Here is a 224241-nt window from a genome sequence, read left to right on the forward strand (position 1 = left end):
GCCGGCGGACGCCGCCGAGACGCCGCCCACGCGGGATGGCGGCGCGCCCGCCGAGCCGGCACGGCCTGCGATGGCGACGCGCGAGGCGGTGGCCCGGGCCGCCCGGCTCAGCACGGCCACCGTCGGCCAGATCGAGAAGATACAGAAAGCGGCCGCGCCCGAACTCGTGGCCGCGGTCAAGTCGGGCACCATCTCCATCAGCGCGGCGGCGGCCGTCGCCACGCTGCCGGCCGAGGAGCAGGTCGTGGCCGTGGCTGGCGGCAAGGACGAGCTGCGGCGCGCGGCGCGCCAGGTGCGCGAAAAGAAGGCCAGGGCCCGTCCGGCGGATGAGCCGGCGGCGGCCGGGGGCGGGGAAGGGGAGGACGACCTGCCGCCCGAGAGTACCGATGTGGCAGAGCTCCAGGGCCTGGTGCGCGCACTCAGGGCCGAGAATGCCGACTTGAAGCGGAAGGTGGCGAATCTGACCGTGGCGCTGAAGGAAGCGCGCGGCGCGAAGGCCGAGAGCGGCATGTAACCAAGGGTTCCCGCGTCATTTACAGAGCTTACATGTAGATTACACGTCCCGAACACTCTCCGCCGTATGCTCGCCCCGCGTTCACGCTTTACCGAAAGGAGGTCGTCGTGGCGAACAACAGATTTCCATATGGCATGCTGGCTCTGGGATGCGCGGGGGCATTGGGATTGGCGGCATGCGGCGGCGGAGACGGCTCGTCCGCTCCCCCCCAGGCACGCTGCAAGTCTCGATGACCGATGCGCCTGCCTGTGGCTTCGATCATGTCTTCGTAACCGTCAGTAAGATCCGTGTGAACGGCAATCCGAACGTCGATGTCATCCGGCCGTTCACCGTTGCGCCCGATACGCTGACCGATCTCGTACTGGACTTCGATGCCTGTAAGTCCATCGTCGCGCGCGGCAATGGCGGCTTCAATCTCAAGCCCGTGGTGACCGCCATTCCCATCGTGGTGAGCGGCAAGGTGGTCGGCTACGCGCCGGCCGGTTCGCGCGTCTATGCCGAGCGCGGCGGCGAGGTCGTCAAGGGCACCGTGGCCACGAGCGAAGGCGCGTTCACGCTGTCGCCCATCGAACAGAGCAGCACGGCCGGCAACGTCGACGTCGTGGTCGTGCCGCCGGCATCGGCCGCGCGCGGCGTAGGCATCATCCGGTCGGTGCCGGTGGTGGCCGGAGCCAGCACGACGGTCTCCACGTCGACGGCGCCGATCGCTCCGCCGCCGTCGGCCTTCAACACCGTGTCGGGAACCGTGACGCCGTTGAGCGCCGAAGCGTCGCTGCGCGCCTTGCAGACGACGGGCGGGGCGAAGTTCGAAGTGGCCTCGACGTTCGCCAACCTGGCGACCGGCGCCTATGGCATGAACCTGCCCGCCGCCGCGCCGGTGGTCGGCACCTACCAGACCACGCTGCCCATTCCCCTGGTCCCGGACGCGACCGTGGCCGGACGCTACACGATAGAGGCCACGACTTCGACGGGCGCCGTGAAGTCCTCGTCCGTCGATATCGGTACGGGACCGGCAACGCGGGACTTCGCGTTCTGATCGGTACGCAAGGAGCAATCATGAAATCCATCCTGACCGCCATCGTTGCGGCGACCGCGCTGGGCGGATGCGCGGTGTACACCCCGGGAGGGGCCGTCGTGGCCCCGGCGCCGGGGTACTACTACGATTCGCCGGGGTATTACTACGAGTATCAACCGGCCTACCGGGGCGGTTATCCCGGGCCGCGCTTCTGCCCGCCGGGACAGGCGAAGAAGGGCCGTTGCTAGCAGAGTAAGAGCGGAGGCGCCGCTGGTACGGGGCGCAGGGGACGGCGCCGTTGGCCCGTCCCCCTTGTCCGTCCAGGCCGGTCAGGCCAGGGCGGGGTAGTCGATGTACCCCTTTTCCGTGCCGCCGTAGAACGTGGTGTTGTCCGGCGTGTTGAGCGGAGCACGCTCGCGCAGGCGGCGCACGAGGTCCGGGTTGGCGATGAAGAGCTTGCCGAAGGCCACGAGATCCGCGGCCCCGCTCTCGACCGCTTGCTCGGCGGCCGCGCGGTCGTAGCCGTTGTTGGTCATCCACGCGCCCCGGCCGCCGGCCTGGGCGTAGGCCGCTTTCAGCGCGGCGTAGTCGAACGGCGCGTCGCCCTGGCGGTAGTCGCGGGCGCCGCCCGTCGCGCCCTCGATGACGTGGACGTAGGCCAGCCCGTAGCCGGCCAGCTTGCGGACCACGTACTCGAACAGGGGTTGGGGTTCGGGGTCCGAGGCGTCGTTGGCCGGCGTGACGGGCGAGATACGGATGCCGGTGCGGCCGGCACCGATTTCGTCGGTGATGGCGTCCAGCACTTCCGTCAGCAGGCGCGCCCGGTTCTCGATCGAGCCGCCGTAGGCGTCGTCGCGGCGGTTGCTGCCCGAGCGCAGGAACTGATCGATCAGGTAGCCGTTGGCGGCATGCAGCTCGACGCCGTCAAAGCCGGCCTCGATGGCCGCGCGGGCGGCGCGCCGGTAGTCGGCCACGATGCCGGGCAGTTCATCCAGGCGCAGCGCGCGCGGCTCCGAGGTCGGGACGAATCCACTCCCGTCCGGCCCGACGAGGTAGGTCTTGGCGTTGGCCCGGATGGCCGAAGGCGCCACCGGCGCGCCGCCGTCCGGCTGCAGCGAGGTGTGCGATATGCGTCCCACGTGCCAGAGCTGGACGACGATCTTGCCGCCCGCGGCGTGGACCGCGTCGGTCACCCGCCGCCAGCCGGCCAGTTGCTCTTCCGAATACAGGCCGGGCACGTCGGCATAGCCCTGGCCCTGGTGGCTGATGGCGGTGGCTTCGGTGATTAGCAGGCCGGCGCTGGCGCGCTGGCTGTAGTAGGTGGCCGTGACCGGCTGGGGGACGGCCCGCGGCGACCGGTTGCGGGTCAGCGGGGCCATGACGATGCGGTTGGCGAGCCGGAGGTCGCCGACGGTGATGGGATCGTACAGCGTGGTCATAGGAAATCCTGGTTTAGAGATGCGGCGAATCATATCGATGACTCTCGAATCATATATCGTTAAGTGACGATATATGCTCATGTCCGTTGTGCCGTAGGGGTTATCCGGCCGGCGGAGCCCTGCCGCAAATCCGGTACTATGCCCGGCTGGTCTCCGTCTGCCGTGCCGCTGTCGCCGTCGTTCCATGTCCGATCGCTCCGCTTCCTCCCGGGTTTCCGCGTCGCTTCCCGTCTTGTCCGTCTCCACGCTGTGCTCCTGGCTGGGTTCGTTCCGGCCGGGCCGGATGCGCATCAACGGCAGGGAGCGCGTGCGCATCGTCCTGGGAGCCCTGGCCGGGATCCTGCTGGCCGCCTGGGCGAGCCGTGCGATGGCCGGCAGCCTGGGGGCCGCCGCCTGGATGGTCGCCCCGCTGGGCGCGAGCGCGGTACTGGTGTTCGCCTTGCCGGCCAGCCCCCTGGCCCAGCCGTGGTCGGTGATAGGCGGGAACACGCTGTCGGCGCTGGTGGGCATCGCCTGCGTCAATCTGGTGGGCGATCCGGTCCTGGCGGCCGCGCTGGCGGTGGGAGGCGCCATCGTGGTGATGCTGTCGCTGCGCTGCCTGCATCCTCCGGGGGGAGCGGCGGCCCTGACCGCGGTGCTGGCCCAGGCGGCCGACTACCGCTACGCGCTGTTTCCCGTGCTGGCCAACTCCGTGCTGCTGATCGTGGCCGGCCTGGCCTACAACAGCCTGACGGGACGCCGCTATCCCCATGCCCAGGCCAAGCCCGTGCCCGGCCCCCGGTCGCGTTTCACCGCGGCCGACCTCGACGCCGCGCTGGCTCACTACAACCAGGTGCTGGACGTCAGTCCCGACGACCTGGAGGACCTGCTGCACCATGCGGAAATGGCCGCCTACCGGCGCAGCCTGGGGGAGCTTCGGTGCCGGGACATCATGACGCGCACCCCGCTCAGCGCCAAGCCGGACATGCCGCTCAAGGACGCCTGGGCGCTGATGCGCCAGCATCGCATCAAGGCGCTGCCGGTGATCGACCAGGCCCGCGGCGTGGTGGGCATCGTGACGGTGGCCGACTTCATGAGGCAGCTGGAAATGGACCGGCCCGAGGGGTGGGGAGGGCGGCTGCGGGCGCTGATCGGTCTCGCGCCCGGGGCCGGCGGGCGTCCGCGGGTCATTTCGCAGATCATGACCCGCCATGTCCGGGTGGTCAGCGCGAGCCGCTACGTGATCGAGCTGATTCCGATGTTCGCCGACGGCGGCCATCACCATATCCCCGTCATCGACGAGGAACGCACGCTGGCCGGCATCATCACGCAGACCGATCTTGTCAAGGCCCTGTCGCGGGCGGTTGGAGCCGGAAGAGACGCGTGATTCGGGGTCTATTCCGCGTCGAAGCGCGTCTCAACTTGGCGGCGGGCCCGCCGTTAATACCGTTGCAAGTACGTTGACCGGAGACAGGCCCTGCTATCGTCCAGCTGTCCAGGCGTGGTTCCGGGCCTCCCTTGAGCCCGTCCCTCCATGCGACTTGATACCTTAGACCGCGTTTGCGCCGATCCGGTGGCCTCTTTCGAAAGCGCCATCGACTTCTTCGCGCGCATCGACCAGCAGGGCCGGTTCCTGTACATCTCCGAGCCGGGGCTTGCGTTCATCGGCTATCACCGCGAATACCTGCGCATCGTGACGCTGCGAGACCTGGTCCCGCAGGAGGACGTGTCCCTGCTCGAAGCCTGCCTGCGCCAGGCCCAGCAGACGGGCGAGGTGCAGAAGTGCACGCTGCACCTGATCAAGACGCTGACCTATCCCCGGCTGGTGGAGTTGCGCGTCGCGCCCGACGCGACCGAGCCGGGGCAGTTGCTGGTGGTCGGGCATGACGTGTCGGCCTGGGCCGACAACGAGCAATGCCTGACCTACGCCATGTACCACGACGTGCTGACGGGGCTGGACAACCTGGCCTCGGCGCGCCACGAGATCGAACGGGCCAAGCAGGAGGCGCTGGACAAGGGCTACCGCGTGGCCCTGCTGCAGATAGACATCGACGAGTTCCATCGCGTCAACCAGGCCTTCGGCTACGAGGCCGGCGACCGCATCCTGCACGAGACCGCGCTGCGGCTCAAGGGCGCCTGCCATGCCCGGGAGTTCGTGGCGCGCTGCTACAGCGACGCCTTCCTCATCCTGTTGCGCGACGTGCCCGACCGCGGCTACGTCGAGGAGTTCGCCCGCCGGGTGTCCGATGCGATCCAGCTGCCGTATTCCCACGAGGGGCAGACGCTGCAACTGTCGGTACGCATCGGTGCCGTGCTGTTCCCCGACCGGGCGAACGGCTGCGACCAATTGCTCCACCACGTGGACGAGGCGCTGGCGCAGGCCGGCCGCAATCGCGGCTACAGCTTCGCCTTCTACGAACGGCGCGCGGCCGGCAACCGGCCCGACACGCTCAGGCTCGAATCTGACCTGCACAGCGGCATCCGCAACGGCGAGTTCTCGCTGCACTACCAGCCCATCGTCGAGGCGCGCAACGGGCAGGTGACAGGGATCGAGGCCTTGATGCGCTGGCATCACCCCGTGCTGGGCGCCGTTTCGCCGGAGATATTCATCTCGCTGGCCGAATCGGCCGGCCTGATCAATTTCCTGGGCGGATGGGCCCTGAAGAATGCCTGCATGCAGCTCATGCAGTGGGACGCGCGCGGCATCCATCTGCAATATGCCAGCGTCAACGTCTCGGCCCAGCAGTTCCGCGACAAGCGCTTCCCGGCCGCGGTGCGCGAGGCGTTCAAGCTGACGGGGCTGGCGCCCCGGCGCATCGTGCTCGAGATCACCGAAAGCGTGCTGATGGAGGATCCGGCCCACGCCAAGTCCCTGCTCGAGGAATTGACCGATCTGGGGGTGCGCTTCGCCGTGGACGATTTCGGCACCGGCTATTCCAGCCTGGCCTACCTGCAGAGTTTTCCCCTGGCCGCCCTGAAGATCGACCGGCGTTTCATCAGCAACCTGCCTTCCTCGCGCAATGACCAGGCCATCGTCGACGCCATCGTCGGGCTGGCCGGCACGCTGGGCCTGGACCTGGTGGCCGAGGGCGTCGAAACCGAGGCCCAGCGCGACCTGCTGGTGGCCAGCGGTTGCGAATTGATCCAGGGCTGGCTGGTATGCAAGGCCCTGCCCATCAACGAACTGGCGCACAAATTCGAAACCGGCGAGCTGCGGCCGCTGGCGAGCTGACGCCGGTAGACGGATTCCCCCATGCCGGATACCCAACAACGCCACGCGTTGACCCGCAAGCTGTGGTCGCGCATCAACGAGCGCGGCGACTTCCCGCTGCTGTCGGATTCCCTGCGTGCCACGATCTCGGCGATGAAGGGGGACGACCACGACATCACGGCGCTGGCCCAGATCGTCCTGTCGGACTTCACGCTGACGCAGCGCGTCATCCGACTGGCCAATTCGGCCATGTACATGGCCTTCGGCGGCAATATCACCACGGTGTCCCGCGCGCTGGTCGTGCTGGGCATCGAGGCCGTGGGCCACCTGGTGCTGGGCCTCAAGCTGGTGGATCATTTCCAGCAGTCCCATCTGCAATTGCAGCGGCTCGACGCCAAGCTGGAGCTGAACCGGGCGATGCTGGCGGGCTGCGTGGCGCGCAAGGTATGCGAGGTGCGCGAGCTGCTGACCAGCGAGGAAGCGGTGGTCTGTACGCTGATGCGCCAGCTCGGCAAGCTGCTGTGCATCTTCTATCTCGAGAGCGAATGGACCCAGATCCGGGAGCATGCCCTGGAATATCGCCGTACCGAGGACGAGGTGTCGGCCGAGGTGCTGGGCATCAGCTTCGAAGAGCTGGGCGAGGACGCCGCCGAGCGGTGGGGGCTGCCGGCGGTGATCCGGCGCGGCATGGAGCCCTTCGACCTTGCCGGCCTGCCGGCCGACCAGGACGTCGTGCTGGACCACGACCGATGGCTGCGCGCGGTGGCCAGCTTCTCGGTACAGATGTCGCGCAGCATGACCATCGCGGGCGGCGACGTCGAATTGCGCGAGCGGCGGATGCGCGAGACGGTTCAACGCTATGCGCACGCGCTGGCGGTGGCGCCCGAGCCGCTGTACGAGATCATGGAGGAGCTGACCCGCGAGCGGGCCAGCCAGCGTTTCATCCAGGAAATCGACGACCTGCACGCGGAGTCGACACAGGGCGGATCGCACAACGCCGAGCGCACGCTGCGCGAGGGCATGCGCGACCTGCGCTCGCTGCCGTCCGAGCACCACCTGGGACCCGTGCTGGCCATGGCGTCCGAAGCCATGCTGGCCGGCATGCAGTTCTCGCGCACCATCGTTTTCGTGCGCGATCCGCGTCGCCATACCTTCGAGGCGCGGCTGGGATTCGGCCGCGGCATCGAGCAACTGCTCCCCCAACTGCGCTTCAATGAGATATTCTCGGTGGACGTCTTCCACCTGGCCATCACCAATTCAGTGGGAATCTTCATCGAGAACGCCAGCGATCCCAAGTTCAGCGTCCACATCCCGCGCTGGTTCCGCGATGCCGTGCCCGATTCGCACGCCTTCGTGCTGCTGCCCGTGCGCGCGGACAAGGATACGGTGGCGCTGATCTATGGCGACTGGAACAGCGCTCAGCTGGCGCGCAAGATTCTTCCCGAGGAAATGGCCGCCCTGAACGAGCTGGCACGGGAGCTGGGCCGATTCTTCGGCCACGCCCGCACGGCGGCTCGCGAAGCGCCTTGAGCGGCGGCCGCGCCGCCGTGCATCGCCAGTTGATCGAGCTGGCACGGCGCAAGGCGTTATCGGCCGGGGCCGCCGAAGAAGGGCTGCGGTTGGCGGCGGTGCTGCCCGACGGACCGGCCTGGCGGCGTTTCCTTGAACGGGTATGCGCCTACGGCGGCACGCTGGCCTGCGCCGCCGGCATCATTTTCCTGGTGGCTTTCAACTGGCAGGAATGGCCGCCCATCGCCAAGTTCGCGCTGTTGCAGGCCCTGCTGGCGGCATCCGCCGCGGTGGCTTGGCGCCTGGGCACGGCGCGCCCGGCGGGCCGGGTGGCGCTGCTGTTCGCGATGATCCTGTGCGGCGCGCTGCTGGCCTATCTGGGCCAGCACTACCAGACGGGAGCCGACAGCTACCAGTTGTTCCTGGCATGGGGCCTCCTCATCCTGCCCTGGGTGGCCGTGTCGCGGTCGGCCGCGGCATGGGCGCTGCTGCTGGTGCTGGCCAACCTGGCCGCCCAGCTCTACGTGGGGCGGTTCTCGCCCATCCTGCTGGCCGCGCTGGACGGGGGATGGCCGCATCCCTGGCTGTTCTGGCTGGACCTGGCCGCCGCCGCGGCGGCCGAAGCGCTGGGCGGGCGGCTCGCCGACGGCGGCCGGATGCGTTTCCTGCCCCGGCTGGCCGGCGTGCTGGTGCTGGCCATCGTCGTGAGCGCGCTGGTCGGCGCCATCCTGGATGACGCGCGTGCCGGCGGCATCCTGGCCTGGGCCAACCGGGCCGTGATGGCCCTGGCCCTGGCCGGCGGTTTCCTGTTCTACCAATGGCGCCGTGACCTGCCCATGCTGACCCTGTGCTGCCTGGCGGCGATCGCGGTCGCGACGGCCGGGCTCGCGCGCCTGCTGGCGCAAGGCGATCCGGGCGAGCTGGCCCTGCTCGTCGTCGGCGGTTTCCTGATCGCGGCCTCGGCGGGCGCGGCCGTCTGGTTGCGGCGCCTGCAGGCCCGCTGGGCGGAGGAGGCATGAACGGCCTGCCGCAGGTCTGGGACCAGCTGCGCCGCCAGGGGCTGGCCGAGGGCGATGTCCCGCCCATGGCACAGGCGCAAGTGGCAACGCCCTGGCACGTGCGCCTGATGTTGGGCGTGTGCGGCTGGCTGGGCGGCCTCCTGCTGCTGGTTTTCGCGGGGCTGGTCCTGCCGGATCCTTTCGATTCGCATAGCCTGGTGGTGGTGGGCGTGCTGCTGCTGATCGTCGCGCGCATGCTGCTGCAGGGCCAGCCGCCCGAGTTGCGGGCGCAGTTCGCGCTCAGCCTCTGCCTGGCGGGTTATGGCGCCGTCGCCGTCGCCGGGGCGGCCTGGCTGCCGGTCTGGGGGACTTTCCTGGCGGCGGCGGGGCTGGGACTGGTCCTGGCGATCGTCATGCCGAACGCGATCGCCCGCTGTTTCGGCGTCATGGCCTTGCTGTTGGCGGGCGAGGGATGTTTCCGCGAACTGGACTGGCCGAGTCCCGTGCCGGTCATCGCGGCCTGGGCCTGCGCGGCGGCCTGGCTGGGCGAGACACGATGGGCGCATCGCCTGGGGCAGGGGCAGGCGCCGTTGTCCTGGGGCGTGACCCTGGCGTTGTGGGTGCTGGGCCTGGCCGGCGCACTGTTGCACGGCATGGACCTGTCCGTGCCGCCCGCCTGGCGTGCGCTGGCCTGGGCCGCACATGTGCTGGCGGCGTTGCCGCTGGCCTGGGTCGCCTGGCGCCTGTCGGTCCGCGCCCGACCGGCCGTCCGCGGCTGGGCCGCCGCCACGGCCTGCGCCCTGGTCCTGGCCGGGGCCTGGGCTCCGGGAGTGGCCTTCGGCCTGATGACGGCGGTGCTGGGCTACGCCCGTGCCCGGACCCCGCTCTGGGTGGGCGGGCTGCTGGTGGCGCTGTGGAGCGTGGGTTGGTTCTACTACGCACAGGCCTGGAGCCTGCCGCGCAAGGCGGCGGTGCTGCTGGCGCTGGGGGGCGTGCTGCTGCTGGCCTGGCGCGGCATCGCCAGGCTGGGCGCGCCGGAGGGCGGCCATGACTGAGCGCATGGCCCGCTGGCTGATCGCCGCCGGACTGGTCCTGGTGCTGGGCCTGGTCAACGCTTCGATCTGGCGCAACGAGTCGCTGCTGGCCAGCGGGACGCTGGTGTCGCTGGAGCTGGCGCCGGTCGATCCCCGGTCGCTGATGCAGGGCGATTACATGGCGCTGGACTGGGCGCTGGCGCGCGAGCTGCGCCAGCGCCTGGGCGAGGACCTGCCCGCCGCGGGAGCCATCGTCGTCCGGCGCGAGGCTGGCTCCAGCCGCGCAGCCCTGGTTCGCCTGGACGACGGCACGCCGCTGGCCGAGCGCGAGAACCGGCTGGCCTACACGGTGCGCGACGGGCGGATCCGGATCGCCACCGACGCCTATTTCTTCCAGGAGGGGCGGGCCGGGGACTTCGAGCGCGCCCGCTATGGCGCGCTGCGCGTGGGAGGGGACGGACGGGCGCTGCTGGTCGGCCTGCAGGATGCCGACCTGGGGTGGCTCGGCCCTCGCGGCGAGCGGCCGTAAGGGCCCGGGGCAGGGGCCCCGCGGGATCAGTCTTCCTGGTTCTTTGCCTGGTTGACGTTGGTGTTGGCCGGCACGCTCTGGGTCAGCCAGACGTTGCCGCCGACCGTCGAGCCCCGGCCGATGGTGATGCGGCCCAGGATGGTCGCGCCGGCGTAGATGACCACATCGTCCTCGACGATGGGGTGGCGGGCGATGCCCTTGGTGAGCTTGCCGTCGGGATCGGCGGGGAAGCGCTTGGCGCCCAGCGTGACGGCCTGGTAGAGGCGGACCCGCTCGCCGATGATCGTGGTTTCGCCGATCACCACGCCGGTGCCGTGGTCGATGAAGAAACTGGCGCCGATCTGGGCGGCCGGGTGGATGTCGATGCCGGTGGCCGAGTGGGCGATGTCCGAGATCAGCCGTGCCAGGAACGGGGCGCCCAGCTTGTGGATCGCGTGGGCCAGCCGGTAGTGGATGATGGCCTTGATGCCGGGGTAGGACAGCAGGATCTCGGAAATGCTGGTGGCGGCCGGATCGCCCTGGTAGGCCGCGTGCAGGTCGCTGACCAGGACCGCGCGGATGGCCGGCAGTTGCGAGGCGAAGCGACGGGTGATCTCGATCGCCTTGCCCTGCAGGTTCTGCTTGTCGTGGGTGTCCGGCGCTTCCGAGAAATACAGCGCGCGGCGGACCTGTTCGCAAAGCAGGTTGAGCGTGGCGTTCAGCGTGTTGCCGACGAAATAATCGATGCTGTCGTCGGTCAGCTTGCAGCGGCCGTAATGGGTGGGGAAGAGCGCGGCCGACAGGCCGTCCAGCACGGTGACCAGGGCTTCGCGCGAGGGCAGCTCGCGCACCCGGTCCAGGTAGCGGATCTTGTGCTCGATCTCGCGCGAGGTGCGCAACTGCTCGACGATGTCGGCCAGGTGCCACTCGGGAGCGATGTCCGGGGAGGGCGTGTGCGGTAGGTTCATGACGGAAAAATGAGTTGCGTGGGCAATGTCCACAAGCATAGTCGAAGCGGCTTTCCCCGCTAGGGGAAACCCTTTCGACTCGTCTGGTATGGCCCGAAACGGTAGAATATCGCCCCAAGTCGCCCGCGCCCGGGGCCCGCGCCGTCCCGCGCCGTGGACGCCCAGGCGCAAACGCGACACCTATAGGGACACTCACATGAACCGCATTTTCAGTCAATCGCTGGTGGCAGCGGCCGCCCTCGGCGCCGCTGCGTTCGCCCAGGCCGCCGACGTCAAGATCGGCCTGGCGGCCGCCCTGTCCGGCGGTGCCGGCCAGTACGGCGCCGCCATCCGCAATGGCTTCCAGCTCGCCGCCGACGAACTCAACGCCGCGGGCGGCGTCAACGGCAACACCATCAAGCTGGTCATCGAAGACGAACAGGGCAAGAAGGAAGAAGCCATCAACGTCTTCAAGAAACTGGTATTCCAGGACAAGGTCGTGCTGATCTTCGGCCCGACGCTGTCCAACTCGGCCCAGGCCGCCGACCCGATCGCGCAGGCCGCCAAGACCCCGGTGTTCGGCACCTCGAACACCGCCGACGGCATCACTTCCATCGGCAACTACGTCTTCCGCAACTCGGTCACCGAGGCCGACGTGCTGCCCGAGACCATCCGCGTCGCCGCCAAGCACAACGGCATCAAGAAGGTCGCGGTGTTCTACGGCAACGACGACGTGTTCACCAAGAGCGGCTACGACAACTTCAAGAAGGCCCTGGAAGACCTGAAGATCCCGGTCACCACGACCGAGACCTTCGCCAAGGGCGACGTCGACTTCAAGGCCCAGCTGACCAAGATCAAGGCCACCAATCCCGACGCCGTGGTGCTGTCGGCGCTGATCGCCGAGGGCGGCCCCATCATGGTCCAGGCCCGCCAGCTGGGCCTGAACGTGCCCTTCATCGGCGGCAACGGCATGAACTCGGTCAAGGTGTTCGACCTGGCCAAGGAACGGGCCGACGGCCTGTGGGTCGGCAGCCCCTGGTCGATCGAGAACGCGACCCCCGAGAACACCAAGTTCATCGCCGCCTACAAGGCGAAGTACAATGTGGCGCCGGACCAGTTCGCCGCCCAGGCCTACGACGCGATGCACATCGTCGCCGAAGCCCTGAAGAAGGTGAAGCTCTCGGGCAACCTGCAGGCCGACCGCGACGCCCTCCGGGCGGCGCTGCCCGCGGTGAAGATCACCGGCGCGACCGGAGCCTTCCAGTTCCGCCAGGCCAAGGGCGCCGCCGGCAAGCCCGGCGGCTACGATGCGGTCCAGACTCCCATCGTGATGGTCACCCGCGGCGGCCGCTACGTCATCGAGAAATAAGCGGCACCCGCGGAACCCGTCGGCCTCGCGCCGGCGATCCGAAAGGGCGCGGGACTCCCGCGCCCTTTATTAATAGTAGGGCTCGTGCCCATTTTTGTTTTCTGAACTCTACCGTCTCGTTCCTGAATCCGGCCCGACAAGAAACGCGGTCCGATCCAGGGCGCCGCGGATCCGGCTCCGCCGGTCCGCCAGTGCCGCCCCCTGGGGGGCGCGCGAAGCGCGTAGGGGGGGGTACCATCCATGCTACAGCAGCAACTCGTCAACGCACTATCGCTGGGGTGCGTTTACGCTCTGTTCGCGCTCGGCTTCACGCTGGTATTCGGCGTGCTGGGCGTCATCAATCTCTCGCACGGCGCGGTGTTCATGGTCGGCGCCTACGTGGCGCTGCAACTGATCACCCAGTTCGACCTGCCCCTGTGGGCCGGCCTGGCCGCCGCGGCGGTGGGCAGCGGCATCGTCGGCATCCTGATCGACGTGCTCGTCCTGAAGCGCCTGCGCAAGCGCAACGCGCCGCACCTCATACCCATGATCGCCACCATAGGCGTGGCCATCGCGCTCAACAGCGGCATGCAGGGCATCTATGGCGCCGCGAACATGCGCTTCCCGTCCGGCCTGGTGCCCGACGACGCCATCGAGATCGCCGGGCTGCACATGACGGTGATCGAGCTCATCATCATCTTCCTGTCGTTCGCGCTGATGGCAGCGCTGATGGTCGTCATGAAGCGTACCCAGCTGGGCAGGGGGCTGCGCGCCATCGCCGAATCGCCCAAGGCCGCCTCGCTGCTGGGCATCAACGTCGAGGGGCTGTTCATGCTGACCTCCTTCGCCGCTGCCGCCCTGGGCGGCGTGGCCGGCGTGCTGATCGGCCTTTATTCCAATGCGGTGTTCCCGCTGATGGGCCAGCCCATGCTGCACAAGGGCATCGCCGTCATCATCCTGGGCGGCATGGGCGACATACGCGGCGCCATGATAGGCGGGCTGTTCCTGGGCTTCGCGGAGGTGCTGTCGGTGGCCTACATCGGGTCGACCATGCGCGACGCCGTAGCCTTCGGCCTCCTGTTCCTGATCCTGCTCGTCCGGCCGCAGGGCTTGTTCGGCAAGGTGCTGGAACGCAAGGCATAAGGACGCAGACAAGAAATGGAATGGTTCGATAACTTCTGGTCGATCTACAGCAACCTGGTGCTGACCCTGGGCACCAACGCCCTGCTGGCCCTGTCGATCTACCTGACGCTTTCCTGCGGCATGCTGGCCATGGCCAATGCCGCCTTCATGGGGATAGGCGCCTACACCGCGTCCATCCTGACGATGAATTTCGAGATGTCCTTTCCGGTGGCGCTGCTGGGCGGCATGGCCGCGCCCATGCTGGTGGCTTTCGTCATCGGCAAGCCCACGCTGCGCCTGTCCGGGGTCTACCTGGCCATGGCCACGCTGGGCTTCGGCGAGGTGGTCCGGGTCGTGATCCTGAACACGGAGTCGTGGACGGGCGGTGCCCTGGGCCTGAACGGCATCCCCCAGCTGACGCAGTGGTGGCACATCGCGCTGGCCGTGGCGTTGTCGCTGGCGGTGCTGTTCCGGCTGCTGCGCTCGAAGGTCGGCCGCGCGTTCGAGGCCATCAAGGAAGACGAGACCGCCGCCGGACTGATGGGCATCGACGTCAACAACACCAAGATGCTGGCCTTCGTCCTGGGGGCGTTGCTGGCGGGCCTCGCGGGCGCGCTGAACGCCCACCTGACCTTCTTCATCGGACCCAACGAATACGGGTTCGACCGGGGCGTCGAGATCCTGACCATGACCATACTGGGCGGCATCGGCAGCCTGGCCGGGCCCGTGGCCGGCGCCGTGATCCTGACGCTGCTGCCCGAGACGCTGCGCGCGTTCAACGATTTCCGGCTCGTCATCAACGGCGTGATCCTGGTCCTGATCGTGCTGTTCCTGCCCAAGGGCATCTGGGACCCGGCGCTGCTGCGCAGCTGGTTCCGCCGGCGGAGCCAATGACATGCTGAAACTGCAATCCATCTCCAAGAGCTTCGGCGGCCTGCACGTGCTGCAGGACGTCAACATCGAGGTTCCGCAGGGAACGATCTTTGGCCTGATCGGCCCCAACGGCGCGGGCAAGACGACGGTGTTCAACCTGATCACGGGCCTGCTCGATCCGACCGGCGGCTCGCTTACCTTCGACGGCCAGAGCCTCGTCGGTGCCAAGCCGCACCAGATCACCCGGCGCGGCATCGCCCGCACGTTCCAGAACATCCGCATCTTCAAGGAAATGTCGCTGCTCGAGAACGTGGTGGTCGGCATGCACCGCCACCTGGACTACGGTCCGGCAGGCCTGCTGCTGGCGCTGCCCGGGTTCCGCGCCCAGGAACGCCGCGCGCGCGAACGGGCGCTCGAGCTGCTGTCCTGGGTCAAGCTGGAGCACAAGGCGCACCAGACTGCGGACAACCTCTCCTACGGCGACCAGCGCAAGCTGGAGCTGGCCCGGGCGCTGGCGACCGAGCCCAAGCTGCTGCTGCTGGACGAACCCGTGGCGGGCATGAACACCGGCGAGAAAGTGGACCTGATGGCCGAGATCCAGAACATCAAGGCGCGGGGCTACACCATCTTCATGATCGAGCACGACATGCGCTTCGTGATGGGCCTGTGTGACCGTATCGCGGTGCTGAATTTCGGTCGGATCATCGCCGAGGGCCTGCCCGAGGAAATCCGCAACAATCCGATGGTGATCGAAGCCTACTTGGGACGCGAGGACGACGTGGCGGACGAGGTGCAAGCATGAATCCGCTGCTGAAAGTCGACGGCCTGAAGGTTTCCTATGGCCACATCGCCGCGGTCAAGGGCATAGACCTCGAGCTGCGCGAAGGCGAGATCACGACGCTGGTCGGCGCCAACGGCGCCGGCAAATCCACCACGCTGCTGGCCTTGTCGGGCCTGATCCCCAAGGAAGCGGGCACCGTCACGTTCCAGGGCGAGGACATCTCGCGCCTGGCGCCGCACCGTATCGTCTCCAAGGGCATCGTGCAGGTGGCCGAGGGTCGTGCCATCCTGACCACGATGACGGTGCGCGAGAACCTCGAGCTGGGCGCCTATACCCGGCGCGACAAGGGCGGGATCGGCGCCGACCTGGATCGCGTGTTCGAACTTTTCCCCCGGCTCAAAGAGCGCCTGAACGGCATGGCGGGCAACCTGTCAGGCGGCGAGCAGCAGATGCTGGCGATCGGACGGGCGCTGATGGCCAAGCCGCGGCTGCTGCTGCTGGACGAGCCCTCCATGGGGCTGGCGCCTATCATCGTGCAGGAGATCTTCCGCATCCTGCGCGAGATCAACCGGCAGGGATTGACGATCTTCCTGGTCGAGCAGAACGTGCGGCAGGCGCTCAAGATCGCCCATCGCGGCTACGTGCTCGAGACGGGCGGCATCGCCTTGTCGGGCTCCGGCAAGGAACTGCTGGGCGATCGCAGGCTGGTGGAAGCCTACCTGGGCGGCTGAACAGATCCTATCCGGTCATACCGTGAAGCTGCCCCTGCCTCCGATGAAGTCGCTGCGAGCCTTCGAGGCCGCGGCGCGGTTGATGAGCTTTACGGCGGCCGCCGACGAGCTCTGCGTCACGCAGGTGGCGGTCAGCCGCCAGGTTCGCGGCCTGGAGGATTTCCTGGGCGTGGAGCTGTTCGACCGGCGCGGGCAGTCGATCGCGCTGACCAAGGCGGGAAGCCGCTACTATCCCGCGGTGCGCCGCGCGCTCAACGACCTGGCGTTCGCGACCTCGCAGCTCAGCCGGCGCGGGCAGCCGCAGGTGCTGTCCATTCTGGCCTACAACACGTTCGCGCAGTGCTGGCTGATTCCTATGCTGCCGGCTTTCCACGAGCAGCATCCCTCGGTGGAGATCCGGCTGTCGGCGTCCTCGGCCCTGGTCGACTTCAATCACCAGGATTTCGACGCCGCCATCCGTTTCGGAGTACCTGATATCCCGGGAATCGAAGTCGACATGCTGGCGCCGATCGAACTCGTGCCGGTCATGAGCCCGGATCTCCTGGCCCAGGTCGGCGGGACGCCGGACGTGTCGGCCATGCTCGAGTTGCCGCTCCTGCATTCGCTTGCCCGCCCGGGAGACTGGGAGGGCTGGTTCCGCCACGCGGGGCTGGCCAGCGACCATGCCGGCCGGGGCCACAAGTTCGAGAGTTCGCTGATGGCCTACGAGGCGGCGATACGCGGCCTGGGCGTGGCGCTGGGTGTCCGCATCCTGGTCGAAGGCTATCTGGCGTCGGGGCAGTTCGTCGCGCCGTTCGACACCTCTTATCGGCCCGCGGGCGGCTATTTCCTCGTGCATCCCAAGGATCGGGCGCCTACTGCCGCATTCCGGGCGTTTCGCCGATGGCTGCTGGCCGAACTGGGCGCGCGCGCCGACGACGTGATGGACGAGGCGCCCCTGCCGCCGCCCCCGGCCACCCCTACAAAATAGTTGGCCTGATCCGCCCGAAAAGTCATTTCCCCTTCGCCTGGCGTATGCGCAGAATGCATGACACGACTTTGCGCAGGAGGAATCGACGATGGCTGAATTGGCGGACCTGGGTATCGCATCCATGAGGTCCCGATGTTCCGAGGCGGAATGGGAGGTTCGGGTCAATCTCGCGGCATGCTACCGCCTGATCGAGTTCTACGGGATGGCCGACATGGCCGCCAACCATATCTCGGCCCGGGTGCCCGGCGAGGAAAACGCATTCCTGATCAACGCCTACGGGCTGCTGTACGAGGAAATCACCGCGTCCAGCCTGATCAAGATCAACGCCGACGGCGAAGTCCTGAGCGCGCCCGACTTCGGGCCGGACCTGAAGTACGGCGTCAACCGCGCGGGTTTCGTCATCCATAGCGCGATCCACCAGGCCAGGCACGAACTGTCGTGCGTCATCCATACGCATACGTGGCCCGGGATGGCCGTGTCGGCGCTCGAATGCGGTCTGCTGCCGCTGGCGCAGACCTCCATGCGCTTCGTCAACATCAGCTACCACGACTACCAGGGCGTGGTGCTGGACGAGGCCGAGCAAGCGTCGCTGGTGGCCGACCTGGGCGACAACAACGCCATGATCCTGAGGAATCACGGGTTGCTGACCGTCGGGCGGACGATACCCGAGGCGTTCAACGCCATGCATCGGCTGGAGCTGTCCTGCAAGCTGCAACTGGCGGCCATGGCCTGCAACAGTCCGCTGAATTCTGTTCCCCAGGACGTCCTGGACAAGACCTACATGAACTACCAGCCGCAGACCAGGCGGCCGTATGGCGTCATGGAATGGCCCGCGTTGCTGCGCAAGCTGGACCGGATCGATCCGAGCTACAGGCTATAGCCGGCTCCACGGCAGAACAGAATCAAGACAACGGAGACATCATGACATTCCTGGCAACTTCCTGGCGCATGGGCCTAGGCGCCGCGTGCATGGCAATCGCCGGGCCGCTGCTGGCCGGACAGGCCCTGGCGGCTTCCTTTCCCGAGCGGCCGCTCAAGCTCGTCGTTCCATTTCCGCCCGGCGGCGGGACGGACCTGGTCGGCCGCATCGTCGCCGAGAAGGTGGGCGAGTATCTCGGCAAGCCGGTCATCGTCGAGAACCGGCCTGGCGGCGGCACGGTGATCGGCACCGACTACGTGGCCAAGAGTCCGCCGGACGGCTATGCCATCGTGATGGGGACCTTCGCCTACGCGGTCAATCCCAGCCTGCAGGAGAAGCTGCCGTATTCCAACGAGACGTCGCTGGTTTCCGCCGGCATGGTGGCCAAGGCACCGAACGTGCTGGTGGTGAATCCACAGCGCCCCTACAAGACGGTGGCCGAGCTGATCGCCTACGCGAAGGCCAATCCCGGGAAGATCAACTATGGGTCCAACGGCAACGGGACTTCCGCGCACCTGGCGGGCGCGCTGTTCGCGACGCTGTCCGGAACGGAACTGACGCATGTGCCCTACAAGGGCGCGGCGCCGGCGCTGAACGACCTGATCGGCGGGCAGATCGACGTCATCTTCTCGACCATTCCTGGCGCCCTGAGCTACATCAAGGCGGGCAAGCTGCGGGCACTGGCCGTGACTTCGGCCGATCGGTCGGCGGTGTTGCCGGACCTGCCCACCGTGACCGAGGCCGGGGTGGCGGGGTATGACGCCCAGGCCTGGTACGGTTTTCTCGTCCCGGCCGGCACGCCGGCTCCGGTCATCGGCAGCCTGAACCGGGCGATCAATCATGCCGCCGAGACGCCGGCATTCCAACGCCTGGTGAAAGAAGAGGGCCTGATCAAGGTGACGGGCGATCCGGAATCGATGGACCGCTACGTGCGCGCCGAGGAGAAACGCTGGCGCAAGATCATCCAGGACGCCGGCCTGCAACCGAACTGAGGCCCGCGCCTCGCGGGGCGGCCGCATGTGCGCCCCAGCAAAAGCACGATATCCTCCGCTCTTTGGCGTCCCGGTGATACCGGGGCGCGTACCAGCCAGGAGATCGCTTCGTGCAAGCAAGGCATTCCCCGCCGACCCGGATCGCACTGCCGGTCGGCTTCATCGTCGTGCTGGGCATGCTGGCCGGCCTGCCGCCCCTGTCCATCGACATCAGCCTGCCGGGGTTGCCGGCCATCGGCGCCGAGCTCGGCGCCACCGACTCGCAGATGCAGGCGACGCTGGGCGCCTTCATGCTGACCTTCGGATTCGGCCAACTGGCCTGGGGACCCTTGTCCGATCGCCACGGGCGCTTGCGCGTCATCCTGCTCGGCCTGGCCGTGTACGTGGTGGCGGCCATCGCCTGCACGCTGGCGGCGGACGGCGCCGCGCTGATCGGCTGGCGGGCGGTCCAGGGCTTCGGCGCGTCGGCCGCATCGGTGGCCGGCATCGCGCTGGTCCGCGACGTCTTTCCCCAACCGCAGCAGCGGGCCACCATCCAGTCCTTCATCGTCGCGGTGCTGAGCCTGGCGCCCATCGTGGCGCCGCTGATCGGAGCGTTCGTCATCCACGCGGTGGGCTGGCGCGGCCTGTTCGCGGTGCTGGCCGGGGCGGGGCTGCTGCTGGCCGCCATCGTCGGGATCCGCCTGCGGGCGGGACGGCTGCGCGCGCTCCGGGGCGTGCAGCCGGCGGCACCCGCTTCCGAAGACCGGCAGGCGGGCCCGGGCCAGCCGCAGCCAGAAGGCGGCGGGCGCCCCGCGGGCTATCGGAGCTTTCTAGCGCTGCCTCATGCGCGCGCCCTGTCGTGCGCGCTGGGTGTCGTGTTCTGCGGCATGTTCGTCTTCATCAGCGGGTCGCCTTTCGTGCTGATCGACGGCATGGGCGTGTCCAGTTCGGTCTATGCGATCGCGTTCGCGCTGGCCTCGGCCGCGGTGCTGGCGGGATCGCTGACGACCGCGCGCCTCTCGCAGCGAGGCGTGCCGCCCCAGCGTGTGTTGTACGCGGGCGTGCGCGGCGCGGCCTGCGCCGGCCTGGCCGCCCTGGCGGTCGGGCTCGCGCTGCGTGGCGCGCACGGGCAATGGTGGGAGATCGCGGTCTTCGTCGTGGCGATGGCGGCCAGTCTTTTCTTCGGCGGCTTCATCATGCCGACCCTCTTCGCGCTGGGATTGCAGGACGCGGGAGCGATGGCGGGCGTGGGTGCCGCGGTGCTGGGCGCATCGCAGATGCTGGGCGGCGCGCTGGGCAGCACGGCGGTCGGCATGCTGCCGGTCGCGCCCATCGTCGCAGTCGGAACGCTCGCCGCGCTGTGCGGCGTGGCGGTATGGATCATCGCTCGCGCAACGTTCGGCCGGACGTCGTCATGACGATCATGCACGATGCGATGACGTGACATCGCGCGTGGTGCCGAAGCAAAAATTTTCGTCGTTGGCATCCAAAAGGGTTGACATTGTTTTGAGCACCATTAACACTTCGGGCCTCGACTTTTAGAGATTGATATGGTTAAGAAATCGCAACCCGTTAAGGCGGCTGCCAAGCCGGCAGCCAAGAAGCCGGCCGCGAAGGTCGCCAAGAAAGCCGCTCCGGCCAAGTCCGCCGGCGTGCTGGCGAAGCTCGAAGCCGCCGCCGTGCGTCTGGGCGATGCCGCCAAGAAGGCGCTCGAGCGTTCCGAGAAGGCCCGCAAGGAAGCCGCTCAGCGCGTGAGCCTTTACGAGAAGGCCGTCAAGGCCGCCGTGAAGGAAGCCAAGGCTGTCGTGGCCGCAGGCGACAAGAAGCCTGCTGCCAAGAAAGCCAAGGCCGCGACCAAGGCCGCCGCGCCGGCCAAGAAGGCTGCTGCCAAGCCCGCCGCCAAGGCCGCCAAGCCCGCGGTGAAGCCGGCCGCCAAGCCTGCTGCCAAGCCTGCCGCGAAGAAGCCCGCCGCCAAGCGCGTGGCGAAGAAGGCTGCTGCCCCGGTTGCCGCTCCGGCCGCCGCCGAACAGCAGGCCGCTCCGGCTCCCGCCGCCGCCTGATCGGCTGCAGGATGAAAAATGCCGCCCTTCGGGGCGGCATTTTTTTTGCCTGGCGACTGCGTCAGAACGGATAGTGCCGCGGCGTGGTCTGGACGGTGATCCACCGCAATTCGGTGAACTCGTTGATCCCGGCCTTGCCGCCGAAGCGGCCGTAGCCGCTGGCCTTGACGCCGCCGAACGGCATCTGCGCCTCGTCGTGCACGGTGGGGCCGTTGATATGGCAGATGCCGCTTTCTATGCGCTTGGCCACTTCCATCGCCCGTGCGATGTCGCGGCCGAACACGGCCGACGACAGCCCGTACTCGCTGTCGTTGGCCACGCGTATGGCTTCTTCGGTGCCGCTGACCCGAACGATGCACACCACCGGGCCGAAGGATTCCTCGCCGTAGATTTCCATCGCCGGGGTCACCTTGTCGAGTACGGTGGCCGCCATGATGTTGCCTTCGATGCCGCCGCCGGCAATGAGCTTGGCCCCCTTGGACACGGCATCGTCGATCAGGCGCCGGATGCGCTGGATGGCTTCCGGCGTCACGACCGCACCCAGCACGACGTCGTCGCGGCGGGGATCGCCGGCGGGCAGCGAAGCCGCCTTGGCGGCGAACCTGGCGGCAAAGGCATCGGCGATGGCGTCGTCGACGACCAGGCGTTCGGTGGACATGCAGATCTGGCCCTGGTTCATGAAGGCGCCGAAAGCCGCCGCGTCGACTGCGGCGTCGAGATCGGCGTCGTCGAGCACCAGCAAGGGCGCCTTGCCGCCCAGTTCCAGCAGGACGGGCTTCAGGTGGCGGGCGGCGCTCTGGGCGATGATGCGGCCGACGCGGGTCGAGCCGGTGAAGTTGACCCGCCGGATCGCGGGATGGGCGATCAAGGCCTCGACCACGGCGGGCGCGTCGTCGGGCGCGTTGGAGACGACATTGACGGTGCCGGCGGGCAGGCCGGCGTCACGCAGGGTCTGGGCGATCAGGTGGTGCGTGGCGGGGCACAGCTCCGACACCTTGAACACGACGGTATTGCCGCAGGCCAGGGGCATGGCGATCGAGCGCGTGCCCAGGATGATGGGCGCGTTCCAGGGCGCGATGCCCAGGACCACGCCCACCGGCTGCCGGACGGCCATGGCCAGGCTGCCAGGCACGTCGGAGGGGATGACCTCGCCAGCGATCTGCGTCGTCATGGCGGCGGCCTCGCGCAGGATGCCCGCGGCCAGGTGCACATTGAATCCGGCCCAGCCGCGCGTGGCGCCGGTTTCGGCGATCATGCGGGCGATGAACTCCGGCGTGCGCTGATCGAGCAGGTCGGCCGCCCGGTTCAGCAACTACCGCCGTTCGCCAGGACCCAGCGCGGCCCAGGCCGGAAAGGCTGCCGCGGCGGCATCGGCGGCGGCGCGGGCATCGGCCACCGTGGCGGCCGCGGCACGCGTGCTGTCGGCGCCGGTGACCGGGTCGCGCCGCACGAACGTGGCGCCGCCGGTAGCGTCGCGGTCTTCATCGTCGATCAGGAGCTTGATGTCGAACATGGTGGTTGACTCCAGTAATGGCGGCCCCGCGGCCGCCTTGATTCGCGTCAGGCTTTCGCCATGCCGAGATAGGCCTGTTGCACGGCCGGGTCGTTCATCAGCGCGCCTGCTTCGCCTTCGCCGGCGATGGCGCCGTTCTCGATCAGGTAGCCGCGCTGGGCGATCGCCAGGCTCAGGCGGGCATTCTGCTCGACCAGCAGGATGCCGACACCGTCCTGCCGGATGGCGGCCAGGGACTTGAACAGCTCGGCGCTCATCAAGGGAGACAGGCCCAGCGACGGCTCGTCCAGCAGCAGGATCTCCGGCCGCGACATCAGCGCCCGGCCGATGGCGACCATCTGTTGCTCGCCGCCGCTCATGGTGCGGGCGGTCTGGCCCAGGCGCTCGCCCAGCCGGGGGAACAGGGCCAGCACGCGTTCCAGGGTCGCGGCCTCGGTTTCCCGGGCGCGGTGCGCATAGGCGCCCAGCCGCAGGTTCTCGCGCACCGTGAGCTCGCCGAAGATGCCCCGGCCCTCGGGGACCAGGGCGATGCCCAGCTCGACGATACGATGGGCGGGCGTCGCGGCGATGTCCTGCCCCGACAGGCGCACCACGGCCTGGCCGTCGTGCGGGACGAGGCCGGCCACGGCCTTGAGCAGCGTGCTCTTGCCGGCGCCGTTGGCACCCAGCATGACGACGATCTCGCCCGGCCCGACCGACAGCGCGACCTTGCGCAGCGCCGTATGCTTGCCGTAGGCGACGGACAGGTTGGCGACTTCAAGCACTGGCGTCTCCCAGGTAGGCGCGGATCACTTCCGGATCCGACAGGACGGCGGCGGGCGTACCCTCGGCGATCTTGGCGCCCGCGTTCATCACGACGCAGCGATCGCACAGCGAGTGCACGGCATCCATGACGTGCTCGACCAGGATGATGCTCATGCCCTCGTCCTTGAGCGAGCGCACCAGCGCGATGCCTTCGAGCAGTTCGGACGGATTCAGGCCGGCCAGCCATTCGTCCAGCAACAGCAGGCGGGGCGACAGGGCCAGGGCGCGCGCCAGCTCCAGCCGCTTCTGGTCGATGTAGGTCAGTTCGCCGGCCAGCGTCCGGGCATGGCGCGCCAGGCCGACGCGCGCCAGCAGTTCGGCGGCTCTGGCCGTGGCCTGCGCGCCCCACATCGGTTCGCGCGAGAAGGCCAGGCCCGCCACGACGTTCTCGGTCGCGTCCATGTCGGCCAGCACTCGCACCAGTTGGAAGGTCCGGGCCACGCCCGCGTGCGCCACCTTGTGCGGGGCCTTGCCGGCGATGGGCAGGCCCGCCAGTTCGATGTCGCCCGCATCCGGCGCCAGGGCGCCCGAGATCAGGTTCATGACCGTGGTCTTGCCCGAACCGTTCGGCCCCAGCAGGCCGACGATCTCGCCGGCCTCGACCGAGAAGCTCAGGTCGTTGACCGCGGTCAGGCCGCCGAAGGTTTTCCGCAGTTGGGAAATGCGCAGGCTGTTCATGATGCCTCCCTGGCGGCGGGCGCCGCCGCGCGGTCGGCCTTGCGCAGCCGCCGGGCGAGGCCGACGACGCCGTTGGGCAGCAGGTAGACGATGATCATGAAGACGGCGCCGAGCAGGATGCTGTAGTGGTTGGGGAAGTTCGCGCCCAGGTATTCGAACAGCAGCGCGAGGGGGATGACGCCCAGCAGCGGGCCGTACAGCCGTTGCACACCGCCCAGCAGCGCCATGATCAGCACCTGGAACGACATGACGGGATTGAACGCGATGGCCGGGTCGATGTAGGTCCAGCGCGGCGCCATGATCGCGCCCGACAGTGTCATGAACACCGCGCTGAGCGCGAACAGCAGCACCTTCGCGCGGGTGGTGTCGATCCCGCAGTGCCGGGCCACCGTTTCGTCCGCGCCGATGATGCGCAGCGCGAAGCCCAGGCGGGAGCGGCCCAGCAGCAGGGTGGCCACGAACAGCACCGCGCCCAGCGCCAGCAACTGCCAGTAGATTTGTTCCTGGCTGATGTCCAGGAATACATAGCGGCCGATGGAGTTGGACACGTTCACCTCGTACCAGGTGACCAGCTGGCGGATGAGCTCGGTCAGCCCGAAGGTGAAGATGACGAAGTAGACACCGGCCAGCCTGAGGGTGGACAGCCCGACGACGACAGCGACCACCAGGCCGACCACGGCGGCGGCCGCCAGTACCGCCGGCCAGGGCAGGGCATCGCCCAGGACCGCCACGGTATAGGCGCCGATGCCGAAGAAGGCGACCGTGGCCAGCGACACGTAGCGGGTGGGGCCCGAGAACATCGCCCAGGCGGTGGCCAGCACCGCGTAGTTGAGGATGTTGATGGCCAGCGACAGGCCATAGCCGTCGGCCACCAGGGGCACGCCGGCCAGCACGGCCAGCACGGCGACACCGGCGATCAGGGGAATGCGCAGCGGGGCGTTCATCGCGCGGCCCTCCCGAACAGGCCGGTGGGACGCACCAGCAACACCAGCAGGAACACGCCGTAGGTCACGGCGATCGTCAGTCCGGGATTCACGTAGGTGGCGATGAAGGATTCCGCCAGGCCCAGCAGCAGGCCCGCGACCAGCGCGCCCAGGACGTTGCCCACGCCGCCCATGATGATCACGATCAGCGCCTTCATGGTGAAGATCACGCCCATGTTGGCGTTGAAGGTCAGGAACATGCTGACCAGCACGCCGCCGCTGGCAGCCAGCGCGCCGCCGGCGGCGAAGGCCAGGGCCGAGGCCCAGCGCACGTCGATGGCGACCAGGCGCGCGGCCACCGGGTCCACCGCCACCGCCCGGATGGCGGTGCCCAGGCGGGTGCGGGTCAGCGCCAGGTAGAAGCCGATGCCGAACACCGCGGCGAAGCCCAGGGCCAGCAACCGGTTCAGGGCCAGTACCGAATCCAGGATGCGCACGGGTTCGTTCAGGTAGGAATAGCTGTAGTAGTTGCCGCCGAAGGTGACCTGCATCACGCCCTGCACGATGAACAGCAGGCCGAACGTGGCCAGGATGCTGTCCACCTCCAGCGCGGCGCGCGTGCGGGTGCGCCTGACCAGCGGCGTCAGCAGGAAGCTGTAGACCAGCCAGTTCAGGGCGAAGGCGACGGGGACGATCAGCAGCAGGCCCCACAGGGGCGCGATCTGGAGACCGGTCATCAGGAGGTAGGCGCAGAAAGCCGCGGCGACGAGAAACTCGCCATAGGCCAGATTCATGATGCGCGAGACGCCATACTGCAGGGTCAGCCCCATGGCGACGAGCGCGTACATGCCTCCCAGCGTGATGCCGGAGAAGAGTGCATCGATGAACATACGGGATTCCTGTCGCGCGCCATCCGGCGGCGTGCCGGACGGCGCGGGTTGAGGGTCAGCGCGCGGCGGCGCCGGCCTGCCAGGCGGACTTGGGGAAGACCAGCTTGGCGGCGCCGGCGTGGCTGGCCGGCTCGATGCCGACGAACTCGCCGTTCTGCCATTGGCCCAGCGTCAGCATGTTGGGCACCATGTGGTTCTTCAGGTTGATGCGGCCCAGGATGGTGTCGAACTCCTCGCTGGCGATCTTGGCCGACACGGCCTTGCGGTCCAGGGTCCCGGCCTTCTCGATGGCCTGTTGCAGCACCTGCAGTCCGGCATAGGTGACCAGGCTGGCCCAGCGGTCCGGTTCGGCCCCGGTCACTTCCTTGTGGCGCTGGATGTAGGCCTTGACGGCGGGGCTGTTGGCGTCGATGCCGCCCAGGCTGGCCACGCCCTCGACGTTCGCGCCGAAGCGGTTCTTGTACAGCGGGAAGGCGGTGCCCACCCCGGTGTAGAACACCTTGGGATTGAAGCCCAGCACCCGCGCCTGGTCGGTGATGGCCATGGTGTCGGGCGGATAGCTGAACGCGATGAAGACGTCGGGGTTCAGGTTCCTGGCTTCGGTCACGATGGGGGCCAGGTCCTGCGTGCCGACCGGGTAGGTCTTGGCGTAGGCCAGCTTGAAGCCGGCCTTCTGGAACGCGGCGCGCGCCGCGGTGGCCAGCTCGATGCCGAAACCGTCGGCGATGGAGACCATGGCGATGGAGTCGCCGATCTTGCCGGCCTTGCGCAGGCTGGCCAACTGGTCGACCAGGGCCTCGGCGTATTGCGAACCGGTGCCCAGCAGCCAGTAGCTGTTGGGCCAGCGCTTGGCGAACTCGGGCGCGCGTTCGGTCACCGCCGAGCCCGCCAGCAGCGGATAGCCGTAGCGGTGGAAGGTGGGCGCGACGGCCAGGTTCATCGCGGTCGACCACGGGGGCAGCAGGAAGTCGACCTTGTCCTGCGTGATGAGGCGCTCGACGGCGCGCACGGCGTCCTCGGAGCTGGAGCGGTCGTCGTATTCGACGACCTTGATGGGCAGGCGCTTGGCACCGACCTTCAGGCCGCCCGCCTGGTTGACCTCATGGACCCAGAGCTTGTAGTTGGGAATGGTCGTGATGCCCGCGCCGCCGGCGTTGACGCCGGTCTTGGACACCGCGTAGCCGATGGTGACGGCGTCCTGGGCATGGGCCGGAAGGGCGAGCGAGAACGCCGACAGGGCAACGGCCGTGCCCAGGCGGCGCAGCGATTTCAGGGACGAGGTGAGCATGGTGTGTCTCCCGGTAATTTTGTAACAATCGCGGAGTTTTGTTGTAGCGACGTACAAATTCTGGCTAGAGGGCTCGGCCGTGTAAAGTTGCAGGCATTGATGAAATCGGACGAATACTTGTACTTTTTTGCCCGCCTTCCCGAGGATCCGCATGGCCGTTTATCCGCATTCCCTGCCCGACGTGCATCCGGACATCGGCGAGACGCCGCTGGCCACCCTGATGGAGAGCGAAGTGATGATGCCCGCGCTGGCCGCGCGCGAATGGGTGGTCGAGGCCGCGCGCAGGCAGGGGCGCAGCCATGCCTTGCTGCTGACGGCGGGGAAGGGCGTGGCCACGCTGCGCCATGGCCAGCTCGCATTGCGCGCGCCTTGCCTGGCCTGGCTGCCACCCGGCATGGCGCAATCCATCCGCCTGGAGGCCGGCGGTGCCGGCTACATGCTGTCGGCGGCCGAGGAGCTGGTGTCGCGCGCGTCGGCCGCCAGCCAGCATGCCGCGGCCCTGCGCAACGTGGCCGACCGCCTGCTGCACATCGGGCCGGACGAGATGGCGGCCGGGCGGGACATGCTCTGTCCCGTGTTCGAAGCCGTCAGCCATGAGCTGCGCCAGGCGGCCAAGGGCGCCGCGGGGATCGCCGTCGCCTACCTGTCCATCGTCCTGACGCATCTCTGGCGCATGAGCGACATCGACCCCGAGGCGCCTACCGGCGACCGGCCCGGTTCCGTCGTGTTCCAGCGTTTCCTGCGCGTGGTCGAGATGCACTTCCGCGAGCACTGGCCGATTTCCCGCTACGCCCGCACGCTGGGGGTGACCGAACGCCGGCTGCATGCCGCGTCCATGCGCAGCGCCGGCTGCGGCCCGCTGGCCGTGGTGCACGAGCGCCTGTTGCAGGAGGCCCGGATACGCCTGCAGCAGTCGCCGCTGCCCGTGGCCCAGGTCGCCTACGGCCTGGGGTTCCGCGACACCGCGCACTTCAACCGTTTCTTCAAGCGCCACATGGGCATGCCTCCCGGCAGCTACCGCCGCCGGGTACTCGAAGAAGCGGGCCGCGAGGATCTCACGTACTCTGCCTGGCCGTAGAGGTCCCCCCTACGCGCTTCGCGCGCCCAGCATGGTTGAGCCCCAGCCGCTACGCGGCAGCCCCCGAGAAGGCCGGGACCCGCCTCGGGGCGGCCCGGCGCCGGGTCCCGGGAGAAAATCGAAAGCTATACTTTTCCCATCTAGCCTTGGGTGTGAATGTCGTGAAGGTTTTCGTCGGACGGGATTTGTCGTGGGGAGCGCTGGCCGGGGCGCTGGGGCTGATGTTCCTCGTGTCCAGCGCGCTGCGCGGGCCGCTGCCCGAGGGGCCGTTCAGCGAGCGCGTGCCGGTGCTGGCGCAATACGCCGGTTCCTTCCTGGCGGCAGCGCTGATGGGGGGCTTCATCGTGCTGGTGATGTGGGGCTTCCGGCGTTTCCGCTCGCAGCGCTACGAGACGCCCCGGCGCGACCTGGCGCTGGCCATCCTGCTGATGGCCATCGTGACGTTTCGTCCCGCCCATGCCGAGGTGGCCGCACCGGTGGCGCCGGCGGCGGGCGTGGAGCACTACGCGCCGTAGGCGGCGCGGCCCTTGGCCAGGTAGGGCGCCAGTGCGAACAGGTCGACGTTGCCGCCCGAGACGATGACGCCCACGCGCTTGCCGCGCGCATCGACCTTGCCGGACAGCAGCGCGGCCGCGCCCAGGGCGCCGGTGGGTTCGAGCACGAACTTCATCCGCTCCATCAGGAAGAACATCGCGCGCAGCAGTTCGTCGTCGGTCACCGTCAGCATGTCGTGGACGTGGGACTGGATGAGCGGGAAGGTGTACCGGCCCGCCGATTGCGTGCGCGCGCCATCGGCGATGGTGTCGGGATTGTCGACCGATTGCAGCGTGCCGCTGCGGAACGAGCGGGTGACGTCGTCGCCCGCGGCCGGCTCCACCCCTATGACCCGGATGCCCGGCGCGCAGGCGTTGGCCGCGATGGCGGACCCCGACAGCAATCCGCCGCCGCCGCAGGGGACCAGCAGGTAGTCCAGCGGTCCGGTCTCGCGCAGCAGTTCCAGCGCGGCGGTGCCCTGGCCGGCGATGACGTCGGGATGGTCGAAGGGAGGGATGGTGGTCAGTCCCTCGCGGTCCGCCAGTTCGGCCGCGATGTCCTCGCGCCGTTGCGTGTCCCGGTCATACAGCACCACGCGGGCGCCGTAGCCGCGCGTGGCTTCCAGCTTGACCCGCGGGGCATCCGACGGCATGACGATGGTGGCCGGTATGCCCAGCAGTTGGCCCGCCAGCGCGACGGCCTGGGCATGGTTGCCGGACGAATAGGCCACCACGCCGCGCCGGCGGGCATCATCCGGAAGCCGGGCCAGCGCGTGATAGGCGCCGCGGAACTTGAAGGCCCCCATGCGCTGGAAATTCTCGCACTTGAAAAAGACCGTGGCCCCGGTGCGGGCGTCGACGGTATGCGAAGTCAGCACCGGCGTGCGGTGGGCGTGGCCGGCGAGCAGCGCGGCGGCCGCTTCGATGGCGGGGAAGGCGACGGACATGGTGTTTTTCCACCTGGGTGCCGGCCGGAGGCGGCCGAGGAGCCAAGCATATACGAAGCGGATCGCCGGAGGCGCGGCCTGCCGGGAATCCCCAGGCGGCGCCGTTCTCTTGGGGTATCCCCCGATGTTGACGCGAAGCCGGCGGGCAGGCGAAAATGCCGGCTGACATGTCTATGGCATGTCCCTCCAAAGGGGAGTAGTTCGAGAGTCCAACAGGCTCTTTCGTACGATCGTCAATACGTGGAAGTCCGCTTCCTCCGGTCGTGCGGATCACCGCCCGGTGATTGAACAAGACCTTTGCAGCCTGGCCTCAGGTCCTGCATGGGTACTCCCGTCCCCAGTCATTCCTGTCGCCAGCAGAGGCCGTCAACTTCTCTGGAGAACAACTCGTGGAATGGCTTTCGGCTTTCGCCGCAGAAACTTTCACCACCCAATTCCTGTTCGCGCTCGCGTCCATCATCGTGATCGACATCGTGCTGGCCGGCGACAACGCCATCGTCATCGCGCTGGCCGCGCGCAACCTGCCGCCGGCCTTGCAGAAGAAGGCCATCGTCTGGGGCACGGTCGGCGCCATCGTGGTCCGTACGTTGATGACGCTGGCCGTGGTATGGCTGCTGAAGATTCCCGGCCTCATGCTGGTGGGCGGCCTGGCGCTGCTGTGGATCGCGTATCGGCTCCTGACCGCCGAAGAGGACGAGCACGGAAGCGGCGCGGCCAATACCAGCTTCGTCGCCGCCATCAAGACCATCGTGATCGCCGACGCGGTCATGGGCGTGGACAACGTGCTGGCGGTGGCCGGCGCGGCGCACGGCAGTTTCCTGCTGGTGGTGCTGGGCCTGTTGATCAGCGTGCCCATCATGGTCTGGGGCAGCCGCCTGATCCTGCGCCTGATGGAACGTTATCCGGCCATCATCTACATCGGCGCCGGCGTGCTGGTCGTGACCGCGGCCAAGATGGTGATGGGCGAACCGCTGGTCAAGCCCTGGTTCCAGGCCCACGCCTGGGTACAGTGGGTGCTGTATCCGCTGGCGCTGGTTGCCATCCTTGGCGGCGCCCGGATGGTCGTCAACAATCGCGGCAAGGGGCAACCCGAATCCAACGCGGCGTGACGCCGCCGCCCAGGCCGTGCGAGGGAAATACCCCCTCTCGCGGCAGGGGCGAACTGGGTTAAGCTTGCGGCTTTCCCGGGGTGGATACACCGCCCGCAGCAGAACGGCGCCCGGTTTCGGCCGGACGCCGTTCTTTACGTAGGAAGGCCGCGGGCCGCTTGATCGAGTGCGAATGACGACGAATTATTCCCTGACCCTGATGCCCCGGCCCGGGACGTGGAACTGGCGGCACCTCGCCCAGCGGGGCGCGCTGGCCCTGCTGACCACATCGCTGCTGATGCTGGACGACTGGATCCAGCAGTGGTTCACGGTCGCCAACCAGGCCGATTTCGAACTGAACTACTTCGCGGCGCTGCTGGCCTTCAACCTTGGGCTGTGGCTGTCGGGCAGCCGGGTGTTCGTGACGTGCATCCTGGTGCTGCTGGGCGGCATGGAACTGGTCCAGCTCAGCCACATCTCCTACGCCGGCCGGCCGCTCGATCCCGTGGTGCTGGCCAGCCTGTTCTCGGAATTCGGCGACGTGCGGGAAGTGGCGCTGGCCGATTTCGGCGACCACGTCCACGTGCTGTTCGCGGTGCTGATTCCGTACCTGGCCGCGTGGTGGCTGTTCATGACTTACATGCGGTCGGACGTGCGGCGCTGGCAGCGCGCGCTGGGGGTCATGCTGGTGGCCGCGGGCCTGCTATCCAAGCCTTATCGCGCCACCTACCGCGACCTGAATTCCTTCCTGCCCGGCCCCACCCGCAGCGGCCTGCACAACTCCCTCAATACCTTCAGCTTCTTCCTGGTGCACAACGTGCTGCGCGGATCGCTCCACGCCGCGCCTGCGCCGGTGGCGGCCATCGCCCAGCCCGAGGTCGTGCCCTTTGCCTCGGATGCGCGGCACGTCTGGCTGTTCGTGGCCGATTCGCTGCGCAGCCAGCACCTGGGCATCATGGGCTACGAACGGGACACGACCCCCAACCTGGCGCGGCGCATGGAGCAGGGATTGGTTGCGCGCCATGGGGTGGCGGCGGCCGTTTCCACCGCGGCCAGCATGCCGCTGATCCTGAACGCCGTGCGCGAGCCCGGCCAGCTGGCGCAGATCCGGGGGCTGTCCACGAACCTGTTCAAATTCGCCAAGGAGGCGGGCTTCAAGACCTACTGGATCTCGTCCCAGGAGTCCAAGCTGCTCAACGACGTCGGCAGCCGCTACGTCGACGTGTCGATCACCCGCGAGGACGAGCCGGCCCGGTTCGGCAGGCAGGGCGACGAGGCGATCCTGTCGCTGCTGCGGGAACAGGCCTGGGCCGAGAAGACCTTCGTCGTGGTCCTGCTGCGGTCGACGCACGCGCCCTACGAAGCCAACTACGCGCACGCGCGGGACCGCTACGCGCGCTGGCCGGACAGCCACGACCAGCCGCGCGCGGAGCGCCAGCGCAACGCCTACGACAATTCCGTGCTGTACCTGGACGCGCTGCTGGATCGCATGCTGGACGAGTTCGACCGCCTGCCGGGCCCGCGCCACCTGGCGATCACCGGCGACCACGGGCAGTTGCTGGGGGCGCGGGGCATGTGGGGGCACAACGTGCTGGAACCCGAGGTGGCCGACGTCCCGGTACTGTCCTGGAGTCGCGATGCGCCCGAATCCGTGTCCGAACCCATGCGCCGGGCGGGCTGGATCAGCCATTTCGAGATGTCGCGCTGGCTGGCGAACCGGCTGGGGCACGATGTCCGCTCGCCGTCGGCCATCGAAGGCGTGCACTACGTGCAGGGCAAGAACCTGTACGGAGCCAACACCTTCCGCGAAGTGCACGAGGGCGCTTCGCTGGAGTTCTCCGATGTCCTGCCCGTGGGCCACAGCCTGCCGGTCCGCCCTTACAATCCGGTCCGCTCGCTCGTCGCACGCTGAGTGCGCGTGTCCACGGACCTACGCATGTCTTCCCCCCAGGAAAAATCCTCTCCCTTCGAACTGATGACCGGCCGCAACGCGCTGCGTTCGCTGGCGCTGGCCGGCGGCGTGGCGCTCCACGCCATCAACGTCTACGTCGTCACCACCATCATGCCCACCATCGTGCACAGCATCGGTGGGCTGGCGTACTACGCCTGGAGCACGACGCTGTTCGTGGTGGCGTCCATCCTCGGCTCGGCGCTGTCCTATCGGCTGATCGACCGGATCGGGCCGCGCCGCGCCTATCTGGGCGCGCTGGCGCTGTTCTGCCTGGGATCGCTGGTCTGCGCCACCGCGCCGGCCATGTGGTGGCTGCTTGCCGGGCGGACCGTCCAGGGGCTCGCCGGCGGCGTGCTGCTGGCCTTGTCCTATGCGCTGTTACGGATGGTGTACGAGCCGCGCCTGTGGCCGCGCGCGCTGGCCTTCGTCTCGGCGATGTGGGGCGTGGCGACGTTGTCGGGCCCGGCCCTGGGCGGCCTGTTCGCCTCGCTGGGGTGGTGGCGCCCGGCCTTCCTGTCGCTGTTGCCGGTAGCCGCCGCGCTGGCGGCCATCGTCCATAAGCTGGTGCCGGCCGCCGCGCCCGCGTCCTCGTCGGCCGCGGCGGGCGTGCCCTGGGGCAAGCTGGCGCTGCTGGCGTGCTCGGTGATGGTCGTCTCGGTGGGCAGCCTCTCGCATGAACTGGCCTGGAACGCCGCCGGCGTGGCGGTGGGGCTGGCGCTGGTGGCAGGGATGGGGCGGCTGGACGTGAAGGCCTCGTCGCGGCTGATGCCCACGGGCGCCTATTCGACCCGCACGGTGCTGGGCGCTTGCTACCTGACGATGGCCATGCTCATCATCGGCTTGACCAGCGAGATCTTCGTGCCGTATTTCCTGCAGACCCTGCACGGCCAGACGCCGCTCGTGGCGGGTTACCTGACGGCGGTCATGGCGGGCGGCTGGACGCTGGCCTCGCTGATGTCCTCGGGATATACCGGCGCCGCCGTCGTGCGCCTGGTCCGTGCCGGGCCGGTGGTGACCGCGGCGGGCCTGGCCGCGCTGGCCGTGCTGGTACCGCCGGGCGAGTCGGGCGGCGTGGCGTTCGCCGCGCTGTGCGCGGCGCTGGCCGGGGTCGGGTTCGGGATAGGCATGTGCTGGTCGCACCTGGTCACGCGGGTGTTCCGCTCGGCCCCCGCGGGCCAGGAGAACCTCGCTTCGGGCGCGGTGACGACCCTGCAGCTCTATGCGATCGCGCTGGGATCGGCGGTGGCCGGCATGGTGGCCAATGCCGCCGGCCTGGCCGACCCCGGCGGCATCGAAGGCGCCCGCACCGCGTCCGCCTGGCTGTTCGGCCTGTTCGCGCTGGCGCCGGCCCTGGCGGCCTGGAGCGCCCGGCGCTCGTAGTCCAGGCTGCTCGCGCTGCCCGCGCGGCCGTCAGCGCATCGACGGGGCCTCGCCCCCCAGGGCATCGACCACGTCGGCGATCAGCTTGGCCAGTTCGCCCGACATCAGCGTGAAATCGGCGTCGAAGCGTTCGGCGTCGTTCTGCGCCAGGGCGTCGGCGTTTTCCTTGAGCACGTCCAGCGGCGCGATGCGCTTGATGGCCAGCGATTCGCTCAGCACGAACGAGATGCGGTCGGCCCAGGTCATGGCGAGCCGGGTGCACTGCTTGCCGGCCTCGATGTGGCGGCGCACGTCCTCGGCCTCGATGGATTGCCGCACATAGCGCACCGTGGCGCGGCCTTCGCCGGTGGAGCGCAGCTCGGTGTCCTGGTCGATCGTGAAATTGGCGGGAGCTTCGCCGCCGGCCAGCCATTCCGTCATGGCGGCCGCGGGCGAGGTCTGCACGTGCAGGTTGGCCAGCGGGAATTTGTCGATGGCCCGGTTCAGGAGCTGCAGCAGTTCGTCGCAGCGCGCCGCCGAGGAAGCGTCGATGCACAGCCAGCCGTTGCGCGTGTCTATCCACGCGCGGGTGTCGCGCAGGATGCTGAAGGCGCGCGGCAGCAGCGTTTCCTTGACGTTCTCCTTGATCTCCTTCATCTGCTTGCGGCCCGGCTTGAAGCCTTGCTGCTCTTCGATCTCCTGGGCCTTGGCCTTGGCCACCTGATTGATGACGGTGGTCGGGAGCAGTTTCTTCTCGGTGCGCAGCGTGATCAGCAACTGGCCGTTCACGCCGTGGGCCAGCAGGCTGCCGTTTTCCAGCGGGGGCGCCCATCCCTGCGTCTGCAGCTCCAGGCTGGAGCCGGGGGCGAAGACCTGGGGCCGGAGCAGTTCATCGAGCCCCTCGGGCGTCATGGGCCAGGGGGCGGGAAGGCGATAGATCTGTAGATTCTTGAACCACATGGCGGGCCGCGCAAAAGGGTCGATTCTATACGACGCGGCCTTCGCCCTTCGTTACCCCAGGTCCAGCGAGTCATCCTTCTTGGATTCGCGCGGCACGTCGGGCGACAGTTGCCAGAAGATCCACGCCGAAGCCGCGGTGAGCAGGCCGATGCAGATGAAGGTGGCGTGGAAGGCGGCCAGCGCGTCCTCGGGCGCGCCATGGTCCACCAGGTGACTGAACGCGGCCAGGATGCCGCCGGCCACCGTCACGCTCAGGCTGATCGCCAGCATCTGCATCATGGACAGGATGCTGTTGCCGCTGCTGGCGCCTTGCTGGCCCAGATCCTTGAGCGTCAGCGTGTTCATCGCGGTGAATTGCAGCGAGTTCACCGCGCCGAAGAAGGCCATCAGCAGCACCTGGGTCCAGACCGGGTGCGAGACATCGACCAGCGAGAACGAGACGATGGTCAGGCCGACCAGCACCGTATTGACCACGAGGACGTGGCGATAGCCGTAGCGGGTGATGAGCGAGGTCGCGAGGCGCTTGCTGAGCATGCCGGCCGCGGCCACGGGCAGCATCATCAGGCCCGAATGCGTGGGCGAATAGCCCAGGCTGACCTGCAGCAGCAGCGGCAGCAGGAAGGGCATGCCGCTGCTGCCCAGGCGCGCGAACAGGTTGCCCAGCAAGCCTATGGTGAACGTATGGATGTGGAAGAGGGTGGGCGAGAACAGCGGCGCGGCCTGCCTGCCCGCGCGCAGCCAGTAGGTGACGATGCTGATCAGGCCGAACACCAGCATGAGTACGACGGTAGCGTGGCCCGTGGCGCGGCCCGAGAACCCGTCCAGCGAGAGCGAGATGGCCGCCATGCCGAAGGCCAGCAGTCCGTAGCCCACGCCGTCGAAGGAGGCCGGCTGCTTCTCGCGCTTGTCGATCATGAAGGTGCGCGTGGCTATCGCGCCGGCCAGGCCGACCGGGATGTTGATCAAAAACACCCAGTGCCAGGAGAACTGCTCGGACAGCCAGCCGCCCAGTACGGGGCCGATCATGGGGCCGACCATGGCCGGGATGGCGACGAAGCTCAGCGCGGGCAGCAGGCGCTCCTGGGGGAAACTGCGCAGGATGACCAGCCGGCCCACCGGCATCAGCATCGCGCCGCCGGCGCCCTGGACCACGCGTGAAGCGACGAGCTGGCTGAGGTTCTGGGAGACCGCGCACAGCACGGAGCCCAGCGTGAAAAGGACGATGGCCGAGAAATACACCTTGCGCGTGCCGAAGCGGTCGGCGACCCAGCCCGAGGCGGGGATCAGCACGGCCATGGTCAGCGCATACGAGATCACCACCGATTGCATGCGCAGGGGGCTTTCGCCCAGGCTTGCCGCCATCGCCGGCAGGGCCGTATTGACGATGGTGGTGTCCAGCGTCTGCATGAAGAGGCCGATGGCGACGAGCCAAAGGGTGATGTTCAGCGTTTTTCTGTGTTCCACGGTCGGCGGGCGGGAGGCGGGCGGGTGCCATAGGATAGCTTGATTCATGCCCGCGGCTTGGACTAAGGTGGCCTGGCCGGCTCCCGGTGCCGCGCGGCGCCGGGAATGGCCTTTGCTGACCGGCATCCCAGGCAACCAGGAGACGACGATGTCGGAACACGTGTACAAGCAGCTCGAATTGGTCGGGTCCTCGACGAAGTCCAGCGACGACGCGATCCGCAACGCGATCGACCGCGCGGCCCGGACGATGCGCCATCTGGCATGGTTCGAGGTCACCCAGGTGCGGGGCCACATCGAGGACGGCAAGATCGCGCACTGGCAGGTGGGCCTGAAGGTGGGGGTGCGCCTGGAGGACTCGAAGTAGGCTCCCGAGGCAAGGGCGGCGGCGGGAGGCCGCCGCCTGCGCGCCGGCCCGGTGCTGGCTACAGTGCTTGAGAATTGTTATCATTATTGATCTTAATCATCTCAAGCATGCAGTGCCGCGCACCGCCGTATGGACAAACAGTCGGATCGCTTCCTGGAGCAGAAGCGTCGCTCATTCTGGTTGAAGCATCTGCATCAATGGCACTGGATCAGCTCGGCGATCTGTCTCGTCGGCATGCTGCTGTTCGCCGCCACCGGCATCACGCTGAACCACGCCTCCCAGATCGAAGCCCATCCGCGCGTCGTCTCGAAGGAAGCGCAGGTGCCGGCCGAACTGGCGCGCGCGCTGGCGCCTGAAGGCGGGGCCGACAAGGCGCCATTGCCGCCGGCGCTGCGGCAATGGCTGGAAGACCAGTTGTCCGTGGCGATCGGCGACCAGCTGGCCGAATGGTCGTCCGACGAGATCTATGTTTCCCTGCCACGCCCCGGTGGCGACGCCTGGCTGAGCGTCGAGCTGCCCGACGGCGCTGTGAAGTACGAGAGCACCGACCGCGGCTGGATCTCGTATTTCAACGACCTGCACAAGGGCCGCAACACGGGCGAGGCCTGGAAGTGGTTCCTGGATATTTTCGCGGTCGCCTGTCTGGTGTTCTGCGTGACCGGTTTCTTCCTGCTGCAGATCCATTCGCGCAACCGGCCCGTCACCTGGCCCATGGTGGCGCTGGGCGTGGCCGTGCCGCTGTTCCTGGCATTCGTATTCATTCATTGAAGAGGTTCTGGCTATGCGTACATTGATCCCGGTGGCCGTCACCGGCCTGATGGTCGGGCAGGCCCAGGCCGCCGACCTGGCGGTAAGGATCGAGATCCCCCGGCTGAACGTGGCCGAGTACCACCGTCCGTACGTGGCGGTGTGGGTGGAGGGGCCGGACCAGAAGGTCGCCGCCAACCTGGCGGTCTGGTACGACGTCAAGCTCAAGAACGACGAAGGCACGAAGTGGCTCAAGGACATGCGCCAGTGGTGGCGCCGCACCGGCCGCGAACTGACCATGCCCGCCGACGGCATCAGCGGCGCCACGCGGCCCGTGGGCGAGCATCAACTGGCGTTCAGCGACGGCAAGGCGCCGCTGGGCAAGCTGGCCGAAGGCAAGTACGAGCTGGTGGTCGAAGCCGCGCGCGAGGTCGGCGGCCGCGAGTTGCTGCGCATCCCGTTCCAGTGGCCGCCGCGCGCGCCCGAGAAGGGCGAGGCGCGTGGCCAGCACGAGCTGGGTCGCGTCGCGCTGGAAACCAAACCCTGATTCCCTAGCAACCCCTTCCGAGGAAAAGAACATGAAGATGTCTCTCAAGTGGGCCGCGCTGGCCCTGGCGTTCAGCCTGCCCCTGTCGGCCCAGGCGCACCGCATGTGGATGCTGCCCTCGGCCACGGTGCTGTCGGGCGCGGATCCGTGGGTGACGGTGGACGCCGCCGTGTCCAACGACCTCTTCTACTTCGAGCACTTTCCGCTGCAACTGAACAACCTGTCGGTGACCGCTCCCGACGGCACCGCGGCCAAGGCCGAGAACCAGTCCACGGGCCGCTATCGCAGCACCTTCGACGTGCGCCTGACCCAGGCCGGCACCTACAAGATGGCGGTGGTCAACAACGGCGTGTTCGCGTCGTACAAGGAAAACGGCAAGAACAAGCGCTGGCGCGGCACGGCCGAGAAGTTCGCGCAAGAGGTGCCGGCCGACGCCCAGGACCTGCGGGTCACGCAGGCCAACAGCCGCCTGGAGACCTTCGTGACGGTGGGCAAGCCGACCGACACGGTGCTCAAGCCCACCGGACAGGGGCTGGAACTGGCGCCCATCACCCATCCGAACGATTTGTTCGCCAAGGAAGAAGCCAGTTTCCGGCTGCTGCTCGATGGCAAGCCCGCGGCCGGCATAGAAGTGTCCATCGTGCCGGGCGGGATCCGCTACCGCGACCAGTTGCATGAAATGAAGACGCGCACCGATGCCGACGGCAGGTTCACGGTGACCTGGCCCGAGCCCGGCATGTACTGGCTGGAAGCCGAGACCAAGGACGACAAGACCACCTTCGACAAGGCGAAGGAGCGCCGGTCGACCTACATCGCGACGTTCGAGGTCTTGCCTGAATAAGCCCCCCCGTACGCCCTTCGGGCGCCCCCCAGGGGGCGATGCGGGTAGACCGGCGGAGCCGGATCCACCGCATCCTGGGCCTGGTGCCGCTATCTTGGGTTGTGGCAGCGGTGCTTCGCTGGCTGCCGGCCATGGTAACGAGCCCGAAGGGCGTAGGGAGGGGCGAGTGCTCGTGCCGCTGGCGGTGTCGGAGCAGGCGCGGCGGGGCTATGGGAGCGGGGCTCGGGTGGTTTCCATGGGCGGCCCGACGATGGGGACGAGCTGGTCGGTCAGGCTGGTGGATGATGGCGGGGTGCCGCCGGACCTGGACGAGCGGGTGCGGGCGACGCTGGACGGGGTCATCGACGAGATGAGCAACTGGCGGGACGATACGGACCTGAGCCGCTTCAATGCCGCGCCGGCGGGGAGTTGGCACGCCTTGCCCGATGCCTTGTTCATGGTGCTGGAGCAGGCGCTGAGCGTGGCCCGCGAAAGCGGGGGCGCCTACGATCCTACGGTGGGGCCGCTGGTCGACCTGTGGGGGTTCGGGCCGCAGGGGCCGCGCGCCCGGCCGTCCGAGGCCGAGATCGAGGCCGTGCGTGGGCGCGTGGGCTGGGAGCGGATCGAACTGGACGTGGCGGGCCGCCGTGCGCGGCAACCAGGCGGGGCCCATGTGGACCTGTCCGGCATCGCCAAGGGCTACGCGGTCGACGCCGTGGCCCGCTGCCTGCGGCGCGCCGGCGTGGCGGGCTATCTGGTGGAGATAGGCGGCGAGCTGGCCGGCCACGGGGTGAAGCCGGACGGTACGCCCTGGTGGGTGGAGCTGGACCGGGCCTGGGATGCGAACGGCGAGTCGTCCGTGCCGCCGACGCTGGTGGCCCTGGAGGGCCTAGCGGTTGCCACCTCGGGCGACTACCGGCGCCATGTCTCCGATGGGCAGGGCATGTACAGCCATACCCTGGACCCGCGCACCGGCGCGCCCATCGGCAACGGCGTCGTCTCGGTCACGGTCCTGCACCCCGAGTGCATGGCCGCCGATGCGCTGGCGACGGCGCTGACGGTGATGGGGCCGGACGAGGGGCTGCGCTGGGCGGCGCGTCGCGGGCTGGCGGCGCAGTTCGTACAGCGCACCGCCCAGGGGTACCGGGAAACGATGACGCCCAATTTCGCGGCGATGATGGAATGAACGACGAATCTCGCGCGGCATCCGCGCGCCGGGCGGGCGTGGCGGTGTTGTTGCTGCTGGCGGCCCTGGTCCTGGTGGCCGCCGTGCTGCCGCTGTCGCCGGCGGCGCACCGCGCCGTGGCAGGGGGACTGGTAGTCGCCTGCTATGTGGCGTTCTGCGTATGGACCGCGCTGGCATGGCGCGCCGCGGCGTCTCCGTCCGGCGGCCCGATCGCGGCCGATGCGCTGCTGGTGGCCTATGCCAGCCAGACGGGCTTCGCCGAGCAGATCGCGCGGCGCAGCGCGCAGGCGCTCCAGGCCGCCGGATTGCCCGTGCATCTGGCCAACCTGGCGGAGATGGGCGGTTCGGCCCTGCAGCGTTTCCGCCAGGCCCTGTTCGTGGTCAGCACGACGGGCGAGGGCGATGCCCCGGACAGCGTCGCCGGCTTCGCGCGCAAGACGCTGGCCGGCGAACTGGCCCTGCACGGCATGAGCTACGGCGTGCTGGCCCTGGGCGACAGCAGCTACCAGCGCTATTGCGCCTTCGGCCAGTCGCTGGCGAACTGGCTGCACCGGCAGGGCGCCGAGCCCATGTTCGATCCTATCCTGGTGGACGATGGCGACGAGGGTGCGTTGCGCCACTGGCAGCACTACCTGAACGTGCTGGGCGCGAGCGCGGAAATGGAAGACTGGGCTGCGCCCAGCTACCGGGCCTGGACGCTGGCCGAGCGCCGATTGCTGAACGACGGCAGTCCCGGCGGCCCCGCCTATCACCTGGCCCTGGTGGCCGCGGATGCATCCCCGGCCGACTGGGAGGCCGGCGACATCGCCGAGATCGGGCCGCGCAATGCTCCCGATGACGTCGCGTCGCTGCTGGCCGCGCTGGGCCTGGATGGCGCCATGGGGGTGGACGGCGGGCAATCGCTGGGCGATGCGCTGGCGGCACGGGTGCTGCCCCATGACGAGGCCGGACGCGCCGCGCTGCGCGGCTTGCCGGCCCCGGCGCTGCTGGAGGCGCTGCCGCGCATCCCCCATCGCGAGTATTCGATCGCCTCGCTGCCGGCCGATGGCCGCCTGGAGCTCCTGGTGCGGCAGATGCGGTATCCCGACGGCCGGCTGGGACTGGGGTCGGGATGGCTGACCCGGCATGTCCGCGTGGGCGGCAAGGTGGACGTACGGCTGCGGCGCAATGGCGGCTTTCATCCGCCTGCGCCTGGGCGGCCGTTGATCCTGATCGGCAACGGCACGGGCATGGCGGGCTTGCGCGCGCACCTGAAGGCGCGCGCCGCCGCCGGGGCGCATCGCAACTGGCTGCTGTTCGGAGAACGCACGCCGGAGCACGACTTTTTCCATCGCGACGAAATCCAGGCGTGGCGCGGGCAGGGCGTGCTCGAGCGGCTGGATCTGGCGTTCTCGCGCACGGCCGGCTGGCCGCGCTACGTGCAGGACTGCCTGCCCGCCGCGGCAGGCGAACTGCGGGCGTGGGTGGACGATGACGCCGCGATCTACGTCTGCGGCAGCCTGCAAGGCATGGCGGCGGGTGTCGCGGCCGAACTCGAACGCATCCTGGGCCGCGATCGCCTGGACGAATTGGCCGAACAGGGCCGCTATCGGCGCGACGTGTACTGATCAGGCGGTGCCGCCGCTGCGCCGGTGTCCGCTGACCTCGGCACCGGCGTCGTGCCGCAGCCGCACGAAGCTCAGCAGGCTGCTCAGGGCCAGCAGGCCCACGACGAGGAAGGTGATCCGGAAGTCCGTGACGTCGTAGGTCGCGCCGCCGGTGTCGCGTGCGGCGGCGGTAAGATGCAGCACCACGGCCCCGACCGCGATGCCCAGGCCCATGGACATCTGCTGGGTGGTACTGAACAGGGTGTTGGCGCTGCTCATCTGCGGGTGTGGGACCTCGGCGAAGGCCATGGAAGTCAGTCCGGTGAACTGCATCGAGCGGGTCAGGCCGCACACCAGCATGATCGCCACGACCACCGGCACGGGCGTATCGGGCGACAGTACGGCGCACAAGGTGATCGAGGCCCCCGCCAGCGCGCCGTTGAAGACCAGCACGTTGCGGAAGCCGAAGCGGCGCAGCGCCTGCGTCGTGCCCAGCTTCATGCCCAAATTGCCCAGCATGCTGGCCAGGTACAGCATGCCGGCCTCGAAGGCGTTCAGGCCGAAGCCCACCTGGAACAGCAGCGGCAGCAAAAAAGGCATGGCGCTGATCGCCGTGCGGGCGATCGTGCCGCCTATCATGACGGTGCGGAACGACGGCACGGCCATGATGGTGGGGTCGATCAACGGATGGGGGTGGCGGCGCAGGTGCGCGGCCAGCGCCACGCCCAGCGCGATGCTGCCGGCGACGAGCAGGGCGCCCAGCTGCCACCGTCCGCCGTAGCCCAGGAGCTCCACCCCGACCATCAGGAAGCTGAGCGCGAGGCCGCTCAGGGCGAAGCCCGCCGTGTCCAGCGGCCGCCGTGGCTGCGGGGCGGATTCGGGGATATAGGCGCGGATCAGGAAGATGCCGGCCACGCCCAGGGGGACGTTCAGGAGGAAGATCCACTGCCAGCTCAGGTAGGTCGCCAGGAAGCCTCCCAGCGGGGGGCCGATCACGGGCGCGATCAGTCCCGGCCAGACGATGAAGGCCATGGCGCGGACCAGGTCTTCCTTGCCGGTGTTGCGCAGCACCGCCAGCCGTCCCACGGGCACCATCATCGCGCCCGCCATGCCCTGGAATACCCGCGCGGCGGTGAATTGCGCGACGCTGGTGCTCAGCGCGCACAAGACGGAGGCCAGCGTGAAGGCGGCGACCGCCCAGGCGAAGACGCGGCGTGTGCCGAGCCTGTCCGCGACCCAGCCGCTGATGGGGATGAACACGGCCAGGGTCACCAGATAGGACGTCATGCCTATGCTGAGGTTGACCGGGTTGGTACGGAAGGTGGCGGCCATTTGCGGCAGGGCGGTCGCGATCACCGTGCCGTCCAGCGTTTCCATGAAGAAGGCGGCGGCGACGATGAGCCAGATGATGTTGGGCTTGGCGGTGGGGGCGGTCATGGGCGGCGCGTGGGGTGAGGCCGGATCGGGCCCGGGCAGTATATGCCGTGTGCCGCGATATTTGACCGGAGCCGGATGTCGAGCGGTCCAAATAACCTAGAATCATAAAAACATCGAAACCGGGACGTCCGCGTACGAGCATGAATGCATTGACCGAGAAGGATGTGCGCCGCAATGCGCTGGTGCTCAGTTGTGCGCAGTCGCTGGGTGGGGCCAATCCCGCCATCGTCATTTCGCTGGGCGGGCTGGTGGGGCAGATGCTGGCCACCGACAAATCGCTGGCGACGCTGCCCGTCAGCCTCTACAACCTCGGCCTCGCGCTGGGGACGATCCCGGCGGCCATGCTGATGCGCAGGCTGGGGCGCCGCGCCGCCTACATGCTGGGCGCGGTGATCGGCGGCGTGGCCGGGCTGCTGGCGGCCTACAGCATCGCCACGGGCATGTTCGCGCTGTTCTGCGTCGCCACCGCCATCGCCGGTACCTACGGATCGTGCGTGCAGAGCTACCGCTTCGGGGCGACCGACGGGGCCGACGCGGCGTTCAAGGCGCGGGCGATTTCCTGGGTCATGGTGGGCGGACTGGTAGGCGCGGTCATCGGACCCCAGACCGTGATCTGGACGCGCGACGCGATCGGCGCCATTCCCTTCGCCGGCAGCTTCGTCGGCCAGGCCGTGCTGGCGCTCGCGGCGCTGCCGGTGCTGATCCTGCTGCGCGGATCGGTGCGTCCCGCGGCCGAGCAGGGCGGGGGGCGGCCGCTGCGCGAGATCGCGGCCTCGGGCCGCTTCGTGGTGGCGGTGACCGCGGGCATCGTCTCGTACGGGATGATGAGCTTCGTCATGACGGCCGCGCCCATCGCGATGGTGGCGTGCGGACACACGGTGGGCGAGGCCGCGCTGGGCATCCAGTGGCACGTGCTGGCGATGTACGGGCCGAGCTTCGTCACCGGCAGGCTGATCACGCGCTTCGGCAAGGAGTGGGTGACGATGGCCGGCCTGCTCCTCATGGCGGTGTCCGGAGCGGTCGCGCTGCATGGCCTGAGCGTGGGGCATTTCTGGCTGTCGCTGGTCTTCCTGGGCGTGGGCTGGAACTTCGGTTTCATCGGCGCCACCGCCATGGTCACCGACTGCTACCGGCCCGAGGAGCGCACCAAGGTCCAGGCCCTGAACGATTTCCTCGTGTTCGGTTCCGTGGCCGTGGCGTCGTTCTCGTCGGGCCGGCTGCTCAACGCCTCGGGATGGGAAACCATCAATTGGCTGCTGTATCCGGCCGTGGCGATCGTGCTGCTTCCCCTGTTGTGGCAGGCGGGCCGCACGCGCCGCGCGGCGGCCTGAGGCCGGCGTTTCCTGCCGCGTTCAGTTCGGGAGGCCGAACAGGTCGGCCCGCCCGAACATGCGCGCCGTTTCCCTTGCCGACGGCGTGCCCAGGTCGGGATTCGCGCCGCCGTCCAGCAGCGCCCGCACCACCTCTTCTTCTCCCTTGAACACGGCCCCGGCCAGCGGGCTCTGCCCCCGGTCGTTGACGCGGTTGGGATCCGCGCCGTGCTCCAGCAGCGTCCTGACCGTGCCGGCATGGCCATGGTAGGCCGCCAGCATGATCAGGCTATCCCCTTTCTGGTTGGTCAGGTCCGCGGGCGCCCCGGCGGCGAGGTAGGCGGCCAGCGTCTCGGTTTCTCCCGCGCGGGCAAGATCGAACAGCTTGGTGGCCAGGGCCAGCACGGCATCGTTGGGCTGGTAGGAATCGCTAGGGCTCATGGTGTTTCTCTTTTGGTGATCAAAGGCTTCCACGCGGTGCGCGGGAAGAATGTCGTTACAAACCTGGCGCCATGCGGGGCGCGCGCGGCGCACCATGGCATGCATATTGCCCTTGTCCCCGGCAAGGGATGCCCATCCCGGGAAGAATGCCGCATCGGACGTGTACATCTTACTCACAGCGGTAATTTTTATCGGCGAGGATGGACATTATCCGGCGCGGCACCCGCCCGCCGCACGAGAAACATCCCTGCGCGTGTGAAGTCCCGACCCAATCATCAGCTGCCCATGGGGAAGCGTCTTTTGCCGGAGAAACATCTTGCTGCCGAGAGTCATGCTAGTAACGTCGGAGGCCCTGCCGCTCGCCAAGACGGGGGGCCTGGGCGATGCGGTAAGCGGCCTGGCACGGGCCCTGCGCGACGCGCACGTCGACGCGACCATCTTCATGCCCGCCTATGAAAGCGCGCTGCATGCCGCCAGCGACCTGGAGAAGGTGGCCGATCTGCCCGGATTGATCGGGGGCGATGCCGAGGTCTGGGCGGGATGGGTCGCGGATACCGAGATACCGGTGCTGCTGCTGCGCAACGACGCCCTGTACGTGCGCCCCGGCAACCCCTACCTGGATGCGGACGGGAGGGAGTTTCCCGACAATGGAATCCGCTTTGCCGCGCTGGCCCAGGCGGCAAAGCGGATTTCGGTGGGCGAGACGCCGATCAGGGTTCCGCACGTGGTCCATGCCCACGACTGGCACGCGGCCCTGACGCCGCTGTATCTGCACGCGGCCGGCGTCAAGCGGCCCAAGACGGTGTTGACCATCCACAATCTCGCGTTCCAGGGCAACTTCCCGCTGCGCCTGGCGGAGGAGCTCGGCATCCCGCCCGCCTATCGTGGCAGCGAGGGCGTGGAATTCTGGGGCAACCTGAACTTCATGAAGGCGGGGTTGCGCTACGCCGACAAGATCACGACGGTCAGCGCGACCTACGCGCGCGAGATCCTGACCCCGGCGTTCGGCCATGGACTGGAGGGCGTACTGGGCCAGCGCGCCCATGAACTGCACGCCATTCCCAACGGCATCGACACCGAGGTCTGGGATCCCGCTTGCGATCCCTATCTGCCCGAGCATTTTTCCGCCATGGACCTGCGCGGCAAGATCCGCAACAAGCTGGAGATGCAGCGCGCATTCGGCCTGCCCACCGACCCCGAGGCGCCGCTGCTGGCGATGGGCAGTCGCCTGACCTCGCAGAAGATGGCGGATCTCGCGATCGAGGTGTTCCCCATGCTGCTGGCGGCGCATCCGCGTCTGCAGATCGCCGTGCTCGGCTGCGGCGAGCGCGCGCTGGAAGAGGCATTGCAGGAACTGGCCGCGCGGCATCCGCGCAACCTGGGCGTGCACATCGGCTATGACGAACGCCGCGGGCACCTGCTGCATGCCGGCGCCGACATGCTGCTGCACGGCAGCCGCTTCGAGCCATTCGGCCTGACGCCGCTGTATTCCATGCTGTACGGGACCGTGCCCATTGCGTCGCGTGTCGGTGGCCTGGCCGACAGCATCGCCGGGCTGTCCCAGGCGCCGGATGCCGAGGTCGGATCGGCCACGGGCATTCTGTTCGACGGGGACACACCCGCCGACATGATGGCGGCGGTCGAGCGGGCGCTGGAGACCTTTGCCCAGCCGCAGCGGTGGGCGGCCCTGCAGAAGAACGGGATGACCCGCCACTTCGGCTGGGAAGCTTCCGCCGCCCAATATGTCGAGCTGTACCGCATGCTCGCGCCGGTCGCTCCCGTGGGCGCGCCCATGGTGGCCCGCCGTCCGGAGGCGGCCAGCGCTCCGGCCGAGACCGCCGTACGGAAACGGGCCTGATGGCGGCGCGACGTCGACCGCCGCTGCGTATCTACCATGCCAGGGCTTCGGCCCTGGGGCCGGTGCTGGACGAGGCGGGCGCGCTGGCGGCGCCCTGGCGCGCGTGGCTCGAGACGGCCGCCGGGCTGGGATTCGGGCAGGTGCTGGCCGACGCGCGCGAGGCAGGCGACGAGGCCTCGTGCGGTGTGCTGGCGCGCGCCGCCACGCGGCGCCGGCTGGAGCTTTATCTGGATTGTCCACCGGCCGGCGGCGAAGCTGCCGTCGACTGGGCGGCGCGCGCGCCGGCGTGGGGCGAACTGGGCGTGCGCGGCCTGCTGGTCCGGGGATGGGACGCGGCCGGCCCGTGGGCAGGCAAGCTCGCGTCGCTGCGCGGGCGCGAGGACGGACTGGACCTGCTGGCCTGGACGCCCGGCCTGTCGCGCGAGGCGGTGCGAGGGCTGCGCGGAGTGGGTTTTTCCCATGTGTTTTCGTCGCTGGCCTGGTGGGATTTCCGCAGCGCCTGGTTCATGGACGAGTGGCACGCGCTGGCGGACACCGGCTGCGCCGTGCTGGCCTTTCCGGCCGATCCTTACGGCCCCGGCGCGGCGGGCGTCGGCGTGCCGGATGCCGAGGTGCGGCAACGCGCCTCGATCCGTGCGCTGTGGGCCGCCGCCACGTGCGGCGCGGGCTGGCTGGTGCCCATGGGATACGAACGGCACGGGCTGGATGGCGCGCCGCACGGCCAGCTGGACCTGGGCGACGAGCTTCGTGCCGCGAATCGCTGGCTGGCCCGCGTGCCGGCCGATGACGTGACACTGTCGCCGCTGGGCGGCGCGGACGCGCCTATCGCCATGTTGCTGCGCCGTGCCGTCGGGCAGCGGGGCAGGCGCAGTCATCTGCTGCTGTTCAATCCCGACCTGCTGGCCGCATCGGCGGTGGATTGGCCCATGATCCAGGCCAGGCTGCCCGATCGCGTGCAACGGCCGGCCGATGGCGGCGTGCCCGCGACGCTGGGGCCCGGCGCCGCGCAGGCCGTCGAACTGGGATCCGCGCCCCCCGTGCTGTCAGGGCCGCCGCGCCGCCGGTCGCTGACCGCGGCCATGGGCGCGGCCCGCGTGGCGATCGAGGCGCTCGAGCCCGTCATCGAACAGGGCCGGTTCGCGGTGAAACGCACGCCCGGCGAGGCGCTCGCGGTGCGCGCGGATATCTTCATGGACGGCCACGACAAGCTGGCCGCCGACGTGCTCTGGCGCGCCGCCGACGAGGAGGCCTGGACCCGGGTGCCCATGGTGCACCTGGGCAACGATCGCTGGGAGGCCGTGTGCCGGCCCGAGCGCGTGGGCATGGGCTACTACGCGATCGAGGCCTGGCGCGATACCTATGCGACGTTCCTGGACGAACTTCGCAAGAAGACCGATGCGGGCGTGGACGTGAAGGTGGAAGTGGAGGAGGTCCGTGGCTGGATACTGAAGGTGCTGGGCCGCGCTACCCAGGCCGGAGCCGAGACGCGGGCCCGGGCCGAGGAAGCCGCCCGCGGCCTGGCGGAGCTGCCCACCGAGGACTGCCTGGCGTGGATACGGTCGCCGCAGGCCGCCGCCCTGGTACAGGCGCTGGAGCCCCGCGAATTCGCGTCGCGCTCGGCCGAGTTCCCGGTGCGGGTCGAACGCCGGACCGCCCGGTTCGGCAGCTGGTACGAGTGCTTCCCGCGTTCGCAAAGCGGCGATCCGCACCGGCACGGCACCTTCGCCGACGTCGCGGCACGCCTGCCCGCGATACGGGACATGGGCTTCGACGTGCTGTACTTCCCGCCCATCCACCCCATCGGCCGCCGCAACCGCAAGGGCCGCAACAACAGCCTCGTGGCCGAGCCCGGGGATCCCGGCAGCCCCTACGCCATCGGTTCGGAAGAGGGCGGACACGACGCGATACACCCCGAACTGGGGACGCTGGACGATTTCCGCGCGCTGGTGGGCGAGGCTGCCCGGCACGGCCTGGAGATCGCCCTGGATTTCGCCATCCAGTGCTCGCCCGATCACCCGTGGCTGGCCCGTCATCCCGACTGGTTCGCCTGGCGCGCCGACGGCTCGCTGCGCTATGCCGAGAATCCGCCCAAGAAATACGAGGACATCGTCAACGTCGATTTCTACGCGCGCGCCGCGAACGGACGCGATGCCGCCTCCGGCCTGTGGCTGGCCCTGCTGGACGTGGTGCTGTTCTGGGCGGCCGAGGGGATACGGATCTTCCGGGTGGACAATCCGCACACCAAGCCGCTGCCGTTCTGGGAGTGGCTGATCGGCCAGGTGCATGCGCGCCATCCCGACGTCGTGTTCCTGTCGGAGGCCTTTACCCGGCCCAAGATGATGTACCGGCTGGCCAAGCTGGGGTTCTCGCAATCCTATACCTACTTCACGTGGCGCGAGACCCGCCGGGAACTCACCGACTACCTCGAGGAAATATCGCGGCCGCCTGTATCCGATTTTTTCCGCCCCAATTTCTTCGTCAATACTCCCGACATCAATCCGCGCCATCTGCAGACGTCGGGCCGACCGGGTTTCCTGATCCGGGCCGCGCTGGCGACCACGTTGTCGGGTTCCTGGGGCATGTACAGCGGCTTCGAGCTGTGCGAGGGCACGCCGGTACCCGGCAAGGAGGAATATCTCGATTCCGAGAAATACGAGATCCGGGCCTGGGACTGGAACCGGCCGGGCAACATCGTGGCCGAGATCGGCGTCCTGAACCGGATACGACGCGACAACCCGGCGTTGCATATCCATACAGGCACCGGGTTTCTCAACACCGATAATGACCACGTGCTGGCCTATACCAGGGCGACGCCGGAACGCGACAACGTGGTGCTGGTGGTGGTGAACCTTGACCCGCACGGCGCGCAGGGCGCCAATGTCGAACTTCCGCTGTGGGAGTTCGGGTTGCCGGACGATGGCACGCTGCATGCCGAAGACCTGTTGCGCGGGTACCGCTTCGATTGGCATGGAAAGATGCAGCACGTGTGGCTCGAACCTGGCGGCCCCTACGGGATATGGCGCATTTCCCGGCGATTCTAGGATCCGCTCCCTTCGGGGATCCATCGGCAGGCGAGGACGCATGAACAACAAGCGCGAGACATCCGTGAATGCCGTGAACCGGGGCGATCCGCTCTGGTACAAGGACGCGGTCATCTACCAGCTGCACGTCAAGTCCTTCTTCGACGCCAACAACGATGGCATCGGGGATTTTCCAGGGCTGCTGTCCAAGCTCGACTACATCGCGCAACTGGGCGTGGACACGATCTGGCTGCTGCCTTTCTATCCTTCTCCCCGGCGCGACGACGGCTACGACATCGCCGAGTACCGGGGCGTGCATCCGGACTACGGCGAACTGGCGGACGTGCGGCGTTTCATCGCGGCGGCCCACGAGCGCGGCATGCGCGTGATCACCGAACTGGTGGTCAACCACACTTCGGACCAGCATCCATGGTTCCAGCGCGCGCGCCACGCCAAGCCGGGGTCGGCCGCGCGCAATTTTTACGTGTGGTCCGACAACGACCAGGCTTACGCCGGTACGCGCATCATCTTCATCGATACCGAGAAGTCGAACTGGACCTGGGATCCGGTGGCCGGGGCCTATTTCTGGCACCGCTTCTATTCGCACCAGCCCGACCTGAACTACGACAATCCGCGCGTGCTCAAGGCCATCCTGAGCGTCATGCATTTCTGGCTGGACCTGGGCGTGGATGGCCTGCGGCTGGACGCCGTGCCCTACCTGGTCGAACGGGAGGGCACCAACAACGAGAACCTGCCCGAGACCCATGCCATCCTGAAGCGCATCCGGCAGGACCTGGAAGCGTCCTACGACGATCGCATGCTGCTGGCCGAGGCCAATCAATGGCCCGAGGACGCGCAGGAATATTTCGGACAGGGCGACGAGTGCCACATGTCCTTCCACTTCCCGCTGATGCCGCGCATGTACATGGCCATCGCCAAGGAGGACCGCTTTCCCATCACGGACATCATGCAGCAGACGCCGGACATTCCGGACAACTGCCAGTGGGCGATCTTCCTGCGCAACCACGACGAACTGACGCTGGAGATGGTGACCAGCAGCGAGCGCGACTACCTGTGGGAGGTGTATGCCGCCGACCGCCGGGCCCGCCTCAACCTCGGGATACGCCGGCGCCTCGCGCCGCTGATGGAGCGCGACCGCCGCCGCATAGAACTGATGCACAGCCTGCTCCTGACCATGCCGGGCACGCCCGTCATCTACTACGGCGACGAGATCGGCATGGGGGACAACATCCACCTCGGCGACCGTGACGGCGTACGCACGCCCATGCAATGGTCGCCCGACCGCAACGGCGGGTTCTCGCGCGCCGACCCCGAGCGACTGGTGCTGCCGCCGCTGATGGGCAATCTGTATGGCTACGAGGCGGTGAACGTCGAAGCCCAGTCCGGCGACGCCCATTCGCTGTTGAACTGGATGCGCCGCATGCTGGGCAAGCGGCGCCAGTATCGGGTGTTCGGCCGCGGCGGCCTGCGGTTTCTCTATCCGGGCAACCGCAAGATCCTGGCGTACCTGCGCGAGCACGAGGAAACCACCATCCTGTGCGTGGCCAACCTGTCGCACACGCCCCAGGCGGTGGAACTGGACCTGGCTGAATTCGACGGCAGGGTGCCGGTCGAGCTGACCGGGGGGACGGCATTCCCCGCGATCGGACGCCTGACCTATCTGCTGACCCTGCCGCCCTATGGCTTCTATTGGTTCGAGTTGAGCGCCTCGGCGACGCCGCCGAACTGGCACCTGGCCACCGCCGACCAGTTGCGCGAGTTCCGGACGCTGGTGTTGCGCGGCAAGACGGGCTATGACCTGACTACCGAGTCGCGCCGTACGCTGGAGCATGCCGTCCTGCCGGAATACCTGGCGCTGCGGCGCTGGTTCGCCTCCAAGCACGAACGCATCGTTTCGGGGCGCGTGGTCTACGGCGTGCGGCTGCCCGCCGCCGACGAGCTGTACCTGACGGAGATCGAGGCCGACCTGGGCCAGCGGCGCGAGCGCTACGTGGTGCCCCTGGGGCTGATCTGGGAGGAAACCCTGCCGCAGCTGCAGCAGCAACTGGCGCTGGCGCGGGTACGGCGCGGACCCATGGTGGGCATGGTGACCGATGCGTTCAGCCTGCAGAGTTTCGCCATCGCGGTGTTCGACAGCCTGAAGAACGGCATCGAGCTGGAGTCGCGCATCGCCGCCGACGGGGGCGGGGACGCCCGCATACGGTTCCTGCCCGAGCCTGGCCTGGAGACCGTGGCGGTCGATGCGGACACGCCCATCCAGTGGCTGTCGGCCGAGCAGTCCAACAGTTCGCTGGTGGCCGGGACGATGGCGGTATTGAAGATCGTGCGCCGGGTCACGGCCGGCATCCATCCGGAAAGCGAGATGACGCGCCATCTGACGCGGCTGGGATTCCGCAACACGGCGGCGCTGCTGGGTGAGGTGGTGCGCGTGGACGAGGACGGCACGCCGCACACGCTGATGCTGGCCCAGCAGTACGTGGACAACCAGGGCGATGCGTGGAACTGGACGCTGGAGTACCTGCACCGGACCCTGGACGATGCCGCGCTGACCGCCGAAAGCGCCGAGGACTATGGCCAGGAACTGCGCGGCTACGCGACGCTGGCCGCCGCCGTGGGCCGGCGCCTGGGCGAGCTGCACGCCGCGCTGGCGATGCCTTCCGACGATCCGGCCTTCGCGCCGGTCGAGGCTTCGCGCGAGGACGTCGGGCGCTGGGTGGACGATGCCCGGCAGAGCCTGGACCAGGCCCTGGCCATCCTGGCCGCGCGCCGCGACTGGGGCGACCTGGCGGCCGAGGCCGCGCTCCTGCTGGACAACCGCCACCTGCTCGAAGCCGCCATGGACCGCCTTGGCCAATCCGTCCGCCATGCCTGGCTGACGCGGGTGCATGGAGACTTCCACCTGGGGCAGGTCCTGGTGGCGCAGAACGATGCCTACATCATCGATTTCGAGGGGGAGCCGGCACGCACCATGGAAGAACGGCGGCGCAAGCGCAATCCGCTGCGCGACGTGGCCGGCCTGCTGCGCTCGTTCGACTACGCATCGGCGGTGGTGGCGCGGGCGCCGGATGCCACGGTCCCCGCGGCCGGCGCCAATCCCATCGCCGGTCCGTCCGTCGACACCGTGGCGCAGCGCCGGGACGTCCTGCTCGAACGGTTCCGCGTCGAGGCGTCGGGCGCGTTCCTGGACGCCTATCGCGAGGCGGCGGCGTCGGCGCCTCGCCCGTGGGTGGACAGCCAGGACGAGGATGCGCTGCTATCGCTGTTCCTGATCGAGAAGGCCGCCTACGAGGTGTGCTATGAAGCCGCCAACCGGCCGGCGTGGATAGGAGTGCCGCTGCGGGGCCTGGTGACGTTGGCGGCCCGGATCGAACCGGCAATACGGAGGCAAGAGGATCTTGACGGACAACAGCCGTGACGGCGGGATGGCCCCCGCCGATATCGAGGCCCTGGCCGGCGGCCGGCACCCCGACCCTTTCTCCGTGCTGGGGCCGCAGCTGCGCGACGGCCGCCTGTGGCTGCGCGCCTTCCTGCCCGGCGCCCTGACCGTGCAGGCCGTGTCGGATACGGGCGGCGTCGTGGACCTGAGGCCGTCGGGCGGCGGCGTGTTCGAGGCCCAGGCCGATGCCGGCTTCCTGCCCGGCCGCACGGGCTACCGCCTGCGCATCCAGTGGCCCGGTGCTTTCCAGGAGGCCGAGGATCCCTACGCGTTCGGCCTCATCCTGGGCGACGAGGACCTTGCCATGCTGGCGCGGGGCGACCACGACGGCCTGGAGACCTGCCTGGGCGCCCATTGCACCACGATGGAGGGCGTCCCGGGCGTGCGCTTCGCGGTGTGGGCGCCCAATGCCCGCCGCGCATCGGTGGTCGGGAATTTCAACGCATGGGACGGCCGTCGCCATCCCATGCGCCTGCGCCATGCCGCGGGCGTCTGGGAGCTGTTCGTGCCCAGGCTGTCGCACGGGGAACCCTACAAGTACGAACTGCTGGGCCCCGATGGCAGCCTGCTGCCGCAGAAGGCCGATCCGTGCGCCTTCCAGGCCGAGCCGGCACCAGGCTCGGCCTCGGTGGTCGCCGATCCCGCGCCCTACGCATGGACCGATGCGGCATGGATGGAGGGCCGAGCGGCGCGCCATGCGCCCGATGCGCCTATCTCGATCTACGAGGTGCATGCCGGTTCCTGGCTCAGGAAGGAGGACGGCGGAACCTGGTCCTGGCATGAGCTGGCCGACCGCCTGATTCCTTACGTGGCCGGCATGGGGTTCACGCATCTCGAGCTGCTGCCCATCATGGAGTATCCCTTCGGCGGTTCCTGGGGCTACCAGCCGCTGGGAATGTTCGCGCCGACGGCGCGCCATGGCACGCCGCGCGATTTCGCCGCGTTCGTCGATCGCTGCCATGCGGCCGGGTTGGGCGTGATCCTGGACTGGGTGCCCGCGCATTTCCCCACCGACCCCCATGGGCTGGCGCGTTTCGACGGCACGGCGCTGTACGAGTACCAGGACCCGCGCGAAGGCTTCCACCAGGACTGGAACACGTACATCTACAACCTGGGCCGCAACGAGGTGTGCAACTTCATGCGGGCCAGCGCCCTGTACTGGCTGCGCCGCTATCACGTGGACGGGCTCCGGGTGGATGCGGTCGCGTCCATGCTGTATCGCGACTACAGCCGCCGCGCGGGCGAATGGCTGCCGAACGTGCACGGCGGGCGGGAGAACCTGGAGGCCATCGCGTTCCTGCGAGACCTGAACGGCAGGGTGCGGCGTTTCTTTCCCGATGCCATGATGATCGCCGAGGAGTCCACCGCCTGGCCGGGGGTGACCGCGCCGCCGGAAGCGGGCGGGCTGGGTTTCCACTACAAGTGGAACATGGGATGGATGCACGACACGCTGCGCTACATGCAGCGGGACCCCGTGCACCGGCACTATCACCATCACGACCTGACCTTCGGCATGGTGTATGCCTATTCCGAGCAGTTCGTGCTGCCGCTCTCGCATGACGAGGTGGTCCACGGCAAGGGTTCGCTGATCGGCAAGATGCCCGGCGACCGCTGGCAGCGCTTCGCCAATCTGCGGGCCTATTTCGGCTTCATGTGGAGCCATCCGGGCAGGAAGCTGCTGTTCATGGGCGGGGAGCTCGCCCAGGAGCGCGAGTGGAACCATGACGGACAACTGGCCTGGGAGGCGCTGGCCGATCCGCTGCATGCCGGCGTGCAGCGGCTGGTGGGCGACCTGAACCGCGTCTATGCCGACAGGCCCGCGCTGCACAGGCTGGACGGCGATCCGGCGGGGTTCCGCTGGGTGATCGGCGACGACGACCGCAACAGCGTGTTCGCCTACCTGCGCATGGACGGCGAGCGCTGCGTGCTGGCGGTGTGCAACATGACGCCTATCCCCCGCGGCGACTACCGGCTGGGCGTGCCCCGGGCGGGGCGGTGGCGCGAGATCGTCAACACCGACGCCGCCGACTACGGCGGTTCGGGCGTGGGCAACGCCGGAGCGGTCGAGGCGCGGCAGCAAGCCGCGCACGGCCTGCCCCATTCGCTGGTGTTGACCTTGCCGCCGCTGGCCACATTGCTGCTCGAACCCGAGTGACCATGGGCGCCGTCGTCGATCGCTTGCTGCCGGGCCGCCCCTATCCCCTGGGTGCCCACTGCGACGGAATGGGCGTGAACTTCGCCGTGTTCTCGGCGCACGCGCACCGCATCGATCTGTGCCTGTTCGATGAATCGGGGCGCAAGGAAATCGCGCGCATGCCCCTGCCCGAGTGCACCGACGAAGTCTGGCACGGCTATCTGCCGCGGGCGGGGCCGGGGCAGGTATACGGCTACCGGGCGTTCGGCCCCTACGAGCCGCAGCATGGCCACCGTTTCAATCCGCACAAGCTGCTGATCGACCCGTATGCCCGCAAGCTGGCCGGGTCGCTGCGCTGGACCGACGCGCTGAACGGCTTCCGGCGCGAGGATCGCGGCATGGACCGCCGCGACAGCGCCGCCGCGGTGCCCAAGTGCGTGGTCGTGGACGATGCCTTCGACTGGCACGGAGACCAGCGGCCGGAATGGCCGTGGGGCCAGACCGTGATCTACGAGGCCCACGTGCGGGGGATGTCGATCTCGCGCGAGGACATGCGGCCCATCGAGCGGGGCACCTTTCGCGCGCTGACCAATCCCGCGCTGATCGATCATCTGCTGTCGCTGGGCGTCACGTCGCTGGAACTGCTGCCCATCCATGCCCACGTCAACGACCGTTTCCTGGTCGAGCGCGGCCTGCGCAATTACTGGGGCTACAGCAGCCTGTCGTTCTTCGCGCCCGAGCCCGCCTATCTGTCGCGCAACGAGCTGCACGAGATCCGGACCGCCGTGCGCAACCTGCACGCGGCCGGCATCGAAGTGATCCTGGACGTGGTCTACAACCATACCTGCGAGGCCAGCGAGACCGGGCCGACCCTGTCGTGGCGCGGGCTGGACAATGCCAGCTACTACCGCCTGGTGCCCGGCGACGAGCGTCACTACATCAATGACACGGGTTGCGGCAACACGCTGAACCTGTCGCATCCCCGCGTGATCCAGATGGTGATGGATTCGTTGCGCTACTGGGCCGAGGCCTTTCGCGTGGACGGCTTCCGCTTCGACCTGGGCGTGACGCTGGGCCGCGAGGCCGGCGGCTTCGATCCGGGGGCGGGCTTCTTCGACGCGCTGCTGCAGGACCCGCTGCTGTCGCGCCTCAAGCTGATTTCAGAACCCTGGGACATCGGCCCCGACGGTTATCACGTCGGCCATCATCCGCCGGGATTCGCCGAGTGGAACGACCGCTTCCGCGATACCGTGCGCCGTTTCTGGCGCGGCGACGAGGGCGTGCGGCCGGAGCTGGCCACGCGGCTGGCGGGATCGGGCGATTTGTTCAACCGCCGCCATCGCCGGACGTGGGCCTCGATCAACTTCGTCACCGCGCACGACGGTTTCACGCTGGCGGACCTGGTCAGCTACACCCACAAGCGCAACGAGGCCAACGGCGAGGAAGGGCGCGACGGAAGCAACGAGAATCACAGCAGCAACTGGGGCGTCGAGGGACCGACCCTGGATCCGGCCGTGCTGGAGACCCGGGCGGCGGTGGCGCGAGCCATGCTGGCGACGCTGTTCTGTGCGCACGGCACGCCCATGCTGCTGGGCGGAGACGAGTTCGGCCGTACCCAGTCCGGCAACAACAATGCCTATTGCCAGGACAACGAGATCTCCTGGTTCGACTGGCGCCTGGCCGCCTCCGGCGAAGGCCGGGCCATGACGGCCTTCGTTGCGAGGCTGGCCGCGCTGCGGCACGAGTATCCGTCCCTGCGCAGTGAGCGCTACATGGCGGACTACCACTTCGTCGAGGATGGCCTGGCCGAGATCGGCTGGTTCGACGAGCATGGGGAACGGGTCGACAGCCAGGCGTGGAACGATCCCGGCCGGCGCGCGCTGGTGCTGCGGCGGGCGGTCCGGCACGACGGCCGCGTCGAAGTCACGCAGCTGCTGGTCAACGGCCACGGCCATGCCGTCTCGTTCGCCTTGCCCGCGCCGGCCGTGCGCTGGCGCATGCTGATCGACAGCAGCCGCCCGGAGGAGCCCGAGGCCGACGTGGTCCAGATGCCGCTGGAGCTGGCCCCGCGCAGCGTGGTGCTGTTGGGTTGCAGGATGAACTCGCCATGAAGAAAACTCTGCTTTCCGAGAAATTCGGTGCTCGCCTGCTGGGGCCGGACAGGACGCGCTTTCGCCTGTGGGCGCCGGGCCAGCAGGCGGTGTCGGTGGAGCTCGATCCCGGCACGGCGCAAGCGTCCGTGGTCCCCATGCAGGCCAGGCGGGAAGGCTGGTTCGAGGCCGAGGTGGCTCGCGGCGCGGGCACGCGCTACCGGTATCGCCTGGCGGACGGAACCGCGGTGCCGGATCCCGCCTCGCGCATGCAGGACGGCGACGTGCACGATGCCAGCGTGGTCGTCGATCCGGCCGCCTACCGGTGGCGCAATACGAGATGGCGCGGCCGACCCTGGAGCGAGGCGGTCATCTACGAACTGCACGTGGGCGCCATGGGCGGCTTCGACGGCGTGCGCGGCCACCTGCCGCGCCTGGCCGAACTGGGAGTGACGGCCATCGAGCTGATGCCCATCGCCGATTTTCCCGGCACCCGGAACTGGGGCTACGACGGCGTGCTCCCTTATGCGCCGGACCGCGCCTACGGCACGCCGGAGTCCCTCAAGGCCCTGATCGACGAGGCCCATGGCCTGGGGCTGATGGTTTTCCTGGACGTGGTCTACAACCATTTCGGGCCGGACGGCAATTACCTGCACGCCTATGCGCCGTCCTTCTTCCGCGACGACGTGCACACCCCATGGGGGCCGGCCATCGATTTCCGCCGCCGGCCGGTGCGGGAATTCTTCACCGGCAACGCCGCGTACTGGCTGCACGAATACCGTTTCGACGGCTTGCGGCTGGATGCGGTGCATGCGATTGCCGAGCAGGACTGGCTGGAGGAGATGGCCCACGCCATCCGGCAGGCGACCGACCGCCAGCGGCACGTGCACCTGGTCATCGAGCACGATGGCAACGCCGTGTCGCTGCTGGAACATGAGTTCGACGCGCAGTGGAACGACGACGGCCACCACGTCCTGCATCGCCTGCTCACGGGCGAGAACCAGGGCTATTACCGAGACTATGACGAACGGCCGGCGGCGCGCCTGGCGCGCTGCCTGGCCGAGGGATTCGTCTACCAGGGCGAGCCGTCGGCCCATCGCGGCGGCCAGCACCGGGGCCGGCCGTCGGCGCACCTGCCGCCGACCAGCTTCGTGCTGTTCCTTCAGAACCACGACCAGATCGGCAACCGGGCATTGGGCGAGCGCCTGCGGACCCTGGTGGGAGACCGCAGCGAGGCGCTGCGCGCGGCGGTGGCGCTGGTGCTGCTGGCGCCCCAGATCCCGTTGATCTTCATGGGCGAGGAATACGGCGTGGAAACGCCGTTCCTGTACTTCACCTGCCATGGTCCGGAACTGGCCGGCGCGGTGCGGGAAGGGCGGCGCAAGGAGTTCGAGAGTTTTCCCGCGTTCGCCGACGAGGCCGCGCGGGCCGCCATCCCGGATCCCAACGAGGCATCCACCTTCGAAGCGTCGCGGCGCGGCCTGTTCCAGGACACGGGGGGCTGGTTTGCGTATTACCAGGCGCTGCTGCGCTGCCGGCGCGAGGCGCTGATGTCCAGCCTGGATGCGACGCGGGCCCTGGGGGCGCGCGCCCTGAGCGACAGCGCGGTCGAGGCGCGCTGGAGCCTGGGGGATGGGCGCGTGCTGGCGATCGCCTCCAATTTCGGCGACGACGCGGTGACGGCGACGCAGCCCGGCGCGGCCTTTGCGCTGCTGTTCGAGAGTCGCCAGGGGCTGGCACGCGGCTTGCGGCAGGGCGTGCTTGATCCCACGTGCACCCTTGCCTGGACGGAGGCGCAGACTTCATGAGAGGACCCGATCACGACCTCGAGCGCCTGGCCGGCGCGGCCGGCGTCGCCGTGCATTGGCGGGATGCCATGGACCGGGAGCAGGTCGTGGCGCCGGAGGTGCTGCGTACCCTGCTGACCGAACTCGGCTTCGACGTGGAGACGCCCGCGGGCGTCGCCGATTGCCTGGAACGGCTCGAGCACGAAAGCGGACAGGGGCTGCCGGCGTTGAAGACCGCGTCGCCGGGAGCGCCGGTCGAACTGCCCTGGGCCGGGAGCGAGGCCGAGTTGCCGTTCCAGCTGTCTTTCGAGGACGGCGGGCGCATGAGCGGGATCGCCCGGCGCGGCGCCAGCGGCGCGCTCGTCCTGCCCGGCGTGGACCGGCCCGGCTATCACACCTTGCAGCTGGGCCAGGCCGCCTGCACGCTGGCCGTCGCGCCGGACCGGTGCTTCGCGATCGATGACGCCTTGCATGGCGCGCCGGCCCGTCTCTGGTCCCTGGGGGTCCAGCTCTACGGCCTGCGCCGCGATGCCGCGGCATCCATCGCCGCGGGCAGCTCGGGATTCGGCGATTTCACCGCCTTGCGGCTGCTGGCCGAACAGGCGGCCGCGCGGGGCGCGTCCGCCATCGCCGTCAGTCCGGTGCACGCGATGTTCAGCGCCGATCCGGGGCGCTACAGCCCCTATGCCCCTTCCAGCCGATTGTTCCTGAACGTCCTGTACGCCGATCCGGCCGCGTTGTTCGGGCCGCAGGCCCTGGCTGCCGTCTCGGCGCGGGGGCTGGGGGACGAGCTGTCGCGGCTGGCGGGGCTGTCGCTGGTCGACTGGCCTGCGGCCGGGCGGGCCAAGCTGGCCGTGCTGCGGGCCTTGTTCGACGATTTTCCGCGCAATGCGCCGCCGCGCATGCACGAGGACTTCCAGGCATTCGAGCGGGAAGGCGGCGAACCGCTGCGTTCGCATGCGCGCTTCGAGGCCATCCACGCCTGGCGCGTGGAGCAGACCCGGGACCGGTCGGGCTGGCGCCAATGGCCGGCGGCGTTCCGCTCGCCCGCCAGCCCGGAGGTGGCGCGTTTTGCCGCGCAGCACGAGCACGAGGTGCGATTCCACGTCTTCCTGCAATGGCTCGCCGCGCGCGGGTTGGCCGAGGTGCAGGCCGCGGCGCGCCGGGCCGGCATGCCTGTCGGGCTGATCTCGGACCTGGCGGTCGGCACGGATCCCTCGGGCAGCCATGCCTGGGCGCGGCAGGAGGAGGTGCTGGCCCGGTTGTCGCCAGGGGCGCCGCCGGATCTCTTCAATCCGCGCGGCCAGGCGTGGGGGCTGACGGCGTTTTCCCCGCGCGCGCTGGCCGCCAACGGCTACCGCGCCTTCATCGAGCTGCTGCGGGCCAGCCTGGCGCACGCGGGCGGCGTGCGCATCGACCATGCGCTGGGCCTGTCGCGCATGTGGCTCGTGCCGGAAGGCGCATCGCCGGACGAGGGGGCCTATGTGCGCTATCCCTTCCAGGACATGATGCGCCTGATCGCGCTGGAGTCGTGGCGGCATCGCGCCATCGTGATCGGCGAGAACCTGGGCACGGTGCCCGAGGGCTTCAACGAGCAGATCGCGCGCGCCGGCATGCTGGGCATGGACGTTCTGTGGTTCAACCGGGAAGGGACCTGGCCCGGCGCGCCGTTCAGGGCGCCGGGCGGCTGGTCGCGGCAGGCGCTGGCCACCACGACGACGCACGATCTGCCGACGGTGGCGGGATGGTGGCAGGGTACCGACATCCGTTGGCGAGCCGAACTGGGCCTGTTGGCCGAGGGCCGCGGCATCGAGGCCGAGCAGGCGGAGCGGGGCCAGGACCGGGCCCGCCTGTGGGAAGACCTGGGCCGCGCCGGCACGGTGGGCGCCGGCGATCCGCTCCCGCCGGAGGCGCCGGTGACGGCGGTGCTCGATTTCGTGGCGCAAACGCCGGCCCCGCTGCTGGTCGTGCCGCTGGAGGACATGCTGGGCCTTCAGGAACAACCCAATCTGCCGGGCACCGTCGATACGCATCCGAACTGGCGGCGCCGCATGCCGCTACCGGTGGAATCGTTGTTCGAGGAGCCCGGCGCCGCCGGGCGCGCCGCCTTGCTGGCCAGGACGAGGGGGAGGGCATGAATGGATCCGTTTTCCCGGCGCGGGCCGCCGGGCAGGGCATCGTCGCCTGCGGCGTGCCGCGCGCCACGGCGCGCCTGCAGTTCCACGCGGGTTTTCCCTTCGAGGCAGCCGCCGCACAGGTCGGGTATTTCCGCGACCTCGGCATCAGCCATCTGTATGCCTCGCCCATCACGCGCGCCCGCCCGGGGTCCATGCACGGCTACGACACCGTGGACTACGGCTGCGTGAGCCCCGAACTGGGAGGGGAGGAGGGACTGCGCAGGCTGGTGGCGCGGCTGCGCGAGCACGGCATGGGCCTGATCGTGGATATCGTGCCCAATCACATGGGCGTGGGAAAAGAGAATGCCTGGTGGTGGAGCGTGCTCAAGCTGGGGCGCGCCAGCCCCTATGCCGAGTTCTTCGACATCGACTGGGAACCGGCCGACCTGGCGCTGTGTGGCAAGGTGCTGGCCCCTTTCCTGGGCGAGCAGTACGGCCAGGTCCTGGCCGCCGGCCAGTTGTCGGTACGGCTGGACGAGGAGACGGGCGAGCCTGTCATCGCCTATTTCGACGCACGCTTTCCGATCGCCCCCGATTGCGCGGCCGAGATCGCGGCCCAGCCTCCGGAGGCCTATGACGCCACGCGGCCAGAGGGCCGGGCGCGCCTGCACGCGCTCTTGGAACGGCAACACTACCGGCTGGCGTGGTGGCGCACGGCGGCCGAGGAAATCAACTGGCGGCGCTTCTTCGAGGTCAGCGACCTGATCGGCGTGCGCGTGGAAAGGGAGGACACGCGCGAGGCCATCCATGCGTTGCCGTTTCGCCTGTACGCCGAGGGACTGATCGATGGCGTGCGCGTGGACCACATCGACGGACTGGCCGATCCCGAGGCCTATTGCCGCTACCTGCGCGAGAACCTCGCCGCGCTCGACGGCGGGCGGCCCGCCGGATGTCCGCGCGACGTGCCGTATATCGTGGTCGAGAAGATACTGGCGTCCGACGAACCCCTGCCGGCGAGCTGGCGCGTGCAGGGGACCACCGGCTACGACTTCATGAACGACGTGGGCGCGCTGCTGCACCACCCCGAAGGAGAGGCGCGCCTGACGGCGCAATGGGAGGCCGTGTCGGGCGAGGCGCGCGGCTTTCGCGCGCTGGTGCTGGACGTGCGGCGCCGGCTGGTCGCGCAGAGCTTCGCGGGCGAGTGCGACGCGCTGGTCCGCATACTGCACCGCATCGCGCGCACCGACCTCGCTACCCGGGATTGGGGGGCGCCCGCCATCCGCCGGGTGCTGACCGAACTGCTGGTGCATTTCCCCGTCTACCGCACCTACGTCGGGGGCGAGACGCCCCTGGCGGCCGATGAGGTGGCCATGGGAATCGCCTGCAAGGGCGCGCGGCAGGTCCTGCGGCGTGCCGATCACGGGTTGCTGGAACTGCTGGCGCAATGGCTGGGACAGGCGCCGGACGCGCCGGCCACGCCTGCGCTGCGGGCCTGGCGCCGGGAAGCCCTGCGCAGGTTCCAGCAACTGACGGCGCCGCTGGCGGCCAAGTCGGTGGAGGATACCGGGTTCTACCGCTACGGACGGCTGCTGTCGCGCAACGAGGTCGGCTCCGATCCCGGCGTGTTCTCGCTGGATGCCGAAGGTTTCCACCGCAAGGTGCTGGCGCGCGCGGCCCGTTTCCCCGATGCCATGCTGGCCACCGCCACCCATGACCACAAGCGCGGCGAGGACGCCCGGGCGCGCCTGGCCGTGCTGAGCGAGTTCGGGGACGAGTGGCTGCGGCTGGTGGGCGCATGGATGCGCCGCCACGAGGCGCTCAAGGCGCGCGAGGGGCCGCGTCCGGCGCCGGCGGACGAATACATGCTGTATCAGACCCTGTTCGGCGCCTGGCCCCTGGATCTGGCCATCGCCGACGAGGCCGGCATCGCGGCGCTGGCGGAGCGGGTAGGGGAGTGGCAGACCAAGTCCCTGCGCGAGGCCAAGCTGCGCTCCAGCTGGGTGACGCCCGCCGACGAATACGAGCAGGCCTGCGACGCCTTCCTGCGCGCCGTGCTCGATCCCCGCCGCAACGGCCGCAGCCTGCTGGAACTGTCGGCCTTCGTGGCGCGCGCCGGCGCGGCGGGCGCCCTGAACGGCCTGGCCCAGACCTTGTTGCGGCTGTCCACGCCGGGCGTGCCCGATCTCTACCAGGGTACCGAGTTCTGGGATTTCAGCCTGGTCGATCCGGACAACCGCCGGCCGGTGGACTACGGCCGGCGCCGCGCCGCGTTGGCGTCCGATGCCGATTGCGCCTCGCTGGTGGCGAACTGGCGCGACGGGCACATCAAGTTCGAGCTGATCCGGCGCGCCCTGGCCTTGCGGCAGCGCGATCCGGACCTGTTCCGCCGCGGCGACTATCTGCCGCTTGCGGCGCATGGCGACGCCCGGGATGCGGTGCTGGCCTTCGCCCGCCGCCACGAGGACCGGTTCGCCGTGGCGATCGTGCCGCTGCACGCTTCGGCGCTGGTGCTGGCCTCCGGCCCGTCGCCGGTTCCGCACGTGCCCCCCGGGGCCTGGGGCGACACGTCCATCGACCTGTCGGGCCTCGTCAGGGACGGCGCACTGCGCAACGTCCTGGACGGCCGCTCCTGCGCCGTGGCCGGCGGGACGGTGCGCGTGGCCGACGCCCTGGCCGCCTTTCCGGTCGCCCTGATGCACGCCTGATCCCGCGTTGGCTCCCGACCACCCGCCGGGCCGGTGGAACCTCTACACTTGCGCTGCTCCATGTGGGCAAAAATCAAAACAAAGCGAGGGAGTGTATCTATGGCGGGTTCATACTTTCCGGCCTGGCGCGAACAGCCGGGCAGCCTGGAGGGGGGGCGCGTCATCGCGCCCGACGAGCGTCTGCCGTGGCCGCAGATGCTGGCCATGGGGGTGCAGCACGTGGTCGCGATGTTCGGCTCGACGGTGCTCGCGCCGCTCCTGATGGGCTTCGATCCCAATCTGGCGATCTTCATGTCGGGCATCGGCACGCTGCTGTTCTTCCTGGTGGTCGGCGGCAGGGTGCCCAGCTACCTGGGGTCCAGCTTCGCCTTCATCGGGCTGGTGATCGCGGTCACGGGATACGGCGGGTCGGGGCTGAACGGCAACATCGCCGTGGCATTGGGCGGCATCATCGCCTGCGGCGTCGTCTACGCGCTGATCGGGCTGGTGGTGATGGCTTCCGGCGCGGGCTGGATCGAGCGTTTCATGCCTCCCGTGGTCACGGGCGCGGTGGTGGCCGTCATCGGCCTGAACCTGGCGCCCATCGCGGTCAAGGGCGTCACCGCCAATTCCTTCGACGCCTGGATGGCGCTGGCGACCGTGCTGTGCGTGGGCGTCGTCGCGGTCTTCACGCGCGGCATGCTGCAGCGCCTGCTGATCCTGGCCGGACTGCTGCTCGCCTATGTGCTCTACGCGTTGCTGACCAACGGCATGGGACTGGGCAAGCCCATCGATTTCGCGCCGGTCGCGCAGGCCGCGTGGTTCGGGCTGCCCCGCTTCACCGCCCCGGTGTTCAAGCTGGATGCGATGATCCTGATCGCGCCGGTGGCGGTGATCCTGGTGGCCGAGAACCTGGGGCACCTGAAGGCGGTGAGCGCCATGACCGGCTACAACATGGACCGCTACGTGGGCCGCGCCTTCGTCGGCGACGGCGTCGCCACCATGCTGTCGGGCAGCGTGGGCGGCACGGGCCTGACCACCTATGCCGAGAACATCGGCGTCATGGCCGTCACCCGCATCTATTCGACGCTGGTGTTCGTGATCGCCGCGCTGATCGCCGTCCTGCTCGGATTCTCGCCCAAGTTCGGCGCGGTCATCCTGACTATCCCGGGGCCGGTGCTGGGCGGCGTCTCCATCGTGGTGTTCGGGCTGATCGCCGTGGCCGGCGCGCGGATCTGGGTCGAGAACCGGGTCGATTTCTCCGACAACCGCAACCTCATCGTGGCCGCGGTCACGCTGGTACTGGGCACGGGCGATTTCACCCTGCATTTCGGCGGCTTCGCGCTGGGCGGAATCGGTACCGCCACCTTCGGCGCCATCCTGCTCAACGCCTTGCTGGCAGGGGCCGGCAAGCGCTGAACGCAAGCGCGGCCGGCATGCGCAAGGCATGACGGCCGCGCCGGCGTCCTGCCGGGCTCGACCTCAGGAGGCCGGCAGCCTGGCCTCCCAGCGGCCTCCCTGCTGGTAGAACTCGTAGCGGTGGGTACCCTCGCGGCGGTTGCCCTTGACGTCCGCGCTGGTCGTGACGTCGCAGGTCACGCTCTGGGAGCCCGAGGCGCTGCAGTTGTTCAGCGCCTTGACCTCCAGCGAGCGGGTCATGCTGGTCGCCGACGGGCTATCGAAGCCCTGCTGGTTGTTCATGGACTGGATTTCCCTTTGCATGGCGTTCTGCAGGGCCTGGGTGGCCTGGTCCCGCGTCGGCGCCTGCTGGGCGTATGCCACGGCGCAGCAGCCGGCAAGGCCGATGGCCAGGGCGAAGTGTTTCATCCCGGTACGGCCCAGGGAAGAAAAGCCGCCCCCATGGGGGGGCCGCGCCGCGTAGTCGGTATGCTTCATCGCGTGCTCCTCGTAGATCGAAAACACCACGCTTTTCAATCTAGACGGCTTCGCGGCCACGCTGTGTAAGGTTTTACGTGGAATCTTGTCCGTTGGTAATCGGCGCCACCTCTACCATGCGGCCACGGAGCCGTCGCTGCGCGGGTCCGCGCCGCCCTCGAGCGTACCGTCGGCCTGGCGCAGGATCGCACCGGCGTGGCCCATGGTCTCGTCGTAGGGGCGCAGCATCTCGACCTCGTGTCCGCGTGCCCGCAGCGCGTCGGCCGTGGCCTGGTCGAAGCGCGACTCCAGTTTCAGGGTGTCCGAGGATTGCCCCCACGTACGGCCGAGCAGCCAGCGGGGTGCGTCCACCGCCGCCTGGGGATTCATGCCGAAGTGCACGATGCGGGTGAAGACGGCGCTTTGCGACTGGGGCTGGCCGTCGCCGCCCATGTTGCCGTAGACCAGCGTGCGCCCGTCGGCCAGGTGGGCCATGGCGGGATTCAGGGTGTGGAAGGGCTTGCGGCGGGGCATCAGCGGATTGCGCGATCGCGGGTCGAGCGAGAAGCTGCATCCCCGGTTCTGCCAGTTGACCCCCGACCCGGGCAGCACGACGCCGCTGCCGAACTCGTGATAGATGCTCTGGATGAAGCTCACCGCGACGCCCTGGGCGTCCACCGCGCCCATCCATATCGTATCGGCCGGCCCCTTGCCCTGGCCCCACGGGGCGGCCCGGTCCGCGGAGATCCTGGCGGCCATGGCGTCCAATTCCCGCGGGGCCAGCAGGGACTGGGGGTCGACATCCATGTGCGCCGGGTCGGTGATGTGGGCGTCGCGCACGCCGAAGGCCAGCTTGGTCGCCTCGACGCAAAGATGGACGTAGTCCGCGCCGGCGGGATCCAGTTCGCGGGGCAGGCGGCGGTCCAGCTGGCCCAGGATAAGCAGCGACACCAGGCCCTGGGTGGGAGGAGGGACGTTGTAGACCTTGCCGCGGCTGTGTTCCAGCACCAGCGCCGTCTTCCAGACCGGCTGGTGGGCGGCCAGGTCGGCCGCCACGAGCGGGCTGCCGGCGTCGGCAAGATCGCGGGCCATGGCTTGGGCCAGTTCGCCCCGGTAGAAGTCGTTCAGGCCGGCGCGCGCCAGATGTTCCAGGGTATCGGCCAGCCGCGGCTGGCGGAACAGGGCGCCGGCCGCGGGAGGCGCCCCGCCGGGAAGAAAGGTGTCGGCGAATCCCGGAACGCCCGAGAGTTCCTCGCGCTTGGCCTGGGTGCAGGCGGCCTGGCTGGCGGTGACCGGCATGCCGCGGCGGGCGTAGTCGACGGCGTCCGCCAGCAGGCGGGCCAGCGGCAGGCGGCCGCCGAGTTCGCGCCGGGACCATTCGTGGGCGGCATTCCAGCCCGATACCGTGCCGGCCACCGTGTTGGCGGCCAGGCCGCCCCGGAACGGGATCGCGTCCAGGCCGCGCTCCCGGTACGAGGCGATGTCGGCGGCGGCCGCCGCCGCGCCGCAGGCTTCCAGCGCCAAGGGCGGCTGGCCCGGGCGGCTGATCAGCCAGAAGCCATCCCCGCCGATGCTGTTCATGTGGGGATAGACGACCGCTATGGTGGCCGCCGCCGCGATCATCGCCTCGACGGCATTGCCGCCTTCGCGCATGACGGCCAGCGCGCTTTGCGAGGCCAGTGCGTGCGGAGCGACGGCCATGGCGCGGCTGCCGCGTATGGGGTTGGGGCTGAACGAGAGCGGCATCGACGCATTCCGTGGGCTGTGGAAAGCGTGATTGTGGCCCAGACCGCGGGAGCGTGGGGTATTTCCCCCGGCTCGGCGGGGGAAAGGCCGGCCGGGGTATGCTTGGCTACGGCAGCCACGAAAAGAACGCAGCCTTGTAAGGGAATTCCAGGAGCATCCGGCTCCACACCTATAATGTGCCGCCCTGCCGCGTAGGCGCGTGGGCGGCAATTGGGATATAAACACGCCCATGCCGGCCGCGGCCATGCGAGGCCGTACGAATTCAAGGACATCCGTGAGTGATCTGCTAGACCGCCGCCTGGCGTTGCTGGACCAGCCCGCGCATCGCGCCGTGCTGGCCCGCAGGCTTCATGGCATCGAACGAGAAAGCCTGCGCGTCGACCCCCAGGGTCACCTGACGATGACCCCGCACCCGGCCGCGCTGGGCGCTGCGCTGACGCACCCGAGCATCACCACGGACTATTCGGAAGCCCTGATCGAACTGATCACCGGCACCCACGTCGGCCACGAGTCGCTGCTGGCCGAGCTGCGCGACATCCATCGCTTCGTCCACGGCGAACTGGGCGGCGAGCTGTTGTGGAACCAGTCCATGCCGTGCGGCCTGCCGCCCGAGAAGGACATTCCCATCGCGTGGTTCGGGACTTCCAACATCGGCATGCTCAAGCACGTGTACCGGCGCGGCCTGGCCTATCGCTACGGCAAGGCCATGCAGTGCATCGCCGGCATCCATTACAACTTCTCGTTCTCGGAAGATCTCTGGCCGCTGCTGGCCGACGCCGGCGAGCCCGCCGGGATCTCGGACAAGGATCGCCAGTCGGCCCGCTACGTCGGGTTGATACGCAACTTCAACCGCTACAGCTGGCTGCTGATGTACCTGTTCGGCGCCTCGCCGGCGCTGTCGGTCGATTTCCTGCAGGGCCGCCCGCACCAGCTCGAGCGGCTGGACGACCAGACGCTGTACCTGCCTCATGCCACCAGCCTGCGCATGAGCGACCTGGGCTACCAGAACAAGGCCCAGGCCGGCCTGAAGCCCTGCTACAACGATCTGTCGACCTACGTCGCGCGCCTGTACGAAGCGGTCAGCACGCCCTGGCCCGAGTACGAGAAGATAGGCACGGTGCGCGATGGGGAGTGGGTGCAGCTCAACACCAACATCCTGCAGATCGAGAACGAATACTATTCGAGCATCCGGCCCAAGCGCGTCGCCCGAAGCGGCGAGCGGCCCTTGCGCGCGCTGGCCGAACGCGGCGTGCAGTACGTGGAAGTGCGCTGCATGGATATCGATCCCTTCCTGCCCGTGGGCATGGACGAGACCACCAGCCGCTTCCTGGATGCCTTCCTGCTGTATTGCACGCTGCAGGAAAGCCCGCTGTTCGGCGACGGCGGACATTGCCGGCTCAGCGCCAACAACTTCCTGACCGTGGTCAAGCGGGGCCGCCAGCCCGACCTGGTCCTGAACCGCGAGGGCAGCGAGATCGGCCTGCGCGCGTGGGCCGAAGAATTGCTGGATCGCATCGCCGCCTGTGCCGACCTGCTCGACCGGGTCCACGGCGAGACCGGCTACGCGGCCTCGGTAGCCGCGCAGCGCGCCAAGGTCGAAGCGCCCGAGCTGACGCCGTCGGCCCGCGTGCTCGAAGCCCTGCGCGCCAGCGGGATGACGTTCCAGGCCTTCATGCTGGAAACCAGCCGGCAGCATGCGGAGCACTTCCGCGCCCAGCCCTGCACCGGCGAGCAACTGGCGGGCTTTCGTGCCCTGGCCGAACAGTCCCTGGCCGAACAGCGCGAACTGGAGCGCGTGCAGACGGGCGATTTCGGCCAGTTCGTGGCGGCGTACCAGGCCGGCCTGCTGGGCAAGTAGCCGGGGAAGGTCCGGGCCCGGTCCGGTTTGGTGGTAGGCTTGACGACGGTTTTCCTCGCCAGGCCGTGTTTCCATGCAAATCGTCTTCACCGTGCTGATGCTGCTGCTGGCAGTGGCGATGTCGGGAGTGGTGTCCAGGCTGTCCCCGATACGGTTGCCGCTACCCCTGTTCCAGATCGCCATCGGCGCGCTGTTGGCGGCACCGGCCTTCGGCCTGAAGGTGAGATTCGATCCCGAGCTGTTCCTGCTGCTGTTCATTCCGCCGCTGCTGTTCGTCGATGGCTGGCGCATTCCCAAGCGCCAGCTGTACCAGCTGCGCGGCCCGATTCTCGCCCTGGCGCTGGGCCTGGTGATCTTCACCGTGGTCGGCGTGGGCTACTTCATCCACTGGCTGATACCCGCCATCTCGCTGCCCGTCGCCTTCGCGCTGGGCGCGGTGCTGTCCCCCACCGACGCCGTGGCGGTATCGGCCATCGTCGGCAAGAACCGGCTTCCTCCCAAGCTGCAGCACGTGCTGGAAGGAGAGAGCCTGATGAACGACGCCTCGGGCCTGGTGGCCTTCAAGTTCGCGATCGCGGCGGTCCTGACCGGGTCGTTCTCGCTGTGGCAGGCCAGCCTGAGCTTCCTCGTCATCGCCCTGGGCGGCCTGGCCGTGGGCGGCGCCCTGGCATGGCTGCTGAGCCTGGGCCGCAGGATGGTGGCGCGCTGGACCGACGACGAGCCGGCCATACAAGTCGTGCTGCTGATGCTGACGCCGTTCGCGGCCTACCTGGTGGCCGAGCATTTCGGCGTGTCCGGCATCCTGTCCGCCGTGGCGGCGGGCATCGCCATGACCTATACCGAATCGGGGCAGGGGTCGTCGGCCATGCGGCTGCAGAGCAACAGCGTCTGGTCCATGCTGGAATTCGTGTTCAATGGCATGACCTTCATCCTGTTGGGCCTGCAACTGCCCAGCGTCATCGGGCTGGCGCATGCCGACGCGAGGGAGGCGGGCAACGTGCCGGTCTGGCACCTGTTCGCCTATGTGGTGGCGATCACGGTGGCGCTGATCGCGCTGCGTTTCCTGTGGGTCTGGGTCACCTACCACCTGAAGAGCTTTCGCATGCTGTTGCAGGGCTCTCCCGTGCGCAAGGTCAACACCTGGGTGATCCTGACCACGTCGCTGTCCGGGGTGCGCGGCTCGATCACGATGGCGGGCGTGCTGACGGTGCCGCTGGAGATCTCCGCCGGGGTGCCGTTTCCCGGCCGCGACCTGCTGATCTTCCTGGCGACGGGGGTGATCCTGTGCTCGCTGCTGCTGGGCAGCTCATTGCTGCCGCTGGTGCTGCCCAAGGTGCCGACGCCGGTCGAGACCATGAAGGAAAAGGAAGAGCGCGAAGCGCGGCTGCGCCTGGCGCTGGCCGCGCAGGCCGGCCTGGAGCAGGCGCAGGCCCGCATGGACAGGGAGCTGGCCGATGACGACGCGAAGGCCATGCTGGCCGACATCGCCGCCACGCTGGCCCAGATCTACCGCAACCGCATCGATGCCGAAAGCGACACGGCCGAGATCGCCCAACGGGCCAACCAGCACCGCAATTTCGAACGCGACCTGCGCATGGCCGCGATCTACGCCCAGCGCACCGAGCTGTACCGGCTGCGCGATGCGCGCCTGATCGACGACGACGTGTTCGCCGTGCTGCTGCGCGACGTGGACCTGGCCGAGAACTGGCTGTCCGGGCCGCTGGTCAGCAAGCACTGACGGCGGCAGGCCCTACAGCATCGGCGAAAACAGCCGCGCCGAGGCGTCGAACAGGCGGCGCACGAAGGGCGATTGCCTGTCCTTGGGGACGCGGGCCGCATGGCGCAGGTCGAGCTCGAACTGCCGGCCCAGCTGGCGGGCCATGTCCTCGCCGTAGACCAGGGCCGTGACCTCGAAGTTCAGGTCGAAGCTGCGGTTGTCGAAGTTGGCCGTGCCGATGAACGAATAGGTGTCGTCCACCAGCAGCGTCTTGGAGTGCAGCATGCGGTCCCGGTACTCCCAGATCTTGACGCCCGCCTCCAGCAGTTCGTCGAAGTACGAGCGCGAGGCCGCGGTCACCACCAGCGAGTCGCTGCGCCGGGGCACCAGCAGGCGCACGTCCACGCCTTTCAGGGCGGCGCTGGTCAGGCTCATCAATGCCGCTTCGCTGGGCACGAAATAGGCTGTCGTCAGCCACACGCGCTCGGTCGCCGCATGGATGGCCGCCACCTGGGTACGGTGGATGGACTGGCGCGGATCGTCGGGGCCGGAGACCAGGATCTGCAACTGGTGCGGGCCACCCGGCACCTCGGGCAGCAGCGTGTCGAGTTCGCAATCGTCGGTGCGCTGCCCGGTGGTGTAGGCCCAGTCCTCCAGGAACACCATCTGCAGCCAGCGCACGGCCCCGCCTTCCACGCGCAGGTGCACGTCGTGATAGGCGTCGGGACGCACGCGCTCGTCCTCGTCGTCGGTGACGTTCAGCCCGCCCGTGAAGCCTATCCTGCCGTCGCAGATCAGGATCTTGCGGTGATTGCGGTAGTTGGTCACGGGGCGCCAGCGGCGGCCGATGCGCACGTTATGGAAAAAGCCCACCTGCGCCCCGGCCTCGCGCAGCGGTGCCAGGAAGCGCCGGCCCAGGCGGTCGGAGCCCAGGGCGTCCACCAGCAGCCGCACCGTGATTCCCTGGCGTGCCTTCTCGATCAGCAGGTCGCGGATCGCGGTGCCGATGCGGTCGGGCTTGAAGATGTAGAACTCCAGATGGACGTGGTGGCGTGCGCCGGCGATGGCCTCCATGAACGCATCGTAGGTCTGTTCGCCTCCCACCAGCAGGCGCACGTCGGTGGCCGAGGACAGCGGGATGTCGCTGGTGGTGCGGGCCAGGGCCGCCATGCGCGCCACCGGCGGCGGGGTATCGTGGTCGTGCTCGCGCAGCAGGGCGCGTTCGGTCTGGCTGGCGATCAGCAGGCGGCTGCGCAGCCTTTTCAGGCGCCGCCGCTTCAGGCGCTGGGGGCCGAAGAAATAGTAGACGGCATAGCCGATGTAGGGCAGTTGGGCCAGCACCAATATCCACAGTACCGTCGACAGGGGCGGGCGCCTCTGGAGCACGATCCATACCGTGACGCTGGCGATGTAGAGCGCCCAGCCGACGGACCATGCATTGATCAGGTGGTGGTGCAGGTCGGCTTGGGCCATGTGCCGACCTACAGGGGAATGGTGTGCTGCTTGTGGCGCACCTTGGCTTCGAGGTAGCGGCGGTTGTTGGGGTTCAGGTAGACCCCGGTGGGGATGATGCTTTCGATGTCGATGCCGTGTTCCTCGAGCTGGCTGGCCTTGTCGGGATTGTTGGTCAGCAGCCGGATGCGCGCCACGCCCAGCGCCTGGAGCATCTGCGCCGCGGGCTCGAAGCTGCGGGCATCCTCGGGCAGGTTCAGGTGCCGGTTAGCCTCGAAGGTGTCCAGGCCCTTCTTTTGCAGGGCGTACGCCGAGAGCTTGGCGTACAGCCCGATGCCGCGTCCTTCCTGGCGCAGGTACAACAGGATCCCGCCCTCGCGCGAGAAGCACGACAGCGCCTCATGTAACTGCGGGCCGCAATCGCACAACTGCGATCCGAACACATCGCCCGTCAGGCACTCCGAATGCACGCGCACCAGCGGCGGCGTGCCGCCCGGCTTGAGCTGCGGGAACACGATGGCCACGTGCTCCTCCGTGAACCCGTTGAAAGTGATGAATTCCGGCGGAATCCCCCCCTCTTCAAGGGGAACGACAACCCGGTTCTTGATGGTCACCATGCTAATTCCTGTTGAGGCCACCCCGCACGCGTCCCGGATTTTCCAGGGCACGGCGGATCCGGCTCCGCCGGTCCGCCCGTGCCGTCCCCTTGAGGGGGCGCGCGAAGCGCGTAGGGGGTGGTCCCCCCTTAGATCATCATCCAGAGGATGATGACCGCTCCAAGGGCAATACGATACCAGCCGAACACCCGGTACGAATGGTTGGCGACGAAGCGCATCAGCGCCCGGACCACCACCAGCGCGGCGACGAAGGCCGCCAGGAAGCCGATGCCGATGGCGGTGACGTCATTGCTGGTCAGCGATTCATGGTTCTTCCAGGCGTCGTAGACCGAGGCTGCCAGCATCGTGGGCATGGCCAGGAAGAACGAGAATTCGGTGGCGGTGGTGCGCTTGAGGCCGGCGGCCATGCCGCCGATGATGGTGGCGCCCGAGCGCGAGGTGCCGGGGATCATGGCCAGGCACTGGGCCAGTCCCACCATCAGCGCCTGGAAACCGGTGATCTCGCTGATGTTCTGGGTCTTGACCTCGCCCTGGGGCTTGCGCTCGACGAACAGGATGATGATGCCGCCGATGATCAGGGTCGTCGCGACCACCCCGGGGGTGAACAGCACCGTCTTGATTTCTTTCAGGAAGGTCACGCCGACGATGGCCGCGGGCAGGAAGGCGATGATGATGTTGCGCGCGAACTTCAGCGAGAACCTGTCGCCGGTCAGGATGCCGGCCAGGATGTGGGCGACCTTCTCGCGGAAGATCCAGATGACCGCCAGGATGGCGCCGAACTGGATGACGACTTCGAATACCTTGGCATCCCCGGAGAAGAAATGGATCCAGTCCCCCACCAGGATCAGGTGTCCGGTGCTGGAAACGGGCAGGAATTCGGTCAGGCCCTCGATGATGCCGAGGAAGAAGGCTTTGATCAGGTAAAGCGTGTTTTCGGTCATGAGTGTCGGCGTCCGCGGGCGGACGAGATGGATGGGCGCGGGTGGCGGCTGGAGAGCCCGGAGCCGGTCCGGCAAGGCACCCGCGAGGCCGGTGCCATTGTAGAACCGGCGGCGGGCAGGCCTGGAGGAGGGTGTTTCAGCCCCTTGCTTCCTTGAGCGGTTCCAGCAGGGACAGGAGCTGGGGGAAGACCTTGGGGGTGGCGGCGACGACTTCGCCGTTCTGCATCCAGCCCTGTTCGCCATCGAAGTCGCCGATCAGGCCGCCGGCCTCGAGGATCAGCAGGCTGCCCGCGGCCAGGTCCCAGGGCTTCAGGCCGCAGCCGTAGTAGCCGTCGAGCCGGCCCGCCGCGACGTTGGCCAGGTCCAGTACCGAAGACCCCTGGCGGCGCACGCCGGAGGTGGTGGCCGAGATCTGGCCGAAGGTCTTGGTCCACAGCGCCAGCCGCTTGCCGCTGGGGTCCGGCGCGAAGCTGGTGCCGATCAGGGTCTCGGGCATGCGGGTGCGGCGCGAGACGCGGATGCGCCGGTCGTTCAGGAAGGCGCCGGCGCCGCGGGTGGCGGTGAACAGCTCGTTGCGCGACGGATCGAAGACGCAGGCCTGGGTGACCTGGCCGCGCTGCATCAGCGCGATCGAGACCGCGTAGACCGGCATGCCGTGGATGAAGTTGGTCGTGCCGTCCAGCGGATCGATGATCCAGAGGTTTTCCTGCTGGCCGTTGGCGTCGGCGGCGCCCGGGGCCTCGCCGGACTCTTCGGCTAGAATTCCGTGGTCGGGGTAGGCCGTCTTCAAAATCTCAACAATGGCCGCTTCCGCAGCTTTGTCGACTTCGGTGACGAAATCGCCCGGTCCCTTCTGAGACACCTTGACCAGATCGAGGTCCAGGCTGGCGCGATTGATGATGGCGCCGGCGCGCCTGGCCGCCTTGACGGCGGTGTTGAGCATGGGATGCATAAGAGAGCCGATAGGGCTGGGAATTGGTGAAACCCCTCTAGTTTAAAGGACACATGCTTTCCCGAGTCAGTTTCGTCATGGTCGAACCCAGCCACCCCGGAAATGTGGGGTCCGCGGCACGGGCGATCAAGACCATGGGGTTCGCCCGCCTGGTGCTGGTCAACCCGCGAATTCCCGATACGCCGGCCCATCCGGAGGCGATCGCGCTGGCCAGCGGCGCCACCGACGTGCTGGCGGCCGCGCGCGTCTGCGACACCCTGGAAGAAGCCCTGGCGCCCGTGACCATGGCGTTCGCGATGACCGCCCGCCACCGCGACCTCGGCCCGCCGGCCTGCGACATGCGGCAGGCCGCCGAACTGGTGCGCGAGCACCTGGCCGGCAGCGCGGACGGGCAGGACGGGGTCCAGGCGGCGATCGTGCTGGGTACCGAGCGTTCGGGCCTGACCAACGAACAGGTGGGAATGTGCCACCGGATCTGCCACATTCCCGCCAACCCTGAATATTCGTCGCTCAATGTCGCGCAGGCCTTGCAACTGGCCGCCTACGAGCTGCGCTACGCGCTGCTGGGGGCCGAGGCGCTGGCGGTGGCCGGCCCGCGCGCCGAGCCGGCCTCGGGCGAAGCGGTGGAAGCGCTGCTGGCCCATTGGGAGCAGGCCCTGATCGCGGTCGGCTACCTGGATCCCCGGCATCCCAAGAAGCTGATGCCGCGCATGCGCCACCTTTTCGCCCGTTCCGGCCTGAGCCGCGAGGAAACGGACCTGTTGCGGGGCGTATGTACCGCAATGATCGCGCAATCCCGAAAGATTCCCCATGGCAGTTCTTAAGATTCCCGCCGTCTACATGCGCGGGGGAACCAGCAAGGGCGTGTTCTTCAATGCCCGGGACCTGCCCCGCGACCCCGAGCAGCGCGACCGCGTGCTGCTGCGGGTGCTGGGCAGCCCCGATCCGTATTCCCGCCAGACCGACGGCATGGGCGGGGCCAGCCCGTCCACCAGCAAGGTGGTGGTGGTGGACGCTTCCAGCCGCGACGATTGCGACGTGGAATACCGCTGCGGGCAGGTCGCCATCGACCGTCCGGTCATCGACTGGTCCACCAACGGCGGCAGCCTGGCCGTGGCCGTGGGGCCGTACGCCATCCAGCAGGGACTGGTCCCGGCCCGCGAGGGTACGACGGTGGTACGCATCTGGCAGCCGCATCCCGGACGATGGCTGGCGGCCCACGTCGAGGTCCGCGGCGGGGAAGTGCTGGAAGACGGCGTCTTCACCGAGGACGGCGTGCCCTTTCCCGCCGCCGAGGTGCGGCTGGATTTCATCGACGATGGCGCGGCCAGCCTGCTTCCCACGGGGCGCGTGCAGGACGTGCTGGAGGTCGAGGGCATGGCCCCCTTGCCGGTCAGCCTGGTCCGGACCGACGAGGCAACGATCTTCGCGCGCGCCTCGGACCTCGGGCTCCATGGCCGCGAGAAGCCCGATACCTTCAATCGCGACGCCAAGACGCTCGCCCGGCTGGAGTCGGTGCGGATAGCGGGGGCGGTGGCCATGGGGCTGATGTCCCGCGCGCGAGCCGAAAAACCCGGCGCCGCGCTGCCCAGGCTGGTCTGGGTGGCGCCGCCCATGTCGTACAAGGCGGCGGGGGGCGGCGACGTCTCGCGCGACAGTATCGACGTGCTCGCGCGGAGCATGGCGGAAGGGCGCATGCAGCGCGGCTTCGGCACCCGCGGCGCGATTTCGCTGGCGGTGGCCGCCGCGGTGCCCGGATCGGTGGTATCGCAGGTGGCGCGCACGCTGCCCGGCGTGGCGACCCGGATCGGCCACGCCAGCGGGGTACAGGCCGCCTGGGCGACCGTGGTCAGCAACGGGAACGGGTGGGGGCTGGAACGCGCCACGGTGTCCCGTACGGCGCGCTGCCTGATGAGCGGCTGGGTGCACGTGCCCGCCGGCCCGGGCCGCCTGTTCTGAGGCCCGGGGGAGCGCGCGCCGGTTCAGTCGTCCAGCGCGATGTCGTGGTAGACGGGGCCGTCCTGGTCGATCGCCAGCCAGCCGCCGCGCGGATCGGCCGCATCGTCCAGGTCCCAGTCCTGCAGCACCCAGCGCTCGCACCGCCGGCCGTTCAGCTCGAACACCTGCCGGCCGGGCCGGTGCGTGTGGCCATGGATCATGCGGGTGACGCCGTGGGCGCGCAGCGCGCCTTCCACGGCCTGCTGGTTCACGTCCATGATGTCGGCCGCCTTGCGGCTCTTCTCGGCCATGCTGCGCTCGCGCATCTGCCGGGCGATGGCCTGGCGGGCCGTCAGCGGCTGGGCCAGGAACTGCGCCTGCCATTGCGGATTGCGCACCATGGCGCGGAACTGCTGGTATTCCACGTCGTCGGTACAAAGGGCATCGCCGTGCGACAGCAGGAACTCGCCGCCGTCGGTGCGCAGCACGACCGGTTCGGGCAGCAGGCGGGTGCCGGTGGCCTCGGCCAGGCGCTTGCCCATCAGGAAATCGCGGTTGCCAGGTCCGAGATGGACCGGAATCTGCGCGGACGCGGCCCGCAGTCCGTCCAGGACGGACTGCAGCCACGGCGCGGGGGCGTCGATCTCGTCATCGCCCACCCAGGCGTCGAAGATGTCGCCCGGCAGCAGCAGGGCACAGGCGCCGTCGGCCGCGGCCTGCAGGAAGGCCAGGAAGGCTTCGCGCGTGGCGGGCCCGTCGGGGCCCAGGTGCATGTCGGATGCCAGCCAGACGGGGCCGGAGAAAGTCAGGACGGAATGGGAAGCGGATGTCCCGGGAAGAGGGGAGCCGGTCACGGAAACTCTCGATGGGGCCGGGCCGGCTGCCGGCCGGTTCGGGAAGCGGGCGCTTCGCCGCCGGCCCCGGCCCGTGGCGTTATTGGACGACTTCTGCCTTGGTGACGACCACGTCCTCGACGGGCACGTCCTGGTGGCCGGCGCGGCTGCCGGTCTTCACGCCCTTGATCTTGTCGACCACGTCGGCGCCCTCGACGACCTTGCCGAACACGGCGTAGCCCCAGCCCTGCGGCGTGGGCGAACTGAAGTTCAGGAAGTCGTTGTTGGCGACGTTGATGAAGAACTGCGCCGAAGCCGAGTGCGGGGCGTTGGTGCGCGCCATCGCGACGGTATAGCGGTCGTTCTTCAGGCCGTTGGCGGCCTCGTTCTCGATCGGGGCCTGGGTGGGCTTCTGCGACATGCCGGGCTCGAAGCCGCCGCCCTGGATCATGAAGCCGTTGATGACACGGTGGAAGATCGTGTTGTCGTAGTGGCCGCTCTTGACGTAGGAGACGAAGTTCTCGACGGTCTTGGGGGCTTTCTCGCCGTCCAGTTCCAGGCCGATCAGGCCGTGGTTGGTGTGCAGGTTGACGCGGGTAGTCATTTGTTCAGGACCTCAGCTTTTTGGATCACGATGGGTTGTAGCGGGACGCCTTCGTTCTGGCCCCGCGTGGCGGTGGGTACGGCCTTGATCTTGTCGACCACTTCCTTGCCCTGTACCACCTTGCCGAATACCGCGTAGCCCCAGCCTCGGGTCGTGGGCTCGCGATAGTTCAGGAAGTCGTTGTCGGCAACGTTGATGAAGAACTGCGCCGAGGCCGAGTGCGGGTCGGGCGTACGGGCCATGCTCACGGTATAGGCCGTGTTTTTCAAGCCATTTGAGGCTTCGTTACGTATGCCGGGGCGCGTGGGCTTTTCCTTCATGTCGGCGGTCATGCCGCCGCCCTGGATCATGAAGCCGTTGATGACGCGGTGGAAGATCGTGCCGTCGTAGTGGCCCTCGCGCACGTACTGCAGGAAATTGGCGACGGTGGCGGGCGCGCGCGCCTCGTCCAGTTCGAGCACGATGCGGCCCATGGAGGTCTGCAACGCGACCTGCGGCGCGGCAAGCGCGGCCGGCGAAGCCAGCGCGGCAGCCAGCGCCAGGCTGGAGAAAAGCAGTTTCATCGGGGTGTCCTGGGGGGAGGTTCGGAGGACGCCGGCGGCTCCAGGAGTTTCCGGGTCTCGGTTTCCTTCTGGCTCGCGCCGGCGTCGCGCGGATTCAGCTTGGTGGCCGTGCCGTACGAGCGCGCCGCCAGCATGATATACAAATCGCCCAGGTTCTCGCGCGCGACGGCGTAGTTCGGGTCGGTGCGGATGGCCATCTCCAGGGCCACCTTGGCCTGGTCCAGCCGGCCGTCGGCCACCTCCAGCGCGGCCAGGTTGTTCCAGGGCTCGGGCAGCTCGGGGAAGCGTTCGGTCATGTCGCGATAGATGGCCTTGGCCTCGTCGCGGCGGCCCAGCAGGTTCAGCGCGCGGCCCTTCAGGAAGAGCAACTGCGCGTTGGTGGCGTCGGGCGACTTCTGCGTGTCGGCGGCCAGGTGCTGGTCGATCTCGGCCAGGGTCTGGGCGGCCTTGCCTTCGTCCAGCTGGCGCTCCAGCCGCTGCGCCAGGGCGCGGCTCGATTCGGGCAGGCGGGTGTCGACGCCGGGCTTGAGGGCCTCGAGCAGGTTGCTGAGCCAGGGGATGGCCTGATCGCCATCGGAGGACGGCGCCAGCACCGGCGGCGTGGCCGTGGTGGTCTGGGCGGGAAGCGGGGCGGGCGCCAGCGCGATGCCCAGCGCCAGGACGCCCGCCAGGGCCGCCGCGCGGCCCGCACCCCCGCGCAGGCGGAAGATAGGTACGTGGTTCGTGGTCAAACGATTCTGCCCGCAGATGAGGAGCGGCCAGGGCCGCTCCGTCCAGTTGATATAATCGCCATTCTAATAGCCCAAAGCGCAACGCGCGCCCCGATACCCTCTGCTCGGCCCAGGGCACAGCGGATCCGGCTTTGCCGGTCCGCCAGTGCCGCCCCCTCGAGGGGGCGCGCGAAGCGCGTAGGGGGTGGTCCTACCCATGCTCCATATCTACAATACGCTCGCTCGTGCCAAGCAACCTTTCCAACCGGTGGAACCGGGGTGCGTGCGCATGTATGTCTGCGGCATGACGGTATATGACTATTGCCACCTCGGCCATGCGCGCATGCTGATCAGCTTCGACGTGGTGCAGCGCTGGCTGCGCGCCAGCGGCTACCGGGTCACCTACGTCCGCAATATTACCGACATCGACGACAAGATCATCCGCAAGGCGGTCGAGACCGGCAAGCGCATTTCCGAGGTTACCGGCTTCTTCATCGATGCCATGCACGAGGACGAGAAGGCGCTGGGCGTGCAGCCGCCGGACTTCGAGCCGCGCGCGACCGAGCACGTGGGCAAGATGCTGGAGATCGTGCGCCTGCTCGAGGACAAGGGCCTGGCCTACCGTGCCGACGACGGCGACGTCAACTATGCCGTGCGCCAGTTTCCCGGCTACGGCAAGCTGTCCGGCAAGTCGCTGGACGACCTGCGGGCCGGCGAACGGGTGCAGGTGGACGCGTCCAAGCGCGATCCGCTGGATTTCGTCCTGTGGAAGGCCGCCAAGCCCACCGAACCGCCCGAGTCCCGCTGGGAGTCGGACTACGGGCCGGGACGCCCGGGTTGGCACATCGAATGCTCGGCCATGAGCCGTGAATTGCTGGGCATGCCGCTCGACATCCATGGCGGCGGGCCCGACCTGAAGTTTCCCCACCACGAGAACGAGATCGCGCAGAGCGAAGGCGCCTACGGCGGCACGCTGGCCAACGCCTGGATGCACTGCGGTCCGCTCATGGTCGATGCCGAGAAGATGTCCAAGTCGCTGGGCAACTTCTTCACCGTGCGCGACACGCTCAAGCACTACGACGCCGAGGTGGTCCGCTATTTCGTCGTCCGCAGCCACTACCGCAGTCCGCAGAACTATGCCGCGGACAACCTGGCCGATGCCCGGGCCGCGCTGACGCGGCTCTACACCGCGCTGGGCAATGCCGAGCCCGACGCGCTGGGCGCCGACTGGGACGACCCCTCCGGGCAAGCCTTCCGGGCCGCCATGGACGACGATTTCAATACCCCGGAAGCCATCGCCGTGCTGTTCGACCTCGCAGCCGAGGTCAACAAGACGGCCTCACCCCGCGCCGCGGGCCAGCTCAAGGCCCTGGGCGGCCTGCTGGGATTGCTGCAGCAGGAGCCGCGCGCCTTCCTGCAGGGCAAGGCGGCCGACGAGGACGGCGGCGCGGCGGACATCGAGGCTCGCATCGCCCAACGGGCGCAGGCCAAGAAGGACAAGGACTTCGCGGCGGCCGACCGCATCCGCGCCGAACTGCTGGCCGACGGCATCGTCCTCGAGGACAAGCCGGGTGGCGTGACCGTCTGGCGTCGAGCCTGAGTGCCGCGAATCGCTGAACACCAGATGTTGAACATGAAGCTCCATGCCACGGCCGAGCCGGGAGGGTCCGTGCCCGCCGTCTCTTTCGCCGGCACCGACAAGCCCCCGTACTGGGACGCCGCGGTCGCGCACCTGCTCAAGCGCGACCGTATCCTCAAGAAACTGATCCCCCTGCATCCCGAGGTCCACCTCGCGACGCAGGGCGAGCCTTTCGTGACGCTGGCGCGCGCCATCATCGGCCAGCAGATCTCGACCAAGGCCGCCGATGCCGCCTGGGAGCGCTGCCTGGCCGCCTGCGGCCGCCGCGTCACCGCCGGGGTGGTCGGCAAGCTGGGCCTGGCCGGCCTGCGCGAGGCCGGCCTGTCGCAGCGCAAGGCCGAATACCTGCTGGACCTGGCCGCCCATTTCCAGCAGCGCCTGGTGCATCCCGACCAGTGGACGGAGATGGACGACGAGGCCGTGATCGCCGAATTGACCGCGATTCGTGGCATCGGTCGCTGGACAGCGGACATGTTCCTGATTTTTAATCTGCGGCGGCCGGATATTCTGCCGCTGGACGACCCGGGGCTGCTGCGCGCCATTTCGCTGCACTATTTCAGCGGCGAGCCCGTGTCGCGCTTCGAGGCCAGGGAAGTGGCCCAGGCCTGGAAGCCGTGGTGCACGGTGGCGACGTGGTATTTGTGGAAAAGTTTATAGCCCCCCCTACGCGCTGACGCGCGCCCCCCGGGGGGCGATGCGGGTGGACCGGCGGAGCCGGATCCACCGCATCCTGGGTCTGCACACCGGGTGGGTGGAGGGGTTGGAGTGATTGAGTTGGTGATGAACGAAGTTGGACGCCTGGGCGTCCGCTGCCCCTTGGGAGGGCCTGATGCGCAACGCATTTCTTGAATTCGAACAACCGCTGGCCGAGCTCGAGGGCAAGATCGAGGAACTGCGCTTCGTGCAGGCCGATTCCGCCGTCGATATCTCCGAGGAGATCAGCCGGCTGCAGCAGAAAAGCCAGGCGCTGGCCAAGGATATCTATTCCAAGCTGACGCCGTGGCAGACCGCCCTGGTGGCGCGTCATCCGCAGCGCCCCTACACGCTGGACTACGTGCGGGACATCTTCACCGATTTCCATGAATTGCATGGCGACCGCATGTTCGCCGACGACCGTTCCATCGTGGGCGGCATGGCGCGGTTCAACGGCATGCCGTGCATGGTCATCGGCCACCAGAAGGGGCGGGACACGAAGGAGCGCGCGGCACGCAACTTCGGCATGCCGCGGCCCGAGGGCTATCGCAAGGCCCTGAGGCTGATGCGCCTGGCCGAGAAGTTCGGCCTGCCGGTCTTCACCTTCGTCGACACCCCGGGGGCCTATCCCGGCATCGACGCCGAGGCCCGCGGACAGTCCGAGGCCATCGGCCACAACCTGTATGCGATGGCCGAACTGCAGGTTCCCATCATCACGACCATCATCGGCGAAGGCGGTTCCGGCGGGGCGCTGGCCATCGCGGTGGCCGATTGCGTGCTGATGCTGCAATACGCCACCTACTCGGTCATCTCGCCCGAAGGCTGCGCGTCCATCCTGTGGCGCAGCCAGGAGAAGGCCTCCGAAGCCGCCGAAGTGCTGGGCATCACGGCGCATCGCCTGAAGGCGCTGGGCCTGGTCGACAAGATCGTCAGCGAACCCGTCGGCGGCGCCCATCGCGATCCCAAGCACATGGCCCAACTGCTGCGGCGCGCCCTGTCCGACGCGCTGCGCCAGTTCCAGGGCGTCAAGGCCGGCGACCTGGTCACCACGCGTCTCGAGCGGGTCATGGCCTATGGCCGCTTCAAGGAAACCGTCCAGTCCTGACGCCGGCGCGGACGTAGCGGCCCTGCATGCGTCCGAGCTGCTGGGCCGGGCGCTGGATGCCATGCCGCCGTTGGAAGGGCGGTTCGCCGTGGCCTTGAGCGCCGGCCCCGATTCGGCCGCGCTGGCCGTGAAGGCCGCCGAATGGGCCGCGCGGCGGGGCCTGGCAATGCGGCTGTTCCACGTCCACCACGGCCTGCATCCCGACGCGGATGCCTGGGCCGGACTGGCGGCCGATCTGGCGGTTCGCCTGGGCCTGCCGCTGGACGTGCGCCGGGTGCGGGTGGATCCCGCCGATCCAGCCGGCACCGAGGCCGCGGCGCGCGAGGCCCGCTACCGCGCCCTGGCCGCCATGGCGACCGAAACCGGCATCGACACCATCCTGCTTGCCCATCACCTGGATGACCAGGCCGAGACCGTGCTGCTGCGCCTGCTGCGCGGCGCGGGCACCGACGGCATGGGAGCGATGGCGGGGGAAACCCGCAAGGATGGGATTCGTTACCTTCGTCCCTGGCTTGCGGTGCCCAGAAGTCGGATACTTGCGTTCATGCACGCCTATTCGGCGCGCACCGGTTTCGAGGCTGTCCGGGACCCCAGCAACCTCGATGCCCGCTACGCCCGGGGCATCCTGCGCGCGGAAATCCTGCCCGCCATCGAGCGCCACTGGCCGGGGTATCGCAATACCCTGGACCGCCACGCGCGCCGGTCCGCCGAGACGGCGGCCTTGCTGAGGGAAGTGGCGCAGTCCGACCTGGACGCGATCCAGGAACAGCGTCCCCCCTACGGCAGCGCGCTGCGCCTGTCGGGACTGAACCGGCTGGGGCCCGCGCGCAGGGCGATGGTGCTGCGGCTTTGGCTGGCCGGCCACGACGTGGCCGCGCCGCCGGAAGCCCGCTTGCGGGAAATGGCCAGGCAATTGCAGGACGCGGCGCACGACAGGCAGTTGTTGCTGCGCCATGGCGACAGGCAGGTGCGCCGTTATCGGGATCATGTCATCGTGGAGAGCAGGGAGCGCGCGCCGCTGGCGGTACAGGCGGCCAGTGTGGAATTCAGATGGGCCGGCGAACCCGCCATCCGGCTCGAGGCCATGGGCGGCACGCTGGTGTTCGCGGTCGAGGAGTCGGGCATCGCCCCGGACTGGCTGCGCAACACGGCCTTGACCATGCGCTGGCGCCGGGGCCGCGAACGGCTGAAGGTGACGGCGCAAAGCCCCAGCCGCAGCCTGAAGAATCTCTACCAGGAGCGGGGCATTCCCACCTGGGAACGCGAGCGACTGCCGCTCTTGTACCGCGGCGAGATCATGGCCTACGCCGCGGGGCTGGGCGCCGACGCGCGGCTGCCGCAGGCCTCGCCGGGCATCCGCCTGGAATGGGTGCCCGACCATCCCGGCGCCACCGTGACGTCCTGACGGCGGGCCGAGGTCCGCGCGCCCAGGGGGACGGGGTGGCAACATCCCGCCGTTTTGCGGAATTGGCGCAGCTGGGCTACCATTTATGGTTAGCCTTTTTCCTGGCCAAACCGGCTTGGCAGGCCATTCCGCGGCAGCCCAGGCACAAGCATGCGTTAAGCGACACAAGACAATGGCACTAATCGTTCACAAGTATGGCGGTACGTCGATGGGCTCGGTCGAGCGCATCAAGAACGTGGCTCGGCGCGTGGCCAAATGGCACGCGGCCGGGCACCAGATCGTGGTGGTCCCCTCGGCCATGTCGGGCGAGACCAACCGGCTCATCGGCCTGGCCAAGGAAATCCAGGAACAGCCCGATCCGCGCGAGCTCGACATGATCGCCTCGACCGGCGAGCAGGTCAGCGTGGGTCTCCTGGCCATGGCGCTGAAGGCGCAGGGCGTGGACGCCCGCAGCTACGCCGGCTGGCAGGTGCCCGTGCGCACCGACTCGGCCTATACCAAGGCGCGCATCTCGTCGATCGACGATGCCCGCATCCGCGCCGACCTCGATGCCGGCCGCGTGGTCATCGTCACCGGTTTCCAGGGCGTGGACGACGCCGGTAACATCACCACCCTGGGCCGGGGCGGCTCGGACACGTCGGCCGTGGCCGTCGCGGCCGCGCTCCAGGCCGCGGAATGCCTGATCTACACCGACGTCGACGGCGTCTACACCACCGACCCGCGCGTCGTGCCCGAGGCCCGGCGCCTGAACGTCGTGTCGTTCGAGGAAATGCTGGAGATGGCCTCGCTGGGCTCCAAGGTCCTGCAGATCCGCTCGGTCGAGTTCGCGGGCAAGTACCGCGTGCCCACCCGCGTGCTGTCGTCGCTGACCGATCCGATGATTTCGCTCGACGAAGAAATGAAGTCGGGCACCCTGATTACTTTTGAGGAAGACGAGAAAATGGAAGCCGCCGTTGTATCCGGCATCGCATTCAGCCGGGACGAAGCCAAGATCACGGTCGTGGCCGTGCCGGACAAGCCCGGCATCGCCTTCTCCATCCTTGGCCCGATCGCCGACGCCAACATCGACGTCGACATGATCGTCCAGAACCAGTCCGTCGCCGGCACCACCGACTTCTCCTTCACCGTCAACCGCGGCGAGTTCAAGAAGGCGCTGGACGTGCTGAACGGCAAGGTGGTCCAGGCCATCGGCGCGCGCGAAGTCGTGTCCGACGACAAGGTCTGCAAGGTTTCCATCGTCGGCATCGGCATGCGTTCGCACGCCGGCATCGCCAGCCTGATGTTCCGGACCCTGTCGGAAGAGGGCATCAACATCCAGATGATCAGCACCAGCGAGATCAAGACCTCGGTGGTCATCGAGGACAAGTACATGGAACTGGCCGTGCGCGCGCTGCACAAGGCGTTCGGCCTGGACCAGGGCGCCGCGCAGTAAAAGCGGGGCCGCGGGGCACCCGGCCGCGAGGGGAAACTGCAAATTTTTCGGCCGCCAGCGGCTGGATCCCCCCTCGGACCGTGGTACACTGCCGGCTCTTTCGGAAGCGTGCCCGAGTGGCCGAAGGGGCTCCCCTGCTAAGGGAGTATGCGGCTAAAACTGCATCGTGGGTTCGAATCCCACCGCTTCCGCCAGTTATCGATTTTTGGTGATTCGCCAAAGTTCGTAGAAGTCCAGAAACCCGCATCAGCTAAGGCGATGCGGGTTTTTTCTTGCCCGGAACGGTTCGCCAGAGTTCGCCTACAGCCGGGGTATTTGGGGGTATTTCTGGGGGTATCATCAAGATACCCCGTCTTCACAGATACCCCCAATGCCGCTCACAGATACCGCCGTGCGACAGGCGAAGCCCCAGGACAAGCCCCGGAAGATGGCGGACGGAGGAGGGCTGTACTTGCTGGTCAACCAGGTAGGCAAGTACTGGCGCTGGAAATACCGTTACCAGGGCAAGGAAAAGGTGCTGGCGCTGGGCGTCTATCCCGACGTTTCTTTGGCTCAGGCCCGCGAGCGGCACCAAGAAGGGCGGAAGATCCTGGCTTCGGGAGCTGATCCAGTGGCGGCGCGCAAGCAGCAGGCCAGCGCGCCCGAGGCCCTGACGTTTGAGCAGGCCGCCCGGGAATGGTGGGCGCATTGAGCCTGCACGCTATACGACCGGACGCTGCCCCTGGTCCTGGGGGAAGTCGACGTGCCGGGTGTCGACCTGCAGTATGTCCATGACCTGGACCCCCGCTCGATCTTCGATCGCATGGCCAACCTGGAGTTCGATGCGGGGGAAATGTCGCTGTCCGAATACGCCTGCGGCCTGGCGCGCGGCGACGACCGGTTCGTCGGCATACCGGTTTCCCGTCGCGCATGTTCCGCCATGGCTACGTGTGCGTGAACCGCGGCGCGGGCATCGCGAGCCCGCGCGATCTGGCCGGGAAGCGGATAGGCGTGCCGCTTTACACGATGACCGCGGCGGTCTACATCCGCGGCGTGCTGCAAGAGGAATACGGCGTCGATTTTTCGAACGTCCAGTGGGTGCAGGGGGCGGTGAACGGCACCGGCAGCCACGGCGATCCGCAGGCGCCGCCCCTGCTCAAGCCGGTCGACATCGTCCGGAACGACGACGGACGGTCGCTGAGCGATTTGCTGGACGAGGGGGCCATCGACGCGTACCTCGGTTCCCGCCTGCCCGCGTCCCTGGACCGGGGCAACGTCGAGCGGCTCTTCCCGGACTTCAGGGCCGTGGAGCGCGAATACCTGTCGCGCACGGGCATTTTCCCCATCATGCACCTGGTAGTGATTCGCAGGGACGTGCTGCAGCGCCATCCCTTCGTGGCCCGCAGCCTGTTCGACGCCTTCGAGTCGGCCAGGCGCGCGGCCTGGCGGCGGCTGGAAGATACCGGGACGCTGGCCTGCATGCTGCCGTGGATGCGGCAGGATGTGGAAGAGATGAAGCGTCTGTTTCCAGGCGGAGATCCCTGGGTCTACGGCGTCGAGCCGAACCGGCCGGCGCTGGAGACGCTGCTGCGCTACCTGTTGCGCCAGGACATGATCGCGCGGCCCATGACGGTGGAGGAGTTGTTTCCCGTACCGTTGTGACGGTACGAGAAGAACAACAGTATCGAGGGTGAGAGTCGGGGCGTTGCGTCTCTACCGCTCCGAGGCCCAAGGCTGTTTCCAATTTCGGCAAAGCCAGATGCCTCCACCTTCAAGACGGATGGGGAGAAGGGAGAGTGGAGTACGGCAGGGGGGTGATATCGCAGCTCCGCTAGCGATATCGAACGCTCCTCCATGCAGCGGGCAATAAACCACGCTCCCCATTTGCGCGCCTTCGCTGAGCAATGCGTTGCCATGCGTGCAACGATCATGGGCAGCGAAGTACGCGTGCCCTACCTGGAAGATCACCAGGCGCGAAAGCCCCGGTACGGCGACCGATGCGGGGCGTCCTTCGCGCACGTCGGACATGCGGCAGAGGTAGATCTGCTTCGCGTTCGAACCGTCCCTGTCTTCCGGAACGGTTGAACAGGGCGTCGCGTGCGGCACGGCTCAGTCTGTCTTGATGTCGTTGTCCGTCACTACCTTCTGCCATTTTGCAAGTTCGCTCTTCAGATAAGAGGCGAACTCCTCCGGGCTGCCTCCCAGAGTCTGAAGTTCTCCGCCGGGAGATAGTTGCTTGACGACGGCGGGGTCTTTCAGCGCGCTGTTGACGGCACGATTGAGTGTGTCGACGATATGCTTGGGGGTGCGCGCGGGAGCCATCAAACCACTCCAGGCTGAAGACTCGAAGCCGGAGATGCCTTGTTCCGCGACTGTCGGAACGCCGCCGATGGCGGCGATCTTGGTGGAGCTGCCGACCGCCAGCGCGCGTAGCCGTCCCGCCTGGATCTGTGGCAGAACGTCCAGGACCGAGCCAAACGACGCCTGGACTTCTCCACCGATCACCGCGACGACTGCAGGGGCGCTGCCGCGATAGGGCACCCCCACCATTTGCATACCCGTTGCTCCCTTCAATAGCTCCATCCCCAGGTGCACGGAACTGCCGACCCCGTTATGCGCATAGTTCATAGGGGCCTTGCGTGAGGCGGCAACCAGGTCTGCAAGATTCCGCGCGCTCGAAGATGCCGGTACGACGAGTACGTTCGGTGCGGAAACGAGCAGAGAAATCGGCGAGAAGTCCGCGATAGGGTCGTACGTCAGATTGGGCGTCAACGCGGGGGAAATGGCATTGGGTCCTACGGCGGCCAGCAGCAGTGTGTAGCCGTCGGCCGGAGCTTTGGCCACTTGGGTGGCACCAATGATGCCGTTCGCCCCGACTTTGTTCTCGACGATGAAGCCTTGTTTGAGCGACGCCCGAAGCGCTTCCGCGATGACTCTCGCGACGTGATCGTAGTACCCGCCGGCGGGATAGGGCACCACGATTTTCACGGGACGATCAGGGTAGGGGGATTGGGCATGGGCAGCACCGGCCGTGAAGGCTGCGCTGAGGGCTAGTGCTATGGCGGCTTTGCGTGGCATGGAGGTCTCCTTGGCTTTATGCCGGCCACTGTATGAAGTTTCAATATTCTTGTCAATAAATTCGAAATTATTTGTCTGATTCGATTTGTGATGATAGGATGCAAAAAACTAAAGTGATTTCGAAATTGCTCTTGGCCGAAACCCTGAAGGGAAGCTAAGGGCGCGGAGAGGCCAAGCATGGCAAGTTCTAAAACCAGCATTGCGACTACCCTCACTACCCGTCTGCGGGAAGCGATCCTGACCGGCGAGGTGCTCCCCGAGTCGCGGCTCCATCTGGAGTCGCTGGGGGAGCAGTACGGCGTCAGTCTCAGCCCTGTTCGAGAGGCGTTGCTTCGCCTGATGGCGGAGGGTTTTGTCGTTGCCGAAGACCAGCGCGGTTTTCGTGTCGTCGAAGCGTCGATCAAGAAGCTGGCCGAAGTCACGGCACTTAGGGCCCATATGGAGCCGTTTGCCTTACGCCATGCGATCGAGCTGGGCGATCTGGCCTGGGAAGAAAAGCTTGTCGCGGTTTTTCATCGCCTCACCCGGATCGAGCAACGCGACGGTTTCGTCCCGTTCCTGGACGAGTGGGAGCGGACGCACCGTGAATTCCATCTTTGCCTGGTCTCGGGCTGCGACATGCCGATGGTGACGCAGTTTTGCTCCGTGCTGCATGACCAGTCCGATCGGTTCCGGAGATTGTTCCTCAAGGAGCGGCCGCCCCAGCGGAACGTGGCTCAGGAGCATGCCGCAATCGTCGATGCCGTCCTGGCCCGGGATGCAGACCGCGCTTGCGAGTTGCTGCGCGCGCACAGCCTGCAGACGGGACAGGCTGTCCAGGCATTCATGCGCGAGTCGAGTTGAATCCTATAACAACACACGGCAAATCAGTCATCGGAGGTGCAGCATGCAGTATCGCGAGTGGACAAAAGGAGATCTGACCCGCGTTCCCTATTGGGTCTATGGAGACGATGCGATCTATCGACAGGAACAAGAACGCATTTACCAAGGCGATACATGGAGCTTTCTCGGCCTAGAGGCAGAGTTGCCCGAGTCGGGGGACTACAAGACGACGTTTGTCGGCGACATGCCGGTGATCGTATGCCGTGATGAGGGCGGCGTCATCCGAGCGTTCGAAAACCGTTGTTCGCACCGGGGCTCGTTGCTGGCCCTGCAAAACAAGGGCAAGGCCCGCAAGTTCACGTGTGTCTACCACGCATGGACGCATGATTTGCAGGGCAATCTCAAGACGGTGGCCTTCCGCCGCGGCGTGAATGGCGCCGGCGGTATGCCGGACAGTTTCGATACGGCCGACCACGGGCCGCGAAAACTGCGTGTCGAAGTGTACTGTGGTCTGATCTTCGGAACCTTGAGTGAGAAGACTCCGCCTGTTGAAGAATATCTGGGTGACGAAGTCGCCAGCCGGGTGAAGCGGGTTCTGCACAAGCCGCTGCGAATCTACGGCCAGTACACCCAGGCGCTTCCCAACAATTGGAAGCTCTACTTCGAGAACGCGAAAGATACGTACCACTCCAGCTTGCTGCATACCTTTTTCGCAACGTTCAAGGTCTCTCGGCTCTCGCAGGGAGGAGGGGTGATCGTGGCCGAAAGCGGCGGGCACCATGTCAGCTATTCCCTGAGCCATAGCGGGGGCCAGGACGACGAGTTCAAGAAGGAAGGGTTGCGCAGCAATCAGGAAGAGAACTTTCTTCTTAACGACAAGAGCGTTCTCAACATCGTTGACGAATTCGGCGACGGTTGCCACGTACAGATTCTGTCGATATTTCCGGGGTTCGTGTTGCAGGCGATTCACAACAGCTTGGCCGTTCGGCAAATCGTTCCGAAGGGCCCGGACCGCACAGACCTCGTGTGGACGCTCATAGGTTTCACGGATGACGACGAGGCCCTGCAGAAGCTGCGCATGAAGCACTCCAACCTCGTGGGGCCGGCTGGTTACGTCTCGATGGAGGACGGTGCTGTGGGTGGATTCGTCCAACGAGGAATCGCTGGATCCAACGACGCCGAGTCTGTGGTTCTTATGGGGGGAGAAGGGGCCGAGTCTTCGTCTTCCCGTGCTTCCGAGACCTCTATCCGGGGTTTCTGGAAAGAGTACCGTAACCATATGGGACTGTGAGATGGAAGAGAACAAAGAACATCTGGTGTCCGCGCTGGCGGCTTTGATGGAAGACTACGGCAGAGCCATAGATAGGGACGAGCTGGAGCGCTGGCCTGATTTCTTCGAAGAACAGTGCAATTACAAGATCACCTCGATCGATAACGAGCAAAGCGGCTATCCGTTTGGCGTGCTATGTGCCGACTCCAGAGGAATGCTGGCGGATCGGGTCAAGTCGCTGCGCGAGGCGAATGTCTACGAGGGGCAACGCTACCGGCACGTCATGGGGCGTCCGGTGGTGTTGTCGGTTGACGGCCCGCTGATTCATGCCGAAACCAGCTTTCTGGTGGTGCGGACAATGCGGACCGGTGAAATGTCCATGTTCGCGGCAGGCGTCTATCGCGATGTGGTCTCGCTTAGAGCCTCCAAGCCGGCTTTCGCGGAGCGCATCGTGGTCTGTGACAGCTCGCGTATCGACACATTGCTGGCATTGCCTTTGTGAGTTTCTCAATGGCGCTGAAAAGAATCGCGGTTACGTTGGGAGATCCATCGGGGATCGGACCGGAAATCGCATTGAAGGCATCCGACGACCCGCGTATCCGCAACAGCCTGAGTCTGGTTCTGTTTGGCGACAAACGGGCGTTGGACGCGCACGCGAAGCTTTGCGGACTGCGGGCCGACTACCGCCTGCTGCGGTCAATGGCGGACATTGCCAGCCTGGACCAGGGGCTGGCCCTGATGGACGTCCCGAGCTTGGACGAAAGCTTTCGAATCGGCGAGGTGTCGGCCGCGTCGGGTGCGGCAACCATCGCGGCGCTGGATGCAGCGGTCGATGCGGCGAAAGCAGGAGTGGTCGATGCAGTGGTCGGTTCGCCGATCCATGAGACCGCCATCAAACAAGCAGGCATTGCGTTCGACGGACATCCGTCGTACCTGGCGCGCCGTACGGGGACGCCGGTCGATGAAGTCGGATTGATGCTCTGCTGGGAAAGAACCAGAGTCGCTCACGTGACCCTGCACCTCAGTGTCAGGGACGCCTTGACTGCCATTACGCAAGACCGGGTAGAGAAGGTCATTCGTACGACTGCACAGGCTCTGGGCCGGCTGGGTATCGCCCGGCCGCGGATAGGCGTATCGGGCGTCAATCCGCATGCTGGCGAGTCTGGCCTGTTCGGCCGCGAGGAGATCGAAATCATCGCGCCAGCGATTGGCAAGCTGCGTGACGATGGCATGGATCTTATCGGACCTATCGGGGCCGATACGCTCTTGCCCAGGAAGGACTGCGATGCGTTCGTCGTCATGCTGCACGACCAGGGACATGTCGCTGCAAGGGTGGCGGCGCCTAACATGGCTGCCGCGATGTCGATCGGCACCCCGGTCGTGTTTTCCTCGGTAGGACATGGAACGGCGATGGACATCGCGGGCAAGGGAGTTGCGAATCCGGAAGCCTTGGTCCAAGCATTGCTCCATGTTTCGAATACATTTCCCACTGGAGACGGAGAATGATAGGTCTTGGTCTGGCATCCTCCCACGCGCCGGCGATGTTCTGCCCACCTGAGCTGTGGCCGAAGGTCTATGGCGCGATTCCCGACTACATGAAGGATTCGCAGCCGCATACTGCGAAGCTCGAAACGCCGGAGGTCATTCGCAGCTACGTGAATCGGATCGATGCAGCCTTCGAGGTCCTGCGGAAACAGCTGGAAGCGTATCGACCCGACGCGGTGATTTTCGTCGGCGACGATCAGGAGGACATGTTCGACGCACGGTGCAATCCGGCGATGTGCCTGTTTACCGGCGATGAGGTGTGGGGTTCCGAAGCGCCGTTCTATGTCGATCAACCGCCTCGAGCGTCGCGGATCCATGTGCCGGTGCACAAGGAATTGTCGAACCATTTGCTCGAAGAGCTTCTGAACGATGGTTTCGATATGGCCAGCTCCTCGGTCATGAATCCCATGGGGCCGCATTCGGAGCGGGGCACCTCGCACATGATCGTCTATCCGGCCAAGCGCCTGCTTCCCAGGTTGGACGTGCCGATCATCCCCCTGTACCTGAATTGCTACTTTCCGCCCTTGCCAACCGCCGCCCGGTGTTGGCAGCTCGGCGAGGCGCTTGCGCGCATCCTGGCCACGCGCAAAGAACGCGTCGCCATTTATGCGTCCGGAGGGTTGTCGCATGATCCGGTCGGTCCAAGAGCCGGATGGATCGATACGCCCATGGACAAATGGATTCTTGATCGCATCGCAACCAACAGGGGCCGAGACCTCCAGCATCTCTTTACGATGGACTCGGCCACCATGCGTGGCGGCTCCGGCGAGATCCGCGCATGGATCGTTGCCGCTGCCGCGTGCCAATGGAAAGGCGAGATAGTCGATTACATTCCCGCCCATCATGCGAAGACTGGGTTGGGGTTTGCGTATTGGCCGCAACAACCCAAGGAGTAAGACATGTTGCCTGCACGAATCGACGTCGGGAGCGTGAGCAAGCGGATGGGCTCCTATTCCGACGAAAGCCGGAGTATTGAAAGTCGTACCAAGATATATGAAGAGTTGGTAGGTTTTCTCCCGCCCCGTATCGAAGCGCGTTTCCATGTGACCGGGGCGATCGATCCGACGATGCTGCGCTTGCAGGAAGAGGCGCGAGAGCATGGGATGTATCCGAAGTGCTTCGATGTAAAGACGGCGCAGCTCTTGTTGTTCGGGATGTTGCTCATGGATCTCAGCGATGCCGCCGTTCTGCACGGTGTCGCTGCCCGCAAGGCGGGAGCGAGCTGGGACGAAATGCAAGCGGTCGTGAACCTGTGCTATTTGTTCCGCGGCTTGTCTGCCGCCAATCGAGGTGCGGAGATCCTCGCTCGCATCTGCGAACAGGAGGAGGGGACTGGCCGTGACTAATTCCGAGAATCCTGAAATTGGCCTGAGGTTGCGAGTTGGCCAGATCGATACGAACTACCACGACCAGGGCGAAGGCCATCCGGTACTGTTGATTCACGGTTCAGGGCCGGGCGTTACGGCCTGGGCGAATTGGCGCCTGAATATCGGTCCCCTGGCCGAGCGTGCGCGCGTCCTGGCGCCCGACATGGTAGGGTTCGGATACACCGAAGCGCCGCCGTCTGTTTCATACGATCTGGATACCTGGGTCGATCATCTGATCGGCTTCCTGGATGCCCTCTCTCTTCCCCAGGTCGACTTGGTTGGCAACTCGTTCGGCGGAGGTGTTTCACTGGCGGTTGCGAGTCGCCATCCCGACCGGGTTCGCCGCCTGGTGCTGATGGGGAGCGTGGGGACGTCGTTCCCGCTCACGCCCGGCCTTGACGCCGTGTGGGGCTATGAGCCATCGCTTCAGAATATGAAGGGATTGCTGGATGTGTTCGCCTATGACCGCAAGTTGGTGTCCGATGAGTTGGCTGAGTTGCGCTATCGGGCGAGTATCCGTCCCGGGGTGCAGGAACGGTTCGGCCGCATGTTCTCGCCCGGCCCTCGGCAGCGTTACATAGAGGCGCTAGCGACACCAGAGGAGCAGCTGCGAACCCTGCAGCATGAGACGCTTGTCGTCCATGGGCGTGAAGATCAGGTAATTCCTCTGCAGAATTCAATCAAATTAGCGTCGCTTCTTCCGCGCGCTCAACTGCATGTGTTCCCTCATTGCGGGCACTGGACACAAATCGAATGGACGGCGACGTTCAACCGTCTTGTCGGTGATTTCCTCGCCGCTCCTTGAGCAGCGTATGGAAAGCCAGGCGCCTTGCTCGCTTGAACGGGACTCTTGCTAACGCCCGGTGACGGCCCTGGCCAGCATGAATACGCCCAATCCCACGAAAACGATGGCGATGATGCGATTCGCCGCCACCAGGCCTGCACTTCCCGGCGCAAGCCGTCGCCCTGTGCGCGCGAGCACCGAGTAGCCCATCAGCGCCGAAAACGAGAAAGCCAGCAGTATCGAGGTAAGAGCGGCGAACTGCGGCAGCAAGGGGCGATTGGCCTGGATGAATTGCGGCAGCAGGGCCAGGAAGAACAGGATGGCCTTGGGGTTGGATAGCGCGACGAACATGCCTTGGGTGAAGAGGCTGGCGGGCGACGGCATGCTTTCGCGGCTCGCGGTTTGCAGGGGCGCGGAGGCGGTGCGCCATTTCTTGATGCCGAGATGGACGAGGTAGGCCGCGCCGGCCAATTGCAGGGCGGCATAGCCGATGCTGGACGCGACCAGCACGCCGCCTATGCCGACCAAGGCGGCAAGGGCCAGCGTGCTTCGTGGTGGAGCCCAAACCGGGCGCGGGCGGCGAGGTGGCGGCCAAACACATCATGGGAACTCCCGCCGATGGGTACAACCTGCTGGTGACCGGATCCTCGATCACGATCCGCGCGGCCTCCAATGAGAAGAATGCGGATGGCCTGCGCGATCTGCAGCCGATCGCGCAGATCACGACGACGCCCTACGTGATCGTCGCGAAAGCGGGGAAGTTCAAGACCTTCAAGAATCTGATCGACCAGGCCAAACCGAGCGGCAGCAAGATCGACTTCGCCTCTGCCGGCGTGGGCACGGGCATGCACTACCTGGGCGAGCTGATCAACATCAGCGCGGGTACGCACATGGTGCACGTTCCCTACAGCACGGGTTCCAGGCAGTTGCAGGCAGTGATGGCGGGAGATGTGGACATCGCCATCATTTCCCTGGTGACGGCTTGGCCGTACATCAGTGCGGGGACGATGGAAGCGCTTGCCGTGAGCTCCGCCGAACGCAGCGCCGTGGCCACCGGCGTGCCTACGCTGCATGAACTGGGGCTGCGCGACGTGCCCGCCATCGGCGCGTGGATCGCCGTGTTCGGTCCCAAGAACATGGATCCCGCGGTTACGAAGAGCCTGGCGGATGAAATCACCGCGATCGCCAAATCTCCGGCCACCCAGGAAACGGTCAAGGGCTGGGCCGCGGAACTGCCCGATACCAGCACCGCCGCGCTGACCGACGTGGTGCGCTCGGAAACGGAATTCTGGAAGAAACTGATCAAGGAGCGGAATCTGCCGGTGGCGGATTGACGTTCCGGCCGGCCTGGATGAGCGAAGGATTCGATCGATGAAACACAAGTTGTCGTCCCTGTCGGGCGATATCGTGCAGCCCGAGCAATTGCTGGAACGCGCCAACGCGAACCGGCTGTTTATCGACGTCAGGCTGGGCGAGCCCGAGGACGAGTTCAGGGACTACCGCGATTGCCACATTCTCGGCGCCGTGTACGGACAGATACGCGAGGTCTTCGCGGCGCAGCCTGCGCCGGATTCCGGCAATCTGCCCTTGCCGGAGCGCGAGCAGCTCGAGCACCGGCTCAGGGCCTGGGGCGTGGATGCCGAGACCGAGGTCGTGGTGTACGGGCCGTCGGTGGCGCTGGCCGCGCGCGGCTGGTGGGTGCTGCGCTGGGCGGGGCTCAAGAACGTCAAGGTGCTCGACGGCGGCTTGAAAGCGTGGATCAATCATGGCGGGCCGGTGGCCCAGGGCGAAACCCATCGCGTCGCGACCGCCGCGTCGGAGCAGCTCAGGCTGCAGCCGGGGAACATGCCGCAGATCCTCGTCGACGAGGTGGAGCAACTGGGCTCCGGCACCTTGCTCATCGATGCGCGCGACGAGAATTCATTTCTTGCGGGCAGCATCCCCCGCGCCAGGAACCTGCCTTCCGCCGAGCAGTGGACGCCGGCGGGCGTGCTGCGCACCGTGAGCGAAATCGAGTCGCTGTACGAGGACGCCGGCGTGAAAGCCGGCCGCGATGTCGTCGTGTACTGCGGCGGCGGGGTGTTGTCGGCGCTATCCGTCTTGACGCTTAACGCGCTGGGAGTCGAGCCGCGCCTGTACGTGGGTTCGTGGTCCGAATGGAACAAGAGTCCCGAGCGCATGGCGCGCAGCGCCGCTGAAAGGGGGCAAGCATGACGCAGCATTCCAGGCACCGCGCCGTCGACCATTTCGACGTGGTGGTTTGCGGCGGCGGTCCGGTCGGGCTGTCCATGGCTTTCCCTATGAGCGGCTGCTGAACCCCTACCGGCTGATGGCGATTTAGCAGCGCGAGAAGGTGGGGGTATTTATGGAGGTAGTTGCCAAAAACAAAACCAGCTAGAGCAAGCATTCATGCGGATCATAGGCCATCTTTTGAATGACACCGCTCGCCAGATCAGATGTGCCAAGAAACCCCTTGAGAAATCAAGGGGTTTTTTGTTGTCGTCTGCTTCTCCGCATGGCGTGGCCGATCGCGGCAGTTGCGCCGCCGCGGCACGTTACCTGCGCCATTCAGGACTAACCCTATTCGCGTAAGTCTCAGTTTTATGTAAGGTATTTTTATATCAAGATACTTTATAAATATCGCCGCCATCGGCGCCAATAAGGGGGACCGCACTATGCATGCATCGGGTGGATATCTGGCTGTTGGGTGGGGCGCCGGAGGTTTGGCGGCGGTTCTGGCGGTTGCCGGCTGCGGTGGGTCGGGCGCGGTGCCTGAGCCTCAGGCGCTGACCGGAGAGGCAGCCTGCGCGGCAGTCAAGGATTTCAGCAGCGCAGAGCACAAGGGTGTCATCACCAGCGCCACCTGGGTACCGGCCGCCACGGAGAAGTCCGCTCCGACCGCGGCAACCTTCCTGCCGGCCCACTGTGTGGTCCAGGGTTCCCTGGAACCCCGGACAGGCGTGGACGGAAAGCGCTACGCGACGAAGTTCGAACTTCGTCTGCCGCTCGAGTGGAATCGGCGCTTCTTCTTTCAAGGCGGCAGCGGGCTCGAGGGCACGCTGGCTCCCGCGTATGGACCGACGGGCGGAGCGAAGACGGCCCTGGAGCAGGGTTTCGCGGTGGTTTCCCAGAACGGCGGCCACGACAATGCCGACCTGCCGGCGCCCGAGGCCTTCGGCTTCGATCCCCAGGCGAAGGTGGATTTCGGCTACGGGGCCATCATCAAGACGTCCAAGGCCGCCAAAAGCCTGATCGCGGACTACTATGGCGACGCGATCGAGCGCTCGTATTTCGATGGATGCTCCACCGGGGGGCGGCAGGGCATGGCTTTTGCGCAGCGTTTTCCGGACGAGTTCGATGGCATCGTCGCGGGCGCTCCGGTATTCGACTTCGGCCGGGTCGTGGCGGCCCGGATCTGGGGTTGGCAGAAGGCCGCCGCGGTGGTGTCCCGGGATATCAATGGCATGCCGCGCTTCCACGAGGCGATGCCGCAGGCCGATCGCCAGTTGTTCCAGCGCGAGCTGCTGGCTGCCTGCGACGCGCAGGATGGCGCGGTCGACGGCATGATCAGCAATGTGGCCGCCTGCACGTTCCGCCCGAAAGCGCTGCTTTGCACCGGAGAGAAGACCCCGGAATGCCTGTCGGCCGAACAGGTGGGTATCTGGGAAGCCGTCCTGGACGGGCCGGTCGACTCCGGTGGCGCCGCGTTCAAGGTGCCGGGCTATCGAGCCCCAGGCGAGGTCCCGGTCCGCGGCTATCGCATCGACGCCGCCTGGATGACGTCTTCCGGTCAGGCTGCGCGCATCACGGGGCAGGGGCCGATTCTGGATATCCAGTGGAAACTGAATATCGACCCGACGCCGATCCTGTTCATGACCCCGCCCCAGCCGGGATTCCGGCCCCTGGATGATGTCGATTGGGATACCTGGGGCAATTCGATGACCGTCAATGCGCCGTGGCTGATGTCGGACCCGGATCTGGGGCGCTATCGCGACCGGGGAGGCAAGATGATCTTCTATCACGGCACGGGGGACAGCGGACCGAACGCCGTCGACACCATCGACTACTACGAATCCGTCGTGGCACTCAATTCGAGCCGCGAGCAAACGGGCCGGTTCGCCAGGCTTTTCCTTGTGCCGGGCATGGGCCATTGCAGGGGAGGTCCCAGCACCGACTCCTTCGACCGGCTGGCACCCATCATGGATTGGGTCGAGCGCGGCAAGGCACCGGATGTCATCGTTGCGCAGGCAACACCGGGCAACGCCGATCTCGCCGCGGTGACGCCCGCGATTCCGGCCAGCCGGACGCGTCCGCTTTGCCCGTATCCCGCGTACCCGCGCTACAAGGGAACCGGGTCGATAGACGACGCCGCCAGCTTCACGTGCACGCTGCCCGTAGCCGATCCGGCGTAAACCGTGCACGAGCCGGCGAGGCGGCCTTCGCGCCCGCCCCGCCGCGCCGGCCATGGTTTTTCCTCAGATCCCCATTTCCGCGAACACCTCCAGCATCACCCGCTGCCCGTCCAGCGCCGCGGGCACGCCGCAATAGATGGCGGCCTGCAGGAAGACCTCGTTGATCTCTTCCTTGGTCAGGCCGTTGTTGATCGCGCCGCGCACGTGCAGCCGCAGCTCGTGCGGACGGTTCAGTGCCGTGATCATGGCCAGGTTCAGGAAGCTGCGGGTGCGCCGGTCGAGTCCGGGCCGGTTCCAGACGTCGCCCCAGCAATGCTGCGTGACCAGCTGCTGCAGTTCCATGCGCAGCGGGTCCTCGGCGGCCTTGGCCAGCGAGGCGTCCACGTATTCGCGGCCGAGCACCTCGCGGCGGGTGGCCAGGCCCTGTTCGAACAAGGCTTCGTTGTAGCTGCCGCCAAGCGCGGTACGGTTGGATCGGGTCATGCTCGTCTCCTGGATCGGTACTGCGCGAGCATAACCCTTCCTTCAACCGCGGGCCGGGATCAGGGGCATCAGCAGGTAGCTGTCCCGTTCGCCACCGGTGTGGACGGTGGTCCGGCCGTCGAAGATCCCGGCCGGTCGGTCCTGCGGATGGTCGTGGCGCAAGCGCCCCGGCGGGTCGACGATGAAGTCATGGCCCTGCAGCGTCAGCACCAGGCGCCAGCCACGCGGGAAGACCATGCTGGTGGGCCAGATCTCGATATCCAGCGGATAGGCCTGGCCCGGCTCGAGTTCCTGGATTTCATCGTGCGTATGCCAGGGCCGGTAGGGCAGGCTGCGGGCGGGATCCGTCTTCCTGCGCGAGGCGCGCAGCCAGCCCAGCGCCATGGGTACCCGTTCGTGCGCGCCGATGAAGCTGGCTTCCTTGCCCTCCGGGTCGAACACGCGCAGCACGGCGAAGATGTCCATGTCGGCGGTCGATGACGACGCCCACAGGCGCAGGCTCGCGGGGCCGGTGAATTCGACGTCCTCTTCGAACGGCGCGGTCGAGAAGTGCAAGCCTTCGCCCATCGCGTCGAACACCGCCCGGCCGCCTGCCCCGGGCGCCTGCGGCGCCAGCATCAGCGCGTCCGCGTCCAGATGCAAGCGCGTCCATCGTGTCCGGGCCAGCGGCCATTCGTGTTCCTGGCGCAGCTCGGCGGTGCCGTCGGGACGGCGGATGGCCAGCTGGACACGAGGCTCGCGGTCCCAGCCGTTGTCCGCGCCGCGCAGATAGTGGTCGAAGAAACGTTTTTGCAGGGCGACGTAGCGGGGCAGGTAGAAGCTCTCGTAGTGGGTGCCGATGTGGGCGAACAGCCATTTGTCCCGCGATCCGGCACGCAGGAAACCTTCGAAGTTGCCGCGCAGGTGCATGCCCGGTCCGCCCCAGTTCGCGGCCGACAGGATGGGTACCTGGATCGCGGACAAGTCGGCTTCGCGGGCCTGGTTCCAGGCGTCGTCCAGTGGATGCTCCAGGCGGTCGCGCGGGTGGTCCGCGCGGCTGCCCCGCAGGATGGCTTCGGGCAGGTCGGGGCCGGTGGTGCGTTCGCCGGTCAGGCGGTCGCGGTGGGTGCTGGCGCCGCTGCCGTACTGATTGGCCAGCACCTGGCGCGGCCACCAGGCCTCGGTGAAGCTGTTGCTCAGGATGCCGCCGTGATAGCTGCCGTCGCGGTACAGGTCGCTGGATCCTTCCCAAGGCACGATGGCGGCAAGGTGCGGGGGCCGCAAGGCGGCCACCTGCCACTGCTTGATCGCGAGATAGGACACGCCGATCAGGCCTACCTTGCCATTGGACCATGGCTGGCCGCCCGCCCACTCTATCCATTCATAGAGATCGCGCGTCTCGATGGGCCCGAATGGATCGAGGTAGCCCTCGGAGCGGCCCGTGCCGCGCGAATCGACCTGGATCACGACGAAGCCGTCGGGCACCCAGCGCTCGGGGTCGACGACTTCCCAGCGCAGGTAGCGTCCGGTCGTGCCCTCGGTGTCCAGACCCGGGTAGATTTTCTTCAGGACCTGCCATTGGGGCTGGTAGGCATCCGCGAAATGGACGTCCTTGCCGTAGGCGCCCATGGCCATGACCACCGGGTGGCGGCCGGCGGCCTCGGGCCGGAAGACATTGGCGCGCAGCACGGTGCCGTCGGACATCGCCAGCGCGACGTCGCGTTCGAAGATCATGCCGTTCTCGGTGGTGGTGCGGGTCGGGATCATGGTGCGGGGAATCTCTTCATTGCATGGGTACGTGGGCAAGCTTGACGATGCGCGCGAACTTGTCCATCTCGGCCTGGAAGAAGCGGGTGAATTCCTGCGGCGACGATTGCGCGGGCGGACTGTCCCAGGCTTCCATCTTTTCCTTCACCTCGGGCACGCGCATGGCCTTGTCGATCTCGGCGTACAGGCGCTGCACGATGGGGGGCGGCGTTTTTCCGGGCGCGAAGATGCCGACCCAGCCGCCGTTGTAGTCCATGTCGGGCACACCGCTTTCCGCCATGGTCGGGACGTCGGGAAACGCGGCGATGCGCTGGCGGCTGGTGACCGCCAGCGGGCGGACCTGCCCGGCCTTGACCGCGATGATGGCCGCGGCCGTGCTCAGGAAGCATGCGCTGACGTCGCCGGCGATCACGGCGTTCAGCGCGGGCGCGCCTCCTTTGTAGGGCACGTGCAGCATGTGCGTGCCGGCCGTCGCGTTCAGCAGCTCGCCCACCAGGTGCAGCGTGTTGCCGGTGCCTGGCGAGCCGAAGGTGATGCGGCTTTCGGGCTTGCGCGCCATGTCGAGGAACTCGGCGAAGGTCTTGCCGGGGAACTTGGGATTGACCACCAGCGTCAACGCCGGGGCCACCGTCAGCAGGCTCACCGGCGTGAAGTCCTGCACCGTGTCGTATGGAAGCTTGCTGTAGATGCTGGGGTTGATCGCCTGCGAACCGGTGGTCAGCAGCAGCGTGTAGCCGTCCGGGGCGGCATGGGCGGCTGCCTCGGCGGCGATGATGCCGTTGGCGCCGGCGCGGTTCTCGATCACCACGCTCTGGCCCGTCTGCTTGCCGACCTGGTTGCCGATCAGGCGCGCCAGCAGGTCGGGGCTGCCGCCGGCCGCGAAGGCCACCAGGAGCCTGATGGGACGCGAGGGAAAATCGCCCTGGGCGCGGGCCGGCAGCGCAGCCGCCAGTGGCAGCGCGCCCAGCAGGGCGAGGGCTTGTCTGCGATGAGGCATGAGGGTCTTCTCCTGGGATCGGCGGCGGGGGCGCTGCCGGTTCGTTTGTCGGTCAGTTCGCCTGGGCGCCGGTTTCCTTCACGACCTTGGCCCACTTGGCCAGTTCGTCGTGCAGGTACTTCCTGGCCTGCGGCAGCGTGCCGCCCAGCGGCTCGAAGCCGGTGGCGGCCAGCCTGGCCTGGAAATCGGGGTCGCGCTGGATGCGCGCGACCTCGTCGTTCAGGCGCTGGAGCACCGCATCGGGCGTCCTGGCCGGCGCGAATACGCCCACCCAGGTCACGTCCTCGAAACCGGGGAAGCCCGACTCGGCCACGGTGGGCACCTCGGGCAGCGCCGCCGAGCGCTTGCTGCCGGTCACGACCAGGCCGCGCACCTTGCCGGCCTTGACCAGTTCCACCGCTGCGGGCAGGGCCACGCTGGCGAGCTGCGTCTGCCCGGCCGCGGCCGCCGTCAGCGCGGGGCCGGCGCCCTGGTAGGGAATGTGGGTGACGGGCGTGCGGGCCAGCACCTTGAACAGGTATTCGGCGGTCAGGTGCGGCGTGGTGCCGGCGCCGGCCGTGCCGTAGTTGTAGTCGCCGGACTTCGCCGCGGCGATGACCTCCTGCAGCGTCCTGGCCTTCAGGTTGGGCGCGGTCACGATCAGGTTGGGGCTCGAGGCCACCAGCGCCGCCAGCGTCAGGTCCTTCTCGGCATCGAAGCCCAGGTTGCGCTGCATGGCCGGATTGACGGCATAGGAACTGGTGTTGATGAGCAGGGTGTAGCCGTCGGAATCGGCGCGCGCCACGGCGGCCGAAGCCACCGAGCCGCCGGCTCCCGGCCGGTTCTCCACCACGATGCTCTGGCCCAGGGCTTCGCCCAGGCGATGTCCGAGCAGACGGGCGATGATGTCGGCCGGGCCGGCGGGCGCGAACGCGACGACGAAGCGGACAGGCTTGGCGGGCCAGGCCGGTTCGGCCAGTGCCAGGGCAGGGGATGCGAGGCCGCAGGCGGCCAGCGCCGCCGCGGCCATGCTCAGGGATTTCATGTTGTCTCCTCCGTGCGCGGTGCGCTGTTCAGATCGTGTCGAGGACGTACCGGGCCATCTCCTGTCGCGTGCCGATCCAGACGTCATCGGCCTTGGCCACGCGGCCCATGATCTCGTCGTAGACCCAGGCTCCCGAGGGACGGCCCATGACGTGCGTGTGGGCCGTGACGTCCAGCATCAGGGGCGCGGTCTCGCGTTCCCGGAAGGCGGCAAAGCAGTCCTCGAAGGTCTCGAGCATGTGCCGCGGTCCCTGGCCGTAGCGGATGCAGGTGGGCAGGTCATTGACGTCCATGGTGAGCGGGATGGCGACGATGCGGTGCTGCCCGAAGTCCATGACGTAGGGCCGGTCGTCGTCGTTCATGTCGCCGTGGTGCAGATAGCCGGCCTCGGCCAGCAGCCGCGAACTGATGAGGCTGCCCGTGCCGCGCGGGCTGATCCAGCCGGTGGGTGCCGTGCCGGAGGTGCCGGCCAGCAGGTCGTGGTTGCGGCGCAGGTTCGCGCGTTCGGCGGCCTCGTCCAGGTAGACCGGAATCACGTCCATGCCCCACGAGTGATTGACGATCTCGTGGCCGAGCTCGGCGATGCGGCGCACGGTGGCGGGGTCGCGTTCGCAGATGACGCCGTTGACCATCACGCTGGTCTTGATGCCGTGCTTTTCGGCGATGCCGATCAGGCGGTGGATGCCGCGGTTGACGCCGAACGATGCCCACGAGTGCGCATTGGTGTCGAAGTAGCCCGGCTTGAGCACGTTGCCCATGGGGCCGATGCCCGGCGCCTGGCCATCCGACCAGGCCTCGAACGCGATGTTGAAGATCACGGCGATGCGCTTGCCGCCCGGCCAGCGGAAATCGTCGGGCAGTCGGGTAATGCGCGGGGTGGCTGCGCTTGCTGCGATGTCGGTCATGCTTCGTCCTTCACGGTATTGGCCAGGGTGCCCAGGCCTTCGATCTCGATCTCGATGCGGTCGCCGGGTTGCATCCATACCGGCGGCTTGCGCGCATACCCCACGCCGGCGGGCGTGCCCATCGCGATGACGTCGCCGGGCTCCAGCGTCAGCGCCTCGGTCAGCAGGCACAGGGTCTCGGCCACCGGGAACAGCATGTTCGAGGTGTTGTCGCTTTGCATGACGCGGCCGTTCAGGCGTGATTCGATCTTCAGGCCCGATGCGCCGGGGGGCAGGGCGTCGGCCGGGACCAGCCACGGTCCGAAGGCGCCCGTGCCGTCGAAGTTCTTGCCTATGGTCCATTGCGCGGTACGGCGCTGGTAGTCGCGCAGGGTCGCATCGTTGAAGCATGCGTATCCGGCGACGGCCGACAGGGCGTCGTCCGGCGACAGATGCCGCGCCCGCTTGCCGATCACCACCGCCAGTTCCGCCTCGAAGTCCAGCTTGTCCGATACCCGTGGGCGCAGCAGCGGCGCGCCGTGGGCGATGAGCGAGGTGGCGCCGCGCATGAAGAAGCTCGGATACGAGGGCTTGGCGTTGCCGCCTTCGGCGGCGTGGTCCGCGTAGTTCAGGCCCAGGCAGATGATCTTGCCGGGCTGGGGTACGGGGGGCAGCAGGCGGACCTCGGCCAGCGGGACGCGCTTGGCGCCCGCCAGGGCGCGGTCGGCGGCTGCCCGCATGGCTTGCGGGCCTTGCGAGGCCAGCGCCGCCAGCGCGCCTCCGGACTTGAACGGATGGCCGGAATCGGCGATTTCGGCGACGCTGCCGTCCGCGACCACGCCGATGCGGACGGTGTCCTGGCTTGGGAGTGTGAAGGAAACGAAAGGATGAGCCATTGTCGATAAAACTCCGTATGGAGAAAAATATCGACAAAATTCTATCGAGCTAAAATAATGTCGGTAACCTGAGGAAAACCCCCGCATGTTAGATGCCGATATTGCTCCCAGCATGACCGTGCAGATCTACGAACGCCTGCGCGCCGATCTGCTCGACGGTCTGTGGCCCCCCGGGCAGAAGCTGCTAATGCATCGACTGCGGCAGCATTACGCCATAGGCGCGAGCCCGCTGCGCGAGGCGCTCAGCCGCCTCGTCGCCGAGGGCCTGGCCGTGCACAACGACCAGCGTGGATTCGCGGCCGCGTCGGTATCGGCCGACGAACTGGAGGACATCCTGCGCAACCGTGTGGCGCTGGAGTCGCTGGCGCTCGAGCAGGGGCTGGCCCGGCGCAGTCCGCAATGGGAGGAAGCGCTGCTGCTCGCCTTCCACCGCCTGTCGCGCACGCCGCGCTCGGTGGACGAGGACAGCTATGAAGAAAACCCGGTGTGGGAACGGCAGCATCGCGCGTTCCACTTCGCCCTGTTGTCCGCGTGCGGGTCGCCCACGCTGATGGGATTCTGCGAGCAGCTCTACGACCGCGCCTACCGCTATCGGCAATTGGCGGCGCGCAAGGCCTACAAGCGGCGCAACGAACTGGACGAGCACCGGGCCATCTTCGAGGCCGTGATGGCGGGGAACCTGGAAGCGGCCAAGGAGTTGCTGGCCCGGCACTACGAGCGGACGGCCGCGTTGTCGGGCCAGCAGGGTTAGGGCCTAGCCATCGGCACGGCCCTCGCGGGCCGCGTCGATGGCGCGCAGCGCTTCCAGCGCATTCAGCGGCAGGCCGATGGCCTGGGGCAGCCCGGGGACTTCCGGTTCGCGGGGATTGATGCGGATGACCGGCGCCCGCCTGTCGAAGGCCAGTTGCTGGCTGAAGTGGCGCACGGTGGGGACGGCCTGCCCGGCGCCTATCTCCACCACCACCGGCCGCGACGACAGCCGCAGCCGCGCCTCCAGGCGGCGGGCCTGGGACTGGGCACGGTCATCGATCCAGTCCGCGTCGCCGAACATCAGCACGTTAGGGCGGGCGCAGCCGCCGCAGCGCGGACAGGCGGGGGGTTCGCCGCGCAGCAGACAATGTTCCTCGTCGACGTCCGGGATGAAGTCGGTGGCCGGCCAGATGGCTTCGCAGCAGGGGGCCAGGCATTGCAGGAAATGCAGCGAGCCGTGGCATTCGGTGATGTCGCCGTCGTCGAATCCGGCGCGCTGGAACTGGCCGTCGACGTTGCTGGTGAAGACCACGCAGCCCCGGGGCAGTTCGCGGGCCCAGTCGCGCAGCAGCGCGAAGCCCGCGTGCGGCGCGGTGGTGCGGTACAGCGCCAGCCTGTGGCCATAGAAACCCCAGGCAAGCCGCGGATCCCGCCTGAAGGCCCGCGGCGAGGCGATGCTGGTGAAATCGAGGCCGTGGCGCCCCAGGGCCGGGTAGGCCCGCCAGAAGCCGTGCTGGCCGCGGAAGTCGGGCAGGCCCGAGTCGATGCCCATGCCAGCGCCGGCGGCGACGACGAGGCAGTCGGCCTCGTCGATGAGCCGGGCGGCCCGTTCGATATCAGGCTGGCGGATGGGGAATGGCATGGGGCCGTGTCCCCCTCAGGCCGCGATGGCTTCCTCGGCCGGCAGGTCGGCGCGCGAACGCCACGTCACGATGTCCTCGATCGTCAGCAGCGGCCAGCCGTGTTCGCGGGCATAGGCCAGCGCCGCGTCGCCGCGCATCATGCTGCCGTCCTCGTGCATCAGTTCGCACAGCAGCGCGGCGGGGGCGAGGCCGGCCAGCGCAGCCAGGTCCACCGATCCCTCGGTGTGGCCGCGGCGGCCCAGCACGCCGCGCGGATCGGCGCGCAGCGGGAACATGTGGCCGGGGCTGACCAGGGCCGCCGGATCGCCGGTCAGCGCGGCGCGCACCGTGGTGATCCGGTCCGCCGCGGAGACGCCCGTGCTGACGCCCTCGCGGGCCTCGATGCTGACCGTGAACGCGGTGCCGTTGCGGCTGCGGTTGCGGGAGGTCATCTGCGGCAGCCCGAGCGCATCCACGCTCTCGGGCGTCAGGCACAGGCAGACGATGCCGCTGCAATCGCGGATCATGCGCGCCATGATGGGTTCGGTGATGGATTCGGCGGCGATGATGAGGTCCGCCTCGTTCTCGCGATCCTCGTCGTCCAGCAGCACGACAGGCTGGCCGAGTTTCAGCGCGGCCAGGGCCGCGAGCAGCCGTTGTTCGGCGGTAGTGGCTTCGAAGTACTGTTGCAGGGACTGCATGAAAACGCTCCGTAGGAAACAGGAAGCGTTCAGGGCATGGCGCTGGTGGGCGCCGTAGGAGGCGCGCCGCCCATGGCTGCGCGGACGCAGGCCGGGACGCGGCGCGTGTTCCCGTCTTCTTTCATCCGGACTATGACCGTCGGCTCCGGCATGGGACCGGATCTGCTGACCTTGCCGGAGGGCCGGCAAGCGCTCGCGGGCTCGGTGTGCGAGGACACCCTACCGCCGGTGGGGATTTCCACCCCGCCCTGAAGACGCACCGCCCAGACAGGCGGCAGGGCTATCGTAGCAGATGTGCCGCCGGGCCTTGGCGAACGCCCTCACGGCGCCTCGGGTATTCTTGCCGTTCGAGGAGACCTGTCTTTGCCCATGCCCAACGATAACGATATGCGGCCGCCCCAGATCGGCGGACGGCAGTCCCTGTTGATCTTTGCCTGTTTCGCCGCCGCCTATTTCTTTTCCTACGGCCTGCGCTCGGTCAATGCCGCGCTGGCGCCGTTCATCACGCAGGACCTGTCGCTCAGCAAATCGCAGCTCGGCTGGCTGTCGTCGGCGTTCTTCGTTTCCCTGGCGGCCATGCAGGCGCCGCTGGGCGTCTGGCTGGACCGCTACGGTGCTCGGCGGGTCGAGGCCTGCCTGCTGGCCATCGCCGCCCTGGGTTCCTTCGTCATGGTCTGGGCAGGCAGCTTCGCGGTCACCTCGGCGGGCCGCATTCTCATCGGCGCCGGCGTGGCGGCCAGCCTGATGGCGCCGTTCTCGTATTTCCGGCGCTGCTATCCGGTGGAGCGGCAGGCGCAACTGGGCTTGTGGCTGCTGGTCGCCGGCACCGGCGGCGCGGTGTTCTTCACGTCGCCCGCGGCCGCGCTGGCCGGGCATTTCGGCTGGCGCAGCGTTCATCTGTTGTCAGGCCTGTCGCTGGCGGTGGTCGCGGTCCTGCTGTGGCGCGTGGTGCCTGATCATGACGTGAGCGTGCTGGGGACCGGTCGTCCGGGCGCGGCGCAGGTCTCGCTGTGGGGGCTGCTCAGGCACCCCGAGATCCTGCGCGTGATGCCGCTGTCGGCCATCGGGCAGGGCGGCATCATCGCCCTGCAGACGCTGTGGGCCGGACCATGGATGACGGACGTCCTGGGCATGAGCCCCGCCGGCAGCGCCTCGATGCTGCTGGTCATGATGCTGGTGATGACGCTGGGCTACGTCGTCATGGGTTTCGCCAGTCCGCCGCTGCAGCGGCGCTTCGGTCTGCTGAACATCGCGCTGGCGGGCTATCTGTGCTGTTTCGTCGTGATCTTCCTGCTGGCCTTCGCCGGCGGGCCGCTGGCCTGGCTGCTCTGGCTGGTGATGGCGGCGGGCGTTGCGCCCATCATGCTGATGCAGCCCTATCTGTCCACGCAGTTTCCCCGCGAGGCGGCGGGGCGGCTGGTGACGCTCTACAACATGTTCGTATTCGTCGGCGCCTTCGTGATCCAGTGGGGCATAGGCGTGGTCGTCGACGGATTGACGCAGGCCGGCCTGGGGCGGGGCGCGGCGTTCGCGGTGGCGTTCGCCGCACTGGGGGTATTGCAGATGGCGTCGCTGGGATGGTTCGTCCGCGGGCGCAAGGCCGGCTGAGCCTCGCGGTAGAAAATGCCCCCACGCTTGCCGCTATGCGGCGACGCTGCCCCCCGGAGGGGGCGCTTTTTTGCCTTGGGGCGGCCCGGCGGCAAAAAAATGCCCGCTTGCGCGGGCAGATGGAGATGTCGGTCAGGAGGGCAAATCAGTTGCGCCGCTTGTCGTCCCCGGGATGGCGGCGTCCTTCCAGGTTCGGGGCGTTGCCGCCTTCTCCCAGCATGCCCAGGGCCTCGGTCTTGAGCGCATGCACGCATTGCGCCAGAAAGCCATGGACGGCGGACAACTGATCGCGCTCGTAGCGGGCGCCGATGTGCGCGACGTCCTCGGCCACCGCGCGCATATGGCGTTCGATCTCCGCGCACTTCTCGCGCACCGGCCGAATGACGACGATGCGCCGGTCCAACGGATGCTTGTCGCGGACCACGAAGCCGGTGGCTTCCAGTCGGTCGATCACCGCCGTCGTCCCGCCCGAGCTGATGCCTGCCAGGCAGGCCAGCTGGCCGGTCGTGATGGGCTCGAACTCGATGACGAGTTCGAGCGCCTTCACGTCGACCATGCCCAGCCCCAGTCGTTCGGCCAATGCTGTCTGGTATAGCGAGGTGTAGACCGTCAGGCGGCGGCCGAGCATCGTGACGATGCTGTTGAGCATCTCCTGGCTGTCGCTGTCCGTTTCCTCGGGTTCCCGGGGTATCGATCCGTGGACCGAATGGCTCGAGGAACTCATTACGTTCTCCCAGTGAAGCATGGCCTCTCCTTTCAATGCTTGCCCAAGCTGCCCAGCAGCCCGCCCAGCAATCCGGTGACCGGGTTCAGCAGGCCACCGTTGCCTTCGCCACCTCCCGTGCCGCCGCCCAGGCCGGTGCCCTGGCCGACTCCAGCAGTCAGGCTGTTGACGGCGCCGGTCAGGTTGGTCAGCACATTGCCGACGGGATTGGTGTTCTCAGGTGTGGCATGGACCAGGCCGCCCACACTGGAGACGGTCTGTCCCAGGCCGTTCACCAGGCCACCCAGGCCCGTGCCGACGACGGGGACGTTGCCGCCCAGGTTGGTGCCGACGCCGCTCAGGCTGCTGCCCAGCGAGGTCAGGAGGCCGTTGACCGGTTCGCCCAGGCCGGTGGCCGCGCCCACCGTCTGCGTCGTGCCGGACACCAGGTTCGCGACCGGAGTGACGACCGGGTCGAGAGCCGTGCCGACATTGCCCAGGGTTTCCTTGGCGTTGAGCGGAACGAGGTTGTCGACCGCGCTTCCCGTATTGGCCAGCGAGGGATGGAGGATCGGCTTGGCGTCGCTGCCGATGCCGCCCAGCAGGCCGCTGGTGATCGGGGCGAGGAGTCCGTTGCTGCCGCCCAGCAGGCCTTCGAGATTGCCGGACAGGATGGGTTGCAGCAGTCCGCCGCCTTCGCCGCCCGTGCCGCCGGTCAGGCCGCCAAGCAGGCCGGTGACGGGAGCGAGCACGCCGCCTTCGCCGCCGGTGGCGCCGTTCAGCAGGTTGGTGACGGGAGCCAGTATGCCGCCTTCGCCGCCGGTGACGCCGCCAAGCAGGTTGGTGACAGGAGCCAGCACACCGCCTTCGCCGCCCGCGACGCCGCCGAGCAGGCCGGTGACGGGTGAGAGCAGGCCGCCGTCGGCGCCGGCGGCCGAGGGCGACGTGGCGCTGCCGGCCTTGTCGACCAGTCCGCCTTCGATGCTCAGGCCCAGGCCGGCGGTCAGGCTGTCCACCGATCCGGTCAGGTTGGCCAGCACGTTGCCGACGGGGTTCTTGTTGGCATCGGAAGCATGCACCACGCCGCCGGCGCTGGCGACCGTCGCTCCCAGCCCGGATACCAGGCCGCTCACGCCGGTGCCGGCAACCGGAAGCTTGCCACCCAGGCTCTCACCCAGGTTGGAGACGGCGCCGCCCACGGAGACGAGAAGATCATTCACCGGCGCGCCCAGGCCGGTCTTGTCGCCGACCTGTTGCGTGAGCTGCGTGGCGGTGCCGACGATGGGGCTGACCGCCGGATCCAGGCCGGCGCCTACTTGGCCCAGCGTCTGGCCCAGCTTCAGGTCCACCAGGTTGTCCACGGCGCTGCCCGTGTTGGTCAGGGCCGGCTGCAGCACGGGGTTCTGAACGGTGCCACCTTCGCCCAGGCCGTTGAGCAATTGCGAGACCGGGCTCAGCAGGCCATCGTCGGAGGCCAGCGTGCCGGTCAGGGTGGAGACCGTGCCGCTCAGGTTGTTGAGCACATTGCCCAGGGGGTTGGGATTGCCTTCGGTCGCGTTCACCAGGCCACCGGCGCTGGCGACCGTGTCGCCCAGGCCCGCGACCACGCCGCCCAGGCCCAGCTTGACGGGCAGGCCGGTGTCGTCCAGCGATTGGCCCAGGTCCTTCACCGAGCCGCCTACCGAGGTCAGCAGGTTGTCCACGGGGGCGCCCACGCCGGTCGCGGCTCCCACTTGTTGCGTCAGGCCCGTCACCGTGTTGCCTACGGGGGCGACCACGCCGTCGAGCTTGGTGCCGACGTTGTGCAGCGTGCCGGCCAGTCCGGTGTCGACCACGTTGTCGACCGCTTGGCCGACATTGCCCAGCGTGGGCGCCAGGACGCCCGTGACGGGCGTGCCGCCAGGATTGCCAGGATCTCCGGGGTTGCCGGGATCACCCGGGTTGCCAGGATTGCCGGGGTTGCCCGGATTGCCCGGGTCACCGGGGTTGCCGGGGTTGTTCGGATTGTTGGGGTTGTTCGGATCACCCGGATTGTTGGGGTTGTTGGGATTGGTGGGGTCGGAACCTCCTCCCAATCCGGAGGTGATCGCACCGGATCCGGAGCAACCGGCCAATGTCGAGAGTGCGAGTACCAAGGCGGCTACCAGGACGCGAGGGCCCGGCTTCGTTTGTTCTTTATGCATGGTTATTCCCCTTTATCGCTGAAGCGGCGACACTGCCTGCTGCGCCTATCGAGCAAAAGCTGTGCCAATGTGCAACCGCAAGCGGACGGAGAAGCGGGGCGATCGCCTCGGAACACCCGGAAAACCTTGCAAACAGGGGATAAATCGAAAACTCAGGGAATTCGTGCGGCTGAGACGATGGGCCGAAATTCCCTGGGAAGCGGGGCGAAAAGACGGGGGAGGCGGGGGTTCGTTACGTAGCAGGGATCCCCCTGTTACGTAACGAAGACGAGCGCGGGTCAGTCGAACCGCAGCGAGTAGTTGGCGTTCAGTCGCAGCGGCCGGTTGTCGCTGTTGACCGGCTTGTCGCCGACGGGCTTGGCCAGGTTCACGTCGAACGCGTAGTGGCGCTGGTCGGTGACCCGCAGGCCCAGGGCCAGCGACGTCAGCGTGTCCGTGGCCAGCGTGAAGTTCTTGTTGTTCAGGCTGACGTGGGCATAGTCGGCCAGCACGTAGGGCGTGACGCTCTGCAGGTAGGGCAGGCCCACCGCGAAGCGCCGGTTCAGCTCGATCGAGGCGCCGTAGCCCTTGTCCCCGCCCAGTTCGCCCGCGGGATAGCCGCGCCCGAAGCGCTGTCCGCCGAACGTGAGCTGTTCGGACGTGGGCAGCGAGTCGGAACTGTACTGGCCCAGCGCGGCCAGCGAGAGTCCGAACTGATGAGGCAGCGTGAAGTTCTGGTTGGCCGCCAGCGTATAGCGAGTGAAGCCCAGGTCATAGCTGCTGTTGGCGCTTTGCTCGGCGCCCAGTCCGTCCACGCCTTTGTAGATCCCGGCCGTGATGCGCCGCGATTGCGTATCGCTGGCCTGGGCGTAGGCCAGCTCGGCGCGCAGCACGCGCAGGTGGTTGCTGAGCGTGACCTGGTTGCCGGTGATGCGGCTGCTGTACGTGTCGTTGTTGCGCGAGGCGTAGAAGCCCGCCGTTCCTGTCAGCGATTCCCGATTGGCCAGCAGGAAGGGATAGCTCACGCTGAGCCCGGCCCGCTGGTTGCGGACCCGGCGGTCGATGTTCTGCGCGTTCAGGCTGTCGTTCTCGGGGTTGGCTGCGTAGCTGTAGGCCTCCGCGCGTACGGTCATGCCGTCGCTGCCCACCGGCACGGCGACATTGGCCGCGTAGTACTCCAGGTGATCGCTGCCGCGCGGCACCGCCGTGGTGACCTGGATCTGTTCGGCCAGCGGCGTCAGGCTGTTGGCCGTCGCGGTCAGCATGGCGTGGACGCCGGTACCCAGGTTGCCGATGCCGGTGTCCAGCCGGAACGCCTTGTAGCCGACGTTCACGACCAGTTCCGTGGAGCCGTCGGCGCGCTTGGGAAGCGAGAGTTCCGGCTTGACCGTGGCGCCGGCCACCGTGGTCATCAGGTTCAGGTAGCGCTCGAGCGTCGCTCGCGTCAGGGGCCGCTCGGCCTCGATGCGCGCGGCGTAGTCGCGGATCTTGGCCGCGGCGTTGCCGGCGTCGCCCTCGATGCGGGTGCTGCCCACATAGCCTTCGACCACGGTCACCTTGACCAGCCCGTCGCGGAAGTCCTGCGACTGGATCAAGGCGAAGGACAGCGCGTACCCGGCGTCGCGATAGAGCTGGGTGATGGCATCGGTACGCTGGATCAGCTCGGCGACGGTGATCTCCTTGCCCGCCAGCGGCTCCAGCAGGTCGACCACCTTCTGGAAGTCGACCGCGGTGACGCCGGATACGTCGAACTGCCTGGGCACCAGCCTGTGCGCCAGCAAGGCCTGGATGGCCTCGTTCTGCGCGGGCGCCGGAACGGATACCGACGGGGCCGGCGCCGGAGCCGGGACCGACACCGGAGGCAGCGATTCCGCCGGGTTTCCCCGAAGGGGGCTATCGGCCGCCGGTGCCGCTAACGGATATATGGCAACCGCGGCCAGCAAGGCCAGATTAAGTGTGCGGAGTTCGGGTTTTCCCGATGAAAACGAGGTCATTGGGGAATATGAAGCAAATATGCGTAAACGATCGTCATCGCGCGAAGTGTGCCATATGAATACCCCCTTAGGGTGCGTTCAACAAGGGTAGGACGGTGTTTTTCATAGTGGGACGTTTGTAGGACGTTACCGGCAGATACTAAAACTCTTTTAATCGGACGTCTTTCGATCGGAATAAATAATCGCAAGCTTGCGATTATCTGGCCATTAACGAAGATGCCGGGAAAGATTAGCGATTTCCTGGCGCTTGCCTTCATCCGATTAATAGGGATTCTTGGGAAAGCAGATATTGACAAGCTCGGAACGATGCCTGTAGGGTGTGCGTAACCGAGCGTTACATAAAGAGAATCTATGCAGCCTGGGGATATTCTCTCTCTACGTTTTGACGCTAGCTTGGTCGCGCTGTCCTTTGTGATTTCGGCATTGGGCGCGTACGTGGCGTTATTGGCTGCCAGCCGTATCCGAACGCTGGATGGCGGCGTGCACGTAGGGTATGTCATCGTGGCCGGCATAGCCCTCGGCGGAGTGGGTATATGGAGCATGCATTTCATCGGCATGCTCGCCCAGGTTATTCCGCTGGGCGTGGCGTACGGACTCTGGCTCAACCTGCTCAGCCTGCTCGTCGCCGTGGTGTTTGCCGGCGCCGCGCTCTGGTACGTGGGCAGCGCGTGGTTTTCTCTGGACCGCTGCCTGACGGCCGGCATGCTGGCGGGATTCGGCGTGGCCGGCATGCATTACATCGGCATGGGCTCCATGCGCATGGACGCCTTCTTCGACTGGAACATCGGCTTGGTGCTGCTCTCCGTGGCGATCGCCATGGCCGCCGCGACCGCGGCCATCTGGCTGGCCTTCAACCTGACCAGCGAGCTGCAGCGCGTCATCGCCGCGGTGGTCATGGCCATGGCGGTCTGCGGCATGCATTACACGGGCGTGGCCGCCGGCACCATCATCTGTTCCACCCCGCGCACCTTCGCCGGCTGGCAGCTGGACGGCAGCGTGCTGCCCTATGCGGTATTCCTGATTTCCGTCGTGACGCTGGTCGTCATGCGCATCGAGTTGCACCGCAGTTCCGAAGAGGTGCGGTCCAATGCCGCGCACCGGGTCGACCACGTCATTTACTCGCGCCAACGCCCGGAAAATCGCAAATAACCGGCCATGGAGATATTCGCTTTTCTGGCATTTTCTCAGGGGAGGTGTCATCGAAAATATAGGAATGCAGTCATGAATGAATCGGCTGTTAATGCCGATGTAAATGTTTCCTTTTTTTTCAGAGATGGAGATTAGAATGAATCAAGTGATGAAGTTCCTGAAGGAAGACGATGGCGCGACCGCCATTGAATATGGCCTGATCGCGGGATTGATTGCCGTCGTGATCATCGGCGTCCTGACCCAGCTGGGCACCGGACTCAAGGAAATGTTTGGAAAAGTGGTCGCGAAGCTGCCGACCACGCCGGAAACGCCGGAGTGATACCGAAGGACTGAGAAATTGCCCGGACCGATCCGGTCCGGGCTAGTAATCATGGTTAATAGCAGCCAGATTCTCGCGTTTTTCTTTTTTTGTGCCTTGGTAATCGGCAGCGACCTGCTTTTCCGCCGGGTTTTCAACTGGCTGGTCCTGGCGGGATTGCTGGCCAAACTGGGGTGGCTGGCCCTGGGCGCAACGGCGCCGGAGGGTTTTACCGCCCAGTGGGCGAATGCCGGCATGGGCGTGCTGCTGGCGCTGGTCTTTCTCGTGCCGCTCTATGTGTTCAAGGCCATGGGCGCCGGGGATGTGAAGTTCTTTGCGGTACTGGGTTTCTGGCTGGAGCCGACGCCTTTGCTCGTTGCCTGGTTGCTGGGCAGCGGAATGGCGGGCATCCATGCCCTGGTTTCGGTGGTTCACCGGAATCATCCGCTGGGCAACTGGGCGGTCCTGCAGTTGGCCGGCGTGCAGGAAAGGATATGCAGTCCTGTCGCGGTGCAGCGGATGGCGTCGTGGGTGTCGGGTGTCCGGGCTGGACGCGTTGGCATTCCCTATGCAGCGTATCTCGCGCTGGGCGCGATATGGGCCGTTCATGCGGCATAGAAACTGGGCGGAAATCGAAGCAATGGTGGAACGCGCTGACATGAGCACGGTGGCGAAGAAGGTTCGACGGCATGGCGCCGCCTCGCAGCGGGGTGCCTATGCGACCGAATTCGCCTTGATCTTCCCCATTTTCTTCCTGGTCTTCTACGGCGTGCTGAGCTTCGGCCTGATCTTCACGACCCAGCAGTCGCTGACGCTGGCGGTCGAGGAGGGCGCGCGCGCCAGCCTGCGGTACTACATGCCTGCCACGGCGGGCGCCGGTTTCATGGCGCAGATGCAGGGGCGTCTGGAGCATGGCTGCGAAGTGGCGAAGCTGCGCGCGGCATGGCTGGGCGAGATTGGGGGCGGGGCGGTCACGCCGACGTGCACCGCCTCGATCAAGGGGCCTTGCCTGAAGGCGGACGGCACCATCGACACGGCATCGTCGTGCTCCGCGACGCTGGGGACGCCCGCCGCCGGATCATCGGTGGCCTGCGGCTACAGGCAGGAAGAAATGTGCTTCGCGACGCTGAACGTGAGCTATGCCTATAGCGCGAACCCCCTCGTGCCGTCGCTGCCGGGCACCTTTCTCGTCATTCCCGAGGTACTGAGCGCAACGGCCAGGGTGGCGCTGGATCCCGGCGCCTTGCAACTGGGTTCGTCCGGAGGTGGTGCATGAAATGCGCCCTGTTCGAATCCGTCCGGACGACCCGGTCGCAGCGAGGCATCGCCGCGCTGGAGTTTTCGCTGGTATGCGTGCTGTTCCTGGTGGTCCTGTTCGGGATCATCAGCTATGGCTGCATCTTCGTCGCCCAGCAATCGCTGTCGCGCGCGGCCGAAGAAGGGGCGCGCGTGGCCCTGCAGTCGAGGCTGGCGGGATTGCCGGAAGGGGCGTCGCTGCAGGCCGAGGCCTGCGGGGCCGTGGCGCAGTCGGTCGATTGGCTGACGCGGCGCCGCGCGGCGATGGGGCTGGCGCCCGTGTCCTGCGAGCTCAAGCCCTCGCAGGCATGTACCTACGCCGCGGGGCTGCGCTGCGCGTCGCTGGTCGTGACCTATGTCGACTACCGGAAATATCCGCTCATACCGGAACTGCTGCCGCTGGGCAATTGGCTGCAGTCGCTGTTCGGCGAGAACACGGCCTGGATCCCGCAGCATCTGTCGGCCGCGGCAACCGTGCAATTGGGAAGGAATACGTCGGGCTCGTGACCGGGGCCGACGCGTGAGGTTTTTTTCGAGTATCGAGGCGACAAGCAGATGAACAACGTAACCAAGATCGTCGCGGCCATGCTGGTGTTGTTGGCCGTGCTGCTGGGGGGCTATGCCTTCGTGTTGGCCACCAAGCCGGCACCGGTAGCCAAGCCGGCTGCTGCCCCCACGCCGCTGTCCGAAAAGCGGATTCCGGTGGTCGTGGCGGACAAGCTGCTGCCGGGCGGGGTGCCCATCGACACGGGCGCGCTCAAGGTCGTGGAGTTGCCTATCGATCCGGCCGGCGCCTACCGCGCGACCAGCGATCTGTCGGGCAAGATTCCCAAGTTCGACATCGGTCCCGGCACGCCCGTGACCGACAGCATCCTGGTCAAGGGCCTGACGCTGCTGCTGAACGACGGCGAACGCGCGGTGGCGGTGCCGGTCGACGAGGTCGTCGGCACGGGCAACCGTGTTTCGCCGGGCGATTTCGTGGACGTGTTCTTCACGCTCCGCCAGGGGCAGGATGTCTCGCGGACCCAGGCCAGGCTGCTGTTGTCGCGCTTGCGGGTGCTGACCTATGGCAGCGCGTCGGCCGCGGGCGATGCGCCATCGGACGACGGCGCGACGATGGTGCGCGCGAACAATCCGCCTCCACCGGCACGCACCGCGGTGCTTGCGGTGCCCACCGCCGATGTGAACCGCCTGCTGCTGGCAACGCAGAACGGCAAGCTGCAACTGGTGCTGCGCAATCCCACCGATGCCACCGCGCCCGACGCGAGCCTGTTTCCCGAGCCGCCTCCGGTGCTGGCCGGCAAGAGCGGCCTGACCAAGGAGCAGCGCGAGGCGCTCGAGCTGGCCGACAACCAGGCGTATGCCGGCCTGGAACTGACGGGCCTGTCGGGTGGGGCGACGAAGCGGCCGGCGCCGGTTGTGCAATACCGCCCGCGGCCACCCGCCCCCGCGCCCAAGGTCGAGAGCAATACGGTGGAAGTGGTGCGCGGCACCAAGCGTGAAGTCGTCGGGTTTTAACGGGTAGAACCTCAATGAAAATCAGCAAACAGGCTTTCGTGCGGCGTCTGGCGCCCCTGGCCATGGCATTGACGCTGTCCTTCGCCGTGCCGGCGGGCGCTGCCGACGAGAGCGGTCCGCGCCAGATCTCGGTGGCGGTGCGCGATCAATATCAACTGAGCATTCCCGGCAACCTGGAGCGGGTGTCGGTGGTCGATCCCGACGTGGCCGACGTCGTGATCCAGAAGGGCAGCGGCGGCCGCAAGGGCGGGGTACTGGTCGTGGGCAAGAAGCCCGGCACCACCATGGTGTCGGTCTGGCAGCGCGGCTCGGCGGCGCCCCAGGCCTATCTCGTCCGCGTGACGGGCGATCTCGCCACGCTGCTGGGCGAAGGCGACGGTGCCAAGGCCCAGGTCTACGGAGATGCTGCCGTGCTGAGCGGACAGTCGCCGTCGATGCTGTCGCATCGCCGCACCGTTGCGGCGGCCAACGATGCCGTGGGCGGTGAAAACGTATTCGATGCTTCCACCATCGAGACCGGTGGCGTGGTCCAGGTGGAAGTGAAGGTCGTGGAATTCAGCAAGCAGGTATTGAAAGAGGCCGGCTTCAACTTTTCCGCCTCCAACCGGCGCGGCAGCTTCAGTTTCGGCCTGGCCAGCGACCTGGCGCCCACCGGCAAGGCTTTCGACCTGACCCTGGGGCTGACTCGAGGCAATTTCCTGCTCGACACCAATCTGCGGCTGCTGGAAACCAACGGCCTGGCGCGCGTGCTGGCCGAACCCACGCTGGTCGCGCTGTCCGGCCAGAGCGCCAAGTTCCTGGCGGGAGGCGAACTGCCCGTGCCGCAGGCCGGGGGCCTGGGCACCACCACGGTCATGTACAAGCCGTTCGGTATCGGCCTGACGCTCACCCCCACGGTGCTGGCCAAGGATCGGATCGCGCTGAAGGTGGCGCCCGAGGCCAGCGATCTGGACTGGACCAACGGCATCACCCTGAACAACATCCAGATCCCGGCCATCATCACCCGCCGGGCCGACACCACGGTCGAGCTCGGCGACGGCGAAAGCTTCGTGATCGGCGGACTGGTGTCGCGTTCCACCACCTCGAACCTGGACAAGCTGCCGTTCCTGGGCGACCTGCCCATCATCGGCACTTTCTTCCGGAACATGAAGTATTCGCAGAAGGAAAAGGAACTGCTGATCGTCGTGACGCCGCATCTGGTCAAGCCCCTGGCCAAGGGCGTCAAGCCGCCCATGCCCGGCGCGAACGAGAAGCGTGACTCGGCGGCCAATGCCTGGGGCCATTTTCTGCTGGGTGTCGCGAGCAATGATGAGTTGCCTGGTTTCTCGAAGTAGTCGCTTGGTGCCAGGTATCTGTAGGAGTCGTATATGAACGCCCCGAGCAAGGAGTTGGCGAGCTTGCTGGACACTCGCCGTTTCCTGTTCTTCACCGGCGACAGCTTGTCGGCACAGCGGCTGGCCGCGGTGCTGAGGCACGATGGCGTGGTCGTTCAGGAGGACGTGGTTCCCGATAGGCTGTCGGCGCGCCTGGCCGAACTCGGGCCGCAGATGGTGTTGCTGGATTTCGGCGCCGACGACAGCGAACCGGGCAAGCTGCTGCACGCCAGCGACCTGGCGCGGACGCTGGCGCGCGTGGCGCCCGCGCTGCCGGTCGTTGCGGTCGGCAGCATGATGCGGCCGCAGGGGGCCGTGGCTGCCCTGCGGGCGGGCGTGCGCGATTTCATCGACCCGACCGACGAGGCCGAGGTGCGCGACGTCGTCCGGCGCGTGCTCCAGTCTCATGCGGGCAGCAGCGTGCCCGGTCGTGGCCAGATGGTCGTGCTGCTGGGTGTGCGCGCCGGGCTGGGCACGACCACGCTGGCGGCGCACCTGACCACGATGGCGCAACTGCACGGCGAAGCCGGGCAGGCCGCGGAAGGGCGGCCGGCCAGCAGCTTGCGTGGGCCCGCGGCACTGCTGGACCTGGGCCTGCCCGTCGCCGACGGCCAGCTCTACCTGAACGTTTCAGGCAGCTTTCATTTCGCCGAGGCGGTACGCAACCTGCGCCGCTTCGACGAAACCCTGGTCAACACCGCACTCACGCGCAGCGCCAGCGGCGTGGCCGTGATCTCGCTGCCGCGCGACCTGGCAGAGATGCGCACCGTGTCGCACGCGGATTCGCTGGGACTCCTGGACCGGCTGCGTCAGCACTTCGGCCTGCTGGTGGCTGACGTGGGCGGATTTTCCAACCCGGATTTCGTGGCCGGCATGGTGCGAGCCGCCGACCAGGCCTGGATCGTGACGGACCAGTCGGTGGGAGCCCTGGTGTCGCTGGCCGACGTCCTGCGCGACCTGGACGGACGCGACGTGGATCGCGCCAGGATGCGGCTGGTGGTGAACCGCTACGACGAGCGCTACGGCATGACCGCCAAGCAGATCGCCCAACGGTTCGACGTACAGCTGCTGGGCACGCTGCCCGACCGCGCGCTGGCGTTGATGAACAGCACCAACCAGGGCCGGCTGCTGCACGAGGTGGCGGATCGCGATCCCTACGTGCGGGCCGTGCAGGGCCTGGTGGATTCGCTCGGGGCCTATGACCAGGCCTTGCCGCCGGGCACCAAATGGCTGTCGCGGTGGCTGCCCAACCTGCACAAGCACTTGGTGACGCGATGAAGAAAGATTCCGGTTTGAAGCGCGCGTATACGCGGCGGAGAGTGTGATCATGACGGCATCGATCGAGTTTGCCGACGATAGTCCGGCGTTTGCCAACACCCAGCGCTTCCAGGACGTCAAGGCCGCGGCGCACGAGCATCTGCTGTCGCGTATCGAGGAACTGGGCGCGGAGTTCGGCCGCTGGTCCCGGACCGCGATCCAGCAGTTCGTCGACCTGGAGGTCGACAGTTTCGTACGGCTGCGGCGGGTCCCCATCAACGAATCCGAGCTCCGGCAGGTGGCGGCCTCGTTGACGAAAGAACTGGCCGGGCTCGGCCCGCTGGAAGACCTGCTGGCGGATCCGGCGGTCGAGGACATCCTGATCAACGGCTACGACAACGTGTTCGTGTCGCGCCGTGGCGTGTTGCAGCGGGAAGTCCTGCGTTTCAGCGACAACTCGCACCTGCTGCGCATCGTGCGCCGCATCCTCGCGCCGCTGGGCCGGCGGCTGGACGAATCCAGCCCCATGGTGGATGCGCGCCTGCCGGATGGGGGCCGCCTGAACGTGGTCATCGAGCCGCTGGCGGTGGATGGCCCCATGGTGTCCATCCGGAAGTTCCGCCAGGATCCGCTCAAGCCCGCCGACCTGCTGGCGCTGGGTACCTTCAACGAAGAGATCCACCGCCTGCTGAGCCTGGCGGTGCGGGAACGCTGCAACATCCTGGTCTCGGGCGGGACCAGCTCAGGCAAGACCTCGCTGCTCAATGCGCTGGCGTTCTTCGTGCCCGAGACCGAGCGCGTGGTCACGGTCGAGGGTACCGCGGAGCTGTCGCTGAACCATCCCCACGTGGTCAGGCTGGAAGCCCGCCAGGGCGGCTTCGACGGCGCGGGCCAGATCACCATCCGCGACCTGATACGCAACAGCCTGCGGATGCGGCCGGACCGCGTGGTCGTCGGCGAAGTCCGGGGGCCCGAGGTCATGGACATGCTGCAGGCCATGAATACCGGCCACGAAGGGTCGATGGCGACCATACACGCGAACTCCCCGCGCGAATGCCTGTACCGGATGGAGATGCTGGCGGGATTCGCGGGTTTCCAGGGCAGCGAGGACAGCCTGCGCCGGCAGATCGCCAGCGCGCTGGACTTCATCGTGCAGATCGCCCGCCTGTCCAACGGACGACGGCGCATCGTGTCGATCTCGGAAGTCACGGGCATGGGCGATAACGTGATTTCCACGCAGGAACTCTACCGCCACGAGAGTTTCGTCGGTCCCGACGGCGAAGAGAAGGATCGCTGGGTGTCGCTCGGCATCCATCCGCACACGCCCAAGCTGGCCAAGTACCGCGACCAGTTGCGGGTGACCATGGCGCCCGAACCGCCCCAGGGGGGCGGGGGCGGTTTCTGGTCCAGGGGACGATGATGTCCGCCCAGCTTCTTTCGGTGTTGTGCATCGCGCTGCTGCTGGTGGCGGCAGGGTTGTGGCTGTGGCAGAGCGCGAGCGAGCGGGGTCGCCGGCAGGCGACCAGCGCCTTCGTCGAGGAACAGCTCAATCGCTCCTTCGACCCTACGCGCGCGGTCGTCGCCACGGCCCAGCAACTGTATCCGCCGGTGCGCCCCCGGGGCGTGCGCGGGCGGTTCCAGAACATGTTGCTGCGCGCCGGCATCGAGCCCGGTCCGGCTTTCTACGGCCCGTGGCTCGTGGCGCTGGTGGCATTGCCCATCGTGGCGCTGTTGTTCGGCGGCGGTCTTGCCGCCGTGGTGACGTTGGCCCTGGTGGTGCTGGCCGTCCTGTTCCAGCTGTGGTGGCAGGCCGACAAGCGCCGGCGGAAGATGGTGCGTCAATTGCCGGGATTCATCGACGCGCTGGTGCGGCTCATCACCATCGGCAACAGCCTGGGATCGGCTTTCCAGACGGCGGTTTCGTCGGTCGATGCGCCATTGTTCGAAGTGCTGGAACGCGCCAACCAATTGAACCGGGCAGGCATGGAGCTGGATGCTTCGCTGGTGCATGCCGCGCGGCTCTATCGCTTCTATGAACTGGAGCTGGTCGCGGCGGTCATCGGCGTCGCATTGCGTTTCGGCGGTCGCAGCGACGTGGTGCTCGAACGCATGGCGGCCTTCATGCGCGACCTGCAGCAGGCGCGCGAGGAACTGCATGCGCTGTCGGCCGAAGTCAGGCTGTCGGCATGGATCCTGGCGCTGCTGCCGGTATTCGTCGCGGGGTTCATCGTCATCTTCAACAACGCCATGTTCGTGGGCATGTGGACCGACCCGGTCGGCCAGAAGATGCTGGTGGGCGCCTTCGCTTTGCAACTGGTCGGCTCTTTCTGGCTGTACCGCATGGCCAAATCGGTTTGAAGCTATGTCTACACAATTGTTGACCGCCGTCTCCCTGGTCCTGTTCGCCGCCGCCGCGCTGCTAGTGGGTGTGGCGATCCTGGTCCGCGGCTCGCGGCAGACCCGAAGCCGGCAGGTGGTGGACAGCGCCATCACTGCGCGGACCAATCCCGTGCTGGACGACGCCCTTGCCAGCGTGGCGTCGCCAGTCCGGCGCGGACGCGTGAGCGCGATGTTCGATGGCGCCGCGCAACTGGGCGAGAAGTGGGAACGAGGCAAGCTGGGCAACTATCTGCTCGAGGCCGAGGATCGGCAACTGATCGACCGATGCGGCTTTGGCGATCCGGCGCGCGCGCGTTCCCTGTTCATCTTCGCGCGGGTCGTGCTGGCTGTCGTCGTGCCGCTCCTGGCCTGGATGTTCGGCGGTGGCGGCGCGCTCGGAACGATGCTGTCCCTGTTCCTGGGGTTCGCCCTGGGCTACATGGTGCCGAAGTGGGCGCTGCGCCAGGTGGCGGCCTCGCGTACCCGCAAGGCCAAGGAAGAACTGCCGCTGTTGATCGACCTGCTGCGCCTGCTGCAAGGCGTGGGCCTGTCCATCGACCAGAGCTTGCATGTGATCGTGACCGAGTTCCGCACGGTGCTGCCCGTGCTGGCCGCGGAACTGGAGATCGCCGTCAACCAGCATGCCCGCGGGCTGTCGCGCGAACAGTCGCTGCAACGGCTGGCCACCGGTTTCGGCAACGAAGACCTGGCGGCGGTGGCGCGCCTGATCGTGCAGGTCGACCGGCATGGCGGAGCGGTCCAGGAACCCCTCAAGCAGTTTTCCGAACGCGTGCGCGAACAGCGGCGGATGGAGTTGAAGGAGCGCGTCGGCAAGCTGACGGTCAAGATGACGGGCGTCATGGTGCTGACCTTGTTGCCCGCGCTCATCATCGTCACGGGCGGTGCGGGATTCCTGGCTGTCTTCCGCGGCCTGGCGAGGATGGGAGGCTGAGATGACCGGGTCGATTCATTGCCCGGCGCGCATGGCCGGGTTGTTCGGGGTCTTGCTGCTGGCGGCGGGATGCAGCTCCACCGCGCCCTCGGGCTACGGCGTATCGGCGCCCAAGTTCAACGACGAGGCCATGATGCGCCAGCAGGTCGCGAACGACGAGCCGACGGCGGACAGTCGCGGCATGTATCTCTCGCTGATCCGGGAGATGCAAGGCAAGGGGCTCTATTTCGCGTCGCTGGCCCACATCGATGCGTTCGAGCAGCGTCATGGCGCGGCACCCGACGTGGAACTGCTGCGTGCCCATGCGCTGCGTGAGGCCGGGCAGTCCGAGGAAAGCGCCGTGGTCTATCGCCGCCTGCTCAAGACGGAAGTCGGCGCGGCGGCCGCACAGGGGCTGGGGCTGCTGGCGGGCGCGCGCGGCGATTATCCGGCCGCGGTGGTGTCGCTGCGCGAGGCGGCGCGCCTCGATCCCACCAATGCGCTGATCGTCAGCGACCTTGGCTACGCCTTGCTGCGCAATGGCGAAACGTCCGCTGCCAGACTGCCCCTGGCACAGGCCGCCGAACTCGCGCCGGAAAACTCCAGGATTCTCGCCAACCTGGCCTTGCTGCTGCTGGTATCGGGTGACGCCGGGCGGGCAGGGACCGTCATGGACAAGGCGGGCCTGTCGCCCGATGCGCGCGTGGCGGTGCGCAAGCTGGCCGACGATATCGCGCGCGGCGCTTCCCGGACATCCCGTCCGGCCGCGGTCGTGAAGGCGGATCCCGTCCCGGCCGCGGCGCCGGTGGCCAGTCCGTTCCCGGTCTCGTCCCTGGCACCCGAAATGTCCCGCGTACCCATGGCTCCTCCGCCCGAGCAGGCGCCGGCGGCACGCGGAGCGGCCGTGGTCAGGGCCGCAGCGCAGGAGTCCGCATCCATGGAGCCCGTGCGCGAGCCCCCGGTGCGGCCGGTTTCCGCGCCCATCCTGCAGCCGGTGCGCGCTCCCATGCAGTCCATGCTGGACCGGTTCAACTCGACCACCCCCTGATGCCGGCATGCCGAGGCGACCGGATCTTCTTCAACGATGACGAATACAAGTGGAATCAAGGCGATCATGAAATCTACCAGCCAATGCCCGCACGGACAGTCCGCTTCCCGGCATGTCAGCCGTTATCTGGTGCTGGCCGCGCTGCTGGCGGCCCCCCTGGCGCATGCGCAGAGCAACGCGCCGGTGACCGGTTCCATGCTGCAGGAGACGCCGGAGCAGCGGGCGCGCATGGAGCAGGCAGCGCGCCAGGCCCAGGCGGAAGAGCAGGCCCGGCGCGCGGCGGCCGCGCAACAACAAGCCGCGCAGGCACAACGCGAGGCGCAACTGCGCGCGGCCCCGCAGCAGGGGGCGGCGTCGACGCCGGCCGCGTCCCGGCCCGCTTCCTCGGTCGTGCGGCAGGTGCCGGGGCCGGGCCAGGCGCCGGCCGCCTCCGCCCAACCAGCGACCACGGCGCGCCCCCAGGCCGTGCAGTCTTCCGAGCAGCGCGTAACGACGGTGGTCACTCCGCAAGCGGCGGCGCCCGCCCAGCCTGTGGCAGCTGTCGCCGCGCCCGCTGCTGCTGCGCCCGCTGCCGTACCGCGATCGGAAGCAGCCGTGGCCACGGCATCCGCCGCGCCGCAGGGCAGGAGCCGGCCCAACGGCGATGTGACGAGCGAGGTGGTGCGCATGCAGGCCGAAGGACGCCAGGCAGGCCAGGCGCTGCCCATGCTGGGCGCGACCGCGTCGCCCAGCTGGAAGCGCTACATCGACAGCTTCTCGCATCCCATCCCCCAGTTCTACGAGACGACCTCGCAGCCGAAGCAATAGGCAGGTTTTCATGACACCGCATCGTCGTATCCCCTCGTCCGTTTTCCGGGCACCGCCGGCGCGCCAGCGGGGATCGGTGCTGATCGCGGCTGCGGCGGCGATGCTGGTATCGGTCACGCTGCTGGCTTCGGCGGACCTGGGCTATCTCTTCTACATGAAGCGGGAGCTCCAGAAGACCGCCGACCTGGCGGCTTTGGCCGGTGCCCAGCAACTGGAGCGGGACAGTTGCGTCGCCGCGAGCGCGGCCGCGCGCGGCAATGCCAACCTGAACCTGCAACGATTCGGGCTGTCGATGGGAACCTCGCCCGATCCGGTATGCGGGCGCTGGGATCCGAATCCGGATGCGGCCAAGAACACCGTGCAGGCCATGGAGCCTCCCTCCGAATCCTATAGCGGGACCGGCGGCAAGAAGTATTTCGGCACGCCCAAATCCTCGGTCGGCTTCAATGCGGTGAAGGTGGCCATTTCCCAGCAGGTCCCCCTGGTGTTGCCGTTCCTGGGCAATCGGTCGCTCTACGCCGAGGCCATCGCCGTCCAGGAAGCACCGATCGCATCCTTCTGGGTCGGCTCGAAACTCGCGACCACGAATTCCCAGACCGCCCCCTTGTGCGTGCTGCTCCGGGTCGTGGGCGCGAACCTTTGCGAAGACCTCAGCATCGGAACCTATGCCGGCCTGGCCGGCGTGAAGATCACGCCCAGCGGCTTGCTCAAGCAACTGGGCATCCCGGTGGGCGCGGACCTGAGCGTAGGCGAGTTGAACAGCCTGCTGGCCGCCCGCAAGGTCGAACTCGGGCAGTTGCTGAACGCCATCGTCAGCCTGGCGAACCAGAACAGCCTGCTGGGCCTGAACGCTTCGCTGCTGAACGCGTTGACCGCCAAGCTGGGCATCGATACGCTGCTGGTCCAGCTGGGTTCGAACAGCGTCACGAGCGGACTGTTCGCGCTGATCCAGGCGCCCAGCGCCGGTTCGGCGCTGAACGTGGACCTGGACGCGCTGGGGTTGTTGACCGCCGCGGTCGGCGTCGGCGTGTCCAATCATGCGGTAACCGTCAATCTGGGACTGCCGGCCGCCGTGAGTTCCGCCGTCGGACTCAAGACCAACGTGCGCGCCAGCATCATCGAACCGCCCTCGGTCGGCATAGGCGGCCTGGGTACCAAGGCCTACACGGCCCAGGTCCGCACCTTCGTCGACATCGCGACCGACGGCGGGCTGGTCGGCGGCCTGCTGGGGCTGCTCGGCACGCAGGTCAAGCTGCCCATCGTGCTCGACGTGGTCAGTTCGCAAGGCACGCTTACCGGCATGAGCTGCACGGCGCCGGCCAAGGCCACGATCAAGGTCGATTCGTCCATCGCCAAGCTGTGCATGGGCAAGATCAACGAATCCACGCTGTGGTCGACCCACGACGTCTGCGCGACCGGCCTGCAGGACGAGACCTTCGTCAAGCTGCTGGGCATCAACCTGCTGCACGGGCAGGTCAAGCCCGACATCCTGGCGCAGGATCCGGTCTACACCACCCTGGAAGTGGACCAGACCAAGACGGTGGGCCGGAACGAGCTGCCGCTGGGCGACACGGTGCAGGACCTGGTCAACCAGTTGCTGGCGCTGTTGCTGGCGCAGTCGTCCGCGGGCCAGGGCGCCCAGCTCGAAGCCTTCCCCGCCGACACGGCCACGCAGGTGGCGGACAAGTACCTGAACCAATACGGCTACACGCCCAGCGTGATCGAACAGAAGCTGCTCGGGGACGGCATCACCTGGCCCCGTCCGTGCGGCCTCCTGGGCCTGGGGACCTGCGCCATGCCGACGCTCTGGCGCCAGACCGTCACGCCGCTGCTGGGGTCCTGCAACCAGGCCTGCATGCGGACCGAACTGATCAAGGCCTTGCAGACGAGCGCCAGCAACGGCTTGCTGGGCGGGCTGCTCAATGCCGTGGGCGATCTGTTGGGCAGTCTGCTGGGCGGTGGAGGCAGCGGCCAATCGCAGAACCTGCTGCAGGCCATCCTGAGTCCGCTGGTCGGCTTGCTCAAACCCTTGCTGAACGAAGTGGGCAAGCTGCTGGCCAACCTGCTCGACGGGCTGGTCGGCATCAAGATCGGACAGACCGACGTGCATCTCATGTCATTGGAATGCGACAACGTTCGACTCGTCTATTGAGCGCGAACGACAACGATGGAGGGAACGGGCGTATCGCCATGAAGACACGACCTTCACAAGATGATCTCGACGTTTACGTCTGGGAAGGCAAATCGGATATTGCCGACCGTGTCGCACGGGCGCTGGCCAACTTCGACGTGGATGTGATACGGGCGGACAACATCGCCGTATCGCGCGACGTGACGAGTGTGCGCATGTCGGTCGCGATCATTTCGGTCACGGTCATCGACCGTCCGAGTTTCAGCGTCAGCGACTGGCAGGCCGGGCATGGCATGCCGGTGGTGTGGGTGGCGGCCGAGGCCCGGAACTCCGACCCGCGCGTCTATCCGCCCGAGTACTCCAATGTCCTGACGGCGGATTTCACCGCCGCCGAACTGCGCACGCTGGTCTTCAAGGTGGCTGGCGTGGTGCGGGAGCAGGGCGCCCGCGCCAAGGCGGCCGAGCCGCTCATCGCCACCTCCGCCTGCATGCGGGTCTTTCTGTCGGAGGTCGAGGCTTTCGCCGATTGTGATTCGACGGTGCTGATCCGGGGCGAGACCGGCGTGGGCAAGGAGCGCGTGGCGAGGCTGTTGCACGAGGGGCATCGCCGCTACGGGAAGGGCCCGTTCGTGGCGGTCAACTGCGGCGCGATTCCCGACGGCCTGTTCGAATCGCACTTCTTCGGCCACGCCAAGGGGGCTTTCACCGGGGCGACCTTCGCGCACAAGGGATATTTCGAGCAGGCCCATGAAGGCACGTTGTTCCTGGACGAGATCGGCGATCTGCCGCTGTATCAGCAGGTCAAGCTGCTGCGCGTCCTGGAGCAGAGCTGCGTGACCCGCCTGGGTTCGACTGCCGAGATTCCGGTGGATTTCCGTCTTGTGGCCGCGACCAACCGCGACCTGCGCGAACTGGTGCGCCAGGAGCTGTTCCGGGCCGACCTGTACTACCGGCTGGCGGTGATCGAATTGCAGGTGCCGAACCTGGAAGAGCGTGGCGCGGTGGACAAGATCGCCATCTTCAAGGCCCTGCTGGGACAGATCCTGCCCGAGCAGGAGGACGAGGTGCCCGACTGGCTGGCGGCGCTCGTCACGCGCACGCGCTTCCCGGGAAACGTGCGGGAATTGCGCAACGTGGCAGAGCGGGTGGGCGTGATGGTCAGGCAGTTCCGGGCCTGGGACCGGGAACGCATCGGCCGCATCTTCGCGTCGCTGTCCGAAGGCGTCATCCCGGCCAACGAGCGCAGCCCGCAGGAGCTGGCCGAGCGCAACCGGATCATCGGCGCGCTGGATGCCCATGGCTGGCGGCGCCAGGATACCGCCAATTTCCTGGGAATCAGCCGCAAGGTGCTGTGGGAGAAGATGCGCAAGTACCAGATCGTCGGCCAGGATGCGGAAGTGGCGGGCGAACTGGACTGACTGAAGCGGCTTGGCGCCAAAAAAGACTCAATAAAGAGCCCACGGCGCCGTACTTTCATTAAAATCGGACACGCTTTGTTACGGCCAGGCCGACGAACTCGATATGACCAAGGAAGCTGGAATGAAAATGAGGACATGCAGAATGTTCCGACAAGTGGGGATCGTACTGTCGCTTTCCATGGCATCCCTGGGCGTTTCCGCCCAGGTGGTCCAGAACACGACCGCCAAGCCAGGGACGCAGGCCGCGGCCCAGGCCGCGCCGGTCCGGCCCGTCGACGCGGCCCAGTCGGCTTCCAACAACAGCACGATGGCGGAACTGCAGCAGCTCATACAGAACCGTACGCTGAACGAACTGCGCACCACCTACAACGGCAACTACGGGGCCAGCCTGCTATTCAAGGCGGATGACCTGACCTATTACGTGGCGATGTTCCAGCAGAAGAACTTCTGGCGCGTGGTCAAGACCACGTCCGAGGCGCAGGCCGAGCAGACCTACAAGGCCTTTGTCGAGCAGACGGTGCAACTGGCCGACGTGGATATCCGCCGCATCAAGCTCGACGCCGAGCGCGCGGTGACCGAAAAGCTGATCAGTGCCAACGAGACGCGCCTGAACGCGCTGCAGAACGACCTGACCATGCAGCGCCAGCAGGAGCAGCAGGTGGCGGCCCGCCAGGAGCAGGCCCGCCAGGAAGCCGCCGCGCTGGCCAACGAGCGGCAGGCCGCGCGCGAACAGCTCAACACCCTCCAGCGCCAGATCCGCATGCTGGAAGAGCAGCAGACCAAGCTCGACAGCGCCAACAGCGTGACGAGCCAGGACGGCCGGCGCGGCCGCTGAGCCTCGATCGCCGCGCAGTGCCGGAACCGGGGCCCCAGGCCCCGGTTTTCATTTCGGAGCGCCAGGAACCAGCAAGGCTGCCAGCCCCAGCGCCGCGCCGGTCGCGCATATCGCCTGCCACTGGCCCAGGCTCCATGCCAGGCCGGCCAGTGCGGATCCGGCCGCGCCGCCAAGAAAGAACAGGCCGACGAACAGCGCGTTGATGCGGCTGCGCGCCGCGGGGTCGAGCAGGTTGACGGCGCGCCGTCCCAGTGTCTGGTCGCCGGTGACGCCGGCATCCAGGACGATGGCCGCCAGGCCCATCGCGATCCAGGACGCATGGCTGCCGTGCCCGGTGTTTCCGGCCCAGGCCGCCAGGGCAAAGGCGCCGATCATGCCGAGATGGGAGATCGCCGTTACCGGCCGCGTCCAGCCCCGGTCGCCGGCCCGGCCCACCCAGGGCGTGATGAAGGCGGCGGCCGCGCCCACCAGCGCGAACACGGCGATGCCGCGTTGTCCCACCGAGTAGGGCGGCTGCGCGAGGCGCAGCGCGACCGCGGTCCAGAACAGGCTGAAGGCCGCCATGCTGAGGGCAGCGCTGGCCGCGCGCCGGCGCAGGACCGGTTCGCGGCGCAGCAGCGATCCCAGCGACACGATCAGATCGAGGTAGCGCGGACCGGGCGGCGGCAGCCGGTCGGGAATGCCGCGCACCAGCGCCCGGCCGAGCGCCAGCGAGGCCATGGCGCTGGCGGCATAGAACGCGCGCCAGCCCAGCGTGTCGGCCAGCAGGCTGGCCAGCGGACGGGAAAGCAGGATGCCGACCATCAGGCCGCCCATGATGTCGCCGATCACCCGCCCCCTGATTTCGGGGCCCACCATGGCGGCGGCGATGGGCACCAGCACCTGGATGACGGAACTGGCCGCGCCCAGGACGAACAAGGCCGCCAGCAGCAGCGCGGCGAAGGGGCTGCACGCGGCGGTCGCCGCGGCCACTGCGGCGACCGCCAGCATCGCGAGCACCAGGCGGCGGTGCGGCGCCACGTCCGCCAAGGGCACGAGCAGGAATAGTCCGGCCGCATAACCCAGCAGCGTGGTCATGGCCATCAGGCCCGACGCCATCGGTGCCAGGCCCAGCGAGGCGCCCATGACGCCCACCAGTGTCTGCGGCGCGAAGAGATTGGTGACGAGGACGCCGGTGGCGGTGCCGAACAGCAGCACCGGGGGCCGGGTCGATAGAGACGCGCGAGGGGCCAGGGCCCCGGATTTGCCGCAGGTGGTCATGCAACGCTCCGTTTGATAAATTAATTGCATATCGAACGGAAACTTTATTTTTCTATCGCATGATCAAGCAATTCAATCCTTCGCATCATCATTATGCGCAGATGTCATGAATATCCATGACCTGGAAGCTTTCGTGGCGGTGGTGGAGACCGGTTCCATCGTCGGCGCATCGGCCCGCCTGCACCTGACGCAGCCGGGCGTCACCCGCCGCGTGCAGAATCTGGAGGAGCGCCTGGGCGCGACCCTGCTGGACAGGCAGTCCAAGCCCCTGAAGCCGACGGCGGCGGGCCGCGAGGCCTACGAGCACGGACGGCGGGTGCTGCGCTCGCTGGATGATCTGAAGGCCGGGGTGTCGCCCCACGGGGAAGTGCAGGGCGAATTCCGGCTCGGCATCATGCCCTATTTGTCCGAAGCCGCGCTGATGCAGCCCTTCGATCGGCTGCGCACCGATTTCCCGGCGCTGACCCTGCGCGTGACCTCGGGCTGGTCGCCGCGCCTGGTGGAGCAGGTCGCGCGCAGCGAGCTGGATGCCGCCGCGGTGTGCCTGGCCGACGGCGTGCCGCCGCCCGAGACCCTGGTGTGCGACGACCTGGGCGCCCAGCGGGTGCTGCTGGTTGCCGCGCGTTCGCTGAAGGTGCCGCGCCGTCCGGATCTGGAACAGCTGTCCCGCTTCCCCTGGGTCATGAACGAGAACGGTTGCGGCTTCCGGGCCTTCATCCGCCATCGCTTCGAGGCGGAGCGGCTGCCTTTCCAGGTAGCGGTCGAAGCGCTGAGCGTGGACCTGAGGATGTCGCTGGTGGCACGCGGCTTCGGCATCGGCATCGTGACGCCCGCCGCATTCGCGGGCGGCGCGTGGCGCGACGAGGTCCAGGTCATCGCGTCGCCCGATTTCCGTCCCTGCGTGCGCGCCTGGCTGTTGCACCGCGCGCCCGCGGGGCGGCTGGCGCGGCCCATCGCCGCGTTTCGGGAGGCGCTGGTCGATGTGTTGAGGGAGCCGGACTCGTTGCGCGAGCCTTGACCGCTGGTGGGTAGCCGGCCAGCGGTCAGGGCTCAGGTGGTGGACGTGGCACGGGCCGGAGCATGGCCGGCATCCGGGCGCCGGTCCACCCAGGCCAGCACGGCCAGCACCGCCAGCGCGGCCGCCGCTGGCGCGACCGCGGTCAGCACGATGTCCCGGGGGCTCCAGTTCAGCGCCAGCATCAGGCCACCCAGCGCCGGTCCGACGATGGAACCTATGCGGCCCGAGGCCGCGGCCCAGCCCACGCCGGTGGTACGGAGTTCCGGCGGATAGTAGGACACCGCCAGCGCGCTTTGTCCCACGCACCCGGTGATCAGGCCGGCGCCCATGCCGCCGATCACGGCCAGCACCTGCCCAGGCGCCAGCGCGACCTGGTTCACGACCAGTATCGAAGCGATCGCGATCAAGGTCGTGATCGCCAGGAGCCGCTTGACGCCCAGCTTCGCCACCAGCGCCATCATCGCCAGGCTGCCCAGCAGGCCGCCCATGCCGAAGGCGGCCGTCGCGGCCGGCGCCTGCGCGCGACCGAAGCCGAACTCGGCCAGCAGCGTGGGTATCCAGAAGGTCAGGGCATAGGCGTCCAGGAAGATCAGGAAGGCGAACAGCCAGAGCAGCCAGGTGCGCAGCCGCCACCGGCGGTCGAACAGCGCCGCCACGCTGCCGCCCTGGGCCGGCCGGGAGGCACGGGTTGCCGGGCCGCGGCCGGGAAGGACCTTCAGGAATAAGGGCAGCAGCACCAGCGGAAGGATGCCGCCTATCAAGAACACCGAGTGCCAACCGTACTGCCGCATCAAGGGCACGCCGGCCATGCCGCCGATGACGGCTCCCGCCGACAGTCCCGCCGCCACCAGCATCGCCGCCGTTTCCTTGTAGCGGGCCGGCGTCGCGCCGGCGGCAGCCGACACCGCCACGGGCAGCGCGCCGCCCAGACCCACGGCCGCGACGAAGCGCAGGGCTGCCAGCACGGGGACATCCGGCGACCAGGCGGACAGCAGCGTGCCCAGGCCGAATATCGCGACACTCAGGCCGCCCACCGTGCGTTGTCCCCAGCGGCCGGCCAGTGGACCGCATGCCAGATAGCCCACGACGGCGCCCACGCTGGTGGCGACGAAGGCCGGCGTGAACGCCGCGGGCGGCAGGCCCCATTCACGCGCCAATGCCGGCGCGACGAAGGCGATGGATGTGGTGTCCAGGCCGTCCAGCAGCACGACCAGGAAACAGATCGCCACGATACCGATGCGGGCAAGGCGCGAACGCGGAGCGTCGCCGGACGCGGCGGCCGATGCGGAGGAAGTGTCCATGGTGGTCCTTGCGAAGAAGGGATTCAACGCGGCGCGTGCCGGGCCTGGATGAGGCGGTCGATATGCAGAACGGCGCCATCCTGTCCATGGCTGGGCCACGGCGGCAACGTCGCGCGATTGGGATCGCCGGTGCGGGCAAACGCGGCGCAGATGTCCTGGAAACCGTGGCTGAGGTCGGCAAGCTCGGCGGAGTCGGCACCAGCCACCATGGGCGCGTCCCGCCAGGTGGCCAGGTTGCCGAACAGGAAGGGCAGATCGATGCAATGGCACGCGCCGATGCCCGGTGTAGGCGACTGCCAGTCGAACTGATAGACGAAAGGCGCGCGGCCCTTGGCGGCCAACGCGCGGGCATACGCCAGCGTAGGCTCGATGAAATCCAGGCGTGACCGCAGGTCCGTCAGCGCCGCGAGAGGCGTGCCCGGCGCCCGGCTGGCGCGCGCCTGCTCATACCGCTCGCCACCTGTCTGCCCGTAGTGGACGTGATATACCTCGCGCACCGTGTCCGCCGGCAGGCCGCCCATGACGGCGTCGCCCACATAGAACGCGGCATTTTCTTCGCGCGTGTAGCCGATGATGGTGTCGCACCAGGCGCCGGCCCCGGCGGCTGCCAGCGGTGGAGCGGCGATGACATCGCCGTCGACAGTCGGCATGAATGGCGGCGTGACCTCCCCGGTGCTGGCCGGGACGGTCTGCCGCAGTACCTGCAACTGGGCTTTCAGGATGGCGTCCACCGGCAGCCGCGACAGGTTGTCCGGCGTTGCGGTCTCGATTCCCGCGGCGCGGGTGAACATGTGCGCCACTTCGCGCTTCTGCGCCGGCGCCTGCAAGGCCACGCCCAGCGGCGTGCTCATCATGATGGCGCGGTCGAACCACTCGGGGCCGTCCGCGCGGGTCTGCAGCGCAGCGATCGAGTACGCGCCCGCCGACTGTCCCGCCACCGTGACGTTGGCAGGATCGCCGCCGAACGCGCCGATGGCGCGCCGTATCCACGACAGCGCGGCCATCTGGTCGCGCAGCCCCAGGTTGGCGGGTGCGATCCCGGGAATGGGCAAGAAGCCCAGCACGCCCAGGCGATAGGTCACGTTGACCACGATCATGCCGGTGCGCTCGGCCAGCACGGCGCCGTCGTAGCAGGGCAGCGAACCGCCGCCCGTCATGAAGGCGCCGCCGTGCAGGAACACGAACACCGGCGCGCGGGATGGGCGGTCGATAGGTACCCAGATGTCCAGGTGCAGGCAGTCCTCGTCCTGCCGGGCGGGATAGTCGCCCATGACCTTGGCCAGCCTCGACGGCAACTGCGGCGGGATGGCCGCGGGCGCCGTCGCGTCGAACCGGCCATCGCCTTCGGCCAGTGGCCGGGGCGGCGCGAAGCGGTGGCCGCCGGTGGGGGGCAGGGCGTAGGGCACGCCCAGGAAACGGACCACCTTGCCCTCGCGGGCGCCCAGCAGGCGACCGTAGGGCATGTCCACGACGCTTGGATCGTTCGGGTTCATGGCATGGCTCCCCTTTGTGGTGAAGGAAGCGTAGCATCGCAAACTGCTCGAGTTCGTTCTGTTATTGGAACGTCAACGTACTGGAAAAGGAACGAATCCATGCGCGGCCTGGACGACATGTACGTGTTCAAGATGGTGGTCGACCATGGCGGCCTGTCGCCCGCCGGACGGCAGATGGGCGTGGCCAAGTCCACGCTGGCGCGCAGGCTGGCCGACCTGGAGCGCCGCCTGGGCGCGCCGCTCTTCCACCGTGGCCCCAGGCAGTTCGTGCTGACCAGCTTCGGACAGGAGTGCTACCGGCAATGCGCACGGGTGGCAGCCGAGGCCGACAGGCTGCTGGCACTGGCCGAACGCCTGCAAGCCGTGCCCACCGGATCCCTGCACGTCATCGCGCCGCCCTACCTGAGCGAGATCGCGGTCGAAGGACTGGCCACCGAATTCGCGCTGGCTCACCCCCACGTACGGCTCCATTTCGAGGCCAGCGCGCTCATTTTCGATCCGCGCTTCGTTTCGGCCGACCTCGTCATCTATCCCGCGTTCGAAGCGCTGCCCGACGCCGACATCGTCGCGCGCAAACTGATCACCAGCCCCTTCGCCCTGATGGCCAGCCCGGACCTGCCCGGCCTGGACACCTTGGCGGACCCGTCCGGCCTGGCCGCCATGCCCTGCCTGGGCTTCGGGCGCAAGGCCACCGAGTGGCTATGGCGGCTTCGGCGCGGCCGCGAAACCAGCGTCGTGCGCTTCGAACCGCGCTTCACCACCTACCACCTGTCGGCGCTGTTGCAGGCGGCGCGCCAGGGCCTGGGCATCGCGGCGCTGCCCCTGGACCTGTGCGCGGACGAATTTCGCCGGGGCAGACTGGTGCGAGTCCTGGAGGACTGGCTGCCACCGCCGGTCAACATCTTTGCCGTCTATCCGGGGGGCAGGACCCTGACCACCGCGGCCCGGTCCTTCCTGGACATGCTGGTGCAGCGCCTGCCGGGCGCGGATTTCGACGTCTCGCAGACGTCACGGGGCAGGGCGCAGCAGGCTGGCAGAGCGGGGCGAAGCCGGGCGTCTGGCCGGGGTTGATGCGGGGTTTGCAGGTTTTGCAGCCCTCGATTTGCAAGCCGAAAAAAGTGTCGCTATAATTTCATTTCTTTGCAGCGCCCGTAGCTCAGTTGGATAGAGTACTTGGCTACGAACCAAGGGGTCGTGGGTTCGAATCCTGCCGGGCGCGCCAGAATTACCCTGTTAAATCAGGGATTTAAACGGCTTGAGGTCCACGACCCTCAAGCCGTTTTTCTTTGCCTGGGAGATTTGGGGGCGCCGCCTGCTTGGATGGCATCAATCTCGCGCAGGCGTGCGTGCGGTATCGGCTGACATCAGTGGGTGCGCATCCGGGCCGAGTTGCGCCCAGACAGCAAAGCCATCCCGAGGGGTGGTTTTTTCGTTGAGGCCAACTGGCCTGGCTTTCTTCCAGGAACGACAGTTGCTGCCCCGTCTCCTCCTTCCAGGAGGCCGACATGCTGACTATCAACGACGTTCAAGATGCGATGCGAGTCTGGGACGAGGCCCATGTCGCAGTCCACGACTATTTCGGAAACAACGACATCCTTGATCCGCACAGCTGGACGAGATGGCAGGATCTGGTCGAAACCGAAAATCTGGCGCGCACGCAGGCCTTGACGACCATCAACAGCTATCGAGGGTTGGAGCAGGCGAAGTAGGGGGTGCGATATATAGCTAGAAATTGAGCTGTTCCGGGCTGATGCCCAGCGCTGCCGCAATTTTTTCCCGAGTCGATTTGCGCAGACGGTCGCTGCTTTCCTGTTGAGCGTAGGCGGACTGGCTGATGCCCAGACGCTCGGCCACTTCAGCTTGCGTAAAGCCGAGATGCTCGCGCCACGCGCGAACGGGGGTGGCGCCGTCCACGGTTCGGCTGATTACGTCGTGAGGAATCAAATCCTTGCCGACGTTGCGCTGCGCCATGTATTCGCCGTAAGGGATCACCACGAAGGCGGGTTTGCCGTCCGCGCCGTTGATGACCTGGATATTAATACGTGCGTTCATCGCGCTTTTTTATCTCCTGGATTTCGATGATTCTGATCTCCCCGTCCCAATCGAAGAAGATCCGGTAGTTCCCGACTCGAAGGCGGTAACCATACTGTTGGTTGACCAGGGACTTGATGTTCTGACAATCCGGCATTGCCGACAGCGCGGAAATGCCATCACGAATCGATGCCTGATGAGGCCGATTGATCTTGCGCAATTGCTTGGCGGCCTTCAGGGTCCAGACGATCGAATTCATTAGTATTATAAGTTAATTATAAGTTTTATGCGTGATCTGTCCAAGTGCGCTTGACGAGGTCACCCGCCGAGCTGACGGCGCATCATTAACCACGATGAACATGGCCGACAACGTGGCAAAGGACATCTTGGTCCATGTTTCACGTGACCGCCGCCATGCCGAGCAAGCCCCCCATGCGACGATCGGTCGCGTCCCACCCCCCGCGTTTCTCCACCAACTCCGGGTACACTGGCTGTGTCGAAACGCTGCCCAGGGGCGCGGTTTCACGCCGTTGCCCCACTGACCCATGCCATTCGTCAACTACAAATACAAAATCCTGGGGGGACTTTCCGCGATGGCCCTGTCGGCGCCGTTGTCGGCCCAGCAGCCCGAGAAGCTCGAGCCGGGCACCATGGCGGGACGCATGGCGGCCTGTACGGCCTGTCATGGCGAGCAGGGCCGCGCCGGACCAGACGGCTACTACCCCCGCATCGCCGGCAAGCCGGCCGACTACCTGTACAACCAGCTCGTCTATTTCCGCGCCGGCCAGCGTCAGTACCGGCCCATGCAGCATCTGCTCGAGAACATGTCGGACGAGTACCTGAAGCAGATCGCGGTGTGGTTTTCGGACCAGCATCCTCCTTATCCCGATCCCAAGCCATCGCGCCTGCCCGCCGCCACGCTGGAGCATGGCCGGCAGCTCGTGATGGAAGGCGATCGTGCGCGCGGGGTGCCCGCATGCGTGTCCTGCCATGGGCAGGCGCTGTCCGGTGTGTTGCCGGCGGTGCCGGCGCTGCTGGGCCTGCCGCATGACTACCTGAGCTCGCAGTTCGGCGCGTGGACCAACGGCCTGCGCAAGGCGATCGCGCCCGATTGCATGGCAGACATCGCGCGTCGCCTGACGCCCGAGGACGTCAGCGCGGTGGCGGGATGGCTGTCTTCGCAACCGGTGCGCGAAGTGGTGCCGGCCGCCAGCCTGCCTGAGCCGATGCCGATGGAGTGCGGCAGCCAGGTGCATGTGGGGAGCCGGCCATGAACAAGCGCGGATTCCTGCTGGGTGTGCTGGCGGTGGCCGTCGTGGCGGTGGGGACGGTGTTCTGGATGGGGCATCGGGAGTACGACACGCCTGCGCGGACCATGGCCGCGGAGGATGGCGGGCAGCAGATCGAGCGCGGGCGTTATCTGGCTCGCCTGGGCAATTGCGTGGGGTGCCACACCGCGCCCGGCGGCGAGGCCTTCGCCGGCGGCCGTGCGCTGGCGACGCCGTTCGGCACGTTCTATGGCCCGAACCTGACGCCCGATCCGGAGCACGGACTGGGCAGGTGGAGCGCCGATGATTTCTGGCGCGCGTTGCACCAGGGCAAGGCGCCGGATGGCAGCCTGCTGTATCCGGCCTTTCCGTATCCCAGCTATCGCCACGTCTCGCGCACGGACGCGGACGCGTTGTTCGCCTATCTGCGTTCGCTGCCGCCGGCGGCGCGGGTGAACCGGCCGCACGAGCTAGAGTTCCCCTATGACCAGCGCTGGCTGGTGGCGGTGTGGCGGGCCTTCTATTTCCGGCCGACGTCGGACGAGCCGGCACCGGCGGAGCCGTCCGAGGCCTGGCTGCGCGGACGCTATCTGGTCCAGGGCCTGGCCCATTGCGCGGAGTGCCACACGCCGCGCAATCGCCTGGGCGCGATGGCGCTGGATGCCGGGCTGGCCGGTTCGCTGATCGGCGGGCAATCCTGGTATGCGCCGCCGCTGACGGGCGACCGCGTGACCGGCCTGGGAGACTGGACCCGGCAGGACGTCGTCGATCTGCTCAAGACGGGCATTTCGCCACGTTCGCACGCGGCGGGGCCGATGGCCGAGGCGGTCCATCAAGGGTTCCAGTACGCGAACGACGCCGACCTGGATGCGATGGCGGTCTATCTGAAGTCGCTGCCGGCGGTCGGCACCGATACGGCCTCGGTGTCCGCGGCCGCGGCGCCGGCGTTGATGGAGATCGGCGGCAAGCTGTACGAACAGCACTGTGCCCAGTGCCACGGCGCCGATGGCAAGGGGCGCCCGCCCGCCTGGCCGCCGCTGGCGGGCAATATCTCGGTGGTGGCCGCGTCGTCGGACAATGCGGTGCACATGGTGCTGTCGGGCGGTTTCGCGCCGGCCACGGCGGGCAATCCGCAGCCGCACGGCATGCCGCCGTTCGGCCAGTTGCTGGGCGACCAGGACGTGGCGGCCGTGGTGTCGTTCATCCGGCAGAGCTGGGGCAACCAGGCCAGCGCCGTCAGTCTGCCTGAGGTGCGCCGGGTGCGCGAGGCCGTGCGCTAGGGCCCGGTCCGGCGTTCAGCGCGCCGGGCCGGCCTCGAACCGGCGCGTGAGCGTCTGGCTGTCGAATTTCCATCCTTGCGCGGTGTGCACGAGTCCGGCCGTGCCGGCCAGCAGCATGGCGGGGCCGGCCATGGGCGCCGCCGCGTCGTCCGCGATCTCGCCCGCGTGGCGATACACCGTCAGGTAGTAGGTCGCACTGGCCGTCGAGGCCGTGGCCGGCTCCACGCGCAGGTTGGTCACGACGTGGGCGACCCGCTGGTTGCGCGGGCGGCGTTCCAGTTCCTCCAGGATGCGGGCATGGCCGCGCAGCGCGGCGCCGGCGCGGTGCCAGACGCCATCGGGCGTATACAGGTCCAGCATGCGCCCATAGCGCCAGTGGTCGTAGTGGTGGAAGAAGTCGTGCACCACGCGGCTGCACGCCCACGCGGTCTCGAGTTCGGAGGTCGCCATGGCGGTCGGGTCCTTGGAAGGTTGGGTGGGCATCAGTTCACCGCGAGCACGATCTTGCCGGTGTGGGCGCTGCTTTCCATGCGTTCGTGCGCACGTGCCGCGTCGGTCCATGGAATGACGCTGTCGATGGCGGGCGTGCCTTGTCCGGCCGCCAGCCGGGGCCACCAATGGCGTTCCAGTTCGCGGGCGATGGCGGCCTTCAGGGCGACCGAGCGGGGCCGCAGCGTGGAGCCGGTCAGCGTGGCGCGCTTGCGCAGCAGGGCGGGGATGGGCAGCATCGCCTCGGGACCGCCCATGAAGGCGATCAGCGCGATGCGGCCGTCCAGCGCCAGGGCCTCGAGGTCGCGGGCGACATAGGGGCCGCCCACCATGTCCAGCACGACGTCGACGCCGCTTTCCTGGGTGAAGGCCAGCGCCTGCCGTACGAAGTCCTCGTTCCGGTAGTCGATCGCCAGGTCGGCGCCCAGCATCCGGCAGAAGGCGGCCTTCTCCGGCGTGCCCACGGTGGCCAGCACACGGGCGCCGAGGGCCTTGGCCATCTGGATCGCGGTAACGCCTATGCCGCTCGAACCGCCGTGGACCAGCAGGTTCTCGCCGGGCTGCAGGCGTGCCCGCGAAAACAGGTTGTCCCAGACGGTGAAGCAGGTTTCGGGCAGGGCCGCGGCCTGTTCCAGCGAGAAGCCGGCCGGCACCGGCAGGCAGTGTTCGGCCGGGGCGAGGCAATGGCTGGCGTAGCCGCCGCCCGGCGTCAAGGCGCAGACCATGTCGCCCGCGCGCCACCGTTCGACGCCGGGGCCGACGGCGGCGACGCGGCCCGAGACTTCCAGGCCCAGGATGGGCGAGGCGCCCGGAGGCGGCGGATAGCGGCCGACGCGCTGGGCGCAATCGGGCCGGTTGACGCCGGCGAAGGCCACTTCGATCAGTACCTCGCCCGGACCGGGGGCGGGCACGGTGCCTTCGGCCATGCGCAGGACGCCGGGCGGTCCGCCTTTGCCGTGGTCGATGTAGCGCAGCGTGCTCATGGCCGGGTCCTCCTGTTCCGCTGTCCGCCCACGAGTTCGCGCGCGGCCTGGGCGATGCGGCCGGCGTCGGGGATGAGCGCGGCCTGCAGGTGCGGCGCCGCGGGGATGCGGCAGTCGGCCACGCCCAGGCGCCGCACGGGCGCGTGCAGGCAGCCGAACAGCTCGTCCTGCACGCGGGCCGCGATCTCGGCGCCGAAGCCGCCGGTCTCGTTGGCCTCGTGCACGACCAGCAGGCGGCCGGTACGGCCGGCGCTGGTCAGCAGGGCGGGCCAGTCGAAAGGGGCGATCCAGCGTGCGTTGATCACTTCGGCCTCGATGCCTTCGCGCGCCAATTGCGCGGCAGCCTCCAGCGCCGGGAACAGTATGGCGCCCCAGGCCACCAGGGTGAGGTCGCGGCCGGGCCGTGCCACGCGGGCTCCCCGGGCATCCTCGATGGGCCCTCCCAGGCTGACGGGCTGCGGGTCGCCGTGGTATATGGCGCGGCTCTCTATGACCAGGGTCGGGTCGTCGCAGCGGATGGCGGCCAGCAGCATGTCGTAGGCATCCTGCGCGGTGGCCGGAATGCCCACGCGCAGCCCCGGTATGTGGGCGTACAGCGCTTCCAGGTTCTGCGAGTGCTGGGCGCACGAACCGGGCGTGGCGCCCTGCTGGGTGCGCACGGTCAGCGGCGCGGCCAGCCGGCCGGCCGAGACGTAGCGCACGTTGGCGGCCTGGTTCACGAGCTGGTCCATGGCGACCAGGCTGAAATCTATCCACATGATCTCGACCACGGGCCGCAGGCCGCTCATGGCCGCGCCCACCGCCACGCCCAGCATGGCGGTCTCGCTGATGGGGGTATCGAACACGCGCGCGGCGCCGGCCTGTCGCTGCAGGTCCTTGGTCACGCCGAAGACGCCGCCGGGCTTGCCGACGTCCTCGCCATACACGACCACCTCGGGCATCTCCTCCAGCGCGCGGGCCAGCGCGGCGTTCACCGCCTTGCCGAAACTGAGCTGGGCGACTCCCGTGGAACAAGAAGCTTCAGGCATACAGGTGCTCCATGACGGTGGCGGGATCGGCCAGGGGCGCGGCCAGCGCCGCGTCGGCCGCGCGTGCGATGTCGGCCGCGGCGGCCGCTTCCAGCGCGGCCAGGGCATCGGCCGCCACGCCGTCCGCCGCAAGGCGCTGCCGCAGGCGCGCGATGGGTTCGCGCTGCCGGGCCTCGGCCAGTTCGCCGCGCGGCCGGTAGCCCTGCAGGTCGCCGTAGTAGTGGCCGACCAGCCGCTGGGTCATCATCTCGATCAGCGCCGGGCCTTGCCCCGCGCGGGCGCGCGCCGCGTGATGGGCCACGCAGTCGCGCACCGCGGCCACGTCGTTGCCGTCCACCCGTTCCCCGGGCATGCCGTAGGCGGCGGCCCGCTTGTGCAGTTCGGCATCGCGCACGGTCTCGGCCACCGGCGTCAGTTCCGCATAGGTGTTGTTCTCGCAGATGAACAGCACCGGCAGGTTGCGGTAGGCGGCGAAGTTCATCGCCTCGTGGATGGCGCCCTGATTCATGGCGCCGTCGCCGAACGCGGTCAGTGCCACGCGTTCCTCGCCGCGCAGCGCCGAGGCCAGCGCGGCGCCGCAGGCGATCGGGGCACCGGCGCCGACGATGGAGTTCTCGCCGTAGAAACCGTGGTCGGCGGCGCTGAACATGGCCGATCCGCCGCGCCCCCGGCATACGCCGGTTTCGCGGCCCAGCAGCTCGGCCAGTATCCCTTGCGCCGGCACGCCGCGCGCCAGCGCCCACCCGTGGCCGCGATAGGTGGAGAACACCGGGTCGTCCGCCCGCAGCGCCTGGCACGAGCCCGCGTAGATGGCTTCCTGGCCGATGCACAGGTGGACCGAGCCCTGGATGGATTGCGCCTTGCGCAGCTCGGTGATCTTTTCCTCGAGCAGGCGGATGCGCAGCATGGTGTCCAGGGACGCGAGTTCGCGCGCGAACGGCCCGTCGCCGGATGTCGCCTGGAGGCTCATCGGGCGGCCTGCACGTGCTTGGCGGCCAGGGCGTCGGCCGTGCGCACCAGCAGCGACAGGTCAGAGCCGACGATGACCACCGTGGCGCCTGCCGCGACGTAGCGTTCGCATTCCGGGGAACCCGCCAGCACGCCGGCCGGCATGCCCAGGGCCACCGCGCGCCGTATCCCTTGCTCGATGGCTTCGACCACCTCGGGATGGTTGGGCTGCCCCATGTGCCCCATGTCGGCCGACAGGTCGGTCGGCCCGAAGAACACCATGTCCACGCCTTCCACGCGGCAGATCGCGTCCAGGTTGGCCATGGCCTCGCGCGTCTCGATCTGCGCCAGCAGGCAGGTCTCCTGCGCGGCGCGCGCGTAGTATTCCTTGTCCCGGCCATAGCGCGTGGCGCGCATGGTGCCGCCCAGGCCGCGTACGCCGCCCGCCGGCGGGTAGCGGGTGTAGCGCACGGCCGCGCGGGCTTCGTCGGCGTTCGAGATGTTGGGCACCATCAGCGCCTGCGCGCCCAGGTCCAGGTATTGCTTGAACGAGGCGGGCTCCAGGATGGGGACGCGTACCGTGGCCGCCGTGTGGCCAGCCGCCAGCGCCGCGAACTGGGCATGCAGGTGGGGCATGCTCTGGGGCGAATGCTCCAGGTCGAACATGATGAAGTCGAAACCGCTGTCCGCCAGCGCCTCCACGGTCTGCAAGGCGTTGGAGACACAGAACAGTCCATACTGGGGGTGCCCGGACTGGATCAGGCGCTTGAAGCGGTTTTGCACGGGGGATGAAGTCATGTCTTACTCCGGTGAAATGCCTGCCTTGCGTTGGACCTCCTGCCAGATCGGCAGGTCGGCCTTCATTTGCGCCATCATCTCGGCAGGGGTGCTGCCGGTCAGCTCGACGCCGCTGCTGCGGAATTTCTCGCGCAGCGCGGGTTGGCGCAGGATGGCGCGCAGCTCGGTCGACAGTTTGTCGACGATGGGTTGGGGGACGCCGGCCGGCGCGACGATGCCGAACCAGAACGAGGCGTCGAAGCCGGGCACGGTGTCGGCGATGGGCGGGATGTCGGGCGTGCCGCTGGCGCGCGTCTTGCTGGTGACGCCCAGCACCCGCAGCCGTCCGCCGTGCACCAGGGGCAGGGCCGAGGTGCCGACGTCGAACACCAGCTGGATCTGGCCGCCGACGAGGTCGCTCAGCGCCGGCATGCTGCCCTTGTACGGAATGTGGACCATGTCCGTGCCGGTCATGGACTTGAACATTTCCGCGGTCAGGTGCAGCGAGCTGCCCGCGCCTATCGAACCGAAGCTCAGCTTGCCGGGATTGCCGCGGGCATAGGCGATGAGGTCGGCCACCGACTTCACCGGCAGGGAAGGATTGACCACCAGGTACAGCGGGGTGGTGAAAGCCAGCGATACCGGCGCGAAATCCTTGAAGGGATCGTAGGGCAGGTTCTTCTGGGCCGCGATGTTCAGCACGAGGCTGGACAGGCTGCCCAGGAACAGCGTGTAGCCGTCGGGCGGCGACTTGGCCACGAACTCCGCGCCTATCATCTGGCTGGCGCCTGGCTTGTTCTCGACGATGACCGGCTGCCCCAGGCGCTGCGCGAGATTCAGCGCGATGTCGCGCGCGGCGGTATCGCCGATGCCGCTGGGCGGGTAGGGCACCACCAGCTTGATGGGTTTGACCGGGTAGTTCTGGGCGTGCGCGCCCGGTGTTGCCAGAGCGCAGGACAGCACTGCGCTCGTTGCCGCGAGCAGCTTGAGTAGTCTCATCATCGTCTCCGGTATGGCGGCGCTGTGTCCGCGCCGCTTCAAGCTTGAGGGAAATCAGCGGGTCATCGCTCCTGCCCGACGTAGCCGTGGGGGTTGCCGAAGCGCTCGGTCATGACTTCGCCCAGTGCCTTGGATTTGTGCGCGACCCAGCCGCCGGACAACACGGCGTACTCGTCCGGGTGGGACAGCGCCTGGGGCGTCCTGCCCGCCATCTCGTCGCGGATCAGGCCCAGCAGCAGGCGGCGCATGCGCACGATGCCCAGGTCGGTGGGACCGAGGTGTTCCCGCGTGCGGTCGGCGATCGGTCCTTGGCTGTCCTGGATGGCGGCGTCCTGCTCGGACACGCCCTGGATGCCGGTGAAGCTGTTGTGCTTCTGGTCCTCGCGATCGATCAGGTAGTCGTTGCGCAGGTTCCGGTAGGGCACGTAGTGCTCGTCCACCTGGGCGTGGATGGTGTGTCCCTGGCGCGCCGCCTCCCGCTCTTCCTCGGTCAGCGGCCGGTCCGGGTTCCAGGTGTAGGTGTAGATCCAGCACGAGGTGTCGTTCACGGGCACGAAGGTCTGCCCATGGTAGTTCTCGCCGGGAAACGCGCTGGGCGCCAGCGCATGGTTGGGGACCAGGTAGTGGGCGATGCGCCAGTACAGGTCGTCGCCGTCGGCCTTGCGCGCCCCGCCCACCACCAGGCCGGCGGGGAACTCGTCCACCGAGAAGGCCGGCATGGGATCGTCGCGCACCCATTTGAAGCGGTCGTTGCGCACGGCCTGCGCGCCCAGCGCGGCGTGCTTGATCCGTTTCATCACTGCTTCGGCCGTCCCGGCTTCTTCCGTACCCAACAGCATGTGCAGGAACGAGAAATGGGTCGTGTCCAGCGCGCCCTCGACGCATTGCAGCCAGTTGCAGTCCTGCCACTTCTTGCTGACGTAGCGGTGCGAGGGCGGCACCAGCGCGAAGGCCAGCTTCGGCAGCGGGGACGGTTCGGCGGCCGGCCCCATGTAGGCCCAGACGCATTCGCCCCACTCCCGCGCGGGATAGGCCTTCAGGCGGATGCGATCGCGGTAGGGCGAATCGGCCGGCATGGTGGGCATGTCCAGGCAGCGTCCGTCCACGTCGAACTTCCAGCCATGGAACACGCAGCGCAGCCCAGCGTGTTCGTTGCGGCCGTAGTAGAGATTGGCGCCACGGTGCGGACAGACCGGATCGACCACGCCGACGCGTCCGCTGCTGTCGCGAAAGGCCAGCAAGTCCTCGCCCAATACCTTGATGCGCTTGGGCGGACAGTCCGGCTCCGGCAGTTCCTCGGACAGCAGGACCGGCACCTAGAACTGGCGCAACAGGCGGCCGGCGGGGGTGCCGGGACCGGAACGGGTGATCAGTTCGTTGTCTTCCGCGCTCAGCATGATGTGGCCGTCTCCTTGGTGTTCGTGCAGGAAGTGTCGTGCCGTGCGGGAAATCGCTGGTAGGGAAGTTCGGATATTTTGAATAGCATTCTGCAATGCCGAATACGCCCTGGAACGCCATGCCGCGCAATCCCTACCAGATCGACGAGGAGCCCAGCGACATCGAGTTCGACGCCTACGAGGCGCACGAGGGCGACCGGCTGTTCGCCTCCACCCTGGCCAGGGGGATGCAGATCCTGCGCTGCTTCACGCCGCTCGAGCCGGCGCTGGGCAACAAGGAGCTGGCGCGGCGCACCGGCCTGTCGCCGCCGACCATCTCGCGCTTCACCTACACCCTGGTGAAGCTGGGCTACCTGCGGCCCGACACGCTGTCGGGCAAGTACCCCTGGCGCCGGGCGTGGTGTCGCTGGGCTACCCGCTGCTGGCCTCGATCACCTTGCGCCAGTTGGCCCGCCCGCTGATGAACGTGCTGGCCGAGTCGATGAACTGCTCGGTGTCGATGGGCATACGCGACCGACTCAGCATCGTCTATGTGGAGACGAGCCGCATCACGAGTTCTTTCGCGCCGCAGCTCTCGGACATCGGCCTGCGCTTTCCCATCGTCTCGACCGCCATCGGCCATGCCTTCATCTCGGGGTGCGAGCCGGTCGAACGGCAGAAGCTGCTGAACGAGATCCGGGTCAAGACGCCGCGCATGTGGGCCGAGCACCAGGATCATGCGGCGCGCTCGTTCGAGGCCTTCGCCAAGAAGGGGTTTTGCAGCGTCTACGGCGAGCAGCACCCCGACCACTATGCGGTGGGCGTGCCCATGGGCCGGCTGCGCGACGGCGAGCTGATCGTGTTCAACGCGGTCATTCCGCGCTTTCGCGCCTCGCGGCAAAGCGTGGAGGAAGGGCTGGCGCCCAGGCTGGTGGAAATGGTGGCGCAGGTGCGCCGCAGCAGCTACGCGGTCTGACGCGGCCGCCGCCGCAGGGTATCGTCGAATGCCGCCGCGTTGCGCACGCCCTGGTCCTCGAAGTTGGTGTTGAACAGCACGTGGACGTTGGCCGCGGCCTGGGTGAGCCGACGCACCAACTCGGCGATGCGCTCCAGTTCCTCGGGCGTGTATTCGTAGACGAAGCGGCCCGACGAGGCGGCAAGGCGCCGGCGGTTCCAGGCCTGGCTGTTGCGCCCGTGCAGGCGCACCACCGCCAGGTCGGGGCGCGTGGCGGCCCAGACGGCGGGTACGCTGTTCACGTACTGGTCCGGGCTGTCGACCACGGTGTGGGCCGCGCCCAGTTCGCGCAGCAATGCCAGCGTGCCGGGCCGGCCCGCCGGGTCCAGCCAGCCGCGATGGCGGAATTCCACCGCGTGCACCTGGTCCTCCATGCGGCGCGCGCAATCGCGGACCAGGGCGCGGCCGGCGGCGTTGTTGCGCACCCGGGGCGAGTACTGGAAATGGACCGCCGCCAGCTGGCCGCTCTGGCGCAGCGGCTCCAGGCCTTGCAGGAAGCGGCTCCACAATTCGTCGCGCAGTTCGCCCGGCAGGGTGGCATGGTCGACGACGCGGGCGCCGGACGGGAGTTCGGCGGCGATGTCGGCCGGCAGCGCCGCGACCGGGGTCAGGTGTCCGGTGAACAGGCGAAAGGCCTTCAGGTGGAAGACGAAGTCCGGCGGCGTGCGCCGGGTCCACAGATACGCCGTGCGCGCGGCGGGCAGGCGGTAGTAGCTGCTGTCCACCTCGACCAGCGGGAAGCGCGAGGCATAGAAGCGCAGCCGGTCCTCGGCCGTGCGGGCGGAGGCGGGATAGAAGCGGCCGCAGGCCAGCAGGGTGGGATCGGTCCAGGACGAAGTGCCGACACGCACGGCCATGGCGGGAAATCCGAAGGAGGGGAGGGGCGTTTATACTGGATGAATATACAGTTTTCCTGCGTCCCATGTCACATGTCCCCGACACGCCGGCCCACGATCCCTGGGCCGACCTGAACCCCCGCCAGCGCGAGGCCGTCGAGTACGGCACGGGCGCCGACGCCGACCGTTGCGGACCGCTGCTGGTCATCGCCGGCGCGGGCTCGGGCAAGACCAGCACGCTGGCCCACCGGGTGGCCAACCTGGTCCTGAAGGGGGCCGATCCGCACCGGATCCTGCTGCTGACGTTCTCGCGCCGCGCCGCCATCGAAATGGAGCGCCGCGCGGGCCGCGTGATGCAGGCCGTGCTGGGCATGGGCGGGCAGCCGCCGTCGCTGCCCTGGGCCGGCACCTTCCACGCCGTGGGCGCGCGGCTGCTGCGCGACTACGCCTCGCGCATCGGCCTGTCCGACGCCTTCACCATCCACGACCGCGGCGACGCCGAGGACCTGATGGGCTTCGCGCGGCACGAGCTGGGGTTCTCGGGCACCAAGTCCCGCTTTCCCCTGAAGGGCACCTGCCTGGCCATCTATTCGCGCGCGGTCAACAGCCAGGCGCCGCTGGCAGGCGTGCTGGCCCGGCACTTTCCCTGGTGCGCCCAATGGGAGGAGCAACTGAAGACGCTATTCGGCGCCTACGTGCAGGCCAAGCAGGACCAGCACGTGCTGGACTACGACGACCTGCTGCTTTATTGGGCCGAGATGACGAAGGAGCCCGCCATCGCCGCCGAGCTGGGCGCGACCTTCGACCACGTGCTGGTCGACGAATACCAGGACACCAACCGCCTGCAGGCGGAGATCCTGCTGGCCATGAAGCCCGACGGCCGCGGCCTGACGGTGGTGGGGGACGACGCCCAGTCCATCTATTCGTTCCGCGCCGCCACCGTGCGCAACATCCTGGATTTCCCCTCGCAGTTCTCGCGCCCCGCGCACGTCGTCACGCTGGACCGCAACTACCGTTCGACCCAGCCCATCCTGGATGCCTCCAACGCGGTCATCGCCGAGGCGCCCGAGCGCCACGCCAAGCAGCTCTGGACCGACCGCGCCTCGTCGCAGCGGCCGCAACTGGTCTACGTCAGCGACGAGCCGGGGCAGGCGCGATGGGTGGCGGACCAGATCCTGGCGCGGCGCGAGACCGGCGTGCGGCTGATGTCGCAGGCGGTGCTGTTCCGCTCGGCCAGCCACAGCGCCGGGCTGGAACTGGAGCTCACCCGCCGCAACATCCCCTTCGTGAAGTTCGGCGGCCTGAAGTTCCTCGAGGCCGCGCACGTCAAGGACGTGCTGGCGCTGCTGCGCTGGGCGGCCAACCCGCTCGGCCGCCTGTCCGGGTTCCGCGTGGCGCAACTCATGCCCGGCATCGGTCCGGCCACCGCCGCGCGCCTGCTCGATGCCATGGCCGGATCCGCGCAGGCGGTGCAGGCGCTGGCTGCTTTTTCGCCGCCCGCCGCCGCCGCGGAAGACTGGAAATCCTTCGCCGATACCTTCGTGGCGCTCAGCGACCCCGGCCTGGCCTGGCCCGCGCACCTGGACCTCGCGCTGCGGTGGTACGGTCCGCACCTGCAGCGGCTGTACGACGACGCTGTCGTGCGCCAGGCCGACCTGGACCAGCTGGCACGCATCGCCGGCACCTACGGATCGCGCGAACAGTTCCTGACCGAACTGACGCTGGATCCGCCCGACGCCACCAGCGCGCAGTCGGGGCAGCCGCTGCTGGACGAGGACTATCTCATCCTGTCCACCATCCATTCGGCCAAGGGTCAGGAATGGAAGGCTGTCTACGTGCTGAACGTGGTCGATGGCTGCATACCGTCGGACATGAGCACCGGCGATGCCGACGAGATCGAAGAAGAGAGGCGGCTGCTGTACGTGGCCATGACCCGCGCCAAGGAAGACCTGCAACTGGTCGTGCCCCAGCGCTTCTACGTGCACCAGCAGAGCGGAATGGGCGACCGCCACGTCTATGGCACGCGCAGCCGCTTCATCCCGGAGCGCATGCTGCCGCTGTTCGAGATCCTCCCCAAGGCCAGGCAGGGCATGCCGGCAGCCGCGCCGGCGGCCCAGCCGGCGGTCCGGATCGACATCGCCAGCCGCATGCGCAACGCCTGGCGCTAGGCGCCAAATGCTTGACGCAAAAATATTTTAAGTATGAAATAATAGCCACCAGACAGGCGGATACGCGTGTTCCGCCGCCATTTTTCCAGCCGTCGAGCCGGCCAGCGGAGGACTCATGAATATCGCGTGCATCGGAGGAGGGCCCGCCGGGCTGTATTTCGCGCTCTTGATGAAGAAGCGTGATCCATCATCGCGCATCGTCGTCATCGAGCGCAACCGTCCTTACGATACCTTCGGCTGGGGCGTGGTGTTCTCGGACCAGACGCTGGGCAACCTGGTGCAGGCCGACGAGCCCACCGCGCGCCGCATCCTCCAGTCCTTCAACCATTGGGACGACATCGACGTCCATTTCAAGGGACGTACCATCACGTCGGGCGGCCATGGCTTCTGCGGCATCGGCCGCAAGCGCCTGCTGAACATCCTGCAGGACCGTTGCCAGGAGCTGGGCGTCGAGCTGGTGTTCGAGACCGAAGTGGACGACGACCAGGAAGTCGCCCGCCGCTACGGGGCCGACCTGGTCATCGCCTGCGACGGGCTGAACAGCAAGGTCCGCAAGCGTTACGAGGACGTCTTCAAGCCCGACATCGAGACCCGCGCCTGCCGTTTCGTCTGGCTGGGCACCAAGAAGCTGTTCCCGGCCTTCACCTTCGCGTTCGAGGAAACCGAGCACGGCTGGTTCCAGGCGCATGCCTACCAGTATGACGGCGATACCTCGACCTTCATCATCGAGACGCCCGACGAGGTCTGGCAGCGCGCCGGCATCGACAAGATGAGCCAGCCCGAGGCCATCGCCTTCTGCGAAAAACTCTTCGCCAAGTACCTGGACGGCCAGCCGCTGCTGAGCAATTCGCCCCACCTGCGCGGGTCGGCGAACTGGATCCGTTTCCCGCGCATCGTCTGCGGCAGCTGGGTCCACTGGAACGACATCGACGGCAAGCGCGTACCGGTCGTGCTGATGGGCGACGCGGCCCACTCCGCGCATTTCTCCATCGGTTCCGGCACCAAGCTGGCGCTCGAGGACGCGATCGAGCTGGCGCGCTGCTTCGATACCTACCAGGGACAGGATCTCGAGGGCGTCATGGCCGGCTACGAGGCGGTGCGGGCCATCGAGGTGCTGAAGATCCAGAGCTCGGCGCGCAATTCCATGGAGTGGTTCGAGAACGTCGACCGCTACGTCGACCTCGAACCCGAGCAGTTCGCCTATTCCATGCTGACGCGCAGCCAGCGCCTGTCGCACGAGAACCTGCGGCTGCGCGACGCGTCCTATGTGGAAGGCTACGAGCGCTGGTTCGCGCGCAAGGCGTTCGCGGCGGCCGGCCTGGCCGAGCCCCCCGAGCCGCGCGGCAAGCCCATTCCCCCCATGCTGACGCCGTTGCGCGTGCGCGACCTGGTCCTGAAGAACCGCATCGTCATGTCGCCCATGGCCCAGTATTCGGCGGTGGGCGGCACGGTGGGCGATTTCCACATGGTGCACCTGGGCAGCCGCGCGATGGGCGGGGCCGCCATGGTCGTCGCCGAGATGACCTGCGTGTCGGCCGACGCGCGCATCACGCCGGGGTGTCCCGGGCTCTACCGCCCCGAGCATACCGAGGCCTGGAAGCGCATCGTCGATTTCGTGCACGAGCATACCGATGCCCGGATCGCCGTGCAGATCGGGCACGCCGGCCCCAAGGGGTCGACCAAGCTGGCCTGGGAAGGCACGGACATGCCGCTGGAGTCCGGCAACTGGCCGCTCATCGCCGCGTCCGAGGAACAGTATCTGCCGGGCGTGTCGCAGGTGGCTCGCGCGGCCACGCATGACGACATGCGGCGCATCCTGGGCGATTTCGTACGGGCCACCCTCGAGGCCGAGAAGGCCGGCTTCGACTGGCTGGAGCTGCACTGCGCCCACGGCTACCTGCTGTCCACCTTCATTTCCCCGCTGACCAACCGCCGCACGGACGAGTATGGCGGCAGCCTGGAGAACCGCTGCCGCTATCCGCTCGAGGTCTTCGCCGCGATGCGCGAGGTCTGGCCCGCGCACAAGCCCATGAGCGTGCGCATCTCGGCGCACGATTGGGTCGAGGGGGGGATCACGCCGGACGACGCGGTAGCGATCGCCCGCCTGTTCAAGGCCGCGGGCGCGGACATGATCGATTGTTCGTCGGGCCAGGTCAGCAAGCGCGAGCAGCCGGTATACGGGCGCATGTTCCAGACGCCGTTCGCCGACCGCGTCCGCAACGAGGCCGGGATCCCGACCATCGCGGTGGGCGCCATTTTCGAGGCCGACCATGTCAACGGCATCATCGCGGCCGGGCGCGCCGACCTGTGCGCGCTGGCCCGGCCGCACCTCGCCAATCCGGCGTGGACGCTGCTGGAATCGGCGAAGATGGGATGGGACGTGACGTGGCCCAAGCAATACTATGCGGGCCGCCTGCAACTGGAACGCAACCTGGAACGCGAACGCCAGATGGCCGCCGCGACCCAGGGCATGTCGCCGCGCGAAATCGCCGCGCGCCTGTTGGAGTAAGGAAGGGACCACCCCCTACGCCCTTCGGGCGCCCCCTCAAGGGGGCGGCACTGGCGGACCGGCAAAGCCGGATCCGCGGTGCCCTGGGTCTGGGCATGAGTCATACGATGGAGTGGTGACATAGCTCATGGATCAATTGAACGGAAAGCATGCGCTGGTGACCGGCGGCGCGCGGGGCATAGGCCTCGCCATCGCCCGCGAGCTGTTGCGCCAGGGGGCCGCGGTCACGCTGACGGGCCGCGACCTGGCTGCGCTGGATGGCGCGGTGGCGGCGCTGGCGCCGCTGGGCGCCGCGCATCGGGTGCGGATGGACGTGGCCGACTCGGCCTCGGTCCAGCAGGGCATGGCCGAGGCCGTGCGCGCGGCCGGACGCATCGACATCCTGGTCAACAACGCCGGCCAGGCGGAATCGGCGTCCGTGGGCAAGACCGACGATGCCTTGTGGGCGCGCATGCTGGCGGTCAATCTGAGCGGAAGCTTCTATTGTTCGCGCGCGGTCCTGCCCGGCATGCTGGAAGCCGGCTGGGGGCGCATCGTCAACGTGGCCAGCACCGCCGGCCTGATCGGCTATACCTACACGGCGGCCTATTGCGCCTCCAAGCATGGCGTCGTCGGATTGACGCGCGCGATGGCGCTGGAGGTCGCCACCAAGGGGGTCACGGTCAACGCCGTGTGTCCCGGCTTCACCGAAACCGACCTGGGCCGCGAGGCCATCGCCAACATATCCGCCCGCACCGGCCGCAGCCAGGCCGAGGCCACGGCGGCGCTGGCCGCGTTCAACCCGCAGAAGCGGCTGGTGCAGCCCGACGAAGTGGCCAATGCCGCCGTCTGGCTGTGCCTGCCCGCCTCGGCCGCGATGAACGGCCAGGCCATCGCGGTCGCGGGCGGCGAAGTCACTTGAAGGAGTAAAGATGGCTCGCAAGCCCGTCGACGAGACCGCAACCGGCGCGGGGCGCGAACCCGCGCCGGTGCTCGACCTGGAAGCCAGGTTGACCGAGGACCACCACCAGTCGCTGGTGCTGTGGCTGCGCATGCTGTCCTGCACGGTGCGCATCGAGACCGAGATCCGGTCCAGGCTGCGTGCCGAATTCGACATCACCCTGCCGCGCTTCGATCTCATGGCCCAGCTCGAGCGGCATCCCGAGGGATTGCGCATGGGCGAGCTGTCGCAGCGCATGATGGTGACCGGCGGCAACGTCACCGGCATCACCGACCAGCTCGAGCAAGAAAAATTGGTGGTGCGCGAGCCCTCGCCCGAAGACCGGCGCGCCTTCGTGGTCAAGCTCACGCCCTCCGGACGCAAGGCCTTCGCCAAGATGGCGGCCGTGCACGAGCAATGGATCGTCGAGCTGTTCTCGACCCTGCCCGCGGCTTCCAAGGACACGCTGATCGAACTGCTGTCGCAATTGAAACAGGGGCTGACCGACCGGTTGCCCACCACCGAACGCAAATAGAACAGGGGATGACGACCATGCGCTATGTTCATGGGGAAAAACAGATGCTGCACGGCGGCCGTACCGCCATGGCCGACTACGCGGCCCGGCATTTCTCGCTGCAGGTGCGCGACGCGGTCGCCATCGTCACGCTGGACCGGCCCGAGCGCAAGAATCCGCTTACCTTCGACTCGTATGCCGAGCTGCGCGATTTCTTCCGCGCGCTGGCGTATGCCGACGACATCCGCACGGTGGTGGTGCAGGGCGCCGGCGGCAATTTCTGTTCCGGCGGCGACGTGCACGACATCATCGGTCCGCTCACCCGCCTGGACATGCCGTCGCTGCTGGCCTTCACGCGGATGACGGGCGACCTGGTGAAGGCCATGCGCGCCTGCCCGCAACCCATCGTGGCGGCGGTGGACGGCGTGTGCGCGGGCGCGGGGGCCATCCTGGCGATGGCGTCGGATATGCGCCTGGGCACCGCGCGCAGCAAGACCGCCTTCCTGTTCACCCGCGTCGGCCTGGCCGGCTGCGACATGGGCGCGTGCGCGCTGCTGCCGCGCGTGATCGGACAGGGCAGGGCGTCCGAGCTGCTGTACACCGGTCGCTCGATGGGCGGCGACGAGGGCGAGCGCTGGGGGTTCTTCAACCGCCTGTGCGAACCGGAAACCTTGTCCGACCAGGCCTACGAACTGGCGTCCAGCCTGGCGCAGGGGCCGATGTTCGCCCACGCGATGACCAAGCGCATGCTGCACCAGGAATGGAACATGGGCATCGAGCAGGCCATCGAGTCCGAGGCGCAGGCCCAGGCCATCTGCATGGCCACCAATGATTTCCACCGCGCCTATCACGCGTTCGTGGCGAAACAACGGCCCGTCTTCGAAGGGGACTGACCCCCCCCTACGCGCTTACGCGCGCCCCCCAGGGGGCGGCACTGGCGGACCGGCGGAGCCGGATCCGCTGTGCCCTGGAAAGTAATTCAGTGGAGTTGAGATGAGTGAGACATCGAATTCGAGCAGGGCGCAGCACCTGGCCTGGCCGTTCTTCGAACTGCGGCACCAGGAACTGGTGGCGGAGCTCGACCCGTGGGCGGCGCGGCGCGTGGCGCATGCGCATGGCGGGGATACCGACGCGACCTGCCGTGGGCTGGTGCGCGCGCTGGGCGAGGACGGGTGGCTGCGGTATGCCGTGGCCGGGCTGGAACACGGCGGCCTGACCAATACCATCGATACCCGCGCCGTCTGCCTGATCCGCGAGACGCTGGCCTATCACGACGGGCTGGCGGATTTTTCCTTCGCCATGCAAGGCTTGGGGTCGGGCGCGATCAGCCTGTTCGGCACCGGCGACCAGCGCGCACGCTACCTGCCGCGCGTGGCCGCCGGCCAGGCCATCGCCGCGTTCGCGCTGTCCGAACCCGAGGCGGGCTCGGACGTGGCCGCAATGGCCTGCGCGGCCACGCTGGACGGTTCGCACTACGTGCTGGACGGCAGCAAGACCTGGATTTCGAACGGCGGCATCGCCGACTTCTACGTGGTGTTCGTGCGCACCGGCGAGGCGCCGGGCGCGCGCGGCATCACCGCGCTGGTGGTCGATGCCGACACTCCCGGGCTGGAAATTGCCGAGCGCATCGACGTGATCGCGCCGCATCCGCTGGCGCGGCTGCGCTTTGCCGGCTGCCGCGTGCCGGTGTCCCAGCGGCTGGGCGAGCCGGGGCAGGGCTTCAAGGTCGCGATGGCCACGCTGGACGTCTTTCGCACCTCGGTGGCGGCCGCGGCGCTGGGCTTCGCCCGCCGCGCCCTGGACGAGGCGCTGGCGCGCGCGACCTCGCGCCGCATGTTCGGCCAGACGCTGGCCGATTTCCAGTTGACCCAGGCGAAGCTGGCCGAAATGGCCACCGGCGTCGACGCCGCGGCGCTGCTGACCTACCGGGCGGCCTGGATGCGCGACGGCGGCGCGCGCATCACCAAGGAGGCGGCCATGGCCAAGATGACCGCCACCGAGACCGCGCAGCGCGTGATCGACGCGGCGGTGCAGATGTTCGGCGGGCAGGGCGTGGTCAGCGGCGAGACGGTCGAGCGGCTGTACCGCGAGATCCGCGCGCTGCGCATCTACGAAGGCGCCACCGAAGTCCAGCAACTGATCATCGCCCGCGAGCTGCTGCGCGCGGCGGGCGCGGCCTGAAGAACGACGAAAGGAGAACCCATGGCACCGAACATCGAGATACTGCAGCCGGCCGGATGGCCCCGCCCCCGCGGCTACAGCAACGGCCTGGCCGCACGCGGCAAGCAGGTCTTCATCAGCGGCATGATAGGCTGGGAGCCCGACGGCGTGTTCCGCGCCAAGGACTTCGCCGGCCAGGTCCGGCAGGCGCTGGCCAACATCGTCGAGGTGCTGGCCGAGGCCGGCGCGGGGCCGGAGCACATCGTGCGCATGACCTGGTACGTGCTGGACAAGCGGATCTACGTCGCGTCCTACGAGGACATCGGCAAGGCCTATCGCGAGATCATCGGCCGCCATTTCCCCGCGATGACGGCGGTGCAGGTGGCCGGCCTGGTCGAGGACGAGGCCCAGGTCGAGATCGAGGTGACGGCGGTCGTCCCCGACTGACCGCATCCGGGTCGCGTGGCGCGGGGGGGATGGGTATCATTTCACGTATGGACGCTTGCACACACGGAGAACCATCGTGAAAGACACCCCCCACAGCCTCAAGCCCGGGTACTACTGGTATTTCATCGACACCGACCCGCCGTCCGTCATCCACATCCACGACACGGGCGCGGCCAGCCTGATGGGCACCGACTACGAGGTGCCGCCCGAAGACGTGGCGGAAATGATCTCGCGCGGCGAGACCTTCGTCTGGATCGATCCGCCGCTGGTGCCCTAGTTACAGGGTTTCAGTGCCAGACGCCGGCCTCGACGAAGATGTGCCGGCTGGCTTCCAGCAGTTCGGCGCGGGGCGCGCCCAGCTTGATGGCTTCGCCCACCTGCAGCGGCACGTACTTGGTGGCCGACACCAGCACCGGCTGTCCGGCCGGCTGGCCCGGCCAGCTCAGGGCCAGGCAATGCTGGTGGTGCGGTTTCTCGCCTTCGTACTTGGCCACCGCGACGCCGCTGCGCAGCTCGATGGCGGTGCCCGCATGATGGTCGATCTCGAACTGCGGCAGACTGCCCAGGAATCTGATGTAGGGATGCAGCGCGGCCATCGTCGTCTCCCCCGCGTACCGGGTGAAGCTATCCTACTTCAACGGGGGATTTCGTCCAATGCCTGCGCGATACTGCGCTTGCCCTTGCCGAAGGTATCGGCGTATTGCCGCGTGAAGGCGGCGCCGAAGAAGAATATCTGCGCCGAATAGTAGATCCACAGGATCAGCGCGATGACCGAACCGGCCACGCCGTAGGACGACGCCACGCTGCCGTGACCCAGGTACAGGCCGATGACGCCCTTGCCGATCAGGAACAGCACGGCCGTCATCAGCGCGCCCGGAACGACCTCCCGCCAGGGGATATGGATACTGGGCAGCAGCTTGAACACCACCGCGAACAGCGCCGTGACCACGGCGAACGAAAACAGGTTGGACACCAGCAGCGCCGCCGTCGAGAACACCGATTCGGCCCAGTACGCGTGCCAGTATTCCTGCAGGGCGGCCAGCGCGGCGTTGATGGCCAGGGAGATCAGCAGGAACAGGGCCAGTACCAGCACCAACCCGAACGACAGCAGCCGGCCGCGGACCAGGGCCCAGATGCCGGACGTCCTGGACGATGGCACGTCCCACAGCTCGTCCAGACTCTCTTTCAGTTCCGAGAAGGCCGTGGTCGCGCTGAACATCAGCAGCACGGTCGAGATCAGGGCGGCGGCCCAGCCCTTGTCCGATTGCTGGGCGCTGGCCAGGACGGTCTGGATGGCCTCGGCCCCCTGGCGCCCCGTCAGCGAGCCGATCTGGCTGACGAGCTGGTTGCGCACGGCATCCTCGCCGAAGAAGGCGCCGGCGATGGCGATGACCAGCAGCAGGATGGGCGCCAGCGAGAACACCATGTACAGGGCCAGCGCCGCGCCCTTGCTGGCGGCGCGGTGATCGGACCACCGGCGCGCGGTGTCCCACAGCAGCGCGACGATGAGCACGCGGCGCAGACGGTCCAGGTAAGGGCCCAGGGGCATGGCGGCGGCGTCTCCGAAGGAACGGCATGGCTCCATTCTGGGCGTGGGGCGGCGCAGCGTCAGTATCCGAACACAAACCGACGCAAATGTAGATTTTGCTAACGCGTTACCGATGTGCGACCATCGGCCGGTTAAATGTGCATCGCGGCGCGACCTGGAACATTCGGAAAGGACATTCATGAGGCATCGAATCCTGCTGGCCATGCTGGGGACCCTATGCGCCACGGCGGTCCACGCGCAAGGCGCCGGATCCAACGTTTTCGGCGTGGGCTGGATGCATCTCGCCCCCCAGGATTCGAGCAAGCCGTTGACCATCGTCGCGCCCGGCGCGGTGGCGGGGCCCGTACCCGATACCGGATCGTCCCTGGAAAGCGCGGATACCCTGGGACTGACCTATACGCGTTTCCTGACCGACCACGTCGCGGCCGAACTGGTCCTGGGCGTGCCGCCCAGGTTCAAGCTGAATGGCGAACAGGCATTGGCGCCGGTGGGGCTGCTGGGCTCCGCCCGCCAGTGGAGTCCGGCCGTGGTGTTCAAGTATTTCTTCGGCCCGGCCGACAGCGCTTTCCGGCCTTTCGTCGGAGCCGGGCTGAGCTACATCTGGTATTCGGACGTGCGCCTGACCGATGGCTTCCAGCGCGCGGTGTCGGCCACCGTCACCCGGAACACCAATCCCGGCTTGAAGACCGATGCCGAGGTCGACAGCAAATGGGCGCCGGTGCTCAATGCCGGCGCCGCCTATCAGATCGGCAGGAACTGGGGGGCGCTGCTGTCGGTATCCTACCTGCCGGTCAAGACCCGTGCCCGCCTGCGTACCCATGGCACGCCGGTGGGCACGATCGAGAGCCAGGCGGACCTGAAGATCAACCCCATCGTGGGCATGCTGGCCGTCACCTACCGTTTTTGAACGGCGCCGGCGTCAGTCCTGCGCGCTGAAGCCGGTCTGGGCCACGATGTCGCGCCAGCGCGCGATTTCGCTGCGCGTGTAGGCGGCCAGCGCGTCGTGCCCGGCGTAGGCCGGATTCACGCCTTGCTCGACCAGCTTGCGCTGGACGTCGGCATCCTTCATCACCTGGCCCACGGCCTCGTCCAGCTTGTTCACCACGGCGGCGGGCGTGCCCTGGGGGGCATACAGCCCGTACCAGCCGGTGGCGTTCACGTCGGGGTAGCCGGCTTCGGTCATGGTCGGGACGCCGGGGGCGGCGGGTTGCCTGCGCGCTCCGGTCACGGCCAGGATCTTCAGCTTGCCGCCCTGGGCCAGCTGTTGCGCGACCTGCAGGACCACGAAACCGAACTGCACCTGGCCGCCGACGAGATCGGTCACCAGGGGCGCCGAGCCCTTGTAGGGGACATGCTGCATGTCCAACTGCGCCTTGCGGTTGAACATGTCGCCGGCGAACTGCGACGGCGAGGCGGCGCCGAACGATCCATACGAATATTTGCCGCGCCCGGCCCGCAGCCAGGACACCAGCTCGCCCAGCGAGGCCGCCGGCACGCTGGCCGGGGTGGCCAGGGCCAGCTCGAAATCCACCAGCCGCGCCACGGCGGTGAAGTCCTTGACGGGGTCGTAGGGCAGTTTCTTGAAAGTGACGGGATTGACCGCCATGGTCTGGGCAAAGCCCATCAGCAGCGTGTAGCCGTCGGCAGGGGCCTTGGCGGCGGCGGCCGAGCCGATGAAGCCGTTGGCGCCGGCCTTGTTCTCGACGATGACGGGCTGCCCCAGGCGGGTGCGCAGCTTGTCGGCGACCATGCGGGCGACGACGTCGGGCGTGCCGCCCGCCGGGCCCGGCACCACCAGGGTGATGGGGCGCGAAGGATAGGTGTCGGCCTGCGCGGCGGTGGCCGCGAGCAGGCAGGAGATCGTCAGGATGGCGTGGCGGAACATGATTTCCCTCTTTGCTGCGAACCCCCCATCCTAAGGGCGGGATCGCCGCGCCGGGTAATGAAAATCCCCGCCCGGGATATGCCGGTTGCCTATATCGACATGCCTGGCACGGGAAGTTTCGGGGTATTCCTTAACGAAACCGGTGTGGGCAACGGTACGGTTTTTGCTATTCTCGAGAGGACGCTACTCCGGGGAGGTGGTCGATGCGCCTGACGTGCGCTGCGGGTTTGAGACAGGGCGCACAGGGCGCGCGCGGTTGGGCCGGAACGTTCCTCCTGGCGGTGGCGGCGGTCGTCGCGGCTGGCTGCTCGCCCGGCGGCCCCGACGGCGGCACGCCGCTGAACAGCCCCTACGCGGCCGGCGCCGAGCGCGAGAACGTGATGTACACGGCGTTCACCCAGCGCTCGCCCAAGTACCTGGACCCGGCCAGTTCCTATTCGGTCGACGAGACTCCCTACACCTACCAGATCTACGAGCCGCTGTATGGCTACGACTACCTGAAGCGCCCCTACCAGCTCGTGCCCCGGGCCGCCGTCCGGGTGGTCGATCCGGTCTACCTGGACGCGCAGGGCAACCGCCTGCCGGACAGCGTGCCGGGCGAACAGGTGGCGCAAAGCGTCTACGACATCCCGATCAAGCCCGGCATCCGCTTCCAGCCGCACCCCGCATTCGCGGTGGACGAGGCCGGCCGGGACGTGTACCGGCACCTGGCGCCGGCCGACCTGGAAGGCAAGTACGCCATCCCGGACTTCCCCCGCACCGGCTCGCGCGAGCTGACCGCCGACGACTACGTCTACGGCATCCGCCGCCTGGCCACCACCCGCGTGGTCTCGCCCATCTACGCGCACATGACCGACTACATCGTCGGCTTCAAGGAGTACGGCGACCGCATCCGCGCCGCCGACGCCGAGCTGCGCAAGGGGCTGGCCCCGACCACGCGCGACCTGCCGTGGCTGGATTTCCGCCAGTACGCCTTCGAAGGCGTGGAGGCGCTGGACCCCCATACGCTGCGCATACGGATCAAGGGCAAGTACCCGCAGTTCAAGTACTGGCTGGCCATGACCTTCTTCTCGCCCATCCCGTGGGAAGCGGACCAGTTCTACAGCCAGGCCGGCATGGCCGAGCGCAACCTGACCCTGAACTACTGGCCGGTGGGCACGGGGCCCTACATGCTGACGGAGTATCGCGAGAACCGCCGCCACGTGCTGTCGCGCAATCCCAATTTCCGCGGCGACCCCTATCCCTGCGAGGGCACGGACGAGGACCGCGCCGCCGGCCTGCTGGAGGACTGCGGCAAGCCCACCCCCTTCATCGACCGCATCGTCTTCAACATCGAGAAGGAAAGCGTGCCGCTGCAGGGCAAATTCCTGCAGGGCTACTACGACGTGCCCCAGGCCGAGCGCGGCGAGTACGGCGTGGCCTACCTGGTGGCGGCCGGCGATTCCAAGGAGAAGGCGGCCCTGTACGCCGAGCGCGGGCTGAAGCTGCCGACCACGGTCGAGACCCAGAACTGGTACATGGGCTTCAATTGGCTGGACCCGGTGGTAGGCAAGGGCGACAACCCCGCCCAGGAGGAGCGCAACCGCAAGCTGCGCCAGGCCATCAGCATCGCGGTGGACTGGGAGGAATACGTCACCATCTTCGAGAACAGCCAGGCGCAGGTCGCACATGGGCCGCTGCCGCCGGGCCTCCTGGGCTATCGCGATCCGCCCCCCGGCGCCAACCCGGTGGTCTACGACATAGACGGCGACAAGGTGACCCGCAAGCCGCTGGCCGAGGCCAAGAGGCTGCTGGCTGAAGCAGGGTACCCGGATGGCCGCAACGCGCAGACCGGCCAGCCCCTGGTCCTGAACTACGACGCGATGGGCGGCGTGTCGCCCGGCGCGCGTTCGCAGTTCGACTGGCTGCAGCGCCAGTTCGGCAAGCTGGGCATCCAGCTCGAGGTCCGCTCCACCGACTACAACCGCTTCCAGGACAAGATGCGGCGCGGCGTGGCGCAGATCTTCCTGTGGGGCTGGAACGCCGACTATCCCGATGCCGAGAACTTCCTGTTCCTGCTCTACGGCCCGAACGGCAAGGCGAAGGAGGGCGGCGAGAACGCCTCGAACTACGTCAATCCCGAGTTCGACAAGCTGTTCGAGCGCATGAAATACCTGGACGACGGGCCCGAGAAGGAAGCCCTGATCGCCCGCATGGTCGCGATCGTGCAGACCGACGCCGCGTGGATGTTCGGCTATTTCCCCAAGTCCGGCGGCGCCTACCAGCAGTGGGTGGGCAACGGCAAGCCGACCCAGATGATACGGAACAACCTCCAGTTCATGAAGATCGATTCCGCCCTGCGGACCCGCAAGATCGCCGAATGGAACCAGCCGGTCTGGTGGCCGGTGGCGCTGGCGGTGGTGCTGCTGGTCCTTCTGGCCGTGCCCGCATGGCGCATGGTCCGGCGCCGCGACCGCGCCGTGGCCGTCCATACCGACCGTCCCACGGGAGATGCGGCATGACCGCCTACATCGTGCGCCGGATCCTGTATGGGGTCCTGATCCTGATCGGCGTCAACCTGTTCACGTTCATGCTGTTCTTCGCGGTCAACACGCCGGACGACATGGCGCGCCTGTCCATAGGCGGACGCCGGGTCACCGCCGACGCCATCGAGAAATGGAAGGTCGAGCGCGGCTACGACAAGCCGCTGCTGGTCAACACCCAGGCCGAGGGCGCGCGGCGCTATACCGACACCATCTTCTTCGACCGCTCGGCCCGGCTGTTCGTGTTCGACTTCGGCGCCTCGGACGCCGGCCGGGACATTGGCTACGAGATCCGGCAGCGGGTGGGGCCCAGCCTGGCGCTGGCGGTGCCGACCTTCCTGCTGGGTTTGTTCGCCAGCGTGGCGTTCGCGCTGCTCCTGGTGTTCTTCCGGGGAACCTACCTGGATTTCTGGGGCGTGGTGCTGTGCGTGGCCATGCTATCTATCTCGGCGCTGTTCTACATCATCGCCGGGCAGTATCTGTTCTCCAAGACCCTGCGCCTGGTCCCGCTGTCCGGCTTCGCCGGCGGGCTGGACGCCATGCGCTTCCTGGTGCTGCCCGTGCTGGTGGCCATCATCGCCAAGCTGGGGCCCGAGGCACGTTTCTACCGCGCGCTGTTCCTCGAGGAAATCGGCAAGGACTACGTTCGCACGGCCCGCTCCAAGGGGCTGTCCGAGCGCCTGGTGCTGTTCCGCCACGTGCTGCGCAACGCCATGCTGCCCATCCTGACCAGCACCATCTCGGCCATTCCGCTGCTGTTCATGGGCAGCCTGATCGCCGAATCCTTCTTCGGCATCCCCGGCCTGGGCAGCTACACCATGGACGCCATCAACGCCCAGGACTTCGCCATCGTGCGGGCCATGGTGTTCATCGGTTCGGTGCTCTACATCATCGGCCTGATCCTGGCCGACATCTCCTACACGATCGCGGATCCGCGCGTGCGTTTCGAGTAAGAACATGCCCAAGATCGTCTTTCTGTGGACCGACGTCGCGCTGTTCCTGCTGGTGCTGGGGGTAGCCTGCTACGCCTGGCACGCCCGCCGCACGCCCAACCTGCGGGCCACCTGGGCCCGGGTGGCCCGCGACACGCCGGCCATGTGCGCCGTGGTGGTGTTGGGCGTGTTCGTGACGATCGGCTTGCTCGATTCCCTGCACTACCGGCCCTTGCTGGAATCGGTGGAAGTCAACGGCGGGAAAGGCGCGCGCGCCTATTCCCCGGTCACGCGCTCGGTGCTCGACGCCTTGCTGGAAAAACCCATGGCGGGGCGCGAGAAGACCTACTCGGCCCCGCTGGCGGTGCGCCAGTTCACCAAGGAATCCATGTTGGTGGACGGCAAGCCGGTGCGGGACTATCCGCGCCTGCGCCACGGCGGCGCGCACCTGACCGACCCCGACACGCAATGGCTGGGGGACGTGCTGCGGCGCACGGCCGTGGGCGTCGTGGCCGGCGGCCTGCTTGCCGGCGCCGTGGCCCTGCTGGTGGCGGGCGCCCTGGCGCATCGCGGCGGGCAGGGCTTTGCCGTGGCGTGGCGCGACATCGTCCACCGGCGCACCGCCGTGCCGCTGGCGCCCATGCTGCTGACCTTCGGCATCATCGCCATCCTGGCGGGCGCGGCCGTATCCCTGTCCACCGGCTATCACGTCATGGGCACCGACAGCACCGGCAACGACGTCCTCGTGCAGACCGTCAAGAGTTTCCGCACCGCGCTGGTGATCGGCAGCCTGACCACCCTGGCGACCCTGCCGCTGGCCCTGGCGCTGGGCATCATGGCCGGCTATTTCAAGGGCTGGGTCGACGACATCATCCAGTACGTCTACACCACGCTGACCTCCATTCCGGGCGTGCTGCTGATCGCCGCCTGCGTGCTCATGGTGCAGGTCTTCATCGACAACAATCCCGACCTGTTCGAGACCGGCGCCGAACGCGCCGACCTACGCCTGTTCCTGCTGTGCATCATCCTGGGCGTGACCGGCTGGGCGGGGCTGTGCCGGCTGCTGCGGGCCGAGACGCTCAAGCTGCGCGAACTCGACTACGTGCTGGCCGCGCGCGCCTTCGGCGCCTCGCCGGTGCGCATCATGACCCGCCACCTGCTGCCCAATGTCATGCATATCGTGCTGATCACCGTGGTGCTGGATTTCTCGACCCTGGTGCTGTACGAGGCCGTGCTGTCCTACCTGGGCGTGGGCGTCGATCCCTCCATGAATTCGTTCGGATCCATGATCAACCTGGCGCGGCTGGAAATGTCGCGCGATCCCATGATCTGGTGGAGCCTGCTGTCGGCCTTCGCCTTCATGCTGGCCCTGGTGCTGTCCGCCAACCTGTTCGCCGACGCCGTGCGCGAGGCCTTCGACCCGCGCGCCCGGGCCTACCGGCCGGCGTGGGCCAGGGCCCGTTCGGCCAAGATGCTGGAGGACCGCTGATGAACGCCCCCGCGGAAACCGCCATGCTGGACGTGCGCCGCCTGGACGTCCGGCTCGACAGCGACCACGGCGTTGTCCATGCCGTGGATGCGCTCGACCTGGCCATCGCGCGCGGCCAGACCTTCGCGCTGGTGGGCGAATCCGGCTGCGGCAAGAGCATGACCGCGCTGGCGCTGATGCGGCTCCTGCCCGACGCCGGGCGGATCGAGCGCGGCCAGACCTTGCTCGAAGGCGTGGACCTGAACCGCCTGCCCGAGCGCGACATGCGCACCGTGCGGGGCCGCAAGATCAGCATCATCTTCCAGGAACCCGCCACCAGCCTGAACCCGGTCATGCGGGTGGGCGACCAGATCGTCGAGACCATCGCCACCCATACCTCGCTGCGCGGGGCGGCCGCGCGCGCCAAGGCCGTCGAGTGGCTGCGGCGGGTCGGCATACCCGAGCCCGAGCGGCGGGTGGACGACTATCCCTTCCAGTTGTCGGGCGGCCAGAAACAGCGCGTCATGATCGCGATCGCGCTGGCGGCCGAACCGGAACTGCTGATCGCCGACGAGCCCACCACGGCGCTGGACGTCACCATCCAGGCGCAGATCCTGGAACTGCTGAGCGCCCTGCAGGCCCAGCTCGGCATGGCGATGATGCTCATCACGCACGACCTGGGCATCGTGCGCAGCATGGCCCACCACGTCGCGCTGATGTATGCCGGCCAGATCGTCGAGTCCGCGCCGGCCGACGAATTCTTCCGCCATCCCCGCCATCCTTATGCGCGGCTGCTGTTCGGCGCGCTGCCCAGCATGGGCCGCCGCGGCGAGCACCTGGCCGCCATTCCCGGCACCGTGCCCGCCCTGAACCAGGCTTTCGGCGGCTGCCGCTTCGCCCAGCGCTGCCCGGCCCACGCAGCCGAATGCGACGCCGCGCCGCCGCCCCTGGTCCAGGATGCGCCCGAACACGCCGTGCGCTGCGTCCGGCTGGCCGAGATCGACGCCGCCCGCGCGGCGGGCAAGGCCGAGCCGCTGCCCGAGGTGCACGTCGTGGCGCCGTCCGAGGCCGCCGTGGCGGCGCCCGCGCCGGCTTGCGCCGCCTCCGCGCCCGGATCCGGTCTCTTGAGCGTGACCGACCTCAAGGTCCATTTCCCCATCCGCAAGGGCGTGCTGCGCCGCACCACCGGCTGGGTCAAGGCGGTGGACGGCGTGAGCCTGTCGCTGGATACCGGCAGGACGCTCGCCCTGGTCGGCGAATCGGGCTGCGGCAAGACCACCACCGGCAAGGCCTTGCTGCGCCTGCTGGACGGCGTGGCCACGATCTCGGGCCAGGCCAGTCTCCAGGGGCACGACCTGCTGCGGGCCGGCGGCCGCCAGCTCAAGCGCCTGCGGCGCGACATCCAGATCATCTTCCAGGACCCCTACGCCTCGCTGAATCCCCGCATGCGCGTGGGCGAGATCCTGGACGAGGGCTTGGCCTCGCTGCGTCCCGACCTGGACGCCGCCAGCCGCCAGGCCGCCATGCTGCGCCTGCTGGACCAGGTCGGGCTGCGCGCCGATGCCCGCGACCGCTACCCGCACGAATTCTCGGGTGGCCAGCGCCAGCGCATCGCCATCGCCCGCGCCCTGGCGGTCGAGCCCAAGCTCATGGTGTGCGATGAACCGACCTCGGCGCTGGACGTCTCGGTGCAGGCGCAGATCCTCAACCTGCTGCACGCCTTGCAGCGGGACATGGGTATCGCCTACCTGTTCATCACCCACAACTTCGGCGTGGTCGAATACCTGGCCGACGACATCGCCGTCATGCAGGGCGGCCGCATCGTCGAGACCGGCCCGGCCGAGCGAGTCCTGACCCGGCCGGACCACGCCTATACCCGGCAGCTGCTGGACGCCGTGCCGCGCTTCGACGTCGAGGCGGCCTGAACGAACAAGGAGACCAAGCATGTCGTACGAAGGAAGTTGCCATTGCGGGGCCGTCGCGTTCGAGGTCGACGCCCCCGTGCCCGCCCAGGCCATGAGCTGCAACTGCTCCCATTGCCGCCGCAAGGGTTTCCTGCTGAGCTTCGTGCCCGAAGGCCAGTTCAGGCTGAAGCAGGGCCAGGACCAGTTGCGGTCCTATTTCTTCCACGCCCACAAGATCGAGCACATGTTCTGCGCCACCTGCGGCACGCAATCCTTCGCCCGCGGCGCCATGCCCGACGGCACGCCCATGCGGGCGGTGAACCTGCGCTGCGTGCCGTCCATCGACCTGGACGCCTTGCAGATCAAGCGGGTGGATGGGGCCAGCTTCTAGGCGGGCCGGCAGGGGCGGGAGGGCTAAAATGGATTATCATTCCGCTCCTGGCGCCGCATAGGGAAGCGTGGCAGAGTGGTCGATTGCACCGGTCTTGAAAACCGGCAACGGGCAACCGTTCGTGAGTTCGAATCTCACCGCTTCCGCCAGAGAACGTGAAAGCCCCTTGATTCAGTTGAGGATCAAGGGGTTTTTCTTGCCGCCGGGCCGCCCCAAGGCAAAATGGCTTCAAAATGTTCGCGGACCCGCCCGCCATCCCCGACTGGCGTAATCTTCCCAGACGTCTTCCCGATGCAGGAGAACCCGCCATGACCATCGCCAAGAACACGATCTGCCTGTGGTACGACAAGGACGCCGAGGAGGCGGCCCGCTTCTACGCCAAGACTTTTCCCGACAGCGCGGTGCACGCCGTCCACCGTGCTCCCGGCGACTATCCATCCGGCAAGACCGGCGACGTGCTGACGGTCCAGTTCACGGTGGCCGGCATTCCCTGCCTGGGCTTGAACGGCGGGCCGGCCTTCAGGCACAACGAGGCGTTCTCGTTCCAGATCGCCACCGATGACCAGGAAGAAACCGATCGCTACTGGAACGCCATCGTCGGCAACGGCGGCCAGGAAAGCGCATGCGGCTGGTGCAAGGATAAATGGGGTATTTCCTGGCAGATCACGCCGCGCGTGCTGACCGAGGCCCTGGCTGCCGGCGGCGGGGAAGCCAAGCGCGCGTTCGCGGCGATGATGGAGATGAAGAAAATCGACGTCGCCGCGATCGTGGCCGCGCGGCGGGGCTGACGCGCGGTATCCGGCTCAGGCCGGCGCGCAGCCGGCCAGCAGGTCGATGACCGCCCGCGCCGCGCGTGTCTGTACCCGGCCCCTCCGGCAGCACAGCACGGTGGCCGTCCGCGCCGCCGAGGCGCCTTCCAGTTCGATCATCACAAGCTCCCCGGCCGCCGCGTCGGTGGTCACCGCATAGTCCGGCAGCACCGTGGCAAGTTCCCCGCCACGCACGGCGCGCTTGATGCTCTCGATGTGGTCCAGGTTGAGGACGGCCGTGAGCGGCAGTTGCCGGCGCGTCGCGGCCTGGTTGAGCCAGCGCCGGGTCTCGAAGTTCGCATCGAGCAGGGCCAGCGGCTGCGCGAGCAGCGTCTTCAGGTCGACGCGGCGGCGCCGGGCCAGCGCATGGTCCGGCGCGACGGCTACGACGTAGCGCGTGACGAAGCGGTGGACGATCTCCAGGTCGGGGTCGTGTTCGTCCGGCGCCAGCGCAATGCCGAGGTCCACCGTGCCGTCGTGGACCAGGCGCAGGACCTGTTCCGAGCCGGCGACCCGGGCATCGAAGGTGATGCCCGGGTGCGAGGCGCGGAACCGGGAGATGGCGGGCAGCAGCCAGCCGGTCATGACGCCTTCGATCGAGGCGAGGCCGACGTTGCCCCGCACCAGCCCGTGCAGTTCATCGATGCGCGCCCGCGCAAGCTCCATGTCGCGCAGGCTGTTGCGCATCTGCGCGGCCACGATGCGGCCTTCTTCGGTCAGTACCATGCCGGTCTGGCTCCGCTCGAACAGGGGGGAGCGAAACGCGTGTTCGAGCAGTTGGACCTGGCGGCTGATGGCCGACGGGCTCAGATGCATCAGCTCGGCGGCACGCCGGATCGACCCGGTTTCGGCGACGGCGAGGAAGTAGCGGTAGGCGGGGATCTGCATGGGAGTCTTATGTCCTGGTGTGCAGTTTATTAGAACATGATGTTCGATACGTTCGGATGGACGGGACACCTGGCTGTCACGAGAATGGAGGCCCACTGAAAATGTCGCCTCGGGAGTATGTGGATGTTCAAGGCTGCTGTCGTCCAAGCATCGTCGGTCCCCTTCGAGCCGCAGAAGACGGCGGAGAAGGCTGCCGGCCTGATCCGTACCGCCGCGGGGGAAGGGGCGTCGCTGATCGTTTTTCCGGAAGCCTTTCTTGGGGGATATCCCAAGGGTTCCGCGTTCGGGACCGTGGTCGGCCGCCGCACGGATATCGGACGGGCGCATTTCCGGCGCTACATGGAGGGTGCCGTTACCCTGGATGGTCCCGAGCTGGCGTTGCTGGGCGAGGTCTGTGCCGAGACGGGTGTCCACGTCGTGATGGGGGTGATCGAGCGGATGGGGCGCACGCTGTACTGCACCAGCGTCACGCTTGCCCCTGGAGCCGGCCTGGCCGGCTTTCACCGCAAGCTGATGCCGACCGGCCAGGAACGCATCATCTGGGGTTTTGGCGACGGCTCGACGATCGCTCCGGTGGATTCCCCGCTGGGCCGCATCGGTTCGGTCATCTGCTGGGAGAACTACATGCCGGCATTCCGGCAGGCGATGTACGCGCAGGGGACGGAAATCTACTGCGCCCCGACCGCCGATGACCGTGCCAGCTGGGCGCCCACGATGATCCACGTCGCCCTGGAAGGGCGGGTGCACGTGCTGAGCGCGTGCCAGGCCATCAGGCTGGGCGAGTATCCGCCGTTCTATCGCGAGGATTTCGGCATGCAGGCGGCGGACGAGGACTATCTCATGCGTGGCGGCAGCATGATCGTGAGTCCCCTGGGCGAGGTCCTGGCGGGGCCGGTGTTCGATACCGAGACGATCCTGTACGCGGACATCGATACCGGGATAGGCAGGGCCAGCAACGTGGATTTCGACGTCTGCGGCCATTATTCCCGCCCGGACATTTTCAGTCTGACCGTGAACACCACGCCCATGCAGCCAGTCACTTTCGTGGCCGACTGAGCGCGTCGATAGTCGTTGGGGAATTGGGAGAAATCATGTCGGCACAAACATCAACGATCAAGCATTCCAAGAAACACGAACGTCTCGTCATCGTCGGGTCCACGCTGGGCACGCTGTTCGAGTGGTACGACTTTTTCCTGTTTGGCGCGGTGGCGTCGGTGTTCTCGAAGCTGTTCTTCGCGCCGTTGTCGCCGTCCAGCGCGTATCTGTTCGCGCTGATCGCCTTCGGCGTCGGCTTTGCCGTGCGTCCGCTGGGGGCGCTGCTGTTCGGCCGCCTGGGCGACATGATCGGGCGCAAGTACACCTTCCTCATCACCATCGTGCTGATGGGCGGCGCCACATTCTGCGTGGGCCTGATTCCGACGTATGCGCAGGTCGGCATTCTGGCGCCGATTCTCCTGCTCTTGCTGCGGGTGCTGCAGGGCCTGGGCCTGGGCGGCGAATACGGGGGGGCCGCGATCTACGTGGCCGAGCATGCCAGCCCGGGTAGGAAAGGGCGCAATACCAGCTGGATCCAGATGACCGGCGCCGGCGGCTCCATCCTGGCGCTGCTCGTGGTCTATGTCTGCCGCACGAGCTTCGGCGAGGCCTTCGAGGAATGGGCCTGGCGCATTCCGTTCCTGCTTTCCGCGGTCATGCTGGCGATCTCGGTCTATATCCGCACGGTGCTGCATGAATCTCCCGTCTACATGAAGATGAAGGCCGAGGGCAAGACGTCCAGGCAGCCGATCAAGGAAACCTTCGGCAGCTGGGCCAACATCAAGGCCATGCTGATCGCCCTGTTCGGCCTGGTCATGGGCGTGACGACGGTGCTCTACACGGCGCAGACCTATTCGTTCTTCTTTCTTACCCAGACGCTCAGGCTGGACATAGGCACGGCCAGCTTCCTGAACGCCATTTCCCTGGCGATCTGCCTGCCCATGATGTGGTGCGCCGCGGCCATCTCGGACAAGATCGGCCGCAAGAAGGTGATCCTGACGGGCTGCCTGCTTGCTGCGCTGACGATCTTCCCGGTCTTCAAGGCGCTGACGCAATACGCCAATCCCGGCCTGCAGGCGGCCTCGACGTCCAGCCCGGTCACGGTGCGCGCCGCGCCCGGCACCTGCAACGTGCAGATCGACCTGCTGGGCAAGAATCCGCCCGTGACGGAATGCGACAACGTCAAGGCCTTGCTGGCCAAGTCGGGCGTGCCCTACGACAACGTCGCGGATCCGGCCGCCGTCAGCCCCGTCACGCAGATCGGGGGCACCACGTTGACCGGCTTCGACGCCGCGGCGCTGAAGTCCACGCTCGAGCAGGCCGGCTACTCCAGCCAGGCGGATCCCGCGCGGGTCAACCACGGGATGGTGATACTGCTGCTGGTCATCCTGTGCGTCTTTTTCGCGATGGTCTATGCTCCTCTTGCCGCCGCGCTGGTCGAGATGTTCCCCGCCCGTGTCCGATATACCGCGCTGTCTTTCCCCTACCATGTGGGGAACGGGATCTTCGGGGGTTTTTTTCCCGCCGTGGCGTTCGCGATGGTCGCCTTTACCGGCGACATCTACTTCGGCCTCTGGTATCCGGTGATCTTCGCGGCCTTGTCGGTGGTGATAGGCGGCCTGTTCCTGCGCGAGCAGCCCGTCGAAGAAGAGTCGCCGGGGCTGCACGGCGCCCCTGGCCGAGCCTGAGCATCCGCATCAGTGAGCCCAGCATGAGTTTTCATATCGAATACCCGCGTACGATACCGGCCCGGCGGCCGGGGGACTTCGCCCCGGCGGCACCGAAGTTCCAGGTCCGGTGGAGCGCACCCGTCACGACGGTCGTGGCGGACTACATCGCCGTACAGCGCCAGCCCTCGGACCTGGGCGCGGAACGGGCCTTCTTCGACAGGGCCCGGGCGGCATTCGCCAGCCCGTGGGGGCCGGATTGCTTCGACGAGGTCCGTTGCACGGACGAGGCCGGCTTCGCCAATTCCATCGTCATCGCATACTGGGTCGACCTGACGCGGTACGCGGCCTGGAAGCACCGCGACGCATTCAACGGCTGGTTCGCATCGCCGGACCGGGAAAAGGAAGCGGTGGGCCATTGGCGCGAAACCCTGGTCGTGCCCTACGACCGGGTCGAGACGATTTTCTCCGAACCTTACTACCGTGCGGGCATCGCGCGCACGAACGGCTGCGAACTGGAGCCCATGTATGTCGCCGGCTATTTCGGCGCGATGCGCGACCGGCTTCCCATTTCGGCCGTTGATCCGCTGGACTCCCCCCATGGGGACGAGGCTCCCGAAGGCGGGTTCGATGCCGGCGCCGGCAGGCGGATCAGGATAGACGTACCGCCCAACGTGGTGAACATCCGCTCGGGCCAGTATTGGGCGCGGGCCGAAGGCGAGCAGCTGGACGACTATTACGCCAATCTGCAGCCCAAGCTGGACACGGGCATGGCGTATCTCAAGGACCATGCCGGCACGACAGGGTGCCTGTCCCTGCGTTCGCTGGTCGCGCTGGACCGCGAAGGCAACGAGCTCAGGGAAACGTCCAAGCACGGCTATTTCCTTTCCCTGGCGCCGCTCGAGCGGTGGGCGGCCAGCCACAAGAGCCACCTCGACATCTTCAGGCACGCGCTGGCCAAGCGCCGGCAGTACGGGGCCGAACGCAGCGTCGTCACCTGGCATGAAGTCTTCGTGATCGGCAGCACGCCTTCCTTTGAGTATGTGAACTGCCATTCAGGGACTGGCCTGCTGCGCTTTGCCCAGATCTGGGGAAGCGGCGTGGCGCGGCCTTGACCGGAGCCGCCGCCATGCCCATCCGCCTGTATTCGATGACGTACTCGGGACACGGCCATCGCGTGCAGTTGTTGCTGTCCCTGCTCGGACTGCCCTACGAGAAGATCGATGTCGATCCGCACGGCGGCGTCCTGAGGACGCCCGAGTTCCTGGCGATGAATCCTTTCGGGCAGGTCCCCGCCATCGTCGACGGCGACACGATTCTTCACGATTCGAACGCCATCCTGGTGTACCTGGCGAAGAAGTACGGCGGGCCTGCCTGGCTGCCTGAGGACGCCGAAGGAAGTGCGCTCGTGCAGCAATGGTTCTCGCTGGCGGCCGGACCGATCGCGTTCGGTCCGTGCGCGGCGCGGCGATTGCGGGTCTATGGCGAGGAACTGGTCCCCATGGGCCATGCGGTGGAGATCAGCATGAAGCTCTTTCCTGTGCTGGAGTCGATGCTGTCGGGGCGGATGTTCGCCATCGGGGAACATCCCTCGCTGGCGGATGTCGCGGCGTATACCTATATCGCGCATGCGCCGGAGGGTGGGCTGTCCCTGGAGGCGTACCCGGCTATCAGAGCCTGGCTGGAACGTGTCGAAGCATTGCCCGGCTTCGTCCCCATGCCGGAGGCACCCGCCCTTGACGAAACCCCGCCATAGGACGGCGGGAAGGGGAGGCGGATTACTGCCGGTTGCCGCCCGTCTTGCTTCGAAACAGCATCCATTCCTCGACCACGCGTCCGTCCGGAAGGTGGCAATAGCCCACCGTTCCATTCGCTTCCTGGCGCAGCTCGACCCTGCCGCCTTGTTCGATGCAGTACTCGGACGCCGGGTTTGCGATCCGGGCGGTCCCGGCCCTATCGGGCATGTCCGCGCATCCCGCCGCCAGGGCAAGGCCGATTACCAGGGGTGCTTTCATCTGAAGTCCTTTCATGTGTTGCCATATCCTCGTTCAAGCCGACAGCATCCGATGAATCAGGTCCGCCGTATTCGTCGCTGAAAATTTCTTCATCAGACTCGCGCGAAACACCTCCACCGTGCGCGGACTGATGCCGAGTTCCCGGGCGATCACTTTCGAGGTCTTGCCGTCCAGGAGTCGCGATGCGACTTCGCGCTCGCGAGGCGTCAGGGCCTCCGACGTGTGCGGCCGCTCGGCGCTGACATCCTCGAAGGTCCAGATCCCTGCCTCGTGCGGGCGCTCGCGGTTGAAGGCCCGGCCGGTCACGCGGCACCAGAAGTGCTGGCCGGTGGCGCGCTTCATGATACGCGTATCGGCATAGCGCCCATGCTTGTTCAGGATGGGGGCGATGCGCCTGCCCAGGCGCTCGAATTCCTCGGTCGTGGGATACAGCTCGCGGAACGACGCGCCCAGCAGGATTTCCCGGGACGCGTGGAAGACGTCGCAGACATAGCTGTTGCAGTCGACGATGATCCGGTTCTTCGAGAGAGCGAGGCCGATGGGCGCCATCTCGAAGGCCAGGCGATAGTCCGAGTCGGTGGACACCGGCGCTCCTAAGCAAAACTACGTAGATGGCTACGTAGTATCTTTCAAACGCTCGCCTTGCGCCAGCCCCTGGCCGCGAAGGCGATGCGGTGGTTCCAGTCCTTGGAGGAGGTGTCGTGAACAAGATTTATCCATCCGCCCCCGATGCGCTCGCGGGCGTCGTGAAAGACGAGCAGATGATCGCGGTGGGCGGCTTCGGCCTGTGCGGTATCCCGGAGGCGCTGATCGAGGCACTGCGTGCCTCGGGCGTCAAGGGCCTGACCGTGATCTCGAACAACGCCGGCGTGGACGGCTTCGGGCTGGGCAAGCTGCTGGAGACGCGGCAGATCCGGAAGATGATCTCGTCCTACGTGGGCGAGAACAAGGAGTTCGAACGCCAGTACCTGAGCGGCGAGCTGGAGCTGGAGTTCACGCCGCAGGGCACGCTGGCCGAGAAGCTGCGCGCCGGCGGGGCGGGCATCCCGGCCTTTTTCACCAAGACGGGCGTGGGGACCCTGGTCGCCGAAGGCAAGGAGCTTCGCGAGTTCGACGGGGAAACCTATGTGATGGAACGGTCCCTGGTGCCCGACGTGGCCCTGGTCAAGGCGCATGTGGCCGACCGTGCCGGCAACCTGCGCTTCCGCTACACGGCTCGCAACTTCAATCCGGCGGCCGCCACGGCGGGAAGGATTACCATTGCCGAGGTCGAGGAGATCGTCGAGGTCGGCGATCTGGCGCCCGACGACATCCATCTGCCGGGCATCTACATCCATCGCATCGTGCAGAACAGCCATCCTGAAAAACGGATCGAACAGCGCACGACGACCAAGGCGGAGAATTGATCATGGCATGGAGCAAGGACCAGATGGCGGCGCGGGCCGCCCGGGAACTGCGCGACGGTTTCTACGTGAATCTGGGGATCGGCATCCCGACCCTGGTGGCCAACCACGTGCCGGGCGATATCGAGGTCTGGCTGCAGTCCGAGAACGGCATGCTGGGCATCGGCCCGTTCCCGACCGAGGACCAGGTGGATGCGGACCTCATCAACGCGGGCAAGCAGACCGTGACCACGCTGCCGGGATCGTCGATCTTCGGCAGCGACCAGAGCTTCGCGATGATCCGCGGCGGCAAGATCAACCTGTCCATCCTGGGCGCCATGCAGGTCAGCGGGAAGGGCGACCTGGCCAACTGGATGATCCCCGGCAAGATGGTCAAGGGCATGGGGGGCGCGATGGACCTCGTGGCCGGCGTCGAGCGGGTGGTGATCCTGATGGAGCACGTGGCCAGGAAGAAGGATGGCGGCTACGAGCTGAAGATACTGCCCGAGTGCACGCTGCCCCTGACGGGCGTCGGTGTCGTGGACCGCATCATCACCGACCTTGGCGTGATCGATGTGACGGCGGACGGGCTGGTGCTGGTGGAGCTGGCGGAAGGCGTCAGCGCCGAGGAGATCCAGGCCAAGACGGGTGTGCCGTTGAAGATGTCGTAGGGGCCGCGTAGCGCCGGCATGGAAAGGACGGTACCCCCGTCCACAACCGGCCTGGCTGACGGCGAGTCCCCGCATGGCATCCCTTTCTGAAACGATCGTATAAAAAATAAATACGTATCCCAATATTTGGGATAAATTAATAGAAATAAAACGATCGTTTTAGAACGGAGGCGCCATGCGGTACATCACGGCGGTATTCGCGTTGTTGTCGTGCCTGGTCGCCGCCGGCGCCATGGCCCGGGACTATCCGGCGCATCCCATCCGGTGGCTGGTTCCCTATCCGCCAGGGGGCGGCGCCGACAACGTGGCGCGTGTCGTCACGCAGCGGCTGTCGCGCACGCTCGGGCAGCCGATCGTGGTGGACAACCGGCCGGGCGGCAACACCATCATCGGCACGCAGGCGCTGCTGTCCGCCGCGCGTGACGGCTACACCGTGATGAACACCGCCGAGCAGATCGCCGTCAATGCCGCGCTGTATCCCGGCCTGAAGTATTCCGCGCAGCGTGACCTCGATTTCGTGGCGCTCCTGGTGCGCACGCCCTTGCTCCTGCTGGCGCGACGGGATCTGCCCGTCTCGGACGCCGCGGGGCTCTTCGCCTACATGAAGGAACGCGGCGACCGGCTCACTTATGGAAGCTGGGGGCAGGGCGGGATGAACCACTTGACCATGGAGGCCCTGGCCGCACGAGTGGGCGTGCATCCGACCCACGTGCCGTTTCCGGGGGCGGCGCCGGCCATGCGCGATCTCCTGGGCGGCCAGATCGACCTCTATTTTTCCGATCCCGCCACGGCGCTGCCCTACCTGCGCACGGGCAAGCTGAAAGTCTTGCTGGTATCCACCCGCGAGCGCCTGCCGTATCTTCCCGACGTGCCCACCGTGCACGAAAGCGGCTATCCCGGGTTCGACATGTACAGCTGGCAAGGCGTGCTGGCCCCCAAGGGTATCCCGCCGCGGGTACTGAAGACCCTGGCCGCCGCGATACGCGAGACGCTGCAACAGCCCGAGGTGGACAAGGAACTGCGCGAGCGCGGCTTCATTCCGGATCCCGGCACGCCCGAGCAGTTCCGGGCGTTCTTCCTGCGCAGCCAGGCGGAGCTGGGAGACATCGTGCGCAGGCGGAACATCCGGATCCAGTGACCGCGGGGCCGGCATGCGCGGCTGCCGCGAGTGCGCTATCTTAGGTCCCTGTCCGTCGACGGCGTGCCGCGTATGAGCCTGATAACAAGAAAACCCGCCATGGCCGGGAGCCTGCCCAGAACGCCCGTGCCGGCGGGGGTCTTCAGGTTTGCGCTGGATGCGCTGCCCGATGGCGTGCTGCTGGTCGATGCCGACAGGCGGGTGATCTATGCCAACAAGGCCTTCATGCTGCTGTGGCAGTTTCCGGAGGAGGCCTGGGAAGGATGGAGCGAAAGCCGGATGCTGGCCCACGCCAGCGACCAGCTTGCCGATCCCGGCCGCTTCCTGGAACACGTCGAGGCCCTTCATCCCACGGATGAGGCCTACCGCGACGAACTGCACTTCAAGGATGGACGCGTCTTCGCCCGCCGCAGCGTGCCCTTCGCTGCGGATGGATCCTTCCGCGCGCGGATCTGGATCTTCACCGACATCACCGACGCCAGGTCCTCGCTGCTGGATCCCTTATCGGGCGTTCCCAACCGCCGCGCCTACACGCTGGAGTTTCCCCCCTTCGTCGAAGCGGCCGACGACGGGTTGTTGAAGTGCGTGGCGATCCTCGACGTCGACAACTTCAAGGCCTACAACGACCGCTATGGCCATGCCGCGGGCGACCGGGTGCTCAAGCGCGTGGGCGGCCTGTTGCGCGGCATGCTGGGCCGGTCCGACGACCGGGTCTTCCGGATAGGCGGCGAAGAGTTCCTGGTGGCCTGCCGCCTGAGAGAGGACGCCGAGGGCGAGTGTTTCTGCGACGGGATGCGCACGGCCATCGCGGGCATGGGGATTGCTCATCGGGGCAATCCGCCGCATGGCGTCGTGACGGCGTCGATAGGGTTCGGCATCTTCCGGGGCGAACGCCGCACGGCCGAGGTCTTCGACCGTGTGGATGCCGCGCTCTACCAGGCCAAGGCCGAGGGGCGCAACACCTTGCGGCGAGCGAGCTTATAGCGCAGACACGCGAAAGGACGAGGAGCATGGCGATGGAAACGGCAGGGCTGGAAGTGTGGACGGTGGGACATTCCACGCATTCCCTGGAAGCGTTCCTGGCGATGCTGGCCGCCCATGACATCGAGGCGATCGCCGACGTGCGGCGGCACGCGGGTTCACGCAAGTATCCTCACTTCAATCCGGATGCGCTGGGCCGCGCGCTGGCGCAGGCCGGGGTGGAGTATGTGCCGCTGCCGGAACTCGGCGGCCGGCGTTCCCCCCTTGCGGATTCCCATAACACCGTATGGCGCAACCCATCGTTCCGCGGGTATGCGGACTACATGGAGACCGAAGACTTTCGCCTGGGCGTCGATCGGCTGCTGGCATTGGCTCGCCGCCGGCGGACCGCCGTCATGTGCGCGGAAGCCGTGTGGTGGCGATGCCACCGGTCGCTGATCGCCGATTACCTGAAGGCGAGGGGCGTCTGCGTCAGGCACATCCTGGGGCCCGGGAAGAGCGAGGTTCATCCGTATACGTCGGCAGCTCGGATCCGGGACGGCGCGTTGACCTACATGCCGGACGCCTGAAACGCCGGCACGCACGGACAGGAGGAACCGCCATGGCGCGGCGCATAAGGGGTCGGCGCTACACCGCCGTATACCCGCCATCGGCCAGCAGGTCCGTGCCCGTGACGAAGGCCGCCGCGTCGCTGGCCAGGAACAGCGCCGCCTCGGCGATCTCGGCAGGGGTGGCGATGCGGCCCATGGGATGGCGGGGCGCCAGTTGGGCGCTCGCGGCCGCTTCGCAGCCGTACCGGCGAGTGAGCCGGCTGGTCATCACCGATCCCGGCGACAGGCTGACGGCGCGGATACCCTGCTGCGCATAGTCCACGGCGATCGAGCGGGTCAGGCCCAGCAGGGCCGCCTTGCTGGTGCTGTAGGCGCCCGCGCCGGGATTGGTCACGTGGCCGAGCTGGGACGCGACGTTCAGGACGACCGCGCCCGGCGCGCCCAGCAGGTGCGGAATGGCCCACTTGGCCATCAGGAAGGCGCCGGTCACGTTCACGTCCAGCGCCTGTTGCCAGTCATCCACCCCCAGTTCGGCCAGCGGCAGCCGTGGCGACACGATGGCCGCGTTGTTGACCAGGACGTGCAGCGCGCCGAAATGGGCAACCGCGGCTTCGACCGCCTGGCGCGAAGACCCGGCGTCGGCCACGTCGCAGCCCAGTGCCAGGCTGCGTTCCGGGCAGGGTCCCCGGCCGATGCGCGCCTCCGCCTCGGCCTGGTTCCGATCCAGCCATGCCACGCTGGCGCCGGCCAGCAGGAAGCGGCCGGCGATCGCCGCGCCCAGGTCGCCCGCGGCGCCGGTCACGATCGCGACCCGACCGGACAGTGGGAGGTGGGAAGAGTCCATGGGTTGCTCCGAGCTTCGGTTAATGTCGACACTTTTTCTTGATTGTCGGATATTTCGTCCTGTGGATTGACGTTTTTGGCGCTTTTATAGGGGTAAATATCTAGTTATTGGATAAAGTGTTGATAGTTTTGTGAGTCAAGGTTTATCCTGAACCGGAAAATTCACTTTTCCTCAAGGCCGTCCATGGGTACCGCTTCCGATCCGTCTCACGTCAATACGCGCCGGCGCCTGCTGCTGGCAGCGGCGCCCCTTGCCGCTTCGGCCTTTTCGGGCGGCGCGCGCGCCGCCGCGGCCGGGGCGGACTATCCGACGCGCCAGTTGACGCTGGTCTGTCCGTTCCCCGCGGGCGGGTCGGCCGACACGGTCAGCCGCCTGGCGGCGCACGCCCTGGCAGCCGAGCTGGGGCAGTCGGTGGTGGTCGAGAACAAGGCCGGGGCGGGCGGCAACATCGCCGCGGACTATGTCGCGCGGGCGCCGGCCGATGGCTACACCCTGCTGGTGGCGGGGCAGGCCATCCTGGCCATCAACAAGCCGCTCTACCGCAAGCTGCCGTACGACGCGGAAAAGCAGTTCCGCTTCGTGTCCATGATCGCGTCCATGCCGAACGTGCTGGTCATCAATCCCAAGACGGTGCCGGTGGCCGGCATCAAGGAGTTCGTCGCCTATGTGAAGGCCCATCCGGGCGACGTCAGCTACGGCTCGAACGGCGTCGGCTCGCTGTCGCACCTGACGACCGAGATGCTCGCCAAGGCGGGGGGCATGAAGTTCCTGCATGTTCCGTACAAGGGCAGCGCGCCGCTGATGGTGGACCTGGTGGCGGGGCGCCTGGGGTTCTGCTTCACGGGATCGGCGCTGGCGGCGCAGATGGTGAAGGAGGGCAGCGTGAAGGCCCTGGCGGTCACGACGAGCGAACGGATCCGCGCGCTGGCGGACGTGCCCACGCTGGTCGAGTCGGGCTTCCCGGAGCTCAACGCGCCGAGCTGGTTTTCGATCGTGGCGCCCTCGGGCGTCAAGCCCGAGGTGTTCGCGCGGCTGAGCAAGGCCATGGCCCGCGTGACCGCCTCGCCGGACTACATCGCCGCGTTGGACAAGGCGGCCAGCATCGTCGAACCGATGGATCCGGCCGCGGGCGAGGCACGCTTGAAGCGCGAGCGCGCGTTCTGGACCGAAGCGGTGACCATGACGGGGGCGACGGCCCACGATTGATTCCGGGCGGATGCCGGGAACGCAAGGAGCACAGATGGGCAGGATGCTGAGCGCCGGACAGGTCGACGCGTACGCGCGCCAGGGATACGTCAGCCCGGTGGAGGCCTTTTCCCCGCGGCAGGCGCGTGTCTACCGCGACCTGCTGGAGTCCGCCGAGCAGGCAGGTGGAGGGCTGTCCGCGGACCGGCGCCGCAAGATGCATCTCTACCTGAAGTGGGCGGACGAGATCGTCCGCCATCCGCGCGTGCTCGACGCCGTCCAGGACCTGATCGGCCCGGACATCCTGGTCTTCCACCTGACCTGCTGGATCAAGGAACCATGCACCGGCGCGTTCGTCAGCTGGCACCAGGATTCGACCTACTTCGGCCTGGAGCCCGCCCAGCATGTGACCGCATGGGTGGCGTTGTCCCCCAGCAATGAGGAAAGCGGCTGCGTGCAGGTGGTGCCGGGCAGTCACGCGCGGGGACAGCAGCGGCACTCGGTTTTCCACAACTCCATGCCCAATCGCTCCGCGGACCGGCGCATCGGCCTGGGCATCAGCTACATACCCACCCACTGCCGGTGCGACAGCCGCCAGCGCCTGTCGGCCAGCCTGGTGCGCGGCGTGGATCGCCACGGTAACTTCGACCTGGACCCGGCGCCTGTCGCCGATTTCGACCCCCAAGGCTTGCGTTGCCATGAAGCGGCGATGCGTCGCTGGCACGCCGCCCGCGCGGAGCTGATTCCGAAGGCGAACGCCGCCGCGTAGCCGCGGCGCGCGCGCCGTGTTCCAGTCGGAGTTTCCCCGGTGTTGCGCCGGGGGTACTGGCTGAACCGCGACCGCCTGGTATCGCTATCATTGTCTTCCTGGAGGCAGGTCGTCGGCCATGGGCACCGACCCGGCCATGCTCCCGGGAGACCGGCGTGGGCCGGTCGGCAGCCGTTCCATACCGAGTGCGGCATCATGAACAACAACGACACCTTGCTTGCGCTCGCCCATCCCCTGATCGCGCTTCTGCTGGCGGCCATGTTCTACGGCGCCTGGCGCTACGCGCATCGCCAGGCGCAATTCCTGTTCTTCGCGATGGGCTTCGCCTGCTACGCGGGCGGCATCTCCATGCAGATCCTGCTGTGGCCGCCTTGGCTCCTGGCTAACATCGCCTTGACGGGAGTGGCCTACGCGTGCGCCATCTTCTGCTTCGCGCGGGGCCTGACGGCGCTGGAGGACAGGCGGCTGCCCGGGCTGCCGGCCGCGCTCGTGCTGGCGGTCATGCTGGCCATACGCATGGCCAGCGCGCACGACGAGTCGCTGTTCCGGCTGCGCGTGGCCACGACGCACGTTGCCGCCGCCCTGGTGTTCCTGCTGGCGCTGTGGCAGGTCCGCCATATGGCGCGGGGAACCGCCCTGGAGCGGCTGCTGTTCTGGTGTGTCGCGGCCTGCACGCTCAGCCTGCTCCCACGGGCCATGCTGGCCACGCGGCCGGCGGACCGGTACGGCTACGACCACTCGCTTTATTGGGAGGTCATGCAGACCAGCTTCTATTTCTTCGGCATAGGCGTGGCGTTCCTGATGCTGGGCCTGACGTCGGTGCGGACCATCTCCAGCCTGAGCCAGGCCAGCCGCCGGGATCCGCTGACGGGAATGAACAACCGGTCGGGGCTGGGCGAGTTCCTGGCGGCGCGCCTGCCGCGGTGCGCGCGCTATGGCCTGATCATGGTGGACGTGGATCATTTCAAGGGGATCAACGACCGCTACGGCCATCCGGCGGGGGATGCGGTGCTGAAGCGGCTGGCGGCGATCATGGAGCAGGGCATACGGGCGGACGACGCGGTGGGCAGGTTCGGGGGCGAGGAGTTCATGGTGGTGCTTCCCGAAGCCTCGGACGACGAGGCGAGGCGGGTGGCCGAGCGGCTGCGTGTCGCGGCGGCCGCCCAGGATTTCTCGGACATCGCGCCGGGATTGCAATGCACCGTGAGCCTGGGCGTGGGCAGCTTCGAGCATGGCGTCTCGTTCGAACTGGCCTATGCGACGGTGGACGAACGGTTGGCCCGGGCCAAGCGCCTGGGCAGGAACCGCGTGGTGGGGAAGGAGCCCGGCTGGGCGGTAAGGCGCAGCTCGGGGGCTTGAATTCCCGCGGCAAAGGCGTGATTGGCCGAGGGATGTTTTGCTATAAGGAGGACGGGTCTCTTCGCCTTCCTGGCAACAAGATAGATACGCATCCGGGAATACGGTCGTGCACGGTGTCTATAACCCCTTGCTGGTATTTCTTTCCCTGGTGGTCGCATCGCTGGCCGCCTACACGGCGCTGGAGCTGACCGGCCGCATCGCGTCGCTGCCGGGATGGAAGCGTCGGCTGCCGTGGCTGATGGGCGGCGCGGTCGCCATGGGGGTGGGCATCTGGTCGATGCACTTCATCGGGATGATGGCTTTTTCCCTGCCCATTCCCCTGGGGTACGCGTTCGGGCCCACGGCGCTGTCCCTGCTGATCGCCATCCTGGTGTCCGGTTTCGCGCTGGCGGTATCGGCCAGCGGCCGTGTCCGGCTCCGTTGCTGCCTGGCGGGCGGGGCGGCCATGGGAGCGGGCATCGCGGGCATGCACTACACGGGGATGGCCGCCCTGGACATGGCGCCCGCGGTGAGCTACGTGCCCTGGATCGTGCTGGCCTCCATCGGCCTGGCCATCGCGGCCTCTGTCGTGGCGCTGTGGCTGGGCGTCGCGCTGCGAGGTTCGGACGAACCCTATATCGCCTTCAAGCGCCTGGGCGCGGCGCTGGTGATGGGGGGCGCCATCACCGGCATGCACTACACCGGCATGAGCGCGGCGCAATTCGCCCCCGGCAGCGTCTGCCTGTCGGCCAGCCAGCTGGATCCCAACTGGCTGGCAATGATGGTGTCCGGCTCGTCGCTGGCTGTGCTGCTGGGGACCCTGCTGGTGCTGGGCTGGCGCGCCAACAGCCTGGCCGACTCGCTGCGGCGGGCCAACCGGCAACTGCAATACCTGAGCATGCACGATGCGCTGACCGGACTGCCGAACCGGTTGATGCTGGTCGAGCAGATGAACCTGGCGATCCAGGACGCGGCGCGCGACAAGACGGCATTCGCGGTCTTCTTCCTGGACCTGGACGGGTTCAAGACGGTGAACGATTCGCTCGGGCATGCGGTGGGCGACGACCTGCTCAAGGGCTGCGCCCAACTGCTGTCTTCGCACGTGCGCAAGGACGACCTGGTCGCGCGCATAGGCGGCGACGAGTTCGTCATGCTGTTGCGGGGCATATCGGCACCCGGGGATGCGGCGTCCGTCGCCAAGAAGCTGCTGCGGGTGTTGCGGAACGACATGATCGGTTGCCAGGCGCGCCTGCGGATCAGCGCAAGCGTGGGGATAGCCATGTATCCGGGAGACGCCCGGGACGGCGAGGCATTGCTGGACTGTGCCGATGCCGCCATGTACAGCGCCAAGCAGGCGGGCCGGAACACCTATTGTTTCTTCGAGCCGGGCATGCACGCCAACGCCGCCCGCACGCTGATGCTGCAGCAGGACCTGCAGGCCGCGCTCGACGCAGGGCAGTTCAGCCTGGTGTTCCAGCCCAAGTTCAGCGTGGCCACCCGCGCGATCTGCGGCGCGGAGGCGCTGATACGGTGGCATCACCCGACCTTCGGCAGCGTGGCGCCCATGGAGTTCATCACCATCGCCGAGCGCTCGGGCCAGATCGTCCAGATCGGCGACTGGGTGATACGGGAAGTCTGCCGCTGCGTGAGCGACTGGCGGCGGCGCGGGCTGGAGCCGGCCCAGATCTCGATCAACCTGTCGCCCATCCAGTTCAACGTGCCTGACCTGATCGGGCGCGTCGAGGACATCCTGGACGAGATGGACGTGCCGCCCCGCCTGGTGATGTTCGAGATCACCGAGACCGTGGCCATGCTGAACGCGGGCCGTACGGCCGAGATCGTGAACCGCTTCCGCGCCCGCGGCTTCGACATCGCGATCGACGACTTCGGCGCCGGCTATTCGAGCCTGGCCTATCTGCACCGGTTCAAGGTCAAGCAGATCAAGGTCGACCGGCTGTTCACGTCGGAACTGGACCGCAATGAAGCCGAGGCCAGGGCGCTGCTGTCGGCCATCGTGACGCTGTCACACGCGCTCCACATGGAGGTAGTGGCCGAGGGCGTGGAGAACGAGGCGCAGATGCGTTTCCTGACCGAGCTGGGGTGCGACGAGGCGCAGGGCTTCCTGTTGGCGCATCCGCTGTCCGAAGAGGCCTTCCGCAGCCTGCTGCAGCCCATGGCGTCGTTCGCGCTAAGACGGATCGCCGCGCTGGGACAGCCGCGTCGCGCCGACTGATATCTCTTCGGCCAGGAGGCGCAGCAGCGGTACGTAGCGGTTCGAGATCTCGCGGTCCGGAACGACGTTGCGCTGCAGGACGAGATTGATGGCACCTATGGCGTGGCCGCGCAGACGTACAGGGAAGGCGATGGCGGCGACGCTTTCTTCGTTCACCAGTTCTCCCTTGTTGACGGCATAACCGCGGCGCCGGGTCTCGCGCAGCACGCGGCCGACATATGCCTTGTCGCGGGCAACGGCGCCGATGGCATCGCCGCGTTCCCGCAGCAGGGTCAGGGTGGCTTCCCGTTCCTCGTCCGAACAATAGGCCAGCCAGGCACGGCCTATGGCCGAGGTCAGCATCGCGATGCGTGTACCGATGGTGGCCCGGTGCTGTGACAGCAGGCTGGAGCGATGCGTCGATTCCCGCACGATCATGAAGCCGCCGTCGGGCGTGGCGAGATCGCTGGGCCAGGACAGGGCGCTGAGGTGCGCGCTCATGGCGGGCGAGGCGACCCGGTCGATCCAGTCCGCGCCGACGTAGCCTTCGGCCAGTCGCCGCACCTCGAAGCTGAGCACGTACAGCGCGCCGTCGTCCTTGTGGTGGACCAGGCCTTCCTGCCTGAGGGTCTCCAGCAGGCGCTTGACGGTCGTGCGATGCAGGCCGGTCAGCCGGGCCAGTTCGACCACGCCGCCCATGCCTCCCGGCATGCCGTTCAGCGCCCGCAATACCGCCAGTCCCCGGCTCAATCCACGGACTTCCTTGTAGGCCGAATCCTCGGGTTTTCCAGTAAGCAAATACATGGTTTTTCGTTTGATGGTGCACCAGGTGCACCTACTATACAGGGGCATGGGGCGGCATCAGACTTCCTCCCGCATTCGACGCGGCGGCATCGCCGGCGAGAACCAAGGAGACGACATGAATGCCATTCGACGTGCGTTCTGCACGATGGCGGCGCTGGCCGCCGCGACCCTCACGCCCGCGTTCGCGCAGGAATGGCCGGCCAGGCCGATCCGCATCGTGGTGCCGTATCCGGCGGGCGGCAACGCCGATTCGGCGGCGCGGGCGCTGGCCGAGGTGGTGTCGGCCAGCCTCAGGCAGACGGTCATCGTCGACAACCGCCCCGGGGCCTCGACGATCATCGGGACGGACGCGGTCGCTCGAGCGCCGGCCGACGGCTATACCATCGGCCTGGTCACCGATTCGCATGCCATCAACGAGGCCATGGCCCACCTGCCGCATGCCAACGAGGTGCTGGGCGCGAAAGTGCCCTACGACGCGGTCAAGGATTTCATGCCGGTGTCGGGCGTGGCCCTGGTACCCCTGGTGCTGGTGGCCAACCCCAAGGTGCCGGCGCGTTCGGTGAAGGAACTGGTGCGGCTCTCGACCACGGGCAAGGGCGTTGATTTCGGCACCATGGGGCCGGGCAGTCCCTGGTTCGTGCACCTGCACCAGTTGCGCAAGCTGACCGGGGCGGATTTCGTGGACGTGCCCTACAAGGGGCTCGCGCCGGCGAACACGGATCTCCTGGCAGGGCAGATCCAGACGATGCTGATGCCCGTCCACTTCGCCCAGCCCTATATCAAGACGGGCAAGCTCGTACCGCTGGCGACGCTGGGCGGCAAGCGCCATCCGCTGCTGCCTGACGTGCCCACGCTGGCCGAGAGCGGCTATCCCGGCCTAGAGATCACCAATTACTTCATGTTCGTCGTGCCGGCGGGCACGCCGCAGCCGGTGGTCGACCGGCTGACCCGCGAGTTCAACGCGGCGCTGCGCCAGCCGGCAATGAAGGAGAAGTTCGCGCTGACCGGCGATCCCTATCCGGCCGAACCGGCCGAACTCTCGGCCCGTCTGCGCCACGACATCAAGGCCTACGGCGACGTGCTGCAGGCCACTCTCAAATAGCCCACGAAGGGAAACGACAGTGAAGAAGGATGCATTTCAGACCGACGTGCTGGTGGTCGGCTCCGGTCCCATGGGCGCCACCACGGCGCTGGCGCTGGCGACCTACGGCGTGCGTGTCCAGGTGGTGAACCGATACAACTGGACCGCGAACACGCCCCGCGCGCACATCACCAACCAGCGCGCGATGGAAGTCTTGCGCGACCTGGGCCTGGAGGATGAAGCGCGCCGCCGGGCCACGCCCTGGGAATGGATGGGCGACACCTTGTTCACCACCAGCCTGGCCGGACCCGAGATCGCACGGCTGCGCACCTGGGGAACCGGCGACGAACGCATCGGCGACTATCTGCAGGCCAGTCCTTGCCCGATGCTGGACCTGCCGCAGAACAAGATGGAGCCCATGCTGGTCACGCATGCCGCCGCGCGCGGCGCGGTCTTTTCGTTCAATACCGAGTACCTGGGCCACGAGCAGGACGCGGACGGCGTGACGGTCAGCCTGCGGGATGTGCCGTCGGGCCGGGAATATGCCGTTCGCTCGCGGTACCTGGTAGGTGCGGACGGCGCGCGCTCCAAGGTCATGGACGACGCGGGGCTGGAGCTGCGGGGACAACTGGCGCGGGCGGCCACCGCCTACGTGCTGTTCCGGGCGGACCTGTCCCGGTATGCGGCCCACCGGCCCAGCATCCTGTATTGGATCGCGACCTCCAATGCGGCGTTCGGCGAGATCGGCCTGGGCCTGCTGCGCGCGATCGAACCATGGGACCAATGGATAGCGGGCTGGGGCTTCGACATGGAGAAGGGGGAGCCCGATTTCTCTCCCGGGGAAATCCTGAAGAAGGTCCGTATCCTGGTGGGCGACCCGGACCTGGAGATCGAGATCGACAATGCCTCGGTCTGGTACGTGAATCAGGCGCACGCGCCGGTCTATTCGAAGGGAAGGGTCTTCTGCGGCGGGGATGCGGTGCATCGCCATCCGCCCTCCAGTGGACTGGGATCCAACACCTGCATGCAGGACGCCTTCAATCTCGCCTGGAAACTCGCATTCGTGCTGCGCGGCCACGCCGGGACGGGCCTGCTGGATTCCTATTCGCTGGAACGCGCGCCGGTGGGGGCGCAGATCGTTGCCCGGGCGAACCAGTCCAGGCTGGACTACGGTCCGCTGAACCAGTGCTTCCGGGAAGCCGGCGCCGAGGATCCGGTCGCGGCTGGCCTGGCGCGGCTGGCCGCGCCCGATGCCGAAGGCGTGGCACGGCGCGCGGCCCTGGCCGAGGCGCTCAGGCTCAAGAACTACGAGTTCAACGCGCAGGGCGTGGAGCTGAACCAGCGCTATGCGTCGGCGGCGATCATTGCCGAATCGGACGCGGGCGAGGAAACCTGGAGGCGCGACCCGCAACTGCATGCGCAGGCCAGCACGCGCCCCGGCGCCAAGCTGCCCCATGCCTGGCTGGTGGGGAGCGACGGACGCAGGGTGTCGACGCTGGATGTCGTGGGCCGGGGCAAGTTCACCCTGCTTACCGGCCTGGCGGGGCAGGCGTGGAAAGAGGCGGCCGCCGCGATGGACCTGCCTTTCCTGAGGACCGTCGTGATCGGCGAGCCGGGCGCGCTCGATTCCTACTGCACGTGGCACGCGCTGCGCGAGATCGAGGAGTCCGGGGCGCTGCTGGTGCGCCCGGACGGTATCGTGGCGTGGCGCCGGCACAGCGGCGAAGGGCTGGACGCGGCGGGAGCGGGTGTCGTTCTCGAGACGGCCCTGGCGAAGCTGCTGGACCGCGCGCGGTGACGAGGACGGATGCCATGGGCGAGCGGGCCTTCCTGGGCATGTCGCATTCCCCGTTGATGGGGCTGAATCCCGTGCCGGCACAGGCCGGGGCCGAGTTGCAGGCGGCCATCGCGCGAGTGCGCGATCAGGTCCTGGCCTATGCGCCGGACCTGGTCGTGCTGATAGCGCCCGACCACTACAACGGCTTCTTCAACCGGTTGATGCCGCCATTCTGCATAGGCACGCAGGCCCGGGCGGTGGGCGACTACCTGTCTCCCGAGGGCCGCTTGCAGGTTGATGCTTCGCTGGCGCTGGAGATGGCCGATGCCCTGATGGACCGGGGGTTCGACGCGGCCGTCTCGCGGCGCATGGAGGTGGACCACGGTTTTGCCCAGCCGCTGCAATTGCTTTGGGGAGGGCTGGATACGCCGCCCGTGGTGCCGGTGTTCGTCAATGCCGTCGCGCCGCCCGGCATTCCGCGCCTGTTTCGGTGCCGGGATCTGGGCCGGGCCATCGGCGATTTCCTGGACGGCGTGCCGCGGCGCGCGCTGCTGATCGGCTCGGGCGGACTGTCGCACGAGCCGCCGGTCCCGACGCTGGATCATCCCGACCCCGAGGTGCGCGAACGGATCACCGTGCCGCGCGCGGCCACGCCCGGCGAGCGCGAGGCCAAGACCCGGCGCGTGATGGCCGCGGGACAGGCCTTGGCCGCGGGCGCCGGGACGGTCAAGCCGCTGGCGCCGGACTGGGACCGCCGCTGGATGGATGCGCTGGCAGGTCCGGCAGCCGCCCTGGATGAATTGTGCGCGTGGCCGGAGGACGCCATCGCTCGCGAGGCGGGCGCATCGGCGCACGAATCGAAGACGTGGCTGATTGCGCGCGCGGCGCTGACCGGGCGCATCGGGGCGCCGGTCTTCCGGTACTACCGGGCCATTCCCGAATACATCGCCGGTTTCGGCCTGATGCTGATGACGCAGCAGGGCTTGATGAACTAACCCATGCCCGCCGCGCACGCGGACGGGACCTTTCACTGCATTGCCTACGAACGAGAAATGACCATGACGCAAACGATCTCCCCGCTGACCGAAGCCGCCACCAGCCGCTACGTGCAAATCACCGAGAACGGCCAGCCGCTGCGCCTGCACTACAACGACACGGGCGTGGGCGGCGAGGCCGTGATCATGCTGCACGGCTCGGGCCCTGGCGCCAGCGGCTGGGCCAATTTCCACCGTAACGTCCAGCCGTTCGCCGATGCCGGCTACCGGGTCATCCTGCTGGACTTCCCGGGCTGGAGCAAGAGCGACGCCATCGTCTGCGCCGGTTCGCGCTCGGACCTGAACGCGCGCGCGCTGGCCGGCCTGATGGATGCGATCGGACTGGAGCGGGCGCACCTGGTCGGCAACTCCATGGGCGCCCACAGCGCCGTCGCCTTTGCCCTGGCGCATCCGGCGCGCGTGGGCCGGCTGGTCCTGATGGGCGGCGGGACGGGCGGGGTCAGCCCCGTCGTTCCCATGCCCACCGAAGGCATCAAGCTGATCGGCGCGCTGTACCGCGATCCGACCATCGAGAACCTGAAGCGGATGATGAACGTGTTCGTCTATGACGCCGCCAGCCTGACCGAGGAATTGTTCCAGGCTCGGCTGGACAACATGTTGTCGCGCCGCGATCACCTGGAGAACTTCGTCAAGAGCAGCCAGGCCCATCCCCGGCAGTTCCCCGACGTGGGCGCGCGGCTGGGCGAGGTCGCGGCCCGGACCCTCATCATCTGGGGCCGGGACGACCGCTTCGTGCCGATGGACACCGGACTGCGCCTGCTGGCCGGCCTGCAGGACGCCGAGCTGCACGTGTTCAGCCGCTGCGGCCATTGGGCCCAGTGGGAGCACGCGCAGAAGTTCAACCGCATGGTGCTGGATTTCCTGGCGGCCTGAGAAGGCCGCCAGGGGCGGCGATTACGCGCGCTGCGAGTCCAGCGTCTCGTTATTCTTCACCACCTCCTGAGCCTTCGTGTAGCTTTCGATCAGCAACTGGTAGGCGGGGAAGATCTTGGTGTAGACCTCGGCCCACTGCAGGGCGTCGTCGCGATGCCAGGTCTTTTGCAGCTCGGAGGCTACCGCCGCAGTGTCCATGGGCACCACGCCCGCCTGCACCACGCGCGCCAGCGTGATCTCCTGCGCCATCTTGCTGTAGGTGCCGGAGGCGTCGACCACCGCGAACACCTTGTAGCCGTCGGCGACCGCGCTGATGGCGGGGAAGGCCATGCACACGCTGGTGATGGTGCCGGCGATGATGAGGGTCTTGCGTCCGGTGGCCTTGACGGCGGCTACGAAGTCCGGGTTGTCCCAGGCGTTGATTTCGCCCTTGCGCGCCACATATTGGGCATGCGGTGCGTTGGCGTGGATTTCCGGGATGAGCGGGCCGTTGGGACCCTGGGGCACCGAGGCGGTGGTGATGACGGGCAGCTTGCTCAGGGTGGCCATTTTGGCCAGCGCCGCGGCGCGGGTGCGCAGCTCGGGCATGGGCATGTCGCCCACGGTCTGGAACAGGCCGCTTTGGTGATCGATCAGCAGCATGACGGCGTCTGCGGGGTCGATGACGGGACGTTGGCCCTGGAAATTGGCGGGGGTGCTCATGATGCGCTCTCCTTGGTGGTCGGCGGGCAGCGGATTGCTTGTGCCGTGGGAAAGAGCATATCCACGATGCCAAAAGACTTTTAGTAGGCAAAAATGGCATGCATCGTTCCTTTTTAGGAACGATGCATGCTTTCGGATCAAAGCCCCTGCTTGCCCGCGCCGGCCAGGATCTCCTGGATCCGATCCAGCAAGGCATCGGTGCGCGCCTGGTCGGGCGCCGCCATCCGCTTCAGGCTGCCCAGGGCCGCCACGTCGCCGTAGAACGGCACCTGGTCGCAGTCGGTGCGGCGGGCCGGAAGCGCGTCGTCAAGGAAGAAGGCCGTCACCCGGTGGTCCACGCACGGGCTCATGTAGGGGAACACGCCATGCGAGTACTCCCCCTTCACATACAGCAGCCGGGCCGTGGGCAGGGCATCGACGAAGCGCAGCGCGTTCTCGGTCAGGGTCAGCGCGTCGAACTGGCTTTGCACGACCATCAGCGGCCCCGCCTTGGCGGTGTCCTGCACGGCGGGCTTGGCGGTGGTCGGACCGCCCCAGTACAGGCAGGGCGCCTCGGTCATCGAGCCGCCGGTCACCGGATGGCTGATCGCCATCTCGTTGCCCAGGCTGATCCAGTACTGGGGATCGGTCCGGCTCGCCACGTCGTTGCAGACGACGGCGACGTAGGTGGCCTCTTCGGGCGGCATCAGCAGGGACCGCGGCTCGGGGAAGCGGATCGCGGCGAACTGGTCGAGCAGGCGTGTCGCCGCGCGCAGGGCTGCTTCGACGTCGAACGGAGCCCGGTCGCGGATCGCGGTGTCCACCGCGATGCGAAGGTCGGCCTCGCTGATGTCGGGATCGGTGGCCAACCGGTCCCTGGCGATGCCCGCCGCCAGCATGACGAAACCCGACGACACCAGGCCGCGGCTGCTGTTGAACGCCAGCGTCGCGCCCACGGCCGCCTTCAGGGGCGAGGGCAGCGTGCCGAACAGCGCGCGGATCCGGCTTTCGTCCGCGCCCAGCCGGTAGAGGTCCGGATGGCGGGCGAAATAGGGGCTCATGACCTCGTCCAGCACGCGCTGCTTGCCGATGGACTGGCCGATCATGGCTTCGTCGAAGCCGGCGGTGAAGTCGACGGCGCTGTCCAGCACCAGGTGGCCGGCCTGTCCGGGGAAGCGGGCGGCATACCAGGCGCCCAGCCAGGTTCCGTACGAATAGCCGATGTAGTTGAGCTTGGCGTCGCCGATCAGATGGCGGATCAGGTCCAGGTCCCAGGCCGTCTGTTCGGTGTTGATATAGGGCGTCAGGGGGTTGTTCTTGCAGGCCTTGGTCGCCAGCCGCAGGTTGTACAGCATGGCCTCGATGTTGGCCGGGCTGCGGTCGTCGGACGGGAAGTTCACCTTGCGCGAGGGTTCGTTGGCCGTGCAGGTGATGGTGGTGCCGGCACCGGTGCCGCGCGGCGAGAAACCCACCATGTCATAGTGCCGCGCCAGGTCCTGCAGCGCCGCACGCGTGGGCGAGTCGCTGGGAGGCTGGGAGAACAGCGCGCCGAAGTTGGCCGCGATCTCGAGTCCGTCGCCGCCGGGGCCGCCGGGATTGAAGACGATGGAGCCCTTGCGGACCTTGGGCTCGGCGGTGGCGACCTTCAGCAACGCGAGGCGGATGTCGCCCCGGTCCGTCCTGGCGTAGTCCAGCGGCGCGCGTATGGTCGCGCACGACACTTTGTCTCCCAGTTGCTGGATGAGGGCGCTGTTCGGACCCAGGACGTTCGGATCGCAGGGGGCCCATGCCACCGCCTGGGATTTGTAGGCGGCCAGCGGGTCGTCCGGCGCGGGGGCATCACCTCCGCCGCCGCAGGAAGCCAGACCGGTCAATAGGACGGCGGCGCCGTATCGCCATGCCGAGCGGCCGTGGATATGCATGTATGCCCCCATTCTTGAGAATGTCTTTCATTGAGGCGCAAGCATAGCCGCATTCGTCACATGCGGATACGTTTTGTTACGTGGGGGCGGGGGCGGAAGGGAGGGCGCCGGCGATGCCGGCGCGGAACTCAGGCGGACTTTTTCCTGATCATGCCGTAGATCAGCAGCAGCACGATGGCGCCGACCACCGAGGCGATCCATCCGGCCGGCTCGCCCGGCTGGTACCAGCCCATCGCGCGGCCGGCATATCCGGCGATGAGCGAACCGGCGATGCCGAGCACGATGGTCATGATCCACCCCATGCTGTCGTCGCCTGGCTTGATCGCACGTGCAAGCAGGCCGACGACCAAGCCTACCAGAAGACTTCCGAGAAGAGACAGCATGGCGTACCTCCGGGCAAGATTCCAGTTCCCCTGGCGGGGCGTGCGCGCATCATGCCATATTTCGAGGCGGCCGGCGTAGCCCGGCCGGTGGGCCGTCAGCGCAGGGTGTAGCCCTTGGCGCGCATGCAGTCGTTGGCCATGCCCGACTGGCGTTCGGCGTTGGCCAAGCCGTCGCTCACGCCGGATCCGCCGCCGGCATTGATGCCGCGGTACGAGGGGGTGCTCGAGCCCGGCGAATTGATGCGAGCCTGGCGTTCGCACTGGATGCGGTCGCGCTCGGCCTGGTCGGCCGAGGAGGTCTCGCGGTACCAGGAAGTGGGGCTGGAGGCACACGCGGTCAGCGCCAGCACGCAGAGCAGGGCGGCGGGGTTCTTGTTCATGATGTTCTGTTCCGTTTGAGGCCCCTGGGGCGTGGCCCGCATCGCGGGGAATGCATCAATTGTATTCAAACGCGAAGGCGCGCGGAACGAGGGGCGGAGTCTGTCAGACCTCGTCGTCGTACTCGAGTTCGGACAGCCGGCGCCGCAGCGCTCGGGCGTCCACCTCGGTGGCGTGGTAGTTCAGCGGCAGCTGGCGCAGTTCGCCGTCGTAGGGATCGCCGTCCGCCGCGTCGTTCAGCGACAGTTCGAATACGGCAAGGCGGCGCTGCCTGAGCTGGCGCATGTATTGAAGAATGTTTTTCATGAATGGGGATGGTTGCGGTTCCGCGGACCGCCTGGACACGATGCGCTATGCTCCCTGCGTTATAGACGCTTTCGGCGGGACTGGCTAGCGCCGGCGCGGCGGCTTGCCCCGGGGCCGCGCCGGGTATGCGGCTTGCTGAGCGAGGCATCCGGACAGGAGATACCGCATGACTACCGCTCCCCACGACGGTTCGGCCCCGCATCATGCCTATCGGCTCTACGCGGCAGGAGACGGCTTGTATGCGCGGGACGGCGCCGGCAAGGCGGTTCGCCTGGGCGCCGTGTCCGAGCGGGACGGCGTGCTGGGCTATCGGCTGGAAGTGGACGATCTGCGGGCCGAGGGGTTCCTGACCTCGGAAAAGCTCTTGCAAGACGTGGCGGCCAAACTGGCCTATGCGTCGCTGCACCGGTTCTTCGGCGCGGCTCCGGCCACGCCGATCCAGGAGGGCGAGGCCAATTTGCCGTGCCTGCTGTTGGAGAACGAGGAGCCCGGCAATTATCCGCCGGCTGGCAGCGCGGCCGAGTAAGAGGCCGGCGCGCCCGTCCGCAAGTACGTCAGGAGGACGGAGTGGGACAGATTATGCCTTGCCGGGTGCTGGTCGTGGACAACTACGTCAGCGCCGCCGAAGCGCTGGCCGAAGCCTGCGGCCGGTTTCATGAAGTCAGGTACGCCGACGGCGGTTCGGCGGCGATGGAGGTGGCACTGGACTGGCGGCCAGACGTCATGGTCCTGGACATCGACATGCCGCCGCCGAACGGATTGGAGGTGGCCACCATGATCCGGGACATCTCGCACCTGAAGCCCGTCACGCTGATCGCGGTGACCGGCCGCAGCGCGGCCTTCGGGCAGGAAGAGGCCATCGCGCACGGTTTCGATGACTACCTGACCAAGCCGGTGGATATCGACAGGCTGTTGTCGGTGATCGCTGCGGCCCGCCGGTTGCCGGCGGATACCTAGACGGTCCGCGCGCGGCCCGCGCCGTAGGCCACCCATGCCTGCGCGCCGGCCATCGCCACCATCAGGCCCAGCGCCGGCAGCCAGCTGCCGGTCCAATCGCGCAGCACGCCGCACACGACCGGACCGGTCGCGCCTATCAGGTAGCCCAGGCTTTGCGCCATGCCCGACAGCGAGGCCGCCTGCTGCGTGGAGGCGGCACGCAGGCTGATATAGGCGAGCGACAGCATCAGGCTGCTGCCCAGACCCGCGCCGGCCACGCATATCCAGACGATGGTCCAGGCCGGCAGCAGCGCCATACCCGCGAAGCCCGCCACGCACAGCAGCGAGATGGCCAGCCCGAGGACTTTCTGGTCGCGGACCCGGCCCGACACCCAGGATGTCGCGATATTGCCCAGCAGGGCGGCCAACTGCATCAGCGACACCATCCATCCGGCCTGGCCGGGACTCATGCCGGTCTCGTGCAGCATCGAGGGCAGCCAGGCCACGAGTATGTAGAAATTGAAGGCCTGGATGCCCGTGAACAGGGTGACCTGCCACGCCAGCCACGAACGCCAGACATTCGCGGTTTTCGGGGTGTGGGCGCTGGCCGCGGCGGGCGCCGCGGCATGGTTGCGCGAACGCGCCAGCCAGACCAGGGCCGCGGGAATCGTGATGACCAGCACGCAGGCCAGGGACGTACGCCAGCCGCCGGGCAGGTTGTCCGCCAGCGGTACCGCCACGCCCGCCGCGGTGCCGGATACGAGGGTCATCACGACCGAGTACAGGCCGGTGAGCGGGCCGATGCGTTGCGGGAACTCGCGCTTGACCAGCGCCGGCAGCATCACGTTGCCGACGGCGATGGCGATGCCGCCTATCGCCGTACCGATGAACAGAGGCGCGATGCCGGGCATCGAGCGCACGGCGATGCCGACGCACAGTGCGACCATGGCGGCGAACAGCGCGCGCTCGAGCCCCAGCTGGCGGCCCACGGCGGGCGCGACCACGGAGAACAGGCCGAACGCCAGCAGCGGCAGCGTATTGAGCAGCCCCGCGCTGCCCGCGTCCAGGCCGGTGGAGGCGCGGATATGGCCGAGCAGGGGGCCGACGCCGGTCAGCGGCGCGCGCAGCGTCGCCGCCACCAGCAGGATGCCCAGGAGGGCCATGGCGGGCGTGACGGCGCGGGACAAGGCTGGGTGGGGTGCTGAGCTCATGACTTGGTGTCGGACGATGCGCTGGCGTATAAAACATGCTGGAAGGATCGGATACGCCCAGGGCGGATGAACGGAGACGCGCCATGCCACATCGACTCGCTGCGGGAACGACGCCGCTGGCCACCCGGGACGGCGTGCGTTTCACGCTTTTCCACGAGACTCGCGGGCCCCAGGTCTACGAGGTCGATGCACAGGTCCTGCGCACCTGCTTCGGGGCGCCAGACGACCGCGTCGATCATCTGCTGACCGCCTACCTGGCGGGACAGGCCGAGATCCACGACGTCGCCGCGGGAGTGCCGGGCGGGCCGCACGGATCGGTCACGCGCCTTGGCCCCGAGGACTTCGCGGGCCGCCAGGCCTGACCTCGCGCCGGCCTTCAAGCCGCTCCCGCCGGCGGTTCGGCCGGCAGGTCCGGCGCGCGATCGTCCAGGCGCAGGCTCATCAGCACGTGCACGATGCCGGCCTCCAGGAATTCGTCTCCTTCGGCCTGGAAGCCGCGCGTTTCGTAGAACGCCTGGGCCCGCGTCTGCGCGTGCAGCAGCAGGCGGCCGTGCCCGCGCCGCCGGGCCTCGTCGATCAGGGCATCCAGGATGGAGCCGCCCACGCCCAGCCCGCGTCCGTGGCGGTGGACGGCCATGCGGCCGATGTGTCCGTCCGGCAGCAGCCGGCCCGTGCCCAGGGGCGTGCCGTCGGCGTCGTAGGCGACCGCATGCAGCGAGATCGCGTCGGCAGCATCGTATTCGAGTTTCAGCGGGACCGATTGCTCGTGGACGAAGACGGCCTGGCGGATGGACGAGGCGTCGTGTCTCAGGTCGTCCCAGGCGCCGACGACGAGGCGGATGCCGGGCCGGGTCATGCCGGCAGGCGCGGGGCGGGCGCCCGCGTGGAAACAGGGGAAAAAGGAAGCGGGGGCGTTGCGTGTGGTGTCATGCCGGCAAGAGGGCCGCGGCCAGTGCGGGTGCAAAGCCTCTAGCTTAGACCATCCTGGTGATCCCATCACTTGGCCGGGCGCGCATTTGCGCGGGGCCGGCGCGCTCCTTTCGCGCGCAGCCGGTCCACCACCGCGTCGAAGGCCCGCAGCTGCCGGCGTATCTCCGCCTGGCCGTGGTCGGCCAGGAAGTCCTGGAAGGCCGATGCAACGGGCGGGAGGCGGGCGGTGGACAGGTGCAGCACGTACCAATCGTGTTCGACCGGGTTGCCGGGCAGCGGCAAGAGGCCGATCAGGCCCGCCTGGAATTCCAGGGCGCAGGCATGCAGGGACAGGAAGCCTATGCCCAGGCCCGCCGCCACCATCTGCTTGATGGCTTCGTTGCTGGACAGCTCCGATCCGGGCGAGAACCGCAGTCCGGCTTCCTTGAACAGCCGCTCCGCCGTGTTGTGGGCGCCCGAGCCATGTTCGCGCACGAGGATGTTCTCGCCCGAGAGGTCGCGCAGTGCCAGGTCCCGCCTGGCCATCAGCGGATGATGGGGCGAGGCGATGAAGGCCATCGGATGCTTGGCGAAAGCCCGCGATTCCGTGCGCACGTCGCCCGGAGGCTTGCCCATGATGGCGATGTCGATTTCATGGCGGGTCAGCATGCGTACCACTTCTTCGCGGTTACCCACGCTGAGCTTGACCTTCACGCCGGGCCGGCCGGTGTTGAAGGCCACGAGCAGCGGGGGCAACAGGTACTCGGCGGTGATCAGCGCCCCCACGCGCAGCGTGCCGGCCAACTGGCCCTTCAGGCTGGCGACTTCGTCCGAGGCGTGGCGCCAGAGCTCGAGGATCTGGCTGGCGTAGCCGGCCACGACTTCGCCGGCGGGCGTGAGCAGCAGGCCGCGCCCGGAGCGCTGGACCAGCGCGGCGCCGGCGGCTTCCTCGAGCAGGCGCAATTGCAGCGATACCGTGGGCTGGGTCAGGTGCAGCGCCTGGGCTGCGCGCGAGACGCCGCCCAGGCGCGCGACGGCGTCGATGGCGGTGAGCTGGCGGAACGTCGTGGTCTTGTACATCGTGGCGGCCTCGGCGGATGTTTCATAGAAGATAACCTATGGGATGAACTTATTTTTTAATTTTTAAATATATCTCCACGAACTTAAAGTTCTTCGCATGGACATCGAACCAGGCGCCACCAGGGCGCCATCCGTGGAGACGAACATGCTGCCCGCCACCCGCAAGCTGGATTTTTCCGAAGTGCCCGTCATCGACATGTCGCCCGAAAGATTCGCGACGCCCCAGTCCCGGAAGCGCCTGGCCGACGAACTGGCCGAGGCCTGCGCCACCGTCGGTTTTCTGTACCTGAAGAACCATCCGATCCCGCAGGCGCAGATCGACGGCGTCTTCGAGGCCGCCAAGGCGTTCTTCGCGTTGCCGCAGGCGGCCAAGGACGCGGTGTCGATGGCCAGGAACCATCATTTCCAGGGTTATCTGCCCATGCTGACGAAGGGGGAGGGCAACGCCGAGCGCGGCGGGGTGATCACCGCCAACAAGCAGGAGGCCTTCCAGTTCCGCCGGCCGCTCGATCCCGACGACCCGGACCTGCTGACCGGCGCGCGCCTGGCCGGAACCATTCCCTGGCCCCGTGAACTGCCGGCGCTCAAGGAGGTGCTGCTGGCTTATCACGCCCGCATGTGCCGGTTCGGCGAAAGCATGATCGAGCTGTTCGAGCTTGGCCTGGACCTGCCCAGGGACGCCATTCGCCAGCATTTCCGCAAGGACATGAACGCGCTGCGCATCATCCACTACCCGCCGCAGCAGGTGAATGAATCCGGCGCCCACCTGGGGACCCGCGCCCATACCGACACGGACGCGTTCACCTTCGTCTACCAGGACGCGACCGGCGGCCTGGAGATCCGCAACCGGGATGGGGAATGGATAGGCGTGCCGCCGATTCCCGGCACCTATGTGCTGAACATCGGCGAGGTCATGAAGGTCTGGACCGACGGGGTCTTCTCGTCCACGCCGCACCGGGTCATCAACCGCTATGGGAAGGAGCGCTATTCGGTGCCATTCTTCATGTTCCCCACTTACGACGAAGTGATCGCGCCCAAGATCCGCAACCCCGACCCGTCCAATGTGGCGCCCGAGGATTTCCATACCTCCATGCCGCGGGACAAGCCTTTCGTCTGGGGCGAGTTCAAGAAGGCCAATTACGCCCGCATCAATCCCACTGCCCCGGAGCGCGCCATGGCGGATTAGAGGCGGGGGAGGAGACACGTGATCGTGGTCAGCCAAGGAGATTCCCGTGCGCTTGTCGAGATTGTTGTGGATGGTCGTATTGTTCTCCTGTGCCGGCGCATCGCTGGCCCAGGCATATCCGGACCGGCCCTTGCGCCTGATCGTGCCTTTCGGGGCGGGCGGCAATTCGGATTTCGCCGCCCGGCAGATCGGCAAGAACCTGGGCGAGGCGCTGGGCCAGACGGTGGTCGTGGAGAATCGCGGGGGCGCCGGCGGCGTCTTGGGTGTCAAGGAAATGCTGGGCTATCCGGCGGACGGCTACACGCTGCTGCTGGGCACCGTCGGTACGCAGATCGTCAATCCCCTGCTGTACAAGAGCCTGCCCTACGACCCGGACAAGCAGCTCGCGCCGGTGGGCCTGGCCACGAACACGCCTTCGGTGCTGGTCGTGCGGGCCAGCCTGCCGGTGCGGAGCCTGGATGAACTGGTCGCCTATGCGCGAGCCCGGCCCGGGGTGTTGAACTATGGCGCGGCGGGAACCCTGCACCTGGGCATGGAGACGCTGAAGGCGAGCTATGGCCTGGACATCGTCAAGGTCCCGTACAAGGGAAGCGGCGAATCGGTCACGGCCGTCGCCGGCGGCCAGATCGACGTGCTGATGGACAGCAGCCAGGTGGTCGGCCCGCAAGTGGCCGCCGGCAAGTTGCGCGCGCTGGCAGTCATGTCCGACCAGCCGCTGGCTTCCGTACCGGGCGTGCCGACGACCGCGCAGCTGGGCGTGCCTGACCTGAAGGCGGGCAACTGGACCGCGCTGTATGTGGCGGCGGGCACGCCGGCGGCCATCCAGGAAACCTTGAGCCGCGCCTTGCAGAAGGTCGTCGCCTCGGCCGAGCTGAAGGCCCGGCTGGCCGAGTACGGCACCCAGCTCTACAAGGGTTCGCCCGAGGAATACCGCACCTTCATCGCCGCCGACAAGGCCAAGGTCCGCCGCCTGGTCGAGATCGCCGGACTTCAGGCGCAATAGCCGCGTTCCGGCGCGGCTTGCCCGCGCCGCCCATTCCTCTATTGGAGAAATCGATGACCACGATGCGGTCTCTTGCCGGCGTCGCGCTGGCCGTCGTCCCCTGCGCCGCCGCGTTGGGCCAGGGCAGCGTGACGATGTACGGGATTTTCGATAATGGCTACCTGTCCGACAAGACTCAGGGCAAGGGTACGATCAATGCGATCAATCCCTCGCTCAGCGTGGCCTCGCGCTGGGGGCTGCGCGGCACCGAGGACCTGGGCAACGGCTGGAAGGCCAACTTCGTGCTGGAGAACGGCTTCACGGGCGACAACGGGCAGCAGGCTTTCGGGCGACTGTTCGGCCGGGCCAGCCATGTGGGGCTGTCGAACCGGCAACTCGGCGAGATCCAGCTTGGGCGGATGGCCAATCTCGGGCTGCTGTTCACCGCCGGCATGATGAGCCCGTTCGGGCCCAGTTTCCAGCAAGCCGCGGTGACCACGACCGCCGCCTACAACACCGGCGATTTCGGCACCACCGCGCGGGTCAACAACGCCGTCTACTATTTTTCGCCCCGCTGGGCGGGCATGCAGGCCGGCCTGGGCTACAGCGTGCAGACGGCAGATGCCGAAATCGCCGGCGGCAGCCGCAACAACCGGATGGCGGACCTGGGGCTGCGATACGACGGCGGCCGCTTCAAGGCGGCGGTCAGCTACCAGTACGTCATGCCCGCCAGCACCGCCGGTGCGCGGGGCAAGCCCAGCAACCTGCAGGTGGGCGTGAACCATGACTTCGGCGCGTTCACGCTCTACGGCGGGTACGGCCGGCTGAGCGATCCGACGGTGGATCCCGGCGCCAACGGGGCGACCCATTTCGCGGCCACGCACGATCGCGACCATGCCTATCAGGTTGGCGTGAAGGTGCCGGTGGGAGCGGGGAGGGTGCTGCTGGGATACCAGCGGACGACCGGTTCGAAGATCGAGAACTACGGCCTGGCCTATGTCTACGACCTGTCCAGGCGGACCTGGCTGTACGTGTACGCCAACCGGACCGAGTTCCGGCTTTTCTCCGCGGCGGGAGCGACGGCGGGCGATGCCTGGCGCAGGCAGATCGCGATGGGGATCGCGCACCGGTTCTGACCGGTGCGCGGAATGCGTCTTGGTCGATGCGGACGTCTGGACGGGCACGGCTAGTCTTTCAGCTTCAACTCGTCCAGCAGGCGCCCCTTTGAAGCATGATCGGCCGCCACCCGCCGGCTGAACGCCGGCCTATCCAGATACGTGGCAGTCTGCTGCAACTGGTCCGCCATTTGTTGATAGGAGGGGCTGCTGACGATGTCGCGGCATGCTCCTTCGAGCGTGACGAGTACGTCTTGCGGCACGTCCTTGCGTATAAAGATGCCGCCATAGGTGGATGAGTGGACCTTGGAGCCCAATTCGGCGGTCGTCGGCACGTCGGGGAACTCCTTGGTCCGCGCCGTACTGAACACGACGAGCGGTCGGTAGTTGTGCTGGAGCAGCACTGAGGTGGTGACGAGCCCTCCGTCGATCTGTCCCGAGGTGAGATCCGGGAGCAAGGCCGTCTCGCCACGATAGGAAATTTCGGTTGCTCGGACGTTGAGGTCCCGCAGGAATTCCTCCGTCATCAAGTGCGGAGCTGAACCTATGCCCGAATGTCCGTAGCTGAATCGGCCGGGATCCTTCTTCAGCCTGTCGACCAGTGCCCGGATATCTTTAATGTCCGAGCCAGGCGACGCGGCGAGATAGAAAATGTTCTCGAACGTCTGGCATAGCGGTACGAACGATTCGAGTGTGTAGCCGGCATTCTTGTGACGATGGGTCTGTATCGACAGCGGCGTCGCCGGCGTGAAGGCCAGGGTATAACCGTCGGCAGGCGCGTTTGCTACATTTTGCATGGCCAGCATGAGACCCGCACCCGCTTTGGTCTCCACCACCACGGGCGTCTTGAGGCGTTGGCTCAGCTGTTGCGCGAACGCTCTCGCCAAAACGTCTACGGTCGACCCGGCGGGAAGCGGCGTGACGATGTTGATAGGCTTGGTCGGGTAGGGCTGAGGGGCGGCGTGAACCGTGAGTGCCGTAGCGGCAATCCCCAACGCGGCGGACAGGCCAAGCCGGGCAAACTTGGGTCTCATGCTTGTCTCCTATTGGTGTTGTCGTTCGTTTTGTCCGATCAGGCCAGGCGCATGGCATCCTTCCTGTCGATTACCGAGAAGCCGGCTTCCTGCAGCAGCTTGTAGATGGTCTCTATCTCCGCTTTCTTGGGTGCGGGCATCGGTGGCCGCATGAAAGGATTGGGGATCAGCCCCCGCAGCCACGTCGCGACCTTGTAGCGCACGTGCAGCCGCCCCATGTCGGCTACGTATTCGTGAAGTTGCGAGAGGCCTCCCTGCCAGATCCGGCACGCGCGTTCAAGATCCCGCTGGTCCCAGGCGTCCAGGTGATCCAACATGTTTTCCATTCCGTAATTCCAGAAACCGCTGAGCGTGCCGTCGAAGAGATCCGTCGCCCGGTATTCATGGAAACGTGAAGCCAGGGCCGCCATGACCGATACGCGCCGAGGCAGGGTTCGCAAGGCTTTGCCTATGATGCGGTAGCCCTCGTAGCCATAGGTCATTTTCCAGCCCACGATATTCGGTATTTCTCGACAGATGGCCAGCGTTGCCTCGACCGGCAGGCCCGGCGTGAAGGGGGCCGCCGACCCGGAAACAGGATGAGTGATGATGGGCAGGTCGACCGCCCGGTCCTGCGCCTTGATCTGATCGGCCCAGACCTCGGGATACTTGTCCGCGTCCCAGCACGAGGTGATGTCTTGAGCTCCCCCAGGGGGGGTGACGAAAATGCCGTCCACGCCTAGCGCCTTGGCGTCTCGGGCGGTCTCGACGACTTCTGCAGTTGTCAGCGCCCACGTGCCCGCGATCAAGGGTACCGCGCCATTGTTTTCTTCGACCGCAATTTCGAGCACGCGTCTTTTTTCCTCGCGGGTCAACGTGAAAATCTCGCCCGCCTCGGGATTGATGCAGAGTCCACCCCGTGCGCGAAAGCGGTCGTTCTTCAGGAAATTCTGCAGGAATTTCCGGTACGCCGACTCGTCCACCTTGAGGTCTTCCGTAAATGGCAGTAGCACTGCTGCATAGCACACGTCACCCAGGGTTTTCTCCATCACCATCTCCATTTCCCTACTGAAATTTGTAGTGACTACAATTATGAGCACAGTCGATTTTTGTGAAGATTGGTATTTCCACCTAATCAAGGAAGATGGCCCGGGAGAGCCGCGCAGAGGGTCTGGTATCCTGGGCGCGGCCGCTATTTAGAACCTATGGACAAGCACACTGCAGGCGTGAGCCCCAAGCTGGGGCTGCGCGAGCGCAACAAGCTCGAAAAGCTCGACCGCATTCGACGCGCGGCGCAAGAATTATTCGAACAGCAAGGCTTCGATGCGACGACGACTCGGGAGATTGCCGAGCGGGCGGACGTAGGAATCGGCACCCTGTTCATGTATGCGGTGGACAAGCGGGATCTGCTGTTCCTGATTTTCAACGATGCGCTGGACGTGATGGTCGATGAAGCGTTTGCCCGGGTCGACCGGCGCAAGACATTGAGCGCGCAGGCGGCGGCGGTGTTCGCACATTTCTATCAGGTCTTTCATTCCCGCGCCGCGCTCGCCAAGATCCTGCTGCGTGAATTGGTGTTCTTTTCAGAGGGCAGGCAGGCTGCTCAGTATTTGGCGAACCGGCAGCGCATCATGGCCGGTCTGGAGGACTTGGCGAAGGAGGCGATCAGGCGGGGAAGGATCCGGACCACCGAAAGTCCGGAGCAGGTCGCAAAAGTGTTCTTTTTCCTGTATTCGGGCGAGATTCGCCTGTGGCTAAGTGCCGATGAGCCGGACCTCGCGCAGGGTATCGAAACCTTGCAGCGGACCTTCGCGTCATATGGGAGGGGACTTGGCGAGACGGTGCGTTGAGCCGACGGCGCGACGCGTGTCCATGATGTCTTACGCCACCGGCGTGGCGGAGGGCCGCTGGCCGCGGCTCAGCAGCCGCGGCCTGGATGGATGACGAAGCCCTCCTCCGGCTAGTCAATCCGTACGTCGGCCTGCTTGATGATGGCCCGGTATTTGGTGGCTTCGGCCTTGACGAAATCGGCGAAGGCTTGACCTTTCAGGTCCTTGGGCACCGCGCCCATGTTGCGGATGTTGGTCAGCACCGCTTCGTTCTTGAGCGCCGCGGCGGCGGCCGATTGCAGTTTGGCGATGGCCGGGGCCGGGGTTCCGGCCGGCACGAACAGGCCGAACCAGGCTTCGGTGTTGTAGCCCTTGAGCCCCGACTCGTTCAGCGTCGGCACGTCGGGCAACGCCGGTGAACGCTCCAGGCTGCTGACCGCCAGCGCCCGCAGCTTGCCGGCCTGGATTTGCTGCGACACGGTCGGGATGTTGATCATCAGCGCCGAGATTTCCCCACCCATGACGGCGGTGACGGCAGGCGCCGCGCCTTTGTAGGGTACGTGCGGGATATCTATGCCGGCCATGGAGTTGAAGAGAATGGCCGAGAGGTGCGACAGGCTACCATTGCCGCCCGACCCGACGTTGAGCTTGCCGGGGTTGGCCTTGGCGTAGGCAATGAACTCGCCGATGTTCTTGACCGGCAGCGCGGGGTTGACGACCAGCACATTGGGCGCGCTGGCCAACAACGAGACGGTGCTGAAGGCTTTCTCGGAATCATAGGGCAGCTTGCTATAGAGCCCCGGCGTGACGGCGTGGGTACTGGCGTTGCCCAGCAGCACCGTATAACCGTCGGCGGCCGCCTTGGCGGTGGTGTCCGAGGCGATGCTGCCGCCCGCGCCTGGCTTGTTTTCGATCACCAGGCTCTGACCCAACACTTCGCCCATGGCCTTGCCTACGTTGCGGGCAAGGACGTCCGATCCGTCGCCCGGGGGCGAGGGGACGATCAGGCGGATCGGCCGCTCGGGGTATTCGGCATGGGCGCTATGCATACTCGCGCCGGCCAGGGCCAGGCCGGCGGCCATAGCGACCGATGTGCGCCGCAACGCAGTGACGAAACTCATGGCATTTCCTTGTGGGGGTGGGAAGAGGTCAGCGTACCAGGGCTTGCAGGCCGAAGAATTCGACCGCGTTGTCGGCGTAGATCGCGCGCTTGTCGGCGTCGCTGAAGCCGGGCTGTTCGGCCACCAGCTTGCCGATGGACTGTTCGCCCAGCGGGAAGGGATAGTCCGAGCCCAGCATGATGCGGTCGGTGCCCATCACGTCGGCCAGCAGGCGCAGCGCGCCCGGATCGAACACGGCCGAGTCGACGTAGAAGCGCTTGACGTATTCCGAGGGCAGGCGCGGGCAGTCCTTGCGGATGATGTCGCGATGCTTCCAGGCGTTGTCCACGCGGCCCAGCATGAAGGCGAACGAGCCGCCGCCGTGGGCGAAGCAGATCTTCAGCGATTCGGGGATGCGCTCGAAGGCGCCCGACAGGATCAGCGACAGGATGCCCAGCTGCGTTTCGGCGGGCATGGCCACGAGCCAGGGCAGCATCCATTGCTTCATGCGGTTGCCGCCCATCATGTCCCACGGATGCACCAGCAGCGGGATGCCTTCGTTCGCGCAGTGCTGCAGGAACGTGACCAGACCCTCGTCATCGAGGTCGCGGTCGCCCAGGTGGTTGCCGATCTGCACGCCGTGGTGGCCCGTGGCCTTGGCACGCGAGGCTTCGCGGCAGGCGGCGTCGATGTCCTGCAGCGGCACCTGCGCCAGCGCGACCAGGCGCTTGGGCGCGGCGGCACAGAATTCCAGCGCCAGGTCGTTCATGCGCTGGGCCCAGGGCAGGACCTTCTCGGGCGTGAACTCGTAGCCGAACATGATGGGCGTGGCGCAGGTGATCTGGATGTCCACGCCCTGGGCGTCCATCTCGGCCAGGCGTGCCTGCGGGTCCCACAGCGCGTCGTAGACGGGGCGGAAGGGTTTGTCGGCTCGCATGATGTCGCCGGTCTTGCCGTCCGGCGCCACCTGCAGCCAGGGCGCGCGCTCGACGCTCAGGGCGGCGGCTTCTTCCCGCGTGATGCGCGGGAAGTGGTGGGCGTGCATGTCGATTTTCATGATGGGCTTGATGTCTGGTGTTGTCGTGGCGGGATCAGAGCGGCTTGTAGGCGACCGCCTTGATCTCGATGCGCAGGTGCGGGTGGGGCAGCTGGTGCACGGCCACCGTGGTGCGGGCCGGGCCGTCGTAGTCGAAGAATTCGCCGTAGACCTCGTTGTAGCCACCGAAGTCGCTCATGTCGACCAGGAAGGTGCCGATCTCGACGACGTCGGACAGCGAGGCCCCGGCGGTGCCCAGGATGTCGCGGATGTTTTCCAGCACCGCGCGGGTCTGGGCGCGGATGTCGAACTTGGTCGTGCCCATGGCGTCCACTTCCACGCCGGCCAGCGAGTTGTCGGAACGGCGCGAACTGGTGCCCGAGACGAACAGGAAATCGCCGGCGCGCTTGATGTGGGGATACTTGCCGCGGGGAGTGGCCTTGCCTTCGACGACTTTGGCTTGTGTGCTCATGTCTACTCTCTTGTGGGGATGCGCCCGGAGGGGATGCGGGCGGAATACTGACCGGTGCAAGTCTAGGCAATCCTTTACCGAAAAGAGAATGAATTTATCCGTCGCCGGTATTCGACTTGGCTATGGTGGCTCCACGGAGGACGCATGCCGCTTCGCGGGCCCCAAGACCCTGATAGGAGTAGGGGTGGCATAGCCGTATATGATGACCGCCTTCAGACCAGAAAAACGGGAAGCCGCGCCATGATCGCCATCGAAATCTCCCGCCCCGGCGGGCCCGAAGTCCTGCAAGCCGCCGAGCGCCCCACGCCAGTGCCCGGCGCCGGCGAAATCCTGATCCAGGTTGCCGCCGCCGGCGTCAACCGGCCCGACGTGGCGCAGCGCCGCGGCACCTACCCGCCGCCTCCGGGCGCCTCCGACCTGCCCGGGCTGGAAGTGGCCGGCACCGTGGCCGCGCTGGGCGAGGGCGCCTCCGGTTTCGCCGTGGGCGACGCGGTCTGCGCGCTGGTCAATGGCGGTGGCTACGCCGAATACTGCACCGTGCCGGCCACCCAGTGCCTGCCCGTGCCCAAGGGGCTGAGCATGGTCGAGGCCGCCGGCCTGCCCGAGACCTACTTCACCGTATGGAGCAACGTCTTCATGCGCGGCCGGCTGTCGGGGCAGGAATCGCTGCTGGTGCACGGCGGCGCGAGCGGTATCGGCACCACGGCCGTGCAACTGGCCAAGGCCCTGGGCCATCCGGTGTATGCCACGGTGGGCAGCGACGAGCGCGTCGCCGCCGTCGAGAAACTCGGCGCGACCGCCGGGATCAACTACCGCACCCAGGATTTCGTGCAGGAAATCAAGCGCCTGACCGATGGCCGGGGCGTGGACGTGATCCTGGACATGGTGGCCGGCGACTACGTCGCCCGTGACATCCATTGCCTGGCCGAGGACGGCCGCATCGTGCTGATCGCGCTGCTGGGCGGCGCGAAGGGCGAGATCGACTTTGCCCGCGTGCTGAGCCGGCGCCTGACCATCACCGGCTCCACGCTGCGCCCGCGCTCGGCCCAGTTCAAGGGCGAGGTCGCCGCCGCGCTGCGCCAGAACGTCTGGCCGCTGTTCGAGTCCGGGCGGCTGAAGCCCGTAGTCTATGCCACCTTCCCGCTGCGCGAGGCGGACAAGGCCCATGCCATGATGGAGTCGGGCGAGCATGTCGGCAAGATCGTGCTGACGGTTTAGCCCCTAAGCGCTTCGCGCGCCCGGCATTTTTTACGACATTGGCTGCAGCGGTGCGCTGGAGCCGATACAATCGAGGTTTTGCCCGCATATTTTTGTACACGCGGGCATTTTTCGATTCTTGTCGATGGCAACTAAACAGAATATCCGCCGCCTGGTGCTCGGCAACTGGAAGATGCACGGCAGCCTGGCCGCCAACGGCCAGCTGCTCTCGGCCATACGCAGCGGCTGGAACCAGTCCTCCGGCGCCGCCGCCTGCGACGTCGGCGTCTGCGTGCCGTTTCCCTACCTGGCCCAGGCCGAATCCGCGCTGACCGACTCCGATATCGCCTGGGGCGCCCAGGACATCAGCGTCCACCAGCAGGGTGCCTATACCGGCGAGGTTTCCGGCGCCATGCTGTCCGAATTCGGTTGCCGCTACGTGCTGGCGGGCCATTCCGAGCGGCGCAGCCTGCATGGCGAAACCAGCCGGCTGGTGGCGGACAAGGCCAAGGCCGCGCTGGCCGCCGGCCTGACTCCCGTCGTGTGCGTGGGCGAGACCCTGGCCGAGCGCGAAGCCGGCCGCACCCTGGCCCTCATCGACGAACAGCTCGAGCCCGTGCTGGCCCTGGGCTGCGAAGCCGTGGCCGCCATGGTCATCGCCTACGAGCCCGTTTGGGCGATCGGCACCGGCAAGACCGCCAGCCCCGAACAGGCCCAGGAAGTGCATGCCGCCATCCGGGCCGCGCTGCGGGGCGTCGACTGCGCCGGCGTGCGCGTGCTGTACGGCGGCAGCGTCAAGGCGGCCAACGCGGCCGAGCTGTTCGCCATGCCCGACATCGATGGCGGCCTGATAGGCGGCGCCTCGCTGGTGGCCGAAGACTTCCTGCGCATCGCCGAGGCGGGCGCGACAACCCGGAGTGCTTGAATGTCCGTAATGCTTACCGTCCTGCTGATCGTGCAGGTCATTTCCGCCCTGACGATCATCGTCCTGGTCCTGCTGCAACAGGGCAAGGGCGCCGACATGGGCTCCGCCTTCGGCGGCGGCTCCGCCGGCAGCCTGTTCGGTGCCGCCGGCGCGGCCAACTTCCTGTCGCGCACCACCAAGTGGGCGGCGGTCGTCTTCTTCATTTCCACCGCCGCGCTGGCCTACCTGGGTCGTCCGGCCCCCGCCGCCTCGCAGGGCGGTGTGATGGAGAACCATCCCAGCGACCTGTCGGTGCCCGCCGTTCCCGGCAGTACGCCCGCACCGGCTCCGGCCGCGCCCGACGCGTCGGTCCCGTCCGTGCCCGCTACCCCGCCGGCCGCGCCCGCGCAGCCCGAGGCACCCGCGCAGAAAAACTAAGGCAGTTTCTCTGAGGAGCCCGCAAATGTTATATACTAGCGGGCTCACGCAAGCCGTCGTGGTGAAATTGGTAGACACGCTATCTTGAGGGGGTAGTGGCGAAAGCTGTGCGAGTTCGAGTCTCGCCGACGGCACCAGGATTTTTCCAGGACATCCCTGGCATATCAAAAACCCGCACATTCCTTACGAGATGTGCGGGTTTTTTTGCCGCCGGGCCGTCCCAAGGCAAAAAAGCGCCCCCTCGGGGGGCAGCGCCGCCGCGTAGCGGCAAGCGTGGGGGCATTTTTTGCCGCCGGGCCGCCCCAAGGCAAAAAAGCGCCCCCTCGAGGGGCAGCGCCGCCGCGTAGCGGCAAGCGTGGGGGCCTTTCTTGCCGTCACGGGATGTTCGCCTACAGCCGCTCCCCGGCAGCTGGCTGGCCTGTGCCACCCGGTCGGCTAACTGGGCCTGGCTGAACTGGCCATCGTGCGAGTTCCATTTGACCGCGCCCTTGGCTTCAAGCCGATTTCTCCAATACCTGTTGCAGTTTCTCGAAGAACTGCGGCCATCCGGCCCTGGCGCCGCCGTATGCCTGCTTCTGGTCGGGGCGGAAGCCGGCCTGTTCCATGCGTAGGCGGGTACCCGTGCCGGTGGGCGTGAGCGTGAAGGTAACGACGCTGCGCAAATCGAAGGCTGGATCGGCGTGCGTGAAGTTCCAGGTATAGGACAGCGCCTTGTCCGGCTCGACGACCAGTACCTCGCAATCCAGCGTGCCGCCCCATTCGCCCTGGAGCTTGAAGCGGTGGCCCACGGCGGGGTGGAAGTCATTCTTCATCAGCCATTCCTCGATCAGGTGCGGCTGGGTCAACGCGCGCCAGAGCCGGTCCGGCGGGTGGGGGAATTCGCGCTCGACGACGACGGAGCGGGTTTCGGTCGGAGTATCGCTCATTGGTCCATCCTGTTGAGTAGGTTTTCAAGATCATCGAATCGCTGTTCCCAGAACCCGGCCATCTGGCTGGTCCAGTCGAGCAGCGGAACGAGCGCGCGGCGCCGGGCGCTGTAGTGCGTCTGGCGTCCCTCATGGCGATCGAGTACGAGGCCGGCCTGTTTCAGCAGACGCAGGTGCTTCGATACGGCCGGCTGCGAGACGCCGGCCTGGGCGGTCAACGCCGCAACGGTCTGTTCGCCGTGGTGGCACAGGTGTTCGAAAAGGGCGCGCCGGGTGGGATCGGCAAGGGTCCTGAAGAGCAGGTCTTGAGAGGCGGTCATGGGTTAATAAATAACCATGTGGTTATGAATAAAGAATAACCACTTGGCTATGAATTCGTCAACTACCCATCCTTGCCGTGCTGGGCATGGGACTTGCGCCGGTCGAGCTGACGACCCGGGAGCAGACGATGAGCACGCATGCCGAAGCCGATTTGTCCGAGGTGCTGGTGGTGCCGGACCAGCATCCGGCCACGCTGGAAGCCTGCCGGCGTTGCCGGCTGTGGCACGACGCCACGCAAGGGGTCGGCGGCGAAGGCCCGCGCCATGCGCCCATCATGATGGTGGGCGAGCAGCCGGGCGACAAGGAAGACCTGGCGGGCCGGCCCTTCGTGGGGCCCGCCGGTGCGTTGCTGGATGCGGCCCTGGCCGAGGCGGGGGTGGACCGGGACGTGGACCGGGACGAGGTATTCGTGACCAACGCGGTCAAGCATTTCAAGTGGGCGCAGCGCGGCAAGCGGCGCATGCACAAGACCCCCGGACAGCGCGAAATCGAGGCTTGCCGCTATTGGCTGGAGAAGGAGTACGAGGCCGTGGATCCGCGCGTCGTGGTGGCGCTGGGCGCGACGGCGCTCAAGTCGGTGTTGCATGACTATCGCGCGGGCCTGCGCGACAAGCTGGGCGACGTGCTGGAATGGGAAGGGCGGTTGATCGTGCCCACCTACCATCCTTCGTATGCGTTGCGTGCGCCCGATGAGAGCGCTCGCAAGCAGGCCTACGACACCATCGTCTCCGCGCTCAGGCAGGCGGGCCGGCTGGCGCGCGCACGGGCGTAGCCGAAGCCTCCGGCGTAGGCAGGGTTCAGGACCGCCGGGCGTGGGCAACTCCCAGCACGGCACCCACCAGTACCACCGCGCAGGCGGCCAGCATGGGCGCGCGGCCACGGGTCGCCATGTGCGTATAGGCGCTATGGCGCCGCCCGCGTTGGGGATAGGCGGGAGTATCGTCCCGGCCCGGGGATTCCAGCCCATCGTCTCGCGAGCGGGATGGGATGCCGGTGCGCTGGTGCTTGATCAGCCAACTCCCCATGCGGTCGGCCAGGCCGGGCATGCGCTGCCCGAATTGTCCGATCGCCTTGGCGGCGCTGCCTACGTAAAGGTCGCGGCGCGGATGCTCTGCGGCGTACAGGATGGCGCGGGCCGCTACCTCGGGAGCGTAGACCGGAGGCGGCAGGCGCGGTTCGACGTCCATGTAATTGCGGGCATGGGCGGTGAAGCCCGTCGCGGATGCCGGCTTGATCAGAGTGACCGAGACGGGCGCGCCTTCGTTTTCCAGCTCCATGCGCAGCGCATCGGTGAAGCCCTTGACCGCGTGCTTGGAGGCGGAATACGCGCCTTGCAGCGGCACGGCGCGGTCCGACACTTCGCTGCCCACGTTGATCAGGGCGCCGCCATGTTCGCGCAGATGTCCCACGGCCACGATGGAGCCGTAGACCACGCCCCAGTAATTCGTGTCGAAGAGTTTGCGCTGGTCTTCGACCGGCACGTCCTCGACCCTGCCGAAGATCGAAACGCCGGCGTTGTTGATCCAGGTATCCACGGTGCCATGGGCTTCCAGCGCCGCCTGCAGCAACCGTTCGTGGTCTTCACGCTTGCCGACGTCCATCTGCACGGCAATGGCCTGGCCGCCGTCAGCACGCAGTTCCTCGACCAGCGTGTCCAGGCGCTCCTGGTCGCGGCAGGCCAGTACCAGGCGGGCGCCGCGCCGCGCGGCCTCGCGGGCCGTGGCCAGGCCTATCCCGCTGCTGGCGCCGGTAATGACGACGACCTGGTCCGACAGTTTTTTCAGGCGATATTTCATGGGGACGCTCCTTGCTTGCTCGTCGCTGTGCTTGCGCAGGAAGCGTGCCCGCCGGCGGACGGCTATCATCCCTCGCATGCGGCGCGGGCCGCCCCTCGGACTGGAGCAGCGTTTCATGAGTACATCCCGTCATTTCGGCTTCCTCGGACTCGGCAACATGGGGCTGCCCATGGCGCGGCGCCTGCTTGCGGCGGGCCATGCGCTCACCGTGTGGAACCGCAATGCCGGCAGGGCGGCCGAGCTGGTCGCGGCCGGCGCGAATCTGGCAGGCACGCCCGCGCAGGTGCTGCAGGCGGCGGACGTGGTGGGGATTTGCGTCAAGGATGGGGCGGCGGTCGAGTCGGTGGCGTTCGGCCCGGATGGCCTGGCCAGTGCCGGCCGGCAGGGCGCGGGGAAGGTGGTGATCGATTTCTCGACCATAGAGCCCGGGCAGGCGCGCGATTTCGGCCGCCGCCTGCGCGACCGGACCGGCGCGTCCTGGCTGGATGCGCCCGTGTCGGGCGGCGTGCCGGGCGCCGAGGGCGGCACGCTGATCTGCTTCGTCGGCGGCGAGGCCACGGATCTCGAGAAGGCGGGGCCGTTCCTGGCGCCGCTGACTTCGCGCGTGACCCATATGGGACCGGCCGGTGCGGGCCAGACCACCAAGATATGCAACCAGATGATCGTCGCGGTGAACGTGCTCACGATCGCCGAGACCTACGGCCTCGCGCGGCGCGCCGGCGTGGACGTCGAGCGCCTGGCGCCGGCGCTGGCGGGCGGTTTCGCGGATTCGCAGCCCTTGCAGATCTTCGGGCCGGCGATGGCCGCCGGCCGTTTCCAGCCCACGCGCACGGCGGTCGAGCTGATGGCCAAGGACATCGGTATTTCGCAGCGCATGGCGGTCGAGTTCGTTGCGCGGACGCCGGTCTCGGCGTTCTGCTCGGGGCTGTACGAACAGGTTCGGGAGCACGAGCCGGAGGTCTTCATGGGCGATGTGGCGGGGCTGGTGCGGCGCTACGAGTGAAGGCGGCGCTGTCACCGAACCGTCATTGATGTAACGCTGCTAAAGCGCCGTCCGGTCCGGGCCGATAAACGGAATGACGTGCAACGGCGGGGTTCTCCGGAACCCCGCCGTTGCCGTTTGTGGCCTAGGATTTTCATCAGGACGTCATGAAGATACGCAGCAAATTGTTCGCCTTGGGGGCCGCCGGCATCGTGGCGATCGCGGTCGTGGCCGGTTGCTCGGTGGTGGGGCTGTTGCGCCTGAGCGCGGCGGTGGACGACTACGCGCAGCGGCGGGTGCCGGCGCTGGTGGCGCTGGGCGCGCTGAGGGAAGGGCAGGTGCAGATCGCCCGCCACAGCCTGGAGCCGCTGCAGTGGGCAGACGAGTATTCCATCGAGGCGCGCAACGAATGGGAGCGCATGCTGCAGTCGAAGGGCCGCACCTGGGCAGCGATGGAAGCCGCGCGGGCCGCCCTGTCCGAAGCGCCCGCCACCGATGCCGAGGCCGAGTCGCTGCGCACCTTCGATGCGGCGTTCCATGCTTGGGCAGAAAAGGAAAAACCGCTTACCGATCTGCTCAAGCAACTGGTGGAGGTGGACAGCGAGGAGCGACAGCGCTTCCTGCTCCTGAAATACCTGGCCGCCTACTCGGCGCAGGAGTCTTACTACGTGCAGGCGCAGCAGGCCATGCAGGCCCTGGCGGAGGCCGGCGCGCAGGCGGCCGCCGAGAGGGCGGCGCAACTGCGGCAGGCCAGCCGGGGCCTGGCAAGCCTGATCGCAGGCGTGGGACTCGCGGCCATCCTGTTGATGCTGGCCGGCGCCTGGCGCGCGGGGCGCGCCATCGTGGGCGCGATCGACGGCATGCGCGCGCGCCTGGCATCGATCGCCGACGACCTGGATTTCCGCCCCCGCGCGGACGTGCGCGGCAATGACGAGGTGGCCGACATGGCGCGCGCGCTGGACCGGCTGGTGGCGCGCATGCGCACGTCGCTGGCGACCATGCAGGGCCTGTCGGCGACCATGAACGCCGCCGGCGACGAGGTGTCCGCCGGCGCGGCCGAGGTGGCCGGGGGCGCGGCCCGCCAGAACGACGCCGCCGGGCGCATGGCGGTGTCCATGCAGGCGGTGGCCGCCAGCATGGCGCAGGTGGCGGAGTCGGTGGAGGAGGCGATCGGCCTGTCGCGCGACGCCTGTGGCCTGGCCGAGCGCGGCGGCGAACTGATCGGGACGGCGGGCGGCCGGATGGATGCGATCGCCGGCCGGATGGCGGCGGCGTCGCGGGCGCTGGACGCGCTGGGCCGCCATGGCGAGTCGATCCGCCACGTGGCCAGGCTGATCTCCGACATCGCCGGGCAGACCAAGCTGCTGTCCCTGAACGCGGCGATCGAGGCGGCGCGGGCGGGCGAGGACGGCCGGGGCTTCGCGGTCGTGGCCGAGCAGGTCAGGACGCTGGCCGAGAAAAGCGCGGCATCCAGCTCGCAGATCGGCCAGACCGTGGAGCGTATCGCCGATGAAACGATGGCGGCCGCCGAGCTGATGCGGGAGGTGGTGGATGCCGTGACGGTGGGGCAGGCCAGCGCCGGGGAGGCGGGCCGTTTCATGGGTGAACTGCGCGCCGGTTCCGAGCAGGCCGCCCGGGTGGTGGCCGCCATCGGGCAGGCGCTGCGCGAGCAGTCGTCGCTGAACGACGGCGTCGCCCGCCACGTGGGCGACGTCGCCGGCATGGCCGGGCATTACCGGGAGGCGGCCGGCGCCATGGCGGCCCAGGCCGCCAGCCTGCGTGAAACCGTTCGTACGGTCGACGAAACCGTCAATTCGTTCAGGGTGTCGTAAGCCTTGCCGGACGCCGTTTTTCCTGGGATGCGAGGGCACGGAGGCGTTTCGGTTGACTCAGGGTTTGCGCTATACTTGCGGGCGGACGAGCGTGGGAATGAAACATGCATGTCCGACAGTTACCGCAGTAGCCGGTAAGACAGTTTTGGTTTTGCGCCGACAGTTTTTGTGTCGACACGCGCTGGCTTCACAACGCAGCGGTCCGCGCAAAAACATACATCCTTGCATGTAAGCACACGCGGGTGGTCTAGAATGGCGCCGGCTCCGGACGGGGCGAACAGGCGGCATTCGGCTTGTCCGCCGCAGGGAAGTCTGGTCCGCATCCTGCCGATTTTGCAAATGACGCCTCGGGCACCTTTCATGTCCGTGGCGTGACTCGAACAGGTTAGCTGATGAATATCGAGAGTTACCTTCCTGTCCTGCTGTTCATCATCGTGGGCAGCGTCATCGGTTTCGCGCTGATGTTCCTGGGCTCCGTGATCGGCCCGAACCGGCCGGACAGCGAAAAGCTCTCTCCGTACGAATGCGGCTTCGAGGCCTTCGAGGACGCGCGCATGAAGTTCGACGTGCGCTACTACCTCGTCGCCATCCTGTTCATCCTGTTCGATCTCGAGATCGCGTTTCTGTTTCCGTGGGCCATGGCCAACGAGCAGGTTGGCCTGCTCGGTTTCGGGACCGTGGCGGTATTTCTGGCCGTTCTCGTGATCGGCTTCATCTACGAATGGAAAAAGGGCGCGCTGGACTGGGAGTGATCCCAGCGGCACGCCGAAGGACATCGGGTTTCATTCATGGCTATCGACGGAATTCTCAACGAAGGCTTCATCACCACGACCGCCGACAAGGTCATCAACTGGGCCAAGACTGGGTCGCTGTGGCCCATGACCTTCGGCCTGGCCTGTTGCGCGGTCGAAATGATGCACGCGGGCGCGGCCCGCTACGACCTGGACCGCTTCGGCATCATCTTCCGGCCCAGCCCGCGCCAGTCCGACCTGATGATCGTGGCCGGCACGCTGTGCAACAAGATGGCGCCGGCCCTGCGCAAGGTCTACGACCAGATGCCGGAGCCGCGCTGGGTGGTCTCCATGGGCTCGTGCGCCAACGGCGGCGGGTATTATCACTATTCCTATTCGGTGGTGCGCGGCTGCGATCGCATCGTGCCGGTCGACGTCTACGTCCCGGGCTGCCCCCCCACCGCCGAAGCGCTGGTGTACGGCTTGCTGCAATTGCAGAACAAGATCCGCCGCACCAACACCATCGCGCGTTGACGTCGATGCCGGTGCGCGCGCTTTCCACTCCCATCCTTCCGCCCGGACTGGCCCAGGCCCGTCCGGCGTCGTCTTTTGATCCGAGCGCTCATGACCAAGCTTGAAACCCTGCGCCAGAATCTGCTGAGCGCCTTGGGCGAAGATATCCGCCTGACTCTCGCCCTGGGCGAGCTGACGCTCGAGGTGCCGGTGGACCGGTACGTGGAAGTGTGCCGGACGCTGCGCGACGATGCCGGGCTGAGCTTCGAGAGCTGCATCGACCTGTGCGGCGTCGACTACTCCACCTACGGCAACGAGGTGCGCGAGACCGGGCGCTTCGCCGTGGTGCTGCACCTGATCTCGATCGCCCACAACTGGCGCCTGCGCGTGCGCACCTACGCGGCCGACGACGACATGCCGGTCGTGCCCTCGCTGGTGGACGTCTGGCCCGGCGTCAACTGGTACGAGCGCGAGGCTTTCGATTTCTACGGCGTGCTGTTCGAGGGACACCCCGACCTGCGCCGCATCCTGACCGACTACGGCTTCATCGGCCATCCCTTCCGCAAGGACTTCCCGCTGTCGGGCAACGTCGAGATGCGTTTCGACCCCGAGCAGAAGCGGGTCATCTACCAGCCCGTCACCATCGAGCCGCGCGAAGTCACGCCGCGCGTCATTCGTGAAGATGGCTACGGAGCAGGGCGCTAATCATGGCAGAGATCAAGAACTACACCCTCAACTTCGGTCCCCAGCACCCGGCCGCGCACGGCGTACTGCGCCTGGTGCTGGAACTGGACGGCGAAGTCATCCAGCGCGCCGACCCCCATATCGGGCTGCTGCACCGGGCCACCGAAAAGCTGGCCGAGCACAAGACCTTCCTGCAGGCCTTGCCCTACATGGACCGTCTCGACTACGTGTCCATGATGTGCAACGAGCACGCCTACGTCATGGCGATCGAGAAGCTGCTGGGCGTGGAAGTGCCGCTGCGGGCGCAGTACATCCGGGTGATGTTCGACGAGATCACCCGCGTCCTGAACCACCTGATGTCGCTGGGTTCGCACGCGCTGGACGTGGGCGCGATGGCGGTGTTCCTGTATGCCTTCCGCGAGCGCGAGGACCTGATGGACTGCTACGAGGCGGTCTCGGGCGCCCGCATGCACGCGGCCTACTATCGCCCGGGCGGCGTCTACCGCGACCTGCCCGAGCGCATGCCGCAGTATCGCCCCAGCAAGCTGCGCAGCGACAAGGAAATGAAGGCCCTGAACGATGACCGCTCGGGCTCGCTGCTCGACTTCATCGAGTCCTTCACCAACCGCTTCCCCGGCTACATCGACGAGTACGAGACCCTGCTGACCGACAACCGGATCTGGAAACAGCGCCTGGTCGACGTCGGCATCGTCAGCCCCGAGCGCGCCAAGGCGCTGGGCTTCACCGGCCCCATGCTGCGCGGTTCGGGCATCGAGTGGGACCTGCGCAAGATGCAGCCCTACGAGGTCTACGACCTGGTCGACTTCGACGTGCCGGTGGGCACGAACGGCGACTGCTACGACCGCTACCTCGTCCGCATCGAGGAAATGCGCCAGAGCAACCGCATCATCAAGCAGTGCGTGGAATGGCTGCGCAACAATCCCGGCCCCGTCATGACGAGCAACCACAAGGTCGCTCCGCCCAGCCGCGCCGAGATGAAGACCAGCATGGAAGAGCTGATCCACCATTTCAAGCTCTTCACCGAAGGTTTCCACGTGCCTCCGGGCGAGGCCTATGCCGCGGTCGAACACCCCAAGGGCGAATTCGGCATCTACCTGGTGTCGGACGGTGCGAACAAGCCGTACCGCCTGAAGATCCGCGCCCCGGGCTTTGCCCACTTGCAATCGCTGGACGAGATGGCGCGCGGCCACATGATCGCCGACGCCGTCACGATTATCGGCACGCAGGACATCGTGTTCGGCGAGATCGACCGCTGAACCCATGACCGCGTCCCAACCGGATACCACCATGCTGCTTTCCGAACAGGCCCTCAAGAAGATCGACCGCGAAGTCTCCAAGTACCCGGCCGAGCAGAAACAGTCCGCCGTGATGGCGGCGCTGGCCATCGCGCAGGACGAGAAGGGCTGGCTGTCGCAAGAGGTGATGGAAGAAGTCGCGAACGTCCTCGGCATGCCCCCCATCGCCGTGCAGGAAGTCGCGACCTTCTACAACATGTACAACCTCAAGCCCATGGGGCAGTACAAGATCTCGGTCTGCACCAACCTGCCCTGTGCCCTGCGCGACGGCGAGAAGGCCGGGCATCACCTGAAGCAGAAGCTGGGCATCGATTATCGGGAAACGACCGCGGACGGCGTGTTCACGCTGCTCGAGGGCGAATGCATGGGGGCCTGCGGCGACGCGCCCGTGCTGCTGGTGAACAACAAGCGTATGTGCATTCAGATGTCCGAGGCCAAGCTCGACGCGCTCGTCGATGAGTTGAAGGCCGAGGCGAATGCCGGAGGTGCAAAATGAGCGTGGCCGAACCGGTCATCAGCACGGCGTTCCACAACCGCCACATCGACCCGCAGATCATGGCGGGGCTGGACGGCGGCAACTGGCGCCTGAACGACTACGTCGCGCGCGGCGGCTACGAGGCCCTGCGCAAGATCCTGTCCAGCGGCATGACGCCCGAGCAGGTCATCGCCGAGGTCAAGTCCTCGGGCTTGCGCGGCCGTGGCGGCGCGGGCTTCCCGACCGGCCTGAAGTGGAGCTTCATGCCGCGCACCTTCCCGGGCCAGAAGTACCTGGTCTGCAATTCCGACGAAGGCGAACCGGGTACGTTCAAGGATCGCGACATCCTGCGCTACAACCCGCACATCGTGATCGAGGGCATGGCCATCGCCGCCTACGCGATGGGCATCTCCGTGGGCTACAACTACATCCACGGCGAGATCTTCGAGGTGTACGAGCGTTTCGAGGAAGCGCTGGAAGAGGCGCGCGCCGCCGGCTTCCTGGGCAGCAACATCCTCGGCTCGAACTTCAGCTTCCAGCTGCACGCCCACCACGGCTACGGCGCCTACATCTGCGGCGAAGAAACCGCGCTGCTCGAATCGCTGGAAGGCAAGAAGGGCCAGCCGCGCTTCAAGCCGCCGTTCCCGGCCAGCTTCGGCCTGTACGGCAAGCCGACCACGATCAACAACACCGAGACCTTCGCCGCGGTGCCCTGGATCATCCGCAACGGCGGCGACGCCTACCTGCAGGTGGGCAAGCCCAACAACGGCGGCACCAAGCTTTATTCGGTCTCGGGCGACGTCGAATACCCCGGCAACTTCGAGGTGCCGATGGGCACGCCGTTCTCCAAGCTGCTGGAACTGGCCGGCGGCGTGCGGGGCGGCCGCAAGCTGAAGGCCGTGATTCCCGGCGGCTCGAGCGCCCCGGTGGTGCCGGCCGACATCATGATGGACTGCACGATGGACTACGACTCGATCGCCAAGGCCGGGTCGATGCTGGGGTCGGGCGCGGTCATCGTGATGGACGAGACGCGCTGCATGGTGAAGTCGCTGCTGCGCCTGTCGTATTTCTATTTCGAGGAAAGCTGCGGCCAGTGCACGCCGTGCCGCGAAGGCACGGGCTGGCTGTACCGCGTGGTCCATCGCATCGAGAGCGGCAAGGGCCGCCCGGAAGACCTGGACCTGCTCGATTCGGTGGCCGGCAACATCATGGGCCGCACGATCTGCGCGCTGGGCGATGCCGCGGCCATGCCGGTGCGGGGCTTCCTGAAGCACTACCGCGACGAGTTCATGTACCACATCGAGCACAAGCACTGCCTGGTGCCCGAGTACCTGTAGCCGCCGGCGCGCGCGCAACGAGAGCATTTACCGAAACGCACACGCCCCGCCCGATGACGGGGCAAACGGAAATAAGATGGTTGAAATTACGATCGACGGCAAGACAGTGGAGGTGGCCGAGGGCAGCATGATCATGCATGCCGCCCAGAAGGTCGGCCTCTACGTGCCGCATTTCTGCTATCACAAGAAGCTGTCGATCGCGGCCAACTGCCGCATGTGTCTGGTCGACGTCGAGAAGGCCCCCAAGCCGCTGCCCGCCTGTGCCACGCCGGTCAGCAACGGCATGGTGGTCCATACCGCTTCCGAGAAGGCCATCAACGCCCAGAAGGGCGTGATGGAGTTCCTGCTGATCAACCACCCGCTGGATTGCCCGATCTGCGACCAGGGCGGCGAGTGCCAGCTGCAGGACCTGGCGGTGGGCTACGGCGGCTCGTCCTCGCGCTACAGCGAGGAAAAGCGCGTCGTGTTCCACAAGAACCTGGGCCCGCTGGTGTCGGCCGAGGAAATGGCCCGCTGCATCCAGTGCACCCGCTGCGTGCGCTTCGGCCAGGAGATCGCCGGCGTGATGGAACTCGGCATGATCAACCGTGGCGAGCATTCCGAGATCACCACCTTCGTGGGCCGTGCGGTCGAGTCCGAGCTGTCGGGCAACATGATCGACATCTGCCCGGTGGGCGCGCTCACGTCCAAGCCGTTCCGCTACAGCGCCCGTACCTGGGAGCTGGCCCGCCGCAAGTCGGTCAGCCCGCATGACAGCATCGGCGCCAACCTGATCGTCCAGGTCAAGAACGACCGCGTCATGCGCGTCGTGCCGTTCGAGAACGAAGCCGTCAACGAGTGCTGGATCAGCGACCGCGACCGCTTCTCATACGAAGGCCTGAACAGCGAGGACCGCCTGGCCGCCCCGATGGTGCGCGGCGCCGACGGCCTGTGGAAGGAAGTGGAGTGGGCCGAGGCGCTGGACGCCGTCGCGGCCGGGCTGCAATCGGTCAAGAACAGCTACGGCGCCGGCCAGATCGGCGCGCTGGCGGCCCAATACGCCACGACCGAGGAATTCGCGCTGCTGGCCCGCCTGGTGCGGGCCCTGGGTTCCGACAACATCGATTTCCGCCTGCGCCAGACCGATACCGGCTTCGATGCCGCGCGCGGCGGCGCCCCGTGGCTGGGCATGGCCCTGGCCGACGTCGGCGCGCTGGACCGCGTGCTGGTGGTCGGCTCGTTCCTGCGCAAGGACCATCCCCTGCTGGCGCAGCGCCTGCGCCAGGCCGCCAAGTCCGGCACGCAGGTCATCCTGGTCGACGTGGCGGCCGACGATCCGCTGATGCCCGTGGCCGAGCGCGTCACGGTCGCCCCGGCGGCGCTGCCCTCCGTGCTGGCCGAGATCGCCGTGGCGCTGGCCCAGGCCAAGGAAGCGGCCGTCGCGCCCGAACTGGCCGGCGTGCAGCCGGGCGAAGCGGCCCGCCGCATCGCCGAGCTGCTGGCTTCCGGCGAAAACACGGCCGTGCTGCTGGGCAACCTGGCGGCGCAGCATCCCCAGGCCTCGACGCTGGCGGCCAACGCGCAACTGATCGCGCAGGCCACCGGCGCCCGCCTGGGCTTCACCACCGAAGGCGGCAACACGGTGGGCGGCTACCTGGCCGAGGCCGTGCCGGTGCGCGGCGGCAAGACCGCGGCGCAGATGTTCGCCGAACCGCTCAAGGCCCATATCGTGGTGCATGCCGAGCCGGCGCTGGACGCGGCCGACGGCGTGGCCGCGCTGCGCGCGTTGCGCGCCGCCCAATTCAACGTCGCCCTGACCTCGTACCGCTCCGCCGCCGAGGACTGGGCCCATGTGATGCTGCCCATCGCGCCGTTCACCGAGACCTCGGGCACCTTCGTCAATGCCGAGGGCAGGGCGCAGAGCTTCAAGGGCACGGTCCGTCCGCTGGGTCAGACGCGTCCGGGCTGGAAGGTACTGCGCGTGCTGGGCAACGCGCTGGAGCTGCCCGGCTTCGACGACGAGACCTCCGAATCCGTGCGCGACGCGGTGCTGGCGGGCGAAATCGCGCCGCGCCTGTCGAACGCCATCGGCGCCAAGCCGGGCGTGGGCGTCGCGGTCCAGGGCCTGCAGCGCGTGGCCGACGTGCCGCTGTTCGCCAGCGACGCCATTACGCGCCGCGCCGCGGCGCTGCAATCGACCCCGGCCGCCGACGCGCCCGAGGCCCGGGCCAGCGCCGCCACCGTGGCGCACCTGGGGCTGGCCGACGGCGACCGCGTGCGGGTGAAGTCGGCGACCGGCTCGGTCGAACTCTTTCTTTCCGTGGATGACGCCGTGCCCGCAGGCGCCGTGCGCATCGCCGCCGCCCATGTCTCGACCTTCGCGCTCGGCGGCGCATTCGAACAACTCAGCGTGGAGCGTGCCTGATGCAGTGGATCGACGTCATTCAGGCTCAAGGAACGGAGCTGATCGGCCCGGCAGCCTGGTCGGTGGTGTGGAACATCGTCAAGATCGTCTGCATCGCGGTGCCCATCATCCTGTGCGTGGCCTACCTCACGTACTGGGAACGCAAGATGATCGGCTGGATGCACGTCCGCCTGGGCCCCAACCGCGTGGGCCCGAAGGGCTTGCTGCAGCCGTTCGCCGACGTGCTCAAGCTGCTGACCAAGGAAGTGATCGTTCCCAGCAACGCCAACAAGGTGCTCTACATCGTGGCGCCCGCGGTGGTGCTGATGCCCGCGCTGGCCGCCTGGGCGGTGGTGCCGTTCGGCCCCGAGGTGGTGCTGGCCAACGTCAACGCCGGCCTGCTCTACATCATGGCCATCACCTCGCTGGGCGTCTATGGCGTGATCATCGCCGGCTGGGCCTCGAACTCGAAGTACGCCTTCCTGGGCGCGCTGCGCGCCTCGGCGCAGATGGTGTCCTATGAGCTGGCCATCGGCTTCGTGCTGGTGACGGTGCTGCTGGTGTCCGGCAGCCTGAACATGAGCGAGATCGTCCTGAAGCAGGCCGACGGCCGCTTCGCCGGCATGGGGCTGACCTTCCTGTCGTGGAACTGGCTGCCGCTCCTGCCGCTGTTCGTGATCTACGTCATCTCGGCCGTGGCGGAAACCAACCGCCACCCCTTCGACGTGGTCGAAGGCGAGTCGGAAATCGTTGCCGGCCACAT

At 67.5% G+C, this 224241-nt stretch carries 211 protein-coding genes, 4 tRNA genes, 3 pseudogenes and 1 riboswitch (1 of these 219 only partly in view); of the genes and pseudogenes, 144 read left to right on the plus strand and 74 right to left on the minus strand.

The window, feature by feature from the left end:
* The 3 genes and pseudogenes from CDO46_RS28385 to CDO46_RS14675 form a co-directional block, all read left to right on the plus strand.
* Window positions 1–514, plus strand: a pseudogene (locus CDO46_RS28385) (hypothetical protein); the annotation flags it as partial.
* 134 nt (window positions 515–648) lie between these two features.
* Window positions 649–1550 (plus strand): annotated as a pseudogene (locus tag CDO46_RS14670) (DUF4382 domain-containing protein).
* A gap of 20 nt (window positions 1551–1570) precedes the next feature.
* Window positions 1571–1777, plus strand: a complete 207-nt coding sequence (locus CDO46_RS14675) for a hypothetical protein (protein WP_087839232.1) — start codon at window positions 1571–1573, stop codon at window positions 1775–1777.
* Between the two features lie 81 nt (window positions 1778–1858).
* Here CDO46_RS14675 and CDO46_RS14680 read toward each other — a convergent pair whose 3' ends face one another.
* Window positions 1859–2968 (minus strand): alkene reductase, encoded by a 1110-nt coding sequence (locus CDO46_RS14680; RefSeq protein ID WP_087839233.1) that lies wholly within the window; start codon window positions 2966–2968, stop codon window positions 1859–1861.
* Between the two features lie 283 nt (window positions 2969–3251).
* Between CDO46_RS14680 and CDO46_RS14685 the strand changes: the two genes are divergently transcribed.
* The 6 genes from CDO46_RS14685 to CDO46_RS14710 all read left to right on the plus strand — a co-directional run bounded on the left by CDO46_RS14685 (window position 3252) and on the right by CDO46_RS14710 (window position 10228).
* Entirely contained in the window at window positions 3252–4334 is a 1083-nt protein-coding gene (locus tag CDO46_RS14685; protein ID WP_243724569.1) for an HPP family protein, read from the plus strand.
* Between the two features lie 186 nt (window positions 4335–4520).
* Window positions 4521–6179, plus strand: a complete 1659-nt coding sequence (locus tag CDO46_RS14690) for a bifunctional diguanylate cyclase/phosphodiesterase (protein ID WP_165963187.1) — start codon at window positions 4521–4523, stop codon at window positions 6177–6179.
* Window positions 6180–6200: 21 nt separating this feature from the next.
* Window positions 6201–7688 (plus strand): HDOD domain-containing protein, encoded by a 1488-nt coding sequence (locus CDO46_RS14695; protein WP_087839236.1) that lies wholly within the window; start codon window positions 6201–6203, stop codon window positions 7686–7688.
* Window positions 7685–8686 carry a DUF2157 domain-containing protein gene (locus CDO46_RS14700; protein ID WP_087839237.1) on the plus strand — a complete coding sequence of 334 codons (1002 nt, stop codon included), beginning with the start codon at window positions 7685–7687 and terminating at the stop codon, window positions 8684–8686. Before CDO46_RS14695 ends, CDO46_RS14700 begins: the two co-directional genes overlap by 4 nt.
* Window positions 8683–9720 carry a DUF4401 domain-containing protein gene (locus CDO46_RS14705; RefSeq protein ID WP_087839238.1) on the plus strand — a complete coding sequence of 346 codons (1038 nt, stop codon included), beginning with the start codon at window positions 8683–8685 and terminating at the stop codon, window positions 9718–9720. Before CDO46_RS14700 ends, CDO46_RS14705 begins: the two co-directional genes overlap by 4 nt.
* Entirely contained in the window at window positions 9713–10228 is a 516-nt protein-coding gene (locus tag CDO46_RS14710) for a GDYXXLXY domain-containing protein (protein ID WP_243724545.1), read from the plus strand. The genes CDO46_RS14705 and CDO46_RS14710 overlap by 8 nt, the downstream gene beginning before the upstream one ends.
* Before the next feature lie 26 nt (window positions 10229–10254).
* Here the strand turns inward: CDO46_RS14710 and epsC are convergent, their stop codons facing one another.
* Window positions 10255–11175 (minus strand): serine O-acetyltransferase EpsC, encoded by a 921-nt coding sequence (epsC, locus tag CDO46_RS14715; protein ID WP_087839240.1) that lies wholly within the window; start codon window positions 11173–11175, stop codon window positions 10255–10257.
* Window positions 11176–11371: 196 nt separating this feature from the next.
* On the opposite strand from epsC, the gene CDO46_RS14720 reads away from it, so the two are divergent.
* The 10 genes from CDO46_RS14720 to CDO46_RS14765 all read left to right on the plus strand — a co-directional run bounded on the left by CDO46_RS14720 (window position 11372) and on the right by CDO46_RS14765 (window position 20932).
* Window positions 11372–12523, plus strand: coding sequence for an ABC transporter substrate-binding protein (locus CDO46_RS14720; RefSeq protein WP_087839241.1), 1152 nt, complete (start codon window positions 11372–11374; stop codon window positions 12521–12523).
* 240 nt (window positions 12524–12763) lie between these two features.
* On the plus strand, window positions 12764–13645 hold the full coding sequence (locus CDO46_RS14725) for a branched-chain amino acid ABC transporter permease (RefSeq protein WP_087839242.1): 882 nt from the start codon (window positions 12764–12766) through the stop codon (window positions 13643–13645).
* A gap of 15 nt (window positions 13646–13660) precedes the next feature.
* Window positions 13661–14518, plus strand: coding sequence for a branched-chain amino acid ABC transporter permease (locus tag CDO46_RS14730; protein ID WP_087839243.1), 858 nt, complete (start codon window positions 13661–13663; stop codon window positions 14516–14518).
* A 1-nt stretch (window position 14519) separates the two neighbouring features.
* Complete coding sequence (locus CDO46_RS14735) at window positions 14520–15299, plus strand: ABC transporter ATP-binding protein (protein ID WP_087839244.1); 780 nt, start codon at window positions 14520–14522, stop codon at window positions 15297–15299.
* A complete protein-coding gene (locus tag CDO46_RS14740) occupies window positions 15296–16009 on the plus strand; it encodes an ABC transporter ATP-binding protein (RefSeq protein WP_087839245.1) in 714 nt (237 codons plus the stop codon). Before CDO46_RS14735 ends, CDO46_RS14740 begins: the two co-directional genes overlap by 4 nt.
* Window positions 16010–16031: 22 nt before the next feature.
* A complete protein-coding gene (gene gcvA, locus CDO46_RS14745) occupies window positions 16032–16979 on the plus strand; it encodes a transcriptional regulator GcvA (RefSeq protein WP_087839246.1) in 948 nt (315 codons plus the stop codon).
* Between the two features lie 88 nt (window positions 16980–17067).
* On the plus strand, window positions 17068–17859 hold the full coding sequence (locus CDO46_RS14750) for a class II aldolase/adducin family protein (protein WP_254914610.1): 792 nt from the start codon (window positions 17068–17070) through the stop codon (window positions 17857–17859).
* A 41-nt stretch (window positions 17860–17900) separates the two neighbouring features.
* Window positions 17901–18890 carry a tripartite tricarboxylate transporter substrate binding protein gene (locus CDO46_RS14755; RefSeq protein WP_254914611.1) on the plus strand — a complete coding sequence of 330 codons (990 nt, stop codon included), beginning with the start codon at window positions 17901–17903 and terminating at the stop codon, window positions 18888–18890.
* 110 nt (window positions 18891–19000) lie between these two features.
* Complete coding sequence (locus CDO46_RS14760) at window positions 19001–20290, plus strand: MFS transporter (protein ID WP_087839247.1); 1290 nt, start codon at window positions 19001–19003, stop codon at window positions 20288–20290.
* A 132-nt stretch (window positions 20291–20422) separates the two neighbouring features.
* A complete protein-coding gene (locus CDO46_RS14765) occupies window positions 20423–20932 on the plus strand; it encodes a histone (RefSeq protein ID WP_087839248.1) in 510 nt (169 codons plus the stop codon).
* 61 nt (window positions 20933–20993) lie between these two features.
* Here CDO46_RS14765 and CDO46_RS14770 read toward each other — a convergent pair.
* From CDO46_RS14770 to CDO46_RS14795, 6 genes and pseudogenes are all read right to left on the minus strand, one after another.
* A pseudogene (locus CDO46_RS14770) lies at window positions 20994–22445 on the minus strand (aldehyde dehydrogenase).
* A 47-nt stretch (window positions 22446–22492) separates the two neighbouring features.
* A complete protein-coding gene (locus CDO46_RS14775) occupies window positions 22493–23209 on the minus strand; it encodes an ABC transporter ATP-binding protein (RefSeq protein ID WP_087839249.1) in 717 nt (238 codons plus the stop codon).
* Window positions 23202–23927: an ABC transporter ATP-binding protein gene (locus CDO46_RS14780; protein ID WP_087839250.1), complete on the minus strand. Its 726-nt coding sequence runs from the start codon at window positions 23925–23927 to the stop codon at window positions 23202–23204. The genes CDO46_RS14775 and CDO46_RS14780 overlap by 8 nt, the downstream gene beginning before the upstream one ends.
* Entirely contained in the window at window positions 23924–24871 is a 948-nt protein-coding gene (locus CDO46_RS14785; RefSeq protein WP_087839251.1) for a branched-chain amino acid ABC transporter permease, read from the minus strand. The genes CDO46_RS14780 and CDO46_RS14785 overlap by 4 nt, the downstream gene beginning before the upstream one ends.
* Window positions 24868–25740 (minus strand): branched-chain amino acid ABC transporter permease, encoded by an 873-nt coding sequence (locus CDO46_RS14790; RefSeq protein WP_087839252.1) that lies wholly within the window; start codon window positions 25738–25740, stop codon window positions 24868–24870. The genes CDO46_RS14785 and CDO46_RS14790 overlap by 4 nt, the downstream gene beginning before the upstream one ends.
* A 55-nt stretch (window positions 25741–25795) precedes the next feature.
* Window positions 25796–27028: an amino acid ABC transporter substrate-binding protein gene (locus tag CDO46_RS14795; RefSeq protein ID WP_087839253.1), complete on the minus strand. Its 1233-nt coding sequence runs from the start codon at window positions 27026–27028 to the stop codon at window positions 25796–25798.
* Between the two features lie 151 nt (window positions 27029–27179).
* Here CDO46_RS14795 and CDO46_RS14800 point away from each other — a divergent pair, with 151 nt between their 5' ends.
* The gene (locus CDO46_RS14800; RefSeq protein ID WP_087839254.1) at window positions 27180–28106 is read left to right on the plus strand and encodes an AraC family transcriptional regulator; all 927 of its coding nucleotides are present in this window, start codon (window positions 27180–27182) and stop codon (window positions 28104–28106) included.
* Window positions 28107–28267: 161 nt separating this feature from the next.
* Entirely contained in the window at window positions 28268–28621 is a 354-nt protein-coding gene (locus CDO46_RS14805; protein ID WP_132979944.1) for a hypothetical protein, read from the plus strand.
* Here CDO46_RS14805 and CDO46_RS14810 read toward each other — a convergent pair.
* Entirely contained in the window at window positions 28609–29586 is a 978-nt protein-coding gene (locus tag CDO46_RS14810) for a threo-3-hydroxy-L-aspartate ammonia-lyase (RefSeq protein ID WP_087839256.1), read from the minus strand. The genes CDO46_RS14805 and CDO46_RS14810 overlap by 13 nt on opposite strands.
* A 389-nt stretch (window positions 29587–29975) precedes the next feature.
* Between CDO46_RS14810 and CDO46_RS14815 the strand changes: the two genes are divergently transcribed.
* The 3 genes from CDO46_RS14815 to CDO46_RS14825 all read left to right on the plus strand — a co-directional run bounded on the left by CDO46_RS14815 (window position 29976) and on the right by CDO46_RS14825 (window position 34005).
* On the plus strand, window positions 29976–30695 hold the full coding sequence (locus CDO46_RS14815) for a TerC family protein (RefSeq protein WP_087839257.1): 720 nt from the start codon (window positions 29976–29978) through the stop codon (window positions 30693–30695).
* Between the two features lie 172 nt (window positions 30696–30867).
* Window positions 30868–32586 (plus strand): sulfatase-like hydrolase/transferase, encoded by a 1719-nt coding sequence (locus tag CDO46_RS14820; RefSeq protein ID WP_087839258.1) that lies wholly within the window; start codon window positions 30868–30870, stop codon window positions 32584–32586.
* Between the two features lie 24 nt (window positions 32587–32610).
* Complete coding sequence (locus CDO46_RS14825) at window positions 32611–34005, plus strand: MFS transporter (RefSeq protein WP_087839259.1); 1395 nt, start codon at window positions 32611–32613, stop codon at window positions 34003–34005.
* 30 nt (window positions 34006–34035) lie between these two features.
* On the opposite strand, the gene CDO46_RS14830 is transcribed toward CDO46_RS14825, so the two are convergent.
* Together CDO46_RS14830 and mdtD are read right to left on the minus strand one after the other, a co-directional pair.
* On the minus strand, window positions 34036–34944 hold the full coding sequence (locus CDO46_RS14830; protein ID WP_087839260.1) for a recombination-associated protein RdgC: 909 nt from the start codon (window positions 34942–34944) through the stop codon (window positions 34036–34038).
* Between the two features lie 51 nt (window positions 34945–34995).
* Window positions 34996–36456, minus strand: a complete 1461-nt coding sequence (gene mdtD / locus CDO46_RS14835; protein WP_087839261.1) for a multidrug transporter subunit MdtD — start codon at window positions 36454–36456, stop codon at window positions 34996–34998.
* Between the two features lie 100 nt (window positions 36457–36556).
* Between mdtD and CDO46_RS14840 the strand changes: the two genes are divergently transcribed.
* The 6 genes from CDO46_RS14840 (at window position 36557) to CDO46_RS14865 (ending at window position 41679) form a co-directional block, all read left to right on the plus strand.
* Window positions 36557–36772 (plus strand): dodecin, encoded by a 216-nt coding sequence (locus tag CDO46_RS14840; RefSeq protein ID WP_087839262.1) that lies wholly within the window; start codon window positions 36557–36559, stop codon window positions 36770–36772.
* A 129-nt stretch (window positions 36773–36901) separates the two neighbouring features.
* A complete protein-coding gene (locus CDO46_RS14845) occupies window positions 36902–37540 on the plus strand; it encodes a PepSY-associated TM helix domain-containing protein (protein ID WP_087839263.1) in 639 nt (212 codons plus the stop codon).
* Between the two features lie 13 nt (window positions 37541–37553).
* The gene (locus CDO46_RS14850) at window positions 37554–38066 is read left to right on the plus strand and encodes a DUF2271 domain-containing protein (RefSeq protein ID WP_087839264.1); all 513 of its coding nucleotides are present in this window, start codon (window positions 37554–37556) and stop codon (window positions 38064–38066) included.
* A 31-nt stretch (window positions 38067–38097) separates the two neighbouring features.
* Window positions 38098–38907: a DUF4198 domain-containing protein gene (locus tag CDO46_RS14855; RefSeq protein ID WP_087839265.1), complete on the plus strand. Its 810-nt coding sequence runs from the start codon at window positions 38098–38100 to the stop codon at window positions 38905–38907.
* Between the two features lie 166 nt (window positions 38908–39073).
* A complete protein-coding gene (locus tag CDO46_RS14860) occupies window positions 39074–40072 on the plus strand; it encodes an FAD:protein FMN transferase (protein WP_254914612.1) in 999 nt (332 codons plus the stop codon).
* Entirely contained in the window at window positions 40069–41679 is a 1611-nt protein-coding gene (locus tag CDO46_RS14865; protein ID WP_087839266.1) for a sulfite reductase flavoprotein subunit alpha, read from the plus strand. The genes CDO46_RS14860 and CDO46_RS14865 overlap by 4 nt, the downstream gene beginning before the upstream one ends.
* Here the strand turns inward: CDO46_RS14865 and CDO46_RS14870 are convergent, their stop codons facing one another.
* Entirely contained in the window at window positions 41680–43095 is a 1416-nt protein-coding gene (locus CDO46_RS14870; protein ID WP_087839267.1) for an MFS transporter, read from the minus strand. It lies immediately after the preceding gene.
* 140 nt (window positions 43096–43235) lie between these two features.
* Between CDO46_RS14870 and CDO46_RS14875 the strand changes: the two genes are divergently transcribed.
* A complete protein-coding gene (locus tag CDO46_RS14875; RefSeq protein ID WP_087839268.1) occupies window positions 43236–44426 on the plus strand; it encodes an MFS transporter in 1191 nt (396 codons plus the stop codon).
* 21 nt (window positions 44427–44447) lie between these two features.
* Here the strand turns inward: CDO46_RS14875 and CDO46_RS14880 are convergent, their stop codons facing one another.
* Window positions 44448–44846, minus strand: coding sequence for an ankyrin repeat domain-containing protein (locus tag CDO46_RS14880; RefSeq protein ID WP_087839269.1), 399 nt, complete (start codon window positions 44844–44846; stop codon window positions 44448–44450).
* 331 nt (window positions 44847–45177) lie between these two features.
* Between CDO46_RS14880 and glgA the strand changes: the two genes are divergently transcribed.
* From glgA to CDO46_RS14925, 9 genes are all read left to right on the plus strand, one after another.
* On the plus strand, window positions 45178–46704 hold the full coding sequence (glgA, locus tag CDO46_RS14885) for a glycogen synthase GlgA (RefSeq protein WP_087839270.1): 1527 nt from the start codon (window positions 45178–45180) through the stop codon (window positions 46702–46704).
* Window positions 46704–49745: an alpha-1,4-glucan--maltose-1-phosphate maltosyltransferase gene (locus CDO46_RS14890; RefSeq protein WP_087839271.1), complete on the plus strand. Its 3042-nt coding sequence runs from the start codon at window positions 46704–46706 to the stop codon at window positions 49743–49745. The genes glgA and CDO46_RS14890 overlap by 1 nt, the downstream gene beginning before the upstream one ends.
* Before the next feature lie 40 nt (window positions 49746–49785).
* Entirely contained in the window at window positions 49786–53160 is a 3375-nt protein-coding gene (treS, locus tag CDO46_RS14895) for a maltose alpha-D-glucosyltransferase (RefSeq protein ID WP_087839272.1), read from the plus strand.
* The gene (glgB, locus tag CDO46_RS14900; RefSeq protein ID WP_087839273.1) at window positions 53141–55336 is read left to right on the plus strand and encodes a 1,4-alpha-glucan branching protein GlgB; all 2196 of its coding nucleotides are present in this window, start codon (window positions 53141–53143) and stop codon (window positions 55334–55336) included. Before treS ends, glgB begins: the two co-directional genes overlap by 20 nt.
* 2 nt (window positions 55337–55338) lie before the next feature.
* A complete protein-coding gene (glgX, locus tag CDO46_RS14905) occupies window positions 55339–57426 on the plus strand; it encodes a glycogen debranching protein GlgX (protein ID WP_087839274.1) in 2088 nt (695 codons plus the stop codon).
* Complete coding sequence (gene treZ, locus CDO46_RS14910; protein WP_087839275.1) at window positions 57423–59213, plus strand: malto-oligosyltrehalose trehalohydrolase; 1791 nt, start codon at window positions 57423–57425, stop codon at window positions 59211–59213. The genes glgX and treZ overlap by 4 nt, the downstream gene beginning before the upstream one ends.
* On the plus strand, window positions 59210–61330 hold the full coding sequence (malQ, locus tag CDO46_RS14915) for a 4-alpha-glucanotransferase (protein WP_087839276.1): 2121 nt from the start codon (window positions 59210–59212) through the stop codon (window positions 61328–61330). Before treZ ends, malQ begins: the two co-directional genes overlap by 4 nt.
* A complete protein-coding gene (treY, locus tag CDO46_RS14920; RefSeq protein WP_087839277.1) occupies window positions 61327–64014 on the plus strand; it encodes a malto-oligosyltrehalose synthase in 2688 nt (895 codons plus the stop codon). The genes malQ and treY overlap by 4 nt, the downstream gene beginning before the upstream one ends.
* Window positions 64015–64113: 99 nt before the next feature.
* Entirely contained in the window at window positions 64114–65412 is a 1299-nt protein-coding gene (locus tag CDO46_RS14925) for a solute carrier family 23 protein (protein WP_087839278.1), read from the plus strand.
* 63 nt (window positions 65413–65475) lie between these two features.
* Here CDO46_RS14925 and CDO46_RS14930 read toward each other — a convergent pair whose 3' ends face one another.
* The gene (locus CDO46_RS14930) at window positions 65476–65889 is read right to left on the minus strand and encodes a hypothetical protein (RefSeq protein ID WP_140416867.1); all 414 of its coding nucleotides are present in this window, start codon (window positions 65887–65889) and stop codon (window positions 65476–65478) included.
* 111 nt (window positions 65890–66000) lie between these two features.
* Window positions 66001–67569, minus strand: a complete 1569-nt coding sequence (locus CDO46_RS14935; RefSeq protein WP_087839522.1) for a gamma-glutamyltransferase family protein — start codon at window positions 67567–67569, stop codon at window positions 66001–66003.
* 289 nt (window positions 67570–67858) lie between these two features.
* Between CDO46_RS14935 and gshA the strand changes: the two genes are divergently transcribed.
* Together gshA and CDO46_RS14945 are read left to right on the plus strand one after the other, a co-directional pair.
* Entirely contained in the window at window positions 67859–69472 is a 1614-nt protein-coding gene (gshA, locus tag CDO46_RS14940; RefSeq protein ID WP_217896314.1) for a glutamate--cysteine ligase, read from the plus strand.
* Window positions 69473–69545: 73 nt separating this feature from the next.
* Entirely contained in the window at window positions 69546–71210 is a 1665-nt protein-coding gene (locus CDO46_RS14945) for a Na+/H+ antiporter (protein ID WP_087839281.1), read from the plus strand.
* Window positions 71211–71222: 12 nt separating this feature from the next.
* Here CDO46_RS14945 and cls read toward each other — a convergent pair whose 3' ends face one another.
* From cls to CDO46_RS14965, 4 genes are all read right to left on the minus strand, one after another.
* Window positions 71223–72662, minus strand: coding sequence for a cardiolipin synthase (cls, locus tag CDO46_RS14950; RefSeq protein WP_087839282.1), 1440 nt, complete (start codon window positions 72660–72662; stop codon window positions 71223–71225).
* An 8-nt stretch (window positions 72663–72670) separates the two neighbouring features.
* Window positions 72671–73258, minus strand: coding sequence for a GTP cyclohydrolase II (gene ribA / locus CDO46_RS14955; RefSeq protein WP_087839283.1), 588 nt, complete (start codon window positions 73256–73258; stop codon window positions 72671–72673).
* Window positions 73259–73386: 128 nt separating this feature from the next.
* Window positions 73387–74199: an undecaprenyl-diphosphate phosphatase gene (locus tag CDO46_RS14960; protein ID WP_087839284.1), complete on the minus strand. Its 813-nt coding sequence runs from the start codon at window positions 74197–74199 to the stop codon at window positions 73387–73389.
* 136 nt (window positions 74200–74335) lie between these two features.
* On the minus strand, window positions 74336–75151 hold the full coding sequence (locus CDO46_RS14965; RefSeq protein WP_087839285.1) for an inositol monophosphatase family protein: 816 nt from the start codon (window positions 75149–75151) through the stop codon (window positions 74336–74338).
* 53 nt (window positions 75152–75204) lie between these two features.
* Between CDO46_RS14965 and CDO46_RS14970 the strand changes: the two genes are divergently transcribed.
* Window positions 75205–75975: an RNA methyltransferase gene (locus CDO46_RS14970; protein WP_087839286.1), complete on the plus strand. Its 771-nt coding sequence runs from the start codon at window positions 75205–75207 to the stop codon at window positions 75973–75975.
* Window positions 75962–77110 (plus strand): PrpF domain-containing protein, encoded by a 1149-nt coding sequence (locus CDO46_RS14975; RefSeq protein WP_087839287.1) that lies wholly within the window; start codon window positions 75962–75964, stop codon window positions 77108–77110. The genes CDO46_RS14970 and CDO46_RS14975 overlap by 14 nt, the downstream gene beginning before the upstream one ends.
* A gap of 23 nt (window positions 77111–77133) precedes the next feature.
* Here the strand turns inward: CDO46_RS14975 and CDO46_RS14980 are convergent, their stop codons facing one another.
* From CDO46_RS14980 to CDO46_RS14995, 4 genes are all read right to left on the minus strand, one after another.
* Window positions 77134–77898, minus strand: a complete 765-nt coding sequence (locus tag CDO46_RS14980) for a UDP-2,3-diacylglucosamine diphosphatase (protein ID WP_254914621.1) — start codon at window positions 77896–77898, stop codon at window positions 77134–77136.
* A 124-nt stretch (window positions 77899–78022) separates the two neighbouring features.
* Window positions 78023–78526 carry a peptidylprolyl isomerase gene (locus CDO46_RS14985; protein ID WP_087839289.1) on the minus strand — a complete coding sequence of 168 codons (504 nt, stop codon included), beginning with the start codon at window positions 78524–78526 and terminating at the stop codon, window positions 78023–78025.
* A complete protein-coding gene (locus tag CDO46_RS14990) occupies window positions 78523–79089 on the minus strand; it encodes a peptidylprolyl isomerase (RefSeq protein ID WP_087839290.1) in 567 nt (188 codons plus the stop codon). Before CDO46_RS14990 ends, CDO46_RS14985 begins: the two co-directional genes overlap by 4 nt.
* Window positions 79086–79820, minus strand: a complete 735-nt coding sequence (locus tag CDO46_RS14995; protein WP_087839291.1) for a tetratricopeptide repeat protein — start codon at window positions 79818–79820, stop codon at window positions 79086–79088. The genes CDO46_RS14990 and CDO46_RS14995 overlap by 4 nt, the downstream gene beginning before the upstream one ends.
* A 196-nt stretch (window positions 79821–80016) precedes the next feature.
* On the opposite strand from CDO46_RS14995, the gene cysS reads away from it, so the two are divergent.
* The 9 genes from cysS to CDO46_RS15040 all read left to right on the plus strand — a co-directional run bounded on the left by cysS (window position 80017) and on the right by CDO46_RS15040 (window position 87714).
* Complete coding sequence (cysS, locus tag CDO46_RS15000) at window positions 80017–81399, plus strand: cysteine--tRNA ligase (RefSeq protein WP_087839292.1); 1383 nt, start codon at window positions 80017–80019, stop codon at window positions 81397–81399.
* A gap of 33 nt (window positions 81400–81432) precedes the next feature.
* Window positions 81433–82095: a DNA-3-methyladenine glycosylase gene (locus CDO46_RS15005; protein WP_087839523.1), complete on the plus strand. Its 663-nt coding sequence runs from the start codon at window positions 81433–81435 to the stop codon at window positions 82093–82095.
* Window positions 82096–82267: 172 nt separating this feature from the next.
* Complete coding sequence (locus CDO46_RS15010; RefSeq protein ID WP_087839293.1) at window positions 82268–83236, plus strand: acetyl-CoA carboxylase carboxyltransferase subunit alpha; 969 nt, start codon at window positions 82268–82270, stop codon at window positions 83234–83236.
* Entirely contained in the window at window positions 83205–84641 is a 1437-nt protein-coding gene (gene tilS / locus CDO46_RS15015; RefSeq protein ID WP_087839294.1) for a tRNA lysidine(34) synthetase TilS, read from the plus strand. Before CDO46_RS15010 ends, tilS begins: the two co-directional genes overlap by 32 nt.
* A gap of 172 nt (window positions 84642–84813) precedes the next feature.
* Window positions 84814–86073 carry an aspartate kinase gene (locus CDO46_RS15020; RefSeq protein ID WP_087839295.1) on the plus strand — a complete coding sequence of 420 codons (1260 nt, stop codon included), beginning with the start codon at window positions 84814–84816 and terminating at the stop codon, window positions 86071–86073.
* Window positions 86074–86175: 102 nt separating this feature from the next.
* A tRNA-Ser gene (locus tag CDO46_RS15025) sits at window positions 86176–86267 on the plus strand.
* 176 nt (window positions 86268–86443) lie between these two features.
* Complete coding sequence (locus tag CDO46_RS15030) at window positions 86444–86764, plus strand: Arm DNA-binding domain-containing protein (protein WP_087839296.1); 321 nt, start codon at window positions 86444–86446, stop codon at window positions 86762–86764.
* Between the two features lie 51 nt (window positions 86765–86815).
* Window positions 86816–87010, plus strand: a complete 195-nt coding sequence (locus tag CDO46_RS15035; protein ID WP_087839297.1) for a hypothetical protein — start codon at window positions 86816–86818, stop codon at window positions 87008–87010.
* Complete coding sequence (locus CDO46_RS15040) at window positions 86983–87714, plus strand: ABC transporter substrate-binding protein (protein WP_140416868.1); 732 nt, start codon at window positions 86983–86985, stop codon at window positions 87712–87714. The genes CDO46_RS15035 and CDO46_RS15040 overlap by 28 nt, the downstream gene beginning before the upstream one ends.
* Window positions 87715–87765: 51 nt before the next feature.
* Here the strand turns inward: CDO46_RS15040 and CDO46_RS28825 are convergent, their stop codons facing one another.
* Window positions 87766–88158 (minus strand): Rieske 2Fe-2S domain-containing protein, encoded by a 393-nt coding sequence (locus tag CDO46_RS28825; RefSeq protein ID WP_369597221.1) that lies wholly within the window; start codon window positions 88156–88158, stop codon window positions 87766–87768.
* A gap of 3 nt (window positions 88159–88161) precedes the next feature.
* Window positions 88162–89130, minus strand: a complete 969-nt coding sequence (locus tag CDO46_RS15050; protein WP_087839300.1) for a tripartite tricarboxylate transporter substrate binding protein — start codon at window positions 89128–89130, stop codon at window positions 88162–88164.
* A 177-nt stretch (window positions 89131–89307) separates the two neighbouring features.
* Between CDO46_RS15050 and CDO46_RS15055 the strand changes: the two genes are divergently transcribed.
* From CDO46_RS15055 to CDO46_RS15085, 7 genes are all read left to right on the plus strand, one after another.
* Window positions 89308–89973 (plus strand): GntR family transcriptional regulator, encoded by a 666-nt coding sequence (locus tag CDO46_RS15055; protein WP_087839301.1) that lies wholly within the window; start codon window positions 89308–89310, stop codon window positions 89971–89973.
* 43 nt (window positions 89974–90016) lie between these two features.
* On the plus strand, window positions 90017–91243 hold the full coding sequence (locus tag CDO46_RS15060) for a Rieske 2Fe-2S domain-containing protein (protein ID WP_087839302.1): 1227 nt from the start codon (window positions 90017–90019) through the stop codon (window positions 91241–91243).
* Window position 91244: 1 nt separating this feature from the next.
* Entirely contained in the window at window positions 91245–91724 is a 480-nt protein-coding gene (locus CDO46_RS15065) for an aromatic-ring-hydroxylating dioxygenase subunit beta (RefSeq protein WP_243724548.1), read from the plus strand.
* A 71-nt stretch (window positions 91725–91795) separates the two neighbouring features.
* A complete protein-coding gene (locus CDO46_RS15070; RefSeq protein ID WP_165963188.1) occupies window positions 91796–92728 on the plus strand; it encodes a PdxA family protein in 933 nt (310 codons plus the stop codon).
* Window positions 92725–93663 (plus strand): hypothetical protein, encoded by a 939-nt coding sequence (locus CDO46_RS15075; RefSeq protein ID WP_087839304.1) that lies wholly within the window; start codon window positions 92725–92727, stop codon window positions 93661–93663. Before CDO46_RS15070 ends, CDO46_RS15075 begins: the two co-directional genes overlap by 4 nt.
* Window positions 93664–93666: 3 nt before the next feature.
* Window positions 93667–94113, plus strand: a complete 447-nt coding sequence (locus tag CDO46_RS15080; protein WP_217896315.1) for a carboxymuconolactone decarboxylase family protein — start codon at window positions 93667–93669, stop codon at window positions 94111–94113.
* The gene (locus tag CDO46_RS15085) at window positions 94106–94939 is read left to right on the plus strand and encodes an alpha/beta fold hydrolase (RefSeq protein ID WP_207958652.1); all 834 of its coding nucleotides are present in this window, start codon (window positions 94106–94108) and stop codon (window positions 94937–94939) included. The genes CDO46_RS15080 and CDO46_RS15085 overlap by 8 nt, the downstream gene beginning before the upstream one ends.
* 48 nt (window positions 94940–94987) lie before the next feature.
* Here CDO46_RS15085 and CDO46_RS15090 read toward each other — a convergent pair whose 3' ends face one another.
* Window positions 94988–95461: a LysE family translocator gene (locus CDO46_RS15090; protein WP_087839305.1), complete on the minus strand. Its 474-nt coding sequence runs from the start codon at window positions 95459–95461 to the stop codon at window positions 94988–94990.
* Window positions 95462–95469: 8 nt separating this feature from the next.
* Here CDO46_RS15090 and CDO46_RS15095 point away from each other — a divergent pair, with 8 nt between their 5' ends.
* From CDO46_RS15095 to CDO46_RS15105, 3 genes are all read left to right on the plus strand, one after another.
* The gene (locus CDO46_RS15095; protein ID WP_165963190.1) at window positions 95470–96252 is read left to right on the plus strand and encodes a tripartite tricarboxylate transporter substrate binding protein; all 783 of its coding nucleotides are present in this window, start codon (window positions 95470–95472) and stop codon (window positions 96250–96252) included.
* Window positions 96253–96289: 37 nt separating this feature from the next.
* Entirely contained in the window at window positions 96290–97132 is an 843-nt protein-coding gene (locus tag CDO46_RS15100) for a sulfurtransferase (RefSeq protein WP_087839307.1), read from the plus strand.
* Window positions 97133–97641: 509 nt separating this feature from the next.
* Window positions 97642–99330: a tannase/feruloyl esterase family alpha/beta hydrolase gene (locus CDO46_RS15105; protein ID WP_176400760.1), complete on the plus strand. Its 1689-nt coding sequence runs from the start codon at window positions 97642–97644 to the stop codon at window positions 99328–99330.
* Between the two features lie 63 nt (window positions 99331–99393).
* On the opposite strand, the gene CDO46_RS15110 is transcribed toward CDO46_RS15105, so the two are convergent.
* The 6 genes from CDO46_RS15110 to CDO46_RS15135 are packed head-to-tail and all read right to left on the minus strand — an operon-like array spanning window position 99394 to window position 105359.
* Window positions 99394–99813, minus strand: coding sequence for a carboxymuconolactone decarboxylase family protein (locus CDO46_RS15110; RefSeq protein ID WP_087839309.1), 420 nt, complete (start codon window positions 99811–99813; stop codon window positions 99394–99396).
* Between the two features lie 42 nt (window positions 99814–99855).
* Window positions 99856–101559: a CocE/NonD family hydrolase gene (locus tag CDO46_RS15115; RefSeq protein WP_243724549.1), complete on the minus strand. Its 1704-nt coding sequence runs from the start codon at window positions 101557–101559 to the stop codon at window positions 99856–99858.
* A 16-nt stretch (window positions 101560–101575) separates the two neighbouring features.
* Window positions 101576–102556 (minus strand): tripartite tricarboxylate transporter substrate binding protein, encoded by a 981-nt coding sequence (locus CDO46_RS15120; RefSeq protein WP_087839310.1) that lies wholly within the window; start codon window positions 102554–102556, stop codon window positions 101576–101578.
* Between the two features lie 52 nt (window positions 102557–102608).
* Window positions 102609–103580, minus strand: coding sequence for a tripartite tricarboxylate transporter substrate binding protein (locus tag CDO46_RS15125; RefSeq protein ID WP_176400761.1), 972 nt, complete (start codon window positions 103578–103580; stop codon window positions 102609–102611).
* A 28-nt stretch (window positions 103581–103608) separates the two neighbouring features.
* Complete coding sequence (locus CDO46_RS15130; RefSeq protein WP_176400762.1) at window positions 103609–104484, minus strand: polysaccharide deacetylase family protein; 876 nt, start codon at window positions 104482–104484, stop codon at window positions 103609–103611.
* A complete protein-coding gene (locus tag CDO46_RS15135) occupies window positions 104481–105359 on the minus strand; it encodes a fumarylacetoacetate hydrolase family protein (RefSeq protein ID WP_087839313.1) in 879 nt (292 codons plus the stop codon). Before CDO46_RS15135 ends, CDO46_RS15130 begins: the two co-directional genes overlap by 4 nt.
* Window positions 105360–105444: 85 nt before the next feature.
* Here CDO46_RS15135 and CDO46_RS15140 point away from each other — a divergent pair, with 85 nt between their 5' ends.
* Window positions 105445–106110 carry a GntR family transcriptional regulator gene (locus CDO46_RS15140; protein WP_243724550.1) on the plus strand — a complete coding sequence of 222 codons (666 nt, stop codon included), beginning with the start codon at window positions 105445–105447 and terminating at the stop codon, window positions 106108–106110.
* Window positions 106111–106113: 3 nt separating this feature from the next.
* Here CDO46_RS15140 and CDO46_RS15145 read toward each other — a convergent pair whose 3' ends face one another.
* Together CDO46_RS15145 and ribB are read right to left on the minus strand one after the other, a co-directional pair.
* Window positions 106114–106971, minus strand: a complete 858-nt coding sequence (locus CDO46_RS15145; protein WP_087839314.1) for a Sir2 family NAD-dependent protein deacetylase — start codon at window positions 106969–106971, stop codon at window positions 106114–106116.
* 15 nt (window positions 106972–106986) lie between these two features.
* Window positions 106987–107652 carry a 3,4-dihydroxy-2-butanone-4-phosphate synthase gene (ribB, locus tag CDO46_RS15150; protein WP_087839315.1) on the minus strand — a complete coding sequence of 222 codons (666 nt, stop codon included), beginning with the start codon at window positions 107650–107652 and terminating at the stop codon, window positions 106987–106989.
* Between the two features lie 109 nt (window positions 107653–107761).
* A riboswitch (FMN riboswitch) is annotated at window positions 107762–107912 on the minus strand.
* A 109-nt stretch (window positions 107913–108021) separates the two neighbouring features.
* Here ribB and CDO46_RS15155 point away from each other — a divergent pair.
* The gene (locus CDO46_RS15155; protein ID WP_087839316.1) at window positions 108022–109260 is read left to right on the plus strand and encodes a nitrate/nitrite transporter; all 1239 of its coding nucleotides are present in this window, start codon (window positions 108022–108024) and stop codon (window positions 109258–109260) included.
* Window positions 109261–109405: 145 nt separating this feature from the next.
* Here CDO46_RS15155 and CDO46_RS15160 read toward each other — a convergent pair whose 3' ends face one another.
* The 3 genes from CDO46_RS15160 to CDO46_RS15175 all read right to left on the minus strand — a co-directional run bounded on the left by CDO46_RS15160 (window position 109406) and on the right by CDO46_RS15175 (window position 113981).
* On the minus strand, window positions 109406–109984 hold the full coding sequence (locus tag CDO46_RS15160) for a MarR family winged helix-turn-helix transcriptional regulator (RefSeq protein WP_243724551.1): 579 nt from the start codon (window positions 109982–109984) through the stop codon (window positions 109406–109408).
* Window positions 109985–110016: 32 nt separating this feature from the next.
* Window positions 110017–112146, minus strand: a complete 2130-nt coding sequence (locus CDO46_RS15165; protein WP_140416869.1) for a collagen-like triple helix repeat-containing protein — start codon at window positions 112144–112146, stop codon at window positions 110017–110019.
* A 278-nt stretch (window positions 112147–112424) separates the two neighbouring features.
* Window positions 112425–113981 (minus strand): ShlB/FhaC/HecB family hemolysin secretion/activation protein, encoded by a 1557-nt coding sequence (locus CDO46_RS15175; protein ID WP_254914613.1) that lies wholly within the window; start codon window positions 113979–113981, stop codon window positions 112425–112427.
* Between the two features lie 531 nt (window positions 113982–114512).
* Between CDO46_RS15175 and CDO46_RS15180 the strand changes: the two genes are divergently transcribed.
* From CDO46_RS15180 to CDO46_RS15255, 16 genes are all read left to right on the plus strand, one after another.
* Window positions 114513–115268 carry an MHYT domain-containing protein gene (locus CDO46_RS15180; protein WP_254914614.1) on the plus strand — a complete coding sequence of 252 codons (756 nt, stop codon included), beginning with the start codon at window positions 114513–114515 and terminating at the stop codon, window positions 115266–115268.
* A gap of 136 nt (window positions 115269–115404) precedes the next feature.
* Complete coding sequence (locus CDO46_RS15185; RefSeq protein WP_087839322.1) at window positions 115405–115587, plus strand: Flp family type IVb pilin; 183 nt, start codon at window positions 115405–115407, stop codon at window positions 115585–115587.
* A 51-nt stretch (window positions 115588–115638) separates the two neighbouring features.
* Window positions 115639–116184 (plus strand): prepilin peptidase, encoded by a 546-nt coding sequence (locus CDO46_RS15190; protein ID WP_087839323.1) that lies wholly within the window; start codon window positions 115639–115641, stop codon window positions 116182–116184.
* Window positions 116185–116206: 22 nt separating this feature from the next.
* Window positions 116207–116842: a TadE/TadG family type IV pilus assembly protein gene (locus tag CDO46_RS15195; RefSeq protein ID WP_087839324.1), complete on the plus strand. Its 636-nt coding sequence runs from the start codon at window positions 116207–116209 to the stop codon at window positions 116840–116842.
* On the plus strand, window positions 116839–117369 hold the full coding sequence (locus tag CDO46_RS15200) for a TadE/TadG family type IV pilus assembly protein (protein WP_087839325.1): 531 nt from the start codon (window positions 116839–116841) through the stop codon (window positions 117367–117369). Before CDO46_RS15195 ends, CDO46_RS15200 begins: the two co-directional genes overlap by 4 nt.
* Window positions 117370–117417: 48 nt before the next feature.
* Window positions 117418–118380: a Flp pilus assembly protein CpaB gene (cpaB, locus tag CDO46_RS15205; protein ID WP_087839326.1), complete on the plus strand. Its 963-nt coding sequence runs from the start codon at window positions 117418–117420 to the stop codon at window positions 118378–118380.
* A gap of 14 nt (window positions 118381–118394) precedes the next feature.
* Window positions 118395–119714, plus strand: a complete 1320-nt coding sequence (locus CDO46_RS15210) for a type II and III secretion system protein family protein (RefSeq protein ID WP_087839327.1) — start codon at window positions 118395–118397, stop codon at window positions 119712–119714.
* 33 nt (window positions 119715–119747) lie between these two features.
* Complete coding sequence (locus CDO46_RS15215; protein ID WP_087839328.1) at window positions 119748–121031, plus strand: CpaE family protein; 1284 nt, start codon at window positions 119748–119750, stop codon at window positions 121029–121031.
* Between the two features lie 49 nt (window positions 121032–121080).
* The gene (locus tag CDO46_RS15220) at window positions 121081–122430 is read left to right on the plus strand and encodes a CpaF family protein (RefSeq protein ID WP_087839329.1); all 1350 of its coding nucleotides are present in this window, start codon (window positions 121081–121083) and stop codon (window positions 122428–122430) included.
* Complete coding sequence (locus CDO46_RS15225) at window positions 122430–123368, plus strand: type II secretion system F family protein (protein WP_165963197.1); 939 nt, start codon at window positions 122430–122432, stop codon at window positions 123366–123368. Before CDO46_RS15220 ends, CDO46_RS15225 begins: the two co-directional genes overlap by 1 nt.
* 4 nt (window positions 123369–123372) lie before the next feature.
* A complete protein-coding gene (locus CDO46_RS15230) occupies window positions 123373–124341 on the plus strand; it encodes a type II secretion system F family protein (protein WP_087839331.1) in 969 nt (322 codons plus the stop codon).
* Window position 124342: 1 nt separating this feature from the next.
* Window positions 124343–125368 carry a M48 family metallopeptidase gene (locus tag CDO46_RS15235; RefSeq protein WP_087839332.1) on the plus strand — a complete coding sequence of 342 codons (1026 nt, stop codon included), beginning with the start codon at window positions 124343–124345 and terminating at the stop codon, window positions 125366–125368.
* A 66-nt stretch (window positions 125369–125434) separates the two neighbouring features.
* Window positions 125435–126175 carry a DUF3613 domain-containing protein gene (locus CDO46_RS15240; RefSeq protein ID WP_176400763.1) on the plus strand — a complete coding sequence of 247 codons (741 nt, stop codon included), beginning with the start codon at window positions 125435–125437 and terminating at the stop codon, window positions 126173–126175.
* Window positions 126176–126185: 10 nt separating this feature from the next.
* Window positions 126186–128327 (plus strand): TadG family pilus assembly protein, encoded by a 2142-nt coding sequence (locus CDO46_RS15245; RefSeq protein ID WP_087839334.1) that lies wholly within the window; start codon window positions 126186–126188, stop codon window positions 128325–128327.
* Window positions 128328–128365: 38 nt separating this feature from the next.
* Window positions 128366–129724 carry a sigma 54-interacting transcriptional regulator gene (locus CDO46_RS15250; RefSeq protein WP_087839335.1) on the plus strand — a complete coding sequence of 453 codons (1359 nt, stop codon included), beginning with the start codon at window positions 128366–128368 and terminating at the stop codon, window positions 129722–129724.
* 142 nt (window positions 129725–129866) lie between these two features.
* Window positions 129867–130559 carry a DUF2968 domain-containing protein gene (locus tag CDO46_RS15255; protein ID WP_243724554.1) on the plus strand — a complete coding sequence of 231 codons (693 nt, stop codon included), beginning with the start codon at window positions 129867–129869 and terminating at the stop codon, window positions 130557–130559.
* Between the two features lie 48 nt (window positions 130560–130607).
* Here CDO46_RS15255 and CDO46_RS15260 read toward each other — a convergent pair whose 3' ends face one another.
* Window positions 130608–131819: an MFS transporter gene (locus tag CDO46_RS15260; RefSeq protein ID WP_087839336.1), complete on the minus strand. Its 1212-nt coding sequence runs from the start codon at window positions 131817–131819 to the stop codon at window positions 130608–130610.
* Between the two features lie 106 nt (window positions 131820–131925).
* Here CDO46_RS15260 and CDO46_RS15265 point away from each other — a divergent pair, with 106 nt between their 5' ends.
* On the plus strand, window positions 131926–132837 hold the full coding sequence (locus CDO46_RS15265) for a LysR family transcriptional regulator (RefSeq protein WP_087839337.1): 912 nt from the start codon (window positions 131926–131928) through the stop codon (window positions 132835–132837).
* 32 nt (window positions 132838–132869) lie between these two features.
* Here CDO46_RS15265 and CDO46_RS15270 read toward each other — a convergent pair whose 3' ends face one another.
* Both CDO46_RS15270 and CDO46_RS15275 read right to left on the minus strand, forming a co-directional pair.
* Window positions 132870–134138, minus strand: coding sequence for an MFS transporter (locus CDO46_RS15270; protein ID WP_217896316.1), 1269 nt, complete (start codon window positions 134136–134138; stop codon window positions 132870–132872).
* A gap of 23 nt (window positions 134139–134161) precedes the next feature.
* A complete protein-coding gene (locus CDO46_RS15275; RefSeq protein WP_087839338.1) occupies window positions 134162–135631 on the minus strand; it encodes a carboxylesterase/lipase family protein in 1470 nt (489 codons plus the stop codon).
* Between the two features lie 99 nt (window positions 135632–135730).
* Between CDO46_RS15275 and CDO46_RS15280 the strand changes: the two genes are divergently transcribed.
* The 3 genes from CDO46_RS15280 (at window position 135731) to CDO46_RS15290 (ending at window position 137340) form a co-directional block, all read left to right on the plus strand.
* Window positions 135731–136702, plus strand: a complete 972-nt coding sequence (locus CDO46_RS15280) for a LysR family transcriptional regulator (RefSeq protein WP_087839339.1) — start codon at window positions 135731–135733, stop codon at window positions 136700–136702.
* 74 nt (window positions 136703–136776) lie between these two features.
* Window positions 136777–136853, plus strand: a tRNA-Arg gene (locus CDO46_RS15285).
* Window positions 136854–137136: 283 nt separating this feature from the next.
* Window positions 137137–137340 (plus strand): hypothetical protein, encoded by a 204-nt coding sequence (locus tag CDO46_RS15290; RefSeq protein ID WP_087839340.1) that lies wholly within the window; start codon window positions 137137–137139, stop codon window positions 137338–137340.
* 16 nt (window positions 137341–137356) lie between these two features.
* Here CDO46_RS15290 and CDO46_RS15295 read toward each other — a convergent pair whose 3' ends face one another.
* Window positions 137357–137683, minus strand: coding sequence for a helix-turn-helix domain-containing protein (locus CDO46_RS15295; protein ID WP_087839341.1), 327 nt, complete (start codon window positions 137681–137683; stop codon window positions 137357–137359).
* A complete protein-coding gene (locus tag CDO46_RS15300) occupies window positions 137667–137921 on the minus strand; it encodes a type II toxin-antitoxin system RelE/ParE family toxin (protein ID WP_087839342.1) in 255 nt (84 codons plus the stop codon). Before CDO46_RS15300 ends, CDO46_RS15295 begins: the two co-directional genes overlap by 17 nt.
* Window positions 137922–138255: 334 nt before the next feature.
* Between CDO46_RS15300 and CDO46_RS15305 the strand changes: the two genes are divergently transcribed.
* Window positions 138256–138936 carry a c-type cytochrome gene (locus CDO46_RS15305; protein WP_243724572.1) on the plus strand — a complete coding sequence of 227 codons (681 nt, stop codon included), beginning with the start codon at window positions 138256–138258 and terminating at the stop codon, window positions 138934–138936.
* The gene (locus tag CDO46_RS15310) at window positions 138933–140210 is read left to right on the plus strand and encodes a cytochrome c (RefSeq protein WP_087839344.1); all 1278 of its coding nucleotides are present in this window, start codon (window positions 138933–138935) and stop codon (window positions 140208–140210) included. Before CDO46_RS15305 ends, CDO46_RS15310 begins: the two co-directional genes overlap by 4 nt.
* A 15-nt stretch (window positions 140211–140225) precedes the next feature.
* Here the strand turns inward: CDO46_RS15310 and CDO46_RS15315 are convergent, their stop codons facing one another.
* The 7 genes from CDO46_RS15315 to CDO46_RS15345 all read right to left on the minus strand — a co-directional run bounded on the left by CDO46_RS15315 (window position 140226) and on the right by CDO46_RS15345 (window position 146750).
* Complete coding sequence (locus CDO46_RS15315) at window positions 140226–140693, minus strand: nuclear transport factor 2 family protein (protein ID WP_165963198.1); 468 nt, start codon at window positions 140691–140693, stop codon at window positions 140226–140228.
* A complete protein-coding gene (locus CDO46_RS15320) occupies window positions 140693–141682 on the minus strand; it encodes an NAD(P)H-quinone oxidoreductase (protein WP_087839346.1) in 990 nt (329 codons plus the stop codon). The genes CDO46_RS15315 and CDO46_RS15320 overlap by 1 nt, the downstream gene beginning before the upstream one ends.
* Window positions 141679–142710 carry an alpha-ketoacid dehydrogenase subunit beta gene (locus CDO46_RS15325; protein WP_087839347.1) on the minus strand — a complete coding sequence of 344 codons (1032 nt, stop codon included), beginning with the start codon at window positions 142708–142710 and terminating at the stop codon, window positions 141679–141681. Before CDO46_RS15325 ends, CDO46_RS15320 begins: the two co-directional genes overlap by 4 nt.
* Window positions 142703–143680: a thiamine pyrophosphate-dependent dehydrogenase E1 component subunit alpha gene (locus tag CDO46_RS15330; protein ID WP_087839348.1), complete on the minus strand. Its 978-nt coding sequence runs from the start codon at window positions 143678–143680 to the stop codon at window positions 142703–142705. Before CDO46_RS15330 ends, CDO46_RS15325 begins: the two co-directional genes overlap by 8 nt.
* On the minus strand, window positions 143677–144456 hold the full coding sequence (locus CDO46_RS15335; protein ID WP_087839349.1) for an HpcH/HpaI aldolase/citrate lyase family protein: 780 nt from the start codon (window positions 144454–144456) through the stop codon (window positions 143677–143679). Before CDO46_RS15335 ends, CDO46_RS15330 begins: the two co-directional genes overlap by 4 nt.
* Window positions 144457–144459: 3 nt before the next feature.
* Window positions 144460–145434, minus strand: a complete 975-nt coding sequence (locus CDO46_RS15340) for a tripartite tricarboxylate transporter substrate binding protein (RefSeq protein WP_165963199.1) — start codon at window positions 145432–145434, stop codon at window positions 144460–144462.
* 62 nt (window positions 145435–145496) lie between these two features.
* Complete coding sequence (locus CDO46_RS15345) at window positions 145497–146750, minus strand: Rieske 2Fe-2S domain-containing protein (RefSeq protein WP_254914615.1); 1254 nt, start codon at window positions 146748–146750, stop codon at window positions 145497–145499.
* Between the two features lie 176 nt (window positions 146751–146926).
* Here CDO46_RS15345 and CDO46_RS15350 point away from each other — a divergent pair, with 176 nt between their 5' ends.
* Together CDO46_RS15350 and CDO46_RS15355 are read left to right on the plus strand one after the other, a co-directional pair.
* Window positions 146927–147292, plus strand: coding sequence for a helix-turn-helix domain-containing protein (locus tag CDO46_RS15350; RefSeq protein WP_087839351.1), 366 nt, complete (start codon window positions 146927–146929; stop codon window positions 147290–147292).
* Window positions 147229–147786 carry an IclR family transcriptional regulator C-terminal domain-containing protein gene (locus tag CDO46_RS15355; protein WP_087839352.1) on the plus strand — a complete coding sequence of 186 codons (558 nt, stop codon included), beginning with the start codon at window positions 147229–147231 and terminating at the stop codon, window positions 147784–147786. Before CDO46_RS15350 ends, CDO46_RS15355 begins: the two co-directional genes overlap by 64 nt.
* Here the strand turns inward: CDO46_RS15355 and CDO46_RS15360 are convergent.
* Window positions 147774–148682, minus strand: coding sequence for a DUF72 domain-containing protein (locus tag CDO46_RS15360; protein WP_087839353.1), 909 nt, complete (start codon window positions 148680–148682; stop codon window positions 147774–147776). The genes CDO46_RS15355 and CDO46_RS15360 overlap by 13 nt on opposite strands.
* A gap of 65 nt (window positions 148683–148747) precedes the next feature.
* On the opposite strand from CDO46_RS15360, the gene CDO46_RS15365 reads away from it, so the two are divergent.
* From CDO46_RS15365 to CDO46_RS15400, 8 genes are all read left to right on the plus strand, one after another.
* The gene (locus CDO46_RS15365; RefSeq protein ID WP_087839354.1) at window positions 148748–150829 is read left to right on the plus strand and encodes an ATP-dependent helicase; all 2082 of its coding nucleotides are present in this window, start codon (window positions 148748–148750) and stop codon (window positions 150827–150829) included.
* A 115-nt stretch (window positions 150830–150944) separates the two neighbouring features.
* Window positions 150945–153338 (plus strand): bifunctional salicylyl-CoA 5-hydroxylase/oxidoreductase, encoded by a 2394-nt coding sequence (locus CDO46_RS15370; RefSeq protein WP_087839355.1) that lies wholly within the window; start codon window positions 150945–150947, stop codon window positions 153336–153338.
* Between the two features lie 127 nt (window positions 153339–153465).
* A complete protein-coding gene (locus CDO46_RS15375) occupies window positions 153466–154239 on the plus strand; it encodes an SDR family NAD(P)-dependent oxidoreductase (protein ID WP_087839356.1) in 774 nt (257 codons plus the stop codon).
* Window positions 154240–154249: 10 nt separating this feature from the next.
* Window positions 154250–154792, plus strand: coding sequence for a MarR family winged helix-turn-helix transcriptional regulator (locus CDO46_RS15380; RefSeq protein ID WP_087839357.1), 543 nt, complete (start codon window positions 154250–154252; stop codon window positions 154790–154792).
* A gap of 17 nt (window positions 154793–154809) precedes the next feature.
* Window positions 154810–155664, plus strand: coding sequence for an enoyl-CoA hydratase family protein (locus CDO46_RS15385; protein ID WP_087839531.1), 855 nt, complete (start codon window positions 154810–154812; stop codon window positions 155662–155664).
* A gap of 100 nt (window positions 155665–155764) precedes the next feature.
* Window positions 155765–156952: an acyl-CoA dehydrogenase family protein gene (locus tag CDO46_RS15390; RefSeq protein WP_087839358.1), complete on the plus strand. Its 1188-nt coding sequence runs from the start codon at window positions 155765–155767 to the stop codon at window positions 156950–156952.
* 33 nt (window positions 156953–156985) lie between these two features.
* The gene (locus CDO46_RS15395; protein ID WP_087839532.1) at window positions 156986–157378 is read left to right on the plus strand and encodes a RidA family protein; all 393 of its coding nucleotides are present in this window, start codon (window positions 156986–156988) and stop codon (window positions 157376–157378) included.
* A gap of 76 nt (window positions 157379–157454) precedes the next feature.
* Window positions 157455–157655, plus strand: a complete 201-nt coding sequence (locus CDO46_RS15400) for a hypothetical protein (RefSeq protein WP_124688895.1) — start codon at window positions 157455–157457, stop codon at window positions 157653–157655.
* Window positions 157656–157665: 10 nt separating this feature from the next.
* Here the strand turns inward: CDO46_RS15400 and CDO46_RS15405 are convergent, their stop codons facing one another.
* Window positions 157666–157974, minus strand: coding sequence for a hypothetical protein (locus CDO46_RS15405; protein ID WP_087839359.1), 309 nt, complete (start codon window positions 157972–157974; stop codon window positions 157666–157668).
* A gap of 38 nt (window positions 157975–158012) precedes the next feature.
* Window positions 158013–158927, minus strand: coding sequence for a YihY/virulence factor BrkB family protein (locus CDO46_RS15410; RefSeq protein ID WP_087839534.1), 915 nt, complete (start codon window positions 158925–158927; stop codon window positions 158013–158015).
* A 178-nt stretch (window positions 158928–159105) separates the two neighbouring features.
* On the opposite strand from CDO46_RS15410, the gene CDO46_RS15415 reads away from it, so the two are divergent.
* Entirely contained in the window at window positions 159106–159834 is a 729-nt protein-coding gene (locus CDO46_RS15415) for an OmpW family protein (RefSeq protein ID WP_087839360.1), read from the plus strand.
* 12 nt (window positions 159835–159846) lie between these two features.
* Here the strand turns inward: CDO46_RS15415 and CDO46_RS15420 are convergent, their stop codons facing one another.
* Complete coding sequence (locus CDO46_RS15420; RefSeq protein ID WP_087839361.1) at window positions 159847–160812, minus strand: tripartite tricarboxylate transporter substrate binding protein; 966 nt, start codon at window positions 160810–160812, stop codon at window positions 159847–159849.
* A gap of 203 nt (window positions 160813–161015) precedes the next feature.
* On the opposite strand from CDO46_RS15420, the gene CDO46_RS15425 reads away from it, so the two are divergent.
* From CDO46_RS15425 to CDO46_RS15455, 7 genes are all read left to right on the plus strand, one after another.
* Window positions 161016–163313 carry an ABC transporter substrate-binding protein gene (locus tag CDO46_RS15425; RefSeq protein WP_087839362.1) on the plus strand — a complete coding sequence of 766 codons (2298 nt, stop codon included), beginning with the start codon at window positions 161016–161018 and terminating at the stop codon, window positions 163311–163313.
* Window positions 163310–164287 carry an ABC transporter permease gene (locus tag CDO46_RS15430; protein ID WP_087839363.1) on the plus strand — a complete coding sequence of 326 codons (978 nt, stop codon included), beginning with the start codon at window positions 163310–163312 and terminating at the stop codon, window positions 164285–164287. Before CDO46_RS15425 ends, CDO46_RS15430 begins: the two co-directional genes overlap by 4 nt.
* Window positions 164288–164291: 4 nt before the next feature.
* The gene (locus tag CDO46_RS15435; RefSeq protein WP_087839364.1) at window positions 164292–165755 is read left to right on the plus strand and encodes an ABC transporter permease; all 1464 of its coding nucleotides are present in this window, start codon (window positions 164292–164294) and stop codon (window positions 165753–165755) included.
* Complete coding sequence (locus tag CDO46_RS15440) at window positions 165755–167659, plus strand: dipeptide ABC transporter ATP-binding protein (protein ID WP_207958654.1); 1905 nt, start codon at window positions 165755–165757, stop codon at window positions 167657–167659. Before CDO46_RS15435 ends, CDO46_RS15440 begins: the two co-directional genes overlap by 1 nt.
* A gap of 19 nt (window positions 167660–167678) precedes the next feature.
* The gene (locus CDO46_RS15445) at window positions 167679–168029 is read left to right on the plus strand and encodes a GFA family protein (protein ID WP_087839365.1); all 351 of its coding nucleotides are present in this window, start codon (window positions 167679–167681) and stop codon (window positions 168027–168029) included.
* Window positions 168030–168090: 61 nt separating this feature from the next.
* Window positions 168091–168178 (plus strand) — tRNA-Ser (locus tag CDO46_RS15450).
* 159 nt (window positions 168179–168337) lie between these two features.
* Complete coding sequence (locus tag CDO46_RS15455; protein ID WP_087839366.1) at window positions 168338–168817, plus strand: VOC family protein; 480 nt, start codon at window positions 168338–168340, stop codon at window positions 168815–168817.
* A gap of 15 nt (window positions 168818–168832) precedes the next feature.
* Here CDO46_RS15455 and CDO46_RS15460 read toward each other — a convergent pair whose 3' ends face one another.
* A complete protein-coding gene (locus CDO46_RS15460) occupies window positions 168833–169726 on the minus strand; it encodes a LysR family transcriptional regulator (RefSeq protein WP_087839367.1) in 894 nt (297 codons plus the stop codon).
* Window positions 169727–169843: 117 nt separating this feature from the next.
* Between CDO46_RS15460 and CDO46_RS15465 the strand changes: the two genes are divergently transcribed.
* The 4 genes from CDO46_RS15465 to CDO46_RS15480 are packed head-to-tail and all read left to right on the plus strand — an operon-like array spanning window position 169844 to window position 174184.
* Window positions 169844–170782, plus strand: a complete 939-nt coding sequence (locus CDO46_RS15465; RefSeq protein ID WP_207958655.1) for a carbon-nitrogen hydrolase family protein — start codon at window positions 169844–169846, stop codon at window positions 170780–170782.
* Between the two features lie 35 nt (window positions 170783–170817).
* Window positions 170818–172449 (plus strand): MFS transporter, encoded by a 1632-nt coding sequence (locus CDO46_RS15470; RefSeq protein ID WP_087839368.1) that lies wholly within the window; start codon window positions 170818–170820, stop codon window positions 172447–172449.
* A gap of 23 nt (window positions 172450–172472) precedes the next feature.
* On the plus strand, window positions 172473–173543 hold the full coding sequence (locus CDO46_RS15475) for a phenylacetaldoxime dehydratase family protein (protein WP_087839369.1): 1071 nt from the start codon (window positions 172473–172475) through the stop codon (window positions 173541–173543).
* Window positions 173544–173557: 14 nt separating this feature from the next.
* Window positions 173558–174184: a glutathione S-transferase family protein gene (locus CDO46_RS15480; protein WP_087839370.1), complete on the plus strand. Its 627-nt coding sequence runs from the start codon at window positions 173558–173560 to the stop codon at window positions 174182–174184.
* Window positions 174185–174206: 22 nt separating this feature from the next.
* Here the strand turns inward: CDO46_RS15480 and CDO46_RS15485 are convergent, their stop codons facing one another.
* Window positions 174207–174443 carry a DUF333 domain-containing protein gene (locus tag CDO46_RS15485; RefSeq protein ID WP_087839371.1) on the minus strand — a complete coding sequence of 79 codons (237 nt, stop codon included), beginning with the start codon at window positions 174441–174443 and terminating at the stop codon, window positions 174207–174209.
* A gap of 33 nt (window positions 174444–174476) precedes the next feature.
* Window positions 174477–175028 (minus strand): LuxR C-terminal-related transcriptional regulator, encoded by a 552-nt coding sequence (locus CDO46_RS15490; protein ID WP_254914616.1) that lies wholly within the window; start codon window positions 175026–175028, stop codon window positions 174477–174479.
* Between the two features lie 116 nt (window positions 175029–175144).
* On the opposite strand from CDO46_RS15490, the gene CDO46_RS15495 reads away from it, so the two are divergent.
* The 5 genes from CDO46_RS15495 (at window position 175145) to CDO46_RS15515 (ending at window position 179184) form a co-directional block, all read left to right on the plus strand.
* Window positions 175145–175849 carry a CoA transferase subunit A gene (locus CDO46_RS15495; RefSeq protein WP_087839372.1) on the plus strand — a complete coding sequence of 235 codons (705 nt, stop codon included), beginning with the start codon at window positions 175145–175147 and terminating at the stop codon, window positions 175847–175849.
* Window positions 175850–175851: 2 nt separating this feature from the next.
* Window positions 175852–176496, plus strand: coding sequence for a 3-oxoacid CoA-transferase subunit B (locus CDO46_RS15500; RefSeq protein ID WP_087839373.1), 645 nt, complete (start codon window positions 175852–175854; stop codon window positions 176494–176496).
* 175 nt (window positions 176497–176671) lie between these two features.
* Window positions 176672–177634, plus strand: a complete 963-nt coding sequence (locus CDO46_RS15505; protein WP_087839374.1) for a tripartite tricarboxylate transporter substrate binding protein — start codon at window positions 176672–176674, stop codon at window positions 177632–177634.
* Between the two features lie 99 nt (window positions 177635–177733).
* Entirely contained in the window at window positions 177734–178618 is an 885-nt protein-coding gene (locus CDO46_RS15510; RefSeq protein ID WP_165963200.1) for a sensor domain-containing diguanylate cyclase, read from the plus strand.
* A 26-nt stretch (window positions 178619–178644) separates the two neighbouring features.
* Complete coding sequence (locus tag CDO46_RS15515; RefSeq protein WP_087839376.1) at window positions 178645–179184, plus strand: DUF488 family protein; 540 nt, start codon at window positions 178645–178647, stop codon at window positions 179182–179184.
* A 58-nt stretch (window positions 179185–179242) separates the two neighbouring features.
* Here CDO46_RS15515 and CDO46_RS15520 read toward each other — a convergent pair whose 3' ends face one another.
* Window positions 179243–180010, minus strand: coding sequence for an SDR family NAD(P)-dependent oxidoreductase (locus CDO46_RS15520; protein WP_087839377.1), 768 nt, complete (start codon window positions 180008–180010; stop codon window positions 179243–179245).
* Window positions 180011–180193: 183 nt separating this feature from the next.
* Between CDO46_RS15520 and CDO46_RS15525 the strand changes: the two genes are divergently transcribed.
* The 4 genes from CDO46_RS15525 (at window position 180194) to CDO46_RS15540 (ending at window position 185535) form a co-directional block, all read left to right on the plus strand.
* Window positions 180194–181216: a tripartite tricarboxylate transporter substrate binding protein gene (locus CDO46_RS15525; RefSeq protein WP_087839378.1), complete on the plus strand. Its 1023-nt coding sequence runs from the start codon at window positions 180194–180196 to the stop codon at window positions 181214–181216.
* A 34-nt stretch (window positions 181217–181250) separates the two neighbouring features.
* A complete protein-coding gene (locus CDO46_RS15530; protein WP_176400764.1) occupies window positions 181251–181964 on the plus strand; it encodes a phytanoyl-CoA dioxygenase family protein in 714 nt (237 codons plus the stop codon).
* 195 nt (window positions 181965–182159) lie between these two features.
* Window positions 182160–183323: a GGDEF domain-containing protein gene (locus CDO46_RS15535; RefSeq protein WP_087839380.1), complete on the plus strand. Its 1164-nt coding sequence runs from the start codon at window positions 182160–182162 to the stop codon at window positions 183321–183323.
* Window positions 183324–183429: 106 nt separating this feature from the next.
* Window positions 183430–185535, plus strand: coding sequence for a bifunctional diguanylate cyclase/phosphodiesterase (locus CDO46_RS15540; RefSeq protein ID WP_087839381.1), 2106 nt, complete (start codon window positions 183430–183432; stop codon window positions 185533–185535).
* Here CDO46_RS15540 and CDO46_RS28045 read toward each other — a convergent pair.
* The gene (locus CDO46_RS28045; RefSeq protein ID WP_165963202.1) at window positions 185491–186318 is read right to left on the minus strand and encodes an IclR family transcriptional regulator C-terminal domain-containing protein; all 828 of its coding nucleotides are present in this window, start codon (window positions 186316–186318) and stop codon (window positions 185491–185493) included. The genes CDO46_RS15540 and CDO46_RS28045 overlap by 45 nt on opposite strands.
* A gap of 115 nt (window positions 186319–186433) precedes the next feature.
* Between CDO46_RS28045 and CDO46_RS15555 the strand changes: the two genes are divergently transcribed.
* The 4 genes from CDO46_RS15555 to CDO46_RS15570 all read left to right on the plus strand — a co-directional run bounded on the left by CDO46_RS15555 (window position 186434) and on the right by CDO46_RS15570 (window position 191104).
* A complete protein-coding gene (locus tag CDO46_RS15555; protein ID WP_165963203.1) occupies window positions 186434–187420 on the plus strand; it encodes a tripartite tricarboxylate transporter substrate binding protein in 987 nt (328 codons plus the stop codon).
* A gap of 19 nt (window positions 187421–187439) precedes the next feature.
* Entirely contained in the window at window positions 187440–189197 is a 1758-nt protein-coding gene (locus CDO46_RS15560) for an FAD-dependent monooxygenase (RefSeq protein ID WP_243724556.1), read from the plus strand.
* The gene (locus CDO46_RS15565; RefSeq protein ID WP_243724557.1) at window positions 189194–190171 is read left to right on the plus strand and encodes a 3-carboxyethylcatechol 2,3-dioxygenase; all 978 of its coding nucleotides are present in this window, start codon (window positions 189194–189196) and stop codon (window positions 190169–190171) included. Before CDO46_RS15560 ends, CDO46_RS15565 begins: the two co-directional genes overlap by 4 nt.
* A gap of 63 nt (window positions 190172–190234) precedes the next feature.
* The gene (locus CDO46_RS15570; protein ID WP_176400765.1) at window positions 190235–191104 is read left to right on the plus strand and encodes an alpha/beta fold hydrolase; all 870 of its coding nucleotides are present in this window, start codon (window positions 190235–190237) and stop codon (window positions 191102–191104) included.
* 21 nt (window positions 191105–191125) lie between these two features.
* On the opposite strand, the gene CDO46_RS15575 is transcribed toward CDO46_RS15570, so the two are convergent.
* From CDO46_RS15575 to CDO46_RS15595, 5 genes are all read right to left on the minus strand, one after another.
* Window positions 191126–191806, minus strand: a complete 681-nt coding sequence (locus CDO46_RS15575) for a hydrolase (RefSeq protein WP_087839384.1) — start codon at window positions 191804–191806, stop codon at window positions 191126–191128.
* A 137-nt stretch (window positions 191807–191943) separates the two neighbouring features.
* Window positions 191944–193707 (minus strand): alpha/beta fold hydrolase, encoded by a 1764-nt coding sequence (locus CDO46_RS15580; protein ID WP_165963204.1) that lies wholly within the window; start codon window positions 193705–193707, stop codon window positions 191944–191946.
* 128 nt (window positions 193708–193835) lie between these two features.
* On the minus strand, window positions 193836–194090 hold the full coding sequence (locus tag CDO46_RS15585; RefSeq protein WP_087839386.1) for a GlsB/YeaQ/YmgE family stress response membrane protein: 255 nt from the start codon (window positions 194088–194090) through the stop codon (window positions 193836–193838).
* 95 nt (window positions 194091–194185) lie between these two features.
* Window positions 194186–194470: a hypothetical protein gene (locus CDO46_RS15590; RefSeq protein ID WP_132979992.1), complete on the minus strand. Its 285-nt coding sequence runs from the start codon at window positions 194468–194470 to the stop codon at window positions 194186–194188.
* A gap of 103 nt (window positions 194471–194573) precedes the next feature.
* Complete coding sequence (locus tag CDO46_RS15595; RefSeq protein ID WP_132979993.1) at window positions 194574–194774, minus strand: hypothetical protein; 201 nt, start codon at window positions 194772–194774, stop codon at window positions 194574–194576.
* Between the two features lie 166 nt (window positions 194775–194940).
* On the opposite strand from CDO46_RS15595, the gene CDO46_RS15600 reads away from it, so the two are divergent.
* Entirely contained in the window at window positions 194941–195300 is a 360-nt protein-coding gene (locus CDO46_RS15600) for a hypothetical protein (protein ID WP_132979994.1), read from the plus strand.
* 41 nt (window positions 195301–195341) lie between these two features.
* Window positions 195342–195731, plus strand: coding sequence for a response regulator (locus CDO46_RS15605; protein WP_132979995.1), 390 nt, complete (start codon window positions 195342–195344; stop codon window positions 195729–195731).
* On the opposite strand, the gene CDO46_RS15610 is transcribed toward CDO46_RS15605, so the two are convergent.
* Window positions 195728–196921: an MFS transporter gene (locus tag CDO46_RS15610; RefSeq protein WP_087839391.1), complete on the minus strand. Its 1194-nt coding sequence runs from the start codon at window positions 196919–196921 to the stop codon at window positions 195728–195730. The two genes, CDO46_RS15605 and CDO46_RS15610, sit on opposite strands and share 4 nt — an antisense overlap.
* Window positions 196922–197004: 83 nt before the next feature.
* Here CDO46_RS15610 and CDO46_RS15615 point away from each other — a divergent pair, with 83 nt between their 5' ends.
* Complete coding sequence (locus CDO46_RS15615; RefSeq protein WP_087839392.1) at window positions 197005–197283, plus strand: hypothetical protein; 279 nt, start codon at window positions 197005–197007, stop codon at window positions 197281–197283.
* 14 nt (window positions 197284–197297) lie between these two features.
* Here CDO46_RS15615 and CDO46_RS15620 read toward each other — a convergent pair whose 3' ends face one another.
* The gene (locus CDO46_RS15620) at window positions 197298–197777 is read right to left on the minus strand and encodes a GNAT family N-acetyltransferase (RefSeq protein ID WP_087839393.1); all 480 of its coding nucleotides are present in this window, start codon (window positions 197775–197777) and stop codon (window positions 197298–197300) included.
* A gap of 140 nt (window positions 197778–197917) precedes the next feature.
* Window positions 197918–198910, minus strand: a complete 993-nt coding sequence (locus CDO46_RS15625) for a LysR family transcriptional regulator (protein ID WP_087839394.1) — start codon at window positions 198908–198910, stop codon at window positions 197918–197920.
* Between the two features lie 145 nt (window positions 198911–199055).
* Here CDO46_RS15625 and CDO46_RS15630 point away from each other — a divergent pair, with 145 nt between their 5' ends.
* Genes CDO46_RS15630 through CDO46_RS15640 form a run of 3 tightly spaced genes read left to right on the plus strand, consistent with a single transcriptional unit; the run spans window position 199056 to window position 202214 of the window.
* On the plus strand, window positions 199056–200096 hold the full coding sequence (locus CDO46_RS15630) for an isopenicillin N synthase family oxygenase (protein ID WP_165963205.1): 1041 nt from the start codon (window positions 199056–199058) through the stop codon (window positions 200094–200096).
* Window positions 200097–200142: 46 nt separating this feature from the next.
* Window positions 200143–201099: a tripartite tricarboxylate transporter substrate binding protein gene (locus CDO46_RS15635; RefSeq protein WP_243724558.1), complete on the plus strand. Its 957-nt coding sequence runs from the start codon at window positions 200143–200145 to the stop codon at window positions 201097–201099.
* Between the two features lie 53 nt (window positions 201100–201152).
* Window positions 201153–202214 carry a porin gene (locus CDO46_RS15640; protein ID WP_087839397.1) on the plus strand — a complete coding sequence of 354 codons (1062 nt, stop codon included), beginning with the start codon at window positions 201153–201155 and terminating at the stop codon, window positions 202212–202214.
* A 50-nt stretch (window positions 202215–202264) separates the two neighbouring features.
* Here the strand turns inward: CDO46_RS15640 and CDO46_RS15645 are convergent, their stop codons facing one another.
* Window positions 202265–203227, minus strand: coding sequence for a tripartite tricarboxylate transporter substrate binding protein (locus CDO46_RS15645; protein WP_087839398.1), 963 nt, complete (start codon window positions 203225–203227; stop codon window positions 202265–202267).
* Between the two features lie 38 nt (window positions 203228–203265).
* Window positions 203266–204255, minus strand: coding sequence for a dihydrodipicolinate synthase family protein (locus CDO46_RS15650; RefSeq protein WP_243724559.1), 990 nt, complete (start codon window positions 204253–204255; stop codon window positions 203266–203268).
* A gap of 177 nt (window positions 204256–204432) precedes the next feature.
* On the opposite strand from CDO46_RS15650, the gene CDO46_RS15655 reads away from it, so the two are divergent.
* Entirely contained in the window at window positions 204433–205056 is a 624-nt protein-coding gene (locus CDO46_RS15655) for a TetR/AcrR family transcriptional regulator (RefSeq protein WP_176400766.1), read from the plus strand.
* Window positions 205057–205166: 110 nt separating this feature from the next.
* Here the strand turns inward: CDO46_RS15655 and CDO46_RS15660 are convergent, their stop codons facing one another.
* The 3 genes from CDO46_RS15660 to CDO46_RS15670 are packed head-to-tail and all read right to left on the minus strand — an operon-like array spanning window position 205167 to window position 207643.
* Entirely contained in the window at window positions 205167–206156 is a 990-nt protein-coding gene (locus CDO46_RS15660) for a tripartite tricarboxylate transporter substrate binding protein (RefSeq protein WP_087839400.1), read from the minus strand.
* Between the two features lie 28 nt (window positions 206157–206184).
* Window positions 206185–207192: an amidohydrolase family protein gene (locus CDO46_RS15665; RefSeq protein ID WP_176400767.1), complete on the minus strand. Its 1008-nt coding sequence runs from the start codon at window positions 207190–207192 to the stop codon at window positions 206185–206187.
* A gap of 34 nt (window positions 207193–207226) precedes the next feature.
* Complete coding sequence (locus CDO46_RS15670; protein WP_087839401.1) at window positions 207227–207643, minus strand: RidA family protein; 417 nt, start codon at window positions 207641–207643, stop codon at window positions 207227–207229.
* 240 nt (window positions 207644–207883) lie between these two features.
* On the opposite strand from CDO46_RS15670, the gene CDO46_RS15675 reads away from it, so the two are divergent.
* From CDO46_RS15675 to CDO46_RS15690, 4 genes are all read left to right on the plus strand, one after another.
* The gene (locus CDO46_RS15675; protein ID WP_087839402.1) at window positions 207884–208861 is read left to right on the plus strand and encodes an NAD(P)H-quinone oxidoreductase; all 978 of its coding nucleotides are present in this window, start codon (window positions 207884–207886) and stop codon (window positions 208859–208861) included.
* Window positions 208862–208985: 124 nt separating this feature from the next.
* Window positions 208986–209765: a triose-phosphate isomerase gene (tpiA, locus tag CDO46_RS15680; RefSeq protein WP_087839403.1), complete on the plus strand. Its 780-nt coding sequence runs from the start codon at window positions 208986–208988 to the stop codon at window positions 209763–209765.
* Window positions 209766–210182, plus strand: coding sequence for a preprotein translocase subunit SecG (secG, locus tag CDO46_RS15685; RefSeq protein WP_087839404.1), 417 nt, complete (start codon window positions 209766–209768; stop codon window positions 210180–210182).
* A 52-nt stretch (window positions 210183–210234) separates the two neighbouring features.
* Window positions 210235–210319 (plus strand) — tRNA-Leu (locus CDO46_RS15690).
* Between the two features lie 357 nt (window positions 210320–210676).
* Here the strand turns inward: CDO46_RS15690 and CDO46_RS15695 are convergent.
* Together CDO46_RS15695 and CDO46_RS15700 are read right to left on the minus strand one after the other, a co-directional pair.
* Window positions 210677–211108: an SRPBCC domain-containing protein gene (locus tag CDO46_RS15695; protein ID WP_087839405.1), complete on the minus strand. Its 432-nt coding sequence runs from the start codon at window positions 211106–211108 to the stop codon at window positions 210677–210679.
* Window positions 211105–211428 (minus strand): helix-turn-helix transcriptional regulator, encoded by a 324-nt coding sequence (locus CDO46_RS15700; protein ID WP_087839406.1) that lies wholly within the window; start codon window positions 211426–211428, stop codon window positions 211105–211107. The genes CDO46_RS15695 and CDO46_RS15700 overlap by 4 nt, the downstream gene beginning before the upstream one ends.
* A 128-nt stretch (window positions 211429–211556) precedes the next feature.
* On the opposite strand from CDO46_RS15700, the gene CDO46_RS15705 reads away from it, so the two are divergent.
* Window positions 211557–212201 (plus strand): UdgX family uracil-DNA binding protein, encoded by a 645-nt coding sequence (locus CDO46_RS15705; protein ID WP_087839542.1) that lies wholly within the window; start codon window positions 211557–211559, stop codon window positions 212199–212201.
* Between the two features lie 25 nt (window positions 212202–212226).
* Here the strand turns inward: CDO46_RS15705 and CDO46_RS15710 are convergent, their stop codons facing one another.
* Complete coding sequence (locus CDO46_RS15710) at window positions 212227–213225, minus strand: SDR family oxidoreductase (RefSeq protein WP_087839407.1); 999 nt, start codon at window positions 213223–213225, stop codon at window positions 212227–212229.
* 115 nt (window positions 213226–213340) lie between these two features.
* Between CDO46_RS15710 and CDO46_RS15715 the strand changes: the two genes are divergently transcribed.
* The 10 genes from CDO46_RS15715 to nuoH form a co-directional block, all read left to right on the plus strand.
* Window positions 213341–214228 carry an NAD(P)-dependent oxidoreductase gene (locus CDO46_RS15715; protein WP_087839543.1) on the plus strand — a complete coding sequence of 296 codons (888 nt, stop codon included), beginning with the start codon at window positions 213341–213343 and terminating at the stop codon, window positions 214226–214228.
* A 146-nt stretch (window positions 214229–214374) separates the two neighbouring features.
* Window positions 214375–216039, plus strand: coding sequence for a methyl-accepting chemotaxis protein (locus CDO46_RS15720; protein WP_087839408.1), 1665 nt, complete (start codon window positions 214375–214377; stop codon window positions 216037–216039).
* 392 nt (window positions 216040–216431) lie between these two features.
* Window positions 216432–216791 carry an NADH-quinone oxidoreductase subunit A gene (locus CDO46_RS15725; protein ID WP_087839409.1) on the plus strand — a complete coding sequence of 120 codons (360 nt, stop codon included), beginning with the start codon at window positions 216432–216434 and terminating at the stop codon, window positions 216789–216791.
* A 36-nt stretch (window positions 216792–216827) separates the two neighbouring features.
* Window positions 216828–217304, plus strand: a complete 477-nt coding sequence (locus CDO46_RS15730) for an NADH-quinone oxidoreductase subunit B family protein (protein WP_087779235.1) — start codon at window positions 216828–216830, stop codon at window positions 217302–217304.
* A gap of 90 nt (window positions 217305–217394) precedes the next feature.
* Window positions 217395–217988, plus strand: coding sequence for an NADH-quinone oxidoreductase subunit C (locus CDO46_RS15735; RefSeq protein WP_087839410.1), 594 nt, complete (start codon window positions 217395–217397; stop codon window positions 217986–217988).
* A 2-nt stretch (window positions 217989–217990) separates the two neighbouring features.
* Window positions 217991–219244, plus strand: coding sequence for an NADH-quinone oxidoreductase subunit D (locus CDO46_RS15740; protein WP_087839411.1), 1254 nt, complete (start codon window positions 217991–217993; stop codon window positions 219242–219244).
* A 31-nt stretch (window positions 219245–219275) separates the two neighbouring features.
* A complete protein-coding gene (nuoE, locus tag CDO46_RS15745; protein WP_087839544.1) occupies window positions 219276–219779 on the plus strand; it encodes an NADH-quinone oxidoreductase subunit NuoE in 504 nt (167 codons plus the stop codon).
* Window positions 219776–221095, plus strand: coding sequence for an NADH-quinone oxidoreductase subunit NuoF (nuoF, locus tag CDO46_RS15750; protein ID WP_087839412.1), 1320 nt, complete (start codon window positions 219776–219778; stop codon window positions 221093–221095). The genes nuoE and nuoF overlap by 4 nt, the downstream gene beginning before the upstream one ends.
* A 76-nt stretch (window positions 221096–221171) precedes the next feature.
* Window positions 221172–223499: an NADH-quinone oxidoreductase subunit NuoG gene (gene nuoG / locus CDO46_RS15755; RefSeq protein WP_087839413.1), complete on the plus strand. Its 2328-nt coding sequence runs from the start codon at window positions 221172–221174 to the stop codon at window positions 223497–223499.
* On the plus strand, window positions 223499–224241 hold the 5' portion of the coding sequence (gene nuoH, locus CDO46_RS15760; RefSeq protein ID WP_087839414.1) for an NADH-quinone oxidoreductase subunit NuoH. Its footprint extends 331 nt past the window's final position; the window shows 743 of its 1074 coding nt (coding positions 1–743); its start codon is at window positions 223499–223501; its stop codon lies off the right edge, out of view. The genes nuoG and nuoH overlap by 1 nt, the downstream gene beginning before the upstream one ends.

Origin of the sequence: Pigmentiphaga sp. NML030171 (assembly GCF_002188635.1) — a bacterium.
In the GTDB taxonomy this organism is placed as follows: domain Bacteria; phylum Pseudomonadota; class Gammaproteobacteria; order Burkholderiales; family Burkholderiaceae_B; genus Pigmentiphaga; species Pigmentiphaga daeguensis.

Excerpts from the sequence above, each read along its gene's own strand:
- CDO46_RS15610 (WP_087839391.1), bottom strand. The coding sequence starts at position 196,921 with ATGAGCTCAGCACCCCACCCAGCCTTGTCCCGCGCCGTCACGCCCGCC.
- CDO46_RS15235 (WP_087839332.1), top strand. The coding sequence starts at position 124,343 with ATGACCGGGTCGATTCATTGCCCGGCGCGCATGGCCGGGTTGTTCGGG.
- CDO46_RS15585 (WP_087839386.1), bottom strand. The coding sequence starts at position 194,090 with ATGCTGTCTCTTCTCGGAAGTCTTCTGGTAGGCTTGGTCGTCGGCCTG.
- CDO46_RS15720 (WP_087839408.1), top strand. The coding sequence starts at position 214,375 with ATGAAGATACGCAGCAAATTGTTCGCCTTGGGGGCCGCCGGCATCGTG.
- CDO46_RS15590 (WP_132979992.1), bottom strand. The coding sequence starts at position 194,470 with ATGAACAAGAACCCCGCCGCCCTGCTCTGCGTGCTGGCGCTGACCGCG.
- CDO46_RS15260 (WP_087839336.1), bottom strand. The coding sequence starts at position 131,819 with ATGACCACCTGCGGCAAATCCGGGGCCCTGGCCCCTCGCGCGTCTCTA.
- CDO46_RS15055 (WP_087839301.1), top strand. The coding sequence starts at position 89,308 with ATGGCAAGTTCTAAAACCAGCATTGCGACTACCCTCACTACCCGTCTG.
- CDO46_RS15005 (WP_087839523.1), top strand. The coding sequence starts at position 81,433 with ATGAAGCTCCATGCCACGGCCGAGCCGGGAGGGTCCGTGCCCGCCGTC.
- cysS (WP_087839292.1), top strand. The coding sequence starts at position 80,017 with ATGCTCCATATCTACAATACGCTCGCTCGTGCCAAGCAACCTTTCCAA.
- CDO46_RS14850 (WP_087839264.1), top strand. The coding sequence starts at position 37,554 with ATGCGTACATTGATCCCGGTGGCCGTCACCGGCCTGATGGTCGGGCAG.
- CDO46_RS15330 (WP_087839348.1), bottom strand. The coding sequence starts at position 143,680 with ATGAGCCTCCAGGCGACATCCGGCGACGGGCCGTTCGCGCGCGAACTC.
- CDO46_RS14705 (WP_087839238.1), top strand. The coding sequence starts at position 8,683 with ATGAACGGCCTGCCGCAGGTCTGGGACCAGCTGCGCCGCCAGGGGCTG.
- CDO46_RS14875 (WP_087839268.1), top strand. The coding sequence starts at position 43,236 with ATGAATGCATTGACCGAGAAGGATGTGCGCCGCAATGCGCTGGTGCTC.
- CDO46_RS15365 (WP_087839354.1), top strand. The coding sequence starts at position 148,748 with ATGTCACATGTCCCCGACACGCCGGCCCACGATCCCTGGGCCGACCTG.
- CDO46_RS15535 (WP_087839380.1), top strand. The coding sequence starts at position 182,160 with ATGAACAACAACGACACCTTGCTTGCGCTCGCCCATCCCCTGATCGCG.
- CDO46_RS14785 (WP_087839251.1), bottom strand. The coding sequence starts at position 24,871 with ATGAACGCCCCGCTGCGCATTCCCCTGATCGCCGGTGTCGCCGTGCTG.
- CDO46_RS15595 (WP_132979993.1), bottom strand. The coding sequence starts at position 194,774 with ATGAAAAACATTCTTCAATACATGCGCCAGCTCAGGCAGCGCCGCCTT.
- CDO46_RS15620 (WP_087839393.1), bottom strand. The coding sequence starts at position 197,777 with ATGACCCGGCCCGGCATCCGCCTCGTCGTCGGCGCCTGGGACGACCTG.
- CDO46_RS15625 (WP_087839394.1), bottom strand. The coding sequence starts at position 198,910 with ATGTACAAGACCACGACGTTCCGCCAGCTCACCGCCATCGACGCCGTC.
- CDO46_RS14925 (WP_087839278.1), top strand. The coding sequence starts at position 64,114 with ATGGCGGGTTCATACTTTCCGGCCTGGCGCGAACAGCCGGGCAGCCTG.
- CDO46_RS14730 (WP_087839243.1), top strand. The coding sequence starts at position 13,661 with ATGGAATGGTTCGATAACTTCTGGTCGATCTACAGCAACCTGGTGCTG.
- CDO46_RS15290 (WP_087839340.1), top strand. The coding sequence starts at position 137,137 with ATGCTGACTATCAACGACGTTCAAGATGCGATGCGAGTCTGGGACGAG.
- nuoE (WP_087839544.1), top strand. The coding sequence starts at position 219,276 with ATGCTGCTTTCCGAACAGGCCCTCAAGAAGATCGACCGCGAAGTCTCC.
- CDO46_RS15010 (WP_087839293.1), top strand. The coding sequence starts at position 82,268 with ATGCGCAACGCATTTCTTGAATTCGAACAACCGCTGGCCGAGCTCGAG.
- CDO46_RS15485 (WP_087839371.1), bottom strand. The coding sequence starts at position 174,443 with ATGAAAGCACCCCTGGTAATCGGCCTTGCCCTGGCGGCGGGATGCGCG.
- CDO46_RS15115 (WP_243724549.1), bottom strand. The coding sequence starts at position 101,559 with ATGATCCCGACCCGCACCACCACCGAGAACGGCATGATCTTCGAACGC.
- gshA (WP_217896314.1), top strand. The coding sequence starts at position 67,859 with ATGCGAGGCCGTACGAATTCAAGGACATCCGTGAGTGATCTGCTAGAC.
- CDO46_RS15630 (WP_165963205.1), top strand. The coding sequence starts at position 199,056 with ATGCTGCCCGCCACCCGCAAGCTGGATTTTTCCGAAGTGCCCGTCATC.
- CDO46_RS15335 (WP_087839349.1), bottom strand. The coding sequence starts at position 144,456 with ATGACTTCATCCCCCGTGCAAAACCGCTTCAAGCGCCTGATCCAGTCC.
- CDO46_RS15315 (WP_165963198.1), bottom strand. The coding sequence starts at position 140,693 with ATGCCCACCCAACCTTCCAAGGACCCGACCGCCATGGCGACCTCCGAA.
- CDO46_RS15250 (WP_087839335.1), top strand. The coding sequence starts at position 128,366 with ATGAAGACACGACCTTCACAAGATGATCTCGACGTTTACGTCTGGGAA.
- CDO46_RS14750 (WP_254914610.1), top strand. The coding sequence starts at position 17,068 with ATGGCTGAATTGGCGGACCTGGGTATCGCATCCATGAGGTCCCGATGT.
- CDO46_RS15265 (WP_087839337.1), top strand. The coding sequence starts at position 131,926 with ATGAATATCCATGACCTGGAAGCTTTCGTGGCGGTGGTGGAGACCGGT.
- CDO46_RS15660 (WP_087839400.1), bottom strand. The coding sequence starts at position 206,156 with ATGAGTTTCGTCACTGCGTTGCGGCGCACATCGGTCGCTATGGCCGCC.
- CDO46_RS15410 (WP_087839534.1), bottom strand. The coding sequence starts at position 158,927 with ATGCCCCTGGGCCCTTACCTGGACCGTCTGCGCCGCGTGCTCATCGTC.
- CDO46_RS14820 (WP_087839258.1), top strand. The coding sequence starts at position 30,868 with ATGACGACGAATTATTCCCTGACCCTGATGCCCCGGCCCGGGACGTGG.
- CDO46_RS14890 (WP_087839271.1), top strand. The coding sequence starts at position 46,704 with ATGGCGGCGCGACGTCGACCGCCGCTGCGTATCTACCATGCCAGGGCT.
- CDO46_RS14710 (WP_243724545.1), top strand. The coding sequence starts at position 9,713 with ATGACTGAGCGCATGGCCCGCTGGCTGATCGCCGCCGGACTGGTCCTG.
- CDO46_RS15570 (WP_176400765.1), top strand. The coding sequence starts at position 190,235 with ATGACGCAAACGATCTCCCCGCTGACCGAAGCCGCCACCAGCCGCTAC.
- secG (WP_087839404.1), top strand. The coding sequence starts at position 209,766 with ATGTCCGTAATGCTTACCGTCCTGCTGATCGTGCAGGTCATTTCCGCC.
- CDO46_RS15325 (WP_087839347.1), bottom strand. The coding sequence starts at position 142,710 with ATGCCTGAAGCTTCTTGTTCCACGGGAGTCGCCCAGCTCAGTTTCGGC.
- CDO46_RS15480 (WP_087839370.1), top strand. The coding sequence starts at position 173,558 with ATGCCCATCCGCCTGTATTCGATGACGTACTCGGGACACGGCCATCGC.
- CDO46_RS14880 (WP_087839269.1), bottom strand. The coding sequence starts at position 44,846 with ATGAGCCCTAGCGATTCCTACCAGCCCAACGATGCCGTGCTGGCCCTG.
- treZ (WP_087839275.1), top strand. The coding sequence starts at position 57,423 with ATGAAGAAAACTCTGCTTTCCGAGAAATTCGGTGCTCGCCTGCTGGGG.
- CDO46_RS15500 (WP_087839373.1), top strand. The coding sequence starts at position 175,852 with ATGGCATGGAGCAAGGACCAGATGGCGGCGCGGGCCGCCCGGGAACTG.
- CDO46_RS15420 (WP_087839361.1), bottom strand. The coding sequence starts at position 160,812 with ATGTTCCGCCACGCCATCCTGACGATCTCCTGCCTGCTCGCGGCCACC.
- CDO46_RS15130 (WP_176400762.1), bottom strand. The coding sequence starts at position 104,484 with ATGACCGACATCGCAGCAAGCGCAGCCACCCCGCGCATTACCCGACTG.
- CDO46_RS15215 (WP_087839328.1), top strand. The coding sequence starts at position 119,748 with ATGAACGCCCCGAGCAAGGAGTTGGCGAGCTTGCTGGACACTCGCCGT.
- CDO46_RS15190 (WP_087839323.1), top strand. The coding sequence starts at position 115,639 with ATGGTTAATAGCAGCCAGATTCTCGCGTTTTTCTTTTTTTGTGCCTTG.
- CDO46_RS15155 (WP_087839316.1), top strand. The coding sequence starts at position 108,022 with ATGCCCAACGATAACGATATGCGGCCGCCCCAGATCGGCGGACGGCAG.
- glgA (WP_087839270.1), top strand. The coding sequence starts at position 45,178 with ATGCTAGTAACGTCGGAGGCCCTGCCGCTCGCCAAGACGGGGGGCCTG.
- CDO46_RS15460 (WP_087839367.1), bottom strand. The coding sequence starts at position 169,726 with ATGCAGATCCCCGCCTACCGCTACTTCCTCGCCGTCGCCGAAACCGGG.
- CDO46_RS14755 (WP_254914611.1), top strand. The coding sequence starts at position 17,901 with ATGACATTCCTGGCAACTTCCTGGCGCATGGGCCTAGGCGCCGCGTGC.
- CDO46_RS14795 (WP_087839253.1), bottom strand. The coding sequence starts at position 27,028 with ATGCTCACCTCGTCCCTGAAATCGCTGCGCCGCCTGGGCACGGCCGTT.
- CDO46_RS15270 (WP_217896316.1), bottom strand. The coding sequence starts at position 134,138 with ATGGACACTTCCTCCGCATCGGCCGCCGCGTCCGGCGACGCTCCGCGT.
- CDO46_RS28045 (WP_165963202.1), bottom strand. The coding sequence starts at position 186,318 with ATGTATTTGCTTACTGGAAAACCCGAGGATTCGGCCTACAAGGAAGTC.
- CDO46_RS14970 (WP_087839286.1), top strand. The coding sequence starts at position 75,205 with ATGCTTTCCCGAGTCAGTTTCGTCATGGTCGAACCCAGCCACCCCGGA.
- CDO46_RS14855 (WP_087839265.1), top strand. The coding sequence starts at position 38,098 with ATGAAGATGTCTCTCAAGTGGGCCGCGCTGGCCCTGGCGTTCAGCCTG.
- CDO46_RS15725 (WP_087839409.1), top strand. The coding sequence starts at position 216,432 with ATGAATATCGAGAGTTACCTTCCTGTCCTGCTGTTCATCATCGTGGGC.
- CDO46_RS15425 (WP_087839362.1), top strand. The coding sequence starts at position 161,016 with ATGCGCCTGACGTGCGCTGCGGGTTTGAGACAGGGCGCACAGGGCGCG.
- nuoF (WP_087839412.1), top strand. The coding sequence starts at position 219,776 with ATGAGCGTGGCCGAACCGGTCATCAGCACGGCGTTCCACAACCGCCAC.
- CDO46_RS15435 (WP_087839364.1), top strand. The coding sequence starts at position 164,292 with ATGCCCAAGATCGTCTTTCTGTGGACCGACGTCGCGCTGTTCCTGCTG.
- CDO46_RS15280 (WP_087839339.1), top strand. The coding sequence starts at position 135,731 with ATGCGCGGCCTGGACGACATGTACGTGTTCAAGATGGTGGTCGACCAT.
- CDO46_RS14685 (WP_243724569.1), top strand. The coding sequence starts at position 3,252 with ATGCGCATCAACGGCAGGGAGCGCGTGCGCATCGTCCTGGGAGCCCTG.
- CDO46_RS15340 (WP_165963199.1), bottom strand. The coding sequence starts at position 145,434 with ATGAGACTACTCAAGCTGCTCGCGGCAACGAGCGCAGTGCTGTCCTGC.
- CDO46_RS15445 (WP_087839365.1), top strand. The coding sequence starts at position 167,679 with ATGTCGTACGAAGGAAGTTGCCATTGCGGGGCCGTCGCGTTCGAGGTC.
- CDO46_RS15075 (WP_087839304.1), top strand. The coding sequence starts at position 92,725 with ATGATAGGTCTTGGTCTGGCATCCTCCCACGCGCCGGCGATGTTCTGC.
- CDO46_RS15065 (WP_243724548.1), top strand. The coding sequence starts at position 91,245 with ATGGAAGAGAACAAAGAACATCTGGTGTCCGCGCTGGCGGCTTTGATG.
- CDO46_RS14945 (WP_087839281.1), top strand. The coding sequence starts at position 69,546 with ATGCAAATCGTCTTCACCGTGCTGATGCTGCTGCTGGCAGTGGCGATG.
- CDO46_RS15505 (WP_087839374.1), top strand. The coding sequence starts at position 176,672 with ATGCGGTACATCACGGCGGTATTCGCGTTGTTGTCGTGCCTGGTCGCC.
- CDO46_RS14825 (WP_087839259.1), top strand. The coding sequence starts at position 32,611 with ATGTCTTCCCCCCAGGAAAAATCCTCTCCCTTCGAACTGATGACCGGC.
- CDO46_RS15415 (WP_087839360.1), top strand. The coding sequence starts at position 159,106 with ATGAGGCATCGAATCCTGCTGGCCATGCTGGGGACCCTATGCGCCACG.
- CDO46_RS15225 (WP_165963197.1), top strand. The coding sequence starts at position 122,430 with ATGTCCGCCCAGCTTCTTTCGGTGTTGTGCATCGCGCTGCTGCTGGTG.
- CDO46_RS15640 (WP_087839397.1), top strand. The coding sequence starts at position 201,153 with ATGACCACGATGCGGTCTCTTGCCGGCGTCGCGCTGGCCGTCGTCCCC.
- CDO46_RS15210 (WP_087839327.1), top strand. The coding sequence starts at position 118,395 with ATGAAAATCAGCAAACAGGCTTTCGTGCGGCGTCTGGCGCCCCTGGCC.
- CDO46_RS15520 (WP_087839377.1), bottom strand. The coding sequence starts at position 180,010 with ATGGACTCTTCCCACCTCCCACTGTCCGGTCGGGTCGCGATCGTGACC.
- CDO46_RS14780 (WP_087839250.1), bottom strand. The coding sequence starts at position 23,927 with ATGAACAGCCTGCGCATTTCCCAACTGCGGAAAACCTTCGGCGGCCTG.
- CDO46_RS15370 (WP_087839355.1), top strand. The coding sequence starts at position 150,945 with ATGAATATCGCGTGCATCGGAGGAGGGCCCGCCGGGCTGTATTTCGCG.
- CDO46_RS15670 (WP_087839401.1), bottom strand. The coding sequence starts at position 207,643 with ATGAGCACACAAGCCAAAGTCGTCGAAGGCAAGGCCACTCCCCGCGGC.
- CDO46_RS15510 (WP_165963200.1), top strand. The coding sequence starts at position 177,734 with ATGGCCGGGAGCCTGCCCAGAACGCCCGTGCCGGCGGGGGTCTTCAGG.
- CDO46_RS15360 (WP_087839353.1), bottom strand. The coding sequence starts at position 148,682 with ATGGCCGTGCGTGTCGGCACTTCGTCCTGGACCGATCCCACCCTGCTG.
- CDO46_RS14935 (WP_087839522.1), bottom strand. The coding sequence starts at position 67,569 with ATGGCCGTCGCTCCGCACGCACTGGCCTCGCAAAGCGCGCTGGCCGTC.
- CDO46_RS15195 (WP_087839324.1), top strand. The coding sequence starts at position 116,207 with ATGGTGGAACGCGCTGACATGAGCACGGTGGCGAAGAAGGTTCGACGG.
- CDO46_RS15470 (WP_087839368.1), top strand. The coding sequence starts at position 170,818 with ATGTCGGCACAAACATCAACGATCAAGCATTCCAAGAAACACGAACGT.
- CDO46_RS14810 (WP_087839256.1), bottom strand. The coding sequence starts at position 29,586 with ATGTCCGTCGCCTTCCCCGCCATCGAAGCGGCCGCCGCGCTGCTCGCC.
- malQ (WP_087839276.1), top strand. The coding sequence starts at position 59,210 with ATGAGAGGACCCGATCACGACCTCGAGCGCCTGGCCGGCGCGGCCGGC.
- CDO46_RS15030 (WP_087839296.1), top strand. The coding sequence starts at position 86,444 with ATGCCGCTCACAGATACCGCCGTGCGACAGGCGAAGCCCCAGGACAAG.
- CDO46_RS15300 (WP_087839342.1), bottom strand. The coding sequence starts at position 137,921 with ATGAATTCGATCGTCTGGACCCTGAAGGCCGCCAAGCAATTGCGCAAG.
- CDO46_RS14765 (WP_087839248.1), top strand. The coding sequence starts at position 20,423 with ATGGTTAAGAAATCGCAACCCGTTAAGGCGGCTGCCAAGCCGGCAGCC.
- CDO46_RS15110 (WP_087839309.1), bottom strand. The coding sequence starts at position 99,813 with ATGACCCGATCCAACCGTACCGCGCTTGGCGGCAGCTACAACGAAGCC.
- epsC (WP_087839240.1), bottom strand. The coding sequence starts at position 11,175 with ATGAACCTACCGCACACGCCCTCCCCGGACATCGCTCCCGAGTGGCAC.
- CDO46_RS15715 (WP_087839543.1), top strand. The coding sequence starts at position 213,341 with ATGAGTACATCCCGTCATTTCGGCTTCCTCGGACTCGGCAACATGGGG.
- CDO46_RS15385 (WP_087839531.1), top strand. The coding sequence starts at position 154,810 with ATGCGCTATGTTCATGGGGAAAAACAGATGCTGCACGGCGGCCGTACC.
- CDO46_RS15580 (WP_165963204.1), bottom strand. The coding sequence starts at position 193,707 with ATGCATATCCACGGCCGCTCGGCATGGCGATACGGCGCCGCCGTCCTA.
- CDO46_RS15240 (WP_176400763.1), top strand. The coding sequence starts at position 125,435 with ATGAAATCTACCAGCCAATGCCCGCACGGACAGTCCGCTTCCCGGCAT.
- CDO46_RS15740 (WP_087839411.1), top strand. The coding sequence starts at position 217,991 with ATGGCAGAGATCAAGAACTACACCCTCAACTTCGGTCCCCAGCACCCG.
- cpaB (WP_087839326.1), top strand. The coding sequence starts at position 117,418 with ATGAACAACGTAACCAAGATCGTCGCGGCCATGCTGGTGTTGTTGGCC.
- tpiA (WP_087839403.1), top strand. The coding sequence starts at position 208,986 with ATGGCAACTAAACAGAATATCCGCCGCCTGGTGCTCGGCAACTGGAAG.
- cls (WP_087839282.1), bottom strand. The coding sequence starts at position 72,662 with ATGGCCCAAGCCGACCTGCACCACCACCTGATCAATGCATGGTCCGTC.
- CDO46_RS14740 (WP_087839245.1), top strand. The coding sequence starts at position 15,296 with ATGAATCCGCTGCTGAAAGTCGACGGCCTGAAGGTTTCCTATGGCCAC.
- CDO46_RS15455 (WP_087839366.1), top strand. The coding sequence starts at position 168,338 with ATGACCATCGCCAAGAACACGATCTGCCTGTGGTACGACAAGGACGCC.
- CDO46_RS15125 (WP_176400761.1), bottom strand. The coding sequence starts at position 103,580 with ATGAAATCCCTGAGCATGGCCGCGGCGGCGCTGGCCGCCTGCGGCCTC.
- CDO46_RS15145 (WP_087839314.1), bottom strand. The coding sequence starts at position 106,971 with ATGCCATTCCCCATCCGCCAGCCTGATATCGAACGGGCCGCCCGGCTC.
- CDO46_RS14975 (WP_087839287.1), top strand. The coding sequence starts at position 75,962 with ATGGCAGTTCTTAAGATTCCCGCCGTCTACATGCGCGGGGGAACCAGC.
- CDO46_RS15230 (WP_087839331.1), top strand. The coding sequence starts at position 123,373 with ATGTCTACACAATTGTTGACCGCCGTCTCCCTGGTCCTGTTCGCCGCC.
- CDO46_RS15050 (WP_087839300.1), bottom strand. The coding sequence starts at position 89,130 with ATGCCACGCAAAGCCGCCATAGCACTAGCCCTCAGCGCAGCCTTCACG.
- ribB (WP_087839315.1), bottom strand. The coding sequence starts at position 107,652 with ATGCAGTCCCTGCAACAGTACTTCGAAGCCACTACCGCCGAACAACGG.
- CDO46_RS15700 (WP_087839406.1), bottom strand. The coding sequence starts at position 211,428 with ATGACCGCCTCTCAAGACCTGCTCTTCAGGACCCTTGCCGATCCCACC.
- CDO46_RS14720 (WP_087839241.1), top strand. The coding sequence starts at position 11,372 with ATGAACCGCATTTTCAGTCAATCGCTGGTGGCAGCGGCCGCCCTCGGC.
- CDO46_RS15220 (WP_087839329.1), top strand. The coding sequence starts at position 121,081 with ATGACGGCATCGATCGAGTTTGCCGACGATAGTCCGGCGTTTGCCAAC.
- CDO46_RS14790 (WP_087839252.1), bottom strand. The coding sequence starts at position 25,740 with ATGTTCATCGATGCACTCTTCTCCGGCATCACGCTGGGAGGCATGTAC.
- CDO46_RS15735 (WP_087839410.1), top strand. The coding sequence starts at position 217,395 with ATGACCAAGCTTGAAACCCTGCGCCAGAATCTGCTGAGCGCCTTGGGC.
- CDO46_RS15185 (WP_087839322.1), top strand. The coding sequence starts at position 115,405 with ATGAATCAAGTGATGAAGTTCCTGAAGGAAGACGATGGCGCGACCGCC.
- CDO46_RS15020 (WP_087839295.1), top strand. The coding sequence starts at position 84,814 with ATGGCACTAATCGTTCACAAGTATGGCGGTACGTCGATGGGCTCGGTC.
- CDO46_RS15305 (WP_243724572.1), top strand. The coding sequence starts at position 138,256 with ATGGCCCTGTCGGCGCCGTTGTCGGCCCAGCAGCCCGAGAAGCTCGAG.
- CDO46_RS14725 (WP_087839242.1), top strand. The coding sequence starts at position 12,764 with ATGCTACAGCAGCAACTCGTCAACGCACTATCGCTGGGGTGCGTTTAC.
- CDO46_RS15440 (WP_207958654.1), top strand. The coding sequence starts at position 165,755 with ATGAACGCCCCCGCGGAAACCGCCATGCTGGACGTGCGCCGCCTGGAC.
- CDO46_RS14735 (WP_087839244.1), top strand. The coding sequence starts at position 14,520 with ATGCTGAAACTGCAATCCATCTCCAAGAGCTTCGGCGGCCTGCACGTG.
- CDO46_RS14800 (WP_087839254.1), top strand. The coding sequence starts at position 27,180 with ATGGCCGTTTATCCGCATTCCCTGCCCGACGTGCATCCGGACATCGGC.
- CDO46_RS15665 (WP_176400767.1), bottom strand. The coding sequence starts at position 207,192 with ATGAAAATCGACATGCACGCCCACCACTTCCCGCGCATCACGCGGGAA.
- CDO46_RS15465 (WP_207958655.1), top strand. The coding sequence starts at position 169,844 with ATGTGGATGTTCAAGGCTGCTGTCGTCCAAGCATCGTCGGTCCCCTTC.
- CDO46_RS14985 (WP_087839289.1), bottom strand. The coding sequence starts at position 78,526 with ATGACTACCCGCGTCAACCTGCACACCAACCACGGCCTGATCGGCCTG.
- CDO46_RS15600 (WP_132979994.1), top strand. The coding sequence starts at position 194,941 with ATGACTACCGCTCCCCACGACGGTTCGGCCCCGCATCATGCCTATCGG.
- CDO46_RS15645 (WP_087839398.1), bottom strand. The coding sequence starts at position 203,227 with ATGAGACCCAAGTTTGCCCGGCTTGGCCTGTCCGCCGCGTTGGGGATT.
- CDO46_RS15320 (WP_087839346.1), bottom strand. The coding sequence starts at position 141,682 with ATGAGCACGCTGCGCTACATCGACCACGGCAAAGGCGGACCGCCCGGC.
- CDO46_RS14845 (WP_087839263.1), top strand. The coding sequence starts at position 36,902 with ATGGACAAACAGTCGGATCGCTTCCTGGAGCAGAAGCGTCGCTCATTC.
- tilS (WP_087839294.1), top strand. The coding sequence starts at position 83,205 with ATGGCCGCTTCAAGGAAACCGTCCAGTCCTGACGCCGGCGCGGACGTA.
- CDO46_RS15530 (WP_176400764.1), top strand. The coding sequence starts at position 181,251 with ATGGGCAGGATGCTGAGCGCCGGACAGGTCGACGCGTACGCGCGCCAG.
- CDO46_RS15390 (WP_087839358.1), top strand. The coding sequence starts at position 155,765 with ATGAGTGAGACATCGAATTCGAGCAGGGCGCAGCACCTGGCCTGGCCG.
- CDO46_RS15675 (WP_087839402.1), top strand. The coding sequence starts at position 207,884 with ATGATCGCCATCGAAATCTCCCGCCCCGGCGGGCCCGAAGTCCTGCAA.
- CDO46_RS15040 (WP_140416868.1), top strand. The coding sequence starts at position 86,983 with ATGTTCCGCCATGGCTACGTGTGCGTGAACCGCGGCGCGGGCATCGCG.
- nuoG (WP_087839413.1), top strand. The coding sequence starts at position 221,172 with ATGGTTGAAATTACGATCGACGGCAAGACAGTGGAGGTGGCCGAGGGC.
- CDO46_RS15615 (WP_087839392.1), top strand. The coding sequence starts at position 197,005 with ATGCCACATCGACTCGCTGCGGGAACGACGCCGCTGGCCACCCGGGAC.
- CDO46_RS15165 (WP_140416869.1), bottom strand. The coding sequence starts at position 112,146 with ATGCATAAAGAACAAACGAAGCCGGGCCCTCGCGTCCTGGTAGCCGCC.
- CDO46_RS15100 (WP_087839307.1), top strand. The coding sequence starts at position 96,290 with ATGAAACACAAGTTGTCGTCCCTGTCGGGCGATATCGTGCAGCCCGAG.
- ribA (WP_087839283.1), bottom strand. The coding sequence starts at position 73,258 with ATGGTGACCATCAAGAACCGGGTTGTCGTTCCCCTTGAAGAGGGGGGG.
- CDO46_RS15160 (WP_243724551.1), bottom strand. The coding sequence starts at position 109,984 with ATGAGTTCCTCGAGCCATTCGGTCCACGGATCGATACCCCGGGAACCC.
- CDO46_RS15350 (WP_087839351.1), top strand. The coding sequence starts at position 146,927 with ATGCCGAATACGCCCTGGAACGCCATGCCGCGCAATCCCTACCAGATC.
- glgX (WP_087839274.1), top strand. The coding sequence starts at position 55,339 with ATGGGCGCCGTCGTCGATCGCTTGCTGCCGGGCCGCCCCTATCCCCTG.
- CDO46_RS15710 (WP_087839407.1), bottom strand. The coding sequence starts at position 213,225 with ATGAAATATCGCCTGAAAAAACTGTCGGACCAGGTCGTCGTCATTACC.
- CDO46_RS14840 (WP_087839262.1), top strand. The coding sequence starts at position 36,557 with ATGTCGGAACACGTGTACAAGCAGCTCGAATTGGTCGGGTCCTCGACG.
- CDO46_RS14990 (WP_087839290.1), bottom strand. The coding sequence starts at position 79,089 with ATGAAACTGCTTTTCTCCAGCCTGGCGCTGGCTGCCGCGCTGGCTTCG.
- CDO46_RS14695 (WP_087839236.1), top strand. The coding sequence starts at position 6,201 with ATGCCGGATACCCAACAACGCCACGCGTTGACCCGCAAGCTGTGGTCG.
- treS (WP_087839272.1), top strand. The coding sequence starts at position 49,786 with ATGAACAACAAGCGCGAGACATCCGTGAATGCCGTGAACCGGGGCGAT.
- CDO46_RS15080 (WP_217896315.1), top strand. The coding sequence starts at position 93,667 with ATGTTGCCTGCACGAATCGACGTCGGGAGCGTGAGCAAGCGGATGGGC.
- CDO46_RS15695 (WP_087839405.1), bottom strand. The coding sequence starts at position 211,108 with ATGAGCGATACTCCGACCGAAACCCGCTCCGTCGTCGTCGAGCGCGAA.
- CDO46_RS14830 (WP_087839260.1), bottom strand. The coding sequence starts at position 34,944 with ATGTGGTTCAAGAATCTACAGATCTATCGCCTTCCCGCCCCCTGGCCC.
- CDO46_RS15430 (WP_087839363.1), top strand. The coding sequence starts at position 163,310 with ATGACCGCCTACATCGTGCGCCGGATCCTGTATGGGGTCCTGATCCTG.
- CDO46_RS15140 (WP_243724550.1), top strand. The coding sequence starts at position 105,445 with ATGTTAGATGCCGATATTGCTCCCAGCATGACCGTGCAGATCTACGAA.
- CDO46_RS14930 (WP_140416867.1), bottom strand. The coding sequence starts at position 65,889 with ATGAAGCATACCGACTACGCGGCGCGGCCCCCCCATGGGGGCGGCTTT.
- treY (WP_087839277.1), top strand. The coding sequence starts at position 61,327 with ATGAATGGATCCGTTTTCCCGGCGCGGGCCGCCGGGCAGGGCATCGTC.
- CDO46_RS15200 (WP_087839325.1), top strand. The coding sequence starts at position 116,839 with ATGAAATGCGCCCTGTTCGAATCCGTCCGGACGACCCGGTCGCAGCGA.
- CDO46_RS15120 (WP_087839310.1), bottom strand. The coding sequence starts at position 102,556 with ATGCCTCATCGCAGACAAGCCCTCGCCCTGCTGGGCGCGCTGCCACTG.
- mdtD (WP_087839261.1), bottom strand. The coding sequence starts at position 36,456 with ATGAATCAAGCTATCCTATGGCACCCGCCCGCCTCCCGCCCGCCGACC.
- CDO46_RS15575 (WP_087839384.1), bottom strand. The coding sequence starts at position 191,806 with ATGAGCACCCCCGCCAATTTCCAGGGCCAACGTCCCGTCATCGACCCC.
- CDO46_RS15525 (WP_087839378.1), top strand. The coding sequence starts at position 180,194 with ATGGGTACCGCTTCCGATCCGTCTCACGTCAATACGCGCCGGCGCCTG.
- CDO46_RS15475 (WP_087839369.1), top strand. The coding sequence starts at position 172,473 with ATGAGTTTTCATATCGAATACCCGCGTACGATACCGGCCCGGCGGCCG.
- CDO46_RS15275 (WP_087839338.1), bottom strand. The coding sequence starts at position 135,631 with ATGAACCCGAACGATCCAAGCGTCGTGGACATGCCCTACGGTCGCCTG.
- CDO46_RS15555 (WP_165963203.1), top strand. The coding sequence starts at position 186,434 with ATGAATGCCATTCGACGTGCGTTCTGCACGATGGCGGCGCTGGCCGCC.
- CDO46_RS15405 (WP_087839359.1), bottom strand. The coding sequence starts at position 157,974 with ATGGCCGCGCTGCATCCCTACATCAGATTCCTGGGCAGTCTGCCGCAG.
- CDO46_RS15380 (WP_087839357.1), top strand. The coding sequence starts at position 154,250 with ATGGCTCGCAAGCCCGTCGACGAGACCGCAACCGGCGCGGGGCGCGAA.
- CDO46_RS15730 (WP_087779235.1), top strand. The coding sequence starts at position 216,828 with ATGGCTATCGACGGAATTCTCAACGAAGGCTTCATCACCACGACCGCC.
- CDO46_RS15515 (WP_087839376.1), top strand. The coding sequence starts at position 178,645 with ATGGCGATGGAAACGGCAGGGCTGGAAGTGTGGACGGTGGGACATTCC.
- CDO46_RS15255 (WP_243724554.1), top strand. The coding sequence starts at position 129,867 with ATGTTCCGACAAGTGGGGATCGTACTGTCGCTTTCCATGGCATCCCTG.
- CDO46_RS15705 (WP_087839542.1), top strand. The coding sequence starts at position 211,557 with ATGAGCACGCATGCCGAAGCCGATTTGTCCGAGGTGCTGGTGGTGCCG.
- CDO46_RS15375 (WP_087839356.1), top strand. The coding sequence starts at position 153,466 with ATGGATCAATTGAACGGAAAGCATGCGCTGGTGACCGGCGGCGCGCGG.
- CDO46_RS15060 (WP_087839302.1), top strand. The coding sequence starts at position 90,017 with ATGCAGTATCGCGAGTGGACAAAAGGAGATCTGACCCGCGTTCCCTAT.
- CDO46_RS14870 (WP_087839267.1), bottom strand. The coding sequence starts at position 43,095 with ATGACCGCCCCCACCGCCAAGCCCAACATCATCTGGCTCATCGTCGCC.
- CDO46_RS14865 (WP_087839266.1), top strand. The coding sequence starts at position 40,069 with ATGAACGACGAATCTCGCGCGGCATCCGCGCGCCGGGCGGGCGTGGCG.
- CDO46_RS15245 (WP_087839334.1), top strand. The coding sequence starts at position 126,186 with ATGACACCGCATCGTCGTATCCCCTCGTCCGTTTTCCGGGCACCGCCG.
- CDO46_RS15135 (WP_087839313.1), bottom strand. The coding sequence starts at position 105,359 with ATGGCTCATCCTTTCGTTTCCTTCACACTCCCAAGCCAGGACACCGTC.
- CDO46_RS14960 (WP_087839284.1), bottom strand. The coding sequence starts at position 74,199 with ATGACCGAAAACACGCTTTACCTGATCAAAGCCTTCTTCCTCGGCATC.
- CDO46_RS14675 (WP_087839232.1), top strand. The coding sequence starts at position 1,571 with ATGAAATCCATCCTGACCGCCATCGTTGCGGCGACCGCGCTGGGCGGA.
- CDO46_RS15295 (WP_087839341.1), bottom strand. The coding sequence starts at position 137,683 with ATGAACGCACGTATTAATATCCAGGTCATCAACGGCGCGGACGGCAAA.
- CDO46_RS15650 (WP_243724559.1), bottom strand. The coding sequence starts at position 204,255 with ATGGAGAAAACCCTGGGTGACGTGTGCTATGCAGCAGTGCTACTGCCA.
- CDO46_RS14680 (WP_087839233.1), bottom strand. The coding sequence starts at position 2,968 with ATGACCACGCTGTACGATCCCATCACCGTCGGCGACCTCCGGCTCGCC.
- CDO46_RS14965 (WP_087839285.1), bottom strand. The coding sequence starts at position 75,151 with ATGCATCCCATGCTCAACACCGCCGTCAAGGCGGCCAGGCGCGCCGGC.
- CDO46_RS15310 (WP_087839344.1), top strand. The coding sequence starts at position 138,933 with ATGAACAAGCGCGGATTCCTGCTGGGTGTGCTGGCGGTGGCCGTCGTG.